Origin of the sequence: Micromonospora humi, from assembly GCF_900090105.1 — a bacterium.
Classification (GTDB): domain Bacteria; phylum Actinomycetota; class Actinomycetes; order Mycobacteriales; family Micromonosporaceae; genus Micromonospora; species Micromonospora humi.
The window spans coordinates 349,164-572,638 of record NZ_FMDM01000002.1 but is presented as its reverse complement, the minus strand read 5'-3'; the positions used below and the strand labels follow the sequence as shown (position 1 = coordinate 572,638).

The window sequence follows — 223,475 nt, the reverse complement described above, 5'->3', positions numbered from 1 at the left end:
AGCCGGAGCAGACGATCACCCGGCCGGACTCGCCGGCCAGCCAGTGCTCGACGCCGTGGATGGTGCGGTTCATCTCCTCCGGCAGCCAGCCCTGGTGCCGGCCGGCCTCGGTGGCGTGGACGGTGGTCACCAGCGGCACGTCCAGGTGCTCGCGCAGCGTCATCGCGGTGTGCGCGACGAGCCAGTCGTGGGCGTGGACGACGTCGTACGAACCGGTCTGGGCGGCGCGCAGCGCGGCCCGGGTGAGCGTGTGGTTGAACGCCATGGTCCAGGCCAGCAGCGAGCCGGTGGCGAGCGGGAAGGTGACCGGGTCCTCGGCGGCGCGGACGATCCGCACGCCGTCGGCGTACTCCTCCAGCGGCGCGCCCTCGGCGTGCCGGGTGACGACGGTGACCTCGTGCCCGGCGGCGGCCAGCGCGACGGAGAGCGCGTGCACGTGGCGGCCCAGGCCACCGACGAGCACCGGCGGGTACTCCCACGACAGCATCAGGATGCGCCGGCTGCGGGGCGCGACGCCGGGCTGCGCCGGCGGGATCGGGCGGGAGGTGAGGGTGGGCCGGTGGAGCCGGTCCGTCGCGGTGGCGGTCTGCGCGCCGACCCGCAGAGAGGTCACGTCGATCTCCGTCCATGCATGGGGGGACACGCCGGCATCGGTGGCGGCGGGAAGCAGCGGTGAGGATGGCCGAACGGCCGGGGCGGACCCGCGCGGGCGCGCGTCCGCGCTCCAGGAAAGTGCATCCGGCGCTCCGGCGCACCCTGAAAAGGACGATCGTGACGGACGACACCCGTGCTTTCGGGTTACCGTCCGAACGAGTGGATTGGTGGCCGGTACGGCGGGGCATGAACCGCGTGCGCGCCGGCCGCCCGTCCGGTGCGCTCATGATCATGGGCCGAAGGAGCGACATGCAGGTCTGGCCGGGCGACAGCTACCCCCTCGGCGCCACCTACGACGGGATGGGCACCAACTTCGCGATCTTCTCCGAGGTGGCGGAGAAGGTCGAGCTCTGCCTCTTCGACGAGTGGGACATCGGCACCGAGCGCCGGGTGGAGCTGCGCGAGGTCGACGCGTACGTCTGGCACGCCTACATCCCCGGTGTCGAGCCGGGCCAGCGCTACGGCTTCCGGGTGCACGGGCCGTGGGACCCCGCCAACGGGGTGCGCTGCAACCCGCACAAGCTGCTGCTCGACCCGTACGCGAAGGCGGTCGACGGCGAGGTCTCCTGGGACCCGGCGGTCTACGACTACGAGGTGGGCGGCGACCCGGACCGGATGAACACCGCCGACTCGGCACCGCACATGCCGAAGTCGGTGGTGGTGAACCCGTACTTCGACTGGGGCAACGACAAGCCCCCGCGCACGCCCTACCACCACTCGGTGATCTACGAGGCGCACGTGCGCGGCCTGACCATGCGGCACCCGGACATCCCGGAGGAGCTGCGCGGCACGTACGCGGGGATCGCCTCGCCGGTGATGATCGAGCACTTCCAGCGGCTCGGGGTGACGGCTGTCGAGTTGATGCCGGTGCACGAGTTCGTGCACGACCACCGCCTGGTCGACCTGGGCCTGCGCAACTACTGGGGCTACAACACGATCGGCTTCTTCGCCCCGCACCACGGCTACTCGGCGCTGGGCCGCCTCGGCCAGCAGGTGCAGGAGTTCCGGGGCATGGTCAAGGCGCTGCACGCCGCCGGCATCGAGGTCATCCTCGACGTGGTCTACAACCACACCGCCGAGGGCAACCACCTCGGCCCGTCGTTGAGCTTCAAGGGCATCGACACGCCGAGCTACTACCGGTTGTCGGAGGAGGATCGGCGTTACTTCGTCGACTACACCGGCACCGGCAACAGCCTCAACGTGCGCAGCCCGCACTCGCTGCAACTGATCATGGATTCGCTGCGCTACTGGGTCACCGAGATGCACGTCGACGGCTTCCGTTTCGACCTGGCCGCCACGCTCGCCCGGGAGTTCTACGAGGTGGACCGCCTCTCCACGTTCTTCGAGGTGGTGCAGCAGGACCCGGTGGTCGGCCGGGTCAAGCTGATCGCCGAGCCGTGGGACATCGGCCCCGGCGGCTACCAGGTGGGCAACTTCCCGCCCCAGTGGACCGAGTGGAACGGGAAATACCGCGACACCGTCCGCGACTTCTGGCGCGGCGAGCCCGCCACGCTCGCCGAGTTCGCGTCCCGCATCTCCGGCTCCGCCGACCTCTACCAGGACGACGGCCGTCGCCCGTTCCACAGCATCAACTTCGTCACCTGCCACGACGGCTTCACGCTCGCCGACCTGGTCTCCTACAACGACAAGCACAACGAGGCCAACGGCGAGGAGAACCGGGACGGGGAGAGCCACAACCGCTCCTGGAACTGCGGCGTCGAGGGCGACACCGACGACGCGGGCGTGCGGGCGATGCGGGCCCGGCAGCGGCGCAACTTCCTGGCCACGCTGATCCTGTCCCAGGGTGTGCCGATGCTCGGGCACGGCGACGAGCTGGGCCGCACCCAGCGCGGCAACAACAACGCCTACTGCCAGGACAGCGAGCTGGCCTGGGTGGACTGGGAAAGCGCCGACGACGAGCTGCTCGCCTTCGTGCGGCGGCTCACCGACTTCCGCAACCGGCACCAGGTGTTCCGCCGCCGGCGGTTCTTCACCGGGCTGCCGGTCGGCGGTCGGGCCGCCGGCTCCGGCCTGCCCGACCTGGCCTGGTACACCCCGGACGGCCGGGAGATGACCGGCGAGGACTGGGGCAACGACTTCGGCCGCTCGGTGGCCCTGTTCGTCAACGGCGACGGCATCCCGGAGCGCGGCCAGTACGGCCAGCGCCACCGGGACAGCTCCTTCCTGCTGCTGTTCAACGCGCACGACGCACCGCTGGACTTCGCGCTGCCCGGCGAGGAGTTCGGCCCGCAGTGGGAGCTGGTGATCAGCACCGCGGAACCGGATCCGGAGAAGACGACAGTGGTGGAGGCGGGTGGCACGGTCTGCGTGCCGGACCGCTCGCTGCTGGTCCTGGAGAGGACGCCCTGATGCCCGACACCCCTCGCTCGACCTACCGCGTGCAGGTGCGGCCCGGCTTCGACCTGGACGCCACCGCCGACCTGACCGACTACCTCGCCGCGCTCGGCGTCACCCACCTCTACACCGCGCCGCTGCTCACCGCCACCCCCGGCTCACCGCACGGCTACGACGTGGTCGACCACCGCGCGGTCAACCCGGAGCTGGGCGGCGAGGCCGGCCGGCAGCGACTCGTCCGGGCGCTGCGCGCGGCCGGGCTGGGCCTGGTCGTGGACATCGTGCCCAACCACGCCGGGGTGGCCCGGCCGGCGGCCAACCCGGCCTGGTGGGACGTGCTGCGCCGGGGGCGCGACTCGGCGTACGCGGGCTGGTTCGACATCGACTGGGACCGCGGCCGGCTGCTGCTGCCGGTGCTCGCCGACGCTCCCGACGCGCTCGACGACCTCAAGCTGGTCGACGGCGAGCTGCGCTACCACGAGCACCGCTTCCCGGTCGCCGACGGCACCGGCGACGGGACGCCGCGGCAGGTGCACGACCGGCAGCACTACGAGCTGGTGAACTGGCGGCGCGGCGACACCGAGCTGACGTACCGTCGGTTCTTCGCCGTCTCCGACCTGGCCGGGCTGCGGGTGGAGGACCCGGGCGTCTTCGACGCCACCCACGCGGAGATCCTGCGCTGGGTCGACGCCGGGGACGTCGACGGCATCCGGGTGGACCACCCGGACGGGCTGCGCGACCCGGCCGGCTACCTGGCCCGGTTGCGCGCCGCCGCCCCCGAGCGCTGGCTGGTGGTGGAGAAGATCCTGGAGTACGGCGAGGACCTGCCGGACTGGCCGGTCGACGGCACCACCGGCTACGACGCCCTCGCCGCGGTGTGCGGGCTCTTCGTCGACCCGGACGCCGAGGCGGACTTCACCGCGCTCGACGGCCGGGTGACCGGGCGGCACACCTCCTGGGAGGACCTGACCCACGCCACCAAGCTGGAAGCCGCCACCCGGCTGCTCGCCGCCGAGCTGACCCGCCTCGCCGCGCTCGTGCCCGAACTGCCCGGCGAGCAGGTCCGCGCCGCCCTCGCGGAGCTGGCCGCGTGCTTCCCGGTCTACCGCGGCTACCCGCCGGAGGGGGCCCGGCACCTGGCCGCCGCGCGCAGCGAGGCCGGCCGGCGGCGCCCCGACCTGACCGGCGTGCTCGACCAGGTCACCGCCCGCCTGCGCGACCCCGGCCACGAGCTGGCCGCCCGGTTCCCGCAGTTGACCGGCGCGGTGATGGCCAAGGGCGTCGAGGACACCGCCTACTACCGGTGGAGCCGGTTCGTCGCGCTCAACGAGGTGGGCGGCAGCCCGGCCCACTTCGGCGTGCCGCCGGCCGAGCTGCACCGCTTCGCCACCGCCCGGCACGTGCGCTGGCCGGCGAGCATGACCGCGCTCTCCACCCACGACACCAAACGCGGCGAGGACGTCCGGGCCCGGCTCGCGGTGCTCAGCGAGCTGCCCGGGCGCTGGGCCGAGCGGGTCACCGACTGGATGTCCCGCGTGCCGCTGGCCGACCCCGCGCTGGCGCACCTGCTCTGGCAGACCGCCGTCGGGGCCTGGCCGGTCGAGCGGGACCGGCTGCACGGGTACGCCGAGAAGGCCGCCCGGGAGGCCTCGGTGAGCACCAGCTGGGCCGACCCCCACCCGGGCTTCGAGCACGAGCTGCACGCCCTGGTCGACCGGATGTACGACGACCCGGAGCTGCACGCCCAGATCACCGCGTTCGCCGACGAGATCACCCCGGCCGGCTGGTCCAACGCGCTCGGGCAGAAGCTGGTCCAGCTCGCCATGCCCGGGGTGCCGGACACCTACCAGGGCACCGAGCTGTGGGAGAACTCGCTCGTCGACCCGGACAACCGCCGCCCGGTCGACTTCGCCGTACGCCGGGACGTGCTGGCCCGCCTCGATGCCGGCTGGCAGCCGGCGGTGGCCGCGGACGGCGCGGCCAAGCTGCTCGTGGTCTCCCGCACGCTGCGGCTGCGCCGCGACCACCCGGAGCTGTTCGACGGCTACCGGCCGGCGCCGGCGCACGGCCCGGCCGGCGCGCACGCGGTGGCCTTCGACCGGGGCGGCGCGGTCGCGGTGGCGACCCGGTTGCCGCTGCGGCTGGCCCGCGAGGGTGGCTGGCGGGACACGACCCTGTCACTTCCCGTTCATCGGATGACCGACCTGTTCACCGGTCGGGTCTACAGTGGTGCCGAGCTGCTCCTGGATGATCTGCTGAGCACCTATCCCGTCGCCCTCCTCGCACCCACCGACCCTGTGGAGGCCGCCGCATGACCGAGTTCACGGTGTGGGCGCCCGAGGCCGCCCGGGTGCGGCTGCGCCTGCCCGGCGCGGCCGACCACGAACTGCGTCCCGGCCGGGACGGCTGGTGGCGGGTGGAGGCGCCCGACGCCGGGCCGGGCACCGACTACGCGTTCCTGCTCGACGACGACGAGCAGGCACTGCCCGACCCCCGCTCGGCCTGGCAGCCGGCCGGCGTGCACGGCCCCAGCCGGGTGTACGACCACGCGGCGTTCGCCTGGACGGACACCGCCTGGACCGGGCGGCAACTGCCCGGCAGCGTCCTCTACGAGCTGCACGTCGGCACGTTCACCCCGCAGGGCACGTTCGACGCGGCGATCGCCAGGCTCGACCACCTGGTCGACCTGGGCGTCGACCTGGTCGAGCTGCTGCCGGTCAACGCGTTCAACGGCGAACACAACTGGGGCTACGACGGGGTCTGCTGGTACGCCCCGCACGAGCCCTACGGCGGGCCGGACGGGCTGAAACGGTTCGTGGACGCCGCCCACGCCAGGGGCCTGGGGGTGATCCTCGACGTCGTCTACAACCATTTCGGGCCCTCCGGGGCCTACGCGCCGCGGTTCGCGCCCTACCTGACCGAGCAGAGCAACACCTGGGGCCGCACGGTCAACCTCGACGGCCCGCACTCCGACGGCGTCCGCCGCTACATCGTCGACAGCGTGCTCATGTGGCTGCGCGACTACCACGTCGACGGGCTGCGGCTGGACGCGGTGCACGCGATGCCGGACGGCCGGGCCACCCACTGGCTGGAGGAGGTGGCCGTCGAGGTGGAGTCGCTGTCGACGGCGCTGGGCCGGCCGCTGTCGCTGATCGCCGAGTCCGACCTGAACGACCCGACGCTGATCACCGCCCGGGAGGCCGGCGGCTACGGCCTGCACGCGCAGTGGAACGACGACGCCCACCACGCGCTGCACACGCTGCTCACCGGCGAGCGGCAGGGCTACTACGGCGACTTCGGCTCGCTGGAGTGCCTCACCGACGTGCTCACCGGCGCGTTCTTCCACGCCGGCACCTGGTCCAGCTTCCGTAACCGCAGCCACGGTCGACCGGTCGACCGGCAGCGCACCCCCGGCCACCGGTTCGTCGCCTACCTGCAGAACCACGACCAGATCGGCAACCGGGCCACCGGCGACCGGATCTCCGCCACGCTGTCGGCCTGGATGCTGCGGGTCGGCGCCACGCTGCTGATGACCGCGCCGTTCACCCCGATGCTGTTCATGGGGGAGGAGTGGGCCGCGACCACGCCGTGGCAGTTCTTCACCAGCCACCCGGAGCCGGAGTTGGCCGTCGCGGTCGCCACCGGCCGGCGGCGCGAGTTCGCCGCGCACGGCTGGGCCACCGACGACGTGCCCGACCCGCAGGACCCGCAGACCTTCCTGCGGTCCCGGCTCGACTGGGCGGAGCTGGACAAACCCGAACACCGCGAGATGTACGAGTTCCACCGCCGGCTGATCGCGCTGCGCAGGTCGCGCCCCGACCTGTCCGACCCGCGCCTGCACCGGGTCGAGGTGCGCCACGGCGACCAGTTCCTGGTGGTGCGGCGCGGCGACACGCTGGTGGTGGCCAACCTGGCCGACCGGCCGCAGCGGGTCAACCTGCCCGGGGTGGTGCGCCGGGTGCTGCTGGCCACCGCCGAGGGGGTCTCGGTGATGCGCGACGGCCTCCAACTGCCGGCGGAGAGCGCGGCGATCGTCTCGCTCTGACCCGAGGCTCCGACCGCGCCACGACGGGTTCCTGACGTCGATCACGCGCCGGTGCGACCGGTGAACTGAGCGCCGCCCCGTCTCGCCGTCAGCCTCGCCCCGCTGTTCGACCAGTGGACCCGAGGCGTCGGCGAGGGGGTGCTGGTCCTCGACGAGGGCGGCTGGCTCCGGATCGAGGAGGACGAGGTGCCCTGGGCCACCGGTCTCGACCCGGTGGCGTTCCCGATCGACCTGGACGAGGATCTGCTGCGGCAGCGGCAACGCGACTGCGGCGTGGACCTCGCCGCCGTCGACGCGGGTTTCGAGCGGTACGAGCAGATGATCCGCACCGTCGACGCCGTCAAGGCATCGCTCACGTAGATGGGCCGGATCGCACGACGATCGCCCCGCCACCACTCCGGTCGCGGGGCGATCGTCGTCATGCGGTCGGTGGCTCGATCGTGAAGTCGGTGGCCCGTCAGCCGACCCGCTGACCGCCGCGCCGATGAGTCCGGGGCCGGAGCGCGGTCCTCACGGGGACAGCTCGACCCCTTGGAGGCTTCCGTGTCCGACACGCTTTCCCGCGCAGACCTGTGGGCGCTCGCGCACGCCGAGCGGGCCGCTCTCGCCGACGACCTGGCCGGGCTCGACGCGGCGCAGTGGGCGCGGCGTTCGTTGTGCGGCAGGTGGACGGTGGAGGAGGTGGTCGCGCACCTGACCGCGGCGGCCAGCCTCGGCCGGGTCCGCTGGCTGGCCAGCGTGCTGGGCGCCCGGTTCGACTTCGACCTGCACAACGACCGCCGCCTGGCCGAGCACCGGGGCGCCGACCCGGGGGAGACCCTGGCCCGGTTCCGCCGGATCGTGCGCAGCACCACGTCGACGTTCGGCCCGACCGAGGCGTGGCTCGGCGAGGTGGTCGTGCACGCCCAGGACATCCGGCGGCCGCTCGGCCTCGACCGGACGCCGGCGGTCGAGGCCGTCACGCCGGTCGCCCGCTTCTTCGCGGCGCGGGACTTCACGGTGTCCGGGCGCACCGCTGTGGCGGGACTGCGGGCGGCGGCGACCGACGGGCCGTTCGCCGTCGGGGGCGGCCCGCTGGTCAGCGGCACCACGCTTGCCCTGACCATGGCGATGGCGGGGCGCGCGTCCTTCTGCGACGACCTGACCGGGCCCGGCGTGCCCACGCTGCGGGAGCGCTGCGCGCCGGCCTGACCGCACCGGCAGGGGCCGGCCGGCCACGCGAGATGCATACCGAGTATGCTCGCCGCCATGCCACCCGCACGCCGCATGCTGGCGCTCGTCACCCCCGTCGCCGGCTTCCTGCTCGGCTTCCTCGACTTCGTCTGGATCAAGTGGGTGCCCTACCCGCTCGCCGAACTCGGCAACTCCACCGCCACCTGGGCGGTCGCCGCGTTCGCGCTCGGCTTGTGGGTCCGGACGGGCGTGTGGCGGGCGGCGGTGGCGGGCGTGGTCCTGCTGGTCGTCGCCGTGCCCAGCTACTACCTGGCGGCGGCGCTGCTCCAGGGCGACGACCTGGCCGTGATCACCGCGCCCACGTCGTTGCTCTGGATGGCGTCCGGTGTGCTCGCGGGCGTGGTGTTCGGCGCGGCCGGCGTCTGGGCGCGTACGTCCGGGTGGCGGCGAGTGGTGGCGGTCGCGCTGCCCGCGGCCGTGTTCGTCGAGGAGGCGCTGCGCTTCGTCGGCAGGGCCCGGGCCGGCTACCCGGGCGCGTGGTGGAACGTGGTCATCGACCTCGGGCTCGCCGCGCTGCTGCTGGAACTGGTCGGCCGCACCCTGCGGGTGCGACTGCTCGCCGCGGTCGTGGCGCTCCCGCTGGCCGTCCTCGGCACGTTCACGTTCACCGCTGTCGCCGGCTGACGGCGTCCGGGTGCGCGGGGCGGCGCAGCCAGGGCGCGACCGTCGGCGCCACCGCGACCAGACCGACCGCGAGCAGCGTGATGACGGCCTGTCCGATGCGGCCCGGCGTGATCCCCGGCGTCGTGTCCAGCGCGTAGTTGGCGTACCCGTTGGCGACCGCGTCGCTGGCGAGCACCACGCAGCCCAGCGTCAGGCCCTCGATCCGGCGCAGCGCCAGCAGCGCCGCCGCGACCGGATCGAGGACCGTCAGCGAGGTGAAGGAGAGCAACAGCCAGGCGGGTGTGGACGGGCCAGGGCCACCCGGCCGGACACCGAGCAGGTCGCCCAGGTGCACGACGCCCCCGTACGCGAAGACGCAGGCGGCAGCGACCACGACGGCCCGGACCCACCGCGGTGCGTCGGCCCACCGGCCGGGCGGTGGCCGTTCCGCCGTGCCCATCGGCCCCCCGTTCCGGCCGGGCCACGCCCCGGCCGTGCGAGATCGATGCTAGTGCGCCGCAGCAGGTCACCCGGGCGCGGGACGGGCGATGGTAGGCCGGTTGCCTCGGCCACGGAAGGTAACTGTCGATTACCCAGCGTGGTCAGATCTTGGGTAACGCCTGGTCGCGTGGTTACTTAACGTATGTGGCCCATACCGAAAGTCACCGGCCCGGCGTCTGTGCGCCCGGCCGGGCGTGCACAAGGAGCAAACCCATGTCAGAGCACCACGGACCGTGGCGCCGTGCCACGGTCGCCCTCGCCCTCTGCGGCGCCACCGCGGTCGTGGCGGTCGCCCCCGCCATGCCGGCCTCCGCCGCCGTCCCCGGTCTGGTGCGGATCTCCGCGGTCAGCGCCACCAACTCGAACGACTTCCGGACCGTCACCGCGACCTGCCCGGCCGGCAAGGTGCTCACCGGCACCGGCTACGAACTCACCGGCGCCGCCGGTGAGGCGATCGTGGACGACCTGCGGCCCAACGGCGGCGTGGCCACCGCCCCCACCGCGGTCACGGTCGGGGCGTACGAGGCCGACCCGTTCGCCGGCAACTGGAGCCTCACCGCGTACGCGATCTGCGCCAACCCGGTCCCCGGGCTGGTCCGGGCCACCGTGACCAGCGCGAGCAACTCGAACGACTTCCGCAGCGCCATCCTGTCCTGCCCGGCCGGCAAGGTGCTCACCGGCACCGGATACGAACTCAACGGCGCGACCGGTGAGGCGGTGGTGGACGACCTGCGGCCCAACGGCGGACCAGCCACCGCACCCACCGCGCTCACCGTGGACGCGTACGAGGCCGACCCGTTCGCCGGCAACTGGAGCCTCACCGGGTACGCGATCTGCGCCAACCCGGTCCCCGGGCTGGTCCGGGCCACCGTGACCAGCGCGACCAGCTCCAGCGACTTCCGCAGCGCCGTCGCGCCCTGCCCGGCGGGCAAGGTGCTCACCGGGGCCGGCTACGCGCTCAACGGCGCCACCGGAGAGGCGGTCGTGGACGACTTCCGGCCCAACGGCAGCACCGTCACCGCGCCCACCTCGATCACCTCGGGCGCCTACGAGGAGGACGCCTTCGCCGGCAACTGGAACCTGACGTCGTACGCGATCTGCGCGACCGCGTAGACCGCACCAGGGCCGTCCCCCGGGTGACGGGGGACGGCCCCGAACCCGTTCAGGGGATCGGCCACTCGTGGACGGGGCGGTTGCTGTGCATGAGGTCGACGTAGTGGCGGACCACCTCGCGCAGCGCGGCCGGCCGGTCCAGGTGGTCGGCGGACTCCAGCCGGTGCAGCGTCTCCACCTGCCACGTCGCGCCGTTGCGGCCGGTCAGGCAGCGCTGCTCGATGATGCCCAGCAGCCGGTCCCGCTCGGCCGGGTCCAGCCCCCACCGGTCCAGCCCGTGGTGGGCCATCGGCAGCAGTCGGCGCAGCACCAACTCGGTCACCGGCAGGTAACCGAGCCCGGGCCAGAACACCTGGGCGTCGATACCGTGCCGGGAACACGCGTTGAAGTTCTCCTCCGCGGCGCTGAACGACATCTGCGACCACAGCGGACGGTCCGACTCGGCCAGCGCCCGGACCAGGCCGAAGTAGAACGCGCCGTTGGCGACAGTGTCCAGCACGGTCGGGCCGGCCGGCAGCACCCGGTTCTCCACCCGCAGGTGCGGCCGCCCGCGCAGCACGTCGTAGACCGGCCGGTTCCAGCGGTAGATGGTGCCGTTGTGCAGTCGCAGCTCGGCCAGCTTCGGCACGCCGCCGCTGGCCAGCGTCGCCGCCGGGTCCTCCGGGTCGCAGACCGGCAGCAGTGCCGGGAAGTAGCGCACGTTCTCCTCGAACAGGTCGAACACCGAGGTGATCCAGCGTTCCCCGAACCACACCCGCGGGCGTACCCCCTGGGCCTTGATCTCCTCCGCCCGGGTGTCGGTGGCCTGCTGGAACAGCGGCACGCGGGTCTCCCGCCACAGCTCCCGGCCGAAGAACAGCGGCGAGTTCGCGCCGAGCGCCACCTGGATGCCGGCGACCGCCTGGGCCGCGTTCCAGTAGTCGGCGAACTGCGCCGGGCTGACCTGGAGGTGGAACTGGGTGCTGGTGCAGGCCGCCTCCGGCGTGATGCTGTCGGCGGTGGTGGCCAGCCGCTCCACCCCGCTGATCGAGATCGGCAGATCCTCGCCCCGGGCGGCGAGGATCTGCTCGTTGAGCAGCGCGTAACGCGGGTTGGTGGAGAGCGTCTCGGCGGTCAGGTGCTCCGGGCGCAACGTCGGCAGCACACCGATCATCACCATGTGCGCGCCGACCGTGCGAGCCTTCTGCTCGGCCGCGTTCAGGCTGGCTCGCACGTGCTCCTCGAACTGGGCGGTGCCGGTGCCGGCGAGCCGGCGCGGCGCCACGTTGATCTCCACGTTGAACCGGCCCAGCTCGGTCTGGAAATCCTCGTCGGCGATCGCCTCCAGCGCGTCCGCGTTGCGCATGGCCGGGTCGAAGGCGTCGTCGACCAGGTTCAGCTCGATCTCCAGCCCGGTCATCGGCCGCTCCACGTCGAACCGGGACTCGCGCAGCATCTCCGCGAAGACGTCCAGGCACCGCCGGACCTTCTCCCGGTAGCGGGCCCGATCCTCCCGGCTGAAGGTGCGCGCGCCGACGTCCTCGCCCATGGTCACCGCCTTGTCACCGTTGGTTCTCCCAACCTGGCACGGAGCGGCCGGTCAGGAAAGGCCCGAAGGACCTTTCCTGTACCCAAAAACGCCCTCCCTCACCCGCTGTGCGGGTAAGGAGGGGCCCCCGCTTAACGCCTTCTGCATAGGCGGGGGCCCCTTTTAACACCTGGTCACAGCTGGGGCGGCTACGATGGCCGCCGGTTCGGAGGGGGAGTGGCGATGCGCGACGGGTGGATCCGGGCGTTCGTGGTGGCGGCGATCGCCGAGGCGTGCTCGTGGGCGGCGCTGCTGGCCGGCATGGCGGTCAAGTACGGACCGCCGCGCAACGAGATCGGCGTGCAGGTGTTCGGCCCGATCCACGGCGCGCTCTTCGTGGCGTACGGGCTGCTGGTCCTCGTGGTGGCCCGGCGCCGCCGCTGGTCCCTGGTGCGGACCGGGCTGGCGCTGGCCAGCGCCGTCCCCCCGTTCGCCACCGTGCTGTTCGAGCGGTGGGCGCGCCGGCGCGGCCTTCTCGACGCCCCCGCAGCCGCACCTGCCGAGCGCACCCTCACCGGCGTCGGTGGTTAAGAAGGGCCCCCGCCTCTACCGAAAACGTTAAGAGGGGCCCCGCCTTTCACGTCAGCGCGGAGCAGGCGGCGACGGCGAGCACGAGGAACGCGCCGAGCAGCGCCTGGAGCAGCAGCGCCGGGCCCAGGTGGGACCAGAGCGTCGCGGTACGCGGGGTGAGCAGCTGCCCGGTGGTCAGGTTGACGATCCGCTCGATCCGGGGCGGCAGGTCGGGGTCGCGCTGCGCGCGCAGCGTGAGCTGGACGTGGTCGCCGGGGTGCAGCGCGCTCTGCGGCAGGTGGCCGTGCAGCTCCACCTCGACCAGCCGGTCCGTGGTGTCGCGGACCCGCACCGGGGTGACCAGGAACTCGGGCCCCTTCTTCAGGTCCTTGAAGCTGCGTCTGGCACCCCCGCCGCCGTTGCTGAGCAGCGCGCGGACCACCCGTAGCAGCAGCCCCATCACCCCGGCGGCGGTCAGCACCGCGACCAGCACCGGCTGGCCCACGCGTACCTCGCGGGCGTAGCCCTCCATCAGCCGGACCAGGCGTCCGGTGACGACGCGTTCGGTCGGATGTGCCGGGCGTCGGGTGTGCAGGTCCGTGTCCATGTTCACCACCGAGAGTTCCGTTGCGTGCACAGATGGTATCGATCCTTCGGGTTGAACGACGTGAATGAACGGCGGTCACGGCCCGGTCCGGGTGCAGTGGGTGCAGGTGACATCGGCCGGGGTGCGGGTATGCGTGCGGCCGAGCTGGAAAGGGGTCGAGCATGCAGCTGTCCTTCCTGCGCCCGCTCTACGACCGTCCCGGGCCGTGGTGCTCGGTCTACCTGGACGCCTCCCGGGACACCCACGACTCCCGCCCGCAGGTCGACCTGCGCTGGCGGGCGCTCAAGGGCGACCTGCTGGCCCAGGGCGCCGACCAGGTCACCGTGGAGGCGGTGGAGGAGGTGGTGCGCCGGCACGAGCCGATGCCCGGCGACTACGGCATCGCGGTCTTCGCCAGCCGGGGTCGGGTGGTGCTCACCGAGTACCTCTCCGCGCCGCCGCTGCGCGACCTGGCCACCTGGGCCGCGTTGCCGCACACCATGCCGCTGGTCGCCCAACGCGGCGAGCAGGTCGCCTGGGTACGCGTGCTGGCCGACCGGAGCGGCGCGGACGCGATGGCGGTCAGCGCCGGCGGCGTGCCCCGGCGGGCCCACGTGACCGGCCGGCAGAGCCGGCAGCTGCGCCGCGTGCAGCCGGGCGGCTGGTCGCAGTCCCGCTACCAGCGCGCCGCCGTGGAGGCCTGGCACCACAACGCCGGCGACGCGGCGGCCGCCACCGCCGACCTGGCCGAGCGCGTCGGCGCCGACGTGGTCGTGGTGGCCGGGGACATCCGGGCCACCGGCATGATCGCCGCCCAGCTGCCGGAGCGCTGGCAGGACGTGCTGGTCCGCACGGACGCCGGCGCGCGTACCGGCGGCGCCGACGACACGCTGATGGACGACCTCACCGTGCAGACCGTCGCCGAGGTCGCCGACCGGCGGGTCGCCGCCGCGCTGGACCGCTTCGGCGTGCAGGAGGACGTCGGCGCCGGGCTCGACGCGGTGGTCGCCGCGCTGCAACGCAACCAGGTCGACACCATGCTGATCGTCGACGACGCGTCCGCCGACGGCGAGCTGTGGGTCGGCCCGGAGCCGACCGAGATCGCCACCGACCCGGCGCAGCTGGCGGACATGTCGGTGGCCGACCCGCAGAAGGTACGCGCCGACGCCGCGCTGCTGCGCGCGCTGATCGGCACCGACGCGGACCTGACCGTGCTCGCGCCGGAGGAGGCGCCGGAGCTGACCGACGGGGTCGGTGCGGTGCTGCGCTACGTCGACGCCGGCACCCCGGGGCGGGGCGATGGCTGACCGTACCGTCGCCGACCTGGTGGTCGAGCGCCTGCGGGCCTGGCGGGTGCCGCGGGCCTTCGGCTACCCCGGCGCGGCGCTCGCCCCGCTGCTGACCGCGCTCGACGACGCCGGCGGCGACCCGGCGTTCGTGCCGGCCCGGCACGAGGAGACCGCCGCCTACATGGCCACCGGCCACGCCAAGTTCACCGGCGGCATCGGGGTGTGCCTGGCCACCCAGGGTCCCAGCGCGGTGCACCTGCTCAACGGCCTCTACGACGCCAAGCTGGACAGCAAGCCGGTGGTGGCGATCATCGGTGAGGACGTCAGCGGCCCGCTCGGCGGGGCGCACGAGGAGATCGGGCTGAGCCGGCTCTTCGGCGACGTGTGCAACCAGTTCGTCCGCTACGGCCGCCGCCCGGAACAGGTGCCGGCGCTGCTGGACCAGGCCTTCCGCACCGCGGCGGCGACCCGCAGCCCGACCTGCGTGGTGCTGCCCCGGGCATTGCAGGTGACCGCCGTGCCGGACCTGCTGCCGCAGACCGCCGGCGTGGTCACCGCCACGCCCGGCGAGCCGCTGGCCCGGGTGCTGCCGCACGACGCCGACCTGGACGCCGCCGCGTCGCTGCTCGGCGCCGGGCAGCGGGTGGCGCTGCTGGTCGGCCAGGGGGCGCACGGCGCGGCCGAGGAGGTCGTCGCGCTCGCCGACCGGCTCGGCGCGGGCGTGGCCACGTCGCTGCTCGGCAAGCCGGTGCTGGACGAGCGGCTGCCGTTCCACACCGGCGTGCTCGGCGAGGTCGGCACCACGGCGGCCGCCCAGCTCATGGGCGGCTGCGACACGCTGGTGATGATCGGCACGAACGACCCGTGGACCGACTGGTTCCCGCTGCCGGGGCAGGTGCGGACCATCCAGATCGACATCGACGGCCGGCGGATCGGCACCCGCTACCCGGTCGACGTGCCGCTGGTCGGCGACGCCGCCGACACGCTGCGGGCGCTGCTGGCCCGGGTGCCGGACCGGCCCAACCCGCAGTGGCGCGGCGTGGTGGAGAGCGCGGTGGACCGCTGGCGGGCCGACGCCGCCGACCGGGCGGCCGTCCCGGCCGAGCCGGTCAACCCGCAGCTGGTGCTCCGCGAGCTGTCCGCGCGGCTGCCCCGGGAGGCCTCGGTCGCCGTCGACGTGGGCTCGGTCGTCTACTGGTACGCCCGGCACCTGGACCTGCCGCCCGGCGTGCAGGCCCGGCTCTGCGGCACGCTCGGCTCGATGGGCTGCGCCCTGCCGTACGCGGTCGCGGCCAAGCTGGCCCGACCGGACCAGCCGGTGCTGGCGCTGCTCGGCGACGGGGCGATGCAGCTCAACGGCCTGGCCGAGCTGATCACCGTGGCGCACCACTGGACCGAGTGGCCGGATCCCCGGCTGGTCGTGCTGGTGCTGAACAACCGGGACCAGTCCGGCGTGGGTGGCGGGCGCCCGCCGGGCGCGTCCGTCGACCGGCGGCCCGACGTGCCGTACGCCGGTTGGGCGAGGCTGCTCGGCCTGCACGGGGTCCGGGTGGACCGGCCGGACCTGGTCGGTGCGGCGTGGGACGAGGTGCTCGCGGCGGACCGCCCCAGCGTGCTGGAGGCGGTGGTGGACCCGGCCGTGCCGCTGGACGTGCCCGAGCCGGCGCTGGCGGACCTGCGCGGCCTGGTGGCCGAGGGCGACGCGGCGCGGCGGGTGCGGGAGCGGGTGATCCAGACCGAGGCCATCGCCGCGGAGGACCTCGTTTAGCCGGATCCGGGTGGGGCACTGCGAACAGGCGTTCGACGGCCCCGGGAGGTCCCGCTTGTCCACCAGCACCGATCGTCGTTACGGCCCCGCCCCGCTGCCGGCGGCGCGCGGGCCGGTCTCCGCCGCGCTGCTCACCGCGTTGCGCGGCTCGCCCGGCGAGCTGCCGTCCGGGCTGGGCGACGGGTTCGCCACGGTGGCCGCGCCGCTGACCGACGAGGATCTCCAGCTCACCCTCTTCCTCTGCTATGAGCTGCACTACCAAGGCTGGCGGGACGTGGCCGAGGAGTGGGAGTGGGAACCGTCGCTGCTGGCGCTGCGCGCCCGCGCCGAGCGGCCGTTCGAGGCGGCGCTGCGCCGGCTCGCCGGCCCGCTGCCGGCGGTGCTGCCCGCCGCGCTGCCGGCGACGCTGACCGACCTGGTGGCCGCGGACGACGGCCCCCCGCTCGCCGGCACCCTGCAACGCCGGGCCGACCTGGCGCAGTTCCGCGAGTTCGTCACCCACCGCTCGATCTACCACCTGCGCGAGGCCGACCCGCACAGCTGGGCGCTGCCCCGCCTCGGTGGGCCGGCGAAGGCGGCGCTGGTGGAGATCCAGATGGACGAGTACGGCAACGGCCGGCTGGACCTCATGCACGCCGAGCTGTTCCGCGCCACGATGGACCGGCTCGGCCTGGACACCGGGTACGCCGCCCACCTGGACCGGGTGCCGGCGGTGACGCTGGCGATCAACAACCTGATGTCGCTGTTCGGGCTGCACCGGCGGCTGCGTGGGGCGTTGCTGGGGCACCTGGCCGGGTACGAGATGACCTCGTCGTTGCCGAACCGCCGTTACGGCAACGGGTTGCGCCGGTTGGGGTTCGACGCGGTCGCCACCCGGTTCTACGACGAGCACGTGGAGGCGGACGCGGTGCACGAGCAGATCGCCGCGTACGACCTGTGTGGCGGGCTGGTACGGGCGGAGCCGGCGCTCGCCGGAGACGTGCTGTTCGGGGCGGCCGCCGGGCTGGCGGTGGACCGCGTCTTCGCCGAGCACGTGCTGTCCGCCTGGTCCGCCGGCGAGTCCTCGCTGCGTGTGTCCGAGCGGGCCCTCGCCGCCGCCTGACGGGGTGTTGAGCGGGGCCCCCGCCTATGCCTGAAGCGTTAAGAAGGGGCCCCTCCTTAACTGCGGAAGCGGGCGACCTTGTGGGTGCCGTCGCAGAACGGCTTGATGGCGCTCTTGCCGCAGCGGCACAACGCCACCGTGCCCCGGCGTCGCTCGATCGGCTCGCCCTCCGGTGTGACCAGCGCGAAGTCGCCGCGCACCAGCAGCGGTCCGTCCCGGTACGGGGTGATGGTCGCCGCCGGGGTGCTCTCGTCGTCGGGCATGCGCCGTGCAGTGCCCGTCCCGCCCCGGCCCAAACCCGCACCGCCGCGCCGTTGCGCCCGCGACGGCGGTTCGGCGGCGCGACGGCACCCGACCGGGCGTTGGTCCGCGCCGTGGGGAGATGCCCCGTTTAGACCCAAGCGGGACGGGAAGCCCGGCCGCGTGGTGAGCGAACGAGTCAGGCGGGGACCGGCGGGGGACGCCGGGCTGCCCGGTGCGCGGGTGGTGGCGGCGGCCAGCGCCGCCCGTACCCTGGTCGCCGCGACGGCCCGGGCGCTGCGCGGCGACGACTGCGGCGACCTGGGCCACCCGGGTCCACTGGCCCGGCTCACCGGGACGCCCGAGCCGGTACGTCGCGCCGCCGCGAGCCGCGCCGCCGGGCGGGCCGCGCTCACCGCCGCCCAGGTCGCCCGCGTCGACGCCGAACGGGTGGCCGGCTGGTTCGTCGACCAGTACCCGGAGCGGCGGTGGCCGGGTGCGGTGCTCGGTTCGCCGCACGGGTCGGCGGCCCACCTCGCGGTGGCCCTCGGCGTGCCCTGGCTGCCCGCCGGCTTCGAACTGAGCGCCCAGTGGGGCCGGGGCGCGGTGGACCGGCCGGACGCCGCGCTCGACCACGGCGCGGCGCTGGCCGCTCGGCTGCTCGCCGGCAACCCCCGGGTGCACGTGCGGCAGGTGCACTGCCCGGCCAGCCGGGGCGTACCGGCCGGCGCCACGGTGACGCTCACCGTCCGCTGGCAGACGCTGCCCGGGGCGTACGCGAGCTTCCTGGCCGACCGGCTGGAGCCGGCGGCGCCGGTGCTGCTGTTGCACGACGCGCGCACGTGGCCGCTGCGTGACACCGGTGACGGGCACAGCTTCCAGGCCGGTTGCCCGGGCAGCGGCCTCGACCCGGTCGACTTCCACCCGGACGCCCGGACGCTGCGGCACGTGCTGCGCGCGGCCGGTGGCGACGAGACGCGCTGGCGCGCCCCCGAGGTCACGGTGTCGGCGGCGTTCGCCGAAAACGGCGTCGAGTCCGGTTTCGAGCACGGCGCGCGGGAGTGGGGCGACCGGCACGGGCACCCGTTGCACCGGGTGGTCGTGCCGCAGCCGGACGCGCTGAGCGCGGCCACCGCCGACCTGTACCGGCGCTGGCTGCGCCGGGCCGGCAAGACCGGGGACCGGCTGGTGGTGGAGTGCGGCCGGCTGCTCGACCCGGGGCAGGTGCTGCGCGCCGGCCTGGTGCCCTACTGGTGCGAGAACGCCACCCGCCGCCGGGTGGAGGGCGCCGAGTGGTGGCTCGCCGGCAGCGAGCCGTTCAGCTCGGTGGACGTGCTGCCGGAACCGCCCGGGCTGCGCTCGCCCGCGCTCGCCGGGCTGCCCCAGTGGCTGGCGGTGGCCGGGTTCGGACGCCGGCGGCGGGCCCTGGACCGGGGCGCGGCACGCGGCTACCCGGTCACCTCGGTACCGACCCGACGCGCCACGGAGGTGTTGCGCAACCAGCCCTGTGACCTGCCCGCGCCGCCGCCGCTCGCGATGGCCGAGGCCCTCGCCGCGCTCCGGGACGCCGGCGCCCACCAGGGCCTGCTGGTCTGCTGACCGGCAACCTGGCGAAACATCCTCGCGATCCTGCGGTCCGTGATTGAGTACCTACGGAGCGGGAAGACCGCTCGCCGCGGAACGGCCCACGACGCCGCGCGGCGAGCAGCCTCCGCCTTCGACGTAATCCGTCACGTAACCCAACTTCCTCACCCGGTGCGTGGCCCGACCACGCGCACGACCGGTTTCCGACCGGGCGGGGGACCCTTCGGCGAGGGAGGCGCGGATGTTCGGACAGACCGCCACACCCACACCACCGACCACCGATCGGGGCCTGGAGGACCTCGACGCGGCGGCGCTCGCGTACGCGGCCCGGATCGAGGGGCTGCCACCCGAGCGGCGGCAGGAGGCGCGCGACGATCTGGTCCGCTTCGCGCTGCCGTTCGCCGGCCGGCTGGCCCGCCGCTACCGGGGCCGCGGGGAGCCGCTGGAGGATCTGGAGCAGGTGGCCCGCCTCGGCCTGGTCAACGCCGTCGACCGGTACGACCCGGAGCGCGGGTCGTTCACCGCGTACGCGGCGATCACCATCGTCGGTGAGATCAAACGGCACTTCCGGGACCGCACCTGGGGTGTGCACGTGCCGCGCCGGCTGCGCGACCTGATCCTCGAGGTGGGGCAGGCGACGGCGACGCTGACCAGCGAGCTGTCCCGGGCCCCCTCGGTGGCCGAGCTGGCCGAGCGGCTGGAGACGCCGGAGGAGGAGATCCTCGCCGCGCTGGAGTCGGCCGCCGGCTACAGCCCGGCGTCGCTGAACGCCCCGGTCGGCGGCGAGAGTTCGGCCGAGTTCGGCGACCTGGTGGGCGAGTCCGACAACGCGCTGGAGTCGGTCGACGACCGGGTCACGGTCAGTGGCCTGCTGCACCGGCTGCCCTGGCGGGAGCGGCGGATCCTGGCCATGCGGTTCTACGGCAACCAGACCCAGGCGGAGATCGCCGCCCGGTTCGGCATCTCGCAGATGCACGTGTCCCGGCTGCTGTCGCGCGCCCTGACCTGGCTGCGTCAGGCGATGCTCGCCGAGGCGCCGCCGCCGTGGCAGAACGGGGCCGCCGAGACCGAGCCGGCCAAGGCCCGGATCTCGGTGCGGCAGAACGGCGACCGGGTGGTCGTGGAGGTCGGTGGCGAGGTCGACCGGGCCGGCGCGGACCAGTTGCGCCGGGCCGTGCTGGAGGCGGTCACCGGGCAACCCCGCGAGGTGGTGGTCGACCTGGTCGGCGCCGGTGGCTTCGACGCCGGGGGGATCGCCGCGCTGATGGCCGGTCGGGACGCCGCCGCCCGGACCGGGGTGCCGCTGCGGCTGACCCGGGTGCAGCCGGCGGTACGCCGCTCGCTCACCGCCGCCGGCCTGCCCGCCGCCGACTGACCATCCGCACACCGCCCGCCGCCACCGCACGACGTGTGGCGGGCGGTGTGCAGCGCGCGGTGTTAAGCGGGGCCCCCTGCTATGCCGGAAGCGTTGACAGGGGGCCCCGCCTTTCAGTTCTCCGGGGTGTCGCCGTGGCCGCGGGGGTGCCGCCAGCGGTCGTTCGGCTGCTCCTCGCGCTCGGCGCCGAGGATCGTCCCCTCCGGTTCGTCGGTCTCCTCGAAGCTGGGCCGGCGCACCTCCTCCGGCTCCGGCACGTCCACCGGGCGGGCGCCGGACTGCGGCGCCGGCTGGTACTCCACCGCCTCGCGGGCGCCGTGCGCGCCCTCGGCCGCCGGTGACTCCGGCGCCTGGGTGACGTGGTGGAACTCCTCACTGAGGCGCTGCGGCGGCTTGGTGGTGCGCTGCGGCAGGTCGCGGCCGAGGTCGGAGACGAGCGGGCCGTACTTGGCGTCGAACGCCGGGCGCTCGGAGCGGATCCGGGGCATCCGGTCGAAGTTGCGCAGCGGCGGCGGGCAGGTGGTGGCCCACTCCAGCGAGTTGCCGAAGCCCCACGGGTCGTCCACGGTGACCATCGCGCCGTACCGCCAGGACTTCCAGACGTTGTAGATGAAGAAGAGGGTGGACGCGCCGAGCACGAACGACCCGATGCTGGAGATCTCGTTCAGCCCGGTGAAGCCGTCGCCGGGCAGGTAGTCGGCGTACCGGCGGGGCATGCCCTCGGCGCCGAGCCAGTGCTGCACCAGGAAGGTGGCGTGGAAGCCGATGAACATGGTCCAGAAGTGCATCTTGCCCAGCCGCTCGTCGAGCAGCCGGCCGGTCATCTTCGGGAACCAGAAGTAGATCCCGCCGAACGCGGCGAACACGATGGTGCCGAAGAGCACGTAGTGGAAGTGCGCCACCACGAAGTACGAGTCGGTGACGTGGAAGTCCACCGGCGGGCTGGCCAGCAGCACGCCGGTCAGGCCGCCGAGCAGGAAGGTGACCAGGAAGCCGACCGCGAACAGCATCGGCGTCTCGAACGTCAGCTGCCCCTTCCACATGGTGCCGATCCAGTTGAAGAACTTCACCCCGGTCGGCACCGCGATCAGATAGCTGAGGATGCTGAAGAACGGCAGCAGCACCTGCCCGGTGGCGAACATGTGATGCGCCCAGACCGCCATCGACAGCACCGTGATGGCGAGCGTGGCCAGCACCAGCCCGGTGTAGCCGAAGATCGGCTTGCGGGAGAAGACCGGGATGATCTCGGTGATGATGCCGAAGAACGGCAGCGCGATGATGTAGACCTCGGGATGGCCGAAGAACCAGAACAGGTGCTGCCAGAGCATCGGCCCGCCGGTGGTCGGGTCGTAGACGTGCGAGTGCAGGATCCGATCCGAGGCGAGCGCGAACAGCGCGGCGGCCAGCAGCGGGAACACGAAGATCACCAGCAGGCTGGTGAGCAGCAGGTTCCAGGTGAAGATCGGCATCCGGAACAGCGTCATGCCCGGCGCGCGCAGGGTCAGCACCGTGGTGATCATGTTGACCGCGCCGAGGATGGTGCCCAGGCCGGAGATGGCCAGGCCGACCACCCACATGTTGGCGCCGACGCCGGGGGAGTGCTGCGCGGTGCTCAGCGGCGTGTACGCGGTCCAGCCGAAGTCCGCCGACCCCTGCGGCGTGAAGAAGCCGCCCACGGTGATCGCGGCACCGAAGAAGTACAACCAGTAGGCGAACGCGTTGAGCCGGGGGAAGGCCACATCCGGCGCGCCGATCTGCAACGGCACCAGGTAGTTGCCGAACCCGAAGACCATCGGCGTGGCGAACAGCAGCAGCATGATCGTGCCGTGCATGGTGAACATCTGGTTGTACTGCTCCGGCGAGAGCAGTTGCATCCCGGGGCGCGCCAGCTCCGCCCGGATGAGCATCGCCATGAACCCGCCGATGATGAAGTACGCGAACGACGTGCCCAGATAGAGCAGGCCGATCAGCTTCGCGTCGGTGGTCCGCAGCAGGCGCCACAGCGAGTTGCCGTGCACCTGCTCCCGTACCGGGCCGGGAAAACCGCCGAACCGGGCCGGCGCGAGGATCGCGGGCCCCCGGTCGTGTGCCGGATCCGTGACTACCCGCTTGGGCATGGCATCTCACCCCGTGTGACGACAGACAGGACGGGCGCGCGTACCCGTCCCCTCTGCCCATGAAACCAGGCGAGAGCGGAGAATTCGGTCAGTTCGCCGGGAGCATGGCCCAGACGACCTTGCCGGCGCCGACCGGCGTGCTGCCCCACCGCTGGGTCAGCTCGCGCACCAGCATCAGCCCGCGGCCCCCCTCGGACCGCAGGTCGCGGCCGGTCGCGGCGCGCGCGTCGGCCGGGCTGCCGTCCATCACGGCCACCCGCAGGTACGGCCGGCGCAACGTCAGCGTGACCTGCATGGGCGTTCCGGCGTGCCGGACCACGTTGCCGACCAGCTCGCTGAGCACCAGCGAGGCCGGGCCGACCAGCTCCGGCACGTTCCACCTGCCGCACGCCTCGGTGACCAGCTCCCGGGCCCGGCGGCAGGCCCCCGCCACCGGCTCCAACCGGGCCCGCAGCCGCGGCGCGGCCTCGGCCCCGGCCAGCGCGGTGGCCTCGGCGCAGTCCTGGCGCACCGGTACCACCCGGCAGGCGGTGGTCTCGTTCAGCCAGGCCGCCGCCTCCCGCGGCGGCGCGGAGAGCACCAGCGGCACCGCCGGCCAGTCGTCCGCCCGCCGGCAGGCCGCGGCGAAGACGGAGAGCGCCAGCGGCTCGACGACGTGGACGTCCTCCAGGTCGACCACGAGCGCGTCCGGCTGCGCGGAAAGGCACCGGTCCAGCACCTCGTGCACCGCGCGCGTGGTTCCCAGGTCGAGCGCACCGGCCAGCCGTACGACGGTGACCGGGGACTCGTCGCGGACCTCGCACCTGATCCGGGTCGACATCGGGTCCTCGTTTCCAACTCGTCGGGAGGACTACCGACGTACCCGGGCCCCGGGCCACCGAAACCGGGCACCCCGCACGTCACGTCGCCGCCGCGCGTCGGGAGTGCGCGCAGGTCAGCGGCGGTGCTCGCGCCGGCCGGCGAACAGCCCCAGGGCCAGCATGGTGGCGCCCAGCAGCAGGTGCAGCCAGGTGTCGGCCCGGTCGAGCGCCAGCACGTTCGCCTCGCTGCGCCGGTCGACGGCCAGGCCGTAGAGCCAGAGGACCAGGTAGACCGCGCCACCGCCGAGCAGGAACGCGCGGGCGCCGGCGACGGTGCGGGCCAGCGCCAGGCCGGCCGCGCCGGACACCAGGTGGACGAGGTTCTGCAGCGCGGAGACCTGGAACACTCCGAGCAGGTGGGCGCCGGAGCCGGGCCCGGCGAACCGCAGCTCCGCGTACGCGCTGGTGACCCCGGGCACGAAGCCCAGCACGCCGAGCAGCAGCAGGAGCACGGCGAACCCCGAGGCGACCCGGCGTACCGGCGCGCGGCCGTCGGCCGGGTTGCGCCGCGCCCGGGAGTGCGCCATCGAGTTCGTCACGCCGACCTCCTCGCCGCCGCCGGTTTCCCCGGGCCGCCTGCGGCAAACCGGCGAGCGGAGCGGCAGCGCCCCGTGCCGGCGGGCCGAGTGGATGCCGAACGAGCGGTCGGGTCGATCCGGACGTGCCAGGGCGACGGCCGGGCCCGGACGAGCGCCGGCCCGACCGCGCGGGGCGGCCGGGCCGGTGGACGTGCTGCCGAACTCAGGCGAGCTGCAGCGGCTTCGCGGCGCCCTGGCGGACCCGGTCGTACAGCTCGACGTAGCGCTGCGCCATCCGGGCCGGGGTGAACCGCTCGGCCGCAACCCGCCGGCACTCGTCGGCCGCCAGCCCTCCGGCGGCGAGCACCAGCTCGCCCAGTTCCTCCTCGTCGGTGGTGAGCAGGCCGGTGCGGCCGTGCTCGATCAGTTCCGGCAGGCAGCCGCGGGCGGTCGCCACCACCGGCGTGCCGAGCGACAGCGACTCCACCACCGCGGTGCCGCCCGGCTCCTCCCAGCGCAGCGGGAACAGCGAGGCGCGCGCCGAGGCGACCAGGTCGTCGCGCTCCTGCCCGGCCACCGTGCCCACCCAGCGCACCAGGTCACCGTCGACGTACGGGGCGACGTGCTCGTGGAAGAACCGCACGTCCGGATTCTGTCGGGCCTCGTCGCCGGCCGCGGCCAGGTCCTCCGGCCGGTGGTACGGCCCGACCGGGCCGGCCAGCACCAGCGGGAAGCCGACCTCCCGGGCCAACCGGGCGCCCAGGTCCTGCCCCTTGCCCGGGTTGATCCGGCCGAGGATCACCACGTGCTCGCCCTTCGCCACCGCCGGGCGGCGGTCCGCGTCGACCGCGAGCGGGGTGGACAGGTGCACGTGGCCGACCGAGTGGTCCCGCAGCGCGCGCGGCGCCCGGGCCAGCTGCGAGGCGGACACCCCGTTGACCCGGACCCGGTCGCCGCCGTCCAGGTTGCCGTACAGCTCCGGGTGCTTGGCCAGGTCCCAGTGCAGGGTGTGCAGCACCGGCGGCGCGTCCGGCCCCATCGCGGCCAGCGTGGCCAGCCCGACGGCCTCCACGTGGTCGTGCACCAGGTCGACGTCGTCCCGGCGGTGCAGCTCGCGCACCACGCCGGCCAGGTGCGCCTGCGACACGCCGCAGACCTGGTTGTACGGCCGCTGCAACGCGTGGAACTGCCCGTCCGGGTAGACCGCGATCCGCTCGTCGACCGGCAGCGTGCTGCTCTCCACCGAGGCCAGCACCACCCGTACGCCGAGCCGGCGCAACTCCGGCACCAGCGTGGCGATCACGTTCTCGATCCCGCCGTAGCCCGGCGGCGGCACGGACAGCCACGGACCGGCGTTCATCAGCACGGTGAGCGTCATGCGCCGCCCTCTCTCTCACTTGTCGTTGTCACGCGGGCACCCGCCGGCGGGGGACGCGGTGGCGCAGCTCGGCCAGCGGCGGCCGTTCCTCGACCGAGACGTCGTTGACCACGATCTCCCGGTCCAGGTTGGGCAACGCCTCCGAGCCGCCGCGACGGAACTGGGTCAGCAGCGGCGTCGGGACCGTTCCCGGCGCGGCCCACCCTCGCCGTTGCAGCCGGGACCAGGCGGTCAGCATGATCTGCGCCGACATCCGGCCCAGCGCGGCGGTGTCCTGGTGCCGGTGCTTGCGCTCGCCCAGGTCGACCTGGGCCAGCGCGTCCAGCCCGACCAGGTCCAGCAGGTCGATGAGCATCGCCGTCTCGACGCCGTACCCGGTGACGAACGGCACCCGCTCCAGCACCTCCCGGCGGCCGGCGTACTCGCCGGCCAGCGGCTGCACGAAGCCGGCCAGCTCCGGCCAGAACAGGTTGAGCAGCGGCCGGGCCATCAGCTCCGTCACCCGGCCGCCGCCGTCGGGCTCCACGCTCGTCGCGCCGACCAGCGGGCGGTGGTAGAAGCCCTTGACGAACTCCACCCCCGGGTCGGTGAGCAGCGGCCCGAGCAGACCGGTGACGAAGTGCGGCCGGAACTCACGCAGGTCGGCGTCGATGAACGCCACCACGTCCCCCTCGGCGGCGGCCAGCCCGGCCCAGAGCGCGTCGCCCTTGCCGGCCAGCCGCGGCAGCCCACGCGTCATCGCGTCCTGCCCCACCACCTCGGCGCCGGCCGCGCGCGCCACCTGCGCGGTCCGGTCGGTGGACCGCGAGTCCACCACGATCAGCTCGTCGACCAGCGGCACCCGGTCCATCAGGTGCTCGCGGATGGTCGACACGATCGCGCCGACCGTGGCCTCCTCGTTCCGGGCCGGCAGCACCACGCTGACCCGGCTGGCTCCCTTGGCACCCAGCAGCCGCCCCGCCGGCCAGTCGTCGGCCGTGCTGGTGCGGTACGTGGCCCACGCCTCCACCACCGGTGAGACGGTCGAATCTGATTCCCGCACGGGCACCCCCCATTAGTGGCGGAATCGCGGACTCTTGTTTCCCAGTGGCGAGCCCGCGCTAACCGGATAATGCTCAACTACTTGATCACTAGGTGCGTACCGGTCGGTTCCCGGCAGATGAACGTCACGTTGCGGGCCGCGCCGGTTTGCCGCGGAGCCGGCCGGGGGAGTGCTTTCCGCAGCTTGTCAGTCACGGTGAGAGGGCGGTCGGATGCGGGTGGGACTGGTCGGGGCCGGCGGGGTGGCGCAACGCCACGCCCGCGTGCTCACGGGCTTCGAGGACGTGGAACTGCTCGGCGTGACGGACGTGGCGCCCCAGGCGGCGGAGGCGCTCGCCGGCACGTACGGCGGGCGGGTCTTCCCGGACGTGGCCGAGCTGCTCGCCGCCGGCCCGGACGCGGTGTACGTGTGCGTGCCGCCGTTCGCGCACGGCCCGGCCGAGGAGGCGGTGATCGCCGCCGGCGTGCCGATGTTCGTGGAGAAGCCGGTGGCGGTCGACCTGGAGACGGCCGAGCGGATCGCCGGCCTGGTACAGCGGGCCGGGCTGCGCACCGGCGTCGGGCACCACTGGCGCTACCTGCACGTGGTGGAGGAGGCGCGGCGGCTGCTCGCCGACCGGCCGGTGCGGATGGTCAACGGCGCCTGGCTCGACAAGGTGCCGCCGGTGGCCTGGTGGGCGCGGCGGGACCGCTCCGGCGGGCCGGTGGTGGAGCAGGCCGCGCACGTGCTCGACCTGGTCCGGCTGCTGGTCGGCGAGGTCACCGAGGTGACCGCGTACGGCGACGGCACCCCGCCGCCGGTCGAGGGCGCCGACATCGACTCGGTGACCGCCGCCACGCTGCGGTTCGCCTCCGGGGCGGTCGGCACGCTCGCCGCGGCCTGCGTGCTCACCTGGAAGCACCGGGCCGGCCTGGAGATCCTCGCCGACGGGCTGGCGTTGTCGCTGGCCGAGGACGGCCTGACGATCCGCGACGCCGACGGCGAGCGGCACCTGCCCGCCGACCCGGACGCCGCCCGGGTAGCGGTCGACCGGGCCTTCGTCGACGCGGTACGCGGCGTCGGCGACGACGTGCGGGTCCCGTACGCCGAGGCGCTGCGCACCCAGCGGCTCGCGCTCGCGGTGGCCGAGTCGGCGCGGACCGGCCGGCCGGTGGCGCTGCCGACCGGCCCGGCGGCCCGGCTCACCGCCGCGGTGGCGGACGCGGACGCGGGGGTGACGGTCGATGCGTGACCGGGTGGTGGTGGTCAGCGGACCCGGCCGGGTCGAGCTGGTCGAACGGGACGCGCCCGAGCTGCGCGACGGCATGTTCCGGGTGGAGACGCTCTACAGCGGCGTGTCCGCCGGCACCGAGCTGAGCTTCGTCAAGGGCACCAACCCCTACCTGCACGTCACCTGGGACGCCGGCCTCGGGCTGTTCCGGCCGGGCTCGGCGAGCACGCCGTACCCGGTCGAGCGCCTCGGCTACATGCAGGTCGGCCGGGTGGTGGAGAGCCGCACCCCGGCGATCGCGGTGGGCACGGTCGGCGCGATGACGTACGGGCACCGCAGCGGCTGGGTCGCCGACCCGGTCGCCGAGCGGTTCGTGCCGCTGCCCGACGACCTCGATCCGCTGCTCGGCGTCTACGTCGCGCACATGGGTCCGATCTGCGCCAACGGCCTGCTGCACGCCGCGGCGGACCTGTGCGGCGCCGACGTGCGTACCCTCGGCGACGGCGTCCGGGGACGGCGGGTGGCGGTGGTCGGCAGCGGCGTGGTCGCGCTGCTCACCGCGCTGTTCGCCCGCCGGCACGGCGCCGCCTCGGTGGTCGTGGTGGACCCGACCCCGGCCCGCCGGCAGGTGGCCGAGTCGCTCGGCCTGGAGACGCTCGACCCGGAGGCGGACGACCCGGCCGTGGTGCTCAAGACCCGCTGGAACCACGCCGCCGGTGACCGGGGCGCGGACGTGGTCTTCCAGTGCCGGGGCCAGGACTGGGCGTTGCAGCTCGCGCTGCGCCTGCTGCGGCCCCAGGGCACGGTGATCGACCTGGCCTTCTACCAGGGCGGCGCGGACGCGGTCCGGCTCGGCGAGGAGTTCCACCACAACGGCCTGTCGCTGCGCTGCGCGCAGATCGGGCGGGTGCCGCGCGGGCTCGCCCCGACCTGGGACCGGGAGCGGCTCTCCGCCGAGACGGTGGAGCTGCTGCGCCAGTACGGCGACCAGATCCGCAAGCACCTGGTCTCCGCGGTGGTGCCGCTGGACGAGGCGCCGGCCCTGCTCACCGACCTGGCGGAGCGCCGCCGCTCGGAGCTTCAGGTGGTCCTGACCGGCTGACCCCGGAGCGGCGACCGGCCGGCCCGGTGCGGGGTCCGGATACGGTTCGGTCATGACCGCCGAAGCCGGCCCGACGCCGGGGCTCGCCGCTCTGCTGCCCTACCTGCGCGCCCACCGCGGCACCCTGGCCGCGGTGGGCGCGCTGTCGCTCACCGGGTCCGTCGCCGCGCTCGCCCAGCCGCTGCTCACCCGCACCGTGCTGGACCGGATCACCGCCGACCGCCCGGCCGCCGCGCTGGTGGTCGCGTTGGTCGCCCTGGTGGTGGCCGGGGCGCTGCTCGGCGGGCTCCGCGACTTCCTGCTGCAACGCACCGCCGAGGGGCTCGTCCTGGGTGTCCGCCGGCGGCTGGCCGGGCACCTGCTGCGGCTGCCGATCGTGGAGTACGACCGGCGGCGCACCGGCGACCTGCTGTCCCGGGTGGGCGCCGACACCACCCTGTTGCGGGCGGTGGTCACGTCCGGTCTCTTCGAGACCGTCACCGGGGCGGTGATGGTGGTCGGCGCCGGCACCGCGATGCTGCTGCTGGACCCGCTGCTGTTCGGGGTGACGCTGGGCGCGGTCGCGGTCGGTGTGGTGTTCGCGGTCACCGTCGCGCGCCGGGTGCGGGGGCTGGCCCGGCGTGCGCAGGAACGCGTCGGCGAGATGACCTCGGCCGTCGAGCGGGCGATCTCCGCCGCGCGGACCATCCGGGCCAGCCGCGCCGAGGGTCGGGAGACCGGCACGGTGGTGGCGAGCGCGACCGCGGCGTACCGGGCCGGGCTCGGGGTGGCCCGGGCCGAGGCGGTGGTGGGCCCGGTCAGCGCGGTCACCGTGCAGGGCGCGTTCCTGCTGGTGCTGGCCGTGGGCGGGGCCCGGGTGGCGGCGGGGGCGATCAGCGTGGGCGACCTGGTCGCGTTCGTGATGTTCCTGTTCTTCCTGGTGCTGCCGCTGGGCCAGGCGGTGCACGCGTACACCCAGTTGCAGAGCGGCCTGGGCGCACTGGCCCGGATCGAGGAGATCCTCGCCGTGCCGGACGAGGGGGGCGACGACCGCCCCTCCGCGACTGTCGCACCGTCCGCCGGCGTACCGGCCCGGGTCGAGTTCGACCGGGTCGGATTCGGCTACCCGGGCGGCCCGCCGGTGCTGCGCGAGGTGAGCTTCACCGTGCCGGCCGGCACCCGGACCGCCCTGGTCGGTCCGTCCGGCGCCGGCAAGTCCACGCTGCTGGCCCTGGTCGAGCGCTTCTACGAGGTGGACGAGGGCGCCGTGCGCCTGGACGGCGTGGACGTGCGGGAGCTGCCCCGGGACGCGCTGCGCGCCCGGCTCGGCTACGTCGAGCAGGAGGCGCCGGTGCTCGCCGGCACGCTGCGCGACAACCTCCTCATCACCGCGCCCGACGCCACCGACGACCGGCTGCGCGCGGTGCTCGACGAGGTGAACCTGGGCCACCTGGCCGACCGGACCGCCGACGGGCTGGACGTGCAGGTGGGGGAGGGCGGCGTGCTGCTCTCCGGCGGGGAACGGCAGCGGCTGGCCATCGCCCGGGCGCTGCTGGCCGGGCCGCCGGTGCTGCTGCTCGACGAGCCCACCAGCAACCTCGACGCGCGCAACGAGGCGGCGTTGCGCCGGGCCATCGACGCGGTCGCGGTGCGCCGCACCCTGGTGATCGTGGCGCACCGCCTCTCCACCGTGGTGGACGCCGACCAGATCGTGGTGCTCGACGGCGGCCGGGTGGTCGCGGTCGGCACGCATGACGAGCTGACCACCACCAGCCCGCTCTACCGGGAGTTGGCCACGCACCAACTGCTCGTGGCCTGATCCGTCCGGGGCGGGGGTCACAATCGGCTCCGGTTCGCGTACCGTTGCGGCTCATGGGTGTGTCGCAACGGATGAAGACCAGGTTCCGCCGCTTCCTCCAGCGCCCGGGGACGACTGTCGACCTGGCTCCGCTGGAGAAGCTGCTGCCGGCGATCGAGGCCCGGGAGGCCGAGCTGGAGCAGCTCTCCGACGCCGAGCTGACCGAGGCCGCCGGCCGGGCCGAGAAGTACGAGGAGATCTGCGCCGTCGGGCGTGAGGCGGCCCGTCGCGGGCTCGACCAGCGCCCCTACGACGTGCAGCTGCTCGGCGCCATGGCGCTGCTCTCCGGCAAGGTCGCGGAGATGGCCACCGGTGAGGGCAAGACGCTCACCGCGACCGTCGCCGCCTACGGGCACGTGCGGCTGGGCAACGGCCCGGTTCACGTGCTCACCGTCAACGACTACCTGGCCCGCCGCGACGCGGAGTGGATGGAGCCGGTCTACACCCTGCTCGGGCTCACCGTCGGGTGGGTCAACGAGGCCTCCACGCCGCAGGAGCGGCGCGCCGCGTACGGCTGCGACGTCACCTACGTCGCGGTCAGCGAGGCCGGCTTCGACTACCTGCGCGACCAGCTCGCCACCGACCTGGCCGACCGGGTGCAGCCGCCGCTGAAGACCGCGATCGTCGACGAGGCCGACTCGATCCTCATCGACGAGGCGCGGGTGCCGATGGTGCTCGCCGGCGCGGTGCCGGGCGAGCAGGATCCGGTGCACGCCGCCGCCGCGCTGGTGCGCGGCCTGCGCAAGGGCAAGCACTACACCGTCGCCGAGGACGGCCGCAGCGTCGCCTTCACCTCGCTGGGCCTGGCCACCGTCGAGGCCAAGCTGGGCGGCATCGACCTCTACGACGCCGAGCACGTCGGGCAGCTCTCCGCGGTGAACGTGGCGCTGCACGCGCACGCCCTGCTGCACCGCGACGTCGACTACATCGTCCGGGACGACTCGGTCGAGCTGATCGACGAGATGCGCGGCCGGGTCGCCCAGCGCCGCCGCTGGCCGGACGGCCTGCAGGCCGCGGTCGAGGCGAAGGAGGGGCTGGACGCCACCGCCGAGGGCGAGGTGCTGGGCACGGTCACCGTCCAGGCCTTCATCGCGCTCTACCCGACGGTCTGCGGGATGACCGCGACCGCGGTGCTCGTCGGCGACCAGCTCCGCGAGTTCTTCGGCCTCGAGGTGGCGGTGATCCCGCCGAACACCCCGTGCGTACGGGAGGACGAGCCGGACCGCATCTACGCCACCCGCGCCGAGAAGGAGGAGGCGCTGGTCGACGAGATCAGTCGCTGCCACGAGGCGGGGCGTCCGGTGCTGGTCGGCACGCTCGACGTCAAGGAGTCCGAGGCGCTGGCCGCCGCGCTGGGCGCCGCCGGGGTGCCGAGCGTGGTGCTCAACGCCAAGAACGACGACGAGGAGGCGGGGATCATCGCCGAGGCCGGCGCGTACGGCGCGGTGACGGTCTCCACCCAGATGGCCGGCCGGGGCGTGGACATCCGGCTCGGCGGCAGCGACCAGTCCGACCGGGAGCGGGTGGCCGAGCTGGGTGGCCTCTACGTGATCGGCAGCGGCCGGCACGACAGCCGCCGGGTCGACGACCAGCTGCGGGGCCGGGCGGGCCGGCAGGGTGACCCGGGCGGGTCGGTCTTCTTCGTCAGCCTGGAGGACGACCTGGTCGTCCGGCACGCCGGCGACACGGTGCCGGCCTCGCCCCGGATGAACGCCGACGGGCTGGTCACCGACGCGCAGGTCGACTACGCGGTGGAGCACGCCCAGCGGGTCGCCGAGGGCGTCAACCACGAGATCCACCGCAACACCTGGCGCTACAGCCACGTGATCGAGCAGCAGCGCAAGGCCCTGGCGGAGCGGCGGGAGCGGCTGCTGACCACCGACATCGCCGCGCTCATGCTCATGGAGCGGGTGCCGGAGAAGGCCAACGAGATGGACGAGGACCTGCTCGCCGACGTGGCCCGCAAGATCGCTCTCTACCACCTGGACCGGCTCTGGGCCGAGCACCTGGCCGAGCTGTCCGAGGTGCGCGAGGGCGTGCACCTGCGGGCCCTCGGGCGCCTCGACCCGTTGGACGAGTTCCACCGCAGCGCGGTGCCGGCGTTCAACGCGCTGATGCCCGAGATCGAGACGCGGACCATCGCCACGTTCGAGGAGACGGAGTTCGACGAGGGCTGGGAGCCGGACGCGTCGAAGCTGGTGCGGCCGACCGCCACCTGGACCTACCTGGTGCACGACAACCCGTTCGGTTCGGAACTGGACCGGCTGATCGCGTCGGTGGGCCGGCGGCTGATCTCCGGGTCCCGCTGACCCGCGTCGCGGCGGCCCCTCCGGCCGGTACGGCCGGAGGGGCCCCTTTTGCGCGGTTTCGACGCCGGTCCGGTCGGGTAGTAGGCCGAGGCTCGGCCAGAGAGAGGACGGACATGGGACAGGCAACGGCGCCGGACGGGGACACCGCGTGGACGGACGCGGGGGCGGTGGAGGCCTCGTCGCGGTGAACCTCGACGCCTGCCAGCCGATGACCGACGACCTGGGCGTGCTGGAGACCGCCGCGCTGCTGCGTGAACTGACCGCAGGCCTGATCGCCGTGGCCGACTTCGACCAGGCGCTGGACCGCCTGGTCCGCATCGCCCGCGACGCGGTGCCCGGTGTCGACTGCTGCGGCTTCACCGCGCTGCGCGCCGGCGAGCCGGCCGGGGTGGCCGCGTCCGACCCGCACCGGGCCGAGTTGGACGACCTGCGGCACGGCCCGGACACGCCGGCCCTGACCGCCATCCGCCGCCGCGAGATGATCATCGCGGGCGGGCTGGTGGACGAGACCCGCTGGCCGGTGTGGAGCGCGCGTGCCCGTGCGCTCGGCGTGCGCGGGGTGATCTCCGCGCCGGTGGACGTGGACGAGCAGGTCATCGGCGCGATCAACCTCTACGCGCAGTCGCCGGAGGCGCTCACCCCGAGCCACCAGCTCACCGCGATGCTGTTGGCCGAGCACGCCGGGCTGCTGCTCGCCGCGGTGCGTGACCGGGAACGGGCGAGCGCCCACGCCGACCAGCTCGACAACGCGCTGCTCGCCGAGGGCGTGGTCGGCCAGGCGGTCGGGGTGATCATGACGCAGCGGGGCTGCCCGGCGCCGGAGGCCCTGGGCGTGTTGCGCAGTGCCGCCGCCTCGTTGGCCATTCCGTTGCGCGAGGTGGCCGAGCGGCTCGTGCTCACCGTGTCCCGGCCCCGGGACAACTGACCGACAGTCGTTTCGCGTCGCGGGGCGTCGGGTAGCACCCTGGACTGGTGATCTGCGCCGACGTGGGGAGAACGCGATGGAGAGCCGACTTCGGGTGCAGGGGCACCCCATTCAACCGATGCTGGTGACGTTCCCGTTCGGGCTCTTCGTCAGCGCCGCCGTCTTCGACCTGGCCGACGTCGCCGGCGGCCCGGCCTTCCTCGGTGAGGTGGGCTACTGGACGGCGGTCGCCGCGCTGGTCGCGGCCGGGCTCGCGACGGTCGCCGGGCTGGTCGACCTGTGGGACGTGCGGATCGGCCGGGCCAACCGGACCGCTGTCACGTTCAACCTGGTCAATGCCGTGATGGCGGCGATGTTCCTGCTCACCTGCCTGATCCGGGCGCACGCGCCGCAGCGCGGCGCGACCGGCGGCCAGCTCGCCACCGAGCTGGTCGCGCTGGCGGTGGGCGCGGTCGGCGTGGCCCTGGGCGCACGGCTGATGCAGCAGTCCGACCGGGGTCGTGCCGCGGAGCCGGCCGGGCTGGAGACCGTTGACGGGCTTCCCGGCGCGACGGTCGAGATCGCCCGGCCCCGGCCGTTCTGACCCGCCCGCTGCGCGGCCACGCCCGGCGGTAGGGGCACCGGGCGCGCTGGCGGTGGGGGCACCGGGCGTGTCGCGGCGAAAACAGGGTCACGTGCCAACCGGTATGCCTCCTGGTCATAATTATGACCAGGAGGCATACCGCACTTCGGCCGAGCATTTCTCCGAGCGGTCACGCCGAGTAACGGGCCACCTCGCCATCACGGGCTGCCACGCGGGGGCCCGGCCGGGCCGGCGCACGGGCGGGCCCGGCCGGGCCGTCGCCACCCAGGCCGGCGGACAGCGCGGGCGCGAGCGCGTGCGCCCGTGCCGGGGCGCCGAAATCGCGTTGCCGGCCGCCGCCACCTGGCGGCACGCTCGGCCGATGGTCACCGATCGTGGATTCGACGAACTGGTCGCCGAGGCCGAGGCCGCGCCGGTCGAGGGATGGGGCTTCTCCTGGCTGGCCGGGCGGGCCACCGAGGAGCGTCCGCCGTGGGGCTACGCGGGTCTGGTCGGGGCCCGGCTGGCGACCGTCGACGCCGCCTTGGACATCGACACCGGCGGCGGCGAGGTGCTGGCCGAGGCGCCGGCGCCGCCACCGCTGCTGGTCGCCACCGAGGCCTGGCCGCCGAACGTGCCGGTGGCCCGGCGCACCCTGCGCCGGGTCGGTGGGCACGTGGTCCGCGTCGGCGAGCGCCCGCCGCTGCCGTTCCGCGATGCCGCGTTCGACCTGGTGGTCAGCCGGCATCCGGTGCACACCTGGTGGGACGAGGTGGCCCGGGTGCTGCGGCCGGGCGGCAGCTACCTCTCGCAGCAGATCGGCCCGGGCACCGTGCGGGAGCTCAGTGAGGCGATCCTCGGGCCGCTGCCGCCACCGGAGCACCGCCACCCGGAGCACGCGGTCGCCGCCGCCGAGGCCGCCGGGCTGACCGTGGTGGACCTGCGGACCGCCACCCTGCGTACCGTCTTCCACGACATCGGCGCGGTGGTCTGGTTCCTGCGCAAGGTGGTCTGGACCGTGCCCGGTTTCACGGTCGACGGGCACCGCGCCGCGCTGCGCCGGCTGGACGAGCGGATCCGGGCCGAGGGCCGGTTCGTGGCCCACGCCCGGCGGTTCCTCATCGAGGCGCGCCGCCGGTGACCGGGGGGTGCGCGGCGGCGTGGTGCGCGGCCAGCACGTCGGCGCCGAAGTCGCCGGCCGGGCGGCGCAGCACGGTGTGCGCGTGATTGCCGTCGTCGCTGGTGTTGTCGTACTCGATCAGCAGGTCGTCGCCCTGCACCCGGTAGTAGTGCCGCCGGCCCGGCTCGACCGGGCCGGCCCAGGCGAAGTGCAGCTCGCCGCCGTCGAGCCGGTCGGCCTCCCGGGCGGCCAGCTCGGCGGGGAGCCGGTCGAGGTAGAGCGCGACGAGGCGGTCGAGAAGCGCGCGGCCGGTCGGCCCGAGCCGGCCGCGCGCCACGCCGAGCGGGTCGAGCCGGCCGGGCGCGGTGGGCCGGGTGGCGCTGATGATGTCGGCGGGCGCCTCCGCGGTGATGATCGCGGCGGATCGCCCGCCCGGTCCGAGCGCGTCCAGCAGTTCGCGGGCCAGGTCCTCCTCCGGCCCCAGCGGCCGGGAGACCGGCCGGCCGGCGTGCCGGACCGTGGCCGGGTTGGCGCCGAGGAAGATCGGGGCGGGGGAGACCCGGTCGTCGGCGACGGTCATGCTCACCGACAGGTGGTGGCCCTCGAACCGCCACGCCCAGCGGTCGTCGCGCGCCGGGTCGCCGAAGACCGCCACCCGGTAGTCGCCGCTGTGCCGGCCGCGCCGCCAGCCCTCCGCCCGGTCGAGCACCTCCTCCAGCGCCACCACGGCCATCGCCTGCGCGTAGGCGGCCGGGCTCAGCGCGGTGGCGAGCAGCCGGTGCGCGGCCTTGCGGGCGGTGACGTCGAGGTCGGCGACCGCGACGCCGGGGCGGGGCCGGGGCCGGTACTCCAGCCACCGCCGGGCCGGCTCGTCGTCGAAGTCGTGCCGGGCGCGCCGGCTGGCCGGGGCGTCGAGCGCCGCCAGCAGCGCGGTGGCCGCCGTGCGCATCTGCTCGGGTACGAGATCCTCCACCGACCCTGTATACCCGCGCGCGGCCGTCAGTCGCGGCCGAGCAGCGCCAGCATCTCGGGCAGCGCGAAGAACCGGGCGGTCTCGACCGCCGACGGGCCCCCGTGGTCCGGGTCGGCGCCGGCGTCGAGCAGCGCTCGTACCGCCGTCGTGTCCTGCCGGAACACGGCCGCCGCCAGGGCGGTCTGCCCCCGGTCGTTGACCCGGGCCGGGTCGGCGCCACGGGCGAGCAACGCGGCCACGGTCTCCGGGTGGGCGTGGTAGGCGGCCAGGATCAGCAGCGTGTCGCCCTTGCCGTTGGTGAGGTTGACCGGTAGGCCGGCGTCCACGTTGGCCGCCAGTTCCTCGGTCGCGCCGGCCCGGGCCAGGTCGAACATCCGGTGGGCGAAGTCGATCGTCGCGGCGTCCAGTTCGTCGGGCATCCGCCCAGGTTAGGGCGTGCGGGCCGGCCGTGCCTGGTAGCTTGCGCAGCCGGGCACGGGAGGCGGGCATGGACGATCGGGTGTACGTGGGCAACGCGGCGGTGGACGGTGCGACCGACGCGGGCTGGTTGCTGGGTCACTTCAAGCCGCCCGGCGACGTGCGGCACAGCGCCGAGGTCGAGGTGAAGTGGGGCGTGCACCCGGCGGGGGAGGCCCGGTCGCGGTGGGCCACCGGCGAGCGGCGTACCGCGCTGCTGGTGCTGGTCAGCGGCGCGTTCCGGGTCGAGCTGCCGGACCGCACGGTGGTGCTGCGCGCGGCCGGCGACTACGTGGTGTGGGGCCGGGGCGTGGACCACTCCTGGTACGCCGAGCGCGAGTCCACAGTGCTCACCGTCCGCTGGCCGTCGGTGCCGGGTTACCGGGTGGACCCGCCGGTCGTGCGCTGACCGCGTCCCAGTATTCGGTATTACCTACTAAACCTATAGGGTTTGCCGTCTAGAGTGTGGGGGCACGCGCCGCTCCGCACCGTGAGGACGTCCCGCCGATGACCAGGACCGACCCGACCGATCTGCTCACCGTCGCCACCCACTGGGCCGACCCGACCGGCTGGCCGGTGCCGCTGAGCTTCGACCGGTCCGAACGCTGGTACGCGCGGCTGCACGCCGACGACGAGCGCGAGGTGTGGGCGCTGAGTTGGCTGCCCGGGCAGGGCACCGACCTGCACGACCACGGCGGCTCCTCCGGTGCCTTCCTGGTCGTCGCCGGCGTCCTCACCGAGGAGACGGTCAGCGGCGGCCGGCTTCGCCCGCACCGCCTCGCCGCGGGCGCCGGCCGGCGTTTCGGCGCCCGGCACGTGCACCAGGTCACCAACCGGGGCGACCAGCCGGCGGTCAGCGTCCACGTCTACCGGCCCGCGTTGCGCCGGATGACCCGCTACCGGCTCGACGCCGGGCGGCTGCGGGTCGCCGAGGTCGCCGAGGCCGGTGTCGCGTGGTGAGCCGATCGGCCACCCCGCCCCCGGTTCCCGCCGAACGGAAGGACGCCACCATGGCGCTGACCCCCGCCCCCGCCGAGAGCTGTCCGGTCCCGCCACCCGGCTCGCGGGGCATCGACGAGATCCTCGCCGCCGCCCGTGCCCGGCTGCGTCGCCTCGACCCCGAGCAGGCGCACCTCGCCTGTCGGGCCGGCGCGCTGCTGGTCGACATCCGCCCGGCCGGCCAGCGGGCCGCGCACGGCACCGTGCCCGGCGCGCTCACCGTCGAGCGCAACGTCCTGGAATGGCGCTTCGATCCGCGCTGCGCGGCCCGGCTGCCGCAGGCGGTCGACTACGACGTGCCGGTGGTCGTCCTCTGCCAGGAGGGCTACACCTCGTCGCTGGCCGCCGCCGCGCTCCAGGACATCGGCCTGGGCCGGGCCACCGACGTGATCGGCGGCTTCGCCGCCTGGCGCATCGCCGGCCTGCCCACCCTCGGCCCCACCCCGCCGCCCCGACCCTCGTCCACCGCGCCCCCGGTCACCGCCGGCCGGGCGCTCCGCTGACCGTCCCGCCGCACCCGGCGGGGCGGGGCGACCGCCCGCACAGGAGGCTCCCATGTCCGTCGTCGCCCTCAACACCCGTCCGGCCCGACCGGGCCGCCCCGACCGGGCGCTGCCGCCCCGGCCGCGCACCGCGCCGACCCTGACCATCACGCTCGACCTGGGCGCCGGCCCGCTGACGCCCGGCCTGGCCCGGCTGGTCGACCTGCTGGACGAGCTCGCCGCCTCCGGTGAGGGCCTGGTCCGCGCCGACGACCACCGGGCCGCCCGGGCCGTGCTCGACCTGCGCCGCCCCGCCGCGCCGCCGGCCGAGGCCCGGCCGGCGGCCACGCCCGGCGGCGTGCGCCTGCTCACCGGCACCCGCCGGGTCCGGCACGGCGACGTCGAGGTCGGCCTGACCCGCATCGAGTACGACCTGCTGCTGTTCCTCGCCGAGCACCCCCGCCGGGTGTTCACCAGGCTGCAACTGCTCGCCAACGTGTGGGGCTACGAGCACGCGGTGGCCCGGACCGTGGACGTGCACGTCCGCCGGCTGCGGGCCAAGTTCGGGCCGGACACGCCGCTGGTGACCACCGTGTACGGCGTCGGCTACCGGCTCGCCGACGACGCCCCGATCGAGGTGGACCGCGACGCGTGAACCGGCTCCGGCCGACCCGCGGCGTGCCCGGTTCCCGGGCACGCCGCGTTCACGTTCGTGTCGCACCCGCCATTGTGAACCGGTCGGGGACCCCCCGTAACGCCTCGTCCGGCCGCTCTGCTGTAATCAACGGGCCTCGTACGCAGAGCGAGCACCCGGCTCCGATGCGTTCGTCAATTGTCACATTCATGCAACGCAGTGGCCCCTTGACCCTCACGCGAGCGCCGGGAAGCATCGATGAAGCGGCGTCCCGGGCCGTGGGGAGATACCCGGACCAGCCAAGGAGGACCATGTCGGTCAGCCCCGCCTCGTCGCGCGCCGGATGGCATACGTCCCAACCCGCGGTCCCCGGCCGTCCACCCGGTGGCCAGCGTCGTCCCGCCAACACCGCCACCCCGGTGCTCACGGTGACCCTGAACATTCCGCTGGCCTGCGAGGAGTCGCTCACCCCGGCCGCCCGACGGCTCCTCGACGCCGCTCGTGAGCTGCTCGAACGCGGCGACGCGGTGATCAGCACGGGCACCGTCGCGCCGGAGCGCCGCCCCGAGGTGCCGGCCGGCCGCACCCCGGCGCGCCCGCTCACCTCGACCATCCCGGCCCTGCACATCCTGGCCTCGTCCCGGTCGGTGCTGCGCGACGGCGAGCCGCTGCCGCTGACCCGCCTGGAGTTCGACCTGCTGTTGCACCTGGTCGCCCACCCGCGCCGGGTGTTCACCCGGCTGCAACTGCTCAACGCGGTCTGGGGGTACGAACACGCCGGCGTCCGCACCGTCGACGTGCACGTCCGCCGGCTGCGCGGCAAGGTCGGCGTGGACGTCCCGCTGGTCACCACCGTCTACGGCGTCGGCTACCGGCTCGCCGACGACGCCCGGGTGACCATCGACCGCACCGGCTGACCGCCCGCCACCCGTCGACCGCCCGCCGGACGGAGCCCCGACCGCCCGGACGCGAGCACGAGGTGAGCCACCGCCGCCGGCCGGGCAGGATGGTCGGATGCGCGTCCGCCCGATCAGCCCCGACCGGCTCGTCGCCGAGCTGGCCGAGCGCCTCACCCACGCCGAGGCGCCCGGCCGGCTGCGGGTGGCCGTCGACGGCCCGCCGGCCGCCGAGCCGGACACCCTCGCCGCCGCCCTCGTCGACCCGCTGCGCGCCGCCGGCCGGGCGGCGCTGCACGTCCGGGCCGCCGACTTCCTGCGACCCGCCTCGACCCGTCTGGAGCAGGGCCGCACCAACCCGGACGCCTACTACGAGGGCTGGCTCGACGAACCCGGACTGCGCCGCGAGGTGCTCGACCCGGCCGGCCCGGACGGCAGCGGCCGACTGCTGCCGTCGCTCTGGGACGCCGACGCCGACCGGGCCAGCCGGGCCGCGTACCAGGATCTGCCGCCCGGCGGGGTGGTCCTGGTCAGCGGTGCGCTCCTGCTCGGCGGCACGCTCCCGTTCGACGTCACCGTCCACCTGGTGCTCTCCCCGGCGGCGCTGGAGCGGCGCACCGACCCGCAGTGGCGCTGGACCCTGCCGGCCTTCGCCCGCTACGCCGACGAGGTCGACCCGGCCTCCTTCGCCGACGTGGTGGTCCGCGCCGACGACCCTCGCCGTCCGGCCCTGGTGGAACCGGCCTGACCAGGCCAGACAAACTCTCCGGAAAGTGCCAGGAAATCTCCGGTTTGGCCCGCCGGGGGCAGGGGTATTCGCCCGGCTCACAGAGCACGGGTGATCTCACCCGGGCACCCGACGTTCTCCACCGGGTCCTCCGGCGCTCGTCGCCGCAGGGGGACCCGTCACGAGGCCGCAGGAAAGGCAGGCAGCGATGCTCGTCCACGACACGACAGCCACGGGCCGCTCCCAGGCGGAGGTCGACCAGATCCGGCAGTCCCTGCGGTCCCGGTACGACGAGCTGACCGCGGAGTACGACCACGCCGTCATGCAGAGCCAGGTGCTGCGACTCGTCGAGGTCGGCGACACCGCCGGCGACGACCAGGCCGACAGCGGCACCAAGACCGCCGAGCGGGACACCGCGCAGTCCCTGCTGCGCACCATCCTGGACCGGCGGGCCCAGTTCGAGCGCGCGCTGGCCCGCCTCGACGAGGGCACCTACGGCTTCTGCGAGGGCTGCACCGCGCCGATCCCGGTGGAGCGGCTGGAAATCTTCCCGTCCGCCACGTCCTGCGTGGCCTGCAAGCAGACCCGGGAGCGGCGGGCGGCCTGAACCGTCCCGCCCGCCGCGCCGGTCGGTCCCCATGGGTGAGATCAAGGTAGGCACCGCGTCCTGGACCGACCGGACCCTGCTCGACTCCGGCTGGTATCCGGCGGACGCCGACACCCCGGAACGGCGGCTGTCCTACTACGCCCGGCGGTTCCCGCTGGTCGAGGTGGACGCCACCTACTACTCGCCGCCGGCCGAGCGCACCGCCCGGCTGTGGGCGGAGCGCACCCCACCCGGGTTCACCTTCAACGTCAAGGCGTTCAGCCTGCTGACCGGCCACCCGACCCGGGTGTCCGCGCTCTACAAGGACCTGCGACCGGAGACGGACAAGCGGAACGTCTACCCGGACGACCTGCCGGCGCAGGCGTACGAGGAGGTGTGGACCCGCTTCCTGTCCGCCCTGGACCCGCTGGTCTCCGCCGGTAAGCTCGGCGCGCTGCTGTTCCAGTTCCCGCCCTGGTTCACCATCAGGCGGGACAACAAGCAGTACCTGATCGAGGTGGCCCGACGGTGCGCCCCGCTGCGCCCGGTCTTCGAACTCCGGCACGCCTCCTGGTTCGACGGCGACAACGCCGAGGAGACGCTGGACTTCCTACGCGCGCACGAGCTGCCGTTCGTCTGCGTGGACATGCCGCAGGGCCACAAATCGTCCGTACCCCCGGTGCTGGCCGCCACCGCGGACCTCGCGGTGGTCCGGTTCCACGGACACAGCGAGAAGTGGACCAGCAAGGACATCCACGAGAAGTTCGGCTACGACTACTCCGACCGGGAGCTGGGCGACTGGGCGCCGAAGCTGCGCGAGCTGGCCGGGCAGGCCGAGCAGACCCACGTGCTGATGAACAACTGCTACCGCGACAACGCGCAGCGCAACGCCACCACGCTCGTCGACCTGCTGGAACGGTGAGCGCCCCTCACCCGCACCGGGTGAGGCCGGCTCACCCCGTCGCCGCGCAGCATGGAACCAGCGCGCGGACCCACCGGTCCGCGCGTGGCGACGAGGAGGTGGGTCATGACGGTACGGGTGGTGGCGGACCGACGCCGCGGTGGCGTCCTGCACGTGGTCGGCAACTCCGAGGCGCCGCGGGAACGCGGCGCGCGGCCCGGACGGTTCAGCCCGACCCGGCTGTGGCGGGGACCCAGCGGTCCGCCGCGCCGCGCCGACGACCGACGCTGGGAGACCGACGCCCGGGGGTGAGCGGGATGGCTGAACAGTTGATGTCCGCGTTCGAGTCCTCACTGGACAAGACGAACGTGATCCTCAAGGAGATCGAGTCGGAATACGGCTGGCCGCCCGAGCGGCGCAACCAGTCGTACGCGGCGCTGCGGACGGTGCTGCACCTGCTGCGCGACCGGATGCCGGTGGGCGAGAGCGCCGAGTTCGCCCAACAGTTGCCGGTGCTGCTGCGCGGCATCTACTTCGACGGCTGGCAGCCGGAGAACGTGCCGATCACACTCAACCGCGACGACTTCCTCTACGAGGTCCGCCAGGGCTTCCCGTACGACGTCGAGGGCGGCCCGCAGCGGGTGACGCAGGTCGTGCTGGACACCCTGCGCCGACACGTCTCGCAGGGTGAGTGGCAGGACGTGAAGGCGAACATGCCGCAGGACCTGGCTCGGCTCATTCCCTGACCGGCCGCGCCCCGGCCCGTCCCGCCCCCTCGGCGGGGCGGGCCGTCGCCTCAGGCCAGATCGATGCGGAACACCTCGAACGCGGCGCCGTAGCGGACGCCGAGCCGGGCGCCGGCGGGCCGCGCCATCCCCTCCAGGAACTCCTCGGCGTCGAAACTGCCGTCGCCGAGGCCGCTCAGGTAGGCGCCGTGCGCCCGCAACGACGCCACCCCGGCGTCGAAGCTGGCCGTCACGTCCACCCCGTGCCGGGCTGCCGGCGAACCGGCCGCCCACACCTCGCGGACCCGGGACCACGGCTCGGTGCCGTCAGTCAGCTGCTCCGGGAAGATCCACCGGTTGCCGGCGTCGCGGACCGCGTCCAGCGTGGCCCGACCGCAGGCGATGTGGTCGGCCTGGTTCAGCGCGTACTCGCCGTCCCAGGTCTCCCGGACGTTGTTCGTGAGCACCACGTCCGGCCGGTGCCGACGGACCACCCCGGCGATCGCCCGGCGCAGCGGCACGCCGTATTCCAGCAGCCCGTCGGGCAGGCCGAGGAACTCGACGGCGGACACCCCGACCACGGCCGCGGAGGCCCGCTGCTCCTCCTCGCGCAGCACCCGGCTGCGCTCCGGGGGCATCCCGTCGATGCCCGCCTCACCGCTGGTGAGCAGGCAGTAGACGACCTCCTTGCCCTGCCGCGTCCAGCGGGCCACCGCGGCCGCGGCGCCGAACTCCAGGTCGTCCGGGTGGGCCACCACGGCCAGCGCCCGTTGCCAGTCCTCGGTCAGCGGGGTGAGCGGTTCCGGCTGCGCCACCTGCGTACCTCCTCGCGCGTCTCCTCCGGCCATCCTGGCACCGACCGGGCCCGGCCGCCGTCCCGCCGGGAACCGTCGGTGCGCGCCGGCCCCGGCGTCTACCGTGTGGTTAGAGAAGATCGGGCGTGGGGTACCCCCCGCTGAAGACGGACCCCGGGAACACGCGGGGCGGCACACCGAGGGAGCACCCATGGCATTGAACGACGACGACATCCAGACCAACGGCGGCGGCGGCCTGGAGGGCCCGGCCGACGGCGGTGCGACCCCGGGTCAGCACGACGGTGGCGCGGACGGCGGCGCGGAGGGCCCGGCCGACGGCGGCGCCACTCCGGGTCAGCACGACGGCGGCGCCGACGGCAGCGCCTGACACATGACCGTGACGCACGTCGACCCGCCGGGTGGCCACGGCCACCCGGCGGTTCCGTCTGCCGCCGCGACGGCGCTGGCCCGGTGCGTGGCCGTCGAGCCGGCCAACTTCGCCGCCGACCACTGGGGGCGCAGCCCGCTGCTGTCCCGGGCCGCCGAACTGCCCAACCCGCACGGCTTCACCGACCTGCTCAGCCCCGCCGACGCCGACGAGTTGCTCAGCCGGCGCGGCCTGCGTACCCCGTTCCTGCGGGTGGCCAAGGACGGCCAGCTCGTGCCGGCGGCGCGGTACACCGGCGGCGGTGGCGCCGGCGCCGAGATCGGCGACCAGGTGCTCGACGAGAAGGTCCTGGCGCTCTACGCCGACGGCGCCACCCTGGTGCTGCAGGGCCTGCACCGCACCTGGCCGGCGATCGTCGACCTGGCCCGCGACCTGGGCGCGGCGCTGGCCCAGCCGCTGCAGGTCAACGCCTACCTGACGCCGGCCGGCAGCCAGGGCTTCGCCACCCACTACGACACCCACGACGTGTTCGTGCTCCAGGTCGACGGCCGCAAGCGCTGGCGCATCCACCCGCCGGTGCTCAGCGACCCGCTGGAGCGCCAGCCGTGGGGCGGCCGGGCCGACGAGGTCTCCGCCACCGCCGAGGGTCGGCCCGCGCTGGACGTGGTGCTCGAACCCGGCGACGCGCTCTACCTGCCGCGCGGCTGGCTGCACAGCGCCCAGGCCCAGGAATCCTCCTCGCTGCACCTGACCGTCGGAATCCGGGCGCTCACCCGCTACGCCCTGGTCGAGGAGTTGGCGGCGCTCGCCGCCGAGGACGCCCGGCTGCGCGCCGGCCTGCCGTTCGGCCTGGACCTGGCCGACCCGGAGGCGATCGAGCCGGAACTCACCGAGACCGTCGAGGCGCTGCGCGACTGGCTGCTGCGCGCCGACCCGGCGGCGGTGGCCGCGCGGCTGCGGGCCCGGGCGTGGCCGGCCGCCCGACCCGCGCCGATCCGCCCCCTCGCGCAGGCCGAGGCGCTGGCCCGGCTCGACCCGGACAGCCGGGTGGCGCCGCGCGGCGGCCTGCGCTGGCAACTCGACCCGACCGGCGACGGCCGCGTCGCGCTGCGCCTGGTCGACCGCACGCTCACCCTGCCCGGCACCTGCGAGCCGGCGCTGCGCGCGCTGCTCGCCGGCGAGGTGACCCGGGTCGGCGACCTGCCCGGCCTCGACGACGACGCCGACCGCCTGGTCCTCACCCGCCGCCTGCTCCGCGAGGCCGTCCTGGTCCCCGCCTGACAGCCCGGCCGCCGGCCCCGGCACGTCGGGGCCGGCGCCCGTCAGCGGGTGTAGGTGACCGTCAGCAGGAGCAGGGTCGTCGCCAGGCCGCTGGCGGCCACCAGGATCATCGGGCGCGGGGTCAGTACCGCGTGCCGGCGGTCGGCCAGCAGCCGGGCCGGCGCCAGGCCGACCAGCGGGCCGAGCAGCGTGATCACCAGCGCCAGCACCGGCAGGCCGACCGCCAGGTCGCCGCCCGAGCCGGCGCCCAGCGCCCGCGCGCCGATCCCCAGCAGGAACGCCACCAGCGCGCCGCCCACCCCGCACGCGATCAGCAGCGGGTTCACCGAGCCGGGCAGCTCGCCCGGCTGCCCGGTGCGCTCCAGCAGCTCACGCACGCCGTGCAGCAGCGGCACCGGGTCGCCGGCGGCACCGCGTACCGGGCCCGGCGGGTCGCCGAGGCGTCGGGTGCCGCCGCCGAGCCGGGCCCGCAGCTGCGCCCACAGGTGGGTGACCTCACCGTCCACCCGCTCCACCATCCGCTGCGCCTCGTCCACCTCCGCCTCGGCGCGGCGTACCTGCTCGGCCGCCTCGGCCACGGCCCGCTCGGCGGCGGCCACCTGCTGGGCGTGCCAGGTATGCGCCTCGGACCGCTGGGCGGACACCCGGGCGGTCAGCTCGGCGAGGCGGCGGATCTGGGCGCTGTACGTCTCACTGGAGACCGGTTCGTTCATCGCGAAGGACCATAAGGGATGATCACCTGCCCGGTGCGGTGCACCGCGCGGTCGAAGTAGAGACCGCGCCAGGGCCGGGGATACCAGTCCGGGCCGCCACTGCCCGGATAGAGCGACGAGCCCAGCTCACCGCCCTGCACGTCGAGCGCCACCCAGGCCCCGATCTGGTCCGTGCGGGCGCCGGCGCCACCCAGATCGGCGCGCATCCGGGCCACGCCCCGCCACCAGGCCAGCACGTGGGTGCGCCGCTCCGGCCCGTCGTGCAGGATCCGGCGCAGCTGCTCCACCCCGCTGCGGGTGCCCGCCTTGCCGGCCAGCGCCCCGGCCGCCGCGTCCACCGCGTACAGCAGCAGGAAGTGCGGTGTGCGCGGGGTGCCCGGCGCGGCCAGCCCGTCACCCACCTCGGCCATCAGCTCGGACACCGTCTCCTCGTCGTACCAGGAGGAGTCGTCGGGCAGGTCCTCGTAGAGCGCGCGGGCGGCCGGGTCGGCGTCCGGGTCGAGGCAGGCGATGGAGAAGCGGGCGGCGCCCGGGGCGTACTGGCGGGCCAGCGAGCGGGCGGCGGCGTCGAGCACCGCGCACGCCTCGTCCACCCGGGTGCCCAGCACGGCCAGGTTCCGCCCCGGCGCCCGGGGCAGCCGCAGCGACGCCGAGCGGGACTGCACGTCGATGATCTCGCCGAGCAGTGCCACCGGGTTGCGGGGCACGCCCTGCTCGGGGGCGGTCAGGGCACGGAAGTCCGGCGCCTCGGCCAGCCGGGGGATCGCGTCGCCGTCGAAGAGCCGGGCCGGCGCGGCGTCCTGCGGTCGCATCCGCCACAGCCGGTGCTGCAACTCGCTCCAGGTCTCCCAGTCGCTGGCCGACGGGATACGGGCCACCTCGTTCCCCTCGGCCAGGCCGGACTCGGCGTTGACCACGGCGTGGTGGCGGGGCAGCGACTGCGCGGCGTCGTTGCGCTCGGCCAGGATCCGCAGCGCCTTGGGCAGCGCGATGCGCAGGGTGAACTGGGCGACCAGGGCGGGCCGGCCCCACAGCGCCTCGATGCCGCGCACGTCCTGGGACGCGAGCACCAGGTGGATGCCCTGCGAGCGGCCCCGCCGGGCCAGGTCCTCCAGCAGGTCGGCGGCCTCCCGGGCGACCACGTCCCGGCCGGCGAGCAGTGCCTGGAACTCGTCGACCACCGCGACGATGCGTGGCCAGTGCCCGGTCGGGTCCACCGCGCGCAGCTCGGCCAGCTTGGTGACCTCGTGCTTCTTGGCCGCGTCGGCCCGCCGGCGCAGCTCCTCGGCGAGGAACCGCAGCAGGGCCAGGCCGAACTCGCGGTCGGTGTTGACGTTGATCCCGACCAGCCGCATGTGCGGCAGCCAACTCGGGTCGCGGCGGCCCTTGGCGAACCGGGCGAAGGACACTCCCTCCTTGAAGTCGAGCAGGTAGAACTCCAGCTCGGCGGGGGAGTAGCGGGCGGCGAGCGCGCCGATCCAGGCGAAGATCAGGTTGGTCTTGCCGGTGCCGGACGGGCCGCCGATCAACGCGTGCGGCGGATAGTCGCCGAGGGTGAGCAGCACCGGCCGCCCGTGCGGGCCCTCGCCGATCGGGGCGCTCAGACCGTGCGCCGAGTCCTCCCGCCAGTATTCGTCGGGTGGCGGAAGCAGGTCGGTGAAGGGCGTCGGCGGCGGCCCGGCGGCGACCCGGGAGGCGACCGCGCGGCAGGTCTCGGTGACCAGGGCGGCCGGCGGCGGGTCGTCGAGCACCACCGGCAGTCCGGCGATCCGGGCGTCGTCCTCCTCGACCACGATCCGGGTCACGGTCCGGTCCTCGGGCAGGTCGATGCCGCGGACCACCAGGTGCACGCCGCAGGCGGCCCCGGTGCGGACCACCCGGTCGAGCTGGCCGCGCTCGTGCCGGGACAGCTCGTCGCCGCCGAGCAGCACCGCCACCCGCCACGGCTCGGGCCGGCGCCCGGTGGCGGCGGCCAGCTCGCGCAGCGACGCGTACTCGCCGGCCAGCACGGTGGCGTTGATCCGGCGGATCTGCTCGACCAGGTCGTCCAGCAGCCGGCCCAGGCCGCCCGGGCCGACGGAGGTGAGCAGGCCGGCGGTGCCGAGCGGGGCGAACCCGGCCAGCCCGCCGCCCAGGTGCTCCGGGTCGTAGCCGTAGAGCCGCACCGCGCCGGGATCGGCCCGGCCGACGGAGCGCAGCAGCAGCGCGGGCACCACCGAGGCCAGGCCGTCCCGGTCGCCGCCGGCCAGGTGCGCGTGCCCGGCGTCGAGGAGCGGGACCAGCGCCGGCACCGGTTCGGCGCCGGTGATGCGTACCGTGCCGATCCGGACCGCGCCGGGCGGCTCGGCCCGGCCCGCGGGCGTCGCCTGCCAGCGGCCCCAGGGCTCGGACGCCGCTCCCGGCGCCTCCCGCCGCGCCGCGTCCGCGGCCCGTCGCGCCAGCTCGGCGAGGCGGGCGGTGTGCCGGGCGTCGATCTCGGCGAGCCGCCGGTCACGCGCCGCGCCGACCCGGGCCGGCACCGCCGCGGCGGCGCGGCGGGTGCGGTCCAGCCGTGCCCGGCCGGCGACCAGCTCCGCGTCGGCGGCGGCCAGCCGGGTACGGGTGGCCCCCAGGGCCTCGGAGAGCATCCCCCGGACCCGCGTCACCAGTTGGGCGCGGACGTCAGCCACGCTGCGGCTCCCGTTCCTCGGTGTCCTTCGGCAGGTCCCGGCCGAGCCGGTCGAGCAGCACGCCGGTGAGCACCCCGGCGGTGACCGCCGGGTCGGCGGCGTGCGGCTGTTCCGGCCCGCCGTCGCGGCGCGGCGGGGGCATCCGGCAGACCCGGGTGAGCAACGTGTCCAGCACCGGCGGCGGCAGCCCGGGCAGCAGGTCCCGGACCCGTCCGTCCAGCTCGCGACGCAGCCGGGTCAGGTCGTCCGCGCGGGGCGGGTGGCCGAGCAGCTCCCCGGCCAGGTCGCGCAGCATCGGCGGGGCGATCGCGGCCAGCCCCAGCCCGACGTCGGCGTGCGCCCGGCGCAGCTCGGCGTGCAGCCGGTCCCGGTCGCCGGAGCGGATCCCGACCACCACCCGGCGCAGCAGCTCCCGGGAGTTCGCCACCCGCTCGTCGGGCTCGTCCGGCGCGCCCTCCCGCCCGCCGGTCAGCTCCGCCACCCGGACCGCCCACCAGCGGCGTACCGCGGGCGGCTCGTCCGGCGCGGCGGCCGCGCCCGGCGTGGGCGGCGCCTCGCCGCGCGGCGCGTCGTGCCGCGGCCGGCGCTCGCCAGGTGGGGCCGTGGACGCGCCGTCGGCGGCCAGCCCGATCGCCGCCAGGTACGCGGTGAGCTGCTCCTGCGCCACCCGTAGCGCGTAGCCGGCGGTCTCGGCGTGCTCGGTGGCCGCGGTCAGCTCCGGCACGCCCAGCGGGTCGGCCGACTCCTGGCGCACCCAGCGCAGCCGTTCCTCGGCCTGGCCGAGCTTCTCCAGCGCGGCGGCGAGCTGCGCCAGCGGCAGCTCCTCGGCGGCGGCGCGGACCTGCGCGCCGATGTCCTCGACGATGGACACGGCCGGCCCTTCAGAGCGTCGCGACGTAGAGCTGTGCCTGCTCCACCGCCACCAGCGTCGCGGCGAGGCACTCCTCCAGCTCCTGGCTGGCCTGGGTCAGCGAGGCCTGCGCCGCCTCGACCGTCTCGTGGCCGCTGCCCTCCAGCGCGCCGGCCAGGGTCTGCTGCGCCTCGGCCAGCTTCTCGCCGGCGGCCTGCACCGCTGTCTGGCCGTCACCGATCTGCTGGAGAGCGACATCGATGGCGGCCTTCAGCTCGGCGACGCTCGCCACGGGGACCTCCTGGGGGCAGGGGAGATCTCCATTACAACCCATCCCGACGGGTGGGCGAACATCCACCCTCGCGTCGTTCCTGCCCGGGTGTCCGATGAGGGCCCTGACGTGCGCGAAGACGCCGCGTGACGGATCCGCCGGTCCCGTCCGCGGGCACGTCGGTCCCGCTCACGGCACCGCGTTCAGCGGCCCAGCCAGCGCGGGCCGCGTACCTCCGCGCCGAGCGCGGTCACCCGGGCCCGCAGCTCCCGGTCGGCGGTGACCACCACCCGCCGCCGGTCCGGCGCGGCGGCGACCAGCTCGACCACCGTGTCGTCGCCGGAGCCGGCGGCGGACACCACGTCCACGTCGGGCACCGGCGCGACGTGCCGGGCCGCGCCCTCCACCACCAGCACCACCTGCACCGGCGGCGGCAGCTCCGGCGGCACCCCGGCCCCGGCCAGCGACGCCAGCGCGTCGCGCAGCCGGACCGCCGCGCCGGCCCGGTCCCGCCACCAGCCGTCCGGCCGCGACCCGACCACGTTCGCGCCGTCGACCACCAGCAGCGCTCTGCTCTCCATACCCCCAGCCTGCCATCGGTGTCGCGTTTGTCGGTCACCCCGCCGGGTAGCCACCGCCGACCGCGCCGCGCCCCGTCGCGTCCCGGTCGTGCCGACCGACTGCGGAGGACGAAGATGATGGGACCCGGTGACTTCGGCAACGACCCGTGGGACGAGTTCCTGGCCCGCTACTTCGGCCGGGGCGAGGGGGGACGCCGGCCGGCCCACCGGGTGGACATCACCCGCCTGATGACCGCCGACGCCCGGGAGATGCTGGCCGACGCGGCCCGCCGGGCCGCCCAGAAGCACAGCAACGACCTGGACACCGACCACCTGCTCTGGGCGGCGCTGCAACGCGAGCCGCTGCGGGACCTGGTCCGCCGCGCCGGCGCCGACCCGGACGCGCTGGTCAACGCGCTCGGCGGACGCGCCGAGGGTGCGCCCGGCGGGGAGGTGCCGCCGAACCTGTCGCTCACCCCGGCCGCGAAGCGGGCGCTGCTGGACGCGCACCAGCTGTCCCGGGCCATGGGCGCCAACTACATCGGGCCCGAGCACATCCTGATGGCGCTGCCGCTGAACCCGGAGTCACCGGCCGGCCGGATGCTCGCCGCCGGACGGATCCAACCGGAGTCGTTGCAGGCCGCCAGCGCCGAGCGCGGCGCGGCGAACGGACCGCGCCCGGACCGCGGCACGCCCACCCTCGACCAGTACGGGCAGGACCTCACCGAGTTGGCCCGGATGGACCAGATCGACCCGGTGATCGGCCGGGCCGACGAGATCGAGCAGGCGGTGGAGATCCTGTCCCGGCGCACCAAGAACAACCCGGTGCTGATCGGTGAGGCCGGTGTCGGCAAGACCGCCATCGTGGAGGGGCTGGCCGAGCGGATCTGCGACGGTGACGTGCCGCAGACCCTGATCGGCAAGCGCGTCGTCCAGCTCGACCTGTCCGGCCTGGTCGCCGGCACCCGCTACCGGGGCGATTTCGAGGAACGCCTGAAGAAGGTGATCGACGAGATCCGCGCCCACCGCGACGAGCTGATCGTCTTCCTGGACGAGATCCACACCCTGGTCGGGGCCGGCGGCGCCGGCAGCGAGGGTGGGATGGACGCGTCCAACATGCTCAAGCCGGCGCTCGCCCGGGGCGAGTTGCGGGTGATCGGCGCGACCACGCTGGACGAGTACCGGCGCAGCATCGAGAAGGACGCCGCGCTGGCCCGCCGGTTCCAGCCGGTGCTGGTGCCCGAGCCGACCGTCGAGGACACCGTCGCCATCCTGCGCGGCCTGCGCGACCGCTACGAGGCGCACCACCAGGTCCGGTTCACCGACGAGGCGCTGGTCGCCGCCACCGAACTGTCCGACCGGTACGTCACCGACCGGTTCCTGCCGGACAAGGCGATCGACCTGATCGACCAGGCCGGGGCGCGGGTGCGGCTGCGCACCCGCACCCCCGCCTCCGACGTGCGCGACCTGGAGCAGCAGCTCGACGAGGTACGCCGGGACAAGGAGCAGGCGGTCTCCGACGAGCAGTACGAGCGGGCCTCCTCGCTGCGCGACAAGCTCGCCGAGCTGGAGGACCAGATCCGCCGTGCCCGCGGCGACGAGGGACCCAACCACGTGCCCGAGGTGGGGCCGAAGGAGATCGCCGAGGTGGTGTCCCGGGCCACCGGCATCCCGGTCACCCAGCTCACCGAGGAGGAGCGCGACCGCCTGCTGCGCCTGGAGGGGCACCTGCACGAGAAGGTGATCGGGCAGGACGACGCGGTCGGCGCGGTGTCCGAGGCGGTGCGCCGCTCGCGGACCGGGCTGGCCGACCCGGACCGGCCGATGGGCAGCTTCCTGTTCCTCGGCCCCACCGGCGTCGGCAAGACCGAGCTGGCCCGCGCCCTCGCCGAGGCGTTGTTCGGCGAGGCGGACCGGATGGTCCGGGTGGACATGAGCGAGTTCCAGGAGCGGCACACGGTCAGCCGGCTGGTCGGCGCCCCGCCCGGCTACGTCGGCTACGAGGAGGCCGGCCAGCTCACCGAGGCGGTCCGCCGCCGCCCGTACGCGGTGGTGCTGCTGGACGAGATCGAGAAGGCGCACCCCGATGTGTTCAACATCCTGCTCCAGGTGCTCGACGACGGCCGGCTCACCGACAGCCAGGGCCGGACGGTGAACTTCAAGAACACCGTGCTGATCATGACCAGCAACCTCGGCTCGGAGCTGATCACCGGCGCCCAGCGCACCGTCGGGTTCGCCACCGGCGAGCCGGGCCAGCAGGAGTCCACCGAGCTGCGGGAACGGCTGATGCGCCGGTTGCAGGAGAACTTCCGCCCCGAGTTCCTGAACCGGGTCGACGAGATCATCATCTTCCAGCGCCTGGAAGCCGAGCAGCTGCGCGAGATCACCGGCCTGCTGCTGGAGGAGACCCGCCGCCGGCTGCACGCCCAGGACATCCAGGTCGAGATCAGCACCGCCGGCGTCGACTGGCTCGCCGAGCACGGCTACCAGCCGGAGTTCGGCGCCCGCCCGCTGCGCCGGGTGATCCAGCGGGAGATCGACAACCGGCTGTCGAGGATGCTGCTGGAGAACGAGATCTCACCGGGGCAGAAGGTCACCGTGGACGCCCGCGACGACCAGCTCGTCTTCGACGTGTCCGCCGGTGAGCGCGGATACACGGCCGCCACCACGTCCCATCCCCGGTGAGGCCGGCGGCCACCCTCGGCGGGCCGGCCCGGCCCGTCGCGCACGGATCGGAGGGCGGACATGACCGAACCCGAGGAGACCCGGGAGGACATCGCGGCCGGCGAACCGATCGAGGCGGCGCCGACGGCGAACCCGTCCCGGGTCCGGGTGCCGCCGGAAGGCCTGACCCAGCAGACACCGCACGGCGAGGGCGATCCGGAGGAGTCCGGGCCGCCGCCGGGAGAGGAGGCGTGATGGTACGCGAGGCGCGACTCGACAGTGAGGTCGAGGTGATCTGGGACGACTTCCACGCCGAGGTGAACGTGCCCTCCGAGCAGCTACGACAGTGGCTGCTGACCCGCGGGTCGGGGGAGGAGGCGTTCGGCCCCGACCCCGACCTGGACCTGCCCGAGCCCGGCCGGCAGATCCTCGCCGTGCTGCGCAAGCGCAAGGTCGACCTCACCCCGGAGGACATCGAGGTGATGCGGGAGGCGATCACCCGGATCCGGGAGCTGACCGCCGAGAAACCGGGCCGGGGCAACGCCGACGACGAGTGGCGGCACGCGCTGCTCGACCTCGGTCACGACGTGCTCGTCGAACGCTGAGCCGGGGCGCGGCGCCGGGCGGACACCTGCCCGGGCGGACGGGCGGCGTCGTCGGACCGGCCCCGCGTCGGCAGCCGCCGGCCGTCGTCACGGCGGGTGACGACGGCCGAAAGTGGATGCGGTCGGGAGCGGTATACCTCCCAGGCATAATTATGCCTCTGCGGTATACCGCTCGCGACCGGACTCTCCGTCCGGACGCGACACGCCCGGGTCATCGACGGTGGTGCGTTCGCCCGTGCCGGGCACCGTCGGCTACTCGGACTCCATGCTGGGCAGTCGCAGCCCGGCGGCGTCGGCGGCGGCCTGCCGGTCCGTCCGGGCCCGCTCCTCCCGGCTGAGCAGGTCGGCGTACTCGGTGACGTCCGCCGGGTCGGGCACCTCCGGCAGGCGGCGCAGGAACGCCTCCACGTCGGCGGCGGCGGCGGTGTGCGCGGTGGCCGCCCGACGCAGCAGCTCCCGGTCGTCGGCGGCCGGATACAGATCAGTCATGCCGGCGTGATACCCGCGTTCAGGCGGTTCGCACCCCGCCCACGCGGTGCGGCTGCACCCCGAAGTCCGGGTGGGCCAGCAGCCAGGCCAGATAGTCCGGATGGTTGGCCAGCGCGTCGGTGTACGCCGCCACCGCCGTCTCCAGCACCGGCTCCGCCACCGCTGCGGCCGGCGCCTCCGGGTGCCAGCCGAACAGCAGCCGCCAGCGCAGCGGTGTGCCGGCCAGCCGGCGGGTGACCAGCCCGGCGACCGGGCGGAAGGTGGCCTGGCACAGCGCCACCGCCGTGCCCGCGTCGACCAGGTCCAGGGCGGCGCGCACGTCTGCCTCGTACACCTTGCGGGGGGTGAAGCCGGCGCGTGCGCAGGCGGCGGCGAAGCAGTCGCCGAAGCAGCCGTCGCCCGGCGCCGCCACCCACTGCTCACGCCGCAGGTCGACCAGGTCGATCTCGTCCCGGCCGGCCAGCGGGTGGGCCTGCGGCAGCAGCACGAAGACCGGGTCGACGGCCACCTCCCGCCAGCTCAACCCGAACACCGGCGACGGCGCCGCGTCCCCGCACACACCGGTGAGCGCGAAGTCGAGCCGGCCGCCGGCCACCATCTGCGCCAACTCGTCCACCGACCAGGACGCGAACGTGGAGATCTGCGCGTCGGCGCGCTCGGCGGCGAGCCGGTGCACCAGCCGGCCCAGGATCGGGCTGTTCACCCCGCCGAAGCGGTAGCGGCGCAGCGGGTCGCCCGCGCCGGCCAGCCGGGCCGCCTCGTCCTGCAGGCCCTTCATCGCCGGCAGCAGCACCCGGGCCCGGTCCAGCACCAGCTCACCCAGGGCGGTGGGCCGGGCGCCGCGACGGTCCCGCTCGAACAGCGGCCCGCCGAGCACCCGTTCGATCCGCTGGAGCTGGGCGGTCAGCGCCGGCTGGGCCAGGCCGAGCGTGGAGGCCGCCTTGGTGACGCTCCCCGTCTCGGCGATCGCGCAGACCACCCGCAGGTGTCGCAGCTCCAGATTCATACGGTGACGGTAGGACCACGAACGGGTGTCCGGGAAGGGGCGGTTCGGCTCAGGCGTCCCGGCGGTGCTCCAGGTCGGCCAGGCGGGTGCGCCGCCCGGTGACCGCGTCGCGGACCTTGTCCAGCACGCCCACCGCCGGCTCGACGATCTTGTTCCACGGCGGGGTGGCCGGGGTGCCCGGGTGCGGGCGGGTCGGCGCGGCCTCCTCCGCGATCTCCCACCGGTTGCCCAGCCGGATCAGCTCGGCGTCGCTGGCCACCTCGCGCAGCGGCGTGACCAGCGCGGCCACCCGGCTCACGTGCCGACGGACCCGCTCGGCCACGTCGGCGACCACCGCGTCGTCCGGACCGGACAGGTGCTTCAACGCGGTCAACAGGGCGGCGTCCGCCTCGATCTCCCGGGCGACCAGGTCGGCGCTCTCCGGCACCGCGGCGCGGGCGGCCGGGAACAGGTACTGCTCCTCGGCGGACAGGTGCCGCGACACCGCGGCGGTCAGCACGTCGAGCACCCGGCGCCGGCCCGCCGGGTCCAGCCCCGGCTCGGTCACCCGGTCGGCCAACTCGAGCAGGGTGCGGTGCTCGGCGTCCACGAGGTCGGCCAGGCTCCGCCCACCCGGCCGGTACGCGTCGTCGGCGGCGGGCGGCAGCGGCGGCAGGGGGACGGTCATGGTGCCCTCCTCGTGGTGGCCGGCAGTGGTGGCCGGAATCGATGTTCGGCGTTACCCGCCCGCGCGTCGCGCGAAACCGCACCGCACCGCGCCGGCCGTCGCGGCCCGCCCGGCTGGTATAAGGAAGCGATGACGACCTCCGCCTCACCCCAGCCCACCGACGAGGTCGTGGACCTCTGCCGGGACCTGCTGCGCATCGACACCACCAACACCGGGGACAACGACACCAGCGCGGGGGAGCGGCGCGCCGCGGAGTACGTCGCGGAGAAGCTCGCCGAGGTCGGCGTCGACGCCGAGATCCACGAGTCGGCGCCCGGGCGGGCCAACCTGGTGGCCCGGATCCCCGGCACCGAGCCGGGCCGGGACGCGCTGCTCGTGCACGGTCACCTCGACGTGGTGCCCGCCGACCCCGACGAGTGGTCGGTGCACCCGTTCTCCGGCGAGATCCGCGACGGCTACCTGTGGGGCCGCGGCGCGATCGACATGAAGGACTTCGACGCCATGGTGCTGGCCGTGGTGCGCGACTGGCAGCGCACCGGCGTCCGGCCCCGACGCGACGTCGTGCTCGCCTTCACCGCCGACGAGGAGGCCGGCAGCGACTACGGCGCGCACTTCCTGGCCCGCAACCACCGAGGGCTGTTCGACGGCTGCACCGAGGCGATCGGGGAGGTGGGCGGCTTCTCCTACTCCGTCGACGACGCCCGCCGGCTCTATCTGATCGAGACCGCGGAGAAGGGCATCGACTGGCTGCGCCTGCACGCCCGGGGGCGGCCCGGGCACGGCTCGATGGTGCACGACGACAACGCGGTGACCGCGCTCGCCGAGGCGGTCGCCCGGATCGGCCGGCACCGGTTCCCGGTGGTCATGACCGACACCGTGCGGGCGTTCCTGGCCGAGGTCGGCGACGTGCTGGGCATCGAGATCGACCCGGAGGACCCGGAGACCGCGATCGCCAAGCTCGGCCCGATCGCCAACATCATCGGTGCCACGATCCGCAACACCGCCAACCCCACCCGGCTGGCCGCCGGCTACAAGGACAACGTCATCCCCGGCCGGGCCACCGCCACCATCGACTGCCGCAGCCTGCCCGGGCAGAGCGAGGAACTGGAGCGGCAGCTGCGCGAGCTGGTCGGCCCGGACATCGCCATCGAGTACGTCCAGCGCCAGCCGGCCCTGGAGACCACGTTCGACGGCGACCTGGTCGAGCAGATGTCGGCCGCGCTGCGCGCCGAGGACCCGGGCGCGCACCCGGTGCCGTACATGCTCTCCGGCGGCACCGACGCCAAGGCGTTCTCCCAGCTCGGCATCCGCTGCTTCGGCTTCGCGCCGCTGCGGCTGCCCGCCGACCTCAATTTCTCCGGCCTGTTCCACGGCATCGACGAGCGCGTCCCGCTGGACGGACTACAGTTCGGCGTGCGGGTTCTCGACCGCTTCCTCCGCAACTGCTGACCGCGCCCGCCGCGGCGCCGCCGCCGCGGACCTCCCCCATCGCGAAGGGACTGCCTCATATGACCGACCAGCACGCTGAGCTGGACGCCGCCCTCGAGCAGGTGATCGACGCCGCCCGCACCCACCTGGCCGCCGTCCGGGCCGCGCAGGGCCGGATCGACGACGACGCCGTCTGGCAGGCGTACGTCGCGTTGAACAACGCCTCGTTCGCCTACGACGAGCAGTTGCTCGACGCGTTCGGCGAGGTGACGCCCTGGGACGTCGAGTCGATCGACCCGGACGAGGCGGACGAGCGCTTCGGCGCGGTCGAGGGCGGCGAGCCCACCGACCCGCACCCGCGGGTGATCTCGGTGCGGCAGCGGCGCGACTACCGGGTGCCCAGCGTCGCCGCGCTGCTGCGGGTCGCCGAGGCGGCCCGCCGGGAGGGCACCCCGGAGGAGGACGAGCCGGCGCCGGTGGAAGGCGTCGGCGAGGCGGTGCTGGAGCTGCTGCAGAGCGGCGACGGCTCGCTCTCCGCGCTCGACGTGCCCGAGCTGGAGCCGCTCGACGGCGTGGTCATGGTCAGCGAGGTCGGCACGCCGGTCGACCTGGAGTCGTTCGACGACGACGACCCGGTCGGCCCGTTCCAGCCGGCCGTCGACGACCGGCTGGTCGGCCGGCTCGACGAGCACCCGTTCCTGGAGCTCGACGACGAGCACGACCACGCCCACTAGGCAGTGCTCGCCCGGGGCCGCACCGCGCGCGGCGCGGCCCCGGGGCGGGACCCGTCAGTAGGACAGGCCCGGCTGCGGCTTGCTCACCACGCGACGGCGCAGCATCACCTGCCGCGTGCCGTCCCGGTAGAGCCGCACCCGGGCCAACTCCCAGCCGGAGAACTCCGCCTGGATCGCCAGCTGCGCCGCGGCGGTCAACCGATCGACGTTCGAAGGCAACCGCAGCGGCGCGTATTCGTAGTCCATGGGCTCTATGCTGCCCAGCTCGCGGGCCCTTCGCCACCCCCTGGGCGTGACCCGGATCGCTCCCGGGTCAGCCGTCGCGCTCCGGGTAGCCGACCGGCACCGCGGAGACGTCGTCCAACGCCGTGACGATCTCGTCCGGCAGCGTCATCCGCTCCACCTGGAGCGCGCCCAGCAGCTGCCCGACGGTGCGGGCGCCGAGGATCGGCGCGGTCACCCCGGGCCGGTCCCGCACCCAGGCCAGCGCCACCTCCGTCGGCGACACACCGAGCCCGCCGGCGGCGATGGCCACCGCCTCCACGATGCTGGAGCAGCGGGGCTCCAGGTAGGTGCCGACGAAGCGCTCGAAGTGCGGCGACACCGCACGCGAGTCGGCCGGGCGGCCGTTGCGGTACTTGCCGGTGAGCACGCCCCGGCCCAGCGGCGACCAGGGCAGCACGCCCAGCCCCATCCCGGCGCAGGCCGGCAGCACCTCACGCTCGATGCCGCGCTCCAGCAGCGAGTACTCCACCTGGGCGGCGACCACCGGCGCCCGCCCCGGCCAGGCGGCCTGCCAGGCGGCGGCCCGGGCGGTCTGCCAGCCGGAGAAGTTCGAGACGCCCACGTAGCGCGCCTTGCCGCTGGACACCGCGTGGTCCAGGGCGGTGAGCGTCTCCTCCAGCGGCGTGTCCGGGTCGTAGCCGTGCACCTGCCAGAGGTCGACGTGGTCGGTGCCGAGCCGGCGCAGCGAGGCGTCCAGCGTGCGCAGCAGGTGCCCGCGGGAGCCGTCACGGCGGCGCCCGCTGCCCGGCCGCAGCCCCGCCTTGGTGGCGATGAGCAGCTCGTCGCGGTCGACCAGGCTGCCCAGCAGCGAGCCGATCACCGACTCCGCGTCGCCGTCGGCGTACACGTCGGCGGTGTCGACGAGGTTGCCGCCCGCGTCGAGGTAGCTCTTCAGCTGGGCGGCCGCGTCGTCGGCATCGGTGTCCCGTCCCCAGGTCATGGTGCCGAGCGCGAGCCGCGAAACCGCCAGCCCGCTTCGGCCGAGCGGTCGCTGTTGCATGGGTGAACCTTATTTCGATCCCGGCGTCACGGATATCCTCGCCGTAGTCAACTTCCCGCGCGACCGCAGGGCGGTGTGACGTGTTCGGGGCGAGCCGGTCGTCGGCGGTGGCACCGGCATTGCGTAACCTGATGCGACCTGTGGTGCGGACGGTGGGAGGACCAGTGCGACTCGGGCTCAACCTCGGATACCAGACGGCCTGGAGCACGCCGGCCGACCACCTGGCGTTCGCCCAGGAGGCGGACCGGCTCGGCTACTCGGTGGTGTGGGCCGCGGAGGCGTACGGCTCCGACTCGCCGAGCATGCTCGCCTGGATGGCCGGGCAGACGCAGCGGATCGACCTCGGCTCCGCCGTCATGCAGATTCCCGCGCGCACCCCGGCGATGACCGCGATGACCGCCGCGACCATCGACGCGCTCTCCGGCGGCCGGTTCCGGCTCGGCCTCGGCGTCTCCGGCCCGCAGGTCTCCGAGGGCTGGCACGGCGTCCGGTTCGCCAAGCCGCTGTCGCGGACCCGGGAGTACGTCGACATCGTCAAGCTCGCGGTGGCCCGCAAGGAGGTCGCGTACGACGGCGAGCACCACACACTGCCGCTGCCAAACGGCCCGGGCAAGGCCCTGCGCCTGAGCTTCCACCCGCCGCGCGAGCACATCCCGATCTACCTGGCCGCCGTCGGCCCGAAGAACCTGGAGCTGGCCGGCGAGATCGCCGACGGCTGGCTGGCCGTCTTCTTCGCCCCGGAGTTCGCCGAGGAGCACCTCGCCGCGATCCGGGCCGGGCGAGCCACCGCCGGCAAGGAGCTGGCCGGCTTCGACGTGGTCCCGTCGGTGCCGGTGGTGGTCGGCGACGACGTCGCCACCTGCGCCGAGCTGGTCCGCTGGTACGCCGCGCTCTACGTCGGCGGGATGGGCAGCCGGAAGCAGAACTTCTACAACCAGCTCGCCACCCGGATGGGCTACGGCGACGCGGCCCGCGAGGTCCAGGAGCTCTACCTGGCCAAGCGGCAGCGCGACGCGGCCGCCGCGGTGCCGATGGAGTTCATCGACCGCACCTCGCTGCTCGGCCCGAAGGAGCGCATCGCCGAGCGGATGCGGGAGTACGCCGCCGCGGGCGTGACCACCCTGTCGGTGACGTTGTTCGTGGCCGACCGGGACAGCGGCGTCAACACGCTGCGCACCGTCGCCGAGGCGCTGGAGCTGTCCGGGGTCGGCGAGTGACCTGGGTCGAGGCCATCGTCCTGGGCGTCGTCCAGGGGCTGACGGAGTTCCTGCCGGTGTCGTCGTCCGGCCACCTGCGGATCACCTCGGCGATCTTCTTCGGCCGGGACGCGGGCGCGTCGTTCACCGCGGTCACCCAGCTCGGCACCGAGGCCGCCGTGCTGATCTACTTCTTCAAGGACATCTGGCGGATCGTCCGCACCTGGTGCCTGGGCCTGGTCGACCGCTCGGTGCGCTCCAGCCTCGACTACCGGATGGGCTGGTACGTCATCGTCGGCACCATCCCGATCGGGATCCTCGGGCTGCTCTTCAAGGACCAGATCCGCACCGCCGGACGGAACCTCTACCTCATCTCGTTCACGTTGATCTTCTTCGCGCTGGTGCTCGCGTTCGCCGAGTACTGGGGGCGGCAGACCCGCACGCTGGAGAACTTCCGGATGCGCGACGGCGTGGCGATGGGGCTGGGGCAGGCCATGGCGCTCATCCCCGGGGTCTCCCGCTCGGGTGGCACGCTCACCGTCGGGCTGTTCCTCAACCTCACCCGGGAGACGGCGGCGCGTTACTCGTTCCTGCTGGCCATCCCCGCCGTGGTGATCTCCGGCGTGTTCAGCCTGCCGGACGTCTTCGAGCCGTCCGCGCCCGGCACCGCCGCGCCGAGCGTGGCGCAGATGGTGGTGGCCACGCTGATCGCGTTCGCCATCGGCTACGCGGCCATCGCCTGGCTGCTGCGCTACGTCGCGCACCACACGCTCTACCTGTTCGTGCTCTACCGGGTGGCGCTCGGCACGCTGGTGCTCTGCCTGCTGCTCACCGGCACGATCAGCGCCACCTGATCCAGGCGACACGACGAAGGCCGGCACCCCGTCACGGGGTGCCGGCCTTCTCGTTCGTCAGCTGTTCCAGTGCTGGGCGACCAGGTCGGCGGCCTGGTGCTCCCACTGCGCGTACGCGTCGGGGTAGGCGCTGACCTGCACGGTCTGCGCCGCCTGAGTCAGCGGCATGTCCTGCCAGCCGTCGACCTGCTTGAGGCCCTTGAGGAAGGCGAGCGTCGAGTACTCGGGGTCGGTGATCTGCTCCGGCGTGCCCCAACCACTGGACGGGCGCTGCTGGAACAGGCCCAGCGAGTCGTGGTCGTTGCGGTCGCCGAGGTGGCCGAGGTTCTCCAGCTTCGACTCCTGCAGGCTGGTGGCGATCGAGACGACCGCGGCGCGCTCGTCCATGCCGGCCTTCTTGGTGGCGGCGATGATCGCCTTGACGTTGGCGGTCTGCTCGTCGTTCAGGTCGACGCGGGACTGCGCGCCCTGCACGCCGTGCGGGACGAGCGCGGCCGGGTCGGCCTGCGCGGTGACCGCCACGTCGCGGGCGGTCGGGGTGCTGTCGTGGTGGTTGAGCGGGCCGGCGGCCAGGCCACCGGCGACGGTCAGACCGGCGATGCCGAGGATGCTCTTGCGCAGCATGGTGTTCATGGGGGCTCCATTCGGGGGTCGACACCCGGGGGTGGGTGTGCGAGCACCGTCAGGCGCTCTCGCGGGGGACTCCGCCGGGCTCACGGGGCGGGGGGCCTCGTCGTGGCGGCGGAACCGTGTGCAACGACCGGCGCCCCGCCGTCATTCCCCGGACCCAGGATCCGTTGGCAGGTGTTTCCGCTGCTCAGCCGTGCACCGGGTATAACGCCCCCGCCCCCGCACCCATTCCACCCGCCAGGTGTCCCCGACCACCCCCGCACCGGACATACCGCCCACCCGCCCGCGCCCCGCGCCCCGCGCCCCACGCCTCCGTCGATCTTGCACTTACGGCCCCGCCAGCGCCGGAATCATCCCGGTATGGGCGGGCCCAAAGTGCAAGATCGGTGGGTGGGTGTTGGTCCCTGCCGCGCGCGGAGGGGAGGGCCTGTCGGGTTCCCGGGGGCGTCCGGTGCGGGGCGCGCCCGGCACTGGCGGGCCGGACTCGGTCGATCATGAAGTTGGCGGTGGGTGGTGTCCGGTTTGTGGCGGCCAACTTCATGGTCAACCGCTTCGGGCGGCCGCGGCTGGTCGAGCGGCCGGCCGGGTTGGGGGCGGTGGGGGAGTGTGGGTGGCGCTGCGGTGGTGGGGGGACGGTTGCCGAGGTGGCACCGCCTAGGGTGGTGGGCGTGGCGACCCTTCTGCTTCTGCGACACGGCCGGACCACCGCGAACGCCGACGGTGGCCTGGCCGGCCGGCAACCGGTCGAGTTGGACGACACCGGGCGGGCCCAGGCCACGGCGGTGGGCGGCCGGCTCGCCGGGCTGCCGCTCGCGGCGGTGGTGACCAGCCCGCTGATCCGCTGCCGGCAGACCCTGGAGCTGGCGTTGCCGCAGGCCGAGCCGGTGGTCGAGGACGGGCTGATCGAGTGCGGCTACGGCGCCTGGGAGGGGCAGTCGCTGAAGAAGTTGGCGAAGGAGCCGCTCTGGCCCGTGGTGCAGCAGCACCCGAGTGCCGCCGCCTTCCCGGAGGGCGAGTCGATGGCGGCGATGTCCGCGCGAGCGGTCGCGGCGGTGCGGGCGTGGGACGCGCGGGTCACCGCCGAGCACGGGCCCGAGGCGGTCTGGCTGGCGTGCAGCCACGGCGACGTGATCAAGGCCATCGTGGCGGACGCGCTCGGCGTACACCTGGATCTTTTTCAGCGGATCGTGGCCGACCCGGCGTCGGTGACGGCGATCCGCTACACGCCGCTGCGGCCGTTCCTGGTCCGGCTCAACGACACCGGTGGCGACCTGTCGGCGCTGGTCCCGCCGCCGGGCAAGCGGCGCCGGCGGGCGGTCCGCGCCGCCGAGTCGGACGCGACGGTCGGCGGTGGCGCGGGCGCGGCACGGTGAGCCGGCGGTCGGCGCGCCGCGTTGCGCTCTGGGCGGATTCGGCGTCGGTGGGCTGCGCGGTGCTTCCACGCGCCGGATAGGGTCGTGGGTATGACGCACCAGGTGCACGCGTTCGAGCCGCCGGAGCGGTTCGTCGCCGGAACGGTCGGCCCGCCGGGGGAGCGCACGTTCTTCCTCCAGGCGCGCGGCGGCGGCCGGCTGGTCAGCGTCGCCCTGGAGAAGGTCCAGGTGTCGCTGCTCGCCGAGAAGCTGGAGGAGTTGCTCACCGAGGCGCAACGCCGGTTCGGGGTGAAGCTGCCGGAGTCGGCGCCGATCGCGGTGGGCGACAACGAGCCGCTCGACACCCCGGTCGACGAGGAGTTCCGGGTCGGCACGCTGGGTCTGGCCTTCGACGTGGACACCGCCACCGTGGTGATCGAGGCGATCGCCGTGGGCGAGGCGGAGGTCGAGGTCGAGCTGGGCGACGCGGACGACGACGAGGTCGAGATCGACGAGGAGCCGGACGAGCCGGACGACGACCTCGACCGGCTCCGGGTGCGGCTGACCCCCGAGGCGACCCGCGAGTTCATCGAGCGCGCCAAGCGGGTGGTCAACGCCGGCCGGCCGCCCTGCCCGCTCTGCGGCCAGCCGCTCGACCCGGCCGGCCACCTCTGCCCCCGGCACAACGGCTATCACCGGTGACCTCGTCGGAACTGCAGCCCCGACAGGGCGGCGCCGAGGCGCTGCGGTTGCTCACCGACGGTGAGCTGACCCTGGAGGGGCGGCTGGTCGACGCCTCCAACGCCACGCTGCGTGCCGAGATCGTCCTCGGCGACGCACGCGCGCACTGCGTCTACAAGCCGGTGCGGGGCGAGCGTCCGCTCTGGGACTTCCCGGACGGCACGCTCGCCGGCCGGGAGGTGGCCGCCTACCTGGTCTCCCGGGCCACCGGGTGGGACCTGGTGCCGCCGACCGTGCTGCGCGACGGCCCGTTCGGCCCCGGCTCCTGCCAGCTCTGGATCGACGAGCCGGCCGACGCCGAGCCGCTGGTCGGCTTCGTACCCGCCGAGTCGGTGCCGCCGCGCTGGTTCCCGATCGCCGCCGCGCGCGACGACGACGGCGCGGCGTACGCGCTGGCGCACGCCGACGACCCCCGGCTGGCCCGGTTGGCCGTCCTCGACGCCGTGATCAACAACGCCGACCGCAAGGGCGGCCACGTGCTGGTCGGCGCGGACGACCGCATCTACGGCGTGGACCACGGCGTCAGCTTCCACGTGGAGGAGAAACTGCGCACGGTGCTCTGGGGCTGGGCCGGCCGCCTGCTCCCGCCGGACGCGGTGGAGATGCTCGACGCGCTGGCCGCCCGGCTCGACGGCGCGCTCGGCGAGGAGTTGGCCGAGCACCTCACCCTCGGTGAGGTCAGGGCGGTGGCGGCCCGGGTGGCCCGGCTGCGCGACACCGGCCGGTTCCCGCAGCCCCCGGAGGAGTGGCCGGCCATGCCCTGGCCACCCATGTGAGCCGCTGTCGCGTTGATCACCCGTGGGGCGGCACCCGCGTGCCTGACGGATCGTTAGGCTGGCGGTCATGGAGTCTTGGGCGGGACACGAGGTGCCACGGCTGCCGGGTGAGGGCGCGCCACTGAGGTTGTACGACTCGGCGCGGCAGGGCCCGCACCCGTCCCGGCCCGACGGTGTCGCCTCGATGTACGTCTGCGGCATCACCCCGTACGACGCCACCCACCTCGGGCACGCCGCCACCATGATCACCTTCGACCTGGTGCAGCGGATGTGGCGCGACGCCGGCCTGACCGTGCGCTACGTGCAGAACGTCACCGACATCGACGACCCGTTGCTGGAGCGCGCCGAGCGCGACGGCGAGGACTGGAAGGTCCTGGCCATGCGGGAGACCGCGCTGTTCCGCGAGGACATGGAGGCGCTGCGGATGATCCCGCCGGCGCACTACGTCGGCGCGGTCGAGTCGATCCCGGACATCGCCGACAAGGTGCTCGTGCTGCTCAAGGACGGCGCGGCGTACCGGCTCGACGACGGCACCGGCGACGTCTACTTCGACGTCTCCGCCGCCCCCGCGTTCGGCTACGAGTCCAACCTGTCCCGCACCGAGATGCTGGAGATCTTCCCGGAGCGCGGCGGCGACCCCGACCGCGCCGGCAAGCGGGACCCGCTCGACCCACTGCTGTGGCGCGGCGCCCGCGAGGGCGAGCCGTCCTGGCCCGGCGGTGAGCTGGGCCCCGGCCGACCCGGCTGGCACATCGAGTGCACGGTCATCGCGCTGAACCTGCTCGGCGACCGGATCTCCGTGCAGGGCGGCGGCAACGACCTGATCTTCCCGCACCACGAGTGCTCGGCGGCGCACGCCGAGCGGCTGACCGGCGCGACGCCGTTCGCCGACCACTACGTGCACGCCGGCATGATCGGCCTGGACGGCGAGAAGATGTCGAAGTCCAAGGGGAACCTGGTCTTCGTCTCCCGGCTGCGCGCCGACCGGGTCGACCCGATGGCGGTGCGGCTGGCGCTGCTCGCCGGCCACTACCGCAGCGACCGGGCCTGGACCGACGAACTGCTCGCCGAGGCGCTCCAGCGGCTGGACCGCTGGCGGCGGGCCGCCGCCGCGCCCGCCGGCCCGTCCGGCGAGGCACTGCTGGCCGGGGTGCGCGACCGCCTCGCCGACGACCTCGACACGCCGGGCGCGCTGGCGGTGGCCGACGCCTGGGCCGACCGCGCGTCGGCCGGCGCCGGCGCCGACGCGGCCGCCCCGGCGCTGTTCGCCGACACCGTGGACGCGCTGCTGGGCATCCGGCTGTAAGGCGGGGGCCCCGCTTAACGCATTTGGTAGAGGCGGGGGCCCCGCTTAACACCTGCCGGTCAAGCGGGGCCCCCGCCTAACCCGGCCAGGCCGGGCCGGCCGGTCCAGGTGCGCCGGGCCGGCTCGCGTGGTGCCGGAGAGGCGCTCAGCCGAGGACGAGGCCGGGGTCCGGGTCCTGCTCGGGAGCCGGCGCGGGGATCTTGTACTCCTCGGTCAGGGTGGTCATCGGGCCCGGCCAGGTGGCCTGGGCGACCTCGATCGGCTTGTGCCGCTCGTCGTACGCCACGTGCAGCAGGTGCAGCACCGGGGTGTCCGGCCGGATCTGCAGGATCTCCGCCTCCTCCCGGCTGGGCTGGCGGGCGCTGATGGTGTCCGTCGCGGTGGCGTACCGCCGGCCGATCGCCTCCTCGGCCTCCTGGTAGAGCGGCTGGCCGAACGCCTCGGCCCGTTCGAGGGAGGTCCCGGCGGTGTCGGCGGGCAGGAACCAGGAGGCGCCGACCTCGACCGGGGAGTCGTCGGTGCGGACCAGGTGCCGCCGGCAGAGCAACTCGGTGCCGTCGGTGACGCCGAACGCGTCGGCGACCTCGGGCGGTGCGGCGGCACGGCCGACCGAGACGAGCTGCTGGCGGTACCGGGCGGCGAGGTCGGTGTGGTAGCCGCGGAAGCCGCCGTACCGGCCCCGGGAGAGGCGGTTCAGCCGGCGACGGGTGCCCCGGACGTACGTACCGGAGCCGGGTTTGGTGATCAGGATGCCCTCGACCCGCAGCTGGTCGACGGCGCGTTGCACGGTCTGCTTGGCGACGCCGAACATCTCGGCGATGGCCGGGATGGACGGCAGCCGTTCGCCCGGGCCCCAGTCGCCGCGGCGCACCTGGGTCTTGAGCTGCGTGGCGATCTGCCGGTGCGGGAACTCGGCCGCGCCCGGATTGATCTGCATGCCCGCCTCCTCATGACAGCTAGGTTCCTAGGATGCCTTAGCGGGCGTGACCGCGCCACCCCGGACACGAAGAAGCCGGGCCCCGACCACGGAGCCCGGCTTCGACGGAGAAGAGCTACCAGGAACCGGCGGTCGGGCCGGCGGAACCGCCCCGACGGCGCAGGTACTTCTCGAACTCCTGGGCGATCTCGTCCCCGGTCAACGGGGTGATGCCCGCGTCGCCGACGCGTTCCTCCAGCTCACGCACGTACTCACCGAGTTCGGCGTCCTGCTCGGCGGCGCTGCGTACCCGCTGCTCCCACTCGGCGGCCTCCTCGGCCAGGTCGGCCATCGGCACCGGCAGGTCGAGCACCTCCTCGACCCGGTGCAGCAGGGCGAGGGTGGCCTTCGGGCACGGCGGGTTGTTGGCGTAGTGCGGCACGTGCACCCAGAACGACACCGCGTCCACCTCGGCCCGGGTGCACGCGTCGTGCAGCACCCCGACGATGCCGGTCGGGCCGTCGTAGCGGGTGGGGGTGAGCTGGTAGCGCTTGGCCGCGTCGGCGTCCGAGGCGCTGCCGCTGATCGGCAGCGGCCGGGTGTAGGGGACGTCGGCCAGCAACGCGCCGAGCAGCACCACCCGCTCGACCTCCAGGCTGTGGCAGATCTCCAGCACCTGCTCGCAGAAGGTGCGCCAGCGCATGCTCGGTTCGATGCCGCGGATCAGCACCACGTCGCGTTCGGTGCCCTCCGGGCTGGCCACCATGAAGCGGGTGGTGGGCCACTCGACCCGCCGGGTCTCCCCGTCGGCCATGGTGATGGTCGGCCGGCTCACCTGGAAGTCATAGAAGTCCTCCGGGTCCAGCTCGGTCACCTGCCGGGACTGCCAGACCTGCTCCAGATGCTCCACGGCGGCGGTGGAGGCGTCCGCGGCGTCGTTCCAGCCCTCGAAGGCCGCGATGGCGACCGGTGAGCGCAGGACCGGCAGCCCGTCGAACTCGGTCACGCCGTCACCTCACCCTGCTCGTCGGGAGCGGTGCCGCCCCGTCGCACGGTCGCGTCCCTGATGTCCTTCACGTCCGCCAGCCTACGTGCCGCCGCTGGAGCCGGCCCGTCGGCCGCGCCGGTCGCCCGGCCCGACCACCCGGTCGAACCGGATGAAAGGTACGCGGTGATCCGGCCGACACTATGTGGGAAGGCCCGATTGGGGTGACCGCTCCGTACCGGGGCGCACTAACCTGGCCGTGTGGCTACTTCGTTGCGCGACCTCCTGGCGGACCGGATCCTCATCGCCGACGGGGCGATGGGAACGATGCTCCACGCGGCCGACCTCACCCTGGACGACTTCGACGGTCTCGAGGGCTGCAACGAGATCCTCAACGTCACCCGGCCGGACGTGGTCCGTGGCGTGCACGACGCCTACCTGGCCGCCGGCGCCGACTGCGTGGAGACCAACACGTTCGGCGCGAACCTGCCCAACCTCGCGGAATACGGCATCGCCGAGCGCATCCGGGAGCTGTCCGAGGCGGCCGCACGGATCGCCCGGGAGGCCACCGACGCCCACGCGACGCCGGAGCGCCCGCGCTTCGTGCTCGGCTCGATGGGGCCGGGCACGAAGCTGCCCACCCTGGGCCACGCGAGCTACGCCTCGCTGCGCGACGCGTACCAGGAGAACGCCGCCGGCATGATCGCCGGCGGCGCGGACGCGTTGATCATCGAGACCTGTCAGGACCTGCTCCAGGTCAAGGCCGCGGTGGTCGGCGCGAAGCGGGCCCGCGAGGCCGCCGGCCGGGACGTCCCGATCATCTGCCAGGTGGCCATGGAGACCACCGGCACCATGCTGCTGGGCAGCGAGATCGGCGCGGCGCTGACCGCGATCGAGCCGCTCGGGGTCGACCTGATCGGGCTCAACTGCTCCACCGGCCCGGCCGAGATGGGCGAGCACCTGCGCTACCTGTCCCGGCACTCACGCCTCCCGGTGTCGGTGATGCCGAACGCGGGCCTGCCGGTGCTGACCGCCGACGGGGCCTACTTCCCGCTCGGTCCGGAGGAGATGGCCGACGCGCTGGAGCAGTTCGTCGACGACTACGGCGTCGGGCTGATCGGCGGCTGCTGCGGCACCACGCCGGAGCACATCCGGGTGCTGGTGGAGCGGCTCGGCGGGCGGCGTCCGGCGCCCCGGGAACCCCAGCCGGACGCCGGCGTCTCCTCGATCTACCACCACGTGCCGTTCGCGCAGGACGCCAGCGTCCTGATGGTGGGGGAGCGGACCAACGCCAACGGCTCGAAGGCGTTCCGCGAGGCGATGCTGGCCGCCGACTGGCAGGCCTGCGTCGAGACCGCGCGTAGTCAGACCCGGGACGGCTCACACCTGCTGGACCTGTGCGTGGACTACGTGGGCCGCGACGGCGCGGTCGACATGCGCGAGCTGGCCGGTCGGTTCGCCACCGCCTCCACCCTGCCGGTCATGCTCGACTCGACCGAGCCGGCGGTGATCGAGGCCGGGCTGGAGATGCTCGGCGGCCGGTGCGTGGTCAACTCGGTCAACTTCGAGGACGGCGACGGCCCGGATTCCCGCTACGGCCGGGTGATGCCGGTGATCGCCGAGCACGGCGCCGCCGTGGTCGCGATGCTGATCGACGAGGAGGGTCAGGCGCGCACGGCGGACTGGAAGGTCCGCATCGCCGGGCGGCTGATCGAGGACCTGACCGGCCGGTGGGGGCTGCGCCGGGAGGACATCCTCATCGACGCGCTGACCTTCCCGATCGCCACCGGGCAGGAGGAGACGCGCCGCGACGGCATCGAGACGATCGAGGCGATCCGCGAGATCACCGCCCGCTGGCCGGGGGTCAACTTCACACTCGGCATCTCCAACGTGTCCTTCGGGCTCAACCCGGCGGCCCGGCAGGTGCTCAACTCGGTGTTCCTGCACGAGTGCGTGCAGGCCGGCCTGACCTCGGCGATCGTGCACGCCAGCAAGATCCTCCCGATGTCGAAGATCCCGGACGAGCAGCGCGAGATCGCGCTCGACCTGGTCTACGACCGCCGCCGTGAGGGCTACGACCCGGTGCAGCGCTTCATCGAGGTGTTCGAGGGCGTCGACGCGGCGTCGGCGCGCGCCACCCGGGCCGAGGAGTTGGCCGCGCTGCCGCTGGAGGAGCGGCTCAAGCGGCGCATCATCGACGGGGAGCGCAACGGCCTGGAGGCCGACCTGGACACCGCGATGGCCGAGGGGCGCACCCCGCTGTCCATCATCAACGACCTGCTGCTCGACGGCATGAAGGTGGTCGGCGAGCTGTTCGGCTCGGGGCAGATGCAGCTGCCGTTCGTGCTCCAGTCCGCCGAGGTGATGAAGACGGCGGTGGCCTACCTGGAACCGCACATGGAGCGGGCCGACGACGACGGCAAGGGCCGGATCGTGCTCGCCACGGTCAAGGGCGACGTGCACGACATCGGCAAGAACCTGGTCGACATCATCCTGTCCAACAACGGCTACGACGTGGTCAACATCGGCATCAAGCAGCCGATCACCGCGATCCTCGACGCGGCCGAGGAGCACCGGGCCGACGCCATCGGCATGTCCGGGCTGCTGGTCAAGAGCACTGTCATCATGAAGGAGAACCTGGCCGAGATGGCCACGCGGGGCGTCGCCGAACGCTGGCCGGTGCTGCTCGGCGGTGCGGCGCTGACCCGGGCGTACGTGGAGGACGACCTGCGTTCCATCTACCCCGGTCAGGTGCACTACGCCCGCGACGCGTTCGAGGGGCTGTCCCTGATGGACCGGGTGATGGCCGCCAAGCGCGGCGGCGCGCCGGTGGTCGATCCGGACCGGGAGGCCGCGCTGGCCGCCCGCCGGGAACGCCGGGAGCGGCAACGGGCGCAGGTCCGTGAGGCGCTGCCCGAGCTGGACGACGCCTCGGTCCGCTCCGACGTGGCCGTGGAGGTGGGCGTGCCCACTCCGCCGTTCTTCGGCACCCGGGTGGTCAAGGGCGTGCCGCTGGCCGACTACGCGGCGCTGCTCGACGAGCGGGCCACGTTCCTGGGTCAGTGGGGGCTGCGCGGCGCCCGCGGCGGCAAGGGCCCGTCGTACGAGGAGCTGGTGGAGACCGAAGGCCGGCCCCGGCTGCGGTACTGGCTGGACCGCCTCATCTCCGAGCAGGTGCTGGAGGCGGCCGTGGTGTACGGCTACTTCCCGGCGTACTCCGAGGGCAACGACCTGGTGGTGCTGGACGAGAACGGGCACAGCGAGCGGGCCCGGTTCTCCTTCCCCCGGCAGCGGCAGGAGCGCCGGTTGTGCCTCGCCGACTTCTTCCGGCCCAAGGGTGACCAGCTCGACGTGGTGGCGCTGCAACTGGTCACCGTGGGGCAGCCGGTCAGCGAATACACGGCGAAGATGTTCGCGGCCAACGAGTACCGCGACTACCTGGAGGTGCACGGCCTGTCCGTGCAGCTCACCGAGGCGTTGGCGGAGTACTGGCACCGGCGGATCCGGTCCGAGCTGGTGCTGCCGGACGGCCGTACCGTCGCCGCCGACGACCCGACCGACCTGGCCGGCCTGCTGCGCACCGACTACCGGGGCTGCCGGTACGCGTTCGGCTATCCGGCCTGCCCCGACCTGGAGGACCGGGCGAAGATCGTCGGGTTGCTCGGCGCGGAGCGCATCGGGGTGCAGTTGTCGGAGGAGTTCCAGCTCGTGCCGGAGCAGGCCACCGACGCGATCGTGGTGCACCACCCGGAGGCGAACTACTTCAACGCCAAGTGACGCCGTCACCCTGCTGGGCCCTCGTCCTCGTCGTCGCGCAGCAGGCGGTCGAGATCGTCCGGACGCATTCGACGTATTCGTTCGCGACGGTCCGGCATGGGGCGAACTCTAGGAGCCCGCGTTCGCCGGGGCCCTCGATCTTCTGAGTAGGTGCCGTGGCGCGGCCGCCCTCCGCGTAGCGGGCGACTATGAGCGAGCATGCGGGTTGGGAAGCAGCGCCACCGCGGCCTGTTGGGCGTCGCCGTACCGCCTGAATTCCACCCACTGACGGCTGACGTCCGCCCAGATCTGTTGCTGATCCGCGAAGAACCGATCCATGTGCTCACGGGTGATCTTGTCCGGCGAGGTGGTCACAAGGAGGTAGTCGATCTCGTCGCGCAGACGGTTGAGGCGGTAGCGCGTCTCCTCCATCGAGATCCACCGCGATCGCCAGTTGTGGAACAGTTCGAGCGATCCCAGCAGCGTCACCACTGCGACCATCGGCAGCGCGATCGATGCGTTGGCGGGGATCTGCGGGATCCCCAGGACCACCGTCGACAAGGCCGTCAGCGCGAGCGACAGGCCCTTCGACCACGTCGATCGACGGCGGAACCGCGTCTTCCGCGAGTCCGCCCATTCCATGTCGGCGGATACCAGCTCTCGGAAGGCTAACAGCGCCTCTGGGATGGACAGGGGAGTCCGCTGGCTGGCCAGGGCCAGGAGCCCTTGCTCGGAAATCGTCACCGGGGACGCCGTCGGCTGTTCCTTACCGCGCTCGCTCTGCTGGGTCACCCCTCAATTCAGGGGGAGGTGCGGCGCCCGAACGGGTCGGCTGCCCGATACCCGATAGTCGAGCAGCGGACAGGGGCTGGCCGGAACGCGCCCGCCTGGCCGAGGCACCGACGTCTGGCGCGTCCTCGCGCGTCCGGCCTGGGCACCTGACCGGGTCGGTCACTCGGACGGGTTTCGGCCTTCTCTTTCGCTTATGTGAAGAAGTGTCCGGTCTTAGCGTGAGGATCGCACGCCGGCGAGCTCCGACGTCCGTCCGAGCCCGGTGTGACCCGACCGAGAGGCGACGACCATGCCCGACATCTCCCGACGCACCCTGCTGCAGGCCACGGCGGCCGTCGGCGCCGGGGCGGTCGTCGCGCCGGCGGTGCTCGCCGGGGCCGCCCAGGCCGCCACCGGCACCGACGGCTCGGGGGCACCGATCTGGGCCGAGTGCCCGCCGGCGGAGCTGACCGGCCGGATCGTGCGTTTCGGTGATCCCGACTATCCGTCCGCGAGTCTCGGCTGGGACGAGCTGTTCGTCCGCAACCCGCTGGTCATCGTGTTCGCGCAGAACACCCAGGACGTGGTGAACGCGCTCGCCTGGTCCCGGCAGAACGACGTCGCGCTGCGGGTGCGCAGCGGCCGGCACAGCCTGGAGGGCTGGTCGAACGTGGACAACGGGATCGTCATCGACGTCAGCGAGCTGAAGTCGGCCGACATCGACCGGGCCGCGCTCACCGCGCGGGTCGGCGCCGGGCTCAACCAGCTGGAGGCGGTCACCGCGCTCGCCCAGCAGGGCCTCGCGGTGACGACCGGTACGGAGGGAAGCGTGGGCCTGTCCGGCGCGACGCTCGGGGGTGGCTTCGGGTTCCTCACCCGCTGGCTCGGGATGGCCTGCGACAACCTGATCGGCGCGGAGGTCGTCGTCGCGTCCGGGGCGAACGGCGCCAAGGCGGTCCAGGTGGACCTGCGGAACCGTCGGGACCTGCTCTGGGCGTTGCGTGGCGCGGGCAACGGCAACTTCGGCATCGTCACCTCGCTGACCTACCGGGTGGCGCCGCTGCGCGGTGTGGCCTATCTGCAGGCGACCTGGTCGGGCCTGGGCGACCTGCGGGAGGTGTTCGACAGTTGGCAGCGCACCGCGCCGTTCACCGACGTGCGCCTCGGCTCCCAGCTGGAGATCCACAAGTCGCAGATCCTGCTGTTCGGCGTGCTCGCCGAGGGCACCGAGGCGGAGGCGCGGAGGCTGCTGGCACCGGTCCTGGCGGTCGGCAGCCCGCAGGTCACCGTGCAGATCGGCGGCTGGGGGGAGATCTACGCCGGGTTCCAGGTCCCGACCCAGGACGAGCCCGCGAACTGGAAGTTCTTCTCGCAGTTCGCCCGCCGGCCGTTCCCGCCCGAGGCGATCGAGATCATCCGCTCGTTCATGGCGGTCGCGCCCACCGACGCCAGCAACTTCTTCACCCAGGCCTTCGGCGTCGGCGCGCAGGCGAGGCAGCCGGTCGGCGGCTCGGCGTTCCCGCACCGCGACGCGATCTTCTACTCCGAGCCGGGCGCCGGCTGGGGGACCCGGGGCGTGCCGGACAGCGGCGACGCCCTCACCCCGGCCGCCCAGGCGTGGATCGCCGAGTTCAGCCAGGCGCTGCGCCCTTACGTGGACGGTGCCTACGTCAACGTGCCCAACATCGGCATGCAGGAGTGGGAGACCGCCTACTGGGGGCCGAACGTCGAGCGTCTCCGCCGGATCAAGGCCGTCTACGACCCGCACAACGTCTTCCAGTACGAGCAGAGCGTCCCGCCCGCCTCGTGCTGACCTACGCCCCGGCGGGGGAGGGGCGGCCGTCCGGCCCGGCGCCGAGCCGACCGGTGCCGGATCGGCGTGCGCATCTCACGGACCTTCGGGCCGGGGCGGCGCGGACAGTCGGCGCTGGAGCCAGGTCACCACCAGTTCGTCGAAGCCGGGCGCCCGCACGCTCCGCACCCGGATGCCGTGGTCGGCCTCCGGAAACACCACGATCGTGTGGTCGGGGTGCCCGGCGCCGCCGAGGATCCGGTCCAGGGCGCGCACGCTGGCCTCGACCGGGACCTGCACGTCCTCGGCGCCGAAGATCGCCAGCAACGGGCAGCGCAGGGTGGCGAGCGCCGGCTCCGGGTCGTGGTCGGCGATGCCGGCGAGGAAGGCGATCGACGCGGGTGAGGTGCCCGCGAGCAGCGGGTACCAGGGCGCTGCGTGCCATCGGGCCTGCGCGGCGTGCACCGCGGCCGGGGTGTCGCCGGCCCGCACCCGGTCGATCTGCTCGTGCAGCAGCGCCAGCGCCTGTTCGGCGTCGCCGTCGGTGAAGCCCGACTCGGGGAGTTGGCGCCGCAGCCGGTACTCCTCCTGGCCCATCACCCCGACGCCCGGGCCGGACACGGTGACCACGGCGGCGACGGCGGCGGGGGAGAGGGAGGCGGCGAGTGGCGCCACCCAGCCGCCCTGGCTGTGGCCGATCAACGCGGCCGGACGTGACCCGATGGCCGGCCGTGCCCGCAGGGCACCCACCGCGGCCAGCGTCTCGCCGGCCCGATCGGTCAGGCTCTGCCGGGTCCAGTCGCCGGTGGAGGCCCCGGAACCGGGCTTGTCGTAGGCGAGGCTGGCGAAGCCGGCGGCGGCGAGCCGGGTCTGCCAGTCCCGCTGGTCACGCCCGCCGGGGCCGGAGCCCTCGACGAAGACCACCGCCGGGTACGGCCCCGGCCAGGGCGGCCGGACCAGGTCGCCGACCAGCACGTCGTCGCCGTGACGGAACGACAGCTCCTCGCTCTCCGGAAGGAACAGCACCGTGGTCAGCTCGCGCGCGGCGCGTACATGATGACCGCGACGCCGACCAGGCAGATGGCCGCGCCGACGAGGTCGTAGCGGTCGGGCCGGAACTTGTCGACGAGCATGCCCCAGGCCAGCGACCCGGCGACGAAGATGCCGCCGTAGGCGGCGAGGATGCGCCCGAAGTTCGGGTCGGGCTGGAACGTGGCCACGAAGCCGTAGACGCCCAGCGCGATGATCCCGCCCGCGACCCAGAGCAGGCCACGGTTCTCGCGCCAGCCCTGCCAGACCAGCCAGGCGCCGCCGATCTCGGCCAGCGCGGCGACCAGGAACAGCAGGATCGAGCGGGCGACCGTCATGCGTCCGACCGTACCGTGACGATCTTGTCGGCGGTGCGGCCGACGCGGTCGCCGCCCGCGCGGCCGGCGCGGTGGCCGCGCCGCGCGGCCCACCGGGACGGGCCGGTGAGCGCGGCCGGGCCGGTGGGCAACCGGCGGCGCTGCCGGTCAGCGAGGTGCGGCACGGTCGGTCCACCCGGCGAGTTCGGCGAACGGCAGCGGGCAGCGGGAACTGTCCGCGCAGGAGATCAGGTCGTCGCAGCCGGCCGAGATCGCGGTCCGCAGCGTGTCGCGGATGACGGTGAGGTCGGCCAGCCGCTGCTCCACCTCGGCGAGCTTCTCCCGGGCGCGGGCCCGCAGGCCGGTGCCGCGGCGGTGCCGGTGCCGGCCGGCGTCGAGCAGTTCGGCGACCTCGGCGAGGGTGAACCCGAGGCGTTGCGCGGTCTTGACCACCCGCAGCAGCGTGACGGCCTCGGCCGGGTAGAGCCGGTGCCCGCCCGGGGAGCGCCGCGGCGCGTCGAGCAGCCCTCGGCGTTCGTAGTAGCGCAGTGTCTGCACGTTCACCCCGGCCGCGTCGGCGAGCTGGCCGGTGCGCAGACTGGTCACGGTCGGGGCGCGGGCGCGGCCCGCTCGGCGAGGGCGTCGAGCACGTCGACGTGGGCGGGCGGCACCCGGACGTCGAGCGTCAGCGTGGCGCCGTCCGGTCGGGCGAGGTCGAACGTGAAGAAGGAGCAGCACGCCGACTCCCGGGCGATCAGGTCCCGGGCGAGCGGTTCGGCGGCGCCGTCGAGGCGCAGCCGCAGGTGTCGGGCCGACACCCGGTCGGTGTGGTGGACGGCGTCGTGGAACAGCCGGTCGAACTCGGCGAGTCGCCGCGGCCGTTCGGTGGTCGGCAGGGTGCAGGCCTCGGGCACCCAGTCACGTTCGGTCATGCCTCGACGGTAGGGCTGTACCGGGGTACCGGATGCAAGGCGCGCGCGTCCTGCTGCCGGTCGAGCCACGCGTCCAGGTGCGACAGCGTCGCGGTCGGGTTCTCCACGTGCGGCAGGTGCCCGGCCTCCGGCACGAGCGTCAGCCGGCCGTCGCCGAGCGCCGCCGCGTACGCCGCGCCGTAGGCGGGGGTGACGATGCGGTCGCTCTCGCCCCAGAGCAGCAGGGCGGGCACGCGTACCCGGGCCAGGCGGCGGCGCAGCTTCGGGTCGTGCATGTAGGGGTCGCCGACGAGCACCCGCATGGTCTCGCGGTTGGCCGCCTGCCGGGCCTGCTGCTCCGGTGCGACGGCCGCCGGGTCGACGCGGAACCGGTCGGGGTCGTGCCAGGTGTGCTCGGCCAGGCTGTTCGGGTCGAGGGCGAAGAAGTCCTGGATGGGTTCGCCGGGCACGTCGATGCCGACCGCGTCGACGAGGACCAGGCCGGTGATCAGGCCGGCGGTGTCCCGCACGGCCATCTCGGCGGCGATCCAGCCACCGAGGGAGGAGCCGACGACCAGCACGTCACGCAGCCCGCGATCGTGCAGCAGGTGCAGGTAGGTCAGGGCGAGGTCGTCGATGCCGGTGAGCCAGGCGGGCCGGTCGGTGCCGTCCCAGCCGGGGTGCACCGGGGTGAGGGTGTGTGCGCGCCGGGCCAGGTGCTGGCCGAGGACGCCCACCGTGGCCGGTCCGCCGCCGCCGTGCAGGAGCAGGACGGGGCGGCCGTGGCCGGTCTCGGAGACGGTCAGGGTGAGGTCGGGGTGGCCCGCGAGGAACGTCATGCCATCACCCTAACTAAGGAACCTTATTTAAGCTAGTTGAGTTGACGGGTTAGGATGGGTGGGTGCACGAACTGCAACAGCTCGCCCGGACGGTCAAGCAGGTCCAGTACCGGCAGCACCGGGCGCTGGAGACCGGCCTGATCGCGGTCGGCACGACGCTCGCCCGGTGGGACGCCCTGCGGGCGGTCGACCGGGCGCCCGGCGCGTCGGCGCGCGAACTCGCCGCCGCGACGTTCCAGACCGAGCAGGCCTTCGGCGCGCTCGCCGGGCGGCTCGTCGCCCAGGGGCTGGTGGAGCGGCGCGCCGGGCGCGGCCGGCGCATCCCGCACCACCTGACGCCCGCTGGGCGGCGCGTGCTGGAGGCTGGTCACCGGGTGGCCGACGAGGTGCTGGAGCACTGCTACGCCGGGCTGCCCGCGGCCGACCGCGCCGACCTGCTCGCCCTGCTGCGCCGCGTGCTCGCCGTGGCGGACGCCTGAGCCCCGGTCCGGGGCTCAGGCATCGGGGGCTCAGTAGGCGTAGGTGACCGAGACGGTGGCGGCCGGGCAGTTGTTCGCCCAACTGGTCAGCGCGTTCTTCTCCGCGTTGTCGACGGTCAGCCGCCAGCGGATCTTCACCGCCACCCACTCGCCGACGTAGCGGCAGCGGGCGGAGGCGTAGGGCGGCAGCCAGGTCGCCGGGTCCTGGTCGCCCTTGGCCTGGTTGACGTTGTCAGTCACCGCGGCCAGGGCGCGCGCGTCGCCCAGGTCGTTCGCGTACGCCTGGCGGCGGCTGGTGGACCAGGTCCGCGCGCCGGAGTCCCAGGCCTCGGCGAGCGGGACCATGTGGTCGATGTCCACGTCACCGGTGGCGGTCCAGGTGGCGTTGTCGTAGTAGGAGTACCAGCGGCCGCCGGAGAGGGTGCAGGTGCCGGTGATCGTCGGCTTCGTGGTGGCCTCGGCGTAGAGCACCTCGTTACGGGTGTTGCAGCCGTCGCCGTCCGCGTCGATCCAGTGCGGGAACAGGTCCCGGCTGTAGCCGGTGCGGACCTCGGTGGCGACGGACAGGCCGGCGACCGCGGTGGTGAGTGGGGCGGAGTAGCCGGCGGCGGGGGCGGGCTGGGCGAGGCCGAGGGTGCCGGCCACGATCGCGGCGAGGCTGGTGGCCGTGACGCGCAGGGTGCGGGACATGGGACTCCATCCGAACGGGATTGGCGCTTACCTGGCCTCCATATAGACAGACTTGGAAGTAATGGTCCAGTTCGACTTGCGTGAACATCTGCTGACCATCCCTCCACTACCTGCTACGGGGTCCGGAATAAGGGGTGTGTCGCCCGGCCCGGCGGGCTACCGTCCGGAGTACGGCCGACGCCGGCACACCGAGCGCCGCGTCCCCACCCGCGCCGTCCCGTTGACGCGGCGGAGACGCCCCAGGGCGAGCATGGGTACGACGAAAGGGGCGGGAGATGGCCGACCAGGTGACGACGAAGGTGCCGCCCGAGCGGACGCCCGTGCTGACCGCGCCGCCCCGGCCCGCGTCGGTCGGGCCGCCGAGCAGCCTGGACCTGTGGGCCCGCGCCCAGGTGCTGCACCGCTGCTTCGGTGACGACGACGGTGAGCCGCACATCATGCGCGGGCTGGACTAGCCCCCGGGCGGATCACGGCACCGTGGCGGCGCCCAGAAGCGCGGCGGTGGGCAGCGCCAACATCCCGTCGGTGGTACGGCAACCGGCGGTCAGCCGGTCGTACTCCTGACGGATGCGGGCCCGCACGGCAGGCGCCTGCCGCTGCACGACCAGCCCGACCGCGCCGATCCCGGCAGCCGGACCGGCCCACCAGTCCGCCGGGTCGGCGCGGTGGGTCCAGCTCACGGTGGCGCACCCGGCGTCGCTCAGCCCGGCGGCGCTCAGCAGCCCGGTCACGCCCTCCTCGGTGCGCGGGAAGTCCCGTTCGGGCGCCAACCGGGGCAGGTCCGTCGGTGGCACCACGTCGGCGGCGTCGATCGCCTCCCGCCACAGCCGCTGCAACGGCGGATGCGGGAACGGCCAGAGCGTCACCGCCACCCGCCCACCAGGCCGTACCAGGCGGCGCAGCTCGGCGAGCGCGGCCGCCGGGTCACCCACATGGTTGAGCACGAAGTTGGCCACCGCGGCGTCGAACCGGGCGTCCGGGAACGGCAGTCGCGGCAGCGCGCCGCCGACCAACCCGGCACCCGTCGCGGTGCGCCGCGCCGCCGCGAGCATGCCCGGCTCGGCGTCGACCGCCACCACCCGCGCGCCGCGGGCCAGCGCCGCGGCCGCGACGGTCCCCGGCCCGGTGCCGACGTCGATCACCCGCCGTCCGGCCCGCACCGCCGCCGCGTCCAGCAGCGCCCCGGTGGGGTACGCGCAGAGCCGGCCGAAGCTGCGCCGGTACGCCCGCGCGCGACCGGTCCAGCGGGACCGCTCGTGGGCGTCGAAGTCCACCTCGATCATGAGCGGCAGCGTACGGGTCCCACGTGCCGGCCGGCGCCCTGTCGTGGCGGGTCCGGCTTCACCGGTTGACGGCGCGGTTCAGCGCACCGATGCGCCCGCGCGGGCCAGTGCGTCCCGCCAGGACCGGGTGTGGAACGCCGCGCCGTCGTTGACGACCAGGTCGAGGAAGCCGGGCCGGTCACCGGTCGGCGGGGCGCGGTGGGCCCAGAACTCGTCGAGCGCGCGCCGCTGCTCCGGGCTGGGCGACGGCGAGATGTCGGAGCCGCGCCCGACGATCGGGTAGCGCCGGCCGCCGGCGGTCAGCAGCAGCGTGCCCAGCCGGGTCAACCGGCCCTCGACCTGACCGGCGGGCACGGCGAACACCTCGGCGCCCTGCCGGTCACGGGCCCGCAGCCAGCCCTGGTCGAGGGTCATCAGCACCGGCACGCAGCGCCTGCCGTTCCACAGGCTGCGTCGCCAGTGGACGATGCTGGCGAGGGCCACGTCGACAGTCACGGCGGGCACTGTACCGGGCCCGCTCCACGGTGGCCGGCGGCGGCTACCCTGCCGACGTGACCCGCCGATCATTGCTCCTGCCCGTGGCCGCCGTGCTCGCAGTCGTCCTGCTGGCCGCCTGCGGCGGCGTGTTCTGGCTGGTCCGGGACGGCGACACCGGCGAGAACGACTGCGCGGCGCGGGTCGCCGCGGAGGAGGCGAAGGTCCGCACCGACCGGCGGTGGACCGAGCGGGACGTGCCCGGGATCGGCGCGTACCCCGAGATCCACTGGCAGGTCGACTACCCGAGCTCCGCCTGCTCCCGCGCGCCCGGCCCGACCGACCTGCGCTACCAGGGCGTGGTGCGGCTCGCGCCGGCCGACGCCCGCGCGCTGGCCGCCACGTACACCTGGACGCCGGTGGCCGGCGCGGCGCCCGAGGTCTGGCCGGCGCTGGCCGGTTACGTGCCGGACGGTGTGCGCTGGGAACGCGGCGCCGGTCACGGCGTGGGCGTGGTCGAGGTGTTCCTCGACCCCGGTCGGGCGCTGCTGCTGTTCACCGCCGTCGACATCTGATGAACGATTGCCGCCGCCGGTGCGTGAGAGCCGGTGGGCGTCGGGGTACTGCGCGGGGCACAGGGTTCGACAACGGAGGTGGTCGTGGGGGACAGGGCGGGGCGACGGCGGCTCGGACCGCTCGCCGGGCTGCTGGTGGCCGCGGTGGTGGCGGCCGGGTGCATGGGCGGCGGGCTGGACCAGGGCGAGCCGCAGCAGCCCGCCCCGCGCCCCAGCGGGCAACCGGCGTCACCGGGCGCGGAGACCACCCGGGCGGACGGGACCACGAGCGTCGCCGAGTTCAAGCAGGACTTCGCCGACGCCGTCGCCGGCGCCGAGCAGTACTGGACCGCGCAGTTCCGCGCCTCGGGGGAGCAGTTCCGGCCGATCCGGCGGGTGGTGGCCTACACCCGGGCCGGCGAGGTGTCCTGCGGTGGGCAGGGTCTGCCGCGCAACAACGCGGTCTACTGCTCCGCCGGCGACTTCATCGCCTACGACGTCAACTGGTCGGTGTCGGCGTTCCGGCAGATCGGCGACGCGTTCCTGTTCTACCTGCTGGGCCACGAGTACGCCCACGGCGTGCAGACCCGCCTCGGCATCCGCTACAACTTCACCATCCAGCAGGAGTTGCAGGCCGACTGCATGGCCGGGGCGTACCTCGGCGACAGCGTGCGCGCCGGGACGCTGAAGCTGGAGGACGGCGACCTGGACGAGTTCCGGGAAGGGTTGCTGGCGGTCGGCGACGACCCGGACCAGCCCTGGTTCGCCGAGGGCGCGCACGGCACCGCCGAACAGCGCTCCGACAAGTTCTTCGCCGGCTACGAGAACTCGCTGGACGCCTGCGGCCTGCGGTGATGCCGCAGGTCACCCCGCTCGGGGGACGGTGGCGGCCCGGTGCCTGGGGGCTGGCAGGATCGGCGGGGTACGCCTACCGAAGGAGGCCCCGCTGAGCAGCCCACACCCCGCCGCCGTGCTCTTCGACATGGACGGCACCCTGGTCGACAGCGAGAAGCTGTGGGACGTCGCGTTGCAGGAGTTGGCCGCCGTCTACGGCGGCGCCCTGTCCGAGGCGGCCCGGCAGGCGATCATCGGTACCTCGATGGCCGACGCCATGCGCATCGTGCACGACGACCTGGGCCAGCCGCAGCGGGACCCGCAGGCCAGCGCCGATTGGATCAGCGCGCGGATCCTGGACCTGTTCCGCACCGGGCTGCGCTGGCGGCCGGGCGCGCTGGCGCTGCTGCGCGCGGTCCGCGCCGCCGGCATCCCGACCGCGCTGGTCACCTCCAGCGGCCGGCCGCTGGTGGAGGTCGCCCTGGACACGCTGGGGCGCGACAGCTTCGACGCGGTGGTCTGCGGCGACGAGGTGGGCGAGGCCAAGCCGCACCCGGAGCCCTACCTGACCGCCGCGAAGCTGCTCGGCGTGCCGGTCGAGCGGTGCGTGGCGATCGAGGACTCGCCGACCGGGGTGGCGAGCGCGCTGGCCGCCGGGGCGGCGGTGCTGGCCGTGCCGGCCGAGGTGCCGCTTCCGCCGACCGACGGCGTGCACCAGGTGGAGAGCCTCACCACGGCGGACCTGGAGCTGCTCGCCGCGCTGCTCGACCGTTAGGAAGGGGCCCCTGTTATCGCCTGGGCGATAACAAGGGGCCCCTTCCTCACACCTCAGTCGTGGGCGATGGCGCCGAGGACGTTGATCCGCGCGGCGCGGATGGCCGGCAGTACCGCCGCCACCACGCCGATGATCGCGGCCAGGACCAGGAACGTCACCATCTGCCCCCAGGGCAGGACCAGGTCGGTGATGCCCTCGTCCTTCAGGGCCCGGACCACGGCCGCGCCGAGACCGGTGCCGACCACCACGCCGAGCAGCGCGCCGAAGATCGAGATCACCACCGCCTCGACGGTGATCATGCGCATGGTCTGCGCCCGGCGCAGGCCGATCGCCCGCAGCAGGCCCAGCTCGCGGGTCCGCTCCAGCACCGACAGCGCGAGGGTGTTGATGATGCCCAGCACCGCGATCACGATGGCCAACGCCAACAGGATCTGGATCATGGTGATGAGCGTGTCCGTCTGGCTGGTCTGCTGCTCGATGAACGCCGCCCGGTCCGCCACCGACACCTCGGGACTGTCCGCCAGCAGCCGCTCGACCTGCGGCTGCACCGCGGCCACCGAGGTGCCCGGGTCGAGCTGCACGAAGCCCTGGATCGGCTGCGGGATGGCGAAGTCCGCCGCCGCCTGCGGCGGCAGCACCACCGGGTTGGTCAGCTGCGAGCTCTCGTAGATACCGCTGACCGTGTAGGTGCGGGCGTCGCCGCGCGACAGCTGCACCGGCACCGTCGAGCCGACGCTCAGGTTGCGGGACTTCGCGGTGTCCGAGCTGAGCAGCATCTGGTCGGGGGCCAGCCGGCCGATGTCGCCGGCGGTGGCCTTCGCCCCGAAGATCTGCTGGAGCGCGGCCACGTCGCTGGACGCCGCCACCCAGGTCCGCTTGCCGCCGACGGTGGCCATGTCGCCGTACTCGCCGTCGACCAGCCGTACCCCCGGGATCGCGGCGGTCTTCTCCAGCACCGCCGCGTCGAAGCTCGCCGGGCGCGGCCCGGACGAGGCGCCGGAGATCACCAGCTCGGCCTTGATGGTGTCCTCGGCCAGCGAGCTGATGCTGCTCTTGGCCGAGTCCAGGATCACCGTCACGCCGGTCACCAGCGCGATGCCGACCATCAACGCGGCGGCCGTGATCGCCGTCCGACGCGGATTGCGGCCGGAGTTGAGCCGGCCCAGCTTGCCCGGCACCGACCAGGCGAAGATCGCCCCGAGCAGCGACACCACCGGGCGACTGATCACCGGGGTCAGCAGCGCCACCCCGATGAACGCGAACAGCACGCCGCCGAGGATGGTGGCGAGGGTGTTGTCGCCGGCGTTGCCGCTGAGGCCGAGGAAGAGCAGCACCGCGCCGATCGTGGTGACCACCGCGCCGCCGACGGTCACCTTGGTCAACGGCCGGTCCGGGGTGGCGACGTCCTGCATGGCGGCGATCGGCGGGATCCGCGCCGCCCGCAACGCCGGCAGCAGCGCCGCCACCACCGTGATCACCATCCCGACGCCGAAGGCGCCGATCACGGCCGCGGCCGGCACACCGAGCCCGGCCAGGGCGAGACCGCCGGCCAGCTTCCCGAACAGGTACGCCAGCAGCGCGCCCACCCCGATGCCGGCGGCCAGACCCACCGCCGAGGCGATCAGGCCTACCGCCACCGCCTCCAGCACCACCGAGCCGATGACCTGCCGGCCGCTGGCGCCGATGGCCCGCATCAGGGCCAGCTCGCGGGTGCGCTGGGCCACGATGATCGAGAAGGTGTTGAGGATCAGGAACGTGCCCACCAGCAGCGCCACCGCGGCGAAGCCGAGCAGGATCTTGTTGAAGAAGGACAGTCCTTCCTTCAGGCCGGCCGAGGCGCTGTCGGCGAGCTGCTCGCCGGTCTTCACGTCGTAGGCGCCGCCGAGCGCGCGGGACACCTCGTCGCGCAGCGCCTCCGGTGTGGTGCCGTCGCCGGCCCGGGCCGTGACGTTGGAGAACACGTCCGGCTTGCCGAGCATCAGCTGCTGCGCGACCGGCGTGGTGAAGGCGACCTCGTTCGCGCCGCCGACGGAGTCCCGGCCACCGCTGTAGCCGAACACGCCGACCAGGGTGAACTCCTTCTTCGGCGACAGCGTCAGCACACCGACCCGGTCGCCCACCTTCACGTTCGCCGCCTTCGCCAGCGCGGCGTTGACCACGATCTCGTCGTCGGCCTGCGGGCCGCGCCCCTCGCGCAGCTTCACCAGGTCGCCCTCGCCGAGCCAGTTCTCGCCCAGCTGCGGCGGCCCGAACGAGGTGACCACCTTGCCGTTGCTGCCGATCAGCCGCGCGCCGTCGGCGGCGACCACGCCGCGCACGTCCGCCGCGCCCGGCACCGCCTTCACCCGGTCGACGAGCGACGCCGGCACCGGGGCGGCCACCTGCTCGCCCTCGGCCTCGGAGAGCTCGACCTTCGGCTTCGCGGCCACGTTCACGTCGACGTCGGCGTAGGCGTCGGCGAAGACCGCGTCGAACGAGCGCCCGAGCGTGTCGGTGAGCACGAACGCGCCCGAGACGAACATGACGCCGAGCACCACCGCCAGGCCGGACAGCAGCAGGCGCAGCTTGCGCGCCAGCAGGCTCTTCAGCGTTGCCCGCAACATCAGTTGCCCACCTCGACCGGGGTGTCCAGCTTCTTCATGGTGTCCAGCACCGTCTCGGCGGTCGGCTCGATCAGCTCCGAGACGATCTGCCCGTCGGCGAGGAAGACCACCCGGTCGGCGTACGCGGCGGCGGTCGGGTCGTGGGTGACCATGACGATGGTCTGGCCGTGCTCGCGCACCGAGTCGCGCAGGAAGGTCAGCACCTCGGCACCGGAGCGGGAGTCCAGGTTGCCGGTCGGCTCGTCCGCGAAGATCACCTCGGGGCGGGCGACCAGCGCCCGGGCGCACGCCACCCGCTGCTGCTGACCGCCGGAGAGCTGGGCCGGGCGGTGCCCGAGCCGGTCCCGCAGCCCGACCGTGTCGATCACCGTGTCGTACCAGGCCGGGTCGGGCTTGCGCCCGGCGATCGACAGCGGCAGCACGATGTTCTCGTGCGCGGTGAGCGTGGGCAGCAGGTTGAACTGCTGGAAGATGAAACCCACCTTGTCGCGGCGCAGCTTCGTCAGGCCCGAGTCGTTGAGCCCGGTCACCGTCGTCTCGCCGATCGTCACGGTGCCCCTGGTCACCGAGTCCAGGCCGGCGAGGCAGTGCATCAGCGTCGACTTGCCGGAGCCGGACGGCCCCATGATCGCGGTGAACCGGCCGCGTTCGAACTCGGCGCTCACCCCTCGTAGCGCGATCACCTGCGCCTCGCCGCTGCCGTACACCTTCCACACGTCGTTCGCCCGGGCCGCGGCCTGCGCCTGCCGGCCTACCGTCGCGGTCACGTCATCTACCTCTTCCGTCTGGCTAGGGATCCGCACCGCCCCCGCTGGCCGGTGCGGCAGTTCCATCCTCGGTGCCGCCGGGCGCGGATCCCTCCGACCCCGGGCGGAATCCGTGCCGAACTTCTGGTGGGGGCCGCCCCCCAGACCGGCTCAGGGTGATCCCTGAGCGGCCGACGACGCCGACGGTAGGACCTCACGTCGCGTCATGGTCAACCACCGACCGCCGCCGTTGGTCACGGTACGTGAGCGCCGCCACCTATTTCCCGGGCCGGACCAGCCCGGTCTCGTACGCCAGCACCACGGCCTGCACCCGGTCGCGCAGCCGCAGCTTGGTCAACATGTGTCCGACGTGGGTCTTGACGGTGGTCTCGCTGACCGACAGCGCGCGGGCGATCTCGGCGTTGGACAGCCCGCGCGCCACCTGGACCAGCACCTCCCGCTCCCGTTCGGTCAGCGGGTCCAGCACCGGCGGCGGAACGGCCGCCGGATCCGGCAGCACGTCGGCGAAGCGGTCCAGCAGCCGGCGCAGGATCCGTGGCGCCACCACCGCCTCCCCGGCCGCCACCGTGCGGATCGCGGTGACCAGGTCCTCGGCCGGCACGTCCTTGGCCAGGAACCCGCTCGCCCCGGCGCGCAGCGCCCCGACCACGTACTCGTCCAGCTCGAACGTGGTCAGCACCAGCACCCGCACCGGCAGCCGGGCGTCCACGATCGCCCGGGTGGCGGCCACCCCGTCCATCCGCGGCATCCGGATGTCCATCAGCACCACGTCGGGCAGCAGCCGCCGGGCCAGCTCCACCGCCTCCACCCCGTCGCCGGCCTCGCCCACGATGTCCAGGTCGTCCTCGACGCCGAGGACCATCCGGAACCCGGTTCGCAGCAGTGGCTGGTCGTCGGCGAGCAGCACCCGCACCGGTCGGGGCGCGGCGGCCTCGGTCATGGGTTTCCCCTCGTCGTGCCGGCGGTCAGTCCCGGACCGCGCCGGCCGGGTCCAGCGGGATCCGGGCGTACACCCGGAAACCGCCGCCCGGTGCCGGTCCGGTCCGCAGGATCCCACCGTAGAGGGCGACCCGCTCCCGCATGCCGACCAGTCCGTGCCCGATGCGGTCGGGTGGCGCCGGGCCGCGCCCGGTGTCGGTGACCTCCACGGTCAGCGCGCCGCCGGCGGCGGCGAGCCGGACCAGCGCGGCAGCCGGGCCGGCGTGCCGCAGCACGTTGCCCAGCGCCTCCTGCACGACCCGGTACGCGGCCAGCGCCACCCCGTCCGGCACCGCCCCGAGCGGACCCGACGTGCGCACGGTGACCGGTAGCCCGGCGTCGCGGGCCGCGCGCGCCAGCGTCGCGATGCCGGACAGGCCGGGCTGCGGCGCCAGTTCGGCCGCCGGGCCGGCGGGGCGCAGCGCCCGCAGCAGGCGGTGCAGCTCCCGCAGGGCCGCCCGGCCGGTGTCCTCGACCGCGGCCATCGCCCGGTCGGCCGCGCCCGGATCCCGGTGCAGGGCCCGCCGGGCGCCGGTGGCCAGCACCTGCATCGCGGCGACCTGGTGGGCCACCAGGTCGTGCAACTCCCCGGCGATCCGGCGGCGCTCGTCGGCGGCCACCGCCTGCCCGGCGGCCACCGCCTGCCCGGCGGCCACCGCCTGCCCGGCGGCCACCGCCTGCCCGGCGGCGCCCGCCTGCCCGGCGGCGCGCGGCACCGGCACGCCCGCCCGGGCCGGCTCCCGACCGGCCCCGGCGGCCCCGCCGTTGCGGATCCCCGCCCGGCGCTCGCCGGCGGCCCGGCGGCGCGCCCGGGCTTCCCGCCGCGCCTGCGTGACGCGGCCCAGCGCATACGCCACCGCGGCGGTGAGCACCGTGTCGCGCACGCGGCGGGCCGGCAGCCGGTCGGTCATGCCTGCGACGCTAGGCCGCCGCAGGGCGAGCCTCGTCGTCGCCGCAGCCGAACCCGGTCTCCTCCCCGAGGAGGAGGATCACTCGTCGGCACCCGGGGTGGCCGGGCGGGAACGGGCGTCCACGAGCGGGTCGGGCGCGGCGGCGGCCACCGGGAACGGCGGCGGGGTGCCGCCGAAGCTCGGGCACCGTGACTGGTGGCTGCACCAGTCACAGAGCCGGCTCGGCCGGGGCCGGAAGTCCTGCCGGGCGGTGGCCTGCTCGATCGCCCGCCACAACGCCACCACCGTGCGCTCGAAGCGGACCAGCTCCTCGGCGTCGGGGGCGTAGTCGCAGACCTCGGCGTCCTTGAGGTAGAGCAGGCGCAGCACCCGCGGCACCACGCCCCGGGTGCGCCACAGCACCAGGGCGTAGAACTTGAGCTGGAACAGCGCCCGCGCCTCGAACGCCTCGCGCGGCGCGCCGCCGGTCTTGTAGTCGACCACCCGCAGCGCGCCGTCCGGCGCCACGTCGAGGCGGTCGAGGTAGCCCCGGATGAGCAGCTCGTCGTCGACCACCGCGGAGATCAACGCCTCGCGTTCGGCCGGCTCCAGCCGGCGCGGGTCCTCCACCGCGAAGTAGCCCTCCAGCAGCGCGGCAGCCGAGCGGAGGAACCCCTCGACACCGGCGGCGTCGTCACCGGCGAACAGCTCCGCCAGCTCCGGCTCCTCGGTGACCAGCCGGTCCCACTGCGGGGCGACCAGGTCGCCGGCGGACTCCGGGGTGCGCGTCGGTGCCGGCAGGTCGAACAGCCGCTCCAGCACGGCGTGCACCAGGGTGCCCCGGGCCTGCTCGATCGTCGGGCGCTCGGGCAGTCGGTCGATGCTGCGGAACCGGTAGAGCAACGGGCAGGTCTTGAAGTCGGCCGCCCGCGACGGCGACAGCGACGCCCGCACCGTGACCGGCGTCCGCGCCGCCGTCTGGTCGCCCTGGGTGTCGATCACCGATTCCGCCGTCATGTCCGGAAGGTTAGGCCACCGGTGTGACACGGCCGCGAGCGCCGCACCGGTCCATGATCCGTCCCGCGTAGCATCGCCGGGGTGCGGCAGCGGACCCGACCACCGCGCCGGCGCGGGCTCAGCCTGGGCCGGGTCTTCGGGGTGCCGTTGCGCGCCGACGCCTCGATGTTGCTGCTCACCGTCGTGGTCACCGTGCTCTACGCGGCCCTGGCCCGCCGCCAGCTCGACCTCGGGCAGCTCGGCGGCTACCTGGTCGGCCTCGGCTTCGTGGTCTCGCTGCTCGGCTCGGTGCTGCTGCACGAGCTGGGTCACGCGCTCACCGCCCGCCGCTTCGGCATCGGTGTGCGGGGGATCACGCTGGAACTTCTCGGCGGCTACACCGAGATGGACGCCGACGCCCCGACCCCGCGCATCGAGCTGCTGATCTCGCTGGCCGGGCCGGCGGTGTCCGCGGTGCTCGGCGCCGGCGCGGTCGGCGCCACGCTCGCGCTGCCCGCCGGCACGCTCGGCCACCAGCTCGCCTTCCAGCTCGCGGTCAGCAACGTGGTGGTGGCGATCTTCAACAGCCTGCCCGGCCTGCCGCTGGACGGCGGGCGCGCACTGCGCGCGGCGGTCTGGGCGCTCACCCGCGACCGGCACCGGGGCACCGAGGTGGCCGGCTGGGTCGGCCGGGCGGTCGCCGTCGCCACGCTCGCCCTGGTGGTGGTGCTCACCCTGCGCCGGGCGCTCGCCCCGCTGGCCCTGCCGCTGCTCCTGCTGGTCGCGCTGACGCTGTGGCGCGGCGCCGGGCAGTCCGTCCGGCTGGCCCGCATCGGCCGCCGGCTGCACCTGGTCGACCTGTCCCGGCTGGCCCGCCCGTTGCTGCCGGTGCCCACCGGCACCCCGCTGGCCGAGGCGTACCGCCGCCGCGACGCCGCCGGCACGCCGGCCGCGGCGCTGGCCGTGGTCGACTCCGCCGGCCGTACGGTGGCGCTGGTCGACCCGGCGCTCGCCGCCGCCGTACCCCCGGCCCGGCGGCCGTGGCTCGCGGTGGACGAGGTGGCCCGCGGCCTGGCCGACCTGCCCGCCCTGCCGGTCGGCGCGGACGGCGAGCGGGTGCTGGAGACCGTCCGCACCCACCCGGGCGCGCAGTACCTGGTGACGGCAGGCGAAGATGTGGTGGGCGTGCTGCACGTCGCAGATCTCGCCCAGCTCCTCGAACCGAAACGGAAGACGAACACGTGACCGCAGAGCTCTCCACCGTCCCGGCGCTGCCTCCGGTGCACCGCGGGCCGTTCCGGCCCGGCGACCGGGTCCAGCTGACCGACCCGAAGGGCCGGATGCACACCGTGACGCTGGAGCCCGGCAAGGAGTTCCACACCCACCGGGGCATCCTCGCGCACGACACCCTGATCGGCCTGCCCGACGGCAGCGTCGTCACCACCGCCGGCGGCGGCACCGCGTTCCTGGCGCTGCGGCCGCTGCTGTCGGACTACGTGCTCTCCATGCCGCGCGGCGCCCAGGTGATCTACCCGAAGGACTCGGCGCAGATCGTCGCCATGGGCGACGTCTTCCCCGGCGCCAAGGTGCTGGAGGCGGGCGCCGGCTCCGGTGCGCTGTCCTGCTCCCTGCTGCGCGCCGTCGGCACCGAGGGTGAGCTGCACTCCTTCGAGGTGCGTGACGACTTCGCCCAGATCGCCCGACGCAACGTCGAGGCGTTCTTCAACGGGCCGCACCCGGCCTGGCGACTGCACGTCGGCGACGTCGCCGAGTGCGCCGAGACCGGCTTCGACCGGATCATCCTCGACATGCTCACCCCGTGGGAGATGCTCGACATGGTCGAGCGGGCGCTCGTCCCCGGCGGTGTGCTGATCGGCTACGTGGCCACCACACCGCAGCTGTCCGAGCTGGTCGAGGCGCTGCGCGAGCGCGGCGGCTGGACCGAGCCGCGCGCCTGGGAGTCGATGGTCCGCGACTGGCACGCCGAAGGGCTGGCGGTGCGCCCGGACCACCGGATGATCGCGCACACCGCCTTCCTGGTGTCCGCGCGCAAGCTCGCCCCCGGGGTCACCGCCCCGCCGCGTCGGCGCAAGCCCAGCAAGGGCGCGGAGGCGTACGCGCAGCGCCGCGACGCGCTGCGCGCCGCCGCGGCGGCCCGGGCGGCGGAGGAACCCGAGCAGTCCTGACCCCCGGCGCGCGGACCGGTGCGGGCGGGGGAATCATGTGTGCCCGTGGGGACGACGACACCGGAGACGGTAAGCATGAGGGAGCGGGCCGGCGCGCGGGACGGGCGGGGCGCCCGTGGCGGCGACGGCGGCACGGGCCGACGGGAGGTGGCGTGAGCAGTCCCGGCTACGGCAACGGCGAGATGCCCGCCGTCTTCCCCGACTGGTCGCCCTACGCCGACCTGGAGTCGGCCGCCCGGGCCTACCTGCGAGACCCCGACATCGCGCTGGAGGCGCTCGGCGGGGTGCTGCGCGGCGCGTCGGTGCTCGGGTTCACGCTGGAACGCTTCGTCAACGAGGTGAACGGGGTGTGGCAGGAGGTCGTCGTCTGCGACGGCAGCCGGCTGGTGCTCTGGCACGGCGAGGACGTCCCGCCCGGGGAGGGGCCACCCGGCGCGATGACCTCGTCGCTGCGTGTGGTGCCGGTCTCCACGGTCACCGAGGTCGGTTGCCGGCGGCGGCTCACCCGCGCCGACGACGGCACGGTCCGGGTCGACAGCATCGACGTCTACCTGCTGCTCAGCTCGCTGGACGAGGCGCCGCCGAGCGACGACGCGTCGGGCACGCCGCGGCACGACGCCCTGCGCTTCGGCAAGACGCTCGACGACGGCGGCGCCGGACAGATCACCCGGCTGGAGGAGTTCGCCCGGCTGGTCGCCTCGGTCGTCGGGCGTCCCATGCTCTGAGACGACGGCGCGGGCCGGGGACGCCGTCCCCGGCCCGCCGTGATCGTCGTCCGCCTCAGTCGTCGGCCTCCGGGCCGGCCACCTCGACGCCGTCGCTGCCGCGCACCACGTGGATGCACTCGCCCGGGCACTCCTTCGCCGAGTCGATCACCTCGAGGCGCAGGTGCTCCGGCACGTCCACCCGGGCGCCCGGGGCCTGCCGCAGCTCGCCGTCGGCGCCCTTGACGTACGCCAGGCCGTCGACGTCGAACTCGAAGACCTCCGGCGCGTACTGCACGCACAGGCCGTCACCCGTGCAGAGTTCCTGGTCCACCCAGACCTGCAACTGGTCCGTCGCGACGTCGGTCACGAAGCACCCCCCATGTTCTCCCGTCCCGGACTCCGACGGTACCCGAACGCCCGTACCCGCCCGTCGACCAGCCCTTGGCGATCAAGCTTCGGTGACGAGCGCGTTGCGGAGGACCGAATCGGGCTCATAGCGGCTAGTGTTAGCTCAGAACGTTCAAGCCCCCCGGGGAGGTGGGACGTGGCACGCAGCGACGACGCGGACTCGCGCGCCGCACGGTGGGAGAAGGAAGCCCACGATCTCTCCACGCAGGTCGCGTTCCTGCAAGAGGAACTCGCTCTGGTGCGACGCAAGTTGACCGAAAGCCCCCGACACGTCCGGCAGCTCGAAGAGCGGCTGGCCGCCACCCAGGCGCAGTTGGCACGGCTGAACGAGAACAACGAGCGGCTCGTGAGCACCCTCAAGGAGGCTCGCGCGCAGATCGTGACGCTCAAGGAGGAGATCGACCGACTCGCCCAGCCGCCCAGCGGCTACGGCGTCTTCCTGGCGAAGCACGAGGACGGCACGGTGGACGTGTTCACCGGCGGGCGCAAGCTCCGCGTCGCCGTCTCGCCCTCGCTGGAGGTCGACGAGCTGAGCCGCGGCCAGGAGGTGCTGCTCAACGACGCGCTCAACATCGTCGACGCGTTCGGGTTCGAACGGGTCGGCGAGGTGGTGATGCTCAAGGAGATCCTCGCGGGTCCCGACGGCGCTCCGGGCGACCGGGCGCTGGTGGTGTCCCACTCCGACGAGGAGCGGATCGTGCACCTCGCCGAGACCCTGATCGGCAGTGCGATCCGGGCCGGCGACTCGCTCATGATCGAGCCCCGCTCGGCGTACGCCTACGAGCGGATCCCGAAGAGTGAGGTCGAGGAGCTGGTCCTGGAGGAGGTGCCCGACGTCGACTACGGCGACATCGGTGGCCTCCAGTCGCAGATCGAGCAGATCCGCGACGCGGTGGAGCTGCCCTTCCTGCACGCCGACCTGTTCCGCGAGCACCAGCTCCGGCCGCCGAAGGGCATCCTGCTCTACGGTCCGCCCGGTTGCGGTAAGACGCTGATCGCCAAGGCGGTGGCGAACTCGCTGGCCAAGAAGATCGCCGAGCGCGAGGGGAAGGAGCGGCACACCAGCTTCTTCCTCAACATCAAGGGTCCCGAGCTGCTCAACAAGTACGTCGGCGAGACCGAGCGGCACATCCGGCTGATCTTCCAGCGGGCCCGGGAGAAGGCCGGCGAGGGCACCCCGGTGATCGTGTTCTTCGACGAGATGGACTCCGTCTTCCGCACCCGCGGCTCCGGCGTCTCCTCCGACGTGGAGAACACCATCGTCCCGCAGCTGCTCAGCGAGATCGACGGCGTGGAGGGCCTGGAGAACGTCATCGTCATCGGCGCCTCCAACCGGGAAGACATGATCGACCCGGCGATCCTGCGCCCGGGCCGGCTCGACGTGAAGATCAAGATCGAGCGGCCGGACGCCGAGGCGGCCAAGGACATCTTCTCCAAGTACATCCTCGCCGGCCTGCCCCTGCACGCCGACGACCTGGCCGAACACGGCAGCGACCCGCAGGCCACCGTGGCCGCGATGATCGACGCCGTGGTCCTGCGGATGTACTCGGAGACCGAGGAGAACCGCTTCCTCGAGGTCACTTACGCCAACGGCGACAAGGAAGTCCTCTACTTCAAGGACTTCAACTCCGGCGCGATGATCCAGAACATCGTCGACCGGGGCAAGAAGATGGCCATCAAGGAGTTCCTCACCTCCGGGCGCAAGGGGCTGCGTCTGCAGCACCTGCTCGACGCTTGCGTCGACGAGTTCCGGGAGAACGAGGACCTGCCCAACACCACCAACCCCGACGACTGGGCGCGCATCTCCGGCAAGAAGGGCGAGCGGATCGTCTACATCCGCACGCTCGTCTCCGGCGGGAAGGGCGCCGAGGCCGGCCGGTCCATCGAGACCGCCAGCAACACCGGCCAGTACCTCTGAGATCGGCCCACCGGGGCGGCGCCGCGCAGGCGTCGTCCCGGTCGGTCGTCTCCAGGGCCACGAAAGGGAGTCAATCTCGCTAGAGTCTGCCGGTGCGTAGATCACTTGCCCCGGCCCTGGCCGTCTGCCTCACCGCCCTGCTCACCGCCTGCGGCCCCACCACCGACAACGATTCCACGCCGGCCGACTCCGGCTCGGCGTCGGCGTCGGCATCCACCGCCGCCGACCCGGTCGCCGCGATCCGGCAGGGCCTCGGCCGCAGCCTGGAGAAGACGGCCAGGATGGACGTCACCATCAAGGCGGGGGAACAGACCATCACCATGCGCTCCGCCATCGAACCCGCCACCGGTGCGATGACGCTGGACATGAAGACCCCCGACCCGGTGAGCATGGTCGTCACCGCCGACGCCCTCTACGTCAAGCAGGACGAGCCGGACCGTAAGCCCTGGGTGAAGCTGGACCGCAAGCGCCTCCGGCCGGACGGGCCGTTGGCCCAGGGCCTCGACGTCCGGTCGCAGGCCGGCATCCTCGGCGGCGTGGAGTCCGCCCAGTCGGCCGGCGACGGCCGCTACACCGGTGTCGCCGACGCCGAGAAGGCCGTCGCTGCCGCTTCCACCGAAGGCGAGCGCAAGACCCTGCGGAACGCGTTCAAGGTGCTGAAGAACAAGTCCGTGCCGTTCCAGGCCACGCTGGACCCCGAGGGTCGGCTCACCCTGCTCACCTACACGTTCGACACGGCCGCCGGGACCATCGAGAACGAGATGAAGATGCACGGCTTCGGCGAGCCGGTCCGCATCGACCCGCCGAAAGCGTCGGACACCGAGGCGGCATCGGCCGAGATGTACCGCTTCTTCTGACCGGTCACACGGGGGCGCCCGGAGCGGAAGGCGCTGCTCCGGGCGCCCCCGCCTGCCACGCCGCCCGCCCACCCGGGGCCCGGCGCGTCACCTATCGGCGACGCGCCGACTACGCTCGACCTGACGGGGAATCCGACGGCGAGCGGAGCGGGCAGGTCGATGAGCGTCAGACGGATCATGGGCACCGAGGTCGAGTACGGCATCTCCGTGCCCGGCCAGGCCGGAGCCAACCCGATGGTCACCTCGTCCCAGGTGGTCAACGCCTACGGAGCACGACCGGAACTCAACCGGGGCGGACGGGCACGCTGGGACTACGAGGAGGAGTCGCCGCTGCGCGACGCCCGCGGGTTCACCTACTCCGGGGCGGCGTACGACCCGGCCGAGGCGCTCGCCGACGAGGATCTCGGGCTGGCCAACGTGATACTCACCAACGGCGCCCGGCTCTACGTCGACCACGCCCACCCCGAATACTCCACCCCCGAGGTGACCACGCCGCTCGACGTGGTGCGCTGGGACAAGGCGGGGGAGCGGGTGATGGCCGAGGCGTCCCGGCGGGCCGCCACCATCCCGGGCACCCACCCCATCCACCTCTACAAGAACAACACCGACAACAAGGGCGCCAGCTACGGCTCCCACGAGAACTACCTGATGCGCCGGCAGACGCCGTTCGCCGACATCGTGGCGTACCTGACGCCGTTCTTCGTCACCCGGCAGATCGTCTGCGGCGCGGGCCGCGTCGGCATCGGCCAGGACGGCGGCCAGAGCGGCTTCCAGATCTCCCAGCGCGCCGACTTCTTCGAGGTCGAGGTCGGGCTGGAGACCACCCTCAAGCGGCCCATCATCAACACCCGCGACGAGCCGCACGCGGACGCCGACAAGTACCGGCGCCTGCACGTCATCATCGGTGACGCCAACCTCTCCGAGATCTCCACCTTCCTCAAGGTCGGCACCACCTCGCTGATCCTCGCCATGATCGAGGAGAAGGCGCTCGGCGCCGACCTGGGCATCGCCGACCCGGTCGGCGAGCTGCGCGCGGTCAGCCACGACCCGTCGTTGAAGCACCTCATGCGGATGCGCGACGGCCGCCGGCTGACCGCGCTGGACGTGCAGTGGGCCTACCTGGACCGGGTCCGTTCCTTCGTGGACGACCGCTACGGCGCCGACGTGGACGCGCAGACCGCCGACGTCCTCGACCGCTGGGAGAGCGTGCTGGACCGGCTCGGCCGCGACGCCTTCGAGTGCGCCGACGAGCTGGACTGGGTGGCCAAGCTGCGGCTGCTGGAGGGCTACCGGGAGCGGGAGAAGCTCGGCTGGGGCTCGCACAAGCTGCAACTGGTCGACCTGCAGTATTCCGACGTGCGGCCGGAGAAGGGCCTCTACCACCGGCTGGTCCAGCGCGGGTCGATGAAGACGCTGCTCACCGACGAGCAGACCCGGACCGCGATGACCGAGCCGCCGGAGGACACCCGGGCCTACTTCCGCGGCCGCTGCCTGGCGCAGTACGCCTCCGAGGTGGTCGCCGCGAGCTGGGACTCGGTCATCTTCGACGTGGGTCGGGAGTCGCTGGTGCGGGTGCCGATGATGGAGCCGGAGCGGGGCACCCGGGCGCACGTCGGGCAGCTCTTCGACAGGTGCGAGAGCGCCAAGGACCTGCTGGAGATGCTCACCGGCGGCTGACCAGGATGCCGGAAGGCCCGCCGAGTGCCGGAACCCGGCGCGCGGCGGGCCTTTCGTCGTCCGCGCGAGGTAAGTTGATCGCAGGCGATCGTGGAGGAGGCACCACCATGGCGGCACAAGAGGGTGGGCAGACCCAGTCCGGCAAGTCCCACGAGGAGGTCGAGGAGGTCACCGCTCAGGCCAACCCCGAGGTTGCCGAGCGGCACGCCGAGATCACCGAGGACGTCGACGACCTGCTCGACGAGATCGACTCCGTCCTGGAGGAGAACGCCGAGGAATTTGTGAGAGGCTATGTACAAAAGGGGGGTGAATAGGGCTTAACCGGGTAAATCGGACATGCCTCGAGCGCTCAATGACCGAGACGGACGGCGTCGTTGCCGAGACTGCAGCGAGTGGAAGCCGCTCGACGAGTCCTGTGCGAACAGCCGGCGGCCCGACGGGCGCGGCAGCTACTGCAAGCCGTGCTTCAACCTTCGTTCCAAGGCGAGCTACGCCAAGCGCCTGAAAGAGAAGCACGGACGAGAGGTCCGAGAGTTGCCGGCGGTGCCGGACGGCCATCGTCGCTGCCCCACCTGTGGCGAGACGAAGATTCTGGACGACTTCCCGCGTAATCGGTCAGGCCGAGGAGGCTACGGCCGATGCTGCAAGCCTTGCCACAACGACAAGGGCAAGGAGACGAGGCTGCGCCTGTACGGCGGCAGCCGCGAGTATCACCTGCGCCGCCGCTACGGGGTCGGTGAGAAGGAGTTCCAGGAGCTCCTGGCGGAGCACGGCGGCGTGTGCGCGATCTGCCGGCGCCCCGATCCGGAACATCTGGACCACGATCATCGCACCGGCTGGGTGCGCGGGATACTCTGCTTCAACTGCAACGGCGGTCTCGGCCAGTTCAAGGACGACCTCGACAACCTGGCCGGGGCGATCACATACCTGAGAGGAACCACGTGGCAGCGGGTTTTGATCCATCCGGGCGTCTTCCAGATGTGTTCACCAACGCGGGGACGTCCTCCTTCACCACGTTCCTGAGCAAGGCGGCCCCCGAGATGCTGCCCGGCCGTCGGCCGCTGCCGCCCGGCATGGCCGCCGACCTGGCGCCGCACGCCACCACGATCGTGGCCATCTCCGCCGCGGGCGGCGTGGTCATGGCCGGCGACCGGCGGGCCACCATGGGCAACCTGATCGCCCAGCGCGACATCGAGAAGGTGCACCCGGCCGACGCCTACTCGCTGGTCGGCATCGCCGGCACCGCGGGCATCGGCATCGAGCTGATGCGACTGTTCCAGGTGGAGCTGGAGCACTACGAGAAGATCGAGGGCGCGATGCTCTCGCTCGACGGCAAGGCCAACCGGCTGGCCTCGATGATCCGCGGCAACCTGGGCGCGGCCATGCAGGGCCTGGCCGTGGTTCCGCTGTTCGCCGGCTTCGACCTGGCCGCGAGCGACCCGGCGCGGGCCGGCCGGATCTTCAGCTTCGACGTGACCGGCGGCCCCTACGAGGAGACCGGCTACGACGCGATCGGCTCCGGCTCGCTGTTCGCCAAGTCCGCGCTGAAGAAGCGCTTCCGGGCCGGCCTGTCGGTCGACGACGCGACGCGGCTGGCCGTCGAGGCGCTCTACGACGCGGCGGACGACGACACCGCCACCGGCGGCCCCGACCTGACCCGGCGGATCTACCCGGTCGTGATGACCGCGACGGCCGACGGCACCCACCGGCTCACCGACGCCGAGACGGCGGCGATCGCCGAGGGCGTGGTGTCCGGCCGGATGGAGAACCCGGGCGGCTGACCCCGCTTCCGACGCCCACCGAGTCAGCAGTCCCGCACCACAGGCACGAAGGAGAACCGCCGCCGTGGCCATGCAGTTCTACGCCTCGCCCGAGCAGATCATGCGCGACCGCTCCGAGCTGGCCCGCAAGGGCATCGCCCGGGGCCGCAGCGCGGTGGTCCTGAGCTATGCCGGCGGCGTGCTCTTCGTCGCCGAGAACCTGTCCAGCACGCTGCACAAGGTCAGCGAGATCTACGACCGGATCGGCTTCGCCGCGGTCGGCCGCTACAACGAGTTCGAGAACCTGCGCCGCGCGGGCGTGCGGATGGCCGACCTCAACGGCCTCAGCTACGACCGGCGGGACGTGAACGGCCTGGCGCTGGCGAACGCGTACGCGCAGACGCTGGGCGCCATCTTCACCGAGCAGTCGAAGCCGTTCGAGGTGGAGATCTGCGTGGCCGAGGTGGGCGCCACGGCCGAGGACGACTCGCTCTACCGGGTGACCTACGACGGTTCGGTCAACGACGAGCCGGGCCGGATGGCGATGGGCGGGCAGTCCGAGGCGATCGCCGGTGTGCTGAAGAACGAGCACCGCCCGGAGATGTCGCTGTCCGAGGCGGTCCGCGCCGCGATGAAGGCGCTGAGCAGCGTCGGCGGTGACGGTGGGGCGGCCCGCACGATCGCCGCGAACCAGCTGGAGGTGGCGGTCCTGGACCGGGCCCGGGTGGGCCGGACGTTCCGGCGGATCACCGGGGCGGCGCTGTCGGCGTTGCTCGACGGCGACGCGGAGGGCGACGTCGCACCGGCGCCGGGGCGGGCGAAGACCCCGACGGTGCCGACCGAGGAGGCGAAGAAGCCGACCACCTCGGCCGGCTCCGCCGACCTGGAGGGCCAGCACGAGCAACCGGAGGAGTGACGGTCGGGCCGCCGCCGGCCGGGGGCGACGCCTCAGACCGGCGGCGGCTCGATCTGTTCCGGTTCGGCCTGGGCCGTCACGGCGGTGGCCAGGTGGCGGCCCAGCGCCTGCGCGGCGGGGGTGAGCCGCCGGTCACGTCGGTGCAGCAGCCCGATCGGCGGGTGCGACAGCGGGCGCCGCGTCGCAAGGGTGCCGATCGCCGGGCCGGGCGCTCGGGCGGCCGAGCGGGCCAGCAGCGCTACGCCCAGGCCCCCACCGACGAGTTCCCGGACGCTGCTGGGGCTGTGTGTCTCGAACTGCACCCGCGGAGCGAAGCCCTCCTCGGCGCAGGCCCGGTCGAGCAGCGCGCGCAGGCCGCTGCCGACAGGAAGGCATACGAAAGGCTCGTCGCGTAGCGCTCGCAACGACACCGCTGTCCGCTGCGCCAGTCGGTGGCCGGGTGGGGTGACCAGCACGAGGTCCTCCTCGGCCAGCACCCGGGTGACGTAGCGGTCGGGCAGGTCGTCGTGCAGCGGACCGACGACCAGGTCGAGCCGGCCGTCCTCGAGCTCGGCCAGCAGAGGGGTCAGCAGGTCGCCGCGCAGCGTGACCGAGATCCCGGGGTGCCGCTGGTGCAGCCGGAACAGCGCCCCGGGCAGGTCGACGCAGCCGAGCAGCGGGGTGGCGCCCACGCTCACCCTTCCCCGCAACGCGCCGGAGATCTCCGCGATGTCGTCGTGCGCGGCCCGGACCTCGGCGAGGATTCGCTCGGCCCGGGCCAGGAACACCTCGCCGGCCGTGGTGAGGTGGACCCGGCGGGTGCTGCGGGCCAGCAGAGCCACGCCCAGTTCCCGCTCCAGCCGGCGGATCTGCGCGGACACGGCGGGCTGGGCGATGTGCAGCTCGGCGGCGGCCCGGGTGAAACCGCCGCAGCGGACGACGGCGGTGAAGTACCGGAGTTGGCGCAGTTCCACGGCATTCAGAATCAAGCGTGATGAATCCGAGCGCAACTGTGTCTTGGACATGTCGTCGGCCGGCGTCCGAGGCTGTCAGTATGCAACGACGACAACTGCGAGACCTGACCTGCTCGGCGATCGGCCTGGGCTGCATGGGCCTGTCCCAGGGCTACGGTGCGAGCGGGGCGGACGAGTCGGTCGCGACCATCGGGCGTGCGCTCGACCTCGGCGTCACCATGATCGATACGGCGCAGAGCTACGGGTCCGGTCACAACGAGGAACTGGTCGGCCGGGCGATCGCGGGCCGACGTGACGACGTCGTGCTGGCCACCAAGGTCGGCATCGTGCGGGAGCCGGACGGCGTGCGGTTGGACGCCCACCCGGACCGGCTGCCGGCCTACTGCGGCGCCTCGCTGCGGCGCCTGGGGGTGGACGTGATCGACCTCTACTACCTGCATCGGGTGGACCCGCGGGTGCCGCTGGCCGAATCCGTCGGGGCGCTGGCCGGGTTGGTCGCCGCGGGCAAGGTGCGCGAGCTGGGTGTCTGCGAACTCGGCGCGGACCAACTCCGGCAGGCGGTCGCCGTCCACCCGATCGCCGCCGTGCAGTGCGAGTGGTCGCTGCTGTGGCGGGAGCCGGAGGACGACGTGCTCCCGGCGGCCCGGGAACTGGGCGTCGGCGTGGTGCCGTACAGCCCGCTGGGGCGGGGGATGCTCACCGGTGCGCTGCCGGCCGGGGACTTCGTCCCGGGCGACTTCCGGCACGGCGATCCTCGGTTCGCCGGCCCGGCCCTCGACCACAACCTGGTCCGGGCCGGGGCCCTGCGGCGGTGGGCCGAGGAGCGAGGGCTCACCGCCGGCCAACTGGCTCTGGCCTGGCTGCTGGCGCAGGGGCCGGACGTGGTGCCGATTCCCGGCACCCGGTCGCCCCTGCGGGTCGCGGAGAACGCCGCCGCGGCGGCGGTGACCCTGTCGGCCGAGGACCTGGCGTGGCTCGACCGGGAGGTGCCGCGGGACGCCTGGGCGGGGGACCGGCGCTCCTTCGCCGCCCACGGGCTGCGCCGGGGCGGCGCCGGGTGACCCCGGACGCGGGCGGTGGGCGACGGCGGCCCGGAGGCGGCGTCGCGAGACCACCGGGTCGAGCGCTGCCCATCTGGTGCCTCGGGCGGCTAATGTCTCATCATGGAACGGCGAATCTTCGGCATCGAGACCGAGTACGGCGTCACCTGCACCTATCGCGGGCAGCGCCGGCTGTCCCCCGACGAGGTCGCGCGGTACCTGTTCCGGCGGGTGGTGTCGTGGGGCCGGTCGAGCAACGTGTTCCTCCGCAACGGCGCCCGCCTCTACCTGGACGTCGGCTCGCACCCGGAGTACGCGACACCCGAGTGCGACTCGGTGACCGACCTGGTGGCTCACGACCGGGCCGGTGAGCGGATCCTGGAGGGCCTGCTCGTCGACGCGGAGAAGCGGCTGCACGACGAGGGCATCGCGGGCGAGATCTACCTGTTCAAGAACAACACCGACTCGGCCGGCAACTCGTACGGCTGCCACGAGAACTACCTGGTGTCCCGGCACGGCGAGTTCGGCCGGCTGGCCGACGTGCTGATCCCGTTCCTGGTCACCCGGCAGTTGATCTGCGGCGCCGGCAAGGTGTTGCAGACCCCGCGTGGCGCGGTCTACTGCCTGTCGCAGCGGGCGGAGCACATCTGGGAGGGCGTCTCCTCGGCGACCACCCGCAGCCGACCGATCATCAACACCCGCGACGAGCCGCACGCCGACGCGGAGCGCTACCGCCGGCTGCACGTGATCGTCGGCGACTCGAACATGAACGAGGTCACCACGCTGCTGAAGGTCGGCACGGCCGACATCGTGCTGCGGATGATCGAGGCCGGCGTGGTCATGCGGGACCTGACGCTGGAGAACCCGATCCGGGCGATCCGCGAGGTGTCGCACGACATCACCGGCCGGCGCAAGGTCCGCCTGGCCTCCGGCAAGGAGGTCTCGGCGCTGGAGATCCAGCAGGAATACCTGGCCAAAGCGACGGAGTTCGTGGAGCGCCGCGGCGGTGACCAGACCGCCAAGCGGGTGGTGGACCTGTGGGCGCGGGTGCTGCGCGCGGTGGAGACCGGCGACCTGGACCCGGTCGCGCGGGAGATCGACTGGGTCAGCAAGCTGAAGCTGATCGAGCGTTACCAGCGCAAGCACGACCTGCCGTTGTCGCACCCGCGGGTGGCGCAGATGGATCTGGCCTATCACGACCTGCGGCGCGGCCGGGGCCTGTACGGGCTGCTGGAGCGCCGCGGCGAGGTGGACCGGGTGGCGAACGACCCGGAGATCTTCGAGGCGAAGGAGACACCGCCGCAGACCACCCGGGCGCGGCTGCGCGGCGAGTTCATCCGGCACGCGCAGGAGAAGCGGCGTGACTTCACCGTCGACTGGGTGCACCTGAAGCTGAACGACCAGGCGCAGCGCACGGTGCTCTGCAAGGACCCGTTCCGGGCCTACGACGAGCGGGTGGAACGGCTGATCGCGAGCATGTGACGCCGGCGGGCGGCCGGTGCCCGGCACCGGCCGCCCGGGCACCGGTACGCTGGCGTCGCCATGGACACTTCCGAACCGCAGGGCCGCGAGCGCGGCCAGACCTCCGGCCGCGAGCGGGACGGCGGCACCGAGAAGCTCAACTGGATCGACCGGCGGCGGGAGAAGATCCGCGCCGAGCTCGAGCGCAACCGTCGCGGCGACCACAAGGTGCCCACCTGGGCGCTGGCGGCCGCGCTGGTGCTGATCGTGGTGGCCTGGGTCGGGCTGATCCTCTGGTTCGGCTGAGCCGGCGCCCGGCGCGTGCCGGTCAGTCGAGCAGGCCGGCGGCGTACCGACCGGCGGCGGCGGCGGTCAGGAAGTAGGCGTGGTCGGCGTCCAGGCCGCGACCCATCGTCGACAGTCCGACCGGGCTGGCCCGCAGCGCCGCGTCGAGGCCGTCGGTGGGCACGGTGACGATCCGGTGCCGGTCGGCCAGGGGCGCCAGCGCCGCCGTGACGGCCGCAGTGAGGTCCGGGTCGAGGCCGTCCGGCACGACCAGCTCCGCGGGGGCCAGTGCGACCCGGCCGTACGCGGTGAGGCTGTGGTGGGAGACGCCGCGGTGCCGGGGCCGGGGGTCGGCGTCGGAGACGCGCAGCGAGCCGACCGGGCGGCCGCCGAGCGTGGCGACGGCGTTGACGGCCTCGCCGACGGCCACCCCGGAGAAGCCCCAGCGGGTGCCGGTGCCGAGGTTGCCCGGGCCCTGGGCGACGATCGCCAGGTCGGCGTCGAGCACGTGCCGGGCGGCGAGCAGGCCGCTGTGCAGGGTGGTCGCCTCCAGGTCGCCGCCGAACGCCTGTCCGACGGTGACCGTGCCGGCGAGGTGGCCGGCGAGCCCGGCCAGGGTGCGGGAGAACCAGGCGGGCAGCGCCCCGCCGTCGGTGAGCAGGTAGGCGACCCGGGCCCGGGGGGCGTCGGCGTGCACGCCGGCCAGGACCGCCGGCAGGGCGGAGTGCAGGTCGGCGGTGACCACCGGCATCCCGTCGATCGACTCGGCGGTGGCCAGCCGCGCGTGGTGCGGGGAGGCCTCCTCGTCGACGCCGAGCAGGATCGGTTGCAGCGGGGTGTAGCGGGCCTTGACCAGGTGACCGGCGTCGCGGTTGTCGACTGCCTGCGGCGGGTCGGCGGGGAGCCGGTCGGGCAGCGCGACGACGAGCGCGTACCCGCCGGTGCCGAGGCCCATCAGCAGGGCGCCGGCGTTGAGCAGCACGCGGTCGCCGGGTTCGGGGTCGCCGACCAGCGCGGGGTAGGCCAGGGCCCGCATCCGGGCGCCGTCGGGCAGCTCGACGTCGAGTTCGACGGCGCCGGCCCACCGCCGCCGTACCGTCGTGACCGTCCCGGACCGCCATCGCACCATGCGGGCACGCTATCGGCCGGTTGCCCGGCGGCCGGCGGCCGGGTCAGGCCTCCTGGTCGACCGACCGGCCCGGCTCGTCCTGGGTGGTGCGCGCGCGGCGGCCGGTGCCGCGCGGCCGGGTCGGGTCGAGGAAGACGTACGCGATCTCCGGGAACCGCCCGGTGAGCCGCCGTTCGGCCTCGTCGGAGGCGGCCTCGATCTCGGCGCCGGTGGCGTCGTCCCGAAAGTCGACCTTGGCGGCGACCAGGATGTCCTCCGGGCCCAGGACCATGGTCATCAGCGTGTCGATCCGGTCGACGGTCGGCACCTGCGCCAGCTCCTGCTCGATCTGCCGGTGGGTCCGTTCGGAGACGGCGCGGCCGACCAGCAGCGAGATGTTGCTGCGGGCCAGGACGGCGGCGACCACCAGCAGCAGCACGCCGATGAGGATCGAGGCGACCCCGTCGTAGAGCTCGTCGCCGGTGAGGTGGGACAGGGTGAGCCCGGCGGCGGCGATCAGCAGGCCGATCAGCGCGGCGCTGTCCTCCAGGAAGACCGCCTTGACCGTGGTGTCGGCGGTGAGCCGCAGGTAGCGGCGGGGGGTGGTGCGCCAGCGCCGCGACTCGCCGCGCACCTGCCGCACGGCCCGGGCCAGCGACACCGACTCGATGGCGAACGAGATCGCCAGCACGACGTACGCGACCAGGTAGCTGCCGGTGTGCTCGTGCACCAGGATCGTGGTGACGCCGTGGGTGATGGCGAAGCCGGCGCCGGCCACGAACGTGAACAGCGCGGCGAGGAACGCCCAGACGTAGCTCTCCTTGCCGTACCCGAAGGGGTGTCGGGGGTCGGCGGGCCGTGCGCCGCGGCGCAGCGCGAGGTAGAGCAGCAGTTCGGTGGTGGTGTCGGCGACCGAGTGGGCGGCCTCGGAGAGCATCGCCGCGGAGCCGGAGAGCAGGCCCGCGACCAGCTTGGCGATCGCGATGGCGAGGTTCGCCGCGCCGGCCACCACCACGGTGCCGACGCTCTCGGTCTTGACTTCCGCTTCCGCCATGCGCCCACCCTATGACCGGCGCCGGTGGGTCGCCCGGCCAGCCGGACCCGCGCCGCGCCCGCGCGGGTGCCCGCGTCGGACGCGCGGGCTGCTAGCGTTCGGTACGTGTCCCGGACCCGTACCGAACGCCTGGTCAACCTGGTGATCTGCCTGCTGTCCACGCGGCGTTTCCTGACCGCCGCCCAGATCGCCGCGACCGTGCCCGGCTACGAGCACGACCCGGACGACGCCAAGGACCACGAGGCGTTCCAGCGCAAGTTCGAGCGCGACAAGGCCGAGCTGCGGGAGCTGGGCGTGCCGCTGGAGACCGGGACGGCGAGCGTCTTCGACGCCGAGCCGGGCTACCGGATCGCCCACCGGGAATACGCGCTGCCCGACATTCCGCTGGAGCCGGACGAGGCCGCCGCGGTGGGCATCGCGGCACGGCTGTGGCAGCACGCCGGTCTGGCCGCCGCCGCGTCGTCCGGGCTGGCGAAGCTGCGCGCCGCCGGCATCGACGTGGACCCGCAGGCCACCCTGGGCCTGGAGCCGATGGTGACGGTCGACCCGGCGTTCGCGCCGCTGACCGCCGCCGCGCGGGACCGGCGGGAGGTCAGCTTCGACTACCGGGTGCCGGACCGGGACGCGCCGACGCGCCGCCGGGTGCAGCCGTGGGGAGTGGTCTGCTGGCGCGGCCGGTGGTATGTCGTGGGTCACGACCTGGACCGGGCGGCGACCCGCTGCTTCCGGCTCTCCCGGGTGGTGGGCGCGGTCCGGTCGACCGGTGAGCCGGGGGCCTACGAGCCGCCCGCCGGGGTGGACCTGATCAGCCACGTGGCCCGCTGGTCGGGGCCGGTGGAACGCACCGGCCGGGCGACCGTGCTGGTGACGCCGGGGCGCGCCGCGGGGCTTCGTCGCTGGGCCGTGGAGAACCACGCCGGCCCGGACGGTGACCGGCTGGTGCTGCCGTACGCCGACGCCGACTTCCTGGCCGGGCAGATCGTCGGCTACGGCCCGGACGTGCGGGTGCTGGAGCCGCCGGAGGTGCGCGAGGCGGTCATCCAGCGGTTGAAGGAGGTCGCCGCCCGGCACGACGAGCTGGCGGTCGCCGGGGGTGCCCGGTGACCCGGCCGGCGGCCCGCGCCGGCCGCACCTCGGCCGACCGGCTGGCCCGGCTGCTCAACCTGGTGCCCTACCTGCTGGCCCGTCCCGGCATAGAGATCGCCGAGGCGGCGCACGACCTCGGGGTGACCGAGAAGCAGCTCCGGGAGGATCTGGAGCTGCTCTGGGTGTGCGGGCTGCCCGGCTACGGCCCGGGTGACCTGATCGACATGGCGTTCGACGGCGATCGGGTGACCATCACCTACGACGCCGGCATCGACCGGCCGTTGCGGCTCACCCCGGACGAGGCGCTGGCCCTGGTGGTGGCGCTGCGGATGCTCGCCGAGACGCCCGGGGTGGCCAACCGGGAGGCGGTCGAGCGGGCCCTCGCGAAGATCGAGAGCGCGGCCGGCGACCTGGCCGGCGCGCCGGTCGAGGTGCGGCTGCCCGGCGACAACGCGCGGGTGCGTGAGCTGCGGGCCGCGGTCGAGCGGGGCCGGGCGCTGCGGATCACCTACTACACGCCGGCCCGCGACGAGACCACCGAACGCACCATCGACCCGCTGCGGATGCTGATGGTCGGCGGCCGGGCGTACGTGGAGGCGTGGTGCCGCCGCGCCGAGGCGGTCCGGCTGTTCCGCGCCGACCGGATCGACGCGGTCACCGAACTGCCGGAGCGGGCCGTGGTGCCGCCGCAGGCCCGCCCGCACGACCTGAGCGACGGCGTGTTCCGGCCCTCGGCCGACCTGCCGTTGATCACGCTGCGGATCGGTCGGGGTGAGCGGTGGATCACCGAATACTATCCGTGCGAGCGGGTCGAGGCCGACGGCGAGCAGTGGCTGGTGTCGCTGCGGGTCACCGACCTGGGCTGGGCCCGCCGGTTCGTGCTGGGGCTGGGCCCGGAGGCGACCGTGGTGGCCCCGGCCGAGCTGGCCGAGCAGGTCCGCGCCCAGGCGGTCGCCGCGCTCGACGCGTACGCGGTCCCGACCGGCACCGCCGATCCGGCGGCGACCGGCGTCACCCGATAGGCTGACCGCCGTGGTGATCTGGATCGTGCTCGGGGTCGTGCTGTTCGCGCTGGTCATGCTGGCCCTGGCGGTCCGTCCGGTGGTGGCGCGGCTGCCCCGGTTGCGCCGGTCGGCGATGGCGCTGCAGCGCCGGGCGGCCGAGGCCGAGTCGCTGCGCTCGGCCGCCGAGGACCTGCAGGCGCGGGCCGAGGCGCTGCAGGAGCGGGCGGCCGTCGCGCAGCAGCGCGTCACGTTGATCAAGGCCAAGCGCGGAGAGTGATCGACGCGGGTCATTTTCCGCCCGAATGCTCCGCGACGGGTGGTTGACGGGACACTTCGGGTTGGTCGAGACTTCACCGACCGGGCCGGCACCAGCAGACCCGGCGGGGGTGGCAAGCCGCTGCGACGCACGTACGATGGGCGGCGACCCACCACACACCGACACAGAGCGACTGGAGCTTCCCATGGGTGCCCTCAAGCCGTGGCACATCGCCGTACTCGTGGTCGTGCTGATCCTGCTCTTCGGCGCGAAGCGGCTCCCCGACGCGGCCCGCTCGCTGGGCCGCTCGCTGCGGATCATCAAGGCCGAGACCAAGAGCCTGCAGGACGACGACCGTGACCTGGCCGAGAAGGCCGACGCGCAGGCCGGCTACCAGCCGCTCCCGCCGCAGCAGCCGGTCCAGGGTCACCCGCAGTACGCGCAGCCGCAGCAGCAGTTCGCGCAGCCCCAGCAGCAGCAGCAGTACGCCCCGCAGCCGCAGCAGCCGGTCGCCCCGCCGGTCGACCCGGTGCACCGCGTCCGCGAGAACTGATCCGAAAGGGCCCCCACCACCGTGGCCTTCGGGTTGAAGAAGCGCGGGCCGAGTTCGTTCGCGCGCGCGTCCGACGGCTCGATGACGCTCATCGAGCACATCCGCGAGCTGCGGAACCGCCTGTTCCGGGCGTCGCTGGCGATCCTGGTCGGCTTCGGCGTCGGCATCTGGCTGGCCGAGCCGGTGCGGGTGTTGCTGTCGCAGCCCTACTGTGACCTGCCGCAGTCGATCGATCCGCTGACGGGCAAGTGCAAGTTCGTGCAGCTCGGCGTCGCCGACGTCTTCCTGCTGAACCTGAAGATCGGTCTCTGGGTCGGCCTGATCATCGCCGCGCCGATCTGGCTCTACCAGCTCTGGGCGTTCATCGCGCCCGGCCTGCACCGGCACGAGCGGCGCTATGCGTACATCTTCACCGCGCTGGCGGCTCCGCTCTTCGCGGCCGGCGCGGTGTTGGCGTTCTTCGTCACCACCAAGGGCCTGGAGTTTCTGCTCAACGTCTCCGGCGACGACATCGCGACCAACCTCGAGGTGACCCGCTACATCTCCTTCGTCACCAACCTGATCCTGCTGTTCGGGGTGGCGTTCGAGTTCCCGCTGATCGTGCTGATGCTCAACTTCGTCGGCCTGGCCAGCGCCAAGCGGCTGCTGAGCTGGTGGCGGGTGGCGATCTTCGTGTTCTTCGCGTTCTCCGCGGTGGTCACGCCGACGCCGGACCCGTTCGGCATGACGGCGTTGGCGGTCTGCCTCTCCGCGCTCTACTTCGCCGCGGTAGGGGTGGCGTTCCTCAACGACCGGCGGCGCGGGCGTAACCGGGAGGTCTACGCCGGCATCGCCGACGACGAGGTGTCGCCGCTGGACCTGTCGAACGAGCCGGTGCCGACCGGCGCCCGGATCGAGGCGTCCGCCCCGGTCGAGGCGCCCGCCCCGATCACCGCTCCCGCCCCGATCGAACGCCGCTACGACGACATGACCTGACCCACCCCCACCGCACCCGCTCCACCCGACCGCCGTCCCCGCCCCCGAGGGGACGGCGGTCGCGTCTTCACGCCATATCCCCCGTCGATCGTGGACGTGTGGCGCCTCGGATGCCCTTCATGCGCCTTTTGTCAACGACCACAAGTCCAAGATCGGCGGGGCGAGTGGCGGGGCGAGTGGGGCGGGGCGAGGGTGCGGCGGTCAGGGCAGGCGGCGGGCGGCGGTGGGGGAGAGGGGCGGGACGGCGTCGGGGTGCAGGATCGCGGCGATCGCCTCGACGCCGTCGACCAGGCGTGGGCCGGCGCGCACGATCAGCGCGTCCGCGTCCAGCGCCCAGACCTCCGCGCCGGGGAAGTGCCCGGCCACCTCGGCGGCCTGGCCGGCGGCGCCGTCCAGGCGGAAGCCGCACGGCGCGACGAGCACCACCTCCGGGTCGGCCGCGCGCAGGTCCGACCAGGTGGTCGGCGTGGACCGGGCACCGGGGTGGGTGGCCACCGGCGTGCCGCCGGCGACGTCGACGAGATCCGGGATCCAGTGCCCGGCGCCGAACGGTGGATCCACCCACTCGACGACGGCGACCCGTCGCCGGGGCCGGCCGGCCACCGCCGCGCCGATCGCCGCCAGCCGGGCGCACAGGCCGTCCACCAGCGCCTCGGCGCGCTCCGGCACCCGGGCCGCCGCGCCCACCGCGCGGATCGTGCCCAGCACGTCGTCGAGGGTGTACGGGTCGAGCGACAGCACCTCGGCCCGCGCGCCGAGATGGTCGACGGCGTCGGCCACCCGGCCGGACGGCAGCGCGCAGACGCGGCACAGGTCCTGGGTGAGGATCAGCTCCGGGTCCAGCCCGGCCAGCGCGCCGGCGTGCAGCGTGTAGAGGTCCGCCCCGGCGGCGAGCCGGTCGCGGACGTAGGCGTCGATCTCGCCAGGGCTCATGCCGTGGGTGTCCCGGCCACCCACCACCACCGTGACGGCGGCCCGGTGGGAGGCCGGCACCTCGCACTCGAACGTCACCCCGACCAGATCGTCGCTGAGACCCAGGGCGTAGACGATCTCGGTGGCGGAGGGGAGCAGGGAGACCAGTCGCATGCCGCCATCATGCCGACCGCCCGGACGGCCGATCCGCCCGGCCGCCCGGAGCCGGACATTCGAGCCGCCCTCGGGCCTTGCCGGGACAGCCGGCACGCTTAGACTCTGCTGACTCCCGCCGAGTCCCCCGGGCGGTGTGCCGGGGCGGTGTCGGCGCCCCCGTCCCGGTCAGCGCGCTGACCTCCGCTCCGGAGAGCCCGATGAAAAGCCGTACCGCCGCCGTCCTGACCCTCCTCTGCGCCGCCACCGCGCTCACCGCCTGCGGCGACGACGAGCCCGCGCCGAAGGGCGAGCAGGTGCCGGTGACCGCCACCGACACCAGCTGCGAGGTCACCACCACGCTGTTCACCCCGGGCACCGTCACCTTCACCGTGACCAACCGGGGGCAGCAGGCCACCGGGGTCTACGTCTACGGCCGGGAGGGCGACCACTTCACCAAGGTGGTCGCCGAGGTGGCCGACGTGCCGGCGGGCCGCACCGGCGACCTGCGCGCCACGCTCGCCACCGGCTCCTACGAGGTGGCCTGCAAGCCGGGCCGGCAGGGCGACGGGGTGCGGACCCGGATCACCGTCTCCGACGACGGCAACGTGGCCAGCGCCGCGGCCGAGACGGCGTACGACCGGGCGGTGGCCATCGAGCTGACCGGTGACACGCTCACCGGCGCCGACGGGTTGATCGCCGAGCCCGGCGAGAAGCTCTCGCTCAAGGTGACGAACAAGACCGCCGGGGCCCGGACGCTGTACGTGCTCAACCCCGACGGCAAGCGGATGGCCGAGTTGAAGGCCGAGCCGAACGGCACCGCCGAGACGGTGGTGGCGCTGGGCGCCGCCGGCAACTGGACGCTCAAGGTCAAGGGCGACGGGGTGGCCGCGGTGAGCCGGCGGCTGGTGGTGCGCTGACCTGGTGAGGCGCACCACCCGGGTGGGACGGCGGGGCGGGGCGCGTGGTCGCTCGGTCTAGTGTTCGCCGAGCCGACCATCCGCCCGCGACCGGAGGAACCGATGCGCGCCACCGTCATTCACGGCCCGAACGACGTGCGGGTCGAGGAGGTGCCCGACGCCGCCGTCCGCGAACCGGGCGACGCCGTGGTGCGCACGGTGTTGGCCTGCATCTGCGGCAGCGACCTGTGGGCGTACCGGGGGGTGGCGCAGCGCCGGCCCGGGCAGCGCATCGGGCACGAGTTCCTCGGCGTGGTGGAGGAGGTCGGCGCGGATGTCACCTCGGTGCGGGTCGGCGACCTGGTGGTGGCGCCGTTCGTCTGGTCCGACGGCACCTGCGAGTTCTGCCGCGAGGGCCTGCACACCTCCTGCCCGAACGGCGGCTTCTGGGGCACGCCGGGCTCCGACGGCGGTCAGGGCGAGGCGGTGCGGGTGCCCTACGCCGACGGCACGCTGGTGCGGCTGCCCGCCGAGGCGGTCGGGGACGACCGGCTGCTGACCGCGTTGCTGGCGCTGTCGGACGTGATGGCCACCGGTCACCACGCGGCGCTGGCGGCCCGGGTGCGGCCCGGCGCGACGGTGGCGGTGGTGGGCGACGGCGCGGTCGGGTTGTGCGGCGTGCTGGCCGCCCGCCGGCTGGGCGCGGAGCGGATCGTGGCGCTGGGCCGGCACACCGCCCGCACCGACATCGCCCGGCGCTTCGGGGCCACCGACGTGGTGGCGCAGCGCGGCGAGGAGGCGATCGAGGCGGTACGCGAGCTGACCGGCGGCCACGGCGCGCACGCCGTGCTGGAGGCGGTCGGCACCGAGGAGTCGATGCGTACCGCGATCTCGATCGCCCGCGACGGCGGCGCGGTCGGCTACGTCGGGGTGCCGCACGGCGGCAGCGCGGGCGTCGACATCGGGCAGATGTTTAACCGCAACGTGGCCGTCGCCGGCGGGGTCGCGCCGGCCCGGGCGTACCTGCCGGAGCTGCTGGCCGACGTGCTGGCCGGCACCATCGACCCGTCCCCGGTGTTCGACCGGTCGGTGCCGCTGGACGGCGTCCCGGACGGCTACCGGGCGATGGACGACCGCAGCGCGCTGAAGGTCCGCGTCACGTTCTGAATCCGGTGCATCCACCGGGGACGGTCCGGGCGAAGCAAGGGTCGTGACGACAGTCACGGACCCGTTCGCTCGACGAAAGGCTCCCCGATGAACATCGCTCGTCTCGCCGCCCGGCTGGCCGTGGGCGCCACCGCCGCGGCGGTGGCCACCACCGCCGTCGCCGCTCCCGCCCAGGCCGGCGCGAAGCAGCCCGGCACCCGGTCGCTGGCCGCGGTGCTGACCGCCGACAAGAGCGGCTTCGACCGCAACGCGCGGGACTTCGACGTGCTCACCAAGGCGGTCCTGACGGTGCTCCAGGCCAAGCCGGACTCGCCGGTGAAGGTGCTCACCGACGGCACGGTCGCGCTCACCGCGTTCGTGCCGAACGACTACGCCTTCCGCGAGCTGGTCCGCGACATCACCCACGCCCGGAAGCTCCCCGGCGAGAAGGCCGCGTTCGACGCGGTCGCCGGCCTCGGCGTGGACACCGTGGAGGACGTGCTGCTCTACCACGTGGTGCCGGGCGCCACGATCGACCGCAGGGCGGCGCTCAAGGCCGACGGCGCGGAGCTGTCCACCGCGCTCGGCGCCACCGTCGAGGTCGACGTGCGCAAGTGCTGGTACGGCAAGCAGGTGCGCCTGGTCGACGCGGACACCGACGACCGCGACGCACGGGTGGTCCGCTACGACATCAACAAGGGCAACAAGCAGATCGCGCACGCGGTGGACCGGGTGCTGCGCCCGATCGACCTGCCCTGATCCGCTTCCGTCGACGGCGCCCGGCACCCCCTGCCGGGCGCCGTCACCGTTCGCGGTGTCCGAACTGCTCGCTGAGCGCCAACCCGGCGGAGCAGCTCAGTTCACCGGGGGCGAGCTGCACGTGCGACGGCCGCCACGTCTCGGCGCCCCTCGGGCCGACGCGGGCCAGCAGGCAGTCGTACTGGCTGGCGCGCAGCGCCACGCCGACCCTGGCGCCCTCGACCGCGATCTCCTGGCGTACCGCCGGGTCGAGCTTCAGGCCGGCCACGGCGGCGCGGACCTTGCTCTCGTGCGGGCCGGCGCCGGTGAGGGCCCGCCGGAGGCGGTCGTCGAGGCCGGCCAGCGACGGGTCCTTCGCGACCGGTAACGGTTCCCCGGCCGGGCAGTCGACGTCGTCGTCGCGGTCGTCGTCCTTCGGGCCGAGGCGCAGCCGGAAGCAGACCTCCTCGGTGCCCTCGACCCGCGCGCCCCAGTCGTCGACGCCGCTGCCGTGCCCGGTCACCCGCAGCACCAACGTCACCCCGGTCTGCCAGTGCGTCTCGCCGTCGACCCGGAGCACCGCGACGGACTCCTCCTGCCCGGCGGTGTGCGCGTAGTCCTCGGCCTTGTAGAGGTGGTCGCGGTCGAACCGCGCCTCGATCCGGTCGACCGTCTCCGTTGCGTCGGCGACGGCGTCGTCGTGCCAGGGCGCCTCGTCCGGCCGGTGGGCCCACCACGCGGCCAGCAGGAACGGGGCCAGCGCGACCGGGACGAGGACGGCGACCAGGGTGCGGGAACGCATGCCGGGCAGTATTTCGCACGGCCGCCCCCGTCGTGACCCCGCCGATGCCCGGTGCGGGCGTCGCCCCTGGTGGGCGGTGCGAGGTGTGCCGTACGGTGCTCGCCGTGACCGCGCACGATCATGTCCCGCCCGGCCCCGTCGCCGTGCTCGCGAACCCGACCGCCGGCCGGGGACGGCACCGGGGCCTGCTGCCGGAGCTCCTGGCCCGCCTCGGCCGGGCCGGCCGCCCGGTCGAGCTGCTGCGCGCCCGTACCCCGCAGGAGGCGGAGGCGGCGTGCCACGCCGCGGTGGCCGGCGGCGCCGGGGCGCTGGTCGCGGTCGGCGGCGACGGCACGGTGCACCGCGCGATGCAGGCGGTGGCCGGCACGGCCGTGCCGTTCGGGCCGGTGCCGGCGGGCACCGGCAACGACTTCGCGGTGGAGACCGGGTTCCCGGCCGACCCGCGCGCGGCCGTCGAGGTGATCGCCGACGCGCTGGCCGCCGGCCGCAGCCGCCCGGTCGACCTGGCCCGGCTGTCCGGTCCGGACGGCGTCGACAGGTGGTACGGCGCGGTGCTCGCCGCCGGATTCGACGCGATCGTCAACGAGCGGGCCAACCGGATGCGCTGGCCGCGCGGCCCCCGCCGGTACGACCTGGCGATCCTGGTGGAGCTGGCCCGGCTGCGGCCACGTCGCTACCGGCTGACCCTCGACGGGGTCCCGCAGGAGGTGGACGCGGTGCTGGTGGCGGTCGGCAACGCGGCCAGCTATGGCGGGGGCATGCGGATCTGCCCGGACGCCGACCCCACCGACGGCCTGCTGGACGTGGTGGTGGGCGGCCGGTTCGACAGGCGCACGCTGATGCGGGTCAAGCCGCGCATCTACCGGGGCACCCACGTGACGCACCCGCTGGTGCGCGCCTACCGGGCCCGGACCGTGGAGCTGGCCGCCGAGGGCATCACCACGTACGCCGACGGCGAGCGCGCGGTCGACCTGCCGGTGACCGTCACCGCCGTGCCGGCGGCGCTGCGGCTGCTCCGCTGAGCGCCGACGGCGGCCCGGTCGGCGGTGGGGGCGCGGCGGCCCGGACCGCGCCGACGCTCGCGGCCACCACCAGCCCGATGGCGAGCACCTCGACCGGGCGCAGCGCCTGGCCGAGCACCAGCCAGCCGGCCAGCGCGGCGACCGCCGGGCCGAGGCTCATCAGCACCGCGAACGTCGCGGTGGGCAGCCGCCGCAGGGCCGCCAACTCCAGGCTGTAGGGCAGCACCGAGGCGAGCAGCGCCAGCGCGGCGCCGAGCCCCAGCACCGCCGGGTCGGCCAGCCGGCCGCCGGCGTCGACCAGCCCGATCGGCAGGGTGACCAGGGCGGCCACGGCGAGCGCCAGGGCCAGCCCGTCGGCCCGGGGGAACCGCGCGCCGACCCGGGCCGAGCAGACGATGTACGCCGCCCACATGGCGCCCGCGGCCAGCGCCAGCGCGGCGCCGAGCGGGTCGAGCCGGTCGAACCCGCCCTGCCCGAGCAGGGCCACCCCGGCCAGCGCCAGAGCGGCCCAGCACCAGGCCGCGAACCGGCGCGCGCCGAGCACCGACAGGGCCAGCGGGCCGAGCACCTCCAGGGTGACGGCCGGACCGAGCGGGATGCGCTCGATCGCCTGGTAGAAGATCGAGTTCATGCCGGCCAGGGCCAGCCCGAACGCGACCACCGCCGTCCAGTCGTCGCGCCCGTGCCCGCGCAGCCGGGGCCGGCACGCCGCGAGCATCAGCAGCGCGCCGAGGGTCAGGCGCAGCGTGACCGCGCCGGCCACCCCGGTGCGCGGGAACAGCAGCGCGGCCAGCGCGGAACCGAACTGCACCGACAGCGCCCCACCGAGCACCAGCGCGACCCCGCCGAGCCGGCCCGGCGCCCGGGGCGGAAAGGGGTGGGCTGCGGTCACGCCCCTGACCCTAGTCGGGACCGCAGGTCACCCGACCCCGGCCAGGTCGAGCACCGCGCCCAGCCCGTTGGGCCGGCCGGCGTCGGCGGCGGGCAGCACCAGCACCCCGCAGCCGGCCGACACCGCGCCGGCGTCGGCCGGGGTGTCGCCCACCATCAGGGTGTGCTCCGGGTCGACGCCGAGCATTCCGCAGGCGCGCAGGAAGATGCCCGGATCGGGCTTGCACCGCCCCACCTCGTACGACAGCGCGTACGCGTCGACCAGCCCGTCGAGGCCCCAGGCGGCGAAGAGGGGCCGCAGGTCGAAGCCGATGTTGCTGACCACCGCCACCTTCACCCCACCGGCGGCGAGCGCGCCGAGCACCGGGGCGGTGTCCGGGTACGGCAGCCAGCCCTCGGGGACCAGCACCCGTTCGTAGAGCGCGTCGGCGAACCCGTCGATGCCGGTGTCGACGGTCTCGGCCAGCCCGGTGTAGGCCCCCCGGTGGGCGTGCGGGTAGAGGTCGCGGTCGGCCCACAGCTCGGCCAGCCGGGGCGGAACCCGGGCCGGCAGCGGGCCGCCCGCCCGGCCGGCGGTGAGCAGTCGGTCGGCGAGCGAGGTGGCCCGGATCCGGTCCAGCTCGACCCCGCAGGCGGCCGCCGCGGCGTGCACCCAGGCCAGCGGTTCCTCCACCTGGGCGAGCGTGCCGTGGAAGTCGAAGAGCACCGCCTCCACGGGCCGGCGGGACGGGCTCGGGCGGACGGCGTCGTCGGCGCCGCGCGAGGCGTGGGGCAGTTCGGTACGGTCCGGCACGTCGTGCACCCTACCGACCCGCTCGGACCGCCCTGCCGGACGGCCTTGACCGGTGGTCGTCGGCGGTACCGATTAATCTTGGATGCATGTCGAGCCCCGCCGAGCGGTACGCCGCGGCGCGCCGCCGGGCCGCGCAGGCCTCCGCCTTCCCGGCCCTGGACGAATTCTCCCGTGATCTCGGGTTCGACCTGGACGACTTCCAGCGTGCGGCGTGTGAGGCCCTGGAGCGGGGCAGCGGGGTGCTGGTCTGCGCGCCCACCGGCGCCGGCAAGACGGTGGTGGGCGAGTTCGCGGTGCACCTGGCGCTGCGCGAGGCGCCCGCGGGCGACGGGCCGGCCGTGCGTCGCAAGTGCTTCTACACCACGCCGATCAAGGCGCTGTCCAACCAGAAGTACCACGACCTGGTCGACCGCTACGGCGCCGAGCAGGTCGGCCTGCTCACCGGCGACAACGCGATCAACGGCGACGCGCCAGTGGTGGTGATGACCACCGAGGTGCTGCGCAACATGCTCTACGCCGGTTCGGCGACCCTCGAGGGCCTGGCCTACGTGGTGATGGACGAGGTGCACTACCTGGCCGACCGCTTCCGCGGCGGGGTCTGGGAAGAAGTGATCATCCACCTGCCGGAGTCGGTGACGTTGGTGTCGCTGTCGGCGACCGTGTCTAACGCCGAGGAGTTCGCCGACTGGCTGGTCACGGTGCGTGGGGAGACCACGGTGGTGGTCTCCGAGCACCGGCCGGTGCCGCTCTGGCAGCACATGCTGGTCGGCAAGCGGATGTTCGACCTCTTCCACGACGCCGACGCGGCTCGCAAGCACGACGTGCACCCGGAGCTGCTGCGCTACACCCGGGACACGACGCGCCGGCTGGAGCTGGGCGAGGGGCGCAGCGCCGGCCCCGGTGGCGGTCGGCGCGGCCCCCGGTGGCGTGGTCCGATGCGCCCCGACATCGTCGACCGGCTGGACCGGGAGGGGCTGCTCCCGGCGATCCTGTTCATCTTCAGCCGCGCCGGCTGCCAGGCCGCCGTCCAGCAGTGCCTCGCCGCCGGGCTGCGGCTGACCTCCCCGGAGGAGCGCGCCGAGATCCGCGAGGTGGTCGAGTCCAGGATCACCGCGATCCCCGGCGAGGACCTGACCGTGCTGGGCTACTGGGAGTGGCTCGACGGCCTGGAGCGCGGGCTGGCCGCCCACCACGCCGGCATGCTCCCCGCGTTCAAGGAGGTCGTCGAGGAGCTGTTCGTCCGGGGCCTGGTCAAGGCGGTCTTCGCCACCGAGACGCTGGCCCTGGGCATCAACATGCCGGCCCGCTGCGTGGTGCTGGAGCGGCTGGTCAAGTTCAACGGCGAGGCCCACGTCGACCTCACCCCGGGCGAATACACCCAGCTCACCGGCCGGGCCGGCCGCCGCGGCATCGACGTCGAGGGCCACGCGGTGGTGGTCTGGTCACCGGAGACCGACCCCCGGCACGTGGCCGGCCTCGCCTCCACCCGCACCTACCCGCTGCGGTCCAGCTTCCGGCCGTCCTACAACATGGCCGTCAACCTGGTCGGCAGCGTCGGCGCCGAGCCGGCCCGGGCGCTGCTGGAGTCCTCCTTCGCGCAGTTCCAGGCCGACCGGTCGGTGGTCGGCCTGGCCCGGCAGGTGCAGCGCAACACCGAGACGATCGAGGCGTACGGCGCGGAGGCCGCCTGCCACCAGGGCGACTTCGACGAGTACTTCGCGCTGCGGGTGGCGATCGCCGACCGGGAGCGGGCCATCGCCCGGCAGGGGCAGACCCAGCGCAAGGCGGCGGCCGTCGCCTCGCTGGAGCGGCTGCGGGTCGGCGACGTGATCCGGGTGCCGTCGGGGCGGCGCGCCGGCCTGGCCGTGGTGCTCGACCCGGCGACCGGCGGGTTCGGTGAGCCCCGCCCGCTGGTGCTCACCCAGGACCGGTGGGCCGGCCGGGTCAGCCCGGGCGACTTCACCACCCCCGCCGAGGTGCTCACCCGGATCCGGGTGCCGAAGCACTTCAACCACCGCTCGCCGGCGGCCCGGCGCGACCTGGCCGCCGCGGTCAGCGGCACCGGGCTGGACCGGCACAGCGGCCGGCGCGGCGGGCGCTCCCGCCAGGCGGTGGGGGAGGACCACCGGCTCAGTCAGCTCCGCGTCGAGCTGCGCGGGCATCCCTGCCACGCCTGCCCGGAGCGGGAGGAGCACGCCCGGTGGGCGGAGCGCCGCCGCCGGCTGGAGCGCGACACCGAGGAGCTGCGCGAGCGGGTGAGCGGGCGGACCGGCTCGCTGGCCCGCACGTTCGACCGGATCGTCGCGCTGCTGACCGCGCGCGGCTACCTGGCCGCCGACGGCGAGGTGACCGACGCGGGTCGGATGCTGGCGCGGATCTGGACGGAGGCCGACCTGCTGGTCGCCGAGTGCCTGCGCCGCCAGGTGTGGGACGGTCTCTCCCCGGCCGAGCTGGCCGCCGCCGTCTCGGTGGTGGTCTTCGAGGCGCGGCGCGACCTGGACGAGCGGGCGTCGCTGCCCCGTGGCGCGGTCGGGGACGCGGTCGACGAGACGCTCAAGCTGTGGGGCGACATCGAGGCGGACGAGGCGGCGCGCGGGCTGACCGTCACCCGCGAGCCGGATCTCGGCTTCGCGTGGCCGATCTACCGCTGGGCGCGCGGTGAGGCGCTCGCCAAGGTGCTCGCCAGCGGGCACCAGATCGACGGCGAGATGCCGGCCGGCGACTTCGTCAGGTGGGCGCGGCAGGTGGTCGACCTGCTGGGCCAGATCGCCGACTCGGGCGGCGCCTCGACGGAGCTGCGGGCCACCGCCCGGCAGGCGATCTCGGCCGTCAACCGGGGCGTGCTGGCCTACCACGCCTCCGCCTGACGATCACTTCCGGTCACCAACGCCCCGAGAATCGACGCATCGCTGCGTCATCACGACACCACCCCCCGAACACTCGGGGGGTGCTGTCGTGCCTGGTCAGGCATTGCCGGATCATTGCGGGGCGCGAGGGTTACGCGTCGGTAGCGGATCGGGGGATGGTCACCGTGGGCGAGATCAATCACTTTGAGTACGGGTGGATCACACCCGCGCTCAGCTACGCGCTGTCCGTGCTCGGCTCGGCGCTCGGCCTGGTCTGCGCCGGCCGCATCCGGACCGCCGCCGGTGCCGGCCAGCGCGCCTGGTGGGGTCTGCTCGCGGCCTGGGCGCTCGGCGGCACCGCCATCTGGGCGATGCACTTCATGGCCATGCTCGGCTTCGCCGTCAGCGGCACCCGGATCCGCTACGACGTGCCGCTGACCGCGGCCAGCACGGTGATCGCCATGGTCGGCGTCGGCATCGGCCTGGCGATCGTGGGCACCGGCCGGCTCACCGCGGTCCGGTTGCTCGCCGGCGGTGTGTTCACCGGCGCCGGGGTGGCCGCCATGCACTACACCGGAATGGCGGCCATGCGGCTGGACGGCACGCTCGGCTACGACCCGCTGCGGGTGACGCTCTCCGTCGTCATCGCGCTGGTGGCCGCCACGGTGGCGCTCTGGCTGGCGATGACCGTCCGGCGCGGCGTCGCGATCATCGCCTCCGCGCTGGTCATGGGCGTCGCCGTGAACGGCATGCACTTCACCGGCATGAGCGCGCTGTCGGTGCACCTGCACGAGGGTCGCGGCGCCACCACCGGCACCGAGGTCAGCGGTCTGTTGGTGCCGATCGTGCTCGCCGTGATCTTCGGCGTGGTGGGGCTGGTCTACGCGCTGCTCGCCGCGCCGTCCGACGACGACCGGGCCGGGGCCGCGTACGTGGCCGCCCGGCTCGACGGCGCCACGCCGGTGCCCGAGGCGGCGCCGGATCCGGTGGGCCTGCGCGCCCCCCGCGTGGCGCCGGAGCAGCCCGCGCCGGACCCGGTGGGGCTGCGCGCCCCCCGCGTGGCGCCGGAGCAGCCCGCGCCGGACCCGGTGGGGCTGCGCGCCCCCCGCGTGGCGCCGGAGCAGCCCGCGCCGGATCCGGTCGGTTTGCGGGCCCGCTCCACGCTGGCCCAGCCCGGCGCCCAGTTCCCGTCCCGCCGCAAGTCCGACCCGCGCACCTGACCCGGCGGCGAGACCGCTGCCGCCGTCCGGCCCTCCACGGGGTGGGCTCGGCCGGGGCAGAGCCTCGGCGGGGGTGAGCCGCGGCGCTGCCGCCGGGTGGGTCCGCGCTCAGGTGCGGGGGGCGGCGAGCGCGTCGACCAGGCGTCGGCAGGAGCCGGCCAGGTTCCAGCGCTGGGCCAGCTCCAGCAACCGGTCCGGGTCGGCGGGGGACGTCGGCAGCGTCGCGTCCAGCTCGGGCAGCGGAACGTCGGTGGCGACCCGGACCACCTTCGGCGCCACCGCCAGGTAGTCGCGGGCGCCGTCGAGCTTGCCGCGCAGCCCGGGTGCGAAGCCGGAACCGGGGTCGTCCAGCGCGGCCAGGATGCCGTCGAGCCCGCCGTAGCGGTCGATCAGGCGGGCGGCGGTCTTCTCGCCCACGCCGGGCACGCCGGGCAGGCCGTCGCTCGGGTCGCCGCGCAGCGCGGCGAAGTCGGCGTACCGGTCGGCGGGCACGCCGTAGCGGGCGCGGACCGCGGCGTCGTCGCAGTCGTCCAGCTTGGCCACGCCCCGACCGACGTAGAGCAGGCGCGTCGGGTGGGCGTCGTCGACGAGCTGGAACAGGTCGCGGTCACCGGAGACCACCTCGACCGGGCCGGGCTGGGTCACCGAGAGCGTGCCCAGCACGTCGTCGGCCTCGTAGCCGGTGGCGCCGACCACCGGGACGCCCAGCGCGTCGAGGACCTCCAGGATCATCGGCACCTGCGGGGACAGCGTGTCCGGCACGACCTCGCCGCCCTCCGGCGCGACCCGGTGCGCCTTGTACGACGGCAGCAGCTCCACCCGCCACGCCGGCCGCCAGTCGTGGTCCATGGCGCAGATCATCCGGTCGGGCCGCCGGGTGCGGACCAGCTGGGCGAGCATGTCGAGGAAGCCGCGCACCGCGTTGACCGGCTGGCCGTCGTCGGTCCTCGCGGCCGACTCCGGGATGCCGAAGTAGGCGCGGAAGTAGAGGCTGGGGGAGTCGATCAGCAGGATCGGGGGTCGGTGTGCCACGCGCAACAGGGTGGCACACCCCTGGGACGAGATGGGGGACGGCGGTTGCGCAGACTGGTCGGGTGACGTTCGTACCCGGTCTGATCCTGGCCCGCCGGTTCCACGACGAGGTGGTGGCCCCGCTGCTGGCCCGGCGGTTGCCCGGCCTGCCGTACTCCGCCGGTCTGCTCGACGGCGGCTCGGAGCTGTTCGGTCTCGACACGCCCCGCTCCACCGACCACGACTGGGGTCCGCGTACCCAGCTCTTCGTGGCGGACGCGACGCGGATCGCGGCGGTGCGGGCGGCGCTCGACGCGGAGCTGCCGGCGGAGTTCCTCGGCTGGCCGGCCCGGTTCGCCGGTGGCCCGACGGTCCGGCTCGGCGTGGTCCGCGCGGACGGCGACCGGCACGGGGTGAGCGTCGACGAGCTGGGGTCGTGGCTGCGGGACCGGTTGGGCGTCGACCCGCGCGCCGGCCTGTCGACGGCGGACTGGCTGGCCACACCGACGCAGCGGCTGGCGGAGCTGACCGCGGGCGCGGTGTTCCACGACGGGCTGGGCGGCGCGCTCACGGCCGTCCGGGCCCGGCTGGCGTGGTACCCGGACGACGTCTGGCGTCACGTGTTGGCAGCGTGTTGGCAGCGGGTGGCGCAGGCCGAGCACCTGGCCGGTCGCTGCGCCGAGGTCGGCGACGAGCTGGGCAGCCGGGTGGTCACGGCCGGGCTGGCCCGCGACCTGATGCGCCTCGGCCTGCTGCTGCACCGCCGCTGGCCCCCGTACCCGAAGTGGCTGGGCACGGTCTTCGCCGGCCTGCCGGCGGCGGGGCCGGTGGTGGACGCGTTGGCCGTCGCGCTCGGCGGCGGTGACTGGGCGGCCCGGCAGGCCGGCCTGGTGCGGGCGCTGGAGACGCTGGCCGGCTGGACCAACGACGTCGGCCTGGCCGCGCCCGTGGACCCGGCGGCGCGGCCGTTCCACGACCGGCCGTTCCTGGTGCTGCACGCGGGGCGGCTCGTCGAGGCGCTGCGCGCCGCGATCGTCGACCCGGAGCTGCGCGGGCGCCCGCCGGTCGGCGCGGTGGACCAGTACGTCGACAACGTCGACGTGCTCACCGCGCCGGGCCGGGCGCGTCGGGTGGCGGCGGCGGTGCTGCCGGACTGACCGCGGTGTCTCAGGGCGCGGCGACCGGCTCCGGTGCGCCCGGCGCGTCGACGCGCAGGTCGGTCAGGTCGCGCAGCCGCCGGATCGGGGAGAGGAGCAGGGTGAGCGGGGCCAGCGCGGTGGCCGCGGCGAAGCAGAACAGGGTGGCCCGGGCGCCGGCGGGCCCGGCGAGGGCGCCGGCGAGCAGCCCGCCGACCGGGATGGCGCCCCAGGACACGAAGCGGACCGTGGCCATCACCCGGGAGAGCAGGCCGGGCGGGCTGGCGGTCTGCCGGTAGGTGCGGGTGGTCACGCTGAGCACCACCACACCGCCGGCGAAGAGCACGTTCCCGGCGGCGAAGGCCAGGTACGCCGGTGCGCCCGCGCCCACCGGCACCAGGGCCGCGCCGCCGACCGACACCAGGCAGGCGACCACCAGCGAGCGCGCCGTGCCCCACCGTCCGGTGATCCACGGGGTCAGGGCCGCGCCGACGAGCGAGCCGACGCCCTCGACGGCGAGCAGCACGCCGACCAGCGCGGGTGGCGCGTGCAGCTCGCGGACCAGGTAGAGCGGGTAGACGGCGAGTTGGGCGCCGCAGACGAAGTTCACCGCGGTGGCGGTCCACATGGTCGGTCCCAGCACCGGGTGCCGCGTGACGTACCGCCAGCCTTCGCCGATCATCGCCCGCACCGGGGGCCACCGGTCGGGCGCGTCGGTGCGGCGGGCCGGCAGCGAGCCGAGCAGCGCGGCGGAGACGAGGTAGCTGACCGCGTCGACGAGCGCGGCCGGCACCGCGCCGAGCGCCTGCACCGCGACCCCACCCAGGGACGGGCCGCCGAGCTGGGTGGCGGCGTGCGTGGCGGAGGTGAGGCTGTTGCGGGCGTGCAGTTGCTCGCGGGGGACCACGGTGGGCAGGAACGTCGAGTTGGCGACGTCGAACAGCACGTTGGCGAAGCTGACCACGAGTGCCACGACGACCAGTTGCGCGACCGTGAGCCAACCCCACCACCAGGCCAGCGGCACCGACGCCACCGCCACGGCGCGAGCCAGGTCGGCGCCCACCTGCGCGCCGCGCAGCGGGAGCCGTTGCACGATCACGCCGGCCGGCAGGCCGATCACCAGCCAGGCGACGTAGCCGGCGGCGGCGACCAGACCCATCTCGAACGCCGACGCGTCCAGCACGGTCAGCGCGGTGAGCGGCAACGCCACCGCACCGACCGCCGACCCCAGATAGCTGGTGGTGCCGGCGGCCCACCAGCGCCAGAACACCCCGGCCCGATGCTCGACGGACATGCCGCCAACCCCCGATCCGAGCCAGTGAGTTCCAATCTGGAACGGACTATAGTCGTCCCGGGGGTGACAGGTGAAGCGGGCCGGACTCGAGGATGCGGACTGCGGCATCGCGCAGGCGCTCGGCGTGCTCGGCGACTGGTGGGCGGTGCTGATCGTCCGCGAGATCGCCGGCGGCACGACCCGGTTCGACGCCGTGCAGCGCGAGCTGGGGGTCAGCCGGCGCGCGCTCACCGAACGGCTCGGCGGCCTGGTCGACCAGGGCGTGCTGCGGCGCGAGCCCTACTCGCTGCACCCTCCGCGCCACGACTACCTGCTGACCGCCAAGGGCGAGGGCCTGCTGCCGGTGCTGGTGGCGCTCCAGGACTGGGGCACCCGGCACGTGATGGGCGACGGCACGGTGACCGGCGCCGCGGACGCCGGCTCGGCCGAGGCACGTCGGATGCACCGGCTCGTCGGCCGGCGGCTGCCCCCGCTGGAGCTGACCCGGCACGACGGCGCCGTGGAGGCGCCCGCCGTGCCCGGCCGGTGGACCGTGCTCTACCTGTTCCCGGGCGCCTTCGCGCCGGGCGCGCCCGGCCTGCCGCCGGCCTGGGCGGACATCCCCGGCGCCGTCGGGTGCACGCTGGAGTCCCGCACGTACGCCGACCGCCACCCGTCGTTCCGGGCCGCCGGGGCGGAGGTGCGCGGCGTCAGCACCCAGCGCCCCGACCAGCTGGCCGCGTTCGTCACGCACGCCCGGCTGCCGTATCCGCTTCTCGCCGACGAGGACGCCCGCCTCGCCGCCGGCCTGCTGCTGCCCACCTTCCGCGCCGGCGGGGTGGTCCGGTTCAAGCGGCTCACCCTGCTGGTCGACCCGTCGGCCGTGGTGCGGGCGGTGCAGTTCCCGATCACCGATCCGGCCGGCTCGGTCGACGAGATGCTGGCCGAGGTGCGCCGGCGCGCCCTCCCCGACAGTTAGTTCCGGACTTTTCACAAGGCGCGAAAAAAGGTCCGGAGCGGCGCTGCGGGAATTGACATACGCCACTGCGTACCGGGAGGGTCCTGCGCACGGGCAGGCACCACGCCACGCCCGGAATCCCCGACCCGCACTCCACCCGTCCCGGAGATGCCCATGTCACCCGTACCGTCCAGACGCCGCCGGCCGTTCCTCGCCGCGCTGACCGCCCTGCTCGCCGCCGTGGCGCTGGTCGCGCCGCCCGGCCCGGCCCGGGCCGCCGATCCGCTGCTGTCGCAGGGCCGGCCCACCACCGCCTCCTCCACCGAGAACGCCGGCACGCCGGCGTCCAACGCCACCGACGGCAACGCCGGCACCCGCTGGTCGAGCGCGTTCGCCGATCCCCAGTGGATCCAGGTCGACCTCGGCGCCACCGCCACCGTCTCCCGGGTCAGCCTGGCCTGGGAGGGCGCGTACGCGCGGGCGTACCAGGTGCAGACCTCGACCGACGGCGCCACCTGGACCACCGTGTTCAGCACCTCGAGCGGCGACGGCGGCACCGACGACCTGACGGTCAGCGGCACCGGACGCTACGTGCGGGTGTACGGCACCGCGCGGGCCACCGCGTACGGCTACTCGCTCTGGGAGTTCCAGGTCTACGGCACGACCGGCGGCGGCAGCGGCTGCGACACCGCGACCAACGCCGCGCAGGGCCGGCCGGCCACCGCCTCGTCCACCGAGAACGCCGGCACCCCCGCCTCCGCCGCTGTCGACGGCGACCCGGGCACCCGCTGGGCCAGCGCCGCCGCCGACCCGCAGTGGCTCCGGGTCGACCTCGGTAGCGTCCGCACCCTCTGCCGGGTGGTGCTGAGTTGGGAGGCGGCGTACGCGCGGGCGTACCAGATCCAGACCTCGACCGACGGCGCCACCTGGACCACCGTGTACGGCACCACCACCGGCGACGGCGGCACCGACACGGTGACCGTCACCGGGTCCGGCCGCTACCTGCGGGTGTACGGCACCGCGCGGGCCACCGGCTACGGCTACTCGCTGTGGGAGGTCGCGGTCAACACCACCGGCGGCGGCACCATCCCGGGCGGCGGCTCGCTCGGGCCCAACGTGCTCACCTTCGACCCGTCGATGTCCGCCGCCACCATCCAGGGCCAGCTCGACACCGTCTTCCGCACCCAGGAGTCCAACCAGTTCGGCACCCAGCGGTACGCGCTGATGTTCAAGCCGGGCGACTACTCCGGCATCAACGCGCAGATCGGCTTCTACACCTCGATCATGGGCCTCGGCCGGAACCCCGGCGACGTGCGGATCCACGGCGACGTCACGGTGGACGCCGGCTGGTTCAACGGCAACGCCACCCAGAACTTCTGGCGCTCCGCGGCGAACATGCGGGTCTACCCGTCCGCCGGGTTCACCCGCTGGGCGGTGTCGCAGGCCGCGCCGTTCCGCCGGATGGACATCCAGGGCGACCTCAACCTGGCCCCGAACGGCTACGGCTGGGCCAGCGGCGGCTACATAGCGGACAGCCGGGTGACCGGCGTCGTCCAGCCCTACTCGCAGCAGCAGTGGTACACCCGCGACAGCAACGTGGGCGGCTACCTCAACGCGGTCTGGAACGTGACCAACTCCGGCGTCGTCGGCGCGCCGGCCACCAGCTTCCCCAACCCGCCGTACACCACGCTGGCGCAGACCCCGGTCAGCCGGGACGTGCCCTACCTCTACCTCGACGCCGCCGGCGCCTACCAGGTGTTCGTGCCGTCCACCCGGACCAACGCCAGCGGGGCGTCCTGGCTGGGCGGGGCGACGGCCGGCACCTCGATCCCGCTGAGCCAGTTCTACGTCGCCAAGCCCGGCGACTCGGCCTCGACCATCAACGCCGCCCTGGCCCAGGGGCTCAACCTGCTGTTCACCCCCGGCGTCTACTCCGTCGACCAGACCGTCGCGGTCAACCGGGCCGGCACTGTGGTGCTCGGCCTCGGCTACCCGACGCTGGTGCCGCAGAACGGCGTGGTGCCGATGACCGTCGCCGACGTCGACGGCGTGCGCCTGGCCGGGCTGCTGTTCGACGCCGGCGCGGTCAACTCGCCGGTGCTGCTCCAGGTCGGCCCGGCCGGGTCGGCGGCGCGACACACCGCCGACCCCACCTCGATCCAGGACGTGTTCTTCCGGATCGGCGGCGCGCACGCCGGCAAGGCCACCACCAGCCTGGTGGTCAATCAGGACGACGCGCTGATCGACCACATCTGGGCCTGGCGCGGCGACCACGGCACCGGCATCGGCTGGACCGTGAACACCGCCGACACCGGCCTGATCGTCAACGGCGACAACGTCACCGCGCTCGGCCTCTTCGTCGAGCACTACCAGAAGCACGAGGTGATCTGGAACGGCGAGAACGGACGGACCATCTTCTTCCAGAACGAGCTGCCGTACGACCCGCCGAACGCGGCCGCCTGGACCAACGGCTCACGGGTCGGGTACGCGGCGTTCAAGGTCGCCGACAGCGTCACCTCGTTCGAGGGCTGGGGGATGGGCAGCTACTGCTACTTCAACGTCGACCCGACCATCGCCGCCTACCACGCCTTCGAGGCGCCGGCCCGCTCCGGCGTGCGGTTCCACGACCTGCTCACCGTGTCACTGGGCGGCAACGGGTCGATCACCCACGTCATCAACGACACCGGCGCCACCGCGCAGGGCACCGCCACCGTCCCGGTCAACCTGGTCAGCTATCCCTGACCCGGCCCGCCGCCGCCCGGGGGAGAGCACCCGGGCGGCGGCGTAGCCGACCAGCGGCCGGTAGATCCGCACGGAGTCGGCGAGCGCCGAGAAGTGCGAGCCGGAGTTGCCGGCGTGGTAGCGGGTGGCGATGTCGACCTGCTCGATCGGCAACCCGGCCCGCGCCGACTCCAGCAGCACGTTCATCTCGTACTCGAACCGGTCGCCGGGGATCGTGGCGAGCCAGCCCAGCAGCCCGGCCGGGTAGGCGCGCAGACCGGTCTGGGTGTCCCGCACGTCGCGGCCGGTGGCCAGCCGGAACGCCGCCCGGGTCGCCGCGTTGCCGAACCGGCTGCGGGCCGGCACCTCGCCGTCGAAGCGGCGCACACCCAGCGTCTGCGCCCCGGTGTCCCGCATCCGCTCGGCCACCCGAACCACGTCGGACACCTCGTGCTGGCCGTCCGCGTCCACGCACACCACGCCGTCGCCCGGGCGGTGCGTCGTGGCGTACCGGAAACCGGTGCGCAGCACCACGCCCTTGCCCCGGTTGACCCGGCGACGCAGCACGGTGGCGCCCCGGGCGCGGGCCGCGTCGAGCACCGCGGTGGCGGACGGGCCGCTGCCGTCGTCGACGACCAGCACGGACGCCCCGGGCACCGCGGCGGCGAGGTCGGTGACGAGCGGCGGCAGCCGGTCACCCGGCCGGTACACCGGCACCAGCACGATCACGGAACCTCCCGAGGTGGTGTCGCCCGCCGGCACGGCCCGCCGGGTCGATCGCGGACCGTCGTACCCCCGGGGCCGGTCCGCGAATCCACCATGGTCAGCGACCGCCGAGAAGCCGCTCGACCCGGAGCGCGGCGCGGGCCAGCCCGCGCTCGCGCCGCAACAGCGCCTCCGGGGTACGCAGGCCGAGGTAACCGAGCCGGCAGGCGACCCGGGCCGCCCGCTCCCGCCGGGCCGGCACCGGATCCGGGCCGGTCACCGGCACGTCCACCAGGTCGGCGCCGCGTAGCCCGAGAGCGCGGCGGGCGAGCAGCCGGATCCGGGGCAGGTGCCACGGGTGGGAGACCAGCCCGAGCGGGTGCGTGGGGGTGAACCGGGCCGCGTCGAGCAGTCCGTCCTGGACGGTGAGCGCGAGGTTCTGCAGCGTGGTGCGGGAGCGGGTCTCGGCGTCCAGCCGGGCGTACCCGTCGAGGCCGGCGTCGCGGGCGAGGGCCCGCATCAGCTCGCCCTCGCGGTGCTGCGCCGGCGGGTCGGGCGCGCCGGCCGGACCGTGCGGCCAGCCGCCGGTGAAGACCACGCGCGCGTCGGGCGCGGCCCGGAACTCGGCCGCGTGGGCGCGGACGTACCCGATCGCGGCCCGGGTGCGGGCGACGCTCTCGGCGGTGAGCCGGTAGTCGCCGCCGTCGGCCACCACCCCGCGACCGAAGACGAGCAGCACGGTGGCGATCATGATCCAAGTGTAAGGAGGGGCCCCCTTTTAACACCCGTCTGTTAAAAGGGGGCCCCTCCTCACACCCACGGGGGCGGGCCGACGCCGGTGATCCGCACCCCGCCCCACGGGTCGACCTCGGTGAGCCGGGCGGGGGCGACCCGGTCGCCGATCCGGACCTCGACGTCGCGCCGGCCGGCGCGCAGCAGCCGCGCCACCCGGGGCTCCGGCTCGATCCGCCCGGCCCAGTGGTAGCGGCCGTCGACCGGCTCCCACCGGCCGGCGGCGTGCAGCCGCACCGGGGTGCCGGCCACCTCGGCCGGTCCCTGCCAGCTCACGGCTCGATCCGCTCGTGCGCGCGGGTCAGCTCCGGCGGCAGGTCCGCGCCGCGCCGGACCCCCTCGATGCCGCTCCACAGCAGCGTGGTCAGGTAGTCGGTGAGGGCCGCCCGGCGGATCGGCTGCCCGTGCGTGGTCCACCAGTCGCCGACCGCCTGCACGAAACCCACCAGCCCGTACGCCCACGGCTCGGCCGGGCCGGCGTCGAGGCCGAGCGACCGCAGCCGGTCGCCGATCACCCGGGCCAGCCCGGTGGCGACCTGCCGACTGGTGCCGGTGACCACCTGCTGGATGCCGGGGTGGCCGGCCTCGTGTACGAGGAACCGGTAGAGCGTCGGCTCGGACTCGATCACGCTCAGGTAGGCGTCGATGGTCGCCTCGACCAGCGCCCGTTCCTCGCGTACCTGTGCCACGGCGGGGGCGATGGCGTCCACCACGCGGGCCGCGACCACCTCGCTGACCGCGAGCCAGAGTTGCGCCTTGTCGGCGAAGTAGCGGTAGAGCACCGGTTTGCTCACCCCGGCGGTGGCCGCCACCTGGTCCATGTCGACGGCCGGGCCGAACCGCAGCAGCGCCTGCACGGCCGCGCCGATCAACTCGTGCCGGCGCTGCTCGCGATGGTCCGCCCAGCGGTCACGCCGGCCGCTGCGCGGTGGCTCCGTCGGGCCGTCGGAGCCATTGACATCGGTGGAGGTGCGTCGCATGCTACCACTCGTAACAGTTACCCGAAGTTACGTCAACCTGGAGGGGTCATGGAGCGGACGCCGGCCGGATTCCCCCGCGAGGCGGTCGCCGACCGCCTGCTCACCGCCTCGGTGCGGACCAGCTACGACCCGCTGGTCGACCTCGACTGGTCGGCGCCCCCGGTGCCGGGCGCCTACTGGATGCCGCCGGCACGCAGCAGCCTCTACGGCACGTCGCTGTGGGAGGCGATGACCGAGGACCAGCGGATCGAGCTGACCAGGCACGAGGTGGCCGGCGCGGCCAGCGCCGGCCTGTGGTTCGAGACGATCCTCATGCAGATGCTGATCCGGCACTACTACGACGCGGACCCGACCAGCCGGCACGCCCAGTACGCGCTCACCGAGGTCGCCGACGAGTGCCGGCACTCCATCATGTTCGGTCGGCTCATCGAGGCGATGGGGTGCCCGGTCTACCGCGCCGACCCGGTCGACCACCTGCTCGGCCGCTGGCTCAAGGCCACCGCCACCGGCCCGCAGATGTACGCGTCCATCCTGATCGCCGAGGAGATCCTCGACTCGTTCCAGCGCGAGGCGATGGCCGACGAGTCGGTGCAGCCGCTGATCCGCATGGTGTCCCGGATCCACGTGGTGGAGGAGGCCCGGCACGTCCGCTTCGCCCGCGACGAGCTGGCCCGCCAGGTCGAGGCCGCCGGCCCGGTCGCGCTGGCGTACGCGCGGCTGGTGATCGGCCGGGCCGCGCACTCGATCAGCCGGCGGCTGGTCAACCCGCGGGCGTACGCGGCGGTCGGCATCGCGCCGGCGGTCGGCCTGGCCGCGGCCCGGAGCAACCCGCACTGGCAGGCCACGCTGCGCTGGTCCGCCCAGCGGATCGCCGAGCACCTGGACGACCTCGGGCTGATCGCCGGCCCCGGCCGCGCGCTGTGGCGGCGCTCCGGCCTGATCGCCTCCTGAGCGGGGGCGGGCCGGCGGCGACCCGAAGGGGGGGAGGGTCGCCGCCGGCCGCCCGGTCAGGAGGTGGGGAAGTTGTCCGGGGTGCGGATCCGGTCGCGCATGTACGTGCCGGACTCGGTGAGCACCGAGGGGCCGGTGAACGTGCCCGCCGCGCAGGTGCCCGGGCGCAGCGCCGCGCTGCCCTCGGCCGCGTCGGAGAACGTCCAGTTCGCGTAGCTGATCTTCAGCCGGTCGAGCAGGTCGAGCCAGGCGTTGCTGCTGGCGGTGTCGACCGCGCCGTCACCGGTGTAGGTGACCGTGCCGAACTCGGTGACGAACAGCGGCAGCCGGGAGGCGGCCCGCTGCACCTCGTTGCGGTAGTTGTCCTTGTGCGACGCGGCGTAGAAGTGGAATGTGTACATGATGTTCTCCGCCCGGACCGGGTTGTTGACGATCTCGTCGGAGTTGCCGCCCTCGGAGACGCCCAGCGAGGACCAGCCCCGGGTGCCGACGATGACCACCGCGTCCGGGTCGGCGGCCCGGATCACCGGGATCACCTGCTCGGCGTAGCTGCGGATGGTCGACCAGCTCACCCCGTTGGGCTCGTTGGTGATCTCGTAGATCACGTTCTTCTTGGCGGCGTTGCGCGCGGCCACGTTCGCGAAGAACGTCTTGGCCCGCTCCAGGTTGTACATCGGGTCGCCGGGCGTCAGCGTGTGGAAGTCGATCAGCGCGTACATGCCCCGCGCCTCGGCCTTGTCGACGAGCGTGTTCACCTGGTTGGTGAAGGCGGTCGGGTTGGTCTCGTAGCCCTTCTCCTGCACGTACATCGAGATGCGCAGCAGGTCGGCCTGCCAGTCGTCAGCCAGCGCGGTGAGTGAGGTGTCGGTGTAGCAGTTCGCGAACCACTGCAACCCGTGGGTGCTCATGCCGCGCAGTTGGATCGGCCGGCCGTACTGGTTGCAGAGGTTGACGCCGCAGACCCGCAGCTGCCCGTTGACCGCCACCGGCGTGGTGCCGGTCGGTGGCGGGGGCGTCGTCGGCGGGGGAGTGGTGGTCGGTGGCGTGCCGGGCGTCGTCGGCGTGGTGGTGCCGCCGGTGCAGACCGTGCCGTTGAGCGTGAACGAGGTCGGGCTCGGGTTCGACCCGGTCCACGACCCGTTGAAGCCGACGGTGGTGCTGGCCCCGGTGCCGAGCGACCCGTTGTAGTCCAGGCTGCGCCCGGTGACCGCCGAACCGCTCTGCTGCCAGGTGGCCGACCAGCCCTGCACCAGCCGCTGGCCCCCGTCCGGGAAGGTGAAGCCCAGCGTCCAGGCGCTCACCGGGTCGCCGAGGTTCTTGATCGTCAGGTTGGCGGTGAAGCCGCCCTGCCAGGAGTTGGTGGTGTAGGTGACGGCGCAACCGGTCGCCGCCATCGCGTTCGTCGACGGCAGGACGGCCGTCGCCGCGAGGGCGAGCGCGCCGACGGCGCCGCCGACGAGCAGGTGCCGCCGGGACGGGCGGGGAATGAAGAACATGCGGGAAGGTCCCATCTGGTGGGCGATGATCGGACGGTGCCCGTCGTCAACCTGCCCGGAAAGCCCGACGTGGCGTACAGGGGAGCGCTCCCACGCCGAGGGTAGAGGCGGAGGCCGATACGTGCAACCGCCGTCGACAGGCTCAGCGCCGGCCGCGCCGGCCCCCGTACAGCCGCACCGCGTTGCACACGTCGAACACGCCCGGCACGTCCCAGGCCAGCTCCGCGGCGACCCGGCGGGTCTCCGGATCGGCCACCAGCCCGGCGAGGATCACCACCCGGTTCTGCACGGTCACCGTGATCTGTTGCCGCCGGGTGGTCCAGTCGGCACTCAGCCGCTGGGCGACCAGCGAGGAGAGCCGCACGTCCGCGTCGTCGGGCTCCGGCCCGCCGGTGAACGGGAACTCGGGGTACGGCCAGGGCATCATCACGGGGGAGGCTCCTTCTTCTACGGTCATGACCGCCCGCCGGGCGCGACGCCCGACGCCGGGGCGCGGTCGTCGACGACGCCGAAGACGCCGTCGAGACGCATGGTGTGCAGCACGGTGAGCACGAAGCGCGACGGTGCCACCAGGCAGAGCTGCCGGCCGTCGCGTCGCGCCTCCTGGTGCGCGCGGACCAGCAGGCCGAGGCCGGCGGAGTCGATCACCTCCAGCTCGGCGAGGTCGACCAGCACCCGGTCGTCCCGGACGAGCCGGTCGGCCAGCGCCCGGCGTACCGCCTCGGCGGAGGCCTCCTCCGGGGCGGCCCGCGGGCCGCCGACCTGCTCCAGGTCGTCCATTCCCAGGCCGTCGTCGGCGACCGCCGCGCGGACGCTGCACCGGGGGCAGTGGTGCGGCCCGGCGGCGAAGGGCGAGCCGACCCAGTCGTGCTCGAAGACCAGCGTCCACACCACCTCGGCGTCGGGGAGGGTGGTGCCCGGGCCGGTGACACTGTCGCCGCAGCCGTCGCAGATGAGCATCATCAGGTGTTCCGCCGGTACGACCGTCACACCTCCTCCTTCCGTCGGGCGCCCGGGTCCTGGGGCGCCTGCCGGTCCGCCGACCGCCCGGCGGCGAGCACCGCCAGGATGACCGCCACGGCGGCGAAGCCCGACTGCACCAGCAGGGGCAGCAGCGGTGAACCGGTCGGGCGGCGGTCGACCTGCCCGGTCACGATCGCGCCGAGCAGCGCGGCGGCCACGCCGAGCGCCAGGGTCAGCCAGATCGGGGCCGCCTTGCGGCCCGGGATCACGAGGCGACCCACCGCGCCGATCGCGAGCCCGACGACCAGCGCCCCGACGAGCGTGCTGACGGTCACCACTCCTCCTCAGCGCGGGCCGGACGCGACCCGGGCCCGGCCGCGGACGGGCGTGCGGGGCGAGTCGACGACGGGCACTGTCGCGCCGACCCCGGCGGTGTCGAGGATGCGCCGGATCCGGGGGTGCGGGTTGCTCAGGGTGAGAGTCCCGTCACGTCGGCTCAGGCGACGGTGCACGTCCAGCAGCAGCGCGATCGCGGCGGCGTCCACGTGGCGGCACCCGGCGAGGTCGATCGTCACCTCCCGGGGGCGTAGCGCGAGGACCTGGTCGAGCACGTGCGCGACCTCGGGCAGCCCGTCGAGGTCCAGCTCATCGGTGATTTCCACGCGCACGTGCGGCACGGTGGAGTCCGGCGGGGAGGACGGCAGGGTGCTGGTCATCGGGGTCGCTTCCGGGACGGGTGCGGAGGGCGCTTCCCACCTTGTGCGCCGACCTTGGAGGTCACCGGACGGTTGGATGACGGTTCGATGACAAAAACCGTGAGTGGCCGGCGCGATTGGGCGACCCGTGTTCGGCCGGTCATGATGCCCATATGACGGCCGTACTGGTGATCGAGGACGACGACCGTATCCGGCTCGCGCTGCAGCTCGCCCTGGAGGAGGAGGGCTACGACGCCGGCGGGGCGGCGACTGCGGAGGAGGGGCTGCGCCAGCAGCGGGAGAACCCGGCCGACTACGTGCTGGTCGACCTGATGCTGCCCGGCATGAACGGCTTCGACTGCATCCGTCAGCTGCGACGCGACGACGACGTGCCGGTCGTGGTGATCAGCGCCCGCGACGACACCCACGACATCGTCGCCGCGCTGGAGGCCGGCGCCGACGACTACGTGGTCAAGCCGGTCGCGATCAAGGAACTCTCGGCCCGGCTACGGGCCCTGCGCCGACGGGTTCGCACCGTCGCCGGCCCCGCGCCCGCCCAGTTCTTCGGCGATCTGGAGATCAGCGCCGAGGCCGGCGAGGTACGCCGCTCGGGCCAGCCGGTGCCGGTGACCCGCACCGAGTTCCGGCTGCTCTGCGAGCTGGCCGAGCACGCCGGCCGGGTGCTGTCCCGCCAGCAGTTGCTGAGCCGGGTGTGGGGGTACGAGACCGGCGACGAGCGGCTGGTCGACGTGCACGTGGGCCGGCTGCGACAGAAGATCGAGTCGGATCCGGCCAATCCCCGCCACCTGGTCACGCTCCGTGGCCTCGGATACAAGCTGCAGCGATGAGCCGACCGGGACTGCGCGCCAGGGTCACCGCCGCGTTCGCCGTCGGGGCCCTGCTGCTCGCCGCGCTGATGGCCCTCTTCTCGTACGACCTGACCCGCCGCTCACTGCTCGACGAGCGTGAGCGCGCCGCGGTCCGGGCCGCGTACTACGACGCCGCGGTGGTCCGTTCCGGCCTGGACACCGGCACCCCGGACGTGGTGGCCGTGCTGCGCTCGCTGGACACCGGCAGCGCCCGGCGGCCGTTGCTGCACCTGCGCACCGGCTGGTACGCCCGCACCGCCGACGTGGGTGCCAGCTCGGTGCCGGCGGAGCTGCAGCGCGTGGTCGCCGAGGGCCAGCCGGCCGTGCAGCGGATCCGCCTCGACGGTCAGCCGACGCTGCTGGTCGGCGTCCCGCTCCCGGGTGAGCTGGGCTACTACGAGCTGACCTCGCTGCGCGAGGTGGAGGACACGTTCCAGGTGGTCGGGCTGGCGCTGACCGCGGTCGCCATCATGGTCGCCGGAGCCGGCGCGGCGCTGGGCTGGTACGCCACCCGTAACAGTCTGCGGCCGCTCACCGCGGTCGCCGACGCCGCGGAGCGGATCGCGGCCGGCGACTTCGCGACCCGGCTCGACCCGACCACCGACCCGGACCTCACCCGGCTGTCCAGCTCGTTCAACGAGATGGTGGACAAGCTCGTGCAGCGCATCGACCGGGACCGGCGCTTCGCCGCCGACGTCAGCCACGAGCTGCGCTCCCCGTTGCAGACGCTGGCCGCGGCGGCCAGCGTGCTGAACCGTCGCAAGGAGCACCAGGACGAGCGCACCGCGACCGCGGCCGGCCTGGTCGCCGACGAGGTGGCCCGCTTCCAGCGCCTGGTCGACGACCTGATCCAGCTCGCCCGCACCGAGCAGCCGGCGCACCGCGAGACGGTCGACGTGGCCGAGCTGGCGCGGGCCGCCTGCCGGGAGCGGTCGTTGCCGGAGGACCTGGTGCGGGTCGGCGGCGGGGTGCCGCACCAGTGGTGGGTCGACCGGCGCCGGCTCGCCCAGGTCCTGTTGAACCTGCTGGAGAACGCCGAGCGCTACGGCGGCGGGCCGGTCGCCGTCCGCCTGGACGCGGTGGACGGAGTGGGCGTGGTGGAGGTCGACGACGACGGGCCGGGTGTGCCGGCGGCGGACCGGGAAGCCATCTTCGACCGGTTCGTCCGGGGCCGGGCGGCGCACGCCCGGGCCGGCACCGACGGCACCGGCCTGGGCCTGGCCCTGGTGGCCCAGCACGCCGCGGCGCACGGCGGGACGGCCGCGGTGCGGGACCGGCACCCGGGCGCGCGGTTCCGGGTGGAACTGCCGGGGGCGGTCCGATGAACCGGCGACTGGTTCCGGCGCTGCTCGCGGTCGTCCTGTCGGCTGGCTGCGGCGTCCCGGTCGACGACGAGCCCCGGCTGGTGCGGGAGCCGCCCGGCCGCTTCCCGACGCCGGCGGGCACGTCCACCGCCGATCCGGACGGGCGGGTGGGTGAGCCGTTCTGCTTCGTGCGGGACGAGGGGCTGGCGGTGGTCAACCGCCGGGTCGACGGCCTGCCCGGGGTGGACGCCCACCTGCAGCACCTGCTGGCCGGGCCGGACAGCGCGGAGCGCCGTAGCGGGCTGGCCACCGCGTTGCCGGGCACCGTGGTGGTGGCCGGTGCGACGATGACCGGCAACGTCGCCACCATCGACGTGCGCCAGGCCGGGCAGGACGCCCGCCGCAACGACGAGGTGCTGGCCTATGGCCAGATCGTGTGCAGCCTCACCCAGCGGCCGGACGTGGACAGCGTGGCGTTCCGGCGCGACGGGCAGCCGTTGGAGGTGCCCCGTGCGGACGGGAGCGTCTCGGCGCTGCCGCTCACCGCCGCCGACTATCGGCCGTTGATGCCCCGCTGACCGCGATTTCCGAACTCCGTCGCGGTTATGTCCACTTTTAAGGCTAAACATCCATCGGCCGTTCGGTTGATTTGCCGGTGACCTTTGGTCTACTGTTGCCCCCACGACCGGTGTGGGAGTCCACCCCGTTCTCCGAGGACAGGAAGGGCAGCATGACCACGATGACCATGGCACCGTCCGTCACCGAGGTGCACCGCGCGCCGCAGACCGGTGAGGAGAACCGCGCCAGCGAGCTGATCGCGGCGCTCGCCGAACTGCCGGCGGACCACCCCCGGCGGGCCGTCCTGCGCAACCAGGTCATCGAGGCGTGGCTGCCGCTGGCCAACCACCTGGCCGCCCGCTACAGCGGTCGCGGCGAGCCGGCCGGCGACCTCGCGCAGACCGCGGCGCTGGGCCTGATCAAGGCGGTGGACCGGTTCGACGCCTCGCGCGGCGTCGACTTCGCCGGCTTCGCCATCCCGACCATCCTCGGGGAGATCAAGCGGCACTTCCGCGACCGCACCTGGAACATCCGGGTGCCGCGCCGCCTCCAGGAGCTGCGGCTGCGCATCTCGGAGGCGAACAGCTCGCTGACCCAGACGCTCAACCGGGCCCCGACCGTCGCCGACATCGCCACCCACCTCGACGTCACCGAGGAAGAGGTGCTGGAGGGTCTGGAGGGCGCCCGCGCCTACAACGCGGTCTCGCTCTCCACCCCGATCGGCGACGGCGACAGCGCCACCGAGCTGGGCGACACCCTCGGCACCGAGGACAACGAGTACGAGCTGGCCGACCTGCGCGCCTCGCTGGGCCCGGCGCTGGCCACGCTCGACGAGCGCGAGCAGAAGATCCTCACGCTCCGCTTCTACGGCAACCTGACCCAGAGCGAGATCGCCACCCGGGTCGGTGTCTCCCAGATGCACGTGTCGCGACTGCTCGCCCGCGCGCTCACCAAGCTGCGCGGCCAGCTCGCCGAGGCCTGAGAAGGAAGAAGGGGCCCCGCCTGCGATGCAGGCGGGGCCCCTTCTTCACATGCCCGTCCCGACCGCCACCGGCCCCGCCGGTGGCGGTCGCGTCTTTCCATCCGCTCGGGCCGCTCCCGGCCGACATCGCCTGCCCCCGGCTCGGCGGAGACGCCATCCCGCGCCGTCGGCCGAGTGACGAACGAGGCGAACGACGCTGGAACGTCGATGGACGCCTGGCCGGCCGACGGTGGTCCGGGAACTGGGACCGCCGACGGATCATCGACGCGCACCACCACGTCGGGGACCGCGCCGCTCCGGCCGCGGCCCGGGATCACCGGTGCGGCCCTCGCCCCGCTCGCTCGCGCCCTCTCGGCTGCCGGGCTCGCCGCCGAGGCCCGGGCGGCGGGAGTGGCCGGCACGCCCCCCGACGATGCCGACACGATCGCCGCGCTGCGCGGTGGACAGCGGCTGGCCGGCCCCGCCGCCAGGTCCGGGAGGAGCCGGACCCGCGACGGCTGCGGCGTCCGGAGGTCCTGCACGGGCCGGCCGATCTTTTCCGGAAAACTTCCGGAAAATCATTGACGTGTTCGAAACGCCGCTGACATACTCCGAGCGCTGTGGCATCTATTTGTGTCGATTGACCCACGTGTCGTCAGGTGTCACCCGTCCCAAGGAGGACCTGCTCATGTACGCCAGCATCGGCGGCCGCCGCCCGTCCGCTCCCCGAACATCGCGCCTCACCGTCCGGATGGCCGTGCTCGCCTCCACCGTGGCGCTCAGTGCCGCCGGTCTCGCGGTCGCCGCCACTCCGTCCAGCGCCGCCACCTGCAACGGGTACGTCGGCCTCACCTTCGACGACGGGCCGACCGGCAGCACCAGCGCACTGCTGTCCGTGCTGCGCGCGAACGGCGTACGGGCGACCATGTTCAACGTCGGGCAGAACGTGCAGAGCAACCAGTCCGCCGCGCGGGCGCAGGTCGACGCGGGCATGTGGGTGGCCAACCACAGTTGGAACCACGCGCACATGACCTCGATGAGCCAGAGCCAGATGCAGTCGGACCTCTCCCAGACCAACTCGGCGATCCAGTCGGCGACCGGCGTCCGGCCGCAGCTGTTCCGCCCGCCCTACGGGGAGACCAACTCGACCCTGCAGTCGGTCGCCGCGTCGCTCGGCCTGCGCCAGGTGATCTGGGACGTCGACTCCCAGGACTGGAACGGCGCCAGCGTCAGCCAGATCGTCTCCAACGCCGGCCGTCTCCAGGACGGCCAGGTGATCCTGATGCACGACGGCATTCAGAACACCCGCGACGCGATTCCGCAGATCATGGCCAACCTGAGCAGTCGTAACCTCTGCCCGGGCATGATTTCACCGAGCACCGGCCGAGCGGTGGCCCCGGACGGCACTCCGCCGCCGACCACTCCGCCGCCGACCGGGACGCCGACCACGCCGCCTCCCACCGGCGGGTGCACCGCGACGGCGACGACCCCCAACGTCTGGGGTGACCGGTACAACACCTCGGTGACGGTTCAGGGAGCCAGCAACTGGACCGTGGTCGTGGCGGTGACCGCGCCGCAGCGGATCGTCACCACCTGGAACGGCTCGCCCAGTTGGGACAACACCGGTTACGTCATGACGATGCGGTCCAACGGCAGCGGCAACACCTTCGGCTTCACCACGATGATGAACGGCAACAGCGGCGCCAGAGCCCAGATCCGTTCCTGCACCACGGGCTGATCCCGGTGACCTGTCGGGGAGGTGGCGGCATCAGGGTCGATCCGATCCCGCCACCTCCCCGACGCGGTGTCGCGCAGGCGCGGCCGCGCCCAGGTCACCAGGGGGCGGGCGGGGGCGGCGGCACCACCGGCGGTCGGTCGTCGCAGGTGATGGTGTTGGGCAGCAGCCAGGGCGCCAGCCAACCGCCGTCGTTGCCGCCGAGGTCGGTCAGCCGGAACTCCGAACCGGCCGGCGTGAAGTGGAACGAGCCGCAGTTGTTGACCCCGACCGCTCCCACGTGGCGCGCGTCGACGTCGGCGAAGCTCGCCCCGCCGGCCGATCGGGCGCTGACGACCGAGGTGCCGGTCCCGTCCACCCGGATGCCGCGGAAGGCGACGCCGTCGATGCGGACGCTGTCCTTCACCGGCCAGTCGCTGACCAACATGATCGCGTTGTAGGTGCTGTCCAGATAGGCGTCGCCGACGACCTGGACGTCGGCGTCGATGCTGCGGTCCAGCGCGTAGAACCAGATCGCGCCGAGGCCGATGTTCCAGTTGAGGTCGTAGGTGCCGGCCCGGACCGTGGTGTTGCCGGTGATCCGGATCCGGCCGGCGAACGGTTCCGCGCCGAAGCGGGCGCCGACGTGGATGGCGCTGCCCTCGCGGACCGGGTCGGCGATCAGGTTGTGCGCGACGGTCAGGTCGGCGCCGCCGTAGAGCGCGATGCCGTTGGCCAGCACCGGTGACTGCACCGTGTTGTACGCGAACGTGTTCGACGCGTTCGCGGTGCCCTCCGACCACATCGCCAGGGCGTCGTCGCCGCTGTTGCGGACCACCGTGTCGGTGACCGAGGAGTGCGTGACGCCGGTGTGGAAGTTGAGCCCGTCGGCGATCTGGTCGGCGATCACCGTGTTCGTGACCCGCAGGTCGGTCATCGGCCCGTCGAACCACATGCCGACCTTGGTGTGGTGCAGGTAGAGGCCGTCGATCGTGCTGTGGCTGAGCGCGCCGCCGACGCCGTTGACCTGGTCGGTGTCGATCCGCTCACGGACGTCGCCCTCGACCGCGAAGCCGGAGAGGTGCACGTCGCGGCTGCCGCCGTCGGCGGCGTCGCGGCCGTAGAAGCCGACCCCGGTGTGCCGGGAGCCGTCGGGCGCGGGGGTGTCCAGGGCGACCTCGCGCCCCTTCACCACGGTGTACCAGCTGCCGGCGCCGATGATCGTCACGTCGTCCACGACGACGTGCCGGTCGACCTGGAAGGTGCCCGGCGGCAGGTAGAGCGGGCGGTGCACCCGGCGGGCGTGGGCGACGGCCCGGTCGAACGCATCGGCGGACTGCCGCCGGCCGGTCGGGTCGGCGCCGAAGGCCAGCACGTTCACCGCGTGCGGGAGCACCCGGGGCGGCACGATCAGGTGCGTGTCCAGCAGGTCGATCACGGTCCAGGCGGCGGCCGTCCCGGCGGGGGCGGTCAGCCGCACCACCTCGCCGGCCCGGTGCGTCCGGCCGAGCAGCATCCGCTGCTCGTCGTAGAAGTGGTGCGGCCGGAACGGCTTGCTGATCGTCGGTGCCGGCGTGGTGGCCGCCGGCACGCAGGAGCACTCGGTGATCCACCAGTCCGGGTGCAGCAGGTCGGCGTCGGGGTCGTTGGTGAACGGGTACTGGTTGTAGAGCCAGGCGTACCGCGAGGTGAGCGTCATGGTGCGCGCGGGCGCGTGGCCGACGGCGACCCGCAGCGGCGCGGTGATGCCACCGCCGCCCGGCGCGTCCGGGATGCTGTACCGCACGGTGAGCGCGTTGGCGGCGCGGGGCAGCGTGAACTCGACGTACTGGCCGGGGAGCAGGCGCACGGCACGACGGCCGGAGGCCTCGCCGGCCAGGGTGTAGGCGGAGCGGTCGGGGCCGATGACCGTGCCGGTGGTCCGGGCGTGCTCGGCCTCCTGCTCCAGGTAGTCGACCCGGGCGCCGCGACCGGCGACCAGCGCCGGGTCGAGCGCGGCCCGCGTCGTCACCACGGCGGGGCCGGCCGGTGCGGGCGACGCCGTGGCGGCGCCGGGCGGGACGACAAGGGCGGCGGCCGTGGCCACGACGGCGAGGAGTTTCGGTACGGACGGACGGCCCGCCGGGCCGGGAACGCTCCGCTGCATCGGAGCACCCACTTTCTCGGGGGAGGGAACGGTGGCGGCCATGTTATTCCTGAACTCTGTCGTCATTCAAGCATCAATATGCCCAGATCTTTCGAGCAGCAGGCGCGCCGACATGACTGATTCCGGACCGACCCGCTGTTCATTTCTTGCAAGAATCTGACGTACGATTGCCGCCGTGACGAAGCGCTTGACGGAGGTGGCCCGCAAGGCGGGTGTCAGCGAGGCGACCGTGAGTCGGGTGCTCAACGGTCGGGTCGGCGTGTCCGAGGCGACCCGGACGGCGGTGCTGACCGCGCTGGACGTGCTCGGCTACGAGCGCCCGACGAAGCTGCGGGGTGAGCGCGCCCGGCTGGTCGGGTTGGTCCTGCCGGAGTTGCAGAACCCGATCTTCCCGGCGCTGGCCGAGGTGGTCACCGGCTCCCTCGCCCAACGGGGCTTCACCCCGGCGCTCTGCGCCCGCACCATCGGCGGCGTGCCGGAGTCCGGCTACGTGGAGATGCTGCTGGACCACCAGGTCAGTGGCGTCATCTTCGCCGGCGGGTCGTACGCGCTGGCCGACGCCTCGCACGAGCACTACCGGCGCCTGATCGACCGGGGCCTGCCCGTCGTGCTGGTCAACGCCGGCGTCGAGGAGCTGGGCTTCCCGCGGGTGTCCACCGACGACGCGGTCGCCGTCGAGCAGGCGTACGGGCACCTGCGCTCGCTCGGGCACGAGACGATCGGCCTGGTGCTCGGCCCGGAGGACCACGTGCCGTCGCGGCGCAAGCTGGACGCCATGGTCCGGGCCGCCGGCTGGGGCGAGGACCGCCGCTACGTCGAGCGCTCCAGCTTCTCCATGGAGGGCGCCCGGGTCGCCGCGACCAAGCTGGTCGAACGCGGCGTGACCGGCATCGTCTGCGCCAGCGACGTGCTGGCGTTGGGCACCATCCGGGCCGCCCGGCGGCTCGGTCGCACGGTGCCCGCCGACGTGTCGGTGGTGGGCTTCGACGACTCCGCGTTCATGACCTGCACCGACCCGCCGCTGACCACGGTGCGGCAGCCGATCGAGACGATGGGCCAGGCCGCGGTCGACCTGCTGGTCACCCAGATCGAGGGGGCCGGCGTGCTGCGCGACGAGCTGCTCTTCGAACCCGAGCTGGTGGTCCGCGGCTCCACCGCACCCGCTCCCCGTACCTGATCCCGCGCGCCACCGGCCACCGGCCACCGGCCGCCGACCGCCACCAGCGGTCGGCGGCCTTTTCGTGCGCCCCCATGACCCACGGTCGCGATCAGCCGTTGCAAAGTCGTGTTCTTTCGTCATCAGGTTGAAACCTTGCCGTGAAGAGTCGTCATCGCTACATTGACTCCACTCACCAGCGGTTCCCGCACATCACTGAACGTCATCGATACTCCCGTTCCCGAAGGGATGGACAGATGTCCGTACCGCAGTACCGGAAGGTCGCGGCGGCGGCGCTCGCGGCCGGCCTCGGGCTCAGCCTCGCGGCGTGTTCCACCAAGAGCGACGACTCCGCCGACGCCGGCGGCAAGGTCACCATCACTGTCGACTGCCAGCCGGTCGGCGCGCAGAAGGAGTTGCTGAAGAACTGGAACGACGACGTCGCCGAGTTCCAGCGGCAGAACCCCACCATCGTGGTGAAGAGCGTCAGCGTCGGCGAGCAGTGCAACAACCCGCCGGACTTCACCGCCCGGCTCGCCGGCGGCACCGTCACCGACGTCTTCTACGGCTACATGACCGACCTGCAGCAGGTGCTGGACTCCGGGCAGGCGATGGACATCACCGAGTACGCCAGCAAGGACACCATCGGCACCTGGGACAGCGTCGACCCCGCGCTCAAGGAGGTCTTCACCGACGGCGGCAAGCTCTACGGGATCCCGGTGAAGAACTACTCGATGGGCCTGGTCTACAACAAGGCGCTGTTCCAGCGCGCCGGGCTCGACGTGAACAACCCGCCGAAGACGTGGCCCGAGGTGCGCGCCGCGGCCAAGAAGATCTCCGCGCTCGGCGGTGGCGTCGCGGGCTACTCCGAGTACAGCGCCGGCAACACCGGCGGCTGGCACTTCACCTCGCTGCTCTACTCGCAGGGCGGCCAGGTGCTCAGCGCCGACGGCAAGAAGGCCGACTTCAACAACGCCACCGGCAAGCAGGTCCTGCAGAACCTCAAGGACATGCGCTACGGCGACAACAGCATGGGCAGCCGACAGCTCCTGCAGTGGGGTGACCTGCTGACCAACGCCGGCGCCGGCAAGGTCGGCATGTTCATCGGCGCGCCCGACGCCACCCAGGCGATCGTCACGCAGTTCCAGGGCACGTACCAGGACTGGGCGATGGGCCCGCTGCCCGGCCAGGGCGGGCCGGCGAAGGCGACGCTCGGCGGTGGCGAGGGCTACTTCTTCAAGAAGGGCCTGTCGCCCGAGCAGGTCAGGGCCGGCCTGAAGTGGATCGCCTACCAGAAGCTCACCCCGGGCAAGGGCCAGTTCGACTACGCCCGGGCCAAGCCGCAGAACTACCCGGTGGGCCTGCCCCAGCCGCTGCTGTTCACGAACGGCAGCGACGCGCAGAAGCAGGAACTGGAGCTGCGCAAGGCCAACGCCAACGTGGACACCACCAATTTCGCGGTCTTCGAGGCGAACCCGGTGCCGATCAAGGGTGAGCCGCGCAACGCCCAGGCCATCTACGCGGTGCTCGACGCCGCGATGTCCGGGGTGCTGACCAACCCGGACGCGAACATCGACGCCCTGCTCAAGACCGCCGAGGACAAGGTCAACCAGCTCCTCGCCGCCGGTAGCTGACCCGACCGGTGTGGGGGCCGGTCAGCACCGGCCCCCACCCACTACCGCAGGAGTCGTCTTGGCGCTCACCACCGCCCCGGGTGCCACCCGCCGGCCCGGCCGTCCCGCACCGCCGCCGCGGCAGCTCGCCGCGCGTCGGGCCGGGCTCGGCCGGAAGGTACGGGACAACCTCACCGGGCACACGTTCCTGATCGGCGCGGTCGCGTGCTTCGCCGTCTTCTCCTGGTATCCGATGGTCCGCGGCGTGGTGATGAGCTTCCAGCGCACCCGGCGCGGCGAGACCACCTGGGTCGGCTGGGACAACTACGTCCGGATCATCGCCGACCCGAGCTTCTGGACGGCCTGGAAGAACACGTTCGTCTTCACCGGCCTGGCGCTCGTGCTCGGCTACGCGGTGCCGTTCTTCGTGGCGATCCTGCTCAACGAGCTGCGCCACGCCAAGGGCTACCTGCGGGTGCTGGTCTACCTGCCGGTGATGCTGCCGCCGGCGTCCGCGCTGTTCCTGTTCAAGTTCTACGCGTACGACCCGAGCGAGGCGGGGCTGTTCAACGCGGTGCTCACCGCGCTCGGACTGCCCACGTCGGAGTGGATGCAGTCGCCGACCATGACGATGCCGGCCATGGTGCTGGCGTCGACCTGGATGAACATGGGCGGCGCCGTGCTGATCTACCTGGCCGCGTTGCAGACCATCCCCGGCGAGCTGTACGAGGCCGCCGAGATCGACGGCGCCGGCGTGTGGCGGCGGATCGTGCACGTGACGATCCCGCAGACCCGGCTGATCCTGGCGCTGCTGGCGATGCTCCAGATCGTGGCCACCATGCAGGTGTTCACCGAGCCGCTGATCCTCGCCAACGGCGCCGGCACGCAGGACTCGGCGACCTCGGTGGCGTACCTGATCTACCAGCACGGCTTCTTCCAGAACGACCTCAACGGCGCCGCCGCGCTCGGCGTGATCATGCTGGTGGTGCTGGCCGGGTTCTCCGCCGTCTACGTGCGACTGACCGCTAGGCAGGACTAGGACATGGCAGCCGATCTCACCACCCGTACCCTGATCTCCCCGGCGCAACTGCGGCGCGGTCGCGGCCGGATCCTCTACTGGGCCGTGCTCGTCGTCGTGGTGGCCGCGTTCACGCTGGTCTTCCTCGGCCCGCTCTACTGGATGGTCACTGGCGCGCTCAAGAGCGGCCAGGAGATCGCGCAGACGCCGCCGTCGCTGTTCCCGCGTGACCCGCAGCCGCAGAACTACGTCGACGCCTGGACCAACCTCGCCCTGGCGAAGCTGCTGTTCAACACGTTCTACTACGCGATGGGCGCGGTGCTGTTCCAGTTGGTGTTCGACACCGCCGCCGCGTACGCGCTGTCGAAGCTGCGCCCGGTGCTGGGCGGGCTGATCCTCGGCATGATGCTGGCGACGTTGATGATCCCGGCCATGGTGCTGATCGTCCCGCAGTACGTGACCGTGCTCGACCTGCCGATCGTGCACGTCAACCTGCTCGACTCGCCGTTCGCGATCTGGCTGCCGCTGGTCGCCAACGCGTTCAACATCTTCCTGCTCAAGCGGTTCTTCGACTCGATTCCCGAGGACCTGATGTCGGCGGCGGTGATGGACGGCGCCTCGCCGCTGCGCACGCTCTGGTCGATCGTGCTGCCGATGTCCCGTCCGATCCTCGGGGTGGTGGCGATCTTCGCGGTGACCGCGGTCTGGAAGGACTTCCTCTGGCCGAAGCTGGTCATGCCGTCACCGGAGACGCGGACGGTCAGCGTCGGCATCTACACCTTCGCCGGCGGCACCCCGATGAACGTGGTGATCGCCGCCTCGGTCATCGCCGCCATCCCCACCGTCGTGCTGTTCCTGATCTTCCAACGGAACATCATGTCCGGCCTGACCACCGGCGGCCTCAAGGGTTGACCGGGCGCCGCCGCCCGCCGCATCAGAACCGACCCGCAGAAAGCAGGTGCCCGTGTCCATCGTCGACAGCAGCCCGTGGTGGCGCTCAGCGGTGATCTACCAGGTCTACCCGCGCAGCTTCGCCGACGGCAACGGCGACGGGGTCGGCGACGTCGCCGGCATCCGGTCCCGCCTGGACCACCTCGCCGCGCTCGGCGTCGACGCGATCTGGTACAGCCCCTGGTACCCGTCGCCGATGGCCGACGCCGGCTACGACGTGTCCGACTACCGCGACATCGACCCGGTCTTCGGCACGCTCACCGAGGTCGAGGCGCTGATCACCGAGGCGCACGCGCTGGGCATCCGGACCATCGTCGACGTGGTGCCCAACCACTGCTCGGACGCGCACCCGTGGTTCCGGGCGGCACTGGCCGGCGGCCCGGACGCGCCGGAGCGGGAGCTGTTCTGGTTCCGCGCCGGGCGCGGCCCCGGCGGCGACCTCCCGCCCACCGACTGGACCGGCGAGTTCGGCGGGCCCACCTGGACCCGCACCACCGACCCGGACGGCACCCCGGGCGACTGGTACCTGCACCTGTTCGCCCCGCAGCAGCCCGACTTCAACTGGGACCACCCCCGGGTTCGCGCCGAGTTCGAGGCCATCCTGCGGTTCTGGTTCGACCGGGGCGTGGACGGCATCCGGATCGACTCGGCCGGCCTGCTGGTCAAGGACGGCACGCTGCCCGAGGTCCACCCGGACCGGCCGCACCCGTTCCGCGACCAGGACGGCGTGCACGACGTCTACCGCGCCTGGCGGCGGATCGCCGACAGCTACCCCGGCGAGCGGGCGCTGGTCGGCGAGGTCTGGCTGCCGGACCGGCAGCGCTTCGCCCACTACCTGCGCCCGGACGAACTGCACACCGCGTTCAACTTCGACTTCCTCGGCTGCGCGTGGGACGCCACGGCGCTGCGGGAGAGCATCGACGGCACGCTCGCCGCGCACGCCCCGGTCGGCGCGCCTGCCACCTGGGTGCTGTCCAACCACGACGTCACCCGGCACGTCACCCGCTACGGCCGGGCGGACACCACGTTCAGCTTCGCGGCCAAGCGCGAGGGCATCCCCACCGACCTGGAACTGGGCACCCGCCGCGCCCGCGCCGCCGCGCTGCTCTCCCTGGCGCTGCCCGGCGCCGCCTACGTCTACCAGGGCGAGGAGCTGGGGCTCTGGGAGGTCGAGGACATCCCGTACGCGCTGCGGCAGGACCCGATGTGGGAACGCTCCGGGCGGGTCGACCCGGGCCGCGACGGCTGCCGGGTGCCGTTGCCCTGGCAGGGCGACGACCCGCCGTTCGGCTTCAGCCCCGAGGGCGCGTCCGCCGCGCCGTGGTTGCCGCAGCCGGCGGAGTGGAAGGACCGCACGGTCCGCGTCCAGACCGGCGACCCGCACTCGATGCTGGAGCTGTACCGGGCCGCGCTGGCGCGCCGCCGGGCCGAGCCGGCGCTCGGTGACGGCGCGTTGACCTGGCTGCCGGCCGCCGACCGGGTCCTCGCGTTCGCCCGCGAACCCGGGTTCACCTGCCTGGTCAACCTCGGCCACGAGGCCGTGCCGCTGCCCGCGCACGAGGAGTTGCTGCTGGCCAGCGGCCCGCTCGACGACGACCGGCTACCCCCGGACACCGCGGTCTGGCTGCGTACCCGATCGGCCTGAACCGCGGTGGCGCCGGCGGCACCGTCCCGCCGCCGGCGTCACCGCGCCGCACCACGCGACCGGCGGCCCGTCCCGGCCGCCACCACCGGAGCACCTGGGGAGGAAAGGAGACCGGAGCACCGCCACGAACGGGGGACCTGGCCACCGACGAAAGGGAGCACACCCCGCATGGCCGAGCACCGCACCGCGCACCGCCACCGTAGAACCGGGCTGGCGGCCCTGGCCGCCGCCACGCTCGCCGCCTCGACACTCACCGTCGTGGCGTTGACCTCCACCGCCACCCCGGCCTCCGCCGCCGGGTTGTCCCCGTTCGACATCGCCGGCCGCGGCGCCACCGTGCCGTTCCGGGAGCAGGAGGCGGAGCAGGCCGCGCACAACGGCACGAAGATCGGCCCGGACCGGCGCTACGGCACGCTGCCGTCCGAGGCGTCCGGCCGGGAGGCGGTCACCCTCGACGCGGTCGGGGAGTACGTCGAGTTCACGCTCGTCGCCCCGGCCAACGCGATCACGTTTCGCTACAGCCTGCCGGACAGCGCCGCCGGCACCGGCCGGGACGCCAGCATCGACCTGCGCGCCAACGGCACGCTGGTCAAGGCCGTCCCGGTCACCTCCCGGTACGGCTGGTACTACGGCGGTTACCCGTTCAACAACAACCCGGGCGACACCAACCCGCACCACTTCTACGACGAGACCCGGACCATGTTCGGCACCACCTATCCGGCCGGTACGAAGGTCCGCCTCCAGGTCTCCTCGACCGCCCAGTCGCCCACGTTCACCATCGACCTGGCCGATTTCGAGCTGGTCGGCGCGCCCATCGCCAAGCCCTCCGGCGCGTTGGACGTGGTCACCGACTTCGGCGCGGACCCGACCGGCGCCACCGACTCCACGGCGAAGTTCCAGGCCGCGGTGGACGCCGGCAAGGCGCAGGGCAGGGCGGTGTGGATCCCGTCGGGCACGTTCACGCTCTGGGACCACGTGGTGGTCGACGGCGTGACGCTGCGCGGCGCCGGGCCGTGGTATTCGGTGCTCGGCGGCCGGCACCCCACCGACCGCAAGCGCGCCGCCGGCATCTACGGCAAGTACGTGCCGGGCGGCGGCTACTCCGGCGAGATCCGCTCGCACGAGGCCGGCGGGCCCAGCCGCAACGTCACGCTGCGGGACTTCGCCATCATCGGCGACATCCGCGAGCGCGTCGACGAGGACCAGGTCAACGCGCTCGGCGGTGCGATGACCGACTCGGTGGTGGACAACCTGTGGTTGCAGCACACCAAGGTCGGTGCCTGGATGGACGGTCCGATGGACAACTTCACCATCCGCAACAGCCGCATCCTCGACCAGACCGCCGACGGGGTGAACTTCCACTGGGGCGTCACCAACTCCACGGTGACCAACACGTTCGTCCGCAACACCGGCGACGACGCGCTGGCCATGTGGGCGCAGAGCGTGCCGAACGTCGGCAACTCCTTCACCCACAACACCATCGGCGTGACGATCCTGGCGAACCACCTGGTCACGTACGGCGGGCGCAACATCACCATCGCGGACAACGTGACCGCCGACTCGGTGACCAACGGCGGCGGCATCCACGTGGCGAACCGCTATCCGGGCGTCACCGGGTCGACGGCCGTGGCGGGAACCATCACGGTGGCCCGCAACACGTTGATCCGCAACGGCAACTCCGACTACAACTGGCAGTTCGGGGTGGGTGCGATCTGGTTCTCCGCGCTCAACGAGCCGATCCAGGGCGCGGCCATCACCGTCACCGACACCGACATCCTGGACAGCTCCTACGCGGCGCTGCACTGGATCGAGGGGCAGACCAGCGGCATCTCGTTCACCAACGTCCGGATCGACGGCGCGGGCACGTACGCGCTCCAGGTGCAGGCGCCCAGCCAGGTCAGCTTCACAGGAGTGCGGGCCACCAACATCGCCCAGGCCAACCCGATCCACAACTGCGTCGGCAGCGGCTTCCAGATCACCCAGGGCGCCGGCAACTCCGGCTGGTACACGGCCACCCCGTACTGCGGGCCGTGGCCGCAGCCGCAGTGGGGCAACGGGCCGTCCAGCCCGCCGCCCACCAGCCCGCCGCCGACCACGACCCCGCCGACCACCCCGCCGCCGACCACGCCGCCCCCGACCACCCCGCCGCCGACCGGCGGAAACCTGGCCCTGGGCCGACCGGCGACCGCCACCAGCGTCAACCAGGTGTACGCGGCCGGCAACGCGGTCGACGGCAACGCGGCCAGCTACTGGGAGAGCGCCAACAACGCGTTCCCGCAGTCGCTCACCGTCGACCTCGGCGCCGCCCGCACTGTCGACCGGGTGGTGCTGAAGCTCCCGGCCGGCTGGGAACGTCGCACCGAGACGCTCTCCGTGCTCGGCTCCACCGACGGCTCGTCGTTCAGCACGCTCGCCTCCTCGGCGGGCCGGGTGTTCGACCCGGCGGCCGGCAACAGCGTGTCGATCGCGCTGCCGTCGGGCGCCCGCCGGTACGTCCGGGTCACCGTCACCGGCAACACCGGCTGGCCGGCGGCCCAGCTCAGCGAGCTGGAGGTGTACGGCGACGGCAGCACCACCCCGCCGCCGACCACGACCCCGCCCCCCACCACCCCGCCGCCCACCACCGCGCCGCCGACCGGCAACCTGGCCGCCGGCCGCCCGGTCGCGGAGACCAGCCACGCCGACGTGTACGGCGCCGGCAACACCGTCGACGGCAACGCCACCACCTACTGGGAGAGCGCCAACAACGCGTTCCCGCAGTCGGTCACCGTCGACCTGGGCAGCGCCCGCCCGGTGGCCCGGGTGGTGCTCAAGCTGCCGCCGTCGGCGGCCTGGCAGACCCGCACCCAGACGGTGGCGGTGCTCGGCTCCACCGACGGTTCGTCGTTCACCACGCTCAAGTCGGCGGCGGGCTACACGTTCGACCCGTCGGGCGGCAACAGCGTGTCGATCGCGGTGCCTTCCGGTGACCGCCGATTCGTGCGGCTGACGTTCACCGGCAACACCGGCTGGCCCGCCGGCCAGCTCTCCGAATTCGAGGTCTACGCCTCCTGACCCGGCGCGGCGGGGACCCGCCCGGGTCCCCGCCGCACCACACCCCCCACCCCCGTCAACGCCTCTCCACCTCCCCCGGGAAGAAGGTGTCCGTCCACCATGTCCAGAATCCGTACCAGAATGGTCGCGGTGCTCGCCGCGGTCGGCCTGGCCGTCACCGCGGCCCCCGCCCCGCCGGCCCTGGCCGCCGGCGGCCCGAACCTCGCCGCCGGCCGGCCCGCCACCGCCAGCAGCGTCAACGGCCCCTACGTCACCGCCAACCTGACCGACGGCAGCCAGGGCAGCTACTGGGAGAGCAGCGGCGCGCTGCCCCAGTGGGCCCAGGTCGACCTCGGCACCAGCCGCGCCGTCGACCAGGTGGTGCTCAAGCTCCCCGCCGCCTGGGAAGCGCGCAACCAGACGCTGTCCGTGCAGGCCAGCGCCGACGGCAGCGGCTTCACCACCGTCGTCGCCTCCGCCGCCCGCTCGTTCAGCCCGGCCGCCGGCAACACGGTGACGCTCGGCTTTCCCGCCGCCGACGCCCGCTACCTGCGCGTCGTGATCACCGCGAACACCGGCTGGGCCGCCGCGCAGCTCGCCGAGCTGGAGGTCTACGGCACCGCCAGCTCCTCGACCAACCTGGCGCTCGGCAAGACCATGACCGAGAGCGGCCACTCCGACGTGTACGCCGCCGGCAACGCCAACGACGGCAACGCGGCCACCTACTGGGAGAGCCCGAACAACGCCTTCCCGCAGTGGATCCAGGCCGACCTGGGCGCCGCCACCAGCGTCAACCGGCTGGTGCTGCGGCTGCCCACCGGCTGGGGCGCGCGCAACCAGACGCTCACCGTGCAGGGCAGCACCAACGGCTCCACGTTCGGCACGCTCGTCGCGTCCGCGTCGTACGCGTTCGACCCGGCCGGCGGCAACACGGTGACCGTCACCGTGCCCACCGCGTCCACCCGCTACCTGCGGCTGCTGTTCACCGCGAACAGCGCCTGGCCCGCCGGGCAGCTCTCCGAGCTGGAGATCTACGGCGCGGCCACCGGGGACACCCAGGCGCCGAGCGCGCCGGGCAACCTGGCGTTCACCGAGCCGGCCACCGACCAGGTCCGGCTGACCTGGACCGCGTCCACCGACAACGTCGGCGTCACCGGCTACGACGTCTACGCCAACGGCGTGCTGCGCACCAGCGTTGGTGGCAACACGCTGACCTGGACCGACACCCAGCCGGCGGGGTCCACCGTGTCGTACTACGTGCGGGCCCGCGACGCCGCCGGGAACGTGTCGACCAACAGCAACACGGTGACCCGCACCGGCAACACCGGCGACACCACCGCGCCGACCGCGCCCGGCAACCTGGCCTGGACCCAGCCGGCCAGCGGGCAGATCCGGCTGACCTGGACCGCGTCCACCGACAACGTCGGCGTCACCGGCTACGAGGTGTTCGCCAACGGCTCGCTGCGCACCACCGTCGGCGGCTCCACGCTCACCTTCACCGACAGCCAGCCGGACAGCGCGACCGTCTCCTACCAGGTGCGGGCCCGCGACGCGGCCGGCAACGTGTCCGCCAACAGCAACACCGTCACCCGCACCGGCAGCACCGGCGGCGGCACCAACCTGGCCGTCGGCAAGCCGGCCACCGCCTCGTCCGTGGTGCACGTGTTCAACGCCGCCAACGCGGTCGACAACGACGTCACCACCTACTGGGAGGGCGCGCCGGGCGCGTACCCGAGCACGCTCACCGTCGCGCTCGGCGCCAACGCCAGCATCAGCGCGGTCGTGGTGAAGCTCAACCCGGACCCGGCGTGGGGTGCGCGCACCCAGACGTTCCAGGTGCTCGGACGGGAGCAGTCCGCCGCCGGGTTCACCAGCCTGGTCGGCTCCGCGACGTACTCCTTCAACCCGAACACCAGCAACACGGTGACCGTCCCGGTCTCCGCGACCGCCGCGGACGTCCGGTTGCAGTTCACCGCGAACTCCGGCTCGTCCAACGGGCAGGTCGCCGAACTCCAGGTGATCGGGGTGCCGGCGCCCAACCCGGACCTCACCGTCACCGCCCTGACCGCCTCACCCGCCGCGCCGGTGGAGACCGACGCGATCACCCTGTCCGCCACCGTGCGCAACGCCGGCACCGCCGCGTCCGCCGCCACGAACGTCAACCTCTACCTGGGTACGACGAAGGTCGGCACCGCCGCCGTCGGCGCGCTCGCCGCCGGCGCGTCGAGCACCGTCTCGGCGAGCATCGGCGCGCGCGACGCCGGCAGCTACCAGCTCACCGCGAAGGTCGACGAGTCGAACACGGTGATCGAGCAGAACGAGGCGAACAACTCCTACACCAACCCGACCGCGTTGACGGTCAGCCCGGTGGCCAGCAGTGACCTGGTGGCCTCCGCGGTGACCTGGTCGCCGGGCACGCCCGCAGCCGGCGCCACGGTCAGCTTCGCGGTGACACTGCGCAACCAGGGCACGATCGCCTCGGCGAGCGGGTCGCACGGCATCACGCTCACCGTGCTCAACGACTCCGGTTCCGTGGTCCGCACGCTGACCGGCGCGTACACCGGCACGATCGCCGCCGGCGCCACCGGCGGCCCGGTGTCGCTCGGCACCTGGACCGCCGCCAACGGCCGCTACACGGTGCGGGTGGTGCTCGCCGACGACGCCAACGAGCTGCCGGTGAAGCGGCAGAACAACTCCAGTGACCGGCCGCTGTTCGTCGGGCGTGGGGCCAACCTGGGCTACGACGCGTACGAGGCCGAGGACGGCTCGGTCGGCGGCGGCGCGCAGGTGATCGGCCCGAACCGCACCATCGGCGACCTGGCCGGCGAGGCGTCCGGCCGGCGCGCGGTCACCCTCAACACCACCGGCGCGTACGTCGAGTGGACCACCAAGTCGGCCGCGAACGCCCTGGTCACCCGCTTCTCCATCCCGGACGCGCCGGGCGGCGGCGGGATCGACTCGACGCTCGACGTCTACGTCAACGGGGTGCTGCACAAGCCGATCAGCCTCACCTCGAAGCACATCTGGCTCTACGGCGCCGAGGCCGCCCCGAGCGACTCGCCGAGCGCGGGCGCGCCCCGGCACCTCTACGACGAGGCGAACGTGCTGCTCAACTCCACCGTCCCGGCGGGCAGCCGGATCCGGCTCCAGAAGGACCCGGCCAACGCCACCACGTACGCGATCGACTTCGTCAACACCGAGCTGGTGTCGCCGCGGGCCAACCCGGACCCGGCCCGCTACAAGGTGCCGACCGGCTTCAGCCACCAGGACGTGCAGAACGCGCTGGACGCCGTACGGATGGACACCACCAACACCCTGGTCGGCGTCTACCTGCCGGCCGGCACCTACGAGACCGCGCAGAAGCTCCAGGTGTACGGCAAAGCGGTGAAGGTCGTCGGCGCGGGCATGTGGTACACCCGCTTCCAGACGCCGACGAACCAGCAGAACACCGACGCCGGTTTCCGGGTGGAGTCCTCGGCCAGCGGGTCGACCTTCGCCCACCTGGCGTTCTTCGGCAACTACACCAACCGGATCGACGGCCCGGGCAAGGTGTGGGGCGAGCTGAAGGACGTGGACAACCTGACGCTGGACAGCGTCTGGGTCGAGCACACCGTCTGCGCCTACTGGGGGGTGAGCGTGGACGGGCTGACCATCCGGGACAGCCGGTTCCGCGACACCTTCGCCGACGGCGTGAACATGACCAACGGCAGCACCAACGCGCTGGTCACCAACACGGAGGGCCGCTCGAACGGCGACGACGCGTTCGCGTTGTTCTCCGCGACCGACCAGGGCGGCTCCGGCGGCAACCACGGCAACGTGTTCGAGAACCTGACCGCCACGCTGACCTGGCGGGCCGCTGGCATCGCCGTGTACGGCGGCTACGACAACATCTTCCGCAACCTCTCCATCGCCGACCAGTTGACGTACTCGGGCATCACCATCAGCTCGCTGGACTTCGGCTACCCGTTCGTCGGGTTCGGCGCGAGCCCGCCCACCCGGTTCGAGAACATCTCGCTGGTCCGCTCCGGCGGGCACTTCTGGGGCGCGCAGACGTTCCCGGCGATGTGGTTGTTCTCCGCGTCCAAGGAGTTCCGGGGCATCCGGGTCAGCGACGTGGACATCGTCGACCCGACCTACTCCGGGATCATGTTCCAGACCAAGTACACCGGCGGCCAGCCGGAGAACCCGATCACCGACACGGTCCTGACGAACGTGTCGATCTCCGGGGCGCGGCGCAGCGGCGATGCGTTCGACGCGAAGTCCGGCATCGGCATCTGGGTCAACGAGATGCCGGAGGCGGGGCAGGGGCCGGCGGTCGGCTCGGCGACGTTCACCAACCTGCGCCTGACCGACAACGCGCAGGACATCCGCAACACCACCACCACCTTCACCATCACCCGCAACTGATGTAAGGCGGGGCCCCTTCTTAACGCTTTGGGTAGAGGAGGGGCCCCCGCTTAACACACCTACGCCTGGCCACTGGCGTAACGCTCGAACTCCCACGGGTCGTGCGCCGGCACCACCCGTACCTCGGTGGGGTGGTCCCGGAGGACCCGGCGCAACCGGTCCAGGTTGGCCAGCCGGAGGCCGCGGTCGGTTTCGACGGCAGCTTGGAGCTGGTCCATCGCCGGCGGGAGCGGCCCGGGCTCGGGCCGGATCTCGTTCTGGTGGAAGTACGCGTCGCCGGCGTGCACCAGCCAGCCGCCGTCGGCGCGCACCGCCACGGCAGTGTGGCCGGGGGTGTGACCGGCGAACGGAATCAGCAGGATGTCCGCAGCCAGGCCGGCCGCCCGGCGCACACCCGCGAAGTCGTACCAGTGCTCGCCGCCCGTGCTGGGATAGGTGACCCAGTCCGGCCGATGGGCGAGGTGAGCCGCCGGATAATGGCCACCGTCCGGTGCGGTCGCCAGTTCGTCCGCCGAGATGTGGACCCGGGCGTGCGGGAAGTCGGACAACCCGCCCGTGTGGTCCTGGTGCAGGTGGGTGAGGACCACGTGCCGTACGTCGGCGGGCGCGAAGCCGAGTGCGACGACCTGACTGATCGCGGTCTCCGCGGGGTCGAGCGCCGGTCGGGCCCACCTCAGGAAGTTCGGGTCGAGGGTCCGCTCCGGCGCCTCGACGTCGGCTCGGCCGAACCCGGTCTCCACCAGCACGAGCCCGTCGGTGTCGGTCTCGACGAGCAGGCAGTGACAGACGGCGGGCAGCGGCGTCGGGTCACCGCCGCCCGGCTGCCCAGGGCCCGGGCCGGCGACCGGCTCGACGGCGACCATCGAGCCGCAGTTGAGATGATGCACACGCATGATGGAACCTCCGTTATCTGGTGTGATGTGTTGTCATCGAGACGGTTGCGGTGGCGTCCGGGGTGGAGTCGCCACTGCGAACGCCGCGTTCCGGGCTGACGCTAGGAGGGGGCTTTGTGGCTCACCAAACAGTTGGTCACGGTGGGGTCGGAGTGCTGGGCGGGTGCCCCCCGGCGGCCGCCGAGCCGGATCCGTCCTGCCCGATCGAGATCACGCTGGCCGTGTTGAAGGGACGATGGACGCCGTTGGTGTTCGGGGAGTTCCTGCGCGGCGGGCGCAGCTACTCCGAGTTGGCCCGCGCCCTGCCCACCCTGTCCGACAAGGTGCTCTCGGAGCGGCTGGCCCAGTTGACGTCGGCAGGCGTACTCGAACGACGCCGTACACCCGGTTGGCCGCCCCGGGTCAGCTATGAGTTGACCGAACGTGGTCGAAACTTGATCCCCGTGCTCGCGGCGCTGCGGCACTGGGGTGCCGCAGCGCCTCCGAGCTGACGCCGTGTTCAGCAGTCAACCCGGCAGAAACTCGCCGGCTATCGACAACCGGCGGTGCCCCGTAGGGTCGGCGCATGATCGCTGACCTGCAGTGTGTGGTGTTGGACTGCACGCACCCGGCCGAGCTTGCCGCGTTCTACCAGACACTTCTCGGCGGTTCCGTCAATCAGCCGGATCAGCGTTGGGCACTCAGCGACGGTTGGGCGACCCTGCACACACCGTCTGGCCCCGTCCTGGCCTTCCAACGGGTGACGGACCACCAGCCACCGGTCTGGCCCGATCCGGGCCGGCCCCAGCAGTTCCACCTGGACTTCGGCGTTACGGATCTGGACCGCGCCCACGAGCGGGTGCTGACCCTGGGCGCGACGGTGTTGGACGATGGAGCGGACGGGCGCGGATGGCGTATCTATGCCGATCCCGAAGGGCATCCGTTCTGCCTGGTCCGCCACTGACGAGACACGTTTCAGTGCCCGCTTCCGGCTCTGACCATCATGAGCGCGCGGTGAAGCTCTATGTGAGTGGCAGAGCGGGTGAGTGACGTCGGTCGGAGCCGGTCGGCATCAGCCTGAGCTTGCTCGCCTTGTCGAATCAGTCCGAGTCTGGCGTAGAGCATGGATCGGAAGGGCGCCACGCCGGCGCGCCGGCGTCGGAGATCTCGACGTCGGGCGAAGCGTGAGGTCGAAGACTCGTTGGGCATCCTCATCGGCGGCGATGGCTGCGGCGACGTCGCCTCGTCCGGAGGCGACATGTGCTCGGGCCATCAGCGCCTGAAGCCGGCCGAGTGAAGGTCGGTCGGAGAGGGCGACGGCTTCGTCCGGGAAGCGCAGCGCCTTCGTGGGCCAGCGCTATGGCGGCCCGGCCGCGTACCACCTGGTGGGTGATGCCGAGCGCGCGACGGCGGCCCTGGCCCGGGCGCACCGCTTGGCCCTGCCGAGACCCGCCACTGCCCCACTGACCGCGCCCTGGCCGCCCGCCTGCCGAACGTTCCGTCGATCATGGAGTTGTGGCGCGCCTCCGATAAGCGGGTGACGTGGACATGTTCTGGCACCGCAAGTCCAAGATCGACGAGATGCCCGCCCGGTTCAGGAGAGGGCACGGGTCAGGGTCGGGATCATCACGGCGGCGGGGATCAGGTGCAGGGCGAGCAGGGTCAGCGCGGTGGTGGGGGCGGCGCCGACCAGGAACGGCGGGACGAGCGAGATCGCGGTCAGCGTCACCGACGTCCAGAGGAACCGCCGGGCGGGGTGGGCGCTCCACCGCAGCAGGGCGGCGGCGATCACCACGCCCACGAGCGAGAAGACGCCGGTCAGCACGGCGAACCCGGACAGCGGGATCGTCTCGCCGCCGTCCGGGATCGCGAAGTCGACGCCCGCGGCGCGTGCGAGCGCGGCGGCCAGGGTGGTCACCACCACCGCGACGAGCGTGGCGAGCAGTCCGGTGCCGGCGAGTCGGCGGAACCGGCCGGTACGGTTGGACGCCGTGCCGGCAAGGTCAGTGGTGCTGGTCATGTCGTGCCTTCCTGGGGTGAGGTTGCGGGCAGGCGCTCCGGCAGCCCGAGGCCGGCGAAGCGGTCGGCGTCGAAGGTGAAGATCTCGGTGATCGCCCCGCCGGTGACGCGCAGGACGTCGAGCGTCAACGGCAGGTACGAGCCCTCCCGCAGGTGATAGAAGGCGACCGCCGGCTGCCGGTTCACCGCGGTGGGGACGCCGCGCAGGCCGGTCATGCCCTCGAAGCCGTCGTCGATCCAGTCCTTCACCACCGCGTCGCGGCCGACGCGCAGGCCCGGGGTGGGCGGCATCGCGCACCGGACGTCGTCGCGCAGCAGCGCGGTGAGCGCGGGGATGTCGGTGGCCACGCTGGCGTCGGTGAAACGGCGGACCAGGTCGCGGGTACCGGCGTCGCCCTCGCCGCCGGTCCAGTCCTGCCGCTCGGCGGGCAGGTGCTCGCGCATGCCCGCGCGGGCCCGTTGCAGCGCGCTGTTCACCGAGTTGACGGAGTCGCCGAGCAGCTCGGCGACGTCCTTCGCCGGCCAGCCGAGCACGTCGCGCAGGATCAGCACGGCCCGGGGGCGAGGCGCGAGGTGTTGCACCGCCACCACGTACGCCAGCTCGATCGTCTCCCGCGCCACCGCGAGCGTCTCCGGCTCGTCCGCGCCGGCGGCGGGCAGTTCGTCGAGCAGCCGGTCCGGGTACGGCTGGAGCCAGCGCACCTCGCCACCGGCCGCCGGTTCCGGCCGGCTCCTGGCCAGCCGGTCCAGGCAGGCGTTGGTGGCGATGCGGTAGAGCCAGGCCCGGAACGTGGACCGCCCCTGGTAGGTCTCCCGCCGCCGCCAGGCCCGCAGGTACGTCTCCTGCACCGTGTCCTCGGCGTCCTCGAACGAGCCGAGCATCCGGTAGCAGTGCACGTGCAGCTCCCGCCGGTGGCGCTCGGCCAGCCCCGAGAACGCCGACTCGTCGATCTCGCCCATCCGGTCGTCCTTCCGCCTCGTGGTGTCCCGTCGTAGGTATGACTGCCGTGGGCCGGAGAACTCATCACTGACCTCTCCACGACAGGTCAACCGCTGTTCGCGAATTCAAACTCCGCTCTTGTCACGACTTCGCAGTGCGGAACTCACCGCCGCGTCATGACTCATCGCACTGGGCCCGCGCCTCCGCCATCCGCAGGATTGACGTCAACCGATCAGCCGGTGGAGGCACCCGACATGGACGAACGCTACGACTCGTACTGCGCGGTCGATCCGCTCTTCTACGACTCGCTGGCCAGCGCCACCGTCGAGACCGGCGGCTACTCGACCGGTCCGGTGCCGGAGGGCTGGGAGTGCGAGGTCAAGGACGACTGGCTGATCCACGGCCCGGTCGACGGTTCCCTTCCCGCGCAGGGCTGGAAGATCCACGTGTCGGCCCGGCTCGACAACGCGGAGCGCGTGCTCGCCCGGGTCGTGGACTACTGCCGGCCCCGGGGCATCCCGTTCAAGCACCTGCGCGGCCCGCGCCTGCTGCTCATGCGCAACAGCAAGTACGCGCGGCGCGGCGCCAGCGGAAAGTTCGTCACCGTCTACCCGCGGGACGACGCCGAGCTGGAGCTGACCGCCAAGGAGCTCGCCGGCCTCCTCGACGGCGAGCAGGGGCCGTACGTCCTCAGCGACCTGCGCTACGGCGACGGCCCGGTGTACCTGCGCTACGGCGGTTTCGCCGCCCGCTACTGCGTCTCCGCCGACGGGCAGACCGTGCCGGCGATCGAGGACGCGGACGGCGTGCTGGTGCCCGACCGGCGGGACCCGGTGTTCCACGTGCCGGAGTGGGTGACGCTGCCGGACTTCCTCGCCCCGCACCTGGCCGCCCGCAACGCCGCGACGACGACCGACCTGCCGTACCGGATCGAGAAGGTCATCCACTTCTCCAACGGCGGCGGCCTGTACGAGGCCCGCGACACCCGCACCGACCAGCGGGTGGTGCTCAAGGAGGCGCGCCCGCACGCCGGCCTGGACGCCACCGGCGCCGACGCGGTGACCCGGCTGCGCCGCGAGGCGGAGACGCTCCGACGGCTGGCCGACGTGCCGCACCTGGTGCGGGTGCACGACGAGTTCAGCTTCGGCGGGCACGAGTTCCTCGCGTTGGCGTTCGTCGAGGGCCGCCCGCTCAACCAGCTGGTCGTGGAGCGGTACCCGCTGGTCAACGCCGACGCCGACCGGGCCGACTACACCCGCTGGGCGCTGGACGTGCACCGCCAGGTCGCCGAGGCCGTCGCCGCCATCCACGCGCACGGCGTCGTCTACGGCGACCTGCACATGTTCAACGTCATGGTCGGCGACGACGGCGCGGTGACCCTGATCGACTTCGAGGTCGCCGCCGACGTCGCCGAGGCGACCCGGCCCGCGCTGCGCAACCAGGCGTTCGCCGCGCCGCGCGACCGCGTCGGCGCCGAGGTCGACCGGTACGCGCTGGCCTGCCTGCGCCTGGCCCTGTTCCTGCCGCTGACCGCGATGCTGCGGCTGGCCCCGGCCAAGGCGGCGCACCTGGCCGACGTGGTCGCCGAGAACTTCCCGGTGCCGCGCGAGCTGCTGGACGAGGCGGTCGAGGTGATCGTGGGCGGACGGCGGGCGGACCTGCGCCACGTCGTCACGATCGACCCGGACGACTGGCCGGGCCTGCGCGACCGGCTCGCCCAGGCGATCACCGCGAGCGCCACGCCGGAGCGCGACGACCGGCTCTTCCCCGGCGACATCCGCCAGTTCGCCGGCGCCGACGGCGGGCTCAACCTGGCGTACGGCGCGGCCGGGGTGCTCTGGGCGCTGCACGCCGGCGGCGCCGGCACCGACCCCGCGCACGAGCGGTGGCTGATCGACCGGGTACGCGAGCCCGCCTCCGGCAGCCGCCTCGGCCTCTACGACGGGCTGCACGGCATCGCGTACGCGCTGGACCTGCTCGGCCACACCGACGAGGCGCTGCGCCTGCTCGACCTCTGCCTCGACCAGCCCTGGACCGAGCTGCGCGACGACCTGACCGGCGGGCTGCCCGGCATCGCGCTGAACCTGGCGCACTTCGCCGGCCGCACCGGTGAGCGGCGGTACGCCGACGCCGCCCGGCGGGCCGTCGACGTGGTGGTCGGCCGCCTCGGTGACGTCGACTCGGTCGCCGAGATCAGCGGCGGGCGGCACCCGTACGCCGGGCTGATGCGGGGTGGGGCCGGCGTGGCGCTGATGCTGCTGCGGATGTACGAGCGGTACGGCGATGCCGACCTGCTCGACCACGCGCGCACCGCGCTCCGCCAGGACCTGCGTCGCTGCGTCCGCCGCGACGCCGGGCACCTGGAGGTCAACGAGGGCTGGCGGACCATGCCCTACCTGGCCGAGGGGAGCGTCGGCATCGGGTTGGTCCTCGACCAGTATCTGCGGCACCGGCCCGACGACGAGCTGCGCGACGACGCGACCGCGATCCGCCGCTGCGCCGACTCCCCGTTCTACGCGCAGTCCGGCCTCTTCGCCGGCCGCGCCGGGATCGTCGCCTACCTCGCCGAGCGCGGTGACCGGGACACGGCTCGGCGGCAGGCCCGGCTGCTCGGCTGGCACGCGCTGCCGTACGCCGACCGGCCCGCCTTCCCCGGCGACCAGCTCCTGCGGCTCTCCATGGACCTGGCCACCGGCACCGCCGGGGTGCTCGCCGCGCTCGCCGCGACCCGGCCGGACGACCCGCTCCACCTGCCGTTCCTGACCCCGCTGCCCGGCGCGACGACCGTCGCGGGCGCGGGCCGGGCGGCCACCGACCCCCCGGCTTCCCCGGGGCGACCCCGCACCGACGTGACCGGAAGGAGGTGAATCGACATGGCTCTGCTCGACCTCCAGGGGATGGAGCTGCCGGCCGCCGAGCGTACCGGCGGTGGCAGCCAGGCCAGCCTGTTGCTCTGCGGCGACAGCTCGCTGAGCGTCACCACCTGCAAGTGATCCGTCCGACGACCGACGTCAACGTCACACGAGAGAAGTGAGGAACCGACATGGCTCTGCTCGACCTCCAGGGGATGGAACTGCCGGCCGCCGAGCGTACCGGCGGTGGCAGCCGCGCCAGCCTGCTGCTCTGCGGCGACAGCTCGCTGAGCGTCACCACCTGCAACTGACGATCAGTCGCTTGGCCCCGGACCGGCGTGCGCCGGCCCGGGGCCCGCGCCCGTGGGAGGCCCGATGACCCCCGCCGACCGGCTCGCCCTGCGCGCCGTTGCCTTCGCCGGCTGGTGGACACCGACGCTGGCGGTGCTCGCCGTGGTCGAGACGGCGGCCGAGCTGGCCCTGCCCGCCGTGCTGGGCCGCGCGGTGGACGCCGTGGTCGGTGCGGCGCCGCAGTCCTCGTCCGGCCGGTGGATCGTCGTGGTCACCGTGCTGGTGCTGGTGCTGATCGGCACCCGGGCCGCCCAGGACTACGGCGGCGGTGTGGCCGGGGCCCGCTCGGTGGCCACGTTGCGGCACGCCCTGGTCCGGCACCTCTTCGCGCTCGATCCGCGCACGGCGGCCCGCCGACCGGTGGGTGATCTGGTCGGGCGGCTGGTCGGGCAGGTCGCCGACGCCGGGCAGGCCGCCCCGACGGTCGTGCTGGCCGGCAGCGTGCTGCTGCCACCGGTGGGCAGCCTGGTCGCGCTCACCCTGATCGACCCGTGGCTCGGCCTGACCTTCGTGGTCGGGCTCCTGCTGCTGGCCGTGCTGCTGCGGCGGTTCGTCGGCGAGGCGTCCGACGCGGTCGCCGGCTACCAGCGGGCCCAGGGAGATCTGGCCGGCCGGCTCGTCGAGGCGCTCGCCGGCGCACGGACCATCGCCGCCGCCGGCACCGCCGAGCGGGAGGTCGACCGGGTGCTCACCCCGCTGCCGGAGCTGCACCGACACGGCGTACGCACCTGGCGGGTGCTCGCCGGGGCGTCCGCCCGGGGAGCGCTGCTGAACCCGCTGCTGCAACTGGCGGTCGTGGCGGTCGGCGGTTGGTCGCTGTCGGCCGGGCGGCTGACCCCGGGGGAACTGCTCGCCGCCCTGCAGTACGCGGCGATCGGCGCCGGCCTGGGCGCCGCGATCGCCGCCGTCAACACCGCCGTGCGGGTACGCGCCGGCTGCGCCCGCGCCGCCGAGATCCTCGACGAACCGGCCCGTCGCCACGGCGCCCGGGACCTGCCGCCCGGACCGGGCCGGCTGGACCTGTGCGGGGTGCAGGTCCGGGACGACGACGGTCGGCCGCTGCTCGACCGGGTGGACCTGCGGGTGCCGGGCGGGACGCTGCTCGCCGTGGTCGGCCCGTCCGGGGCCGGCAAGTCCCTGCTCGCGGCCGTGGCCGGCCGGCTGCGTGACCCCGACGCCGGCGAGGTACGCCTGGACGGCGTGCCACTGCGCGAGTTGTCGCCGGCGGCGCTCGGCCGGGTGGTCGGCTACGGTTTCGAGCGGCCGGTGCTGGTGGGCGACACGGTCGGCGCGGCCGTCGGCTGCGGCGCCGACCCGGCGCCGTTGGCCCGCGCGGCGCAGGTGCACGACGTGGTGCGGCTGCTGCCCGAGGGTTACCGCACCCCGCTGGCCGGGTTGGCCCTCTCCGGCGGGGAGCGGCAGCGCCTCGGCCTGGCCCGCGCGCTGCGGGCCGAGCGGCTGCTGATCCTCGACGACGCCACGTCCAGCCTGGACACCGTCACCGAGCACAAGGTGGTGGACGCGCTGACCGGCCCGCACGACAGCCGTACCCGGGTGGTGGTGAGCCACCGGGTCGGCACCGCGGCCCGCGCGGACCTGGTGGCCTGGGTGGACGGTGGCCGGGTGCGGGCGGTGGCCCCGCACCGGACGCTCTGGGCCGATCCGGCCTACCGGGCGGTGTTCCGGTCGTGACCACGGTGGGCGCGACCGTCCGCGCGGCGCTGTCGGCGCGGCGTGGCCCGCTGCTGCGCCTGGCCGGCTGGTCGCTGGCCGAGGCGCTGCCGGCGGCCTTGACCGGCCTGCTGACGGCCCGTGCCGTGGACGACGGGTTCCTGGCCGGCCGGCCGGGCGTCGGGCTGCTCTGGCTGGGCCTGCTGGCGGTTGCCGTGCTGGTCGGCGCGCTCGGCACCCGGCAGGCGTACGGGCTGCTCGGTGCGGTGGTGGAGCCGTTCCGCGACGACCTGTTGCGACGGGTGGTGGCGGGGGCGCTGGCCGGCGCGAGCGACGGTCGGGTCGACGACGCGGCGGTGACGCGGCTGACCCACCAGGTGGAGATGGTCCGGGACACCTGGGCCGGCCTGCTGATGGTGGTCCGGGGTTTCGTGTTCGCCGCCGGCGCCGCCGTGGTCGGCCTCGTCTCCCTGGCCGCTCCGGTCGCGCTGCTGGTCTCCGTGCCGGTGCTCGTCGGTCTGCTGCTCTTCGCCGCGGCCCTGCCGGCGATGGTGGCCCGGCAACGCGAGTACGTCCTGGCCGGCGAGCGGCTCGGCCGGGACGCGGTGGTGGCGGTGGCCGGGCACCGCGACGCGACGGTCAGCGGGGCCGGGGACCGGGTCGTCGGTTGGCTCGGCGGCCACGTCGACGCGCAGGCCCGGGTGGAGCGGCGTCTGGCCGTCATGGCCGCCGCGCGCAGCCTCAGCCTGGCCGTCGGTGGCTGGCTCCCGGTGCCCCTGCTGCTGCTGGCCGGACCGTGGCTGCTGCGGCAGGGACTGGGGCCGGGTGCGCTGCTCGGGGCCCTGGTCTACGTCGTCCGCGGCATCCAGCCGGCGCTGTACACGCTGTTCCAGGGGGTGGCCGCCGGCGGTCTCCGCTTCGTGGTCACCCTCGACCGGCTGCTGAGCACCTGCGTACCCCCGGAAGCGTCCGGTGGCGCGGCGACCGCGCCGGCACCGGATCCGACCGCGCCCGCGCTGTCGCTGCGGGCGGTGACCTTCCGGTACGGGCCGCACGCCGAGCCGGTGCTGGACGGCTTCGACCTGACCGTGCCGCCCGGCGACCACCTGGCGATCGTCGGCGCGAGCGGGATCGGCAAGTCCACCCTCGCCGGGTTGATGGCCGGGGTGCTGCGGCCGTCGGCCGGCACGGTCCACGTGGCGGGGACGCCGACCGCCGGGGTGGGCGCGGCCGAGCTGGCCACCCACCGGGTGCTGATTCCGCAGGAGGCGTACGTGTTCACCGGCACGGTCCGGGACAACCTTCGCTACCTGCGGCCCGGCCTCGACGACGCGGCCGTCCTCCGGGCGGCCGACCGGCTGGGCCTGGCGGACCTGGTGGCGCGGCTCGGCGGTCTCGACGCGACGCTGCGGCCGGGCGGCCTCTCGGCCGGGGAGCGCCAGCAGGTGGCCCTGCTCCGCGCCTGGCTGTCACCGGCGCCGTTGGTCATCCTCGACGAGGCGACCTGCCACCTGGACCCGGCCGCCGAGGCGCGCCTGGAGGCGGCCTTCGCGGCCCGGCCCGGCACCCTCGTGGTGATCGCGCACCGGATCAGCTCGGCGGCCCGCGCCCGCCGGGTGCTGCTGCTCGACGGCGGGGACGCCCACCTGGACAGTCACCGGGGGCTGCTGGCCGTCTCGACGGCCTACCGGGAACTGGTGGGCCACTGGTCGGGCGGTGGGTCAGATCCAGCAGGACTCCCGGGCGATCCGCACGGCTTCCAGGCGGGTTCGCGCCCCGGTCTTCGCCATGACGTGGGACAGGTGGTTGCGGACCGTTCCCGGTGAGACGCCCAGCTTCTGGGCGATCTCCCGGACCGGCATGCCGTCGGCGGCCACGTCGAGCACCTCCCGCTCGCGGGCGGTGAGCGGATTGTCGGCGACGTCGAGCGCGGCGACGACCAGGTCCGGGTCGAGCACCGGTTGGCCGTCGGCGACCTGTCGGACCCCGTCGGCGATCCGTTCCGGCGGCACGTCGCGGTCGAGGAAGCCGATCCACCCGTGATGCTCGGCGAGCACCGCCCGGAGGCGTCCGGCTCGACGTCGGTCCACGAGCACCAGCACCCGGCCGCCGTGGTTGTCGTCGGCCGCGGCGGCCAGCCGGGCGAGCTGCTCCACCGGTACGACGTCGACGTCGATGACGGCGACGTCCGGGCGGGCGGTCAGGAGCGCGGCGTGGACGGTGTCCGCGGTGTCCGCCTCAGCGACGACATCGATGTCCTCCTGGGCGGCGAGCACCTGGGCGAGGGCGCCCCGAACCAGCCGTCCCTCGATCGCGAGCAGCGTGCGGACCATGTCGACTCCCAGCCATGACCCCCGCCTTCCTGACATAATGTGAACAACCGATAACCAGCCGTCAGGAATCTTATTTGCATCGCTGTCTCGGCGACACCCGAGTGCGCGTGTCGACAATCAGATCCAGCCGGCGTCCCGGGCGCGCCGCACCGCCTCCCACCGGTTCCGGCCGCCGGCCTTGCGCAGCAGGCTGGACAGGAGGTTGCGGACCGTACCCGGGGCGAGGTGCAGCAGCGCGGCGATCTCCCGGCTCGGCAGGCCCTTCGCCGCGGCGGTGGCCACCTCACGCTCGCTGTCGCTGAGTGGGTTGTCCGCGGTGCCGAGCGCGGCGAGCGCGGTGACCGGGTCGACGGTGCAGCGCCCCTCGGCGACCGCCCGCAACCGGGCGATCATCTCCTCGGGTGGCACCTCCTTGGCGACGACCCCGCGGGCCCGCAGCCGCAGCGCCGACCGCAGCACCCGGGCGGTCGGCCGACCGGTCAGCACCACGATCGCGCAGTCCGGCACCGCGGCGCGTAACGCCGCCACCACCGTCCACGGCTCCTGCTCCGGGTCCTCGTCCTCCGGGTTCTCGCGCTCCAGATCGAGGTCGACCAACGCGAGGTCGGGGCGGGCCCGGGCGAGGCGGCTCAGGTCGGCGGCGGTGCCGTCGCACTCCCGCACCACCTCGAAGTCGGGTGCCGCCGCCACCACTCCGGCCACGAGTGTCCGGCACAGGCCGGGCTCACCGAGCACGGCGACGCGGACCGTCGACGTCGGACCGGCGGAGGGTTCGGAGGGAGTATCACTCACGGGACCACTGTGCCCCATGGAGCAGCACCGATAACCCCCGTCGGCGGGACATTCCCGGCCTTCCCGAAATGTGGTCGGCGCACCCGTCCTCAGTGGTCGAGCGCGGCGGCCAGCCGCCGCACCGCCTCGTCCATCTGCTTCGGCGCGGCGGCGGCGTAGGTGAGGCGGAGGTGCGGCGCCGGCGGCTCGGCGGCGTACCAGGGCCGGCCGGGGAAGACGGTGACCCCCTCGGCGGCGGCCGCCGCGGTCACCGCGACGTCGTCCGCGCCGTCCGGCAGCCGCACCCACAGGTGCAGGCCACCACGGGGCACGTGGCGTGGGACGAGCGCCGGCAGATGCCGCTCCAGCGCCGCGAGCAGCGCCTCGCGGCGGGCCCGAAGCTCCCGGCGGAGCGTACGGCGGTGCCGGTCCCAGGCCGGCGCGGTGAGGAACTCCAGCGCGGCCTGTTGCAGCGGACCGGCGACGAAGAGGTCGTCGAGCAGCCGGGCGGCGCGTAGCCGCGCCCCGGCCGGCCCTCGGGCGCCGAGCGCGGCGATGCGCAGGCCGGGCGCGGCCGCCTTGGTCAGCGAGCGTAGGTAGACGACGTGCCCGTCCGGGTCGTCGGCGGCCAGCGGCGGCGGCGCCTCGCCGTCGACGGTCAGGTCGCGGGCGTAGTCGTCCTCGACCAGGAACGCGCCCGCGTCGCGGACCGCCGCGGCGACCTCGGCGCGCCGCGCGGGGGAGAGGGTGGCGCCGTGCGGGTTGGCGTGCAGCGGCTGGCAGTAGTACAGCCGGGCACGGGAGCGGGCGAACGCGGCGGCGAGCTGGTCGGGGCGGACGCCGTCGGCGTCGGCGGGCACCGGCACCACCCGCAGCCCGGCCGCCCGCGCGGCGGCCAGCGCGCCCAGGTAGGTGGGCGACTCGACCAGCAGCGTGTCGCCCGGCGTGCTGAGCGCCCGCAGCGTGGAGGAGAGCGCGGCCTGCCCGCCCGGGCAGATCACCATGTCCTCGGCGCGCAGGCCGCCGCCGGCCGCGCGGGCGAACCAGGCCCGCAGGTCCGCGCGCCCCTCCACCGGGCCGCGGTGCCAGCTGGCGGGTTGCCGGGCCGCGCGGGCGAGCGCGGCGCCGAGCGCGGCGGCCGGCTGGAGGTCGGGATCCAGGTAACCGCCGGAAAGCGGAATGGCACCGGATGGCGGTAGCGCCAGTAGCGCCTGCATCTCCTCCTCGCCGTCGCGCCGGGGGCCCAGCGCCACGGTCTGCCAGGACAGGTCCCGGGCGGGCCGCTCGTCCCGGCGGGCCGCCACGAACGCTCCGCGACCGGACCTGGTCTCGACCAGACCCTGGGCGACGAGCCGGCGGGTCGCCTCGGCGACGGTCACCGGGGAGACCCGATGGCGGGCGGTCAGCTCGCGCACCGACGGCAGGCGCGTCCCCGGCGGCGCGGCCGCCACCAGGGCCCCCAGGTGGTGAACGACCTGGTCCACGGCGCTACCATCATTCATGAAGCCAGAGAGTAGCGCTACTCATCCCAGAGCGGTAACGGCCGTCGTCCTCGGTGCGCTGGGCGTGCTCGCCTTCAGCATGTCGCTGCCGATGACCCGCGTCGCGGTGCAGGCGTTGGACCCGTGGCTCGTCGCGTTCGGACGGTCCGTCGGCGCGGCGCTGCTCGCCGGGGCGTACCTGTGGCTGACCGCCGGGCCGCGGCCCACCCGGGAGCAGTGGCGGCGACTGGCCGTCGTCGCGCTCGGCGTCGTGGTCGGCTTCCCGCTGTTCACCTCGCTCGCCCTCACCACGCAGACGTCCGCGCACGGCGCGGTCGTGGTCACCGTGCTGCCGGCCATGACGGCGGTGTTCGCGGTGCTGCGCGCCGGCGAGCGACCGCCGCCGCTGTTCTGGCTCGCCAGCGCCGCCGGCCTGGCGCTGGTGCTGGCGTTCCTCGCCGCCGGTGGCGCGCTGCGCGGCGCGCTGTCGCCGGCCGACATGTTCCTGCTGGCCGCCGTGACGCTGTGCGGGCTGGGCTACGCCGAGGGCGGTGTGCTGGCCCGGGAACTCGGCGGCGCCCGCACGATCTGCTGGGCGCTGCTGCTCTCGCTGCCGGTCACCGTGCCGATCACGACGGTGGCCGCCGTCGCCGACCCACCGAGCGCCGGCGTCGCCGCCTGGTCCGCGTTCGGCTACCTCACCGTGGTCTCGATGTTCCTCGGCTTCTTCGCCTGGTACGCCGGCCTGGCCCGGGGCGGCATCGCGAAGGTGGGCCAGATCCAGCTCGCCCAGCCGGTGCTCACGCTCCTCTGGTCGGCCCTGCTGCTCGGCGAGGCGGTCACCCCGGCCGCCGTCGCGGTGGCGGCGGCGGTGCTGGCCTGCGTCGTGCTCATCCAGCGCACCCGCGGCGGTGGCGCCCGACCAGCGGGGTACGCCCAGGCCCACCCCGAACAGGCCGCCCAGCGGTAGTGAACCCACCGTGCGCGCGATGATCAGCTCGGGGCATGTCACTTCGGGTACGCGGAATCGTCGTCTTCCTGGTGGTCGCGTTCGGCGGGACGTGGCCGTACCTCTTCCTCGCCCGGTGGGTGATGGGCTGGTCGTTGGTGAATCCGCTGGTCCAACTGCCGGTGGCGATGATGCCCGCGCTCGGCGCGGTGGTGGTGCGGCGGTGGGTGACCCGGGAGGGGTTCGCCGACGCGGGCCTGCGGCTTCGGCTGCGCGGCGCGTGGCCGCACTGGCTGCTCGCCTGGTTCGCGCCGCTCGCGGTCACCTTCCTGGCCCTGGGCTGCGCCGCCGCGCTCGGCTGGTGGCGACCGGACCTGTCCCCGGCCGGCGGGCCCGGCGGCGTCGCGTTCCTGCTGGTCCTGCAACTGGTGTCGACGCCGCTCTACTGGGGCGAGGAGTTCGGCTGGACCAGCTTCCTCTGGCCGCGCCTGGTGCCCGGTCGCCCCCGCGCCTCGGTGGTCGCGACCGGGCTCGTCTGGGCGGTGTGGCACTACCCGCTGGCCTTCCTCGGCTACGCCGAGTTCGACGACCACACCGTGAGCATGGCGCTGTGGACCGTGATGTTCGTGCTCTTCCAGGTGATGCTGTGCTGGCTCTACGCCCGGACCGGCTCGGTGTGGGTGACCAGCCTGGCGCACGCCGGCAACAACATGGTGATGGGGCTGCTCACCGAGCAGTTGTTCGGTGAGCTGTCGACGGTGCGCAACCTGATCTGCGTCGACGTGGCGCTGGCGCTGGTCTGCGTGCCGCTGCTCCGATCGAGCGTGTTCCGTTCCCCGGGAGGGACGGCCGCGCGCTGAGGGCCGGTCGTCGCGTCGTCGTCCTTCTCGGACCTGGCTGTTCTGATCGATCGACGCGGTGGCCGGCCCTCATCCGTGCGCAACCCCAACCTGCGGCGGCATCCGCGCTCGGTGCCACCCCCCGTTGAACACCAACTCTAGCTAGCTAGCGGAGCCGTGTCTACCTAGCTAGAGGCAGTTCACTGCCGGAGGCGGAACATGATCGCCAGGGACACCAAGGCCCGCAGGCACTGCACCAGCTCGTCGGCCCACCGGCGGCGAGACCCCTGCTCGCGGAGGACCGCCTGGAGGCCGTCCCGCCATTCCTCCACATATCGGTGCCGCGCATGCGGCGGGAGTAGCGCCGCCGCGCAGCCGAGGCCTCGCTCGCCCCATCTGATGGCGGCGAGGCTCCGATCGGGAGCGGTGTACCGACCGAAGATGGCGCTGTGCCCCATCTCCAACCGCCGTTCCCGCAGCGACCGTGGATCCTCGTCCACGATGGCGAGACTGATCTGGACCGCGGTGCGATACGGCACGTCGTGCTCGGAACGGGTTCGGCGCATTGCGGTGCTCCTACCACTGATAGCCGGGCTGCGTCCTGAGGTTCGTGGCCGGCGTCCGGGCGCTCTGACGGGCGGTGTCCGCGAGAGCCGCGCGAGCGGCCCGTTCGCCGTCGTCGGTCAGCCGGTAGTACCGGCGTCGCGGCCGTCCCTGGTCCTCGTGCTCGGCCGGGTCCTCCCAGAAGCTGTCGATCCACCCCGCCAGCTCCAGTCGGGCCAGGATCGGATGCACGGTGCCCGTCTTGAGCCCGGTCTCGCGGGCGAGGTCGCGACCGTACCGGGGCTCCGTCGGAGTGGCGAGCAGAAGCGCGAGCAGCTGCGTCGTCTGCGGGGTGAGGCGGGGAGCGTTCGCCGGCATGTACGCAGTCTAGCTAGGTAGCCCACGATGTCGACATCGATCGCTGCGCCCGTCGGGCGGGACGGTTATTGACCTAATCCCATAGGTCAAGTAGGAAATAGCGAAACCGCTCTTTCCTGGAGTGATCCTGTGACCACGACGCTGTCCGCACCGCCGGCCGTAGCCCCCGGCGCCGCGACGTCCCGCACGGCCCTCGCGCCGCGCGGCGGCCGACGCCGACGGCTCGCGCTGCGTCTGGTGGCGCTGCTCGTGCTGTACGCGCTGTGGGAGATCGCCGCGCGCGTCACCCGCAACCCCACGTTCATCCCGCCGCCTGAGGCCGTCTGGCGCCAACTCGTCCTCACCTCCACCACCCACGACGGCCTCCGTGGCTACAGCGGACACCTGCTGATCGAACACCTCGGCGTGAGCCTGCGGCGCATCCTCATCGGCTCGGCGATCGGCGTGGCGGGTGGCCTCGTCGTCGGCGTCGTGATGGGCACCGTCGGCTGGATCCGGGTGGTCACCGAGCCGGTGGTGACGTTCGTCCGGGCGTTGCCGCCGCTGGCCTACTTCAGCCTGTTCATCATCTGGTTCGGCATCGACGAGACACCCAAGCTGTGGCTGCTGTCGATCGCCGCGCTGCCGCCGGTGGCGGTGGCGACCGCCACCGCCGTGCACGCCGCGCCCGCCGGGTTGGTCGAGGCCGCCCGGGCGCTCGGCGCCGGCCGGTGGGCGGTGGTCCGCGACGTGGTGCTGCCGAACGCGTTGCCGGAGATCTTCACCGGCGTCCGGATCGCGGTCGGCGTCGCGTACTCCTCGGTGGTCGCCGCCGAGACCATCAACGGCGTACCGGGCATCGGCGGCATGGTCCGCGACGCCCAGCGCTACTCCCAGACCGACGTGGTCGTGCTCGGACTGTTCGCCATCGGCCTCTCCGGCCTGCTCATCGACGCCCTGCTGCGGACCGCCGAACACCGGCTGATCCCGTGGCGCGGCCGCGCCTAGACAAAGGACAACCGCCCGTGAAGAAGCTCCTGACCGGCCTCACCGTGCTCCTCCTCGCCGCCGTCGCGGGTTGCGGCGACGGCGCCGCGAGCGGCGGCGCGAACCCGGAGAGGAAAGCCATCCGGATCGCCTACCAGGCGTTCCCCAGCGGCGACCTGATCGTCAAGAACCAGGGCCTGTTGGAGAAGGCGCTGCCGGACTACCGGATCACCTGGACGAAGTTCGACTCCGGCGCCGACATCAACACCGCGTTCGTGGCGAGGAGCGTGGACATCGCCGCGATCGGCTCCAGCCCGGTGGCCCGCGGGCTCTCCGCGCCGCTGAACATCCCCTACCGGGTCGCGTTCGTGCTCGACGTGGCCGGCGACAACGAGGCGCTGGTGGCCCGCAACGGCACCGGCATCACCGGGGTGGCGGGGCTGCGCGGCAGGAAGGTCGCCACCCCGTTCGCCTCCACCTCGCACTACAGCCTGCTCGCCGCGCTCGCCCAGGCCGGGGTGAAGGAGTCCGAGGTGACCGTCGTCGACCTGGAGCCGCAGGACATCCAGGCGGCCTGGGGCCGCGGTGACATCGACGCCGCGTACACCTGGCTGCCCTCGCTCGCCGAGATCAAGAAGACCGGCCGGGTGCTGATCAGCAGCCGCCAGCTCGCCACCGCCGGCAAGCCCACGCTGGACCTGGGCGTCGTCTCCGGCGCGTTCGCCGACGCGCACCCCGACGCGGTCGACGCCTGGCGCAAGGCCGAGGCCCAGGCGCTCGACCTCATCGCCTCCGACCCCGCGTCGGCGGCGAGGTCGGTCGGCGCCGAGCTCAACCTCAGCCCGCGGGAGGCGCAGTTCCAGCTGTCGCAGGGTGTCTTCCTCAAGCCGGCCGACCTCGCCTCGCCGGAGTGGCTCGGCACCGAGGGCAAGGTCGGCAAGCTCGCCGACAACCTGGTCGGCGCCGCGCAGTTCCTCAAGGACCAGCAGAAGATCGACGCGGTGCCGGCGCTCACCGACGTGCAGAAGGCCATCTACGTCAAGGGCCTGCCCGATGTCCTCGGCTGACGCCGTGGTGCTCGACGGGGTCGAGCACCACTACGGCGACGTGCCGGCGGTGGGGCCGGTCAGCCTCACCGTGCCGGCGGGGGAGTTCCTCGTGCTGGTCGGCGCGTCCGGCTGCGGCAAGACCACGCTGCTGCGGCTGATCGCCGGCTTCGAGCATCCGTCCGCCGGCACCGTCCACACCGCCGGAGGCACTCCCGTCCCCGGCCGCGGCGCCGGCCTGGTGTTCCAACAACCTCGCCTCTTCCCGTGGAAGACCGTCGGCGGCAACGTCGCGCTGGCCCTGCGGTACGCCGGCGTGCCGGCAACCGCCGACCGGGTCGAGGAACTGCTCGCACGTGTCGGCCTGCGCGACGTCGCCCGGCGCCGCATCTGGCAGATCTCCGGTGGCCAGCAGCAGCGCGTCGCGATCGCCCGCGCCCTCGCCGTCGACAACCCGCTGTTGCTGCTCGACGAGCCGTTCGCCGCCCTGGACGCGCTCACCCGGGAGCGGCTCCAGGAGGACCTGCGCCGGGTCAGCGCCGAGTCCGGGCGTACCTGTGTCTTCGTCACCCACAGCGTCGACGAGGCCGTCTTCCTCGGCAGCCGCGTCGTGGTGCTCACCCCGCGGCCCGGCCGCATCGCCCTCGACCTGCCCATCGACCTGCCGCGCGCCGGGGTCGCCCCGGACGAGCTGCGCGGCCGGCCCGAGTTCGCCGCGCTGCGTGCCCAGCTCGGCGCCGCCGTCCGCACCCCGGAGGTAGTCCGATGAAGGAACTGGAACCGCTCGGCCCGCACTTCGGCGCCGTCGTGCACGGCGTCGACCTGGCCACCGTCACCGACGAGGAGATCGTCGAGATCCGCGCCGCGCTCGTCGACCGCAAGGTGCTGTTCTTCCGCGACCAGATCCTCGACGACGACGGCCAGGTGGCGCTCGGCCGCCGCATCGGTGAACTCACCGTCTCGCACCCGGTCGTCGCCGGCGTCGACGACGCCCACCCCGAGGTGTACGAGCTGGACAGCGCCGACAACGGCTTCGCCGACGTGTGGCACACCGACGTGACGTTCATGAAGCGGCCACCGCTCGGCTCGATCCTGCGCGCGGTGACGCTGCCACCCACCGGCGGCGACACCAACTGGGCCGACGCCCAACTGGCCTACGACTCGCTGGCCGCGCCGGTGCGCCGGCTCGCCGACGAGCTGGTGGCGGTGCACGACGGCAACCGCGAGTTCGGCTACTACCTGGCCCAGCGGCGCGGCGGCCGGGGCAACGCGTGGGACGGCGAGGTGGTGACCCGGCTGACCCCGGTGGAGCACCCGGTGGTGCGGGTGCACCCGGAGACCGGTCGCAAGGGCATCTTCGTCAACCCCGGCTTCACCTCGCACATCGTCGGCGTGTCCGACCATGAGAGCCGGGCCGTCCTGGACCTGCTCTACGCGCACCTGACGAAGCCGGAGCACCTCGTGCGGCACCGGTGGCGCCCCGGTGACGTGGCGATGTGGGACAACCGGAGCACCGCGCACTACGCGAACCGCGACTACGGCGACGCGCGCCGGGTGATGCACAGGATCACGCTGCGCGGCGACCTGCCGGTCGGGCCGACGGGTGCCCGGTCGGAGGGCTGAGACCCGCCGCCGGCCGGCCCGCCGCACCGGGAATGGGTGATCAGCCGGCCGCCTGCCTGGTGGGCCGCCCGTGCTTGACCCGACTTGCGCCGGAATCTAAACTAACCAGCTGTTAGCGCTAACAGCGGCGTCAGTCGATGAGGGCCGACGGGTCATTGACGCCGGGGTCGCGGGCAGTCCCCAGGGCGACGCTGGAGGGGCGGTGCCGACCGGTCCGGACCGGACCGGGGCACGCGCGTATCACCACCACCAGCCAGGAGGACGCAGAATGACGCACGACCAGAACGGGCCGGTCAGCGGCCGGCGGCGATTGCTGAGCCGGAGAACCGTCCTGATGACGATGGGAGCCGTGCCGGTCTCGGCGGCGGCGACCACGCTGCTGGGAGCCACGGGAGCCTCGGCCGCGCCGGCGACCGTCAACCTTTCGGCGCAGCGGCAGACGATCAAGGGCTACGGCGCCATGACCCACGCGGCCTGGATCGGCGACCTGACGGCCGCCCAGCGGGAGACGGCGTTCGGCACCGGCGAGGGTCGGCTGGGCTTCTCCATCCTGCGGATTCCCGTCGGCGAGAGCTCGGCTGACTTCGGCCGTGACCTCGCGACGGCGAAGCGCGCGGCCGAGCTCGGGGTGACCGTCTTCGCCTCGCCGTGGAACCCGCCCGCCAGCATGATCGAGACCTTCACCCGCGGCAGCCAGACCAACGCGAAGCGGCTCCGCTACAGCTCGTACGCCGCCTATGCGCAGCACCTCAACGACTTCACCACGTACCTGCGTAACAACGGCGTGTCCCTGTACAGCATCTCCGTGCAGAACGAGCCCGACTACGCACACGACTGGACGTGGTGGACCTCCGCCGAGATGGTCAGGTTCCTGCGGGAGAACGCCGGCTCGATCAGCACCCGGGTCATGGCGCCCGAGTCGTTCCAGTACGTGAAGTCCATGTCCGACCCGATTCTCAACGACCCCACGGCGCTGGCCAACGTGGACATCATCGGGGCCCACCTCTACGGGACGTCGTACGCGAACTTCCCGTACCCCCTCTTCAAGCAGAAGGGTGCGGGCAAAGAGCTGTGGATGACCGAGGTCTACTACCCGAACAGCAACACCAACTCGGGCGATGCCTGGCCCGAGGCGCTCGACGTGGGCGAGCACATCCACCGCGCCATGGTGGACGCCGAGTTCCAGGCGTACGTCTGGTGGTATCTGCGGCGCAGTTACGGCCCCATGCGGGAGGACGGCCAGGTCAGCAAGCGTGGTGCCATGATGGCGCACTTCGCCCGGTTCGTCCGGCCGGGCTACACCCGGATCGACGCGACGGCGAACCCGGCGTCGAACGTCTACGTCTCGGCGTACCGGGGCGGCGACACCGTCGTCATCGTCGCCGTCAACAAGAACACCTCCTCGGTCAGCCAGCAGTTCACCCTGTCCGGCGCCACCGCTTCCGGCAGCGTCGCGAACTGGCTGACCGACGCGAGCCGGACGGTCGCGCCCCAGGGCGCGCTCACCATGTCGAACGGCTCCCTCACCGTCACCCTGCCGGCCCGAAGCATCATGACCTTCGTGACAAGCGTGAACGGCGCCCCGCCGCCCAGCCCGACCCCGACGCCGACCCCCACGCCCACCGTCACCCCGACCCCGGGTGGAGGCACGGGTCCCCGGGTCGCCTACACGATGAACTCCTGGGGCTCCGGCTTCACGGCGAGCATCGACATCACCAACACCGGCACCTCGGCGATCAACGGCTGGACGTTGGCCTTCAACCTGCCCTCGGGCCAGTCGATCACCTCGGGCTGGGGCGCCACCTACTCGCCGTCCAGCGGCCAGGTGAACGCCCGCAACGTCGACTACAACGCCGCGATCGCCCCCGGGGCCACCATCAACATCGGCTTCCAGGCCAACACCAGCGGCAGCACCGCTGAGCCGACGGCCTTCACCCTGAACGGCGTCGCCTGCACGGTGGTCTGACCGTTACGACGCAGGCCCACTCCACGGTGGAGATCGACCAGAGCAGGGTGCGGCCCTTCCGGTGACGGAGGGGCCGCACCCTGCTCGGTGTCCACCGGTTGCAAAAAACCTGCAAACGCCAGCTCTTGCCCCGGGCGAAAGCGCTTTCTTACGATTGCGTCACATCGATGTTTCGTTTGCGGTCCGGGCACCGCGAATGGATGAACGCCGCCGGCGGCGCGCCTGATCGCGTCGCGGCACTTCACTTTTTCCCGTTCGGCGACGGCCGGTGATCCGGCGTGCGCGAAAACGAATCGAGGCGTCAATGAGACGACCAGTCGCACTGCGACTTCAGGCCACGGTGGCCACGGCGGTGGTGGGGGTCGCGGTCGCCGTGGCCATGCCGACCCCGCAGGCGTCGGCGGCGGCCGGGACCGCCACCGGCTACGCGAGCCAGAACGGCGGGACCACCGGCGGCGCGGGCGGGCAGACGGTACGCGCCACCACCGGCACCGCGATCCACACCGCGCTGTGCAACCGGGCCAGCAGCAGCACCCCGATCACCATCGAGGTCTCCGGAACCATCAACCACGGCAACACCGCCAAGGTGTCCGGGCCGAGCTGCAACACCGCTGCCGGCGTGATCGAGCTGAAGCAGATCAGCAACGTCACCATCGTCGGGGTGGGCGGCGGCGCGGTCTTCGACCAGCTCGGCATCCACATCCGCGACTCGCGCAACATCATCGTCCAGAACGTGACCGTGCGGAACGTGAAGAAGTCGGGCTCGCCCACCTCCAACGGCGGCGACGCCATCGGCATGGAGAGCACGGTCCGCAACATCTGGGTGGACCACGTCACGCTGGAGGCGTCGGGCGGGGAGGCGGAGGGCTTCGACGGCCTGTTCGACATGAAGGACGACACGCAGTACGTGACGTTGTCCTACAGCATCCTGCGCAACTCCGGTCGTGGCGGTCTGATCGGCTCCAGTGAGAGCGACCGGTCGAACAGCTTCATCACGTTCGACCACAACCTCTACGAGAACATCGACTCCCGCACGCCGTTGCTGCGCGGCGGCGTCGCCCACATGTACAACAACCACTACTCGGGTCTGCACGAGTCCGGCATCAACTCCCGCGCCGGCGCCCGGGCCAAGGTGGAGAACAACTACTTCCGCAACTCCAAGGACGTGCTCGGCACGTTCTACACCAACGAGCGCGGCACCTGGCAGGTCGGCGGCAACATCTTCGACAATGTGACCTGGTCGGCCCCGGGCAACGAGAACTACCCGGCCGGGCCGAACCCGACGTCCACCACCACGGTCGGCATCCCCTACTCCTACCGGCTGGACGGGGCGAGCTGCGTGCCGGACATCGTCCGGCAGACGGCCGGCGCCAACACCGGCCTGAAGGTGTCGAACGGCAACTGCACGCCGCAGTCACCGGCGCCCACCACGCCGGCGCCGACCACGCCCGCACCGACCACCCCGCCGCCGACGACCACCAGCCCGCCGCCGCCGAGCGGGAGCAACCTGAGCCTCGCCGCCGGCGCCGGCGCCGACGGCACCAGCAAGGCCGACGGCACCAGCTACGGCAACGTGCGCGACGGCAGCCTGGGCACCTGGTGGTCACCGTCCGGGTCCACCGGCACCATCTCGATCAAGTGGGGCTCGGCCACCACCGTGTCGCGGGTGGTCATCCGCGAGCCGTCCGGCACCCAGGGCTCGATCGGGTCCTGGCAGCTCATCGACAACGACACCGGGGCGGTGCTGGCCTCCGGGAGCGGCGCGGGCTCCACCAGCTTCGCCGCCACGTCCCTGAAGAAGATCAACTTCAAGATCAACAGCTCGAACGGTACGCCGAAGGTGGGCGAGTTCGAGACGTACGCCGGCTGATCGGCGAAGAAGGGGGCGGGGGCGGCCGTTTCGGCCGCCCCCGCCCTCGCGCGTCCCTGCGTCAGAGGGTGAGCGCGCCGGTGACGATGTGCTCGGACCTGCTGACGTTCTGCGGCTGCGCCGTCAGCGTTGAAGGGTGAGCAGGCCGGGGCGGTAGGGCAGCAGGCCGTAGTCGCCGCCGGAGTTGGGAGAGCGGCCCTGGTAGAGCAGCTGGAGGTTGCAGGGGTCGACGGTGAAGGTCTGGTCGGCGGTGGTGCGGATGAGCTCGCCGTGGCTGATGTCGTTGGTCCAGGTGGCGCCGCTGTTGGCCTTGCCGGCGAACGGGTTGCTCTCGGTGGCGGCGTTGGGGGTCCAGGTGCCGCCGAGGCTGGTGGCGGTGAAGGAGCGGAAGTAGCGGCCCTGGGCGCCGATGGCCTCGACGATCATGAGGTAGCGGGTCTGGCCCTGGAGCTTGTAGACCTGCACGGCCTCGAAGAGGTTGTTCGTGCTGTCGCTCATGATGGTGGTGTAGTTCGAGCCGAAGCTGCCGGGGAAGTTCCCGATCGGCATGCTGGCCCGGTAGATCTTGCCGTTGTCACCGGCGAAGAAGAGGTACATGTTCTGGTCGTCGGCGATGACGGTCTGGTCGATCGGGCCGGTGCCGGAGCCGGAGATGCTGCCGGTGAACAGCGGCTGCGCGGACGACCAGCCGTTGGGGTTGGTCGGGTCGGTGGAGGTCTTGTAGGAGAACGCGGTGGCGCCCCACTGGTAGGTGAGGACCCAGATGTTGCGCGGGGCGAAGTAGAACAGCGTGGGCGCGACGGTGCCCTGGTTCATGGTGTTCTGGCTGGCCGAGGCCATCTCCGACCAGTTGGTGAACGGGCTGAAGTTCATCGAGCCCCAGGACGTGCCGGTGTTGTGCGTGGTGGCGTAGACCAGGTGCTTGCCGTTGTAGGGCGCGACGGTGAAGTCCTTCAGCGACACCCAGCCCGACTTCGGCTGCGCCAGCGCGCCGGTCGACGACCACCGGTAGGACGACGGCAGGCTGCACGTGCCGGTCGGCGGGGGCGTGGTCGTCGGTGGCGGGGTGGGCGAGTTCGTCGGTGACGTGGTGGGCGAGCTGGTCGGCGGCGTGGTCGGGGTGGTGCCGCCGGTGCAGGTGACCCCGTTGAGGGTGAAGCTGGTGGGGGCGGGGTTGCTGCTGGTCCAGGCGCCGTTGAAGCCGAACGAGGTGGTGCCGTTGGTGGGGATCGACCCGTTGTAGCTGACGTTCTTGGCGGTGACGGCGGCGCCGCTCTGGGTGACGGTGGCGTTCCAGGCCTGGGTGACGGTCTGGCCGGCGCCGTAGTTCCAGGTCAGGGTCCAGCTCGACAGGGCGTCGCCGAGGTTGGTGATGGCGACCTCGGCGCCGAAGCCGCCGCCCCACTGCGACGAGACGGTGTATTTCACCGAACAGCCGGCCGCCGCGGCGCCGGCCGGCAGCGCGGCGACGACTCCCGTGGTGGCCAGCAGCACCGCGCCGGCCGATGCCAGACCGACATTGGCGGCCCTAGATCTAGGCATAACGCTTCCTCCTGTGGTGGTGGCGGCTCACGCATTCGCTGAAGTGATTGTGTTGTGAGCGTTAACAGCCGCATCAGGCATGTTACGGGAGCGCTCCCACCCACTCAACAAGAGAAATCCCCAACCCTCGCTCGCCTGCGCCGATCATGAAGTTGTCGGTGGACGAAAGCGACAGCGGGTACCGCCAACTTCATGATCGATGAGGTGGGGGTGGGACGGGGGTGGGTCAGGAAGTGGCGCAGGGGGTGCCGTCGGCGCTGCACGACTCCGGAGCGTCGTGCAGAGGGTCCGGGTCGCGGACGTCGAACCGGATGGTGGCCGACCCGTTGGCGGGCAGCGCGTCGCCGGTGAACGTGAGCACCGAGCCGTCCTGCGCCGCCTCGGCCCCGTTGACCGAGCTCATGGTCGCGCCGTCGCCGATCGTCACGGTAACCGTCCACCCCGGACGGGCCGTCGGGCCGGGGTTGCGCAGCAGCACCTCGCCCCGGTAGCCGAACACCCGGTCGGTGACCGTCCGGTAGGTCGCGGTCAGCGGCACGGCGGCCGGTGACGGCGGCGGGCTCGGCGTACGGCTGGGGGAGCGGGACGGTGACGGCGAGGGTGAGGCGCTGCGCCGGCTGGGGCTCGGCGTCGGCCGGGCGGTCGTGGGCCGCGGTGACGCGGCGGAGGTGGCGGGCATGACCAGCGGCGGCGCGGACGGTGGCGGCCCGGCCGGGCCCGGCGACGTGTCCCGGGTCGCCCACAGCGTCGCGCCGGTGGCGACCCCGAGCACCGTCACCGCGCCGACCGCCAGCAGGATCCGGCGGCGGGACCGGCCGCGTCCGGGCCCGCGCGGGCCGACCACCGGCAGTTCCGCGGTCAGGCTGCCCTCGGCGCGGCGCAGGTCCACCTCCTGGAAGGCCAGCCAGTCGAGGATCGCCGGCAGCCGTCCGGTCAGCGCCCGTTCCTGCTGCTCGGCGCGGGCGTCCGCGTCCCAGTCGCCCTCCTCCAGGACCTCACGCACGGAGAGCCGTGCGCCGTGCGCCGTGGGGATCAGATCGCAGGCCAGCCGGGTGGCCCGGCCGGCTTCCCGGCACCGCACCACCAGTCGCCGCGGGGCGCGCAGCTCGACCACCTCGACCTCGGTGTCGGCGTCGTAGCCGGGCAGCGCCGCGGTCGCCAGCACCCAACGGTCGTCCTGCGGCGTGCTGTCGACGAACCACTTGGCCAGCAGCGCCCGCTCGGTCAACGCCTGCCAGATGCGGGCGGGCGGATGGAACAGGTCGACCTCGGTGGCGATCTCGATCACGCGGAGACTCTAAGGGTCGCGTCGCCCGGCCGGCCGTCGTGGGCGGGTCACTCCGACTCGCCGTCGTGCCACCGCGCCCGCCAGGCGGCCTCGCTCTCCTCGGCGCTGACCCGCTCCTGGTGCACCACCCGTCGCAGCGCGGCGCGCGAGTCCGCGAAGACCACCAGCTCGACCGCGACCAGCGTCACGCAGATGACGGTGACCAGAGCGAGCGCGCCGAGCGCCGGCAGGTGCCGGCCGAACGGCAGCGCCACCGCCAGCGCGAGCAGGGTGCCGACCCGGGTCCACGAGAGCGTCCGCAGGGTGCGCCACTGGAACGCCATGTTGGCGGCCAGGTAGACCATCACGCCGACGAACAGCAACGGCACCGCCGGCCCGTGGCCCCGCTCCAGCGCGCCGCCCACCGGGTCGGTGACGGTGCGGATCAGCTCCTCGGCCCCGATCGCGAACAGGATCACCCCGGCGATCATCGGCAGGTAGAGATAGGCGTACGCGTCGCGGGCCATGGCCACCCGCGGGTGGCCCTTCGCGGCGTGCAGCGCGATCCGGGCGGCCGGTCCGATCATGTCGAAGTGCGCCCACCAGAGCGCGGCGGTGAACAGGATCCCGCAGACCGCCGCCGGGATGGCCGGCCAGGTCACCGGCTTGCCGAGCAGGTTGCCGCCGACACCCACCGAGATGACCGACTCGCCGAGCGCGATGATCAGGATCAGGTCGTAGCGTTCGGTCCAGTGTTCGGCGGAGGTGATCTTCCAACCGTCGGTGCCGGCCAGCACGCCGCTGCTGTACTGGATCGCCACCACGGCGATCCACAGCCCGTCGCGCAGCCACGGCCCGGTGTCCGGGTCGACGTGCGACGGCAGCAGCGCGGCCACCAGCAGCAGGCAGGTCGAGAGCAGCACCTCGGGCAGGAACAACCACACCTTGCGCCGGGCCGGCGGGTCGCCCCGGGTGGCGTACCAGTAGAGCAGCGTGTGCACGATCCGGATCACCACGTAGCTGACCGTGACCAGGATCGGGCCGGCCGTGCCCTTGTCCAGGTCGCCGAAGGTCTGCGGCAGGGCCAGCGCGAACGTGAACAGCGCGATCATGCCGACCACCATGAGGATCGGCACGAAGCCCTCGCCCAGCCGCAGCCTCGCCGCCACCGCGCTGTGCACCACCCAGCACCACCACAGCACCGCGAGCACCAGCAGCGCGTGCAGCAGCTCCCGCACGGTCACGTCGGCCGCGGTGGCCCGGGTGATGATGAAGAAGGACACCACGAAGACGAGGTCGAAGAAGATCTCGAACTTGTCCACCCGCGTGGCGGGGGCGACCTCCGTCGCGGGCCCGAGCCCCCTGCGCCACCGGTCGCCGCCCACCGAAAGAGTGTGTCAGCCCAGCTCAGAGGCCGGGTCGGAATCGGTGGGCCCGGCCACCCATCCGCGGCCGGCGCGGCACCGAATCACCTGTGTGACGGACCATCTCGAGCGTGTGGGGCGCTACCGGCTGGTGCGCTGCGTCGGCCAGGGCGGCATGGGGCGGGTGTGGCTCGCCCGCGACGAGTTGCTCGACCGCGACGTCGCGGTCAAGGAGGTGCTGCCCCGGGCCGGCGCCTCGCCGCGGGAGACCACCGAACTGCACGACAGCACGCTGCGCGAGGCGCGGGCCGCCGCCCGCCTGGACCACCCCAACGTGGTACGCGTGCACGACGTCATCACCGCCGACGGCCGGCCCTGGATCGTCATGCAGTACGTCCCGTCCCGGTCGCTGCACCGGATCGTCACCGACGACGGCCCGCTGCCGCCCCGGGTGGTGGCCCGCATCGGCGTCGAGCTGGTGGAGGCGCTGCGCGCGGCGCACCGGGTCGGCGTCCTGCACCGCGACGTGACCCCGCGCAACGTGCTGGTCACCGCCGACGGCCAGGCGCTGCTCGGCGACTTCGGCGTGGCGGCGGTGGAGGGTGCGGCGGCACTGAGCCGGTCGTGGGGGATCACGGCCACCCCGCAGTACGTGGCGCCGGAGCGGGTCCGCCGGGGCGTCTCCTCGCCCGGCACCGACCTGTGGGCGCTGGGCGCCACGCTCTACACCGCGGTCGAGGGACGGCCGCCCTACCGGCGCGACGGCACGATGGCGACGCTGTCGGCCATGGCGACCGAGCCACCCGACCGGATGCGCCGCGCCGGCCCGCTCGCGCCGGTCGTCGCCGGACTGCTCGCCCGCGACGAGCGGCAGCGGCTGACCGCGGGGGAGGCGGCCCGGATGCTGCGCCGGGTCGCCGGCCTGGACGGTCGCCGTGGCCTCGGCCGGCTGCGCCCGCTGTCCCGGCCCGTCCAGGGGGCGGACCGGACGCCGGGCGTCGAGCCGTCGCGGTCGCCCGAGTTCGACGCGGGCGAGCCAGGGCCGGTGCCGGCCGGAGAGGTCACCCAGTCGCTGCCGGTCGCAGAGGTGACGCAGGCGCTGCCGGTCGCAGAGGTGACGCAGGCGCTGCCGGTCGCAGAGGTGACGCAGTCGCTGCCGGTCGGAGGCGTGACGCAGGCGCTGCCGGCGGCGGAGGACGATCGGTCGCTGCCGTCCGGCGCGGAGGTCACCCAGGCGCTACTGGCCGCGGACGTCACGCAGGCGCTGGCGGCAGCGGACGTCATGCGGTCGCTGCCGCCGGAATCGGAGGTCACCCAGGTGCTGCGGGGCGGGGCGGTGACGCCGGCTCCGGCGGGCGGCGACGTGACGCAGGTGCTGCCGGGCGGGGGGCCCGAGGTCCGCCGGCCGTCCGCACCCGAGCTCGACGTCCTGCCGCTGCGCGTGTCGGCCGGCGGGCCGGACCGGCGTACCGGATGGCGGTCGGCGGCCACCCTGGCCACGGTGGTGGTGGCGCTGGCGGCGGCCGGCGGGGTGGCGGTCGCGGGCGTGCGGACCGCGCTCGGTGAGTGGCGCGACGGCACCGGGGGCGGCCCGGCCTCGACGGTGGCCGGGCCCACCCCGACCTCGACCGCGAGCGGGTCCGCACCGCAAGTCCCGACGCCCGTCGCCGTGAGTCCGACGCCGACCGGGGGCGGGGCGGGCGTGGCGACGGGGGCGGCGGGCGCGCCCTGCCTGACCCGGCCGTCCGCGTCGGTGCCGGTGACCGCCGGCCGCGCGCCCACCGGCGGCCTCCGGTTGCCGGCCGGGTGGGTGTGGCACCGGGACCGGGCCGGGTTCGCCGTGGCCCTGCCGGCCGGTTGGACCCGTGACGTCGACGGCGCGGTCGTCTGCCTGCGTGACCCGAGCGGTACGCGGGTGCTGGGGGTGCGGGTCGGGGGTGGCCGGGCGGCGGACCCGAGCGGGCTGTGGCGACGCGAGGCCGAGCGGCTGCGCGCGGCCGGCGGACTGCCCGGTTACCAGCGGCTCAGCATCGGCCCGGTGATCCGGCCCGGCGGCGCGGCCGAGTGGGAGTACACCTGGGACGGTCCCGACGGCCGGCTGCACGCCCGCCGCCTGCTCGCCAACGGCGCCGGGGCGGCCAGCCGGCACCGGTTGGTCTGGGTGACCGCCGACGACCGCTGGCCGGCGGAGCAGGAGGCCTACCGGGTGGTGCTGGCGAGCTTCCGCCGCCCCGGGTGAGCCGCCACCCATCCGGTCGCCGCGCCGCTCCGAATGCCTGACACGTCCCGGCGCCGGTGCCGGGACCGGCGACGAGGAGAAACCGTGAAACTGTCCCGAACCCTGCTGGCGCTGCCGGCGGCGGCGCTCGTACTCGGCTTCCCCGGCGTGGCGCACGCCGACGAGAGCGTCCGGGTGGCCCTGCTGGACCTGAACGAGACCGGGGCCACGGGCACGGCCACCTTGACCGCGACCGACGGCGGGGACCTGCGCGTGCGGATCACCTCCACCGGGATGACGCCGAACTCCCCGCACGCGCAGCACATCCACGGCGCCGTCAACGGCATGGACTTCCACTGCCCGGACAAGTCCGCCGACGCCGACGGCGACGGCTACGTCAGCACCGAGGAGGGCCTGAAGATGTACGGCGACATCTTCATCTCACTCACCACGAACGGCGACACCACCCGGGCCAGTGGACTGGCGGTGGACCGGATGCCCAAGGCGGACGCCCAGGGCAAGCTGAGCTACGACCGGGTCATCCCGGCCGCCGACCTGCCGGCCGGCACGATCGCCCACCTCAAGGACCTGCACCTGGTGCAGCACGGCATCGACGCCAACCGCAACGGCAGGTACGACATGGACGCGCTCGGCGAGTCCACGTTCGCCAAGTCGGTCGGCGTGAACGGCATCCCGGAGGAGGCCACCGACCCGGCCACCTGCGGCATGGTCAGCGGCGCCGCGGCGGGTTCCGTGCCGGCCGGCGGGGTGGCCACCGGGGACGGCAGCACCGGGGCCACCCCGGTCGCCGGATACGTCGCGGGTGGGTTGGCGTTGCTCGGCGCGTTCGGCCTGGTCGCCGCCCGGCGTCGCCTCGGCCGTCAGGGCTGAGCCGTGGACGACCCGCAGGACCGTACGGCCACCGCCCCCCGCCGCCGGCGCGCCGCGCTCGCGGCGGGGGCCGGCCTGCTCACCCTCGCCGCCGCGGTCGTCGTCGGCCTGGCGGTGTCCCGCGCGGACGACGGCCCGCCCGAGGTGGCGCGCCCGGCGGCGTCCGGCCAGGCGCCGGCGCCGCGCCCCGTCGGGCGGGCCGGGGAACTGACCAGCGGGCCGTTGATGGCCTCGTCCCCGCCGGTGCGCATCCGCATCGCGAGCCTGCGGGTGGACGCGCCGATCGTCCCGCTCGGACTGCGCCCCGACGGCGCGATGCAGGTGCCGGACAGCGCGACCGACGTCGGCTGGTTCACCCGGGCGCCGACGCCGGGCTCGCTCGGGCCGGCGGTGCTGGCCGGGCACGTGAACTGGAAGGGCCGCGAGGGTTCCTTCTTCGACCTGGCCCGGCTGCGTCCGGACACGCCGCTGAGCGTGGAGCGGCGCGACGGCAGCACCGCCACGTTCGTGGTCACCCGGGTCGAGCAGCACCCGAAGGACCGGTTCCCCAGCGACGACGTCTACGGCCCGACCGACCACGCGGCGCTGCGCCTGATCACCTGCGGCGGCGAGTTCGACCGGAAGCGGGACAGCTACCGGGACAACGTCATCGTGTACGCGCGGCTGGCTCGGGCGGAGCCGGCCCGGTAGCCGGCGTCAGGCGGCGTGGGCGGAGGCGGTCGGGGTGGCGTGCGCCAGGACGTCGCGCAGCACGTCGCGCAGCGGCGCGTCCGGGTGTTCGATCCACTGTTGGGCGGCGACGCGGAGCGTGGCCAGGAACGTGGCCGCCAGCACCCGGGAGCGCACCGGCACGTCGCGTCCGGTGAGCCGGCGGGCGATCTCCGCGGCCAGGTCCCGCTCGATGGCCGCGTACGCGCCGACCTGGTGGGCGACCAGGCTCGGATGGCCGTGCAGCCGGCGGCGGCGGTTCAGCCAGGGCTCGGCCGGGTCGTCGTAGCTCTCGTCGGCCTGGAGCACGGCGGCCCGGGTCAGCGCGGTCCAGGGCGGCAGCTCGGTGGGCTGCTCCGCGATCAGCTCCAGGAGCCGGCGCAACCGCATGGTGTCGCCGTGGAAGAGCGCCTCCTCCTTGCCGGAGAAGTAGTTGGAGAACGTGCGCCGGGAGACGTTGGCGGCATCGGCGATGGCCTCGACGGTGACCCGGTCGGGGCCGTGCTCGACGGCCAGGCGCAGGGCGGCCTCGTGCAGCGCCAGGCGGGTGGCCGCCTTCTTCCGCTCCCGCAGGCCGGTGCACTCGTCCATGCCGGCCAGCGTACGTGATCCTTTTCTCAGTGGGCAAACTTGCCTGTTGGGCAAGATTTGTTGATGATTGCTTGAGGCAACCAAGCTGGCCGCCCTATCCGACACACCTGGAGGACGCGCGATGAGCGCACCCACCGCGACGGCCGAGGCCGCGCCCATGAGCCGGCGGCAGACGCTGGAGGCACTCAGCGGGCTGCTGCTCGTGCTCTTCGTGGCCATGCTGAGCAGCACCGTCGTCTCCACCGCCCTGCCGAAGATCATCGGGTCGCTCAACGGCTCACAGACGCAGTACACCTGGGTGGTCACCGCCACCCTGCTCACCGCCACGGCGACCACCCCGATCTGGGGCAAGCTCGCCGACCTGTTCAGCAAGAAGCTGCTGATCCAGGCGGCCATCGTGGTCTTCCTGGTCGGCTCCGTCGCGGCCGGCTTCGCGCAGAGCGCCGGCCAGCTCATCGCCGCCCGGGCCTTCCAGGGCATCGGCGTCGGCGGCCTGCAGGCACTGGTCCAGGTCGCCATCGCGGCCATGATCCCGCCCCGGGAGCGGGGCCGCTACAACGGCTACCTGGGCGGCGTCATGGCACTCGCCACGGTCGGCGGCCCGCTGCTCGGCGGCCTCATCGTCGACACCTCCTGGCTCGGCTGGCGCTGGTGCTTCTTCGTCGGCGTGCCGGTCGCGATCATCGCGCTCTTCCTGCTCCAGCTCACGCTGAACCTGCCCACCGTGCGCCGGCAGAACGTCAGGATCGACTACCTGGGCGCCGCGCTGATCGCCGCCGGGGTCAGCGTGCTGCTGATCTGGATCTCCTTCGTCGACGACTCGTTCGCCTGGCTCTCCTGGCAGACCGCCGCCATGGTCGGTGGCGCGGTGCTGCTGCTCGCGCTGGCCGTCCGGGTCGAGTCGCGGGCCGCCGAGCCGGTGGTCCCGCTGGAGATCGTCCGCCAGCGCACCACCGCGCTGGCCATCCTGGGCAGCCTCGCGGTCGGCATGGCCATGTTCGGCGGTGCGGTCTTCCTCGGCCAGTACTTCCAGATCGGCCGCGGCTACAGCCCGACCGAGGCCGGCCTGCTCACCATCCCGATGATGGCCGGCGTGCTGATCTCCTCGATCGTCGCCGGCCGGATGATCACCGCCAGCGGAAGGATCAAGCCGTACATCGTGTTCGGCTCGATCGTGCTGGTCGCCGGCTTCGCCCTGCTCGGCACCATCGACCACGAGACCTCCCTGGTCATCGTCGGGGTGGCCATGTTCGTCGTCGGGGTGGGCGTCGGCATGACCATGCAGAACCTGGTGCTCGCAGTGCAGAACACGGTCGCGCTCAAGGACATCGGCGCCGCCAGCGCCAGCGTCGCGTTCTTCCGCTCGCTCGGCGGCACCATCGGCGTGTCGGTGCTCGGCGCGGTCCTGGCCCGCCGGGTCACCGACCGGATCACCACCGACCTCGCCGCGGCCGGCATCCCCACCTCCGGCAGCGGCGGCAGCAGCACGTTGAACCTCGACGCGCTCCCCGAGCCGGTGCGGCAGATCGTCCGGGCCGCCTACGGGGACGCGACCGGGCACATCTTCCTCATCTCGGCCGCCATCGCGGTGGTCGGCGTCGTCGCGGCACTCTTGCTGCGCCCGGTTACCCTTCGCTCCAGCCTCGATCTTCCGGACACCGGTCGCTCGGTGGCGGTGGGCGCCGACGCGGTCGACGGGGCGCCCGCGTTCGACGGGGTGAGTGCCGACCAGGCCGGCCGGGAGGAACACGCCCGCCGCTGAGGCCGTACCCCAGGGCCGTCGCCGACCACGGCGGCGGCCCTGGTCCGTGCCGGAAGGCACCGAAGGAGGAGCCGTGCAGCTCACCAAGACCGCGTCGACGCGGACCGGCGCGCTGCGCCGGGCGGCCCGCGAACTGGCGCTGGTCGCCGTGCTCTTCCTCGCCTACAAGGCGGGCCGGCAGCTGATCGCCGGGCGGGCCGGCACCGCGCTGGCCAACGGCGAGCGGATCTGGTGGTGGGAACGGCTGCTGCACCTGCCCGACGAGGCGCTGCTGCAGGCGCCCCTGCTCGCGCACGAGTTGCCGGTGCGGCTGGCCAACAGCTACTACGCCTACGTGCACTTCCCGGCCACCGTGCTCTGCCTGGTCTGGCTCTACCTGCGCCGGCCGGAGGACTACCTGCGGCTGCGGCGGGCGCTGGCGGTGCTGACCGCCGCGGCGCTGGTGCTGCACGTCTGCGTCCCGCTCGCACCGCCGCGCCTGACCGCGCTCACCGGCATGGTGGACACCGGCCGCCGGTTCGGCCCCAGCGTCTACGGGCCGCCGGAGGCCGACCAGCTCAGCAACCAGTACGCGGCCATGCCGTCGCTGCACGTCGGTTGGGCCCTGGCGGTGGCGCTGGCCCTGGTGGCGGTCACCGCCGGGCGGTGGCGCTGGCTCTGGCTGGCGCACCCGCTGGTCACCGCCGTGGTGGTGGTCGCCACCGGCAACCACTACTGGCTCGACGGAGTGGTCGCCGCGGTCCTGCTCGCGGTGATCCTCGCCGCGCTGCCCCGACCCGTACCCCCGGTCCGGACGCCGCCGCCACCGGTGGTCTGTCCGCCGCGCCCGCACGTGGTGCCGCCGCCGCGCCGCGCCGGCCGCCGCCGGACCGCGAAGGTGCCGGCGGCGGCCGACGCCCGGCTCCGGCCGCCCGGCCGGGGCTAGGTCCGGCTCAGGAACGGACGGTGCAGACCGTGCCGTTGAGCCGGAACACCCCCGGTGGCACGTTCGGCCCGCTGTACGCGCCGACGAAGCCGACGCTGGTGCTCCCGCCGTCGGCCGCGAGCCGGCGGTTGTCCGCGGTCGGGGTCACCCGGACCTCCCTGCCGGTCTGCGTCCAGGTGGCGTTCCAGCCGCTGCTCACCTGCTGCCAGCCGGTCGGCCAGGTCCAGGTGAGCGTCCAGCCGTCCACCACGTCCGGGCCGGTGTTCACCACGTCGACGGTCGCCACGTACCCGTTGCCCCAGTCGGTGTCGTCGTGGAAGCGGACCGCGCAGCCGGCGTCGGCCGGGCTGCCGGTGGCGAACGTCAGCGGCGGCGACGACCAGGACACCCGGCCGGCGGTGTCGCGGGCGATCACGTTGACCGTGTAGCGGGTGCCCGGTTCCAGGTTGCGCACCGTGAACGAGGTGCCGGCGGTCTCACCGAGCTGCTCGCTGACCGCGCCGAACTGCCGGTACACCTCGTACTTGGCGATCGGCGCGGCGCCCGCGGTCGCCGCCGGCCAGGAGATGGTCGCCGCGCGGTCGGTCACCGCGCTCGCGGTCGGCCGCCCCGGCGCGGTCGGCCGTCCGGCGGAGCTGCCGGCCGGTCGCAGCACCAGCGTGGTCAACGAGTACGGCGGCAGCGTCCGGGTGGTCGCGCTGCCGGCGCGGCCGGTGCTCACGCCGCTCGCGCCGTTGGTCAGCGTGTGCACGGTCGGCGCCTCGTCCGCCGGGGTGAAGCCGGCGTAGTCGACGGTCACCGGGTAGGCGGTGTCCGGGTCCTTGTTGAGCAGCTGGACCGCGAGGCCGCCGTCCGGCCGGCGCACCGCGTGCGCGGTGACCAGCGGCTGGTCGGTGCCGGCCCGGACGAACTGGTCGCCGGGGCGGGCGAACAGGTTCATCATGGACAGTGCGTGGTAGGGCGCGAACGGCGTGTTGAACGCCGGCTCGCAGACGTCACCGTCGCTGGTGCAGCCGCCGCTGGAGAGCAGCCCGAAGTCGCCGTAGTCGGTCTGCCCGGCCACCTCGGAGACCGTGCCGATGCCGTTGTGGACGTTCCACCACTGCACCGTGAAGACGCCCTGTTCCAGCAGGCCGCTGTAGGCGTCGGCGAGGAACAGCGCGCCGGGCTGGGTGGTGCGGCCGGCGTCGACGTTCAGCTCGGTGAGGCTGATCCCGATCCGGTCGGCGTCCGGGCCGGCGTACCGGGAGATCTGCTGGCGCAGCAGCCAGGCGGCGTCGGGCAGCTGGTCGGTACGGGTCAGCGACTCGGCCGCGCTGCCGCCCGGGTACCAGTGCACGTCCACGAAGTCGATCTTCGGCCCGGCCAGGGAGAGCACCGTCTGGTTCCACGGGCCGGGGTCGGCGCCGGCGGTGATCCCGTCGGGCCAGTTGCCGGGCATGGTCAGCACCGCGCCGACCTTGACGTTCGGGTCGACCGCCTTCATCGCGTCGGCGTACTCGACGACCAGCTTGGCGTACTGGGTGGCGCTCTTGTCCGGGTGGTCGTCGGCCTCCCAGGCCGATCCGTAGTGGCCGTTGCCGTAGTTCTCGTTGCCGACGGTCCACCACTTCGCGCCGTAGCCCTTGGTGACGTTGGCGTAGCGCACCCAGTCGGCGGCCTCGGCGGGCGTCCCGGTGCCGTAGTTCGCGATGATCATCGGTTGGGCGCCGACCCGGCGGGCGGCGGACATGAACGTGTCGAAGTCGGTGTCCGGCGCGACGTAGCCGCCGGGCGCGGTGTGCGTCTTCCAGTGGTAGATGTCGGCGTAGGAGCCGCCGGGGTAGCGCAGCATCCGCACGCCGGCGGCCTTGAGCAGGTCGGACGTCTCGGGGCTGCCGAGCTTGGCGTCCCAGATGGCGTGGTTGACGCCGAGCGCGGTGTCCGGCACGGTGGCCAGCCCGGCGCGGGCGTTCACGGTCACCGTGACCGGGTCGACGGCGGCGGCGCCGGCGGCGGTCGGTTCGACGGTGGCGAGCGCGGTGGTGACGAGCAGCAGGCTTGCCGCGTACGCGGTCCAGCGGCGCGCGCGGGGCAGGGATCTCCTCATGGGGGTTCCTTCGAGAGGCGGGGTTCCCGGGTCTGTGCCGCCGTCCTCCCGGATGCCTGCCGGCCCCGGTGCCCTGGGACGACGATCGGCTCCGCGTGCTGATCAGAATTCCACGCGGGACGCGGCCGGCTCAAGGCTTAATTTATAGATAGGAGTCTTTACTGTTAACAAGGTTTAATTTATGTTCGTGGCACCTTCCGTTCCCCCTGAAGGAGTTGCCACCATGCGTCGAAGAATCACCCTGCCCCTGCTCACCACCGGCGCGGTCGGCGCCACCCTCGCGCTCGCCGCGCCCGCGCAGGCCCACGGCTACGTCTCCTCGCCCCCCAGCCGCCAGGCGCTCTGCGCGCAGAACCGGGTGCCCGACTGCGGGCAGATCAGGTACGAGCCGCAGAGCGTCGAGGGACCCAAGGGGCTGAAGACCTGCAACGCCAACATCGCCCAGTTCGCGGTGCTCAACGACGACAGCCGCACCTGGCCGGCCACCTCGGTCGGCAGCACGGTGACGTTCACCTGGGTCAACACCGCCCGGCACGCCACCGCCAACTGGGAGTACTGGATCGGCGCCACCCGGGTCGCGGTCGTCGACGGCGGCGGCCGCCAGCCCGACGCCACCGTCTCGCACACGGTCGACCTGGGCGGCTTCTCCGGCCGGCAGAAGCTGCTCGCGGTCTGGAACATCTCCGACACCGCGAACGCGTTCTACTCCTGCGTGGACCTGCAGATCGGCGGCGGGGGCGGCAACCCGACCCCCACTCCGACGCCGACCCCGTCGCCCACGCGCACCGCCACGCCGTCGCCCAGCCCGACCGGCTCGTCCACCCCGCCCGGCACGCCCGCGCCGGGTGGCACCTGGACCGCCGGCCGGTCGTACCAGGTGGGCGACACGGTGACCTACGCCGGTCGCAGCTACCGCTGCCGCCAGGCGCACACCGCGATCGCCGGGTGGGAGCCGCCGAACGTGCCGGCACTCTGGCAGCAGCTCTGACCGCTCCCCGGCGGCGGGAACACCACCGCCATCCACCCGGCCCACCGGGACACCCGTGGGGTTCCCGCCGCCGGACCAGGCGCGTCGCGCGGCCGGTCGGTCCCGCCGGCCGCGCGCCGCCCGTCCGCCCGTTCCCGATCGGAGGTCCCGCATGCGCCGCCCGTCCGCCGCCGTGCCGTCCGTGCTGCTCGTCGCCCTGCTGCTCGTCACCGCCGGCTGCGGCGGCGGATCGCCGGCACCCACCGCGCCCCGCCCCGCCCCGGCCGTCGCCGACCCGACCAGCGGCATCGACGCGCTCTTCCTCGCCATGATGGTGGCGCACACCGCGCAGACGCTGGAGATCGTCGGCGTCGGGCTCGACCGGGCCACCGACCCCGAGGTCCGCACCCTGATCGCCGCCGTCCGCGCCACCGAGACCGACGAGCTGGCCACCATGCGCGGCTGGCTGCGCGAGGCCGGCCCGTCGGCGGCGGCCGCCGCCGCGCGGCACGACCACACCGGGCACAGCGACGCCGCCGCCGGCCTGGCCCGGCTGCGGTCCGCCCCGGCCGCCGACGCGGACCGGGTGCTGCTCGACGTGCTCGCCGCGCACCAGCGCACCGCCGCCCAGCTCGCCCGCGCCCAGGTCACCGCCGGCACCAGCGAGCGGGTACGCGACCTCGCCGCCCGCATCGACCGCTCCCGTACCGCCGAGGTGGCCCTGATGGCGAAGCTGCGCGCGGCACCCCGGCGCTGATCTCGTCGATCGTGGACTTGTGGCGCCTCGGATGTCGTTGATGCGCCCTTCGTCAACGACCAGACATCCACGATCGACGAGGCGGGCGGGCGGCGGGGCATGACGTTCGTCACGAGTGTGGGGTGGGTGGGGGAGGGGTGAAAGGGGGCGGATCGGGGTCTTTCTCTCGAGGAATCGGCTCGGTGAGGGTCGGCGCCGGGGTGCGGCGGGCGGGGGACGGGGGTGTGCGGCCCTTCGCCTCGGCAAAACCGGCCGCGCGATGTCGCAGGCCGTGACTAGGCTTTCGCCGGGCCTCGTCCCGCCGCGCGCCCCGCGTGCGTGCGGCGCCGCCACCCCTCGGACCGGACCGGAACCAGGAGACTGTCTGTGACCCAGCAACCCGTCGCGACATCGAACAAACTCGACGCCGCGGTGCTCAAGGTGGCCGGCGTCGTCGTGCTCGGTGCGATCATGTCGATCCTCGACGTGACCGTCGTCAGCGTGGCCATCCCGACGTTCCAGAGCGAGTTCGACGCGTCCTACGCGCGGGTCGCCTGGACCATGACCGGCTACACCCTCGCACTGGCCACGGTGATCCCGCTCAGCGGCTGGGCCGCGGACCGGTTCGGCACGAAACGCCTCTACATGGTGGCGCTGGCGCTGTTCACCATCGGCTCCGGGCTGTGCGCCACGGCCGACTCGATCGGCGAGCTGATCGCCTGGCGGGTGGTCCAGGGGCTCGGCGGCGGCATGCTCATGCCGCTCGGCATGACCATCATGACCCGGGCCGCCGGCCCGCACCGGATCGGCCGGCTGATGGCCGTGCTCGGCATCCCGATGCTGCTCGGCCCGATCGGCGGCCCGATCCTCGGCGGCTGGCTGATCGACACCGCGAGCTGGCACTGGATCTTCCTGATCAACCTGCCGATCGGCGTGGTCGCGCTGATCTACGCCCAGCTGGCGCTGCCGAAGGACGCCCCCGAGCCGTCCGAGTCGTTCGACTTCCTCGGCATGCTGATGCTCTCGCCGGGCCTGGCGCTGTTCCTCTACGGCGTGTCCTCGCTGCCGGAGGCCGGCACCGTCACCGACACCGAGGTCTGGCTGCCGATGGCGGCCGGCGCGGCGCTGGTGGTGGCGTTCGTCCGCTACTCGTTCCGGCCCCGGCACCCGCTGCTCGACCTGCGGCTGTTCCGCAACCGCAACCTCACCCTCGCCTCGCTGACCCTGTTCGTCTTCATCATCGCGTTCATGGGCGCGGGCCTGCTGTTCCCGAGCTACTTCCTGCAGATCCGGGGCGAGACGACGCTGACCGCCGGGCTGCTGATGGCACCGCAGGGCATCGGTGCGATGCTCACCATGCCGATCGCCGGCATGCTCGCCGACCGGGTGCCGGTCGGCCGGACGGTGCCGTTCGCGCTGGTGCTCATCGCGGCCGGGTTCTTCACCTTCACCCAGCTCGGCACCGACACGTCCTACCTGCTGCTCTGCGGCTCGCTGTTCGTGATGGGCCTCGGCATGGGCGGCACCATGATGCCGATCATGACGTCGGCGCTGAAGACGCTGCAGGCCGCGGAGGTGGCCCGCGGCTCCACGCTGGTCAACATCCTCCAGCAGATCGGCGGGTCGGTCGGCGCGGCGGTGATGTCGGTGATCCTCACCAGCGAGCTGAACGGCTCGCGGGTGATCCCCGGCGTGACCGACCCGGGCACCGGCGCGCCGGTCACCGAGGCCCAGCTCGCCATCGGCGTGCAGCAGCAGCCCGAGCTGGCCCAGCAGCTCCCGGTGCCGCCGTCGCTGATCGAGCGGGGGCTCGACTTCGCGGCCAACTCGTTCGCCACCACGTTCTGGGTGGCGTTCGGTCTGGTGCTACTCACCTTCATCCCGGCCGCCTTCCTGCCCCGCCGCCGCGAGCCGTCGCACCTGCTCGACGGCGAGCCGGGGGAGGAGCAGCGGCCGATGCCGGTGCCGATCCACTGATCCCGCCCGTCGCCGTGGGGCCGACCGCCGCCGGTGGTCGGCCCCACGCCGTCCCGGCCGCCCCCGCGGCGCCGGCGGCAGGACCGGTGCTGGCCGGCCGGGCGGGAGGCGGGATGCCGGCCGTATCCACCACCGGCGGGCCGGGCTGCGCCTAGGCTCGACGGAGGTGGCGGGCGAGAGGCGGGCACGGTGAGCGCAGGCGGCGAGGACCGGTCGGCGCGGCGGCGCAAGCGGCTGCTGCTGGCGGGCCTGCTGGCCGTGGTCGGGCTGATCCTGCTGCTGCTCGGCCTCACCGTCGCCAACGGCGCGGTCGCCGGTGTCGAGGTGGTGCTCGCCCTGCTGCTCCTGGTGGCCAGCTACGCGATCCAGCGGGTGGCCCGCCGGGAGACCGTCTACCGTGACGAGGGGCGGCGGTGACCGGCGCGACGGTCCGGCCCGGCTAGGCTGACCGGCGTGGATCAGGAAGACCGGATCGCGCTGTTCCTCGACTACGAGAACCTGGCGCTGGGTGTGCGGGACCATCACGGTGGTCGGCCGTTCGACTTCCGTCCGATCGCCGACGCCCTCGCCGAACGCGGCCGGGTGGTGGTGCGCCGGGCGTACGCGGACTGGTCGTACTTCGACGAGGACCGGCGGATGCTGACCCGCTCGCACGTGGAACTCATCGAGATCCCGCAGCGGATGGGCTTCTCGCGCAAGAACGCGGCCGACATCAAGATGGCCGTGGACGCGGTCGAGTTGGCGTTCGAGCGGGGCTACATCTCGACGTTCGTGATCTGCACCGGCGACAGCGACTTCACCCCGCTCGTGCACAAGCTGCGCGAGCTGAACAAGCGGGTGATCGGTGTCGGGGTGGAGAAGTCGACCTCGGCGCTGCTGCCACCGGCCTGCGACGAGTTCCTCTACTACGACCGCCTCGAAGGGGTCGACGTGCCGCCGCCCGCGGCCCGCCGCCCGCGCCCGGCCCGCTCGACCGGGCCGTCGCCGGTGGAGCCGGCGCCCGAGCCGGCGGTGGAGGAGACCGGTCCGGTCGAGGAGGAGCCGTCGCGGGACGTGGACACCCTCGCCGTCCTGCTGGTGCAGACCGTGGCCGGCATGCAGGGCAGTGGCGGCGGTGAGGTGACCGCGTCCGGCCTGAAGCGGGCCCTGCTCCGCAAGGACCCGACGTTCAGCGAGTCGAACTACGGCTTCCGTACCTTCGGGGAACTGCTGCGGCACCTGGCCGCCTCCAACGTGGTGGAGTTGGCCGCCGGCCCGGCCAAGGGCGACCCCGAGGTGTCGCTGCCCGAGCGCGGTGACCGGGAGGTCGCGTTCGGGCTGCTGCGGTCCGTGGTGGTGGATCTGGCGGGAGAGGGCGGCGCGGTGGCGCTGTCCGGGCTGAAGGACCAGCTCCGGCGCGCCCGGCCGGATTTCAGCGAGAAGAAGCTCGGCTACCGCAGCTTCCTGCAGTTCTGCAAGGCCGCCGCCACCGACGGGGCGGTGGACCTGCGCTGGAGCGCCGACGACGGCGACTACCTGCTCAGTCCGCAGCCGTCCTGACCGAACCGGCGTCGCCGGCCACGGCGGGTGACCCGTCGCGGCTACCCGGTCCGGCCGGGGGCTGCGGTCGGGCTCGGGTCGGCCGGCGGGCTCGGCGCGCCGGTCGGGCTGGTGACGACGGTGGGGCTGGTGACGACGGTGGGGCTGGGAGTCGCCGGGGAGGGCGGAACCTGACTCGGGACCGGGTCGGTCGGTGTGGCCGGTGGCGGCGTCGGCGCCGACGACCGGCCGGGAACGGCCGTCGAGCCCGGGGCGACGACCCGCGTACCGTTCCGGCCTGCCGCGGTGGCCGGCGACGGCCGGGTGGGCGGGCGATCCGGCCGGGGCGGCGTGCGGGGAGCCCCGGGACCACCGGTCGCCCGCGGATCGACCGGGGGCACGACCGGCGTCGGCGTGTCCGGGGCCGTGCCGACCCGGCCGCTCCCGACCGGCGCGGGCGCCGCGGAGCGGGCCGACGACTGGTTCGGCCCGGCGGTCGCCGGCCAGGTGCCGGCCGAGGTGACCCCGAGCAGGACGGCCACCACCGCGATGCCGGCCGCCACCAGTCGTCCCGGCGGCATCCGGTCGGGTGGGGCGTCGGCGGGGCCCAGCGGGCGGGGCGGCCGTGGCCGGGCGGCCCGGTGGGCGGCGCGCAACGCCTCGACGTCCTGCGCGACCGCGCTTCTCGCCCCGGTCGCGTCGGCGTGGGCGAGCGTCAGGTAGAACCGGGTGTTCGCGGCGCCGGGCGCCGGCACCCGCAACCCGCACGGGGGTGCGCCGTCGGCGCGGTGCAGCAGCGTCACCGGGCGGTCGGGGTGGTGCCCGGCGCCCCGCAGCTCCCGCAGGGGCCAGTCCTGGCGGCCGTCCCGGCCGGCGAAGACCACCCGCCGGTCGGTCACCACGGCGGCGCCGGTGTCGACCACGCGCAGCCCGGCCGGCAGCGGGCCGTCGACCGGGTCGAGGCGTCCGACCAGCGTCCCGGCGGGTGCGGGCAGGCCGGCCAGGTGCCGGGCGGTGGCCTCCACCAGCTCGACGACGGGCAGGATGCGGTAGACGACCTCGCCGTCGTCCAGCGGCACGGGCAGCGGCGTGCCGGGCAGCGCGCATCCGTGGAACCCGTCCGCCTCGATCCGCAGCCGGTCGAGGTGGTCCGCCCGGCGGCGCCAGCCGCGCGCCGCCGTCTCGTACGCCCGACGCCGGAGTTCGTTCTCGCGCCGCGCCCAGGCCAGCCGTCGCGCCGGATGGGACCCGAGCGGGTCGGGTCGTCTCGCCGTCACGCCCGGTACAACGCCGGCCACCGGTACGCGGACACGTGAGCGTGGCTATCATCCGCATTGGTGGCGTTATGCCCGCGCCTAGACTCGGGCCATGCCGCGGATCGTCCAGTTGCTGGCCTCGCCGGTGCACCGCTACGTCGGCCGGCCGGCGGACGGTCCCGCCCCGGCACCCCCCGACGAGCTGGTCGGCGAGGTGCGACTCCGGGCCGGCCTGGGCGTCGTCGGTGACCGCTACTTCGGCCGGCCGGCGCACCGCACGGCGAGCGTCACCCTGATCGCGCAGGAGTCGCTGCCCGCCGGCGCCGACCTCACCCAGCTCCGGCGCAATGTGCTGACCCGCGGCATCGCGGTCGACGAGCTGGTCGGCCGGGTGCTCACCCTGGACTCCGGCGACGGTCCGGTCCGCCTGCGCGTGCACCGGGCCGCACCGCCCTGCGCCTGGCTGGACGTGGTGGTCGCGCCCGGCACCTGGACGGCGATGCGCCGCCGCGCCGGCGTACGCGCCGAGCCGCTCACCGACGGCGTCCTGCGGGTCGGGCCGGTCACGGTCGCCGTCGGCGACTGACCCCGTCCGGGAACTTTCCCGGCCCGCCGGCCGACCAACCTCGGGGTCACCGATCGCCGGATCGGCGGCGAGGTGACGGAGAGGACGCCAGGGATGAACCGAGCGACGCCCGCATCCGTACCGTCCGGCATGACGGTGCCGGACCGGCGGGCGGGCCGCGGATGAGCCCGGACGCCGACGACGAGCAGGTGACCCGGTGGGCGCACCAGGCCGGCCGGGGCGACCAGGTGGCCGCCGCCGCGTTCGTCCGGGCGCTCCAGGGCCCGGTGTGGCGGTTCCTCGCCCACCTGGCCGGTCCCGCCGAGGCCGACGACCTGGCCCAGGAGACGTTCCTGCGCGCGCTGCGCAGCCTGCCCGGATTCGCCGGGCGGTCCTCGGCCCGCACCTGGATCTTCACCATCGCCCGCCGGGTCGCCGTGGACCACGTCCGCGCCGCGACCGTCCGCCCCCGGGTGGCCGCGCTGCCGGACTGGCAGACCGCCGCCGAGGCGGCCGGGGCGGTCACCGTAGGCGGAGACGACGGCGTCGCGCTGCGTGGGCTCATCGCCGGGCTCGCCCCGGACCGGCGGGAGGCGTTCGTCGCCACCCAGGTGCTCGGCCTCTCCTACGCCGAGGCCGCCGAGGTGTGCGGCTGCCCGGTCGGCACCATCCGGTCGCGGGTCGCCCGCGCCCGCGAGGACCTGGTCGCGGCCTGGTCCGGCGACCTCCGGGACCGCCGGGCCCGCTGAGCCGCCCCCACCGCCGGCCGGCAGGCGCGCGTCGCCCGCCCGCCCGGCCCGCAGCGTCCGTCGACGGTCGCGGCCGGTGCGGGCGTCAGGCGGCGCGCCGGTCGCGGGCCTGCGCGGTGTACGGGCCGGGCGGCACCAGCCGCAGCGGCGCCGGGGCGGCCGGCTCGTCGGTACGCAGCGCCCAGCGCGAGCCGGCCGACCGGCGCCGGCCGGGCGGCGTGTCCCCGGGACGCAGCCCGGGCCGGGACAGCAGCAGCATCACCGCCCAGCCGACCAGCAGGAAACCGTGGCTGACCAGCCGGGTCATCGCCACCTGCCCGGTGATCAGGTCGTTCACCGACAGCAGCACCAGCGTGGCGACGAACGCGCTGAGCATCGGCAGCAGCCCGGACGGGGTGGACCGGCGCAGCGCGACGTAGAGGAAACCGGCGCCGACCGCCACGTTCCACGCCGCCGACTCGTGCCACAGGTGCTGGCCGGAGGTGTGCGCGTGCGCGACCACCGCCTCCCGGCCGATCTGCGCCAGGCCGAGCACCAGCTGCACCGCGCCGAGCAGGCCGAGCGCCGCGCGCAGCCCCCACACCACCCGCTGGCGCCGGCTCGGCCGGGGCGGCGGCGCGGCGGCCAGCACGGACGCCACCAGGTCGGGCACCTGCGGGGCGAGCTGCGTGCGGGCGCGCCGGGTGACCGCCGCGGCCGAGTCGAACCAGCCCCGGCACCCGGCGCAGCCGCTCAGGTGCGCCTCGGCCGCCTCGGTCTCGGCCCGGGACGCCTCACCGTCCAGCTCGGCCGACAGGATCTCCCGCCACTGCTCACACGCCATGTAGGGATAGTCGTCCGGACCCCCCGCCTGGTTCCCGGCGGGGTGCCGATCACGCCGGTGACTAGCCCGGACGGGCGCGGGTAAGCGGGCCGGACCGCCGGGTCGGGGAGGGGAGTGCGGTGACACGGGCGTTCGTGAACTGGTCCGGCAGCCTCTCCTTCACCCCGGCGCAGTGGGCCGAACCCGCCGACGAGGACGAGGTGTGCGCGCTGGTGCGCCGGGCCCGCGACAGCGGCGTCCCGATCCGCCCGGTCGGCTCGGGGCACTCGTCCAGCCCGCTGGTGCGTACCGACGGGATCCTGCTCGGCCTGGACCGGCTCGCCGGCGTGATCTCCGACGACGGCCGGCTCGCCACCGCCTGGGCCGGCACCAGGCTGAAGGCGCTCGGCGAGGGTCTCTACGACGCCGGGCTGGCCATGGACAACCTGGGCGACGTCGACTACCAGTCGATCGCCGGGGCGACCGCCACCGGCACCCACGGCACCGGGCTGGGCTTCGGCAACCTGAGCACCCAGCTCACCGGCGTACGCCTGGTCGCCGGGACCGGCGAGGTGCTGGAGATCGACGCGGAGCGCAATCCGGAGCTGCTGCCGGCCGCCCGGCTCTCGCTCGGCGCGCTCGGCGTCGTCACCCGGGTCACCCTCCACGTGCAGCCGCGCTACGAGCTGCACCGGCGGTCCTGGTGCGCCCGCCTGGACTGGACGCTGGACCACCTCGCCGAACTTCAGCATACCAACCGCAACATGGACTTCTACTGGTATCCCCGCAGCGACCGGACGCAGATCCGGGTGATCAACCGGGTCGACGAGGCGGACCGCCGACCGGCGTGGCCCGGGTCGCGGGCGCCGGGTGGCGAACCTCGGCAGAATCAGGTCGGGCCGACCCACCGCACCATCCCCCGGCGCCGGGAGCTGCGGTTCGAGGAGATCGAGTACATGCTGCCCTCGGAGGCGTTCCCGGCCTGCTTCGCCGAGGTGCGTCGCCGGGTGCGGGAGCGGCACCGGCGGGTGGCCGGCTGGCGGGTGCTGGTGCGCACCGTCGCGCCGGACGACATCTGGCTCAGCAACGCCCACGGCCGTCCCACCACCACGATCGCCTGCCTGCAGAACACCTCCCTGCCCTACGACGACTACTTCCGCGACATGGAGTCCGTGTTCCGGCACTACGGCGGCCGGCCGCACTGGGGCAAGAAGCACTGGCTCGGCGCGCGGGAGCTGCGTCCCCTCTATCCCCGCTGGGACGACTTCCAGGCGGTCCGGCGCCGGCTCGACCCGGACGGGGTGTTCCTCACCCCCGACCTGGCCCGGCTGCTGGAGGACTCGTGACCGCGCCGGTCGGCGCCCGGGTGTGGGTGGTCCCCGGCGGGCACGTGCCGTTCCCGGCGCACGGGACGGAGCCCGAGTTCACCGGTTTCGACCAGCTCTGCGTGCTCAACGCCGGCGGCGACGACGCCGCGCTGACGCTCGACCTCTACTACGAGGACGCCGAGCCGGTCGGGCCGTACCGGATCCTCGTGGCCGCCCGCCGGATCCGGCACGTGCGGGTCAACGACCTGATCGACCCGGAGGCGGTACGGCTCGACCGCCCGTACGGCTGCGTGCTGCGGTCCCCGGTGCCGGTGGTGGTGCAGTTCCTGCGCCAGGACACCCGGCTGCCGGGCGTGGTGGCGCTGACCGGCACGATGGCGTACCCGGGGTGAGGTTCGACAGCGCGGCGGCGGGTACCCCGGCGCATGCGGGGAGCCGGCGACCGGATACGCGAGGCGGGACGGGCCGGCCGGGACCGGCTGCGCACGTACGTCATCGTGGCGGTCCAGGCGGGCCTGGCCGCGGCGCTGGCCTGGCTTGTCGCCCGTGAGGTGCTCGGCAACCCCGACCCGACGTTCGCGCCCGCCGCGTCCGTCGGTGTCATCGCCGCGTCACTCGGCAACCGCACCCGGCGCACCGTCGAGCTGATCGTCGGCGTGGTCCTCGGCATCGTGGTCGGTGACGCGCTGATCCGCCTGCTGGGCACCGGTCCGTGGCAGACCGGCGTGATCGTCTTCCTGGCGGTCACCGCGGCGGTGCTGGTGCGCGGCACCGGCGCGCTCGTCACCCAGGCCGGCGGTACGGCGGTGCTGGTCGCCACGCTCACCCCGGTCTCGCCGGACCTGGAGCTGCCCCGGACCATCAACGCGCTGGTCGGCGGCGCGGTCGGCCTGCTGGTGGTGCTGGTCATCGCGCCGCTCAACCCACTGCGCACCGTGCGTCGGGTCGCCGACCCGGCGCTGGACACCTTCGCCCAGGAGCTGACCGCCTCGGCGGAGGCGCTGGCCCGCGGTGACGTGCGGGCCGCCGACGCGGTGTTGACCCGGATGCGCGCCGCCGAGCCGGACCTCGACCGGATCGACGAGTTGGTGAGCGCCGCCGACGAGGTGGTCCGCTTCTCCCCGGTGCGCCGGCGGCGACGGCGCGCGTTGGACGCGTACCGGCGCGGCGCCGAGCACCTGGACCGGGCGTTCCGCAACAGTCGCGCGCTGGTCCGCCGGGTCGGCACCGCGCTGCGCGACGACGAGCCGGTGCCGCCGGACCTGCCGGCCGCGCTGGAGCACTTCGGCGCGGCGATCCGGCTGCTGCACCGGGAGTTCCTCGCCGCCCGGGAGCCGGTCGCGGCCCGGGAGCGGGTGTTGCGGGCGGTGCGCGACGCGGGCGCGGCGTGCCGGCAGGACATCGGCTTCTCCGGCACCATCGTGGTCTCGCAGTTGCGGACGGCCGCGAACGACGTGCTGCGCGCCACCGGGGTCCCGGCCGACGAGGCGCGCCGCCTGGTCCGCCGGGCCGCGGCGGCCCGCTGACAGCGGGTCGGTCAGAAGGCTGCCTTGCCGGCACACGTCACCGTGAACGTGCTCGCTGCGCGGTCAGGTGCCGACGCGGCGTGTCTCGTAGGCCCACATCACGATCTCGACGCGGTTGCGGGCGTTGAGCTTACGCATCAGGGCGGCGATGTGGGTCTTGACGGTGCTGAGGCTGATGGACAGCTCATCGCCGATCTCGCTGTTGGTCCGCCCGCGGGCGGCAGCCCGCAGGACCTGTTCCTCGCGGGCGGTCAGCGGCTCGACCGGCTCGGGTGGCATCGCGCGCGAGCGGCTGTTCGCGAAGGAGGACAGGAGCCGCGCGGTGATGTTCGGTGCGATCAGGGCGTCGCCGCGGGCGGCGGCTCGGATGGCCTGGGTGAGCATCTCGGCGCCGGCGTCCTTGAGGAGGAAACCTCGGGCGCCCGCCTTCAGCGCGCCGTAGACGTACTCGTCGAGGTCGAACGTGGTGATGACGACGACGGCGAGAGGATCGGCGACGTCGGCCCCGGCGAGCTGGCGGGTGGCTTCGATCCCGTCGACCCCGGGCATGCGGATGTCCAGCAGGCACACATCGGGACGCAGCGCGCGGGCCATGGCGATCGCCCGGCGGCCGTCGGCGGCCTCGCCGACGACGGCGATGCCCGGTTGTGCGCCCAAGATCATGCAGAGCCCCGCCCTGACGATGTCCTGGTCGTCGGCGATCAGCACGCGGATGGTCATGACGCCCGCACCGTGCGAGGCAGCGAGGCGTCGACGCTCCAGCCGCCGTCCGGATCAGGTCCCGCCCGGAGGGTGCCGCCGAGCAGGCTGGCCCGCTCGGCCATGCCGCGCAGCCCGTAGCCGGCATGCCGGGTGCCGGCCGTGCTCGCCTCACCGTCATCCCGCACTCGCAGGTGCACCTGGCTGCGGGAGGTGGTGACGTCGACGGTGACCCCGGTGGCGCCGCAGGCGTGGCGGGTCGCGTTGGTGACCGCCTCGGCGGCGATCAGGTAGACGGCAGTGCCGACCGCGGGCTCAACGTTCTCCACGTCACCGGAGACCCGCACGCGGACGCCCAACACCTCCCCGCCGGGACGAGCTAGTCGTTCGAGGTCCACCACTCCTCGCCGGGGGGCGAGATCGGCGTCCGTTCCGTCGCGCAGCAGGCCCACGAGGGCTCGCATCTCCGTGAGCGTCCGGGACGCCTCCTCCTCGATGGTGACCAGGGTGGCCAGCGCGCGCTGGGGATCCATGGCGGACAGCGCGCGACCTGCCTGTGCCTGGACCGCGATGGCCGAGACGCGGTGGCCGACCGTGTCGTGCAGCTCGCGGGCGAGTTCGTTGCGCTGATGGAGCCGCACCTGCTCGATGTCGCGGTCGTGGCTTCTGGTGCGGTAGCGGATGGCCGCGCCGAGCGCGGCCGAGAAGAGGAAGAAGCCGTAACCGGCGACCTTCTCCGCGGGTGAGGTCGGGCTCGCGATGAGGGTGACGGGCAGCCAGACGAGGATGATGCCGAGCCCGAGGGCGGCCTCGCGTCCCGCCCCCCAGCGCAGCAGGGCGTAGGGCAGCACCAGCAGCCCGGCGATGCCCAGCAGGCCGGTGGTGTCGATGACCAGGATCCTCGCGACGTCGAACGCGAGAACGGCGCCGAAGGCGACGGTGACGGCGGCCAGCGGCCGCGTGCGTCGCCACAGCAGGCATACCGCGACCACGACGCTGACACCGACCAGCAACGGCGCCCATGCCCTGTCGTCGCGCAGCAGTATCTCGACGACCGAGATCGCGACAAGAGCCGAGGACAGCACCCAGTCCCGCCAGACCCGCACCGGCGCACGTGTGGGGCGAGGCTCAGCCCAGATCCCAGCAAGCATGCTTCCCCCTCCCGCACAACGTAAGGGGGCCGCCGCTCGGGCGGATCAGTCGAAAGTACGGCGGATGTGCCGTGCCTGCGGCCGGGACAGCTCGAGCCCGCGAACGGAGGTGGCGCCCGTCGACGCTTGCCATGGTTCAAGGCATCGAGTGAGCCGCCCGGGCTGACGCCAGCACACAGGAGACCTCATGACCAGAACCGACCGCCCAGCCGGTGTGCTCCAGGAAGCGCACATCCCGGTCCAGGCGAAGCTCGCCGCAGCCTGGGCCAGCTTCATGTTCCTCTACATCTACGTCGACTACCTCGCCCTGTACAAGCCCGGCTTCATCGACGACATCCTGGCCGGCACCGTCCACGAGTTCGACACCGGCCCGACCTTCGTCGCCCTGGCGCTCACGCTCATGGCCGTCCCGATCCTCATGATCCTGCTCTCCACGACACTCCCCGCCCGTGTCGCCCGCGCCACCAACCTCGTCGTGGCAACGCTCTACATCCCCGTCTCGGTGTACAACGCAGCCGGCGAGTCCTGGACCTACCTCTCCTTCTACGGCCTCTCCATCGGCCTCGAGCTGTTGCTCCTGGCCTTCATCCTGCGCGCCGCATGGACCTGGCCCCGGATCGCTCGAACCACCGCCGGCCGTGACCTCGCCCAGGACCGGGTGTGACGTTCGAGGCAGGCCGGGAGAGGGACGGCGCCGACGGCGCGCAGCACCCTCGCCGAAGTGTGCACGGGCCTCGGTACGCCGGATCGACGTAGGTGATGGCTGCGGGCACTCATGTGAGCCGATGCGATGACGCCCCGGGTCCCCCGGGGCGTCATCGCCCCGTCGGCCGGCGCGTGGTCGACCGGACTCGGACCGTGTCATGCTGCACGGGCGCGGCAGGAGGACGAGATGGCAACCGGTGAGGCCGTACAGGTACGCCCGAGGCGACGGTCGCTGCGACCGCTGGCGTCGGGGGCGACGCTGGTCGCGATCCTTCTGCTGCTCTTCGGGGTGCCGTGGTGGACGCTGACGGTGGCGGCGCGCTGGCCGACCCCGCTGGCGGCCGCCGGCTCGGCGGTGTTCGCCGCCGCGCTGTGCGCGTTCCCGGCCCTGATGTATCTCGGGCACGGCCGGAGGCGGTCCGACGCGGCGGCCCGCGCCGGGGACGTTCTCCTCGGTCTGGTGTGGATCCTGTTCGTCTGGGCGGTGCTCGGCAACGTGGTCCGTCTCGCCTTGGCCGTGGCGGGCGTCGCCGACCCGGTCCGGTCGCGGGCCGTGGCGGTCGGCGTCGCGGTGGTCGCGGTCGCGCTGGCGGGCTGGGGGTACGTCGAGGCGATGCGGGTGCCCCGGGTCCGGCGGGTCGACGTCACCGTCGACCGCCTCGGTGCCGGTCTCGACGGGGTCCGGGTGGTGCTGCTGACCGACACCCACTACGGCCCGATCGACCGGGCCCGCTGGTCGGCCCGCACCGTCGAGGTCGTCAACGGCCTGGGCGCCGACATCGTCTGCCACACCGGCGACATCGCCGACGGCACGGTCGAGCAGCGCCGGGCGCAGGCCGCGCCGCTCGGTGCCGTCCGGGCCGGGCTTCTGCGGGCGTACGTGACGGGCAACCACGAGTACTACGGCGAGGCGCAGGGCTGGGTGGAGCACATGCGTGCCCTCGGCTGGGAACCCCTGCACAACCGGCACCTCGTGGTGGAGCGGGGCGGCGCGCGGCTCGTCGTCGCCGGGGTGGACGACGTGACCGCCGGGTCGTCCGGCGTCGCCGGTCACCGGGCCGACCACGCCGCGGCGCTCGCCGGCGCCGACTCGCAGCTACCGGTGCTGCTGCTGGCTCATCAGCCGAAGCAGATCGGTGAGGCGGTGGCGGCCGGCGTGGATCTGCAGCTGTCCGGGCACACCCACGGCGGCCAGATGTGGCCGTTCCACTATCTGGTCCGACTCGACCAGCCGGTGGTGCAGGGCCTGAGCCGGCACGGTCGGACCCAGCTCTACACGAGTCGGGGCACCGGGTTCTGGGGACCGCCGTTCCGGATCTTCGCGCCGAGCGAGATCACTCTGCTCACTCTGCGGGCGGGACAGCGCCGACCGGACCGGCCGTCCTGAGATCTTCGCGGCCCGCCATGCCGTCGGCCGGGGTCAGTCCGCGGTCGCCGAGTGCCGTCACGCCGCGGGCGGTATGGGCGCCACCGGCGAGCACCGGCGTTCTCGCGGACTGGTAGCGGCAGCGCCGAACGCGTCGGCCGTGGCGAGCAGCGCCCGCTGGTCGCCGGCGAGCAGGGCTTCGGCTCGTCGCACGACGGCCTCGGCGAGGGCGTTGCCCGCTACCACGGTCCGGGCCTCCACGAGCTTCGGCCGCCGGGACGTCGAGTTCGCCGCCTCGACCATCACGGTGGCGTGGTACGGCCGTCGGCCGACACGTCGGTGGTGGCGGCGGCCAGGAGGGTGAGCGCGGCGCGGCGGGCGTGCCCGTCCGTGCTGGCCGCGCCACGGTGCTCGGCGACGATCGTCGCCCCCTCGACCAGCATGAGCAACTGCCGTCCCAGCGCGTCCGGATCCGCGGCGCCGGCGCGGGTGGCGATGCCGGTGAGGAGTTCGAGGTGGCGGTCCAGATGGCGGCCGGTGATCGAGCGTACCGCCTCGACGTGGTGCTGGGCGGCCGCGTTGACCATTGCGCAGCCGCGGAAGACAGGCTCGTAGTACCACTGCTGAAGGGCGTCGAAGACGGCAGCGAGCTGGGCTGCGGGGTCGTCCCCGGCGGCCGAGGCGGCGTCGGCCAGCCAGCGCGACACCCGTTCGCTGCGGGCTTCCAGGACTTCTCGCACGAGCCCGTCCTTCGTGCCGAAGTGCCGGTAGAGCGTCTCCTTGGACACTCCGACGCTGCTGCACAGCTCGGCGACGCCGACACCGTCGAGCCCGCGCGCGTAGAGCAGGACCGTGGCCGCTTCGAGGATGGTGGCGCGGGTGCGCGCCGGATCAAGCGTCGAGCCCTTGGTGACCGGCATGGCGAAGATGATACCGCTCGGTTCGATCTGCTGTTAGCATCCCAGATCGAACCGATCGGTTCGTACTTGGAGGCGCGTCATGTCAGCCCTACTCCTCGACCCGCCGTCATCGGCTCGGCGCGTCCGTCGGGAGCCCCCGGCAGCCCAGCGCCGATGAGGACCTCGGCGCGGCTCGCCCTCGGCACCGCCTCGGCTCTCGGGCTCGCCCGCTTCGCCTACGGGCTGCTGCTTCCCGCCATGAGCGCCGACCTGGGCTGGAGCCTCACCGAAGCCGGCACGGTGAGTGCCGCCAACGGGCTCGGCTACCTCCTCGGCGCACTGGCGACCGGCCCCGTCGTACGCCGGCTGGGCACCGCGACCGCCTTCCGGCTGGGAATGATCCTCACCGCGACGGCCCTGGCCGCCGCCGCGACCAGCAGCGCCTACCCGGTGCTGCTGATCGCCCGGGCCGCCGCCGGGGCGGCCGGGGCGGTGGTGTTCATCGCCGGCGGTGTGATCGCGTCACGCCTCGCCGTCCGCACCGCGTCGGCCGCGCCCATCACGATCTACTTCGCCGGCACCGGACTGGGCATCGTCGTCAGCGCCGCGGCGGTGCCGCCACTGGGGCAGCACTGGCGCGTGGCCTGGGTAGTCCTGGGCCTGGCGGCCGGCCTGGCCACCCTGGTCAGCTGGACCGCGGCGCGCACGGACGAAGACGCCGCGGTGGTCCCCGGCGGTCGCGCGCGGGTACGGCCACTGGCCCGGACCGCGGTGGCATACCTGCTGTTCGCCGCCGGTTACATCACCTACATCACCTTCCTGTCCGCGCACCTCGCCGACCAGCACGCGCCGGTCGCGCAGGTCGTGCTCATCTGGACAGCGCTGGGGCTGGCCGTCGTGGCCGCACCCGTGCTGTGGAGCCGACCCATCACCGACTGGCCCGGCACCCGAGCCCTCGCCGCGCTGCTGGGCGCTCTGAGCGTCGGAGCGGCACTGGCCCTGGCGGCGCCATGGCCGCCGGTCATCCTCGCCTCCGCGATCATCTACGGGGCCACGTTCATGGGCGTCCCCGCCGCCGTCACCGCGCTCATCAAGGGCGGCACCCCGCCGGCCGACTGGACCCGCACACTCTCGGTCTTCACCATGCTCTTCGCTGCCGGCCAGACGGTCGGCCCCTGGGTCGCCGGCGTCCTCGCCGACGGCACCTCGGCCGCGGCCACCCTGGCGTGGACCGCGATCCTCTGCGGCACAGCCGCCGTGGTGGCCGCGACCGCGCGTCCCCGACGTCGCGCGCGAGCGACCCCAGCAGGCGCCCCGGCGCTCCGGGACGGAACGCTCGACGCCACGCCCCGGTGACACCGCTCCGGCACCCCGCCGGCCACCTCCCCGGCACCTCGACGACCAGTCCACCCGACAGAAGGAGCACGGCAATGGTCACCTTCATCCTCGTTCCCGGTATGTGTCACGGCGGTTGGTGCTTCGCGGAGCTTGCCGAGCAGCTCCGCCGCCGGGGGCACCGGGCCTACCCGTTGACGTTGACGGGACTCAGCGAGCGCAGTCATCTGCTCCACGGCGGGGTTAACCTCGACACCCACATCCAGGACGTGACGGGCGTTCTCGACGCGGAGAACATCGAGGACGCGGTACTGGTCGGCCACAGCTACGGAGGGATGGTGACCACCGGCGTCGCCGACCGGATGCCCGAACGCGTGCGGGCCCTGGTGTACCTGGACGCCGTGGTGCCGCAGCACGACGACTCCTGCTGGAACCTCGTCACCGACCAGGAGCGCCGGTGGTACGCCGACGTGGTGGAAAGCGGCTACGCGGTACGGCCCCTACCGTTCTTCGACGCACGGGCCACTCCTCATCCGATCGCCTCCCTGCTGCAACCGCTCCGGCTCACCGCGGACCCCGCACGGATCCGGCACCGGGTCTACGTGTACGCGGCAGGATGGGACGGACCTTCCCCGTTCACCCCCACCTATCAGCGGCTTCGCGACGATCCCGCGTGGACGACGCACGCCGTGGACGGCGGCCACAACCTGATGCGTGACGCGCCGCACGAGCTGCTGAACATCCTGCTGCAGACCGGTGAGTCGGCTGATCGACGCCGGGCCGGTGCCGGGCGGCCAGCGAGCACCGCCTGACGGCGGGGCTCCGGACCGCCGTCGCGCCGACTCGAACAGCACGGGCCCTGACCGTCGGACGTCGCCGAGTTCGAGCGCGATCGAGCCGTCCCGACGCGTCGCGGCGGCCCAGCGATGAGTCGGAAGCGCGTTGCCGGTCTACCTTCCGACCGGCAACCAACTCAACGGGAGTACGACATGGGCGTCATCCAGATCGAGCTGTTCACCACCCTGGACTTCGTGGCGCAGTCGCCCGGCAGCCCGGACGAGGACCCGGATGGGTTCGCGTTCGGCGGCTGGCAGGCGCCGCTGCTGGACGAGGTCTCCGGCGCGCAGGTGATGAAGGCCTACCAGGGCACCGACGCCCTGCTGCTCGGCCGGCGGACCTACGACATCTTCGCCGCCTACTGGCCGCACCAGGAGGGCGGCGAGGACAACGAGATCGCCTCGCTCTTCAACCGCATCCCGAAGTACGTGGCCTCCCGCGGCCGGCCCGACCTGTCCTGGAAGGGTTCCACGCAGCTCGGCCCGGACCTGGTGACGGCGGTGCGCGAGGTGCGGGACCGGCACGAGAACGTCAAGGTCGTCGGGAGTGTGAACCTGGTGCAGACGCTGCTGCGGGAGAAGCTCTTCGACCGCATCGACCTCTGGGTGCACCCGATCGTGCTCGGCGTGGGCAAGAAGGTGTTCGACGGCGGCGCGGTGCCCACGAACGTCACCCTCCTCGAACCGCCGGTCGCCAACCCGAAGGGCACCGTCTACCTGCGCTACGGGCTCGCCGACGGCACGCCCGCGACCGGCGACATGAGCGCGCCCGACCGGGGTGTCTGAGGCCGTCAGCCCTCGGTCAGCCGGCTCTTCTGCACCTTGCCCATGGCGTTGCGGGGCAGCGCGTCGACCAGCCGCACCTGCCGGGGACGCTTGTGCACGGACAACTGCCGGGCCACGAAGTCGATCAGCTCGGCCTCACCCAGGCCGTCACCGACCACGTACGCGGTGATCTGCTGGCCCAGGTCGGGGTGCGGGGTGCCGACGACGGCGGCCTCCCGCACGCCCGGGTGGGCCAGCAGCGCGTCCTCCACCTCGCCGGCGCCGATCCGGTAGCCGCCGCTCTTGATCAGGTCGGTGGCGGCCCGGCCGACGATGCGGTGCCAGCCGTCCGGTCCGACGGTGGCCACGTCGCCGGTGCGAAACCAGCCGTCCGCCGTCCGGGTCGCCGCGTCCGCGTCCGGCCGGTCGAGGTAGCCGTCGAAGAGCGTGTCGCCGCGCACCTGCAGCTCGCCCATGGCGTCGCCGTCGGCGGGCAGCGCGGCGCCACGCTCGTCCACCACCCGCGTGCGCACGCCGGGCAGCGGCACGCCGACCGTGCCCGGTCGCCGCGGCCCGTCGGCCCGGGCGCTCACCGTGATCAGGGTCTCGGTCATCCCGTACCGCTCGACCGGCCGATGGCCGGTCAGGTCCGCGAGCGCGGCGAAGACCGGTTCGGGCAGCGCGGCGCTGCCCGACACCAGCAGCCGGGCGCCGCGCAGCTCCCGCGCCGCCGCCGGCTCCGCCGCGATCCGCGACCAGATCGTGGGTACGCCGAAGTAGAGCGTGCCGTCGGCGGCCGCGTACCGGTCGGGGCGGGGTCGGCCGACGTGGTGCAGTCGGCTGCCCAGGCGCAGCGGACCGAGCACCCCGAGGACGAGCCCGTGCACGTGGAACAGCGGCAGCCCGTGCGCCAGCACGTCGTCCGGCGTCCAGGCCCAGGCGTCGGCGAGCCCGTCCAGGCAGGCGGCGATCGCGCGGCGGGACAGCACCGCGCCCTTCGGTGCGCCGGTGGTGCCGCTGGTGTAGAGGATCAGCGCGGTGGCCGCCGGGTCCGGCTCGGCATGGCGGCCGTCCGAGCGCCGGGCCAGGTCGACCGGCACCACGGGCGGGTCGGCGACGCCGTCCGGGCCGGGCGGCCCCAGCAGCACCTCGGCCCCGGAGTCGCGCAGGATGTGGTCGCGTTCCACCGGCCCGGCGTCCGGCGGCACCGGCACCACCGCCGCACCGGCGAGCAGCCCGCCGACCACCCCGACCACGGTCTCCAGGCTGGCCGTGGCGGACACCGCCACCCGGCGTACGCCGCGCAGGTCGTCGGCGACCGCGCCGGCCGCCCGACGCAGCTCCACCCAGGACAGCGACCGGTCGTCGACGCGGACCGCGCCCGGGCGCTCGTCGGTGGACTCGTCCAGCCAGGTCAGCAGCGGCACGGCGTCCCCTCTCGGGTCGGGCCGGCGCCGACCTCGGACGCCCCGACCGTAACGGCGTCCCCGAGCGGGCAGCCACCCCTACGGCGTGTCCGACCCCTAGCGCCCGGTGTCGCGCCGGCGCCGGCGCGCCCGGTCCGGCCTCGGCGAACAGTTCGCGTTAGGGGGTGCCTAAGGGTTCTTTCGGAATTGTGACCCCGATTACGGTCGAATGGCACAGGAGATCGCCACCGGCCACCGGTGCAGGGCCATTCCTTCCGTCTCGGCGGAATGCGGCGGCGATCCGCTCGACAGATGCGTTCGGCGACTGCGCGCGCATGGCGAGGCTGAACGACGAGCGACGGAGGTCGTGTCATGACAGCTTCTATCAATCCCGCTCCGGCCGTCCGGGGCTCCTTCGTCGACGGCGACGACCGGAGCGCCTGGTCGGCCCAGGTGGGCGCCGACGCCGCAGGCGTCGTCGAGGCGGTGCTGGAGGGCGGACCGGCGATGCTGCCGGCCGAGCTGCGCAACCAGCGGGTGTCCACGGTGGAATCCAAGATCAAGGTGCGCTACTACGGGGGCTACGAGCACTTCGAGCGGGACCCCGCGGTCACCCTCGACGGCGTGCCCGCGGTGTTCCGCTGGACCGGCCGTACCCGGATCGCGGAGTGAGTGAGAGGCGGTAGGGCGATGGGCGTCGGGGAACTGCGCAACGATGCGCACCTGGCGGTGACCGACGTGGCCACGGTGACCGCGTTCTACGCGGAGGTCTTCGAGGCCGTGCCGGTGCAGCGGGAATGTCTGCTGGACGGGCGGGTCGTGCACGCCGAGCTGGTGGTCGGCGACCACCGGTTGACGGTGAGCGAGTGGTCCGACCGGACGGCCGAGCAGGGCGGGGACGTCCCGATGTCGCTCACCCCGGCCGACCCGCACCTGCTCGTGCAGCGCGCGCTGGCCGCCGGCGCGACGCTGGAGGCGACGAACGGCGGCCCCCCGGTGGGCGTGGTGCTGCGGGACCCGGCCGGCCTGCGCTGGGCGGTGCCCGGAGCGAACACGACCTAGTCCGCCGTCATCGACGGACGCCCCGCCGCCGGCGACGGCGGCGGGGCCGTCACGGCCGGTGCGGTGACGCGACCGGCGGGAGGAACAAGAACACATGTCGGGACCGTTGCGCGGGATGCTCATCGCCGACTTCTCCCGGATCCTCGCCGGGCCGTACGCGACCATGCTCCTGGCCGACCTCGGCGCGGACGTGGTCAAGGTGGAGGCGCCGGGCGGCGACGACACCCGCGACTGGCGGCCACCGGTCCGCGACGGCGTCTCCACCTACTATCTCGCGGTCAACCGCAACAAGTGGTCGGTGGTCCTCGACCTCGCCGACGCCGACGACCTGGTGCTGGCCCACCGACTGGCGGACCGGGCCGACGTGCTGATCCAGAACTTCCGCCCCGGCGCGCTGCGCCGCTTCGCGCTCGACCACGACACGCTCACCGCCCGCAACCCGGCCCTGGTGTACGCGTCGATTAGCGGCTTCGGCACCGCCGCCGGCGCGGACCTGCCCGGCTACGACCTCATGGTGCAGGCCGCCGCCGGCCTGATGAGCCTCACCGGGGACGCCGACGGCCCGCCCTACAAGGCCGGCGTGGCCGTCCTCGACGTGATCGCCGGGCTGCACACCGCGATCGGGATCCTGGCCGCGCTGCACCACCGCGGGCGGACCGGCCGCGGGCAGCACGTCACCGTGGACCTGCTCTCGTCGGCGCTGTCCGGGCTGGTCAACCACGCCGCCGCGTACGTCTCCGGGGGAGTGACGCCGCAGCGGACGGGCAACGCCCACCCGAGCATCGTGCCGTACGAGCCGCTGCCCACCGCCGACGGCGAACTGGTGGTGATCGCCGGCAACGACGCCCAGTTCCGTACCCTCTGCCGGGTCCTCGGGGTGCCGGAACTGGCGGACGACGCCCGGTTCCGCCGCAACACCGACCGCACCGCGCACCGCGACGCCCTGCGGCCGCTGCTGGTCGCGGCGCTGGCCCGGCGCGGCAGCGCGGAGTGGTTCCGCGAGCTGCGCGCGGCCGGCGTGCCGTGCAGCCCGATCAACTCGGTCGCCGAGGGGGTGGCGCTGGCGCAGCGGCTCGGGCTCGACCCGGTGGTGACCGTCGGCGGGGTGCCGGGCGTCCGACATCCGATCGGCCTGTCGGCCAGCCCGCCCCGCTACGACCTGCCCCCGCCGGACCTGGACGAGCACGGCACCGAGTTGCGCGCCTGGCTCGCGGGGGAGTGAGACGCGGCGCGGTCCACTACGATCGTCGCCATGTCCGTCGATGCCCTGCCGGCCCGGCCGCCGTTGGCGCGCACCGTCGCCGCGGCCCAACTCGCGCTGGTGCTGGCGTTCCTCGCCGTCGCCGCCCTCTGGCTGGCCCGGATGACGGCGGCCGACGTGGGCCCGGCCGAGATGCGCAGCGGCGCCTACGACCCCAAGGACCTCGTGCCGTTGGGCATGCACGGCTGGAACCCGTTCATGTGGCTCTACGGCCTCACCGCGATGCTCTTCCTCGCCGGCCTGGCGAGCCCGCTGCTCGCCGGCTACGGCGCGCTGCTGCTGGCCCGGGACCGCCGGGCGCTGTCCGGCGCGCTGCGGGCGCTGCTACTGGTCGGCGTCGTCGCCGGCCTCGTGGTCACCGTGCTGCGCTTCACGCCGGTCGGGGCGGACATGCAAGCCTGGTGGCTCGACTGACCGGCGCTCCACCCGACCCGGCCGCATTCACCGACGCCGAGAACTGGACCGGCGGCTTCTACGAGCTGGCGATCGAGGTCGGCGACGCCGACGACGAGCGACTGGACCGTGCGCTGGGCGCGCTGTGGCGGGCGGCCGGCATCCGGGGCTGCCACCTCGACCCGGACCGGGAACCGGACGAGACCATCGTGGTCCCGCCCGCCTGGTCGTCGATGGTCGGGTCGGACCACCTGTACGGCCGGGTCGACCTGCCCGGCGGCGCCCGGATCGTCTGCGGCGTCTTCGTCACCCGCGAGGATCAGGGCACCGACTGGGTCGACTTCTACGTGCCGACCACCGCGCTGGCCCGGGTCGACGCGCGGGTGGGCGGCTTCCCGTTCTCCGACGACGGCGGGTCGCGGTCGCTGGACTGGCGCCGGCCGATCGACGACTGGCTGGCCGCGGTCGGTGCCGAGATGTACGACGACGTCGGCTTCCGGCTCGGGCTGATCGGCTTCGAGGTCTTCGGCGACCCGGATGTCGAGGAACCGTTCGACCGCGCGGACCCGCCGCCGTGCTTCGGCTACCTGTTCCCGGAGCCTGCGGGTGTGCGCTACGTCCCCGCGACGCGATGACGCGGCTTGCGTCCGGACGCGGGCGCGGGGCGGAATCTGGGGCGGCCCGCGGGTAGCCTGCCCGGCATGATCGAAAGCGTGAAGGTCGCCGTCGTGGGCGTCGGGAACAACACCTCGGCGCTGGTGCAGGGCATCGACCTGCACCGGCGGACGGGCAGCCTGACCGGCGTCCGCCATCCTGAGGTCGCCGGGCTGGGCGTGGACGCGGTCGAGGTCGTCGCGGCGTTCGCCACCTCGCCGGTCCGGGTGGGCCGGGACCTGCACGATGCGATCTTCCTGCCCCCCAACAACGTCCCCCGCCTGGGCGCGGACCTGGCGCCGTCCGGTGTGCTCGTCCAGCGAGGCCTCGTCGACTCGGCGGAGGTCGAACGGGTGGCCGCCGCGCTGACGGGCGCCGAGGTCCTGCTCTACTCCGCGCCGAGCGGCCGGCCGGACACCGCACGCGCCTACGCCGAGGCGGCACTCCTGGCCGGGGTGGGATTCGTCAACACCACGTCCGACCCGCTCGCCCGGGACCCGGCACTGCTCGGGCGGTTCACCGAGGCCCGCCTACCCCTGATCGGGGACGATCTGGCCAGTCAGTTCGGCACGTCCGTCGTCCACCACGCGCTACTGCGCCTGCTGGCCGAGCGCGGCCTCACCCTGACCAGTTCCTACCAGGTCAACCTCGGTGGCACGGAGGACTTCCGCAACCTGGCGGAGCACCCGGACACGAAACACCGGTCCAAGCTGAACGCGTTGGGCTCCGAGCGGGTGCACCTGGCGCCCCTGGGCTATCTGCCGCACCTCGGGTCGCAGAAGGTCGCGCACGTCAACATCGAGGCGCAGGGCTGGGGCGGGACGGCGGTCAGCCTGGACCTGCGGTTGACGGTGCACGACCCGAGCGGCGCGGCCGGCGTGAACATCGACCTCGTCCGGATGGCCGCAGCCGCCCTGCGCGCGGGCCGAGGTGGGCACCTTCCCGAGGCGGAGTCCCTGCTGAAGTCGCCTCCGGGCACGGCGGTCTGAGCGAGTTCGCGTCCGCTCCGAACGCCTCGGTCAGAGCGTCTCGACGAGCCGGAACCGCTCCAGCACGGCCGGCGTGTCGTCGTCGATCGTGAACGCGGGGTCCCCGAGCCAGCCACGGTAGTCAACGCCGTGCCAGTAGTTCTCGTGGCCGGCACGCCAGTCGGCCACCGACGCGTAGCCCTCGCCCTCGTCGCGGGCGTGGTCGAGATCGACGTCGCCGATCCGGGCGACGCGGACCTCGACCAGCTCGATGACGGCCACCGGCCGGCCGGCGGAGTCGACCACCGCGAAGCGGGCGCCGACCTCCGGCATGGCCTCGCCCTCGATCTCGAGATCCTGGAGCAAGCCGGTGGTGCTGGTCTTCGTCCCGTCGAGCACGGCGGCGACCAGTTGGTCGCGCAGCGGCCCGGGGAAGGCGAACTCGTAGGTCGGCAGCTCGGCGGCGGTCATGGCAGGCAGCGTAGCCGCGGCTCCGGCTGCCGGCGATCGGACTGCCGCGGGAGCTGCCGGTCGAGCCAGTCGAGCAGGACGGCCTCGTACTGCGTGCTGACGCCGGCCAGGTCCTCGCGCTCGTCGAGCGTGGGCGCGTGGTCGCAGCCGGCCAGCCGGGCCACGGTCAGCTCGGCGTCGCGGGCCGCCCGCCGCCACACCGCGAGGCTGTCGTCGATCGGGGTCCACGCGTCGGTCTCGCCGTAGCAGAGCAGCACCGGGCCGGTCAGCCGGGCGAGGATCGGCGCCGGGTCGAAATCCATGTCGGCCCAGGTGCCGGGCGCCTCGGGCAGCACGCGGGGCAGGAACGCCAGCGGGAACCACGGCCGCCGCACCGCGGCGTCCAGCTCCGCCTGCGCCGTCGACCGGGGCACGTCGCCGCGCAGGAACCCCTCGGCGACCTCGCGCAGCCGGGCCAGCTCGGCCAGCTCGGCCGGCCCGTAGCCGTGCCGGCGCAGCTGCTCGGCGGTGCCGTAGCGCATCTGGACCGCCGGGCTCACCCCGCTGGACCCGACCAGGATCAGGAAGTCGACCGGATTCCGGGTCGCGGTGAGCGCCGCCGCCCACGAGCCCTGGCTGAAACCCCACAGCCCGACCGGCGCCGATCCGACGTGCCGGCGCAGCTCGGTGAGCGCGGCGGCCGCGTCGTCGGCCTGGTCGCTCAGCGGCACGTCGTGACCGTCGACGCGAGGGCGGCGGTCGAAGCGCAGCACCGCGACGCCGGCCGGCGGCAGCAGCCGGGCGAGGTGCTCGTAGAGGAAGGAGGACCGCTGGTCGGCGTGCGAGCCGTGCAACACCACCAGACCGCCGCGGGCCGGCCCGGCCGGCAGGTCGAGCGTGGCCGGTAGGCCCGGCGCTCCGATGGTCGCCTCCATGCCGGGCAGTCAACCACGCCCGCGCCGGTCCCGCCGGGTCCGCGCCAGGCCGGGGCGGCGGCCTGCGTACGCTGGCCCGGTACGCCGCCTCGACCGTGGAGAACACGATGCACACCCGCACCGCTCGACCCGCCGACGTGCCCGCCCTGGTCGACCTGATTCAGTCGGCGTACCGGGGGGACCGCGCCCGAGCCGGCTGGACCCACGAGGCGGACCTCCTCGACGGGCAGCGCACCGACCCGGAGATGGTGGCCGCGGCGGTGACCGGCCCGGGTGGCGTGGTGCTGGTGGCGGAGCGCGACGGCGGGCTCATCGCCTGCTGCCAGGTGGAGCGGCGCGACGACCACGCCTACTTCGGCATGTTCGCGGTCGACCCGCGGCACCAGGGCGGCGGGCTGGGCCGCGAGTTGCTGGCCGAGGCCGAGCGGTACGCCCGCGAGAGCTGGCACGCCGGCGAGCTGCGGATGACCGTGATCGTCCAGCGCGACGACCTGATCGCCTGGTACGAGCGGCGCGGCTACGTGCGTACCGGCGAGCTCAGCCCGTTCCCGTACGGCGATGAGCGTTTCGGCGTGCCCCGCCGCCCGGACCTGGCGTTCGAGACGCTGCGGAAGAAGCTGGGCTGACTCAGGCCCGGATGCCTGCGCCGCCGTCCGGCGTCGCGCCGGTCGACTCCGCCGCCTCACCGTCGGGCGCGGTCGGTGGCGTCGTCGGCGGGTCGGGGTCGGTCGTTTCGGTCGGGTCGGCGGTCGGCAGGGGCGGTGTCGGCGACTCCGACGGTTCGGCGGGCTTCGACGGGCTGGTGGACGGCGACGGCGTGGCCGACCGCGACGGGTCGGCGCCGCTCGCCGAGCCGGACGGCCGGGGATCGGCCGTGGGCGGTTCGGAGCGGCCTCCCGGCGCGCCGCCGGCCGGCGGTCCCTCGTCCCGTACCGGCTCGGTGGGCGGGGGTGCCCAGGGTCGGTCCGGGCCGGTCGCGGAGCGAGAGTCGTCGATGGTGACCACCGTGGATCGCCGGCACGGCACGCCGCCGATCGCGAACGAGTCGGCGACGGTCCCGGCGCGATCCGTCCAGGTGCCCCGCAGCGGGAGTCGCGTCGTGCCGGCCGGGTCCACCACCACCGGCAGGCGCACCTGGCGCCCCGACTGCCAGCGGTCGAGCGGCGCGGTGAGCTGCTGACCGGGCGGGAGTCGGAAGGACAACACCGGCCCGGTCGGTCGCGGCCCGGTCACTTCGACGCTGACGTCGGCGCCGAAGGTGCCGTCCGTCGCCCGGTCGGCGGACCAGGCGACGGCGCAACCGAACGGCGCGGCCGACGGTGGCTCCGCCGCGCCCTCGGCGGCGTCGCCGGTCGAGGAGAGCCCGGGCAGTTGGGCGGCGAGCACCGCGCCCGCCAGCACGACCGGCAGGCCGCCCACCAGCAGCGCCCGGCGACGTCGTGAGCGCGCGGACCCGGTGACCGCCGTCGTCGGGAAAGCCGGCGGGCCGGCCACGGCGGGTCGCATCCGCGCCGGTGGGATCGCGACGGTCAGGCCGAGCCGGTGGGCCACCTCTTCGGCCGTCGGCCGGTCCTCGACCTCGGGCGTCAGGCAGGCGCGACGCAACTCGTCGACCGCCTCCGGTACGCCGTCGACCGGGAGCGCGGCCAGGTGGTCCTGGCGCTCGGGCTGGTCGGGGCGCACCGGCGGGTGTCCGGTCAGGCACTCGGTGAGCAGCAGGCCGAGGGCGTAGACGTCGCTGGCCGGCACCGCGACCTCGCCGAGCAGTTGCTCCGGCGCCATGTAGCGGGGTGTCCCACGGATCTCGCCCCGGCCGTTGACGGTGTCGGCGCCGACCGCGAGCGCGATACCGAGGTCCACCAGCTTCGGCCCCGAGGGCGGGAGTAGCACGTTGCCCGGCTTGAGGTCGCGGTGCACCAGCCCGGCGGCGTGCACGGCGGCGACCCCGGCCGCGACCTCCGCGCAGATCCGGACCGCCTGAGACCAGTCCAGCGCACCGTCGCGGCGCAGCGCGTCGGCGAGCGTCTCGCCCTCGACGTACTCCAGCACCAGGAACGGCAGCCGGCGCAGCCCGGCGACTCGGGCCTCGCCGTAGTCGTAGACCATGGCCACGTTCGAATGGTTCAGCCGGGCGGCCGCCCGTGCCTCTTCCCGCACCGCGGCCCGCCACCAGCGGTCGTCGGCGGCGTCGGAGTCGAGCAGCTTCACCGCGACGGTCCGGCCGAGCAGTTCGTCGACGGCACGCCAGACGGTCGCCGTTCCGCCCCGACCGATCTGATCGACCAGCCGGTAACGCCCCGCCAGAACCCGCACGCTCACCCCCCCGGGCGGTCTCGTGGCCGCGTCGGTCCCTGCCCCCGGGACCACCGCGGCGACCGGCCCGGGATGCGGGCAGTGCTACCCCGCACACGGTAGCCGGAAACGGAGGTGCGCCGCATCCCCCCGGTGGGTCGGTCAGCCCGGGGGATGCGGGCGCGCGACCAGCGTGACCAGCTTCTTCGGCGCGAGCACGCAGTAGCTCTCGGTGAGCAGCTCGGCGACCTCGGCCCAGTCGGTGTCGTCGTCGAGCGCCATGCCGACCACGTCGGGGCCCCAGTCCGGCTTGAAGAACGGCGGGCCGGCGGCGACCAGCCCGGCGATCTCGTCGCCGGGGGAGCGGAACGTCAGCACGCAGATCGGCTCGTCGGTCCCCGCGGCGCGCGCGTACGCCGCCTGGTGGTCGGGGTCGACGGTGCACACGTGGGCGAACGTGCGTTTGCGGATCCGCCAGCGGGTGCCCACCCAGGCCGGCTCCTCGTAGGTCTCGGGCAGGCCGAGGCAGACCGGCCGCAGCCGGTCGAGGTAGGCGGGTGGGACGTCTCCGGGCCCGGTCATGCGCGCAGGTTAACGGCCCCCACCGACAACCTTCGACGGCCGGCGCGGCGGCCTTGCCGCCACCGGCGCGGCCGCCGATTGTCGTACCCGGGGAGTACGACAGCGATGAGTTTCGGCGTGGCGCACGGTCGGACCTGGTGAACGGTCGAACGGAGGACGAGACGTGACATCAACACGAGTACTTGTCGGCACGCGCAAGGGCGCGTTCATCCTGACGTCGGACGGCCGGCGCGCCGACTGGACGGTCGACGGGCCGCACTTCGGTGGCTGGGAGGTCTACCACCTGACCGGCTCCCCGGTCGATCCGGACCGGCTCTACGCGTCGCAGTCCGGTGGCTGGTTCGGGCAGCTCATCCAGCGCTCGGACGACGGCGGCAAGAACTGGACGACGGTGGGCAACGACTTCGCCTACACCGGTGAGGTCGGCGACCACCTCTGGTACGACGGCACGCCCCGGCCGTGGGAGTTCAAGCGGATCTGGCACCTCGAGCCGTCCCGGCACGACGTGGACACGGTCTACGCCGGCGGGGAGGACGCCGCCCTCTACCTCTCCACCGACGGCGGCCAGAAGTGGTCCGAGCTGACCGCGTTGCGCCAGCACCCGACCGGCCCGAGCTGGCAGCCCGGCGCCGGCGGGATGTGCCTGCACACGATCATCCTGGACCCGGCGGACCGCGACCGGATCTACGTGGCGATCTCGGCGGCGGGAGCGTTCCGCAGTGACGACGGCGGCGCGAGCTGGCTGCCGATCAACAAGGGGCTGCGCTCGGGCGAGATCCCCGACCAGGATTCCGAGGTCGGGCACTGCGTGCACCGCCTCGCCCAGCACCCGTCCCGGCCGGACACGTTGTTCATGCAGAAGCACTGGGACGTGATGCGCACCGACGACGCCGGCGCGAACTGGCGCGAGGTCAGCGGCAACCTCCCGACCGACTTCGGCTTCCCGATCGCGGTGCACGCGCACGAGCCGGAGACGATCTACGTGGTGCCGATCACCAGCGACTCGCTGCACTACCCGCCGGACGGCAAGCTGCGCGTCTACCGCAGCCGCACCGGCGGCGAGCACTGGGAGCCGCTGACCAACGGGCTGCCGCAGGAGCACTGCTACGTCAACGTGCTGCGCGACGCGATGGCCGTCGACACGCACGAGGAGTGCGGGGTCTACTTCGGCACCACCGGCGGGCAGGTCTACCACTCGGCGGACGGCGGCGACAACTGGGCGCCGATCGTGCGCGACCTGCCGGCGGTGCTGTCGGTCGAGGTCCAGGTGCTGCCGTGATCCGGGTCGTGCTGCCGGCGCACCTGAAGAACCTGGCGCACGTCAGCGGCGAGGTCCGCGTCGAGGTCGCCGGGCCGCCCACCCAGCGTGAGGTGCTCGACGCGCTGGAGACCGCGTACCCGATGCTGCTGGGCACGATCCGCGACCGGCACAGCGGCGAGCGCCGCGCGTTCGTCCGCTTCTACGCCTGTGAGCTGGACCTGTCCAACGAGTCGCCGGATTCGCCGCTGCCCGAGGAGGTGGTCGCCGGCAAGGAGCCGTTCATCGTGCTCGGCGCGATGGCCGGCGGCTGACCGCCGGGGGAACCGGGGCGGCGGCGGCCACGTCTGACGGTTCATGACTGGTGGCAGATCCCGGACCGTCGGATGGGCGACGGTCGCCGTGTTGACCCTGGCCGGCTGCACCGCGCACGCACCCGCCGCGCCGCCGCCCCACGATCGGGGGATGCCGGCCGGCGGCCTGCGGCTGGTCGCGTTCGACTCCTGCGACGAGGCGCTGCGGCAGCTCAGGTCCGCCGCGAAGGCGGCAGTGGGTCCGTGGGGCCTCGGCGCCGACGCCGGGATCCTGCCGTATGCGGCGGCCGAGCGGGCCGGCGCGGTCGGTGGGGCGGTGAAGGACGCGGCGGGCGCGCCGTCGGCGGGCTTCTCCGGCACCACCGTGCACGAGGCCGGGGTGGACGAGCCGGATCTGGTGAAGACCGACGGCCGGCGGATCGTCACGGT

General features: G+C 73.8%; 220 protein-coding genes and 1 pseudogene (2 of these 221 cut by a window edge). 135 read left to right on the top strand and 86 right to left on the bottom strand.

The annotated features are described in order from the left end of the window. Positions 1 to 613, bottom strand: the 5' portion of a protein-coding gene (locus GA0070213_RS05750) for a glycosyltransferase family 4 protein (protein ID WP_091058402.1). The gene continues 785 nt to the left of window position 1, outside the view; the window shows 613 of its 1,398 coding nt (coding positions 1-613); the start codon lies at positions 611 to 613; its stop codon lies off the left edge, out of view. 290 nt (positions 614 to 903) lie between these two features. Between GA0070213_RS05750 and glgX the strand changes: the two genes are divergently transcribed. The 6 genes from glgX to GA0070213_RS05720 all read left to right on the top strand — a co-directional run bounded on the left by glgX (position 904) and on the right by GA0070213_RS05720 (position 8,911). Continuing rightward, positions 904 to 3,024: a glycogen debranching protein GlgX gene (gene glgX / locus GA0070213_RS05745; protein WP_091058626.1), complete on the top strand. Its 2,121-nt coding sequence runs from the start codon at positions 904 to 906 to the stop codon at positions 3,022 to 3,024. After that, entirely contained in the window at positions 3,024 to 5,324 is a 2,301-nt protein-coding gene (gene treY / locus GA0070213_RS05740) for a malto-oligosyltrehalose synthase (RefSeq protein WP_091058400.1), read from the top strand. Before glgX ends, treY begins: the two co-directional genes overlap by 1 nt. Next, positions 5,321 to 7,054 (top strand): malto-oligosyltrehalose trehalohydrolase, encoded by a 1,734-nt coding sequence (treZ, locus tag GA0070213_RS05735; protein ID WP_091058399.1) that lies wholly within the window; start codon positions 5,321 to 5,323, stop codon positions 7,052 to 7,054. The genes treY and treZ overlap by 4 nt, the downstream gene beginning before the upstream one ends. 138 nt (positions 7,055 to 7,192) lie before the next feature. Further along, a complete protein-coding gene (locus GA0070213_RS05730) occupies positions 7,193 to 7,414 on the top strand; it encodes a hypothetical protein (RefSeq protein ID WP_091058397.1) in 222 nt (73 codons plus the stop codon). Positions 7,415 to 7,597: 183 nt separating this feature from the next. Next, complete coding sequence (locus GA0070213_RS05725) at positions 7,598 to 8,245, top strand: maleylpyruvate isomerase family mycothiol-dependent enzyme (RefSeq protein WP_091058394.1); 648 nt, start codon at positions 7,598 to 7,600, stop codon at positions 8,243 to 8,245. 57 nt (positions 8,246 to 8,302) lie between these two features. Further along, positions 8,303 to 8,911, top strand: coding sequence for a DUF6518 family protein (locus GA0070213_RS05720; RefSeq protein WP_245716269.1), 609 nt, complete (start codon positions 8,303 to 8,305; stop codon positions 8,909 to 8,911). Here the strand turns inward: GA0070213_RS05720 and GA0070213_RS05715 are convergent. After that, the gene (locus GA0070213_RS05715; protein ID WP_091058388.1) at positions 8,892 to 9,350 is read right to left on the bottom strand and encodes a hypothetical protein; all 459 of its coding nucleotides are present in this window, start codon (positions 9,348 to 9,350) and stop codon (positions 8,892 to 8,894) included. The two genes, GA0070213_RS05720 and GA0070213_RS05715, sit on opposite strands and share 20 nt — an antisense overlap. A 254-nt stretch (positions 9,351 to 9,604) precedes the next feature. Between GA0070213_RS05715 and GA0070213_RS05710 the strand changes: the two genes are divergently transcribed. Continuing rightward, positions 9,605 to 10,504 carry a hypothetical protein gene (locus GA0070213_RS05710; protein WP_091058385.1) on the top strand — a complete coding sequence of 300 codons (900 nt, stop codon included), beginning with the start codon at positions 9,605 to 9,607 and terminating at the stop codon, positions 10,502 to 10,504. 49 nt (positions 10,505 to 10,553) lie between these two features. On the opposite strand, the gene GA0070213_RS05705 is transcribed toward GA0070213_RS05710, so the two are convergent. Continuing rightward, the gene (locus GA0070213_RS05705; protein ID WP_091058623.1) at positions 10,554 to 12,032 is read right to left on the bottom strand and encodes a glutamate-cysteine ligase family protein; all 1,479 of its coding nucleotides are present in this window, start codon (positions 12,030 to 12,032) and stop codon (positions 10,554 to 10,556) included. A gap of 222 nt (positions 12,033 to 12,254) precedes the next feature. On the opposite strand from GA0070213_RS05705, the gene GA0070213_RS05700 reads away from it, so the two are divergent. Further along, positions 12,255 to 12,602, top strand: coding sequence for a DUF3817 domain-containing protein (locus GA0070213_RS05700; protein WP_091058382.1), 348 nt, complete (start codon positions 12,255 to 12,257; stop codon positions 12,600 to 12,602). A gap of 46 nt (positions 12,603 to 12,648) precedes the next feature. On the opposite strand, the gene GA0070213_RS05695 is transcribed toward GA0070213_RS05700, so the two are convergent. After that, positions 12,649 to 13,197 carry a hypothetical protein gene (locus GA0070213_RS05695; protein ID WP_175441224.1) on the bottom strand — a complete coding sequence of 183 codons (549 nt, stop codon included), beginning with the start codon at positions 13,195 to 13,197 and terminating at the stop codon, positions 12,649 to 12,651. Between the two features lie 152 nt (positions 13,198 to 13,349). On the opposite strand from GA0070213_RS05695, the gene GA0070213_RS05690 reads away from it, so the two are divergent. The 3 genes from GA0070213_RS05690 to GA0070213_RS05680 are packed head-to-tail and all read left to right on the top strand — an operon-like array spanning position 13,350 to position 17,326. Next, positions 13,350 to 14,474 carry a baeRF2 domain-containing protein gene (locus GA0070213_RS05690; RefSeq protein ID WP_091058379.1) on the top strand — a complete coding sequence of 375 codons (1,125 nt, stop codon included), beginning with the start codon at positions 13,350 to 13,352 and terminating at the stop codon, positions 14,472 to 14,474. Further along, a complete protein-coding gene (locus GA0070213_RS05685; RefSeq protein ID WP_091058375.1) occupies positions 14,467 to 16,224 on the top strand; it encodes a thiamine pyrophosphate-binding protein in 1,758 nt (585 codons plus the stop codon). Before GA0070213_RS05690 ends, GA0070213_RS05685 begins: the two co-directional genes overlap by 8 nt. Positions 16,225 to 16,279: 55 nt before the next feature. Beyond that, entirely contained in the window at positions 16,280 to 17,326 is a 1,047-nt protein-coding gene (locus GA0070213_RS05680; protein ID WP_091058372.1) for an iron-containing redox enzyme family protein, read from the top strand. 56 nt (positions 17,327 to 17,382) lie between these two features. Here the strand turns inward: GA0070213_RS05680 and GA0070213_RS05675 are convergent, their stop codons facing one another. Beyond that, entirely contained in the window at positions 17,383 to 17,589 is a 207-nt protein-coding gene (locus GA0070213_RS05675) for a CDGSH iron-sulfur domain-containing protein (RefSeq protein ID WP_091058369.1), read from the bottom strand. Between the two features lie 160 nt (positions 17,590 to 17,749). On the opposite strand from GA0070213_RS05675, the gene GA0070213_RS05670 reads away from it, so the two are divergent. Continuing rightward, on the top strand, positions 17,750 to 19,165 hold the full coding sequence (locus GA0070213_RS05670; RefSeq protein ID WP_091058364.1) for a hypothetical protein: 1,416 nt from the start codon (positions 17,750 to 17,752) through the stop codon (positions 19,163 to 19,165). 226 nt (positions 19,166 to 19,391) lie between these two features. Continuing rightward, positions 19,392 to 20,525: a SigB/SigF/SigG family RNA polymerase sigma factor gene (locus tag GA0070213_RS05665; protein ID WP_091058361.1), complete on the top strand. Its 1,134-nt coding sequence runs from the start codon at positions 19,392 to 19,394 to the stop codon at positions 20,523 to 20,525. Positions 20,526 to 20,638: 113 nt separating this feature from the next. Here the strand turns inward: GA0070213_RS05665 and ctaD are convergent, their stop codons facing one another. The 5 genes from ctaD to GA0070213_RS05640 form a co-directional block, all read right to left on the bottom strand. Then, complete coding sequence (ctaD, locus tag GA0070213_RS05660) at positions 20,639 to 22,642, bottom strand: aa3-type cytochrome oxidase subunit I (RefSeq protein WP_091058358.1); 2,004 nt, start codon at positions 22,640 to 22,642, stop codon at positions 20,639 to 20,641. Between the two features lie 88 nt (positions 22,643 to 22,730). Then, positions 22,731 to 23,462 (bottom strand): ATP-binding protein, encoded by a 732-nt coding sequence (locus tag GA0070213_RS05655; RefSeq protein WP_091058352.1) that lies wholly within the window; start codon positions 23,460 to 23,462, stop codon positions 22,731 to 22,733. A gap of 114 nt (positions 23,463 to 23,576) precedes the next feature. Beyond that, on the bottom strand, positions 23,577 to 24,029 hold the full coding sequence (locus tag GA0070213_RS05650; protein ID WP_175441223.1) for a DUF4383 domain-containing protein: 453 nt from the start codon (positions 24,027 to 24,029) through the stop codon (positions 23,577 to 23,579). Between the two features lie 214 nt (positions 24,030 to 24,243). Then, on the bottom strand, positions 24,244 to 25,398 hold the full coding sequence (locus GA0070213_RS05645; protein WP_091058346.1) for a glycosyltransferase: 1,155 nt from the start codon (positions 25,396 to 25,398) through the stop codon (positions 24,244 to 24,246). 28 nt (positions 25,399 to 25,426) lie between these two features. Then, positions 25,427 to 26,407, bottom strand: coding sequence for a glucosyl-3-phosphoglycerate synthase (locus GA0070213_RS05640; protein ID WP_245716276.1), 981 nt, complete (start codon positions 26,405 to 26,407; stop codon positions 25,427 to 25,429). Between the two features lie 244 nt (positions 26,408 to 26,651). Between GA0070213_RS05640 and GA0070213_RS05635 the strand changes: the two genes are divergently transcribed. The 7 genes from GA0070213_RS05635 (at position 26,652) to GA0070213_RS05605 (ending at position 35,526) form a co-directional block, all read left to right on the top strand. Then, on the top strand, positions 26,652 to 27,671 hold the full coding sequence (locus GA0070213_RS05635) for a Gfo/Idh/MocA family protein (protein WP_091058342.1): 1,020 nt from the start codon (positions 26,652 to 26,654) through the stop codon (positions 27,669 to 27,671). Continuing rightward, complete coding sequence (locus GA0070213_RS05630) at positions 27,664 to 28,752, top strand: zinc-dependent alcohol dehydrogenase (protein ID WP_091058338.1); 1,089 nt, start codon at positions 27,664 to 27,666, stop codon at positions 28,750 to 28,752. Before GA0070213_RS05635 ends, GA0070213_RS05630 begins: the two co-directional genes overlap by 8 nt. 52 nt (positions 28,753 to 28,804) lie before the next feature. Beyond that, a complete protein-coding gene (locus GA0070213_RS05625; RefSeq protein ID WP_091058336.1) occupies positions 28,805 to 30,550 on the top strand; it encodes an ABC transporter ATP-binding protein in 1,746 nt (581 codons plus the stop codon). Between the two features lie 53 nt (positions 30,551 to 30,603). Next, positions 30,604 to 32,898, top strand: a complete 2,295-nt coding sequence (secA2, locus tag GA0070213_RS05620; protein WP_091058333.1) for an accessory Sec system translocase SecA2 — start codon at positions 30,604 to 30,606, stop codon at positions 32,896 to 32,898. Between the two features lie 208 nt (positions 32,899 to 33,106). Then, positions 33,107 to 33,823, top strand: a complete 717-nt coding sequence (locus GA0070213_RS05615) for a GAF and ANTAR domain-containing protein (protein WP_425412803.1) — start codon at positions 33,107 to 33,109, stop codon at positions 33,821 to 33,823. A gap of 76 nt (positions 33,824 to 33,899) precedes the next feature. Further along, positions 33,900 to 34,406, top strand: a complete 507-nt coding sequence (locus tag GA0070213_RS05610; RefSeq protein ID WP_091058326.1) for a DUF2231 domain-containing protein — start codon at positions 33,900 to 33,902, stop codon at positions 34,404 to 34,406. A gap of 361 nt (positions 34,407 to 34,767) precedes the next feature. After that, a complete protein-coding gene (locus GA0070213_RS05605) occupies positions 34,768 to 35,526 on the top strand; it encodes a class I SAM-dependent methyltransferase (RefSeq protein WP_091058613.1) in 759 nt (252 codons plus the stop codon). On the opposite strand, the gene GA0070213_RS05600 is transcribed toward GA0070213_RS05605, so the two are convergent. Then, positions 35,504 to 36,454: a DUF3500 domain-containing protein gene (locus tag GA0070213_RS05600; RefSeq protein ID WP_425412802.1), complete on the bottom strand. Its 951-nt coding sequence runs from the start codon at positions 36,452 to 36,454 to the stop codon at positions 35,504 to 35,506. The genes GA0070213_RS05605 and GA0070213_RS05600 overlap by 23 nt on opposite strands. A gap of 50 nt (positions 36,455 to 36,504) precedes the next feature. Then, entirely contained in the window at positions 36,505 to 36,897 is a 393-nt protein-coding gene (locus GA0070213_RS05595; protein WP_091058323.1) for an ankyrin repeat domain-containing protein, read from the bottom strand. A 68-nt stretch (positions 36,898 to 36,965) separates the two neighbouring features. On the opposite strand from GA0070213_RS05595, the gene GA0070213_RS05590 reads away from it, so the two are divergent. From GA0070213_RS05590 to GA0070213_RS05545, 10 genes are all read left to right on the top strand, one after another. Further along, positions 36,966 to 37,343 carry a cupin domain-containing protein gene (locus GA0070213_RS05590; RefSeq protein ID WP_091058320.1) on the top strand — a complete coding sequence of 126 codons (378 nt, stop codon included), beginning with the start codon at positions 36,966 to 36,968 and terminating at the stop codon, positions 37,341 to 37,343. A 98-nt stretch (positions 37,344 to 37,441) separates the two neighbouring features. Then, on the top strand, positions 37,442 to 37,894 hold the full coding sequence (locus GA0070213_RS05585; RefSeq protein ID WP_091058317.1) for a cysteine dioxygenase: 453 nt from the start codon (positions 37,442 to 37,444) through the stop codon (positions 37,892 to 37,894). A gap of 50 nt (positions 37,895 to 37,944) precedes the next feature. After that, the gene (locus tag GA0070213_RS05580) at positions 37,945 to 38,436 is read left to right on the top strand and encodes a rhodanese-like domain-containing protein (RefSeq protein WP_091058312.1); all 492 of its coding nucleotides are present in this window, start codon (positions 37,945 to 37,947) and stop codon (positions 38,434 to 38,436) included. A gap of 52 nt (positions 38,437 to 38,488) precedes the next feature. Beyond that, on the top strand, positions 38,489 to 39,070 hold the full coding sequence (locus tag GA0070213_RS05575) for a winged helix-turn-helix domain-containing protein (protein WP_091058309.1): 582 nt from the start codon (positions 38,489 to 38,491) through the stop codon (positions 39,068 to 39,070). Positions 39,071 to 39,360: 290 nt separating this feature from the next. Beyond that, a complete protein-coding gene (locus GA0070213_RS05570; protein ID WP_091058306.1) occupies positions 39,361 to 39,966 on the top strand; it encodes a winged helix-turn-helix domain-containing protein in 606 nt (201 codons plus the stop codon). 97 nt (positions 39,967 to 40,063) lie between these two features. Next, positions 40,064 to 40,693, top strand: a complete 630-nt coding sequence (locus GA0070213_RS05565; RefSeq protein WP_091058304.1) for a nucleoside/nucleotide kinase family protein — start codon at positions 40,064 to 40,066, stop codon at positions 40,691 to 40,693. 187 nt (positions 40,694 to 40,880) lie between these two features. After that, positions 40,881 to 41,279 (top strand): TraR/DksA family transcriptional regulator, encoded by a 399-nt coding sequence (locus GA0070213_RS05560; RefSeq protein ID WP_091058300.1) that lies wholly within the window; start codon positions 40,881 to 40,883, stop codon positions 41,277 to 41,279. Between the two features lie 31 nt (positions 41,280 to 41,310). Beyond that, complete coding sequence (locus GA0070213_RS05555; protein WP_091058297.1) at positions 41,311 to 42,180, top strand: DUF72 domain-containing protein; 870 nt, start codon at positions 41,311 to 41,313, stop codon at positions 42,178 to 42,180. 105 nt (positions 42,181 to 42,285) lie between these two features. Then, the gene (locus GA0070213_RS05550; RefSeq protein WP_091058294.1) at positions 42,286 to 42,471 is read left to right on the top strand and encodes a hypothetical protein; all 186 of its coding nucleotides are present in this window, start codon (positions 42,286 to 42,288) and stop codon (positions 42,469 to 42,471) included. Positions 42,472 to 42,476: 5 nt separating this feature from the next. Beyond that, the gene (locus tag GA0070213_RS05545) at positions 42,477 to 42,905 is read left to right on the top strand and encodes a DUF2267 domain-containing protein (RefSeq protein ID WP_091058289.1); all 429 of its coding nucleotides are present in this window, start codon (positions 42,477 to 42,479) and stop codon (positions 42,903 to 42,905) included. A gap of 50 nt (positions 42,906 to 42,955) precedes the next feature. On the opposite strand, the gene GA0070213_RS05540 is transcribed toward GA0070213_RS05545, so the two are convergent. Then, positions 42,956 to 43,699, bottom strand: coding sequence for a PIG-L deacetylase family protein (locus GA0070213_RS05540; RefSeq protein ID WP_091058287.1), 744 nt, complete (start codon positions 43,697 to 43,699; stop codon positions 42,956 to 42,958). A 190-nt stretch (positions 43,700 to 43,889) separates the two neighbouring features. On the opposite strand from GA0070213_RS05540, the gene GA0070213_RS31415 reads away from it, so the two are divergent. Both GA0070213_RS31415 and GA0070213_RS05535 read left to right on the top strand, forming a co-directional pair. After that, the gene (locus GA0070213_RS31415) at positions 43,890 to 44,066 is read left to right on the top strand and encodes a hypothetical protein (protein WP_175441183.1); all 177 of its coding nucleotides are present in this window, start codon (positions 43,890 to 43,892) and stop codon (positions 44,064 to 44,066) included. 9 nt (positions 44,067 to 44,075) lie between these two features. Further along, on the top strand, positions 44,076 to 45,347 hold the full coding sequence (locus GA0070213_RS05535) for a cupin domain-containing protein (protein WP_175441222.1): 1,272 nt from the start codon (positions 44,076 to 44,078) through the stop codon (positions 45,345 to 45,347). Between the two features lie 41 nt (positions 45,348 to 45,388). Here GA0070213_RS05535 and GA0070213_RS05530 read toward each other — a convergent pair whose 3' ends face one another. From GA0070213_RS05530 to GA0070213_RS05510, 5 genes are all read right to left on the bottom strand, one after another. Beyond that, a complete protein-coding gene (locus GA0070213_RS05530) occupies positions 45,389 to 46,060 on the bottom strand; it encodes a hypothetical protein (protein WP_091058280.1) in 672 nt (223 codons plus the stop codon). Next, positions 46,057 to 48,729, bottom strand: coding sequence for an FtsK/SpoIIIE domain-containing protein (locus tag GA0070213_RS05525; protein ID WP_091058276.1), 2,673 nt, complete (start codon positions 48,727 to 48,729; stop codon positions 46,057 to 46,059). The genes GA0070213_RS05530 and GA0070213_RS05525 overlap by 4 nt, the downstream gene beginning before the upstream one ends. Further along, positions 48,722 to 49,600 (bottom strand): hypothetical protein, encoded by an 879-nt coding sequence (locus GA0070213_RS05520; RefSeq protein WP_091058273.1) that lies wholly within the window; start codon positions 49,598 to 49,600, stop codon positions 48,722 to 48,724. Before GA0070213_RS05520 ends, GA0070213_RS05525 begins: the two co-directional genes overlap by 8 nt. 10 nt (positions 49,601 to 49,610) lie before the next feature. After that, positions 49,611 to 49,871 carry a hypothetical protein gene (locus GA0070213_RS05515; protein WP_030504016.1) on the bottom strand — a complete coding sequence of 87 codons (261 nt, stop codon included), beginning with the start codon at positions 49,869 to 49,871 and terminating at the stop codon, positions 49,611 to 49,613. A 182-nt stretch (positions 49,872 to 50,053) separates the two neighbouring features. Beyond that, entirely contained in the window at positions 50,054 to 50,431 is a 378-nt protein-coding gene (locus GA0070213_RS05510) for a hypothetical protein (protein WP_091058268.1), read from the bottom strand. A gap of 114 nt (positions 50,432 to 50,545) precedes the next feature. On the opposite strand from GA0070213_RS05510, the gene GA0070213_RS05505 reads away from it, so the two are divergent. From GA0070213_RS05505 to GA0070213_RS05500, 3 genes are read left to right on the top strand one after another with little or no spacing between them, the layout of a single operon-like run. Beyond that, on the top strand, positions 50,546 to 53,095 hold the full coding sequence (locus GA0070213_RS05505) for an ATP-dependent Clp protease ATP-binding subunit (RefSeq protein ID WP_091058265.1): 2,550 nt from the start codon (positions 50,546 to 50,548) through the stop codon (positions 53,093 to 53,095). 60 nt (positions 53,096 to 53,155) lie between these two features. Next, positions 53,156 to 53,329, top strand: a complete 174-nt coding sequence (locus tag GA0070213_RS31410) for a hypothetical protein (RefSeq protein ID WP_175441209.1) — start codon at positions 53,156 to 53,158, stop codon at positions 53,327 to 53,329. Continuing rightward, positions 53,329 to 53,679, top strand: coding sequence for a DUF3140 domain-containing protein (locus GA0070213_RS05500; protein ID WP_091058262.1), 351 nt, complete (start codon positions 53,329 to 53,331; stop codon positions 53,677 to 53,679). The genes GA0070213_RS31410 and GA0070213_RS05500 overlap by 1 nt, the downstream gene beginning before the upstream one ends. Before the next feature lie 252 nt (positions 53,680 to 53,931). Here GA0070213_RS05500 and GA0070213_RS05495 read toward each other — a convergent pair whose 3' ends face one another. The 3 genes from GA0070213_RS05495 to GA0070213_RS05485 are packed head-to-tail and all read right to left on the bottom strand — an operon-like array spanning position 53,932 to position 55,841. Continuing rightward, the gene (locus GA0070213_RS05495; RefSeq protein WP_091058259.1) at positions 53,932 to 54,168 is read right to left on the bottom strand and encodes a hypothetical protein; all 237 of its coding nucleotides are present in this window, start codon (positions 54,166 to 54,168) and stop codon (positions 53,932 to 53,934) included. Between the two features lie 19 nt (positions 54,169 to 54,187). Continuing rightward, a complete protein-coding gene (locus GA0070213_RS05490) occupies positions 54,188 to 55,174 on the bottom strand; it encodes a LysR family transcriptional regulator (protein WP_091058257.1) in 987 nt (328 codons plus the stop codon). A 49-nt stretch (positions 55,175 to 55,223) separates the two neighbouring features. Then, entirely contained in the window at positions 55,224 to 55,841 is a 618-nt protein-coding gene (locus GA0070213_RS05485; protein ID WP_091058253.1) for a hemerythrin domain-containing protein, read from the bottom strand. A 129-nt stretch (positions 55,842 to 55,970) separates the two neighbouring features. Between GA0070213_RS05485 and GA0070213_RS05480 the strand changes: the two genes are divergently transcribed. Then, on the top strand, positions 55,971 to 57,290 hold the full coding sequence (locus tag GA0070213_RS05480; protein WP_091058249.1) for a M20/M25/M40 family metallo-hydrolase: 1,320 nt from the start codon (positions 55,971 to 55,973) through the stop codon (positions 57,288 to 57,290). Positions 57,291 to 57,349: 59 nt separating this feature from the next. Next, on the top strand, positions 57,350 to 58,003 hold the full coding sequence (locus tag GA0070213_RS05475; RefSeq protein WP_091058246.1) for a hypothetical protein: 654 nt from the start codon (positions 57,350 to 57,352) through the stop codon (positions 58,001 to 58,003). A 54-nt stretch (positions 58,004 to 58,057) separates the two neighbouring features. Here the strand turns inward: GA0070213_RS05475 and GA0070213_RS05470 are convergent, their stop codons facing one another. Both GA0070213_RS05470 and GA0070213_RS05465 read right to left on the bottom strand, forming a co-directional pair. Next, the gene (locus GA0070213_RS05470) at positions 58,058 to 58,249 is read right to left on the bottom strand and encodes a DUF5703 family protein (protein ID WP_091058244.1); all 192 of its coding nucleotides are present in this window, start codon (positions 58,247 to 58,249) and stop codon (positions 58,058 to 58,060) included. A 67-nt stretch (positions 58,250 to 58,316) separates the two neighbouring features. After that, complete coding sequence (locus GA0070213_RS05465) at positions 58,317 to 59,288, bottom strand: aldo/keto reductase (RefSeq protein ID WP_091058240.1); 972 nt, start codon at positions 59,286 to 59,288, stop codon at positions 58,317 to 58,319. Positions 59,289 to 59,452: 164 nt separating this feature from the next. On the opposite strand from GA0070213_RS05465, the gene GA0070213_RS05460 reads away from it, so the two are divergent. Continuing rightward, positions 59,453 to 60,505, top strand: a complete 1,053-nt coding sequence (locus tag GA0070213_RS05460; protein WP_091058237.1) for an LLM class F420-dependent oxidoreductase — start codon at positions 59,453 to 59,455, stop codon at positions 60,503 to 60,505. Further along, positions 60,502 to 61,338, top strand: coding sequence for an undecaprenyl-diphosphate phosphatase (locus tag GA0070213_RS05455; protein ID WP_091058234.1), 837 nt, complete (start codon positions 60,502 to 60,504; stop codon positions 61,336 to 61,338). The genes GA0070213_RS05460 and GA0070213_RS05455 overlap by 4 nt, the downstream gene beginning before the upstream one ends. 57 nt (positions 61,339 to 61,395) lie before the next feature. On the opposite strand, the gene GA0070213_RS05450 is transcribed toward GA0070213_RS05455, so the two are convergent. Continuing rightward, a complete protein-coding gene (locus GA0070213_RS05450) occupies positions 61,396 to 61,971 on the bottom strand; it encodes a hypothetical protein (RefSeq protein ID WP_091058231.1) in 576 nt (191 codons plus the stop codon). A gap of 656 nt (positions 61,972 to 62,627) precedes the next feature. Between GA0070213_RS05450 and GA0070213_RS05445 the strand changes: the two genes are divergently transcribed. The 4 genes from GA0070213_RS05445 to mshC all read left to right on the top strand — a co-directional run bounded on the left by GA0070213_RS05445 (position 62,628) and on the right by mshC (position 66,143). Next, the gene (locus GA0070213_RS05445; RefSeq protein ID WP_091058228.1) at positions 62,628 to 63,341 is read left to right on the top strand and encodes an MSMEG_4193 family putative phosphomutase; all 714 of its coding nucleotides are present in this window, start codon (positions 62,628 to 62,630) and stop codon (positions 63,339 to 63,341) included. Positions 63,342 to 63,431: 90 nt separating this feature from the next. After that, entirely contained in the window at positions 63,432 to 64,022 is a 591-nt protein-coding gene (locus GA0070213_RS05440) for a DUF3090 domain-containing protein (protein WP_091058226.1), read from the top strand. Further along, complete coding sequence (locus GA0070213_RS05435) at positions 64,019 to 64,837, top strand: SCO1664 family protein (protein WP_091058222.1); 819 nt, start codon at positions 64,019 to 64,021, stop codon at positions 64,835 to 64,837. The genes GA0070213_RS05440 and GA0070213_RS05435 overlap by 4 nt, the downstream gene beginning before the upstream one ends. A gap of 67 nt (positions 64,838 to 64,904) precedes the next feature. Further along, complete coding sequence (mshC, locus tag GA0070213_RS05430) at positions 64,905 to 66,143, top strand: cysteine--1-D-myo-inosityl 2-amino-2-deoxy-alpha-D-glucopyranoside ligase (RefSeq protein ID WP_091058220.1); 1,239 nt, start codon at positions 64,905 to 64,907, stop codon at positions 66,141 to 66,143. Positions 66,144 to 66,288: 145 nt separating this feature from the next. On the opposite strand, the gene GA0070213_RS05425 is transcribed toward mshC, so the two are convergent. Beyond that, positions 66,289 to 67,080, bottom strand: coding sequence for a GntR family transcriptional regulator (locus tag GA0070213_RS05425; protein ID WP_091058217.1), 792 nt, complete (start codon positions 67,078 to 67,080; stop codon positions 66,289 to 66,291). Positions 67,081 to 67,195: 115 nt separating this feature from the next. After that, positions 67,196 to 68,065: a PAC2 family protein gene (locus GA0070213_RS05420; RefSeq protein ID WP_089157832.1), complete on the bottom strand. Its 870-nt coding sequence runs from the start codon at positions 68,063 to 68,065 to the stop codon at positions 67,196 to 67,198. Positions 68,066 to 68,317: 252 nt separating this feature from the next. Here GA0070213_RS05420 and metH point away from each other — a divergent pair, with 252 nt between their 5' ends. Continuing rightward, the gene (metH, locus tag GA0070213_RS05415) at positions 68,318 to 71,821 is read left to right on the top strand and encodes a methionine synthase (protein ID WP_091058214.1); all 3,504 of its coding nucleotides are present in this window, start codon (positions 68,318 to 68,320) and stop codon (positions 71,819 to 71,821) included. Positions 71,822 to 72,007: 186 nt separating this feature from the next. On the opposite strand, the gene GA0070213_RS05410 is transcribed toward metH, so the two are convergent. Continuing rightward, entirely contained in the window at positions 72,008 to 72,592 is a 585-nt protein-coding gene (locus GA0070213_RS05410; RefSeq protein WP_091058210.1) for a DUF4231 domain-containing protein, read from the bottom strand. A gap of 289 nt (positions 72,593 to 72,881) precedes the next feature. On the opposite strand from GA0070213_RS05410, the gene GA0070213_RS05405 reads away from it, so the two are divergent. Next, the gene (locus GA0070213_RS05405) at positions 72,882 to 74,384 is read left to right on the top strand and encodes an FAD-binding oxidoreductase (protein WP_091058207.1); all 1,503 of its coding nucleotides are present in this window, start codon (positions 72,882 to 72,884) and stop codon (positions 74,382 to 74,384) included. Positions 74,385 to 74,459: 75 nt separating this feature from the next. Here the strand turns inward: GA0070213_RS05405 and GA0070213_RS05400 are convergent, their stop codons facing one another. From GA0070213_RS05400 to GA0070213_RS05380, 6 genes are read right to left on the bottom strand one after another with little or no spacing between them, the layout of a single operon-like run. Next, complete coding sequence (locus GA0070213_RS05400) at positions 74,460 to 75,389, bottom strand: alpha/beta hydrolase family protein (protein WP_175441207.1); 930 nt, start codon at positions 75,387 to 75,389, stop codon at positions 74,460 to 74,462. Between the two features lie 5 nt (positions 75,390 to 75,394). Continuing rightward, on the bottom strand, positions 75,395 to 75,730 hold the full coding sequence (locus tag GA0070213_RS05395) for a YnfA family protein (RefSeq protein WP_091058203.1): 336 nt from the start codon (positions 75,728 to 75,730) through the stop codon (positions 75,395 to 75,397). After that, a complete protein-coding gene (locus tag GA0070213_RS31405) occupies positions 75,727 to 75,894 on the bottom strand; it encodes a hypothetical protein (protein ID WP_175441206.1) in 168 nt (55 codons plus the stop codon). The genes GA0070213_RS05395 and GA0070213_RS31405 overlap by 4 nt, the downstream gene beginning before the upstream one ends. Then, positions 75,878 to 76,315, bottom strand: a complete 438-nt coding sequence (locus tag GA0070213_RS05390) for a MerR family transcriptional regulator (RefSeq protein WP_091058200.1) — start codon at positions 76,313 to 76,315, stop codon at positions 75,878 to 75,880. Before GA0070213_RS05390 ends, GA0070213_RS31405 begins: the two co-directional genes overlap by 17 nt. Next, on the bottom strand, positions 76,312 to 76,641 hold the full coding sequence (locus GA0070213_RS05385; RefSeq protein ID WP_091058198.1) for a hypothetical protein: 330 nt from the start codon (positions 76,639 to 76,641) through the stop codon (positions 76,312 to 76,314). Before GA0070213_RS05385 ends, GA0070213_RS05390 begins: the two co-directional genes overlap by 4 nt. Further along, the gene (locus GA0070213_RS05380) at positions 76,638 to 77,459 is read right to left on the bottom strand and encodes an alpha/beta fold hydrolase (protein ID WP_091058195.1); all 822 of its coding nucleotides are present in this window, start codon (positions 77,457 to 77,459) and stop codon (positions 76,638 to 76,640) included. Before GA0070213_RS05380 ends, GA0070213_RS05385 begins: the two co-directional genes overlap by 4 nt. Before the next feature lie 62 nt (positions 77,460 to 77,521). Here GA0070213_RS05380 and GA0070213_RS05375 point away from each other — a divergent pair, with 62 nt between their 5' ends. Next, positions 77,522 to 77,938 (top strand): MarR family winged helix-turn-helix transcriptional regulator, encoded by a 417-nt coding sequence (locus GA0070213_RS05375; RefSeq protein WP_091058191.1) that lies wholly within the window; start codon positions 77,522 to 77,524, stop codon positions 77,936 to 77,938. A 30-nt stretch (positions 77,939 to 77,968) separates the two neighbouring features. Here the strand turns inward: GA0070213_RS05375 and GA0070213_RS05370 are convergent, their stop codons facing one another. Further along, positions 77,969 to 78,628 carry an HNH endonuclease family protein gene (locus tag GA0070213_RS05370; protein ID WP_091058188.1) on the bottom strand — a complete coding sequence of 220 codons (660 nt, stop codon included), beginning with the start codon at positions 78,626 to 78,628 and terminating at the stop codon, positions 77,969 to 77,971. 275 nt (positions 78,629 to 78,903) lie between these two features. Between GA0070213_RS05370 and GA0070213_RS05365 the strand changes: the two genes are divergently transcribed. Then, positions 78,904 to 79,083, top strand: coding sequence for a hypothetical protein (locus GA0070213_RS05365; RefSeq protein ID WP_091058185.1), 180 nt, complete (start codon positions 78,904 to 78,906; stop codon positions 79,081 to 79,083). 12 nt (positions 79,084 to 79,095) lie between these two features. Here the strand turns inward: GA0070213_RS05365 and GA0070213_RS05360 are convergent, their stop codons facing one another. Both GA0070213_RS05360 and GA0070213_RS05355 read right to left on the bottom strand, forming a co-directional pair. Next, positions 79,096 to 79,911 (bottom strand): class I SAM-dependent methyltransferase, encoded by an 816-nt coding sequence (locus GA0070213_RS05360; protein ID WP_091058181.1) that lies wholly within the window; start codon positions 79,909 to 79,911, stop codon positions 79,096 to 79,098. 78 nt (positions 79,912 to 79,989) lie between these two features. Next, complete coding sequence (locus GA0070213_RS05355; protein ID WP_139128622.1) at positions 79,990 to 80,406, bottom strand: hypothetical protein; 417 nt, start codon at positions 80,404 to 80,406, stop codon at positions 79,990 to 79,992. 56 nt (positions 80,407 to 80,462) lie between these two features. Between GA0070213_RS05355 and GA0070213_RS05350 the strand changes: the two genes are divergently transcribed. The 3 genes from GA0070213_RS05350 (at position 80,463) to GA0070213_RS05340 (ending at position 82,548) form a co-directional block, all read left to right on the top strand. Then, positions 80,463 to 80,960, top strand: coding sequence for a hypothetical protein (locus GA0070213_RS05350; RefSeq protein ID WP_139128621.1), 498 nt, complete (start codon positions 80,463 to 80,465; stop codon positions 80,958 to 80,960). Positions 80,961 to 81,044: 84 nt separating this feature from the next. Beyond that, positions 81,045 to 81,794, top strand: a complete 750-nt coding sequence (locus GA0070213_RS05345) for a neutral zinc metallopeptidase (protein ID WP_091058603.1) — start codon at positions 81,045 to 81,047, stop codon at positions 81,792 to 81,794. 115 nt (positions 81,795 to 81,909) lie between these two features. After that, entirely contained in the window at positions 81,910 to 82,548 is a 639-nt protein-coding gene (locus GA0070213_RS05340) for an HAD family hydrolase (protein WP_091058173.1), read from the top strand. A 53-nt stretch (positions 82,549 to 82,601) separates the two neighbouring features. Here GA0070213_RS05340 and GA0070213_RS05335 read toward each other — a convergent pair whose 3' ends face one another. The 5 genes from GA0070213_RS05335 to GA0070213_RS05315 form a co-directional block, all read right to left on the bottom strand. Continuing rightward, the gene (locus tag GA0070213_RS05335; RefSeq protein ID WP_091058170.1) at positions 82,602 to 85,151 is read right to left on the bottom strand and encodes an ABC transporter permease; all 2,550 of its coding nucleotides are present in this window, start codon (positions 85,149 to 85,151) and stop codon (positions 82,602 to 82,604) included. Then, positions 85,151 to 85,918, bottom strand: coding sequence for an ABC transporter ATP-binding protein (locus GA0070213_RS05330; RefSeq protein WP_091058166.1), 768 nt, complete (start codon positions 85,916 to 85,918; stop codon positions 85,151 to 85,153). The genes GA0070213_RS05335 and GA0070213_RS05330 overlap by 1 nt, the downstream gene beginning before the upstream one ends. 256 nt (positions 85,919 to 86,174) lie before the next feature. Next, positions 86,175 to 86,858: a response regulator gene (locus tag GA0070213_RS05325; protein WP_091058162.1), complete on the bottom strand. Its 684-nt coding sequence runs from the start codon at positions 86,856 to 86,858 to the stop codon at positions 86,175 to 86,177. A 25-nt stretch (positions 86,859 to 86,883) separates the two neighbouring features. Beyond that, positions 86,884 to 87,807 (bottom strand): sensor histidine kinase, encoded by a 924-nt coding sequence (locus GA0070213_RS05320; protein ID WP_091058158.1) that lies wholly within the window; start codon positions 87,805 to 87,807, stop codon positions 86,884 to 86,886. Between the two features lie 78 nt (positions 87,808 to 87,885). After that, on the bottom strand, positions 87,886 to 88,803 hold the full coding sequence (locus tag GA0070213_RS05315; RefSeq protein WP_091058155.1) for a RecB family exonuclease: 918 nt from the start codon (positions 88,801 to 88,803) through the stop codon (positions 87,886 to 87,888). A gap of 165 nt (positions 88,804 to 88,968) precedes the next feature. Here GA0070213_RS05315 and GA0070213_RS05310 point away from each other — a divergent pair, with 165 nt between their 5' ends. The 3 genes from GA0070213_RS05310 (at position 88,969) to GA0070213_RS05300 (ending at position 91,693) form a co-directional block, all read left to right on the top strand. After that, the gene (locus GA0070213_RS05310; RefSeq protein WP_139128624.1) at positions 88,969 to 90,027 is read left to right on the top strand and encodes a site-2 protease family protein; all 1,059 of its coding nucleotides are present in this window, start codon (positions 88,969 to 88,971) and stop codon (positions 90,025 to 90,027) included. Further along, complete coding sequence (locus tag GA0070213_RS05305) at positions 90,024 to 90,968, top strand: tRNA (adenine-N1)-methyltransferase (RefSeq protein ID WP_091058149.1); 945 nt, start codon at positions 90,024 to 90,026, stop codon at positions 90,966 to 90,968. Before GA0070213_RS05310 ends, GA0070213_RS05305 begins: the two co-directional genes overlap by 4 nt. A 152-nt stretch (positions 90,969 to 91,120) precedes the next feature. Beyond that, entirely contained in the window at positions 91,121 to 91,693 is a 573-nt protein-coding gene (locus GA0070213_RS05300) for a hypothetical protein (RefSeq protein WP_091058146.1), read from the top strand. 55 nt (positions 91,694 to 91,748) lie between these two features. Here GA0070213_RS05300 and GA0070213_RS05295 read toward each other — a convergent pair whose 3' ends face one another. Next, positions 91,749 to 92,042, bottom strand: coding sequence for a ferredoxin (locus tag GA0070213_RS05295; protein ID WP_091058143.1), 294 nt, complete (start codon positions 92,040 to 92,042; stop codon positions 91,749 to 91,751). Positions 92,043 to 92,219: 177 nt separating this feature from the next. Between GA0070213_RS05295 and arc the strand changes: the two genes are divergently transcribed. The 7 genes from arc to prcA all read left to right on the top strand — a co-directional run bounded on the left by arc (position 92,220) and on the right by prcA (position 99,211). After that, a complete protein-coding gene (arc, locus tag GA0070213_RS05290; protein ID WP_091058140.1) occupies positions 92,220 to 94,001 on the top strand; it encodes a proteasome ATPase in 1,782 nt (593 codons plus the stop codon). A 92-nt stretch (positions 94,002 to 94,093) separates the two neighbouring features. Further along, positions 94,094 to 94,858, top strand: a complete 765-nt coding sequence (locus GA0070213_RS05285) for a hypothetical protein (protein WP_091058137.1) — start codon at positions 94,094 to 94,096, stop codon at positions 94,856 to 94,858. Positions 94,859 to 95,017: 159 nt separating this feature from the next. Beyond that, positions 95,018 to 96,535, top strand: coding sequence for a depupylase/deamidase Dop (gene dop, locus GA0070213_RS05280; protein WP_091058133.1), 1,518 nt, complete (start codon positions 95,018 to 95,020; stop codon positions 96,533 to 96,535). Between the two features lie 107 nt (positions 96,536 to 96,642). Then, complete coding sequence (locus GA0070213_RS05275) at positions 96,643 to 96,849, top strand: ubiquitin-like protein Pup (protein WP_091058131.1); 207 nt, start codon at positions 96,643 to 96,645, stop codon at positions 96,847 to 96,849. Between the two features lie 22 nt (positions 96,850 to 96,871). Then, entirely contained in the window at positions 96,872 to 97,558 is a 687-nt protein-coding gene (locus tag GA0070213_RS05270; protein WP_175441205.1) for an endonuclease VII domain-containing protein, read from the top strand. Then, positions 97,477 to 98,316, top strand: coding sequence for a proteasome subunit beta (gene prcB / locus GA0070213_RS05265; protein ID WP_175441204.1), 840 nt, complete (start codon positions 97,477 to 97,479; stop codon positions 98,314 to 98,316). The genes GA0070213_RS05270 and prcB overlap by 82 nt, the downstream gene beginning before the upstream one ends. A 64-nt stretch (positions 98,317 to 98,380) precedes the next feature. Beyond that, positions 98,381 to 99,211: a proteasome subunit alpha gene (gene prcA / locus GA0070213_RS05260; RefSeq protein WP_091058118.1), complete on the top strand. Its 831-nt coding sequence runs from the start codon at positions 98,381 to 98,383 to the stop codon at positions 99,209 to 99,211. A 32-nt stretch (positions 99,212 to 99,243) separates the two neighbouring features. Here prcA and GA0070213_RS05255 read toward each other — a convergent pair whose 3' ends face one another. Next, entirely contained in the window at positions 99,244 to 100,164 is a 921-nt protein-coding gene (locus tag GA0070213_RS05255) for a LysR family transcriptional regulator (RefSeq protein WP_091058114.1), read from the bottom strand. Positions 100,165 to 100,244: 80 nt separating this feature from the next. On the opposite strand from GA0070213_RS05255, the gene GA0070213_RS05250 reads away from it, so the two are divergent. From GA0070213_RS05250 to GA0070213_RS05240, 3 genes are all read left to right on the top strand, one after another. Beyond that, the gene (locus GA0070213_RS05250; protein ID WP_217628584.1) at positions 100,245 to 101,225 is read left to right on the top strand and encodes an aldo/keto reductase; all 981 of its coding nucleotides are present in this window, start codon (positions 100,245 to 100,247) and stop codon (positions 101,223 to 101,225) included. A 102-nt stretch (positions 101,226 to 101,327) separates the two neighbouring features. Further along, positions 101,328 to 102,686 carry a Pup--protein ligase gene (pafA, locus tag GA0070213_RS05245; RefSeq protein WP_091058108.1) on the top strand — a complete coding sequence of 453 codons (1,359 nt, stop codon included), beginning with the start codon at positions 101,328 to 101,330 and terminating at the stop codon, positions 102,684 to 102,686. 60 nt (positions 102,687 to 102,746) lie between these two features. Beyond that, complete coding sequence (locus GA0070213_RS05240; RefSeq protein WP_091058105.1) at positions 102,747 to 102,971, top strand: hypothetical protein; 225 nt, start codon at positions 102,747 to 102,749, stop codon at positions 102,969 to 102,971. Positions 102,972 to 102,993: 22 nt separating this feature from the next. On the opposite strand, the gene GA0070213_RS05235 is transcribed toward GA0070213_RS05240, so the two are convergent. Continuing rightward, entirely contained in the window at positions 102,994 to 104,079 is a 1,086-nt protein-coding gene (locus GA0070213_RS05235) for a DUF3866 family protein (RefSeq protein WP_091058102.1), read from the bottom strand. A gap of 43 nt (positions 104,080 to 104,122) precedes the next feature. Further along, the gene (locus GA0070213_RS05230; RefSeq protein ID WP_091058100.1) at positions 104,123 to 105,112 is read right to left on the bottom strand and encodes a cation diffusion facilitator family transporter; all 990 of its coding nucleotides are present in this window, start codon (positions 105,110 to 105,112) and stop codon (positions 104,123 to 104,125) included. 105 nt (positions 105,113 to 105,217) lie between these two features. On the opposite strand from GA0070213_RS05230, the gene GA0070213_RS05225 reads away from it, so the two are divergent. From GA0070213_RS05225 to tatC, 5 genes are all read left to right on the top strand, one after another. Then, the gene (locus tag GA0070213_RS05225) at positions 105,218 to 106,216 is read left to right on the top strand and encodes a helix-turn-helix transcriptional regulator (RefSeq protein ID WP_091058096.1); all 999 of its coding nucleotides are present in this window, start codon (positions 105,218 to 105,220) and stop codon (positions 106,214 to 106,216) included. Further along, positions 106,213 to 107,220, top strand: a complete 1,008-nt coding sequence (locus tag GA0070213_RS05220; RefSeq protein ID WP_091058093.1) for a helix-turn-helix transcriptional regulator — start codon at positions 106,213 to 106,215, stop codon at positions 107,218 to 107,220. Before GA0070213_RS05225 ends, GA0070213_RS05220 begins: the two co-directional genes overlap by 4 nt. A 10-nt stretch (positions 107,221 to 107,230) precedes the next feature. Further along, positions 107,231 to 107,479: a hypothetical protein gene (locus GA0070213_RS05215; protein ID WP_091058089.1), complete on the top strand. Its 249-nt coding sequence runs from the start codon at positions 107,231 to 107,233 to the stop codon at positions 107,477 to 107,479. A 184-nt stretch (positions 107,480 to 107,663) separates the two neighbouring features. Continuing rightward, positions 107,664 to 108,011: a Sec-independent protein translocase subunit TatA gene (tatA, locus tag GA0070213_RS05210; RefSeq protein WP_091058085.1), complete on the top strand. Its 348-nt coding sequence runs from the start codon at positions 107,664 to 107,666 to the stop codon at positions 108,009 to 108,011. Positions 108,012 to 108,032: 21 nt separating this feature from the next. Continuing rightward, entirely contained in the window at positions 108,033 to 108,986 is a 954-nt protein-coding gene (tatC, locus tag GA0070213_RS05205; RefSeq protein WP_091058081.1) for a twin-arginine translocase subunit TatC, read from the top strand. A gap of 201 nt (positions 108,987 to 109,187) precedes the next feature. Here tatC and GA0070213_RS05200 read toward each other — a convergent pair whose 3' ends face one another. After that, positions 109,188 to 110,072: an ABC transporter substrate-binding protein gene (locus GA0070213_RS05200; protein ID WP_091058078.1), complete on the bottom strand. Its 885-nt coding sequence runs from the start codon at positions 110,070 to 110,072 to the stop codon at positions 109,188 to 109,190. Between the two features lie 200 nt (positions 110,073 to 110,272). Between GA0070213_RS05200 and GA0070213_RS05195 the strand changes: the two genes are divergently transcribed. The 3 genes from GA0070213_RS05195 to GA0070213_RS05185 all read left to right on the top strand — a co-directional run bounded on the left by GA0070213_RS05195 (position 110,273) and on the right by GA0070213_RS05185 (position 112,855). Continuing rightward, positions 110,273 to 110,971, top strand: a complete 699-nt coding sequence (locus GA0070213_RS05195; protein WP_091058600.1) for a hypothetical protein — start codon at positions 110,273 to 110,275, stop codon at positions 110,969 to 110,971. A 102-nt stretch (positions 110,972 to 111,073) separates the two neighbouring features. Further along, entirely contained in the window at positions 111,074 to 112,117 is a 1,044-nt protein-coding gene (locus GA0070213_RS05190; RefSeq protein ID WP_091058597.1) for a zinc-dependent alcohol dehydrogenase family protein, read from the top strand. Between the two features lie 87 nt (positions 112,118 to 112,204). Further along, positions 112,205 to 112,855: a fasciclin domain-containing protein gene (locus GA0070213_RS05185; protein ID WP_091058074.1), complete on the top strand. Its 651-nt coding sequence runs from the start codon at positions 112,205 to 112,207 to the stop codon at positions 112,853 to 112,855. 43 nt (positions 112,856 to 112,898) lie between these two features. Here GA0070213_RS05185 and GA0070213_RS05180 read toward each other — a convergent pair whose 3' ends face one another. Further along, a complete protein-coding gene (locus tag GA0070213_RS05180; RefSeq protein WP_091058071.1) occupies positions 112,899 to 113,636 on the bottom strand; it encodes a hypothetical protein in 738 nt (245 codons plus the stop codon). A gap of 95 nt (positions 113,637 to 113,731) precedes the next feature. On the opposite strand from GA0070213_RS05180, the gene GA0070213_RS05175 reads away from it, so the two are divergent. Beyond that, positions 113,732 to 114,658 (top strand): diacylglycerol kinase, encoded by a 927-nt coding sequence (locus GA0070213_RS05175; RefSeq protein ID WP_091058068.1) that lies wholly within the window; start codon positions 113,732 to 113,734, stop codon positions 114,656 to 114,658. On the opposite strand, the gene GA0070213_RS05170 is transcribed toward GA0070213_RS05175, so the two are convergent. Next, complete coding sequence (locus tag GA0070213_RS05170; protein ID WP_091058065.1) at positions 114,621 to 115,550, bottom strand: EamA family transporter; 930 nt, start codon at positions 115,548 to 115,550, stop codon at positions 114,621 to 114,623. The genes GA0070213_RS05175 and GA0070213_RS05170 overlap by 38 nt on opposite strands. 27 nt (positions 115,551 to 115,577) lie before the next feature. Then, positions 115,578 to 116,342, bottom strand: a complete 765-nt coding sequence (locus tag GA0070213_RS05165; RefSeq protein ID WP_091058593.1) for an HAD family hydrolase — start codon at positions 116,340 to 116,342, stop codon at positions 115,578 to 115,580. 86 nt (positions 116,343 to 116,428) lie between these two features. Here GA0070213_RS05165 and GA0070213_RS05160 point away from each other — a divergent pair, with 86 nt between their 5' ends. Both GA0070213_RS05160 and GA0070213_RS05155 read left to right on the top strand, forming a co-directional pair. Beyond that, positions 116,429 to 119,209 carry a DEAD/DEAH box helicase gene (locus tag GA0070213_RS05160; RefSeq protein ID WP_091058061.1) on the top strand — a complete coding sequence of 927 codons (2,781 nt, stop codon included), beginning with the start codon at positions 116,429 to 116,431 and terminating at the stop codon, positions 119,207 to 119,209. Between the two features lie 164 nt (positions 119,210 to 119,373). Continuing rightward, entirely contained in the window at positions 119,374 to 120,408 is a 1,035-nt protein-coding gene (locus GA0070213_RS05155; RefSeq protein WP_091058590.1) for an MHYT domain-containing protein, read from the top strand. 108 nt (positions 120,409 to 120,516) lie between these two features. On the opposite strand, the gene GA0070213_RS05150 is transcribed toward GA0070213_RS05155, so the two are convergent. Beyond that, positions 120,517 to 121,440, bottom strand: coding sequence for a 5'-3' exonuclease (locus GA0070213_RS05150; RefSeq protein WP_091058057.1), 924 nt, complete (start codon positions 121,438 to 121,440; stop codon positions 120,517 to 120,519). Between the two features lie 62 nt (positions 121,441 to 121,502). Between GA0070213_RS05150 and GA0070213_RS05145 the strand changes: the two genes are divergently transcribed. Then, a complete protein-coding gene (locus GA0070213_RS05145; protein ID WP_091058054.1) occupies positions 121,503 to 122,576 on the top strand; it encodes a DUF4037 domain-containing protein in 1,074 nt (357 codons plus the stop codon). Positions 122,577 to 122,586: 10 nt separating this feature from the next. Here GA0070213_RS05145 and GA0070213_RS05140 read toward each other — a convergent pair whose 3' ends face one another. Then, positions 122,587 to 123,849: an MFS transporter gene (locus GA0070213_RS05140; protein WP_091058051.1), complete on the bottom strand. Its 1,263-nt coding sequence runs from the start codon at positions 123,847 to 123,849 to the stop codon at positions 122,587 to 122,589. Positions 123,850 to 123,919: 70 nt separating this feature from the next. On the opposite strand from GA0070213_RS05140, the gene GA0070213_RS05135 reads away from it, so the two are divergent. Continuing rightward, entirely contained in the window at positions 123,920 to 124,807 is an 888-nt protein-coding gene (locus GA0070213_RS05135) for a winged helix-turn-helix transcriptional regulator (RefSeq protein ID WP_091058048.1), read from the top strand. A gap of 153 nt (positions 124,808 to 124,960) precedes the next feature. Further along, positions 124,961 to 127,528: a discoidin domain-containing protein gene (locus GA0070213_RS05130; RefSeq protein WP_245716268.1), complete on the top strand. Its 2,568-nt coding sequence runs from the start codon at positions 124,961 to 124,963 to the stop codon at positions 127,526 to 127,528. On the opposite strand, the gene GA0070213_RS05125 is transcribed toward GA0070213_RS05130, so the two are convergent. The 4 genes from GA0070213_RS05125 to GA0070213_RS05110 form a co-directional block, all read right to left on the bottom strand. Further along, positions 127,427 to 128,236, bottom strand: coding sequence for a glycosyltransferase family 2 protein (locus GA0070213_RS05125; protein WP_091058586.1), 810 nt, complete (start codon positions 128,234 to 128,236; stop codon positions 127,427 to 127,429). The genes GA0070213_RS05130 and GA0070213_RS05125 overlap by 102 nt on opposite strands. Positions 128,237 to 128,330: 94 nt before the next feature. Further along, positions 128,331 to 128,963 carry a YdcF family protein gene (locus GA0070213_RS05120; protein WP_091058041.1) on the bottom strand — a complete coding sequence of 211 codons (633 nt, stop codon included), beginning with the start codon at positions 128,961 to 128,963 and terminating at the stop codon, positions 128,331 to 128,333. Positions 128,964 to 129,022: 59 nt separating this feature from the next. Then, entirely contained in the window at positions 129,023 to 129,280 is a 258-nt protein-coding gene (locus GA0070213_RS05115; protein WP_091058038.1) for a DUF4873 domain-containing protein, read from the bottom strand. Then, on the bottom strand, positions 129,277 to 129,984 hold the full coding sequence (locus GA0070213_RS05110) for a TetR family transcriptional regulator (RefSeq protein WP_091058034.1): 708 nt from the start codon (positions 129,982 to 129,984) through the stop codon (positions 129,277 to 129,279). The genes GA0070213_RS05115 and GA0070213_RS05110 overlap by 4 nt, the downstream gene beginning before the upstream one ends. Positions 129,985 to 130,032: 48 nt before the next feature. Between GA0070213_RS05110 and GA0070213_RS05105 the strand changes: the two genes are divergently transcribed. Beyond that, positions 130,033 to 130,935: an AurF N-oxygenase family protein gene (locus GA0070213_RS05105; protein ID WP_091058031.1), complete on the top strand. Its 903-nt coding sequence runs from the start codon at positions 130,033 to 130,035 to the stop codon at positions 130,933 to 130,935. A 56-nt stretch (positions 130,936 to 130,991) separates the two neighbouring features. On the opposite strand, the gene GA0070213_RS05100 is transcribed toward GA0070213_RS05105, so the two are convergent. The 5 genes from GA0070213_RS05100 to GA0070213_RS05080 form a co-directional block, all read right to left on the bottom strand. Continuing rightward, a complete protein-coding gene (locus GA0070213_RS05100) occupies positions 130,992 to 132,431 on the bottom strand; it encodes a cellulase family glycosylhydrolase (protein WP_091058029.1) in 1,440 nt (479 codons plus the stop codon). Positions 132,432 to 132,573: 142 nt separating this feature from the next. Beyond that, a complete protein-coding gene (locus GA0070213_RS05095) occupies positions 132,574 to 132,861 on the bottom strand; it encodes a BON domain-containing protein (protein ID WP_091058026.1) in 288 nt (95 codons plus the stop codon). 23 nt (positions 132,862 to 132,884) lie between these two features. Further along, positions 132,885 to 133,421 carry an STAS domain-containing protein gene (locus GA0070213_RS05090; RefSeq protein WP_091058023.1) on the bottom strand — a complete coding sequence of 179 codons (537 nt, stop codon included), beginning with the start codon at positions 133,419 to 133,421 and terminating at the stop codon, positions 132,885 to 132,887. After that, the gene (locus GA0070213_RS05085) at positions 133,418 to 133,729 is read right to left on the bottom strand and encodes a hypothetical protein (protein ID WP_091058583.1); all 312 of its coding nucleotides are present in this window, start codon (positions 133,727 to 133,729) and stop codon (positions 133,418 to 133,420) included. The genes GA0070213_RS05090 and GA0070213_RS05085 overlap by 4 nt, the downstream gene beginning before the upstream one ends. A 9-nt stretch (positions 133,730 to 133,738) precedes the next feature. Beyond that, complete coding sequence (locus GA0070213_RS05080) at positions 133,739 to 134,110, bottom strand: STAS domain-containing protein (RefSeq protein WP_091058019.1); 372 nt, start codon at positions 134,108 to 134,110, stop codon at positions 133,739 to 133,741. A gap of 152 nt (positions 134,111 to 134,262) precedes the next feature. Between GA0070213_RS05080 and GA0070213_RS05075 the strand changes: the two genes are divergently transcribed. The 5 genes from GA0070213_RS05075 (at position 134,263) to GA0070213_RS05055 (ending at position 139,519) form a co-directional block, all read left to right on the top strand. Beyond that, entirely contained in the window at positions 134,263 to 134,937 is a 675-nt protein-coding gene (locus GA0070213_RS05075; RefSeq protein WP_091058015.1) for a response regulator transcription factor, read from the top strand. Beyond that, positions 134,934 to 136,283, top strand: a complete 1,350-nt coding sequence (locus tag GA0070213_RS05070; RefSeq protein ID WP_091058012.1) for a sensor histidine kinase — start codon at positions 134,934 to 134,936, stop codon at positions 136,281 to 136,283. Before GA0070213_RS05075 ends, GA0070213_RS05070 begins: the two co-directional genes overlap by 4 nt. Then, complete coding sequence (locus GA0070213_RS05065) at positions 136,280 to 136,840, top strand: GerMN domain-containing protein (protein WP_091058008.1); 561 nt, start codon at positions 136,280 to 136,282, stop codon at positions 136,838 to 136,840. The genes GA0070213_RS05070 and GA0070213_RS05065 overlap by 4 nt, the downstream gene beginning before the upstream one ends. A gap of 152 nt (positions 136,841 to 136,992) precedes the next feature. Continuing rightward, positions 136,993 to 137,802, top strand: a complete 810-nt coding sequence (locus tag GA0070213_RS05060) for a SigB/SigF/SigG family RNA polymerase sigma factor (protein ID WP_091058579.1) — start codon at positions 136,993 to 136,995, stop codon at positions 137,800 to 137,802. 667 nt (positions 137,803 to 138,469) lie between these two features. Further along, positions 138,470 to 139,519, top strand: coding sequence for a polysaccharide deacetylase family protein (locus GA0070213_RS05055; RefSeq protein WP_091058005.1), 1,050 nt, complete (start codon positions 138,470 to 138,472; stop codon positions 139,517 to 139,519). 94 nt (positions 139,520 to 139,613) lie between these two features. Here the strand turns inward: GA0070213_RS05055 and GA0070213_RS05050 are convergent, their stop codons facing one another. Then, entirely contained in the window at positions 139,614 to 141,641 is a 2,028-nt protein-coding gene (locus GA0070213_RS05050) for a glycosyl hydrolase family 28-related protein (RefSeq protein ID WP_091058002.1), read from the bottom strand. Between the two features lie 175 nt (positions 141,642 to 141,816). Between GA0070213_RS05050 and GA0070213_RS05045 the strand changes: the two genes are divergently transcribed. The 7 genes from GA0070213_RS05045 (at position 141,817) to GA0070213_RS05015 (ending at position 155,464) form a co-directional block, all read left to right on the top strand. Then, complete coding sequence (locus GA0070213_RS05045) at positions 141,817 to 142,818, top strand: LacI family DNA-binding transcriptional regulator (protein WP_091058000.1); 1,002 nt, start codon at positions 141,817 to 141,819, stop codon at positions 142,816 to 142,818. A 236-nt stretch (positions 142,819 to 143,054) separates the two neighbouring features. After that, entirely contained in the window at positions 143,055 to 144,431 is a 1,377-nt protein-coding gene (locus GA0070213_RS05040) for an ABC transporter substrate-binding protein (protein WP_091057997.1), read from the top strand. Between the two features lie 58 nt (positions 144,432 to 144,489). After that, a complete protein-coding gene (locus GA0070213_RS05035; RefSeq protein WP_091057994.1) occupies positions 144,490 to 145,449 on the top strand; it encodes a carbohydrate ABC transporter permease in 960 nt (319 codons plus the stop codon). A 3-nt stretch (positions 145,450 to 145,452) separates the two neighbouring features. Beyond that, positions 145,453 to 146,340 (top strand): carbohydrate ABC transporter permease, encoded by an 888-nt coding sequence (locus tag GA0070213_RS05030; RefSeq protein ID WP_091057990.1) that lies wholly within the window; start codon positions 145,453 to 145,455, stop codon positions 146,338 to 146,340. 58 nt (positions 146,341 to 146,398) lie between these two features. Continuing rightward, a complete protein-coding gene (locus GA0070213_RS05025) occupies positions 146,399 to 148,024 on the top strand; it encodes a glycoside hydrolase family 13 protein (RefSeq protein WP_091058576.1) in 1,626 nt (541 codons plus the stop codon). Positions 148,025 to 148,192: 168 nt separating this feature from the next. After that, positions 148,193 to 151,078, top strand: coding sequence for a galactose-binding domain-containing protein (locus tag GA0070213_RS05020; RefSeq protein WP_091057986.1), 2,886 nt, complete (start codon positions 148,193 to 148,195; stop codon positions 151,076 to 151,078). A gap of 99 nt (positions 151,079 to 151,177) precedes the next feature. Then, positions 151,178 to 155,464, top strand: a complete 4,287-nt coding sequence (locus tag GA0070213_RS05015; protein WP_091057984.1) for a discoidin domain-containing protein — start codon at positions 151,178 to 151,180, stop codon at positions 155,462 to 155,464. A 59-nt stretch (positions 155,465 to 155,523) separates the two neighbouring features. Here GA0070213_RS05015 and GA0070213_RS05010 read toward each other — a convergent pair whose 3' ends face one another. Continuing rightward, on the bottom strand, positions 155,524 to 156,357 hold the full coding sequence (locus GA0070213_RS05010) for an MBL fold metallo-hydrolase (RefSeq protein WP_091057981.1): 834 nt from the start codon (positions 156,355 to 156,357) through the stop codon (positions 155,524 to 155,526). A gap of 152 nt (positions 156,358 to 156,509) precedes the next feature. On the opposite strand from GA0070213_RS05010, the gene GA0070213_RS05005 reads away from it, so the two are divergent. Both GA0070213_RS05005 and GA0070213_RS05000 read left to right on the top strand, forming a co-directional pair. Continuing rightward, positions 156,510 to 156,848 carry a winged helix-turn-helix transcriptional regulator gene (locus tag GA0070213_RS05005; protein ID WP_217628583.1) on the top strand — a complete coding sequence of 113 codons (339 nt, stop codon included), beginning with the start codon at positions 156,510 to 156,512 and terminating at the stop codon, positions 156,846 to 156,848. Between the two features lie 74 nt (positions 156,849 to 156,922). Further along, positions 156,923 to 157,300, top strand: coding sequence for a VOC family protein (locus tag GA0070213_RS05000; RefSeq protein ID WP_091057973.1), 378 nt, complete (start codon positions 156,923 to 156,925; stop codon positions 157,298 to 157,300). 23 nt (positions 157,301 to 157,323) lie between these two features. Here the strand turns inward: GA0070213_RS05000 and GA0070213_RS32045 are convergent. The 3 genes and pseudogenes from GA0070213_RS32045 to GA0070213_RS04985 form a co-directional block, all read right to left on the bottom strand. Continuing rightward, a pseudogene (locus GA0070213_RS32045) lies at positions 157,324 to 157,715 on the bottom strand (XRE family transcriptional regulator); the annotation flags it as partial. A 215-nt stretch (positions 157,716 to 157,930) separates the two neighbouring features. Further along, on the bottom strand, positions 157,931 to 158,356 hold the full coding sequence (locus GA0070213_RS04990; RefSeq protein WP_091057970.1) for a DUF6069 family protein: 426 nt from the start codon (positions 158,354 to 158,356) through the stop codon (positions 157,931 to 157,933). Beyond that, a complete protein-coding gene (locus tag GA0070213_RS04985; RefSeq protein WP_091057967.1) occupies positions 158,353 to 159,315 on the bottom strand; it encodes an RNA polymerase subunit sigma-70 in 963 nt (320 codons plus the stop codon). Before GA0070213_RS04985 ends, GA0070213_RS04990 begins: the two co-directional genes overlap by 4 nt. 234 nt (positions 159,316 to 159,549) lie before the next feature. On the opposite strand from GA0070213_RS04985, the gene lanKC reads away from it, so the two are divergent. The 5 genes from lanKC to GA0070213_RS04960 all read left to right on the top strand — a co-directional run bounded on the left by lanKC (position 159,550) and on the right by GA0070213_RS04960 (position 165,995). Continuing rightward, positions 159,550 to 162,162: a class III lanthionine synthetase LanKC gene (lanKC, locus tag GA0070213_RS04980; RefSeq protein WP_091057962.1), complete on the top strand. Its 2,613-nt coding sequence runs from the start codon at positions 159,550 to 159,552 to the stop codon at positions 162,160 to 162,162. 6 nt (positions 162,163 to 162,168) lie between these two features. Further along, positions 162,169 to 162,288 (top strand): SapB/AmfS family lanthipeptide, encoded by a 120-nt coding sequence (locus GA0070213_RS04975; RefSeq protein ID WP_088974649.1) that lies wholly within the window; start codon positions 162,169 to 162,171, stop codon positions 162,286 to 162,288. Between the two features lie 50 nt (positions 162,289 to 162,338). Continuing rightward, entirely contained in the window at positions 162,339 to 162,458 is a 120-nt protein-coding gene (locus GA0070213_RS04970) for a SapB/AmfS family lanthipeptide (protein WP_088647629.1), read from the top strand. A 64-nt stretch (positions 162,459 to 162,522) separates the two neighbouring features. After that, entirely contained in the window at positions 162,523 to 164,190 is a 1,668-nt protein-coding gene (locus GA0070213_RS04965; protein WP_091057959.1) for an ABC transporter ATP-binding protein, read from the top strand. Then, positions 164,187 to 165,995, top strand: coding sequence for an ATP-binding cassette domain-containing protein (locus GA0070213_RS04960; protein ID WP_245716267.1), 1,809 nt, complete (start codon positions 164,187 to 164,189; stop codon positions 165,993 to 165,995). The genes GA0070213_RS04965 and GA0070213_RS04960 overlap by 4 nt, the downstream gene beginning before the upstream one ends. Here GA0070213_RS04960 and GA0070213_RS04955 read toward each other — a convergent pair. The 3 genes from GA0070213_RS04955 to GA0070213_RS04945 form a co-directional block, all read right to left on the bottom strand. Beyond that, a complete protein-coding gene (locus GA0070213_RS04955) occupies positions 165,891 to 166,502 on the bottom strand; it encodes a response regulator transcription factor (RefSeq protein ID WP_091057955.1) in 612 nt (203 codons plus the stop codon). The genes GA0070213_RS04960 and GA0070213_RS04955 overlap by 105 nt on opposite strands. A 117-nt stretch (positions 166,503 to 166,619) precedes the next feature. Then, the gene (locus GA0070213_RS04950; protein ID WP_175441203.1) at positions 166,620 to 167,294 is read right to left on the bottom strand and encodes a response regulator transcription factor; all 675 of its coding nucleotides are present in this window, start codon (positions 167,292 to 167,294) and stop codon (positions 166,620 to 166,622) included. A gap of 89 nt (positions 167,295 to 167,383) precedes the next feature. Further along, the gene (locus GA0070213_RS04945) at positions 167,384 to 168,775 is read right to left on the bottom strand and encodes an aminotransferase-like domain-containing protein (RefSeq protein ID WP_091057948.1); all 1,392 of its coding nucleotides are present in this window, start codon (positions 168,773 to 168,775) and stop codon (positions 167,384 to 167,386) included. A 64-nt stretch (positions 168,776 to 168,839) separates the two neighbouring features. On the opposite strand from GA0070213_RS04945, the gene GA0070213_RS04940 reads away from it, so the two are divergent. Both GA0070213_RS04940 and GA0070213_RS04935 read left to right on the top strand, forming a co-directional pair. After that, a complete protein-coding gene (locus tag GA0070213_RS04940) occupies positions 168,840 to 169,724 on the top strand; it encodes a DMT family transporter (RefSeq protein WP_245716266.1) in 885 nt (294 codons plus the stop codon). Positions 169,725 to 169,759: 35 nt separating this feature from the next. Continuing rightward, complete coding sequence (locus tag GA0070213_RS04935) at positions 169,760 to 170,563, top strand: CPBP family intramembrane glutamic endopeptidase (protein ID WP_091057941.1); 804 nt, start codon at positions 169,760 to 169,762, stop codon at positions 170,561 to 170,563. A gap of 179 nt (positions 170,564 to 170,742) precedes the next feature. Here GA0070213_RS04935 and GA0070213_RS04930 read toward each other — a convergent pair whose 3' ends face one another. Both GA0070213_RS04930 and GA0070213_RS04925 read right to left on the bottom strand, forming a co-directional pair. Beyond that, positions 170,743 to 171,108, bottom strand: coding sequence for a hypothetical protein (locus GA0070213_RS04930; protein WP_091057938.1), 366 nt, complete (start codon positions 171,106 to 171,108; stop codon positions 170,743 to 170,745). Between the two features lie 10 nt (positions 171,109 to 171,118). Then, entirely contained in the window at positions 171,119 to 171,463 is a 345-nt protein-coding gene (locus GA0070213_RS04925; protein ID WP_091057934.1) for a PadR family transcriptional regulator, read from the bottom strand. Positions 171,464 to 171,592: 129 nt separating this feature from the next. Between GA0070213_RS04925 and GA0070213_RS04920 the strand changes: the two genes are divergently transcribed. From GA0070213_RS04920 to GA0070213_RS04895, 6 genes are all read left to right on the top strand, one after another. Further along, entirely contained in the window at positions 171,593 to 172,450 is an 858-nt protein-coding gene (locus GA0070213_RS04920) for an ABC transporter permease (RefSeq protein ID WP_091057932.1), read from the top strand. A gap of 17 nt (positions 172,451 to 172,467) precedes the next feature. Continuing rightward, entirely contained in the window at positions 172,468 to 173,496 is a 1,029-nt protein-coding gene (locus GA0070213_RS04915) for a taurine ABC transporter substrate-binding protein (RefSeq protein WP_091057928.1), read from the top strand. Next, positions 173,483 to 174,244: an ABC transporter ATP-binding protein gene (locus GA0070213_RS04910; RefSeq protein WP_091057925.1), complete on the top strand. Its 762-nt coding sequence runs from the start codon at positions 173,483 to 173,485 to the stop codon at positions 174,242 to 174,244. The genes GA0070213_RS04915 and GA0070213_RS04910 overlap by 14 nt, the downstream gene beginning before the upstream one ends. After that, a complete protein-coding gene (locus GA0070213_RS04905) occupies positions 174,241 to 175,098 on the top strand; it encodes a TauD/TfdA dioxygenase family protein (RefSeq protein ID WP_091057922.1) in 858 nt (285 codons plus the stop codon). The genes GA0070213_RS04910 and GA0070213_RS04905 overlap by 4 nt, the downstream gene beginning before the upstream one ends. Positions 175,099 to 175,432: 334 nt before the next feature. Then, positions 175,433 to 177,064 (top strand): glucuronoarabinoxylan endo-1,4-beta-xylanase XynC, encoded by a 1,632-nt coding sequence (gene xynC, locus GA0070213_RS04900; protein WP_245716265.1) that lies wholly within the window; start codon positions 175,433 to 175,435, stop codon positions 177,062 to 177,064. A gap of 304 nt (positions 177,065 to 177,368) precedes the next feature. Next, the gene (locus tag GA0070213_RS04895) at positions 177,369 to 178,934 is read left to right on the top strand and encodes a pectate lyase family protein (protein WP_091057915.1); all 1,566 of its coding nucleotides are present in this window, start codon (positions 177,369 to 177,371) and stop codon (positions 178,932 to 178,934) included. A gap of 123 nt (positions 178,935 to 179,057) precedes the next feature. On the opposite strand, the gene GA0070213_RS04890 is transcribed toward GA0070213_RS04895, so the two are convergent. From GA0070213_RS04890 to GA0070213_RS04880, 3 genes are all read right to left on the bottom strand, one after another. Next, complete coding sequence (locus tag GA0070213_RS04890) at positions 179,058 to 180,476, bottom strand: non-reducing end alpha-L-arabinofuranosidase family hydrolase (RefSeq protein WP_091057912.1); 1,419 nt, start codon at positions 180,474 to 180,476, stop codon at positions 179,058 to 179,060. Positions 180,477 to 180,702: 226 nt separating this feature from the next. Beyond that, positions 180,703 to 181,764 (bottom strand): SRPBCC domain-containing protein, encoded by a 1,062-nt coding sequence (locus GA0070213_RS04885; protein WP_091057907.1) that lies wholly within the window; start codon positions 181,762 to 181,764, stop codon positions 180,703 to 180,705. Positions 181,765 to 181,811: 47 nt separating this feature from the next. After that, a complete protein-coding gene (locus tag GA0070213_RS04880; RefSeq protein WP_091057903.1) occupies positions 181,812 to 183,128 on the bottom strand; it encodes a low temperature requirement protein A in 1,317 nt (438 codons plus the stop codon). A 91-nt stretch (positions 183,129 to 183,219) separates the two neighbouring features. On the opposite strand from GA0070213_RS04880, the gene GA0070213_RS04875 reads away from it, so the two are divergent. From GA0070213_RS04875 to GA0070213_RS04865, 3 genes are all read left to right on the top strand, one after another. Then, positions 183,220 to 185,346, top strand: coding sequence for a serine/threonine-protein kinase (locus GA0070213_RS04875; protein WP_175441202.1), 2,127 nt, complete (start codon positions 183,220 to 183,222; stop codon positions 185,344 to 185,346). A gap of 84 nt (positions 185,347 to 185,430) precedes the next feature. Next, positions 185,431 to 186,216, top strand: a complete 786-nt coding sequence (locus GA0070213_RS04870) for a hypothetical protein (protein ID WP_091057897.1) — start codon at positions 185,431 to 185,433, stop codon at positions 186,214 to 186,216. Positions 186,217 to 186,219: 3 nt separating this feature from the next. Then, the gene (locus tag GA0070213_RS04865) at positions 186,220 to 186,906 is read left to right on the top strand and encodes a class F sortase (protein WP_091057894.1); all 687 of its coding nucleotides are present in this window, start codon (positions 186,220 to 186,222) and stop codon (positions 186,904 to 186,906) included. Positions 186,907 to 186,912: 6 nt separating this feature from the next. Here GA0070213_RS04865 and GA0070213_RS04860 read toward each other — a convergent pair whose 3' ends face one another. Further along, on the bottom strand, positions 186,913 to 187,515 hold the full coding sequence (locus GA0070213_RS04860) for a TetR/AcrR family transcriptional regulator (RefSeq protein ID WP_091057890.1): 603 nt from the start codon (positions 187,513 to 187,515) through the stop codon (positions 186,913 to 186,915). Positions 187,516 to 187,636: 121 nt separating this feature from the next. On the opposite strand from GA0070213_RS04860, the gene GA0070213_RS04855 reads away from it, so the two are divergent. Together GA0070213_RS04855 and GA0070213_RS04850 are read left to right on the top strand one after the other, a co-directional pair. After that, positions 187,637 to 189,277: an MDR family MFS transporter gene (locus GA0070213_RS04855; protein WP_091057886.1), complete on the top strand. Its 1,641-nt coding sequence runs from the start codon at positions 187,637 to 187,639 to the stop codon at positions 189,275 to 189,277. A gap of 73 nt (positions 189,278 to 189,350) precedes the next feature. Further along, positions 189,351 to 190,202, top strand: coding sequence for a phosphatase PAP2 family protein (locus tag GA0070213_RS04850; RefSeq protein WP_091057882.1), 852 nt, complete (start codon positions 189,351 to 189,353; stop codon positions 190,200 to 190,202). A 7-nt stretch (positions 190,203 to 190,209) separates the two neighbouring features. Here the strand turns inward: GA0070213_RS04850 and GA0070213_RS04845 are convergent, their stop codons facing one another. Continuing rightward, entirely contained in the window at positions 190,210 to 192,291 is a 2,082-nt protein-coding gene (locus GA0070213_RS04845; protein WP_091057879.1) for a cellulose binding domain-containing protein, read from the bottom strand. A 223-nt stretch (positions 192,292 to 192,514) separates the two neighbouring features. Here GA0070213_RS04845 and GA0070213_RS04840 point away from each other — a divergent pair, with 223 nt between their 5' ends. From GA0070213_RS04840 to GA0070213_RS04820, 5 genes are all read left to right on the top strand, one after another. Then, entirely contained in the window at positions 192,515 to 193,279 is a 765-nt protein-coding gene (locus GA0070213_RS04840) for a lytic polysaccharide monooxygenase (protein WP_091057875.1), read from the top strand. 151 nt (positions 193,280 to 193,430) lie between these two features. Next, positions 193,431 to 194,015 carry a DUF305 domain-containing protein gene (locus GA0070213_RS04835; protein WP_091057872.1) on the top strand — a complete coding sequence of 195 codons (585 nt, stop codon included), beginning with the start codon at positions 193,431 to 193,433 and terminating at the stop codon, positions 194,013 to 194,015. Positions 194,016 to 194,381: 366 nt separating this feature from the next. Then, complete coding sequence (locus tag GA0070213_RS04830) at positions 194,382 to 195,971, top strand: DHA2 family efflux MFS transporter permease subunit (RefSeq protein ID WP_091057868.1); 1,590 nt, start codon at positions 194,382 to 194,384, stop codon at positions 195,969 to 195,971. Positions 195,972 to 196,160: 189 nt separating this feature from the next. Beyond that, positions 196,161 to 196,388, top strand: a complete 228-nt coding sequence (locus GA0070213_RS04825; RefSeq protein ID WP_091057865.1) for a hypothetical protein — start codon at positions 196,161 to 196,163, stop codon at positions 196,386 to 196,388. A gap of 36 nt (positions 196,389 to 196,424) precedes the next feature. Continuing rightward, the gene (locus GA0070213_RS04820; RefSeq protein ID WP_091057863.1) at positions 196,425 to 197,510 is read left to right on the top strand and encodes an NYN domain-containing protein; all 1,086 of its coding nucleotides are present in this window, start codon (positions 196,425 to 196,427) and stop codon (positions 197,508 to 197,510) included. 41 nt (positions 197,511 to 197,551) lie between these two features. On the opposite strand, the gene GA0070213_RS04815 is transcribed toward GA0070213_RS04820, so the two are convergent. Continuing rightward, entirely contained in the window at positions 197,552 to 198,766 is a 1,215-nt protein-coding gene (locus tag GA0070213_RS04815) for a hypothetical protein (RefSeq protein WP_139128619.1), read from the bottom strand. A 91-nt stretch (positions 198,767 to 198,857) separates the two neighbouring features. Here GA0070213_RS04815 and GA0070213_RS04810 point away from each other — a divergent pair, with 91 nt between their 5' ends. Beyond that, complete coding sequence (locus tag GA0070213_RS04810) at positions 198,858 to 199,331, top strand: molybdenum cofactor biosysynthesis protein (protein ID WP_091057857.1); 474 nt, start codon at positions 198,858 to 198,860, stop codon at positions 199,329 to 199,331. 161 nt (positions 199,332 to 199,492) lie between these two features. Then, positions 199,493 to 200,059 (top strand): sigma-70 family RNA polymerase sigma factor, encoded by a 567-nt coding sequence (locus GA0070213_RS04805; RefSeq protein ID WP_091057854.1) that lies wholly within the window; start codon positions 199,493 to 199,495, stop codon positions 200,057 to 200,059. An 85-nt stretch (positions 200,060 to 200,144) separates the two neighbouring features. On the opposite strand, the gene GA0070213_RS04800 is transcribed toward GA0070213_RS04805, so the two are convergent. After that, a complete protein-coding gene (locus tag GA0070213_RS04800; RefSeq protein WP_091057851.1) occupies positions 200,145 to 200,882 on the bottom strand; it encodes a zf-HC2 domain-containing protein in 738 nt (245 codons plus the stop codon). Positions 200,883 to 201,001: 119 nt separating this feature from the next. On the opposite strand from GA0070213_RS04800, the gene GA0070213_RS04795 reads away from it, so the two are divergent. Genes GA0070213_RS04795 through GA0070213_RS04785 form a run of 3 tightly spaced genes read left to right on the top strand, consistent with a single transcriptional unit; the run spans position 201,002 to position 203,715 of the window. Further along, on the top strand, positions 201,002 to 202,207 hold the full coding sequence (locus GA0070213_RS04795) for a D-arabinono-1,4-lactone oxidase (RefSeq protein ID WP_091057848.1): 1,206 nt from the start codon (positions 201,002 to 201,004) through the stop codon (positions 202,205 to 202,207). Continuing rightward, positions 202,204 to 202,581 carry a sensory rhodopsin transducer gene (locus GA0070213_RS04790; RefSeq protein WP_091057846.1) on the top strand — a complete coding sequence of 126 codons (378 nt, stop codon included), beginning with the start codon at positions 202,204 to 202,206 and terminating at the stop codon, positions 202,579 to 202,581. Before GA0070213_RS04795 ends, GA0070213_RS04790 begins: the two co-directional genes overlap by 4 nt. Before the next feature lie 33 nt (positions 202,582 to 202,614). Next, entirely contained in the window at positions 202,615 to 203,715 is a 1,101-nt protein-coding gene (locus GA0070213_RS04785; RefSeq protein WP_091057843.1) for an FUSC family protein, read from the top strand. 63 nt (positions 203,716 to 203,778) lie between these two features. On the opposite strand, the gene GA0070213_RS04780 is transcribed toward GA0070213_RS04785, so the two are convergent. Continuing rightward, positions 203,779 to 204,435, bottom strand: coding sequence for a response regulator (locus GA0070213_RS04780; RefSeq protein WP_091057840.1), 657 nt, complete (start codon positions 204,433 to 204,435; stop codon positions 203,779 to 203,781). Beyond that, entirely contained in the window at positions 204,432 to 205,520 is a 1,089-nt protein-coding gene (locus tag GA0070213_RS04775) for a sensor histidine kinase (RefSeq protein ID WP_245716264.1), read from the bottom strand. The genes GA0070213_RS04780 and GA0070213_RS04775 overlap by 4 nt, the downstream gene beginning before the upstream one ends. 232 nt (positions 205,521 to 205,752) lie before the next feature. Here GA0070213_RS04775 and GA0070213_RS04770 point away from each other — a divergent pair, with 232 nt between their 5' ends. Both GA0070213_RS04770 and GA0070213_RS04765 read left to right on the top strand, forming a co-directional pair. Further along, positions 205,753 to 206,229, top strand: a complete 477-nt coding sequence (locus GA0070213_RS04770; protein WP_091057835.1) for a DUF6326 family protein — start codon at positions 205,753 to 205,755, stop codon at positions 206,227 to 206,229. A gap of 228 nt (positions 206,230 to 206,457) precedes the next feature. Then, positions 206,458 to 207,657 carry a metallophosphoesterase gene (locus tag GA0070213_RS04765; RefSeq protein ID WP_091057831.1) on the top strand — a complete coding sequence of 400 codons (1,200 nt, stop codon included), beginning with the start codon at positions 206,458 to 206,460 and terminating at the stop codon, positions 207,655 to 207,657. 57 nt (positions 207,658 to 207,714) lie between these two features. Here the strand turns inward: GA0070213_RS04765 and GA0070213_RS04760 are convergent, their stop codons facing one another. Together GA0070213_RS04760 and GA0070213_RS04755 are read right to left on the bottom strand one after the other, a co-directional pair. Next, entirely contained in the window at positions 207,715 to 207,942 is a 228-nt protein-coding gene (locus tag GA0070213_RS04760) for a hypothetical protein (protein ID WP_139128618.1), read from the bottom strand. Next, entirely contained in the window at positions 207,939 to 208,556 is a 618-nt protein-coding gene (locus GA0070213_RS04755) for a TetR/AcrR family transcriptional regulator (protein WP_091057826.1), read from the bottom strand. Before GA0070213_RS04755 ends, GA0070213_RS04760 begins: the two co-directional genes overlap by 4 nt. Before the next feature lie 153 nt (positions 208,557 to 208,709). Here GA0070213_RS04755 and GA0070213_RS04750 point away from each other — a divergent pair, with 153 nt between their 5' ends. The 3 genes from GA0070213_RS04750 to GA0070213_RS04740 all read left to right on the top strand — a co-directional run bounded on the left by GA0070213_RS04750 (position 208,710) and on the right by GA0070213_RS04740 (position 211,492). Further along, complete coding sequence (locus tag GA0070213_RS04750) at positions 208,710 to 209,891, top strand: YbfB/YjiJ family MFS transporter (protein ID WP_091057822.1); 1,182 nt, start codon at positions 208,710 to 208,712, stop codon at positions 209,889 to 209,891. Positions 209,892 to 209,965: 74 nt separating this feature from the next. Beyond that, on the top strand, positions 209,966 to 210,682 hold the full coding sequence (locus GA0070213_RS04745) for an alpha/beta fold hydrolase (RefSeq protein WP_091057817.1): 717 nt from the start codon (positions 209,966 to 209,968) through the stop codon (positions 210,680 to 210,682). A gap of 177 nt (positions 210,683 to 210,859) precedes the next feature. Further along, entirely contained in the window at positions 210,860 to 211,492 is a 633-nt protein-coding gene (locus GA0070213_RS04740; protein WP_091057813.1) for a dihydrofolate reductase family protein, read from the top strand. Between the two features lie 5 nt (positions 211,493 to 211,497). On the opposite strand, the gene GA0070213_RS04735 is transcribed toward GA0070213_RS04740, so the two are convergent. Continuing rightward, a complete protein-coding gene (locus tag GA0070213_RS04735; protein ID WP_091057810.1) occupies positions 211,498 to 212,898 on the bottom strand; it encodes an acyl-CoA synthetase in 1,401 nt (466 codons plus the stop codon). A 351-nt stretch (positions 212,899 to 213,249) separates the two neighbouring features. On the opposite strand from GA0070213_RS04735, the gene GA0070213_RS04730 reads away from it, so the two are divergent. The 6 genes from GA0070213_RS04730 (at position 213,250) to GA0070213_RS04705 (ending at position 217,236) form a co-directional block, all read left to right on the top strand. Beyond that, positions 213,250 to 213,549, top strand: a complete 300-nt coding sequence (locus GA0070213_RS04730) for a DUF5988 family protein (protein ID WP_245716263.1) — start codon at positions 213,250 to 213,252, stop codon at positions 213,547 to 213,549. A gap of 18 nt (positions 213,550 to 213,567) precedes the next feature. Beyond that, complete coding sequence (locus GA0070213_RS04725; protein ID WP_091057803.1) at positions 213,568 to 213,939, top strand: VOC family protein; 372 nt, start codon at positions 213,568 to 213,570, stop codon at positions 213,937 to 213,939. Positions 213,940 to 214,033: 94 nt separating this feature from the next. Then, positions 214,034 to 215,161: a CaiB/BaiF CoA transferase family protein gene (locus tag GA0070213_RS04720; RefSeq protein WP_091057800.1), complete on the top strand. Its 1,128-nt coding sequence runs from the start codon at positions 214,034 to 214,036 to the stop codon at positions 215,159 to 215,161. Positions 215,162 to 215,191: 30 nt separating this feature from the next. Beyond that, a complete protein-coding gene (locus GA0070213_RS04715) occupies positions 215,192 to 215,614 on the top strand; it encodes a hypothetical protein (RefSeq protein WP_091057797.1) in 423 nt (140 codons plus the stop codon). After that, positions 215,602 to 216,228: a hypothetical protein gene (locus GA0070213_RS04710; RefSeq protein WP_091057793.1), complete on the top strand. Its 627-nt coding sequence runs from the start codon at positions 215,602 to 215,604 to the stop codon at positions 216,226 to 216,228. The genes GA0070213_RS04715 and GA0070213_RS04710 overlap by 13 nt, the downstream gene beginning before the upstream one ends. A gap of 66 nt (positions 216,229 to 216,294) precedes the next feature. Then, on the top strand, positions 216,295 to 217,236 hold the full coding sequence (locus GA0070213_RS04705) for an inositol-3-phosphate synthase (RefSeq protein WP_091057790.1): 942 nt from the start codon (positions 216,295 to 216,297) through the stop codon (positions 217,234 to 217,236). Between the two features lie 30 nt (positions 217,237 to 217,266). Here the strand turns inward: GA0070213_RS04705 and GA0070213_RS04700 are convergent, their stop codons facing one another. Both GA0070213_RS04700 and GA0070213_RS04695 read right to left on the bottom strand, forming a co-directional pair. After that, on the bottom strand, positions 217,267 to 217,686 hold the full coding sequence (locus tag GA0070213_RS04700; protein ID WP_091057786.1) for an ASCH domain-containing protein: 420 nt from the start codon (positions 217,684 to 217,686) through the stop codon (positions 217,267 to 217,269). Continuing rightward, the gene (locus GA0070213_RS04695) at positions 217,683 to 218,600 is read right to left on the bottom strand and encodes an alpha/beta hydrolase family protein (RefSeq protein ID WP_091057782.1); all 918 of its coding nucleotides are present in this window, start codon (positions 218,598 to 218,600) and stop codon (positions 217,683 to 217,685) included. Before GA0070213_RS04695 ends, GA0070213_RS04700 begins: the two co-directional genes overlap by 4 nt. Before the next feature lie 107 nt (positions 218,601 to 218,707). On the opposite strand from GA0070213_RS04695, the gene GA0070213_RS04690 reads away from it, so the two are divergent. Further along, a complete protein-coding gene (locus GA0070213_RS04690; protein WP_091058567.1) occupies positions 218,708 to 219,226 on the top strand; it encodes a GNAT family N-acetyltransferase in 519 nt (172 codons plus the stop codon). Between the two features lies 1 nt (position 219,227). Here the strand turns inward: GA0070213_RS04690 and GA0070213_RS04685 are convergent, their stop codons facing one another. After that, positions 219,228 to 220,913 (bottom strand): serine/threonine-protein kinase, encoded by a 1,686-nt coding sequence (locus tag GA0070213_RS04685; RefSeq protein ID WP_175441201.1) that lies wholly within the window; start codon positions 220,911 to 220,913, stop codon positions 219,228 to 219,230. A 141-nt stretch (positions 220,914 to 221,054) separates the two neighbouring features. Further along, positions 221,055 to 221,474, bottom strand: coding sequence for an MmcQ/YjbR family DNA-binding protein (locus GA0070213_RS04680; protein WP_091057775.1), 420 nt, complete (start codon positions 221,472 to 221,474; stop codon positions 221,055 to 221,057). A 163-nt stretch (positions 221,475 to 221,637) separates the two neighbouring features. Between GA0070213_RS04680 and GA0070213_RS04675 the strand changes: the two genes are divergently transcribed. The 3 genes in view from GA0070213_RS04675 to GA0070213_RS04665 are tightly spaced (at most 43 nt apart) and all read left to right on the top strand, a layout consistent with a single transcriptional unit that may run on beyond the window. After that, complete coding sequence (locus tag GA0070213_RS04675) at positions 221,638 to 222,753, top strand: WD40/YVTN/BNR-like repeat-containing protein (protein WP_091057771.1); 1,116 nt, start codon at positions 221,638 to 221,640, stop codon at positions 222,751 to 222,753. Continuing rightward, entirely contained in the window at positions 222,750 to 223,046 is a 297-nt protein-coding gene (locus tag GA0070213_RS04670; protein ID WP_091057768.1) for a MoaD/ThiS family protein, read from the top strand. The genes GA0070213_RS04675 and GA0070213_RS04670 overlap by 4 nt, the downstream gene beginning before the upstream one ends. Before the next feature lie 43 nt (positions 223,047 to 223,089). Beyond that, a protein-coding gene (locus GA0070213_RS04665; RefSeq protein ID WP_091057765.1) for a beta-propeller domain-containing protein crosses the window boundary here: on the top strand, positions 223,090 to 223,475 show its beginning. It continues 1,576 nt past the right edge of the window; 386 of the gene's 1,962 nt are visible here — the first part of the coding sequence; the start codon lies at positions 223,090 to 223,092; its stop codon lies off the right edge, out of view.

Coding starts and splice junctions, on each gene's coding strand:
- glgX (WP_091058626.1), top strand. CDS start 904: ATGCAGGTCTGGCCGGGCGACAGCTACCCCCTCGGCGCCACCTACGAC.
- treY (WP_091058400.1), top strand. CDS start 3,024: ATGCCCGACACCCCTCGCTCGACCTACCGCGTGCAGGTGCGGCCCGGC.
- treZ (WP_091058399.1), top strand. CDS start 5,321: ATGACCGAGTTCACGGTGTGGGCGCCCGAGGCCGCCCGGGTGCGGCTG.
- GA0070213_RS05720 (WP_245716269.1), top strand. CDS start 8,303: ATGCCACCCGCACGCCGCATGCTGGCGCTCGTCACCCCCGTCGCCGGC.
- GA0070213_RS05715 (WP_091058388.1), bottom strand. CDS start 9,350: ATGGGCACGGCGGAACGGCCACCGCCCGGCCGGTGGGCCGACGCACCG.
- GA0070213_RS05710 (WP_091058385.1), top strand. CDS start 9,605: ATGTCAGAGCACCACGGACCGTGGCGCCGTGCCACGGTCGCCCTCGCC.
- GA0070213_RS05705 (WP_091058623.1), bottom strand. CDS start 12,032: ATGGGCGAGGACGTCGGCGCGCGCACCTTCAGCCGGGAGGATCGGGCC.
- GA0070213_RS05700 (WP_091058382.1), top strand. CDS start 12,255: ATGCGCGACGGGTGGATCCGGGCGTTCGTGGTGGCGGCGATCGCCGAG.
- GA0070213_RS05690 (WP_091058379.1), top strand. CDS start 13,350: ATGCAGCTGTCCTTCCTGCGCCCGCTCTACGACCGTCCCGGGCCGTGG.
- GA0070213_RS05685 (WP_091058375.1), top strand. CDS start 14,467: ATGGCTGACCGTACCGTCGCCGACCTGGTGGTCGAGCGCCTGCGGGCC.
- GA0070213_RS05675 (WP_091058369.1), bottom strand. CDS start 17,589: ATGCCCGACGACGAGAGCACCCCGGCGGCGACCATCACCCCGTACCGG.
- GA0070213_RS05665 (WP_091058361.1), top strand. CDS start 19,392: ATGTTCGGACAGACCGCCACACCCACACCACCGACCACCGATCGGGGC.
- ctaD (WP_091058358.1), bottom strand. CDS start 22,642: ATGCCCAAGCGGGTAGTCACGGATCCGGCACACGACCGGGGGCCCGCG.
- GA0070213_RS05655 (WP_091058352.1), bottom strand. CDS start 23,462: ATGTCGACCCGGATCAGGTGCGAGGTCCGCGACGAGTCCCCGGTCACC.
- GA0070213_RS05650 (WP_175441223.1), bottom strand. CDS start 24,029: ATGGCGCACTCCCGGGCGCGGCGCAACCCGGCCGACGGCCGCGCGCCG.
- GA0070213_RS05645 (WP_091058346.1), bottom strand. CDS start 25,398: ATGACGCTCACCGTGCTGATGAACGCCGGTCCGTGGCTGTCCGTGCCG.
- GA0070213_RS05635 (WP_091058342.1), top strand. CDS start 26,652: ATGCGGGTGGGACTGGTCGGGGCCGGCGGGGTGGCGCAACGCCACGCC.
- GA0070213_RS05630 (WP_091058338.1), top strand. CDS start 27,664: ATGCGTGACCGGGTGGTGGTGGTCAGCGGACCCGGCCGGGTCGAGCTG.
- GA0070213_RS05625 (WP_091058336.1), top strand. CDS start 28,805: ATGACCGCCGAAGCCGGCCCGACGCCGGGGCTCGCCGCTCTGCTGCCC.
- secA2 (WP_091058333.1), top strand. CDS start 30,604: ATGGGTGTGTCGCAACGGATGAAGACCAGGTTCCGCCGCTTCCTCCAG.
- GA0070213_RS05615 (WP_425412803.1), top strand. CDS start 33,107: ATGACCGACGACCTGGGCGTGCTGGAGACCGCCGCGCTGCTGCGTGAA.
- GA0070213_RS05610 (WP_091058326.1), top strand. CDS start 33,900: ATGGAGAGCCGACTTCGGGTGCAGGGGCACCCCATTCAACCGATGCTG.
- GA0070213_RS05605 (WP_091058613.1), top strand. CDS start 34,768: ATGGTCACCGATCGTGGATTCGACGAACTGGTCGCCGAGGCCGAGGCC.
- GA0070213_RS05600 (WP_425412802.1), bottom strand. CDS start 36,454: ATGCGCACGGCGGCCACCGCGCTGCTGGCGGCGCTCGACGCCCCGGCC.
- GA0070213_RS05595 (WP_091058323.1), bottom strand. CDS start 36,897: ATGCCCGACGAACTGGACGCCGCGACGATCGACTTCGCCCACCGGATG.
- GA0070213_RS05590 (WP_091058320.1), top strand. CDS start 36,966: ATGGACGATCGGGTGTACGTGGGCAACGCGGCGGTGGACGGTGCGACC.
- GA0070213_RS05585 (WP_091058317.1), top strand. CDS start 37,442: ATGACCAGGACCGACCCGACCGATCTGCTCACCGTCGCCACCCACTGG.
- GA0070213_RS05580 (WP_091058312.1), top strand. CDS start 37,945: ATGGCGCTGACCCCCGCCCCCGCCGAGAGCTGTCCGGTCCCGCCACCC.
- GA0070213_RS05575 (WP_091058309.1), top strand. CDS start 38,489: ATGTCCGTCGTCGCCCTCAACACCCGTCCGGCCCGACCGGGCCGCCCC.
- GA0070213_RS05570 (WP_091058306.1), top strand. CDS start 39,361: ATGTCGGTCAGCCCCGCCTCGTCGCGCGCCGGATGGCATACGTCCCAA.
- GA0070213_RS05565 (WP_091058304.1), top strand. CDS start 40,064: ATGCGCGTCCGCCCGATCAGCCCCGACCGGCTCGTCGCCGAGCTGGCC.
- GA0070213_RS05560 (WP_091058300.1), top strand. CDS start 40,881: ATGCTCGTCCACGACACGACAGCCACGGGCCGCTCCCAGGCGGAGGTC.
- GA0070213_RS05555 (WP_091058297.1), top strand. CDS start 41,311: ATGGGTGAGATCAAGGTAGGCACCGCGTCCTGGACCGACCGGACCCTG.
- GA0070213_RS05550 (WP_091058294.1), top strand. CDS start 42,286: ATGACGGTACGGGTGGTGGCGGACCGACGCCGCGGTGGCGTCCTGCAC.
- GA0070213_RS05545 (WP_091058289.1), top strand. CDS start 42,477: ATGGCTGAACAGTTGATGTCCGCGTTCGAGTCCTCACTGGACAAGACG.
- GA0070213_RS31415 (WP_175441183.1), top strand. CDS start 43,890: ATGGCATTGAACGACGACGACATCCAGACCAACGGCGGCGGCGGCCTG.
- GA0070213_RS05530 (WP_091058280.1), bottom strand. CDS start 46,060: ATGAACGAACCGGTCTCCAGTGAGACGTACAGCGCCCAGATCCGCCGC.
- GA0070213_RS05510 (WP_091058268.1), bottom strand. CDS start 50,431: ATGGAGAGCAGAGCGCTGCTGGTGGTCGACGGCGCGAACGTGGTCGGG.
- GA0070213_RS05505 (WP_091058265.1), top strand. CDS start 50,546: ATGATGGGACCCGGTGACTTCGGCAACGACCCGTGGGACGAGTTCCTG.
- GA0070213_RS31410 (WP_175441209.1), top strand. CDS start 53,156: ATGACCGAACCCGAGGAGACCCGGGAGGACATCGCGGCCGGCGAACCG.
- GA0070213_RS05500 (WP_091058262.1), top strand. CDS start 53,329: ATGGTACGCGAGGCGCGACTCGACAGTGAGGTCGAGGTGATCTGGGAC.
- GA0070213_RS05495 (WP_091058259.1), bottom strand. CDS start 54,168: ATGACTGATCTGTATCCGGCCGCCGACGACCGGGAGCTGCTGCGTCGG.
- GA0070213_RS05490 (WP_091058257.1), bottom strand. CDS start 55,174: ATGAATCTGGAGCTGCGACACCTGCGGGTGGTCTGCGCGATCGCCGAG.
- GA0070213_RS05485 (WP_091058253.1), bottom strand. CDS start 55,841: ATGACCGTCCCCCTGCCGCCGCTGCCGCCCGCCGCCGACGACGCGTAC.
- GA0070213_RS05480 (WP_091058249.1), top strand. CDS start 55,971: ATGACGACCTCCGCCTCACCCCAGCCCACCGACGAGGTCGTGGACCTC.
- GA0070213_RS05475 (WP_091058246.1), top strand. CDS start 57,350: ATGACCGACCAGCACGCTGAGCTGGACGCCGCCCTCGAGCAGGTGATC.
- GA0070213_RS05470 (WP_091058244.1), bottom strand. CDS start 58,249: ATGGACTACGAATACGCGCCGCTGCGGTTGCCTTCGAACGTCGATCGG.
- GA0070213_RS05465 (WP_091058240.1), bottom strand. CDS start 59,288: ATGCAACAGCGACCGCTCGGCCGAAGCGGGCTGGCGGTTTCGCGGCTC.
- GA0070213_RS05450 (WP_091058231.1), bottom strand. CDS start 61,971: ATGAACACCATGCTGCGCAAGAGCATCCTCGGCATCGCCGGTCTGACC.
- GA0070213_RS05440 (WP_091058226.1), top strand. CDS start 63,432: ATGACGCACCAGGTGCACGCGTTCGAGCCGCCGGAGCGGTTCGTCGCC.
- mshC (WP_091058220.1), top strand. CDS start 64,905: ATGGAGTCTTGGGCGGGACACGAGGTGCCACGGCTGCCGGGTGAGGGC.
- GA0070213_RS05425 (WP_091058217.1), bottom strand. CDS start 67,080: ATGCAGATCAATCCGGGCGCGGCCGAGTTCCCGCACCGGCAGATCGCC.
- GA0070213_RS05405 (WP_091058207.1), top strand. CDS start 72,882: ATGCCCGACATCTCCCGACGCACCCTGCTGCAGGCCACGGCGGCCGTC.
- GA0070213_RS05395 (WP_091058203.1), bottom strand. CDS start 75,730: ATGACGGTCGCCCGCTCGATCCTGCTGTTCCTGGTCGCCGCGCTGGCC.
- GA0070213_RS05385 (WP_091058198.1), bottom strand. CDS start 76,641: ATGACCGAACGTGACTGGGTGCCCGAGGCCTGCACCCTGCCGACCACC.
- GA0070213_RS05380 (WP_091058195.1), bottom strand. CDS start 77,459: ATGACGTTCCTCGCGGGCCACCCCGACCTCACCCTGACCGTCTCCGAG.
- GA0070213_RS05370 (WP_091058188.1), bottom strand. CDS start 78,628: ATGTCCCGCACCCTGCGCGTCACGGCCACCAGCCTCGCCGCGATCGTG.
- GA0070213_RS05365 (WP_091058185.1), top strand. CDS start 78,904: ATGGCCGACCAGGTGACGACGAAGGTGCCGCCCGAGCGGACGCCCGTG.
- GA0070213_RS05360 (WP_091058181.1), bottom strand. CDS start 79,911: ATGATCGAGGTGGACTTCGACGCCCACGAGCGGTCCCGCTGGACCGGT.
- GA0070213_RS05335 (WP_091058170.1), bottom strand. CDS start 85,151: ATGTTGCGGGCAACGCTGAAGAGCCTGCTGGCGCGCAAGCTGCGCCTG.
- GA0070213_RS05325 (WP_091058162.1), bottom strand. CDS start 86,858: ATGACCGAGGCCGCCGCGCCCCGACCGGTGCGGGTGCTGCTCGCCGAC.
- GA0070213_RS05320 (WP_091058158.1), bottom strand. CDS start 87,807: ATGACCGACCGGCTGCCGGCCCGCCGCGTGCGCGACACGGTGCTCACC.
- GA0070213_RS05315 (WP_091058155.1), bottom strand. CDS start 88,803: ATGACGGCGGAATCGGTGATCGACACCCAGGGCGACCAGACGGCGGCG.
- GA0070213_RS05310 (WP_139128624.1), top strand. CDS start 88,969: ATGTTGCTGCTCACCGTCGTGGTCACCGTGCTCTACGCGGCCCTGGCC.
- dop (WP_091058133.1), top strand. CDS start 95,018: ATGAGCGTCAGACGGATCATGGGCACCGAGGTCGAGTACGGCATCTCC.
- GA0070213_RS05275 (WP_091058131.1), top strand. CDS start 96,643: ATGGCGGCACAAGAGGGTGGGCAGACCCAGTCCGGCAAGTCCCACGAG.
- GA0070213_RS05270 (WP_175441205.1), top strand. CDS start 96,872: ATGCCTCGAGCGCTCAATGACCGAGACGGACGGCGTCGTTGCCGAGAC.
- GA0070213_RS05250 (WP_217628584.1), top strand. CDS start 100,245: ATGCAACGACGACAACTGCGAGACCTGACCTGCTCGGCGATCGGCCTG.
- pafA (WP_091058108.1), top strand. CDS start 101,328: ATGGAACGGCGAATCTTCGGCATCGAGACCGAGTACGGCGTCACCTGC.
- GA0070213_RS05240 (WP_091058105.1), top strand. CDS start 102,747: ATGGACACTTCCGAACCGCAGGGCCGCGAGCGCGGCCAGACCTCCGGC.
- GA0070213_RS05235 (WP_091058102.1), bottom strand. CDS start 104,079: ATGGTGCGATGGCGGTCCGGGACGGTCACGACGGTACGGCGGCGGTGG.
- GA0070213_RS05230 (WP_091058100.1), bottom strand. CDS start 105,112: ATGGCGGAAGCGGAAGTCAAGACCGAGAGCGTCGGCACCGTGGTGGTG.
- tatA (WP_091058085.1), top strand. CDS start 107,664: ATGGGTGCCCTCAAGCCGTGGCACATCGCCGTACTCGTGGTCGTGCTG.
- GA0070213_RS05200 (WP_091058078.1), bottom strand. CDS start 110,072: ATGCGACTGGTCTCCCTGCTCCCCTCCGCCACCGAGATCGTCTACGCC.
- GA0070213_RS05195 (WP_091058600.1), top strand. CDS start 110,273: ATGAAAAGCCGTACCGCCGCCGTCCTGACCCTCCTCTGCGCCGCCACC.
- GA0070213_RS05190 (WP_091058597.1), top strand. CDS start 111,074: ATGCGCGCCACCGTCATTCACGGCCCGAACGACGTGCGGGTCGAGGAG.
- GA0070213_RS05185 (WP_091058074.1), top strand. CDS start 112,205: ATGAACATCGCTCGTCTCGCCGCCCGGCTGGCCGTGGGCGCCACCGCC.
- GA0070213_RS05180 (WP_091058071.1), bottom strand. CDS start 113,636: ATGCGTTCCCGCACCCTGGTCGCCGTCCTCGTCCCGGTCGCGCTGGCC.
- GA0070213_RS05160 (WP_091058061.1), top strand. CDS start 116,429: ATGTCGAGCCCCGCCGAGCGGTACGCCGCGGCGCGCCGCCGGGCCGCG.
- GA0070213_RS05140 (WP_091058051.1), bottom strand. CDS start 123,849: ATGTCCGTCGAGCATCGGGCCGGGGTGTTCTGGCGCTGGTGGGCCGCC.
- GA0070213_RS05130 (WP_245716268.1), top strand. CDS start 124,961: ATGTCACCCGTACCGTCCAGACGCCGCCGGCCGTTCCTCGCCGCGCTG.
- GA0070213_RS05120 (WP_091058041.1), bottom strand. CDS start 128,963: ATGATCGCCACCGTGCTGCTCGTCTTCGGTCGCGGGGTGGTGGCCGAC.
- GA0070213_RS05110 (WP_091058034.1), bottom strand. CDS start 129,984: ATGCGACGCACCTCCACCGATGTCAATGGCTCCGACGGCCCGACGGAG.
- GA0070213_RS05105 (WP_091058031.1), top strand. CDS start 130,033: ATGGAGCGGACGCCGGCCGGATTCCCCCGCGAGGCGGTCGCCGACCGC.
- GA0070213_RS05100 (WP_091058029.1), bottom strand. CDS start 132,431: ATGTTCTTCATTCCCCGCCCGTCCCGGCGGCACCTGCTCGTCGGCGGC.
- GA0070213_RS05080 (WP_091058019.1), bottom strand. CDS start 134,110: ATGACCAGCACCCTGCCGTCCTCCCCGCCGGACTCCACCGTGCCGCAC.
- GA0070213_RS05075 (WP_091058015.1), top strand. CDS start 134,263: ATGACGGCCGTACTGGTGATCGAGGACGACGACCGTATCCGGCTCGCG.
- GA0070213_RS05070 (WP_091058012.1), top strand. CDS start 134,934: ATGAGCCGACCGGGACTGCGCGCCAGGGTCACCGCCGCGTTCGCCGTC.
- GA0070213_RS05065 (WP_091058008.1), top strand. CDS start 136,280: ATGAACCGGCGACTGGTTCCGGCGCTGCTCGCGGTCGTCCTGTCGGCT.
- GA0070213_RS05060 (WP_091058579.1), top strand. CDS start 136,993: ATGACCACGATGACCATGGCACCGTCCGTCACCGAGGTGCACCGCGCG.
- GA0070213_RS05055 (WP_091058005.1), top strand. CDS start 138,470: ATGTACGCCAGCATCGGCGGCCGCCGCCCGTCCGCTCCCCGAACATCG.
- GA0070213_RS05050 (WP_091058002.1), bottom strand. CDS start 141,641: ATGCAGCGGAGCGTTCCCGGCCCGGCGGGCCGTCCGTCCGTACCGAAA.
- GA0070213_RS05040 (WP_091057997.1), top strand. CDS start 143,055: ATGTCCGTACCGCAGTACCGGAAGGTCGCGGCGGCGGCGCTCGCGGCC.
- GA0070213_RS05030 (WP_091057990.1), top strand. CDS start 145,453: ATGGCAGCCGATCTCACCACCCGTACCCTGATCTCCCCGGCGCAACTG.
- GA0070213_RS05020 (WP_091057986.1), top strand. CDS start 148,193: ATGGCCGAGCACCGCACCGCGCACCGCCACCGTAGAACCGGGCTGGCG.
- GA0070213_RS05015 (WP_091057984.1), top strand. CDS start 151,178: ATGTCCAGAATCCGTACCAGAATGGTCGCGGTGCTCGCCGCGGTCGGC.
- GA0070213_RS05010 (WP_091057981.1), bottom strand. CDS start 156,357: ATGCGTGTGCATCATCTCAACTGCGGCTCGATGGTCGCCGTCGAGCCG.
- GA0070213_RS05000 (WP_091057973.1), top strand. CDS start 156,923: ATGATCGCTGACCTGCAGTGTGTGGTGTTGGACTGCACGCACCCGGCC.
- GA0070213_RS04990 (WP_091057970.1), bottom strand. CDS start 158,356: ATGACCAGCACCACTGACCTTGCCGGCACGGCGTCCAACCGTACCGGC.
- GA0070213_RS04985 (WP_091057967.1), bottom strand. CDS start 159,315: ATGGGCGAGATCGACGAGTCGGCGTTCTCGGGGCTGGCCGAGCGCCAC.
- lanKC (WP_091057962.1), top strand. CDS start 159,550: ATGGACGAACGCTACGACTCGTACTGCGCGGTCGATCCGCTCTTCTAC.
- GA0070213_RS04975 (WP_088974649.1), top strand. CDS start 162,169: ATGGCTCTGCTCGACCTCCAGGGGATGGAGCTGCCGGCCGCCGAGCGT.
- GA0070213_RS04970 (WP_088647629.1), top strand. CDS start 162,339: ATGGCTCTGCTCGACCTCCAGGGGATGGAACTGCCGGCCGCCGAGCGT.
- GA0070213_RS04965 (WP_091057959.1), top strand. CDS start 162,523: ATGACCCCCGCCGACCGGCTCGCCCTGCGCGCCGTTGCCTTCGCCGGC.
- GA0070213_RS04955 (WP_091057955.1), bottom strand. CDS start 166,502: ATGGTCCGCACGCTGCTCGCGATCGAGGGACGGCTGGTTCGGGGCGCC.
- GA0070213_RS04945 (WP_091057948.1), bottom strand. CDS start 168,775: ATGAATGATGGTAGCGCCGTGGACCAGGTCGTTCACCACCTGGGGGCC.
- GA0070213_RS04935 (WP_091057941.1), top strand. CDS start 169,760: ATGTCACTTCGGGTACGCGGAATCGTCGTCTTCCTGGTGGTCGCGTTC.
- GA0070213_RS04930 (WP_091057938.1), bottom strand. CDS start 171,108: ATGCGCCGAACCCGTTCCGAGCACGACGTGCCGTATCGCACCGCGGTC.
- GA0070213_RS04925 (WP_091057934.1), bottom strand. CDS start 171,463: ATGCCGGCGAACGCTCCCCGCCTCACCCCGCAGACGACGCAGCTGCTC.
- GA0070213_RS04910 (WP_091057925.1), top strand. CDS start 173,483: ATGTCCTCGGCTGACGCCGTGGTGCTCGACGGGGTCGAGCACCACTAC.
- GA0070213_RS04905 (WP_091057922.1), top strand. CDS start 174,241: ATGAAGGAACTGGAACCGCTCGGCCCGCACTTCGGCGCCGTCGTGCAC.
- xynC (WP_245716265.1), top strand. CDS start 175,433: ATGACGATGGGAGCCGTGCCGGTCTCGGCGGCGGCGACCACGCTGCTG.
- GA0070213_RS04895 (WP_091057915.1), top strand. CDS start 177,369: ATGAGACGACCAGTCGCACTGCGACTTCAGGCCACGGTGGCCACGGCG.
- GA0070213_RS04890 (WP_091057912.1), bottom strand. CDS start 180,476: ATGCCTAGATCTAGGGCCGCCAATGTCGGTCTGGCATCGGCCGGCGCG.
- GA0070213_RS04860 (WP_091057890.1), bottom strand. CDS start 187,515: ATGGACGAGTGCACCGGCCTGCGGGAGCGGAAGAAGGCGGCCACCCGC.
- GA0070213_RS04855 (WP_091057886.1), top strand. CDS start 187,637: ATGAGCGCACCCACCGCGACGGCCGAGGCCGCGCCCATGAGCCGGCGG.
- GA0070213_RS04845 (WP_091057879.1), bottom strand. CDS start 192,291: ATGAGGAGATCCCTGCCCCGCGCGCGCCGCTGGACCGCGTACGCGGCA.
- GA0070213_RS04840 (WP_091057875.1), top strand. CDS start 192,515: ATGCGTCGAAGAATCACCCTGCCCCTGCTCACCACCGGCGCGGTCGGC.
- GA0070213_RS04835 (WP_091057872.1), top strand. CDS start 193,431: ATGCGCCGCCCGTCCGCCGCCGTGCCGTCCGTGCTGCTCGTCGCCCTG.
- GA0070213_RS04810 (WP_091057857.1), top strand. CDS start 198,858: ATGCCGCGGATCGTCCAGTTGCTGGCCTCGCCGGTGCACCGCTACGTC.
- GA0070213_RS04805 (WP_091057854.1), top strand. CDS start 199,493: ATGAGCCCGGACGCCGACGACGAGCAGGTGACCCGGTGGGCGCACCAG.
- GA0070213_RS04800 (WP_091057851.1), bottom strand. CDS start 200,882: ATGGCGTGTGAGCAGTGGCGGGAGATCCTGTCGGCCGAGCTGGACGGT.
- GA0070213_RS04785 (WP_091057843.1), top strand. CDS start 202,615: ATGCGGGGAGCCGGCGACCGGATACGCGAGGCGGGACGGGCCGGCCGG.
- GA0070213_RS04780 (WP_091057840.1), bottom strand. CDS start 204,435: ATGACCATCCGCGTGCTGATCGCCGACGACCAGGACATCGTCAGGGCG.
- GA0070213_RS04770 (WP_091057835.1), top strand. CDS start 205,753: ATGACCAGAACCGACCGCCCAGCCGGTGTGCTCCAGGAAGCGCACATC.
- GA0070213_RS04765 (WP_091057831.1), top strand. CDS start 206,458: ATGGCAACCGGTGAGGCCGTACAGGTACGCCCGAGGCGACGGTCGCTG.
- GA0070213_RS04755 (WP_091057826.1), bottom strand. CDS start 208,556: ATGCCGGTCACCAAGGGCTCGACGCTTGATCCGGCGCGCACCCGCGCC.
- GA0070213_RS04750 (WP_091057822.1), top strand. CDS start 208,710: ATGAGGACCTCGGCGCGGCTCGCCCTCGGCACCGCCTCGGCTCTCGGG.
- GA0070213_RS04745 (WP_091057817.1), top strand. CDS start 209,966: ATGGTCACCTTCATCCTCGTTCCCGGTATGTGTCACGGCGGTTGGTGC.
- GA0070213_RS04740 (WP_091057813.1), top strand. CDS start 210,860: ATGGGCGTCATCCAGATCGAGCTGTTCACCACCCTGGACTTCGTGGCG.
- GA0070213_RS04730 (WP_245716263.1), top strand. CDS start 213,250: ATGACAGCTTCTATCAATCCCGCTCCGGCCGTCCGGGGCTCCTTCGTC.
- GA0070213_RS04725 (WP_091057803.1), top strand. CDS start 213,568: ATGGGCGTCGGGGAACTGCGCAACGATGCGCACCTGGCGGTGACCGAC.
- GA0070213_RS04720 (WP_091057800.1), top strand. CDS start 214,034: ATGTCGGGACCGTTGCGCGGGATGCTCATCGCCGACTTCTCCCGGATC.
- GA0070213_RS04715 (WP_091057797.1), top strand. CDS start 215,192: ATGTCCGTCGATGCCCTGCCGGCCCGGCCGCCGTTGGCGCGCACCGTC.
- GA0070213_RS04705 (WP_091057790.1), top strand. CDS start 216,295: ATGATCGAAAGCGTGAAGGTCGCCGTCGTGGGCGTCGGGAACAACACC.
- GA0070213_RS04700 (WP_091057786.1), bottom strand. CDS start 217,686: ATGACCGCCGCCGAGCTGCCGACCTACGAGTTCGCCTTCCCCGGGCCG.
- GA0070213_RS04695 (WP_091057782.1), bottom strand. CDS start 218,600: ATGGAGGCGACCATCGGAGCGCCGGGCCTACCGGCCACGCTCGACCTG.
- GA0070213_RS04690 (WP_091058567.1), top strand. CDS start 218,708: ATGCACACCCGCACCGCTCGACCCGCCGACGTGCCCGCCCTGGTCGAC.
- GA0070213_RS04680 (WP_091057775.1), bottom strand. CDS start 221,474: ATGACCGGGCCCGGAGACGTCCCACCCGCCTACCTCGACCGGCTGCGG.